Raw genomic sequence first — 167,208 nt, 5'->3', positions numbered from 1 at the left:
CCTCCTTTCTTATTCTCATATAATACGTCTATACATGCATAAAAGTGATAGCTACACGCCCTTGCGCTTTCCCGAATTTAAACCGGTATACGTATACTCTTCACGCATCCCCCAACAGTAGAATCCAACAAGCACCAAAGAGACGAGCAGCGCCGGCAGCAGCAGGCAAATAATAATTTGCATGAGTGATTCTCCTCCTTATCTTTTTCCACCAGGAAAAATCGCGTTACGAGCAGTATGTAGAACTGCAAGGTCCTAAAGGCATATGTTCTTCATTGTGGAGTGATCTTAAATATTGAGCCAGTCCAATGCGGCAGTTATGCCGGAACCTAATTACTAATAGTTGATAATTATTCTCATTGGCTATAAGACAATGATAATGGTTCTCATTATCATTGTCAACAACATCTTAAGGAGGAAATTTCTCAACGATACAAAATAAGGGATTTACTAACCATATGCCTGCGATTTCTCACTTGCTTCGCCGTAGTGAAAATCATATTTCGGTGTGGTAAAATATTAGGTAATCAACCGATCCATCGGAGACCCCTTGTAACGACAAGGGGACTTTTTATATCCAACGTGAGAAAGGGCTGTTTCTACATGAATCCAACTATTGATCTCCTTCGCAACCATCGTTCCATACGGAAATATAAAGAGGTGGCCCTTTCAGAGGAACACATTGAGGCGATCATCACCTCCGCACAGATGGCTTCCACCTCCAGCAATGTGCAGGCGTACAGCATCGTCGGCGTCACGGATCCGGTATTAAAGAGAGAGCTCGCCCAGCTCGCAGGCAACCAGGCTTACATTGAACAATGCGGACTGTTCCTTGTATTTTGCGCTGATCTCCATAAGCTCAAGGAAGCGACCGAGCAGCATGGGCAAAGCTTTCATCATAACACGGAGAGCTTCATCGTAGGCACCGTAGATGCGACTTTGGCTGCACAAAATGCAGCTGTTGCCGCTGAATCGCTCGGTTACGGCATCTGCTATATCGGCGGTATTCGCAACAAGCCGCAGGAGGTTTGCGAGGTGCTCTCCTTTCCGGAGCTTGTTTACCCTGTATTCGGCATGTGCGTAGGCGTGCCTGATCAAGAGCCTTCCTACCGTCCGCGGCTTCCTATGCAAGCCGTGTATCATGCGAATCGTTATCATGCCGACAAAGTAGCTGAAGGGGTGCGGCAATACGATGAAACGATGTACAAGTATTATGAAGAGCGTACCAACGGCAAAACGTTGACGACGTGGTCCAAAGGCATTTCAGAAAAATATGCCAAGCCTGGACGGGCGCATATTTTGCCATTTCTTGAAGCGAGAGGCTTCCGTTTCAAGTAAGCGTCGAAACGGGATTCATGCCATTAGAAAAAGCAAGAGTCAGGGACATCGCATCTCTGATTTCTTGCTTTTTTTGTTTGGTATTAGCCGGCAACAAATCCCATTCTGGGTTCCGATTGCGGGGTATGCCAATGCTGCGTCTTTTCTTTATTCAGCTCGGCCTTCATTTCCCGGATCAGTTCTTGTATCTTTACTTCCGGCTCATAATGCTTTTGCAGCGCCGCAGAAACATATAGTTCATTCAGCTGTGCAAAAGTGAAACCATCTGTTAGCCGAGCTGCTCTCTCCGCCTCTTCTTCGCCGACGATGGCGAACAACTGCTTAAGCGCTAAATATCGTCTCCTCAGTGACTCATCCGGCAGCTTGATCTCCTAGGCCCGATCGAAGCGTCCTGCGCGATTCATCAACGCTGGATCGATGTGCTCGGGATAGTTGGTCGTTCCGATGAGAAAGATGCCCTCCTTCGAGGTCGCCCCATCCAACGTGTTCAAGAAAAACGATCGCGCCTGCTCCGGCATCGAGTCAATATCCTCAATAACGAGCACCATCGGCGCCATTTTGACTGCGGATTCGAAAGCTTCCTGAATCGTGTAGCTGCAAGTATGCTCCGTAATTTGCCAATAGGCTACAGGAGCTTCAACGCTCCCCGCAATGGACTTAACCAGTGTTGTCTTACCGTTGCCCGGTTTGCCGTACAACAAGATTCCCCGTTTATACGGAATGCGGTACGTCTGAAAAAAATGACGGTCGCGCGAAAAGAACTGATCAATCGACCTATAGATGTCCTGCTTCAGCGGTTCGCTCATAATAACTTCATCCCTGTTCACAGTTCTCGTGATAGGCTCCAGGTGACGGTCTAAGCCATTGCGGTTGTCCGTAAAGACGGTGACATGCCGGCGGTCATTCTCTCTTTGCCGCTGCCGCATAAAAGCAAGGAACCTCTCCAGGCTATAATCGTCCGCAGCGAACAAGTATTCCTCGCTAAAGATTCCGTTTTGGCGGAAAACGGGAATTCGCGCCAATGCGACACCATAGGACGGGTAGGCGAATAAATTATTCCGCGCGGCCGGAAATATCCTGTATCCGGCCGTTTCTTGAAGCTCCCCCTGATAAGAGAATGCCTTGGACTCCACTCGGTCGTAGATGACCGCCAGATGCTCAATCTCGCCGCTCCCCTCGCGTACATCCTCGTCGAGCATATCCCAGATTTCATTGCCGTAATCATCCTGAACATACATTTGAAAATAGGCTCCGTACCGGGAAGCCAGCTCCTTCTGAATTCGTTCTATGACGACGGCTGTATCGAAATATTGTGGCGCGCTCGCCTCTATAGTCATGATAAAGTTTTCGTGCTTATTGTTAGGTCCGGGGATGCTGCTAGCAGCTGCTTCTTCCAGCTTGCGGTTATCGTGCATCTTGTTAGGCATCGTTACACCCCTTTCACAGCGGCAAGCGGCTTACACTTGGCCACAACCGAGGCCAATCCCGCTCCTACGACGCTGTCAATGATTTGATCGACATCCTTGTAGGCTTGAGGCGACTCGTCAATCAGCGATTCAAGCATCCGCTGATTCACGACGATCTCATCGTCTTGACCGACACGCAGCGAGGACTCGAATTGATCTAGCGTCACAAGACGCTTCGTCGCACTTCGCGAGCGGATACGGCCTGCTCCATGACAGATGGAGTAATAATTACGCTTGCCCTCGGGTCTGCCGACCATAATGTAGGAAGCCGTTCCCATGGACCCCGGAATGAGCGCTGGATGCCCCGTCTCGCGATACGGAGCCGGATTATCGGGATGGTGCGGCGGGAGAGCACGAGTCGCCCCTTTACGGTGGACGAACAACGATCTGCCGTCATGCTGCTCCTCCCAGGCATAATTATGCATCAAATCATACAGCGTGCTCATCTCAAACTTCGGTCCAAACACTTCCTTGCCCGCCTCTCGAATACCGTAAGCGATCAAATGCCGGTTCACCACCGCATAATTTAGCGCAGAGTACATGAGATTCACATAGGCTTGAGCGCTTTCGCTATCCAGCGGTGCGAACATCAGCTTCGGATCGGATGTTCCGAGTCCGCTGCGGCGCATCGTTTTGGCTATTTCGCTGCTGCAATACTGATTCACGGCTCCACCCCAGGCACGGGACCCCGAGTGGATCATGATGACCACCTGCCCGTCTGTTAGTCCCCACTGCTCCGCTATATCGCGATGCTCCTCGTCGATTTCAAGAGCCTGAATCTCGGCAAAATGATTCCCGTTGCCGAGCGTTCCAAGCTGCCTGTGCGACCGGTGCCACACCATCTCCGGCAGCCGATCCAAATGCGCTTCGTCGAAGCCGAACTTGCCGCACTCCACCCGCTCCAACGAGGTTGCCTTGCGCGGCGTGTAGCTGTCCGGCACATATTTCTTCGGCAGCCCGAACAGCCCTTTGCGGATGACGTGCTCCAGACGAATATCAGAGAAATGCCCTCGCGTCTGCTCCTCTACCGGCAGATGCCGCTCAATCGCCTTGACCAGCTTGCGCCGAAGCTTCACATCGCGCAGCTCGTCTCGGTGTAAATTGGTCAAATGCAGCCGCATCCCACAGCCGATATCGCTGCCGACAATCGAGGGGGATACATACCCGTTCTCCGTATCCCATATTGCTGTGGTACCAATGCATGTACCTACGCCAACATGTACATCTGGCGTGTAGCTCATGTACATTGTGTTAGGGATCTGCAAATTGTTGTTGGCCATGTCGAACACTTTATAATCCAGTCCGGCGAACAGCTGCTCTCCGGCATATACGTGCAAATTGCCCGCTGGGAGCTGCACTTGCCTGTAAAAATTGTCTGTTTGGTTGATCGTTTCCATATATTGATTTATCCTCTCTCTATTTGCGTTCTTGAAAATGAAATGGAGTCCTCCGGCTGGGCACTCTGCCGACGCCGCATGCTTTTGGTTTGGTTCTTTAAGGGTATAATGTGGTTCAGCGTAATATGCTCGGTTACGCAGTCAGGAATTGACATTAACGTTGCACCGAGCGGCGTTGGCGCTTAACGTTTTTTTCACCGTAAATTACATGGACTTCAGCTAACCTGCTGCCCTTAGTCTTATGTCACCTAGCGCCTTTTCCAAACAACAAAAAAACCGTAGGCGCTCCACAAAAGCCCACGGTTGGTTGTTACTATGCATATATGGCTGTACTAATACTGAATCATTCCGGTCACGCTGCCCGCGCCGGGATTCATCGTTAAATCAGCTTGCAGCAGGCCCGTAGAGGCCAATGGAATCGTTGAGGTTATTCAGTTGTACTAGCAATCTCAGTCTGTTTAATCGGATCATGATTATTGGCCTCCTTTCACATTCAAGATATGGTTATGATATACGCATGAGGTAAACTTTGTCAACGATTTAATAAAAAATATTTATTAGTTATATTAAAACTTTCTATTGATTATGAAATTCCCTTTCGATTCATCAAATATGGGAACAGCAGAACGAGGCCCAGTACATACAATCCAAAAGCAAAATAAGCAGGCAGCAAATGTACGAAATCGGTATAACCGATCGTCCAATGAACGCTAAAGCCAGCCAAAAAGCCTGGAAATCCGCCAATCAAAAATGTCCACCATAACCAGCGACGCCCCTGGCTCACTCCCCATAAAGCTGCGCCAAGCAGCGCGATCGCATTGGAAAATAACGCTCCCCCAAAGCCCGCTCGATCGTGAGCGATTAGAGGAATCAGCCTGTCGTTAATTTCAGCAAGCATCGCCGGAGTAGCGCATAAATACTGCAAATCCTCGGGAACAAACACTCGAGTGATCCCTACCAGGGAAATGACGATCCCTCCGATGGCCAACGAAAAGCCGAGAACAACCATCATCAGCTGTCCCCACTGGGCTCTCCGCCACATCCGGTCATTATAAAGATTGGGCGGCTCAAGTGAAGGCTTATCTGCTCTCCCTCTAATGGACAGAATAAACATCGGCAGCAGGATAGCTGCCACCAGCGCATGCAGCGGATCGAAGTAACCGTAGCCCAAGTAGAGAAAAAAGCTGCTAAACCCGACGATGCAAGAACTCATAAGCGCAGTCTTGGCCCAATGAAGCCCTTTCCTCAGCCCGTAATAAGCGAACTGAAAGTAAAGGATACCGATGGATATCATCGTGCCTGCCAAGGTGACTCTGTCATGGGACATGAAGCGCAGCAGCAGTGGATTTACTTGCATGAGTGCTGGCGGATCCATTCCAAGAAACAGCACATCGTAGGGCAGCATGACCGTACTCGCCGCTATGAGCCATGCCATAATCCCCCCAAGCACCATTCCTGCGCCTAACAAGCACATCCAGCCCCAGTTGTACCAAAAAGGGGGTCCAGCTTCTTCTGTTTTTGCCCTCACGTCTCTAGACTTCAGCTTCTCATAGATTATCGCTTCGTTGATCCGTTTGGGCAGCCCTGGACCGGCATAGACCAACCCACTGTGAAGCTGAATATAGTTAGCTCCTGCTTGGATCAAATCCAATGCATCCTGCGGCTGATGAACGCCACCCGTTGCAATGATAGGTACCTTGGCTCCGTACAGCTTCCGAATCAGAGCAGTCCTGTCTACGCTGTACGGTTTACCTGACCTTCCAACGACAGCCCCTGTCTCCGTCCTCTGTCTCTCTCCAATCACAAAGCCGTCCCAATGCTCGATACTCATGCGCTTCAATAGATCCGACATTAGCTCCTGCGGATAATCAAGCGGAATATACAGCAGCATCGGCATATCCTCATTGCCAACATCCGTACGCACTTGTACAACTGCTTCGAGATGGTCTAACGTCTCCTCTACTGTCCACCCCTCATCGAGCGAATCTATATAAAATGCTGCCGCATAAGGTCGTAAGGCTCCCATTAGCTGTTTCTGCTCCTGCAGCGCTTCTTCCTGCGTTTTCCCGCGACGGCTCCTCGTTCGTATCATCAGAGGAAGTGAATGTCCCTGCTTGCGCTGCAGTCTTCGAACCGTTTCTTCTGCACCCTCATTAGGATCTTCAAGAGGATAAAGAATCGCTTCCTGCTCTACATCCCGCTCTATTGGCTGATCACTTACGACCGGATTCCATGTGACAGGTCCGATTTCAATAAAGCCGATACCGAATTGAGCGATCGCCCCATGAGCGGCGCCGTTCGGATCCAGACTTCCTGACAATCCAACAGGATAACGCATCCGTATCCCGGCCAATTCACTTTCCAATATAGGCGAAGACTCCATATGCCCCAGCGTACGAATAACTAAAATTCCTCCAGGCAGGCGGCTCAGGGAACCCATGGCATTCAATGTGAAATCTCTCGCTATCCGCGAAGGAAGGCGGAACAGCAAAGGACGAAACAAGGTTTGATAGGACCAATCCGGCATAAAAGAACACTCCAAATCAACATCATAATAACCTGTCTTATGTAGTACTTATTCCACCATTTAACACAAGATTCCTTCACATCATCAGCTCACACAGCCTTCGAAAAAAATAAGCTAACCCTTAAAGCAAAGGTTAGCTATAGCATGAGCTTACTGAGTTGTCCTTCAGCCCTCCACCATCTTTCTACGCTGCACCCAACCGTTGGCATTCAATAATAACAGCGCATAAGCCAATAGCAACCCAGCGGCTCCCCATGCCATATATCCCAGATTGATATTGCCCGGATTGGCGACACCAATAGCAACAAGCGCCCATACGGTTACGAGCATATAAAAAGGATCTTTGTAGCGATATCCGACCAGAAGGCTGAGCAGGGAAGCGACCAAAATCATCATTACAGTCCAGAACGTTTCGGAGAGCCCGAAGCCGTTCCATCCATTAGCGTATAAAACAACGGTGAAGTTCACTATAGCAGCAACGGAAATCCAGCCTAAATAAATACTGAAAGGAACTTGCACCCACCAGCGGATAGCGTTATCCGACGACCAGCCGTGCTGCCGGGTACTTACATAAATCACTGCCAAGGACGCAAATAGCCCGAGCATAGAAAACAATGATGAAGTGATGTACAGGCATTGCCATATCAAAATCCAGCTTATGTTAAAAAAGCAGCTTACGCCAAACCACGGTCCGATCGATCGTATTTCATCCTGTATCCGCTTAGTAGGTAAAAATTGAACGACTACAAACCCGAGCAGCAGCGCATAAATGACCCCCCAGATTGCAAACGCATAGGGTGCCGGAGTTATTTTTACAGGAAACATCGCCGAAATTTCACCTGTTGTCAGCCCCTTGATAGGCTGAGTTTCTGCGAACCGGTTCACTATCAGTACGGCGAGTAGAGCCGCAACATTGTACCATCGAAGCAAGACATCAAACATTGAATACACCCTCCTTTTATCTTAAAAAGATTAACCGCCGGAAACCGGCATCGAATCTCCTCCTGTTGGACTACCTGTTACTATATATATGAGTCTTCTTTCCGTTGCATACCAAAGGCTAGTCCACCCATGTAAAAAACCCCCTACGATGAAGAAATACATCTTCTTCACGTAAGGGGCTTGATTTATAATTAATTGCCACATTATACCAATAGTTAAACACAAACAAGGATATGCCGTACAAAGGACCCTTTCTTCACCTGACACCAGTCGATAATATCAAATCCCGCTTGCTCTACTGCTTCATCTATGATTTCCGTTGCGACGATAACCGCTCGGTCCGCCAATCTGCGAGCGCTTTTCAGCATTTCAAGCTGTTCCTCCACAGAGAGGACGGAGCATAAATTATAAGGAAGATCGATAATGGCTGCATCGTAGTGTCCGGGAGTGGTTCGAATATCGTCTATCGCCACTACATCGGGAAGTCCGAAATGAGTCAAATTCACCCGTGCTCCTCTTACCGCAAGCGGGTTAATATCACGTCCGATAATATCCACTCCCATGGACAGCGCCTCAATCAGCACCGTACCGATCCCGCAGCACGGGTCGATAACCCGTAGCCCTACAGGGTGAGGGACTGCAATATTGGCAACAGCACGTGCTACGCGAGTGCTTAATGCCGTAGAGTAGTTTTGCGGCTTTTGGTTATGGCGAAGCCATAGGGCTTCATTCTTGGTGCAAGGTCCGAACACCCAGCGTTCTCCGGTATATGCAATCCCGTACAGACGCTCAGGCTTGCGCATCTCGGCTTGTCCACGGATATGGGAGCCGATCTGTCTTTCGATGGAACGCCGGGCGTCGTAGTCCAGAGAATCGCATGCTTCAACGAAGACGACCTTAAAGGTCTCTCCGTTCAATTGTAGTGATTCGACCTCCCTGCCAACCTCATCCAAGCTTCCGCCTTGAATGATAATCTCCAGACGCTGCTTGATAAAAGGACTGCGGCTAACATCGATACTCCGTACACTTTCCAAAAATCCGTTGTGATCCGGGTCATCTCCAAATAATGAACGCAGTTCCAGCAAGCATAGTGGCACCTCGTCTTCATGACAAACGTAAGTGTATAGGTATGATGATGGCTTCTCTGCTTGATGATCCATAGTTATTATTCCCGTCCTCGTGTTTGAAGTACATTGATTGTCTCACGCCCATCCCCACTTGTCCAATACTTCGCTTCCATAAGCGTGAGCACCCATGATCCCTTCAAGACGAGTTCAATACTTTACGAATAAAAAACCGTATAGACTAAGTCGTCTATACGGCTTCATTTGCTTATTTTTTCGCCAAATATTTGCGGATATCAAAGGCTACTGCCGCTACGATGATCAACCCTTTAATAATTAGCTGCCAATACGGGCTGACTCCAATAAAGGTGAGTCCATAGTTGATAACCCCAAAGATCAGCACGCCCACCAGTACTCCCGGTACCGTTCCGATTCCACCGGCTGTGGACACTCCGCCCACAACGCAGGCTGCAATGGCGTCCAATTCGTACATGTTACCGTAGTTGTTCGTCGCACCGCCGGTTCTAGCAGCTTCCAGCACTCCTCCTAGTCCGTAAAGAGCACCAGCAAAGGCATAAATGTATAATAAGTTCCTCTTCACGTTGATACCTGAAACCGTAGCAGCCTGTATGTTGCCCCCGATTGCGTACATATTTTTGCCGAGCCTAGTCTTGTTGAAAACAACCCAAACAATTAAAGCAACAATAATCGCTATAAGGACGATATAAGGAATGGAATAAGAGCCGCCTGATCCGAAATAGCCGGTTCCAATGTTCGTAAAATCTTTGCGAAGTCCTGCAATCGGCTGCGATTCGTTCGGCTTTAAGTCAAAATAAATCGAGTTGGCCCCATACACGATAACCATCGTTCCTAAAGTAGCGATAAAGGGCGGGACGCTAAGCCTGGAGACGATCCACCCATTAAGCAGCCCGACAACAAGACCAGCGAGAATGCCAATTAGGATCGGAGCCCATAATGGCAAGTCCGGCATATCCGGAAAAAACCGGCGAGGGTAATCGGATATTTGCAGCATCGAGGCGGACAACACCGCAGTTAAACCCACCACGCGGCCTGCGGAGAGGTCGGTGCCTCCGGTTATCAAGATAAACGCCATGCCGAGAGCAATGATGGCTCTGGTTGAATTTTGCAGCAAAATATCGCGCAAAATATCTATAGACAGGAACCTCGGGTCCGAGATCGCGATCCCGATAACGAGAACGATTAGGACCATGTAGATGGCGTTCTGCGTTACAAAGTTGCCTACTTTTTTTGTGTTCATTGTTGATCCTCCTAAAAGTTTTCGTAAGAAAACTTACTTCGTAAGCATTATCTTGGATTTTGCCTTTGGCAAAACTTACTTCGCTATCGGCTACACCATATATTTAGTAGCCAAGCGCATAATTTCTTCTTCCGTAGCGTCCTTGCCCTCGACAATACCTGAGAGGCGGCCTTCACACATCACCATGATGCGGTCGGACATACCGAGCAGCTCAGGCATCTCGGATGAGATCATAATGATGCTTTTGCCCTGCTTGGCAAGGTCTGCAATAATGGAATAAATCTCGAACTTCGCACCGACATCAATCCCGCGAGTCGGTTCATCCAGCAATAAAATATCAGGCTCCGTCAGCAGCCAACGGGCCAGCAGCACCTTCTGCTGATTACCGCCGGATAAATTTTTAATCAAGGTTTTGATTGAAGGCGTTTTCACACGAAGCTGTTCCACGCTTTTACTTACTTCATTCCTGATCTTTCCTTCATTCAGAAGAAAGAAAGGATTGATATAGCGGTCCAGGTTGGCAATCGCCGTATTCTCCTGTATTGAGAGCACGGGAAAAATCCCGGTTACCCGCCGTTCCTCCGTCAAAAGTGCTATCTTATGTTTTTTGGCATCAATCGGCGTTTTAAATTTGACAGGCTTGCCGCGCAGTGAGATGGTCCCGGATGACACGGCTCTAAGTCCGAACAAGGCTTCTATAAGCTCAGTTCGCTGCGCACCGACAAGACCGCCTAGTCCCAGCACTTCTCCTTTGCGGAGCTCGAAGGAAACATTGCTGAACGACTTGGCCACGGGTGAAGTCAGCCCCTCCACCTTCAGCAGCACATCCCCTGGAACGTTCGTCCTTTCGGGAAACCGCTGACTTAAATCCCTGCCTACCATTTTCGTAATAATCAGATCCGTAGTAAGCTCCGCTGCCGGCCACGTGCCGATGAGCTTGCCATCCCGCATTATCGTAACCTCATCAGAGATGCGGAGAATCTCCTCCATTTTGTGCGAGATGTAAATAATGGCTACGCCACGGCTTTTCAGCTGATCAATAATTTTGAATAAAGCTTCCACTTCGTTCCCCGTCAAAGAAGAGGTCGGCTCATCCATAATGATAACTTTAGACCGAAATGATACGGCTTTAGCTATTTCAAGCGACTGAAGCTTTGATACTGACATAGAGCCAGCCAATGCGCTTGGATTAATATCCATCTCCAAATCCTTGAACAGCTGCTGTGTATCCTTGTACATCTTTTTATGATCCACGAATCTTAAAGGCCCCAGACCTTTCTCAGGAAAACGCCCGAGCCATATATTCTCCATCACATTTCGCTGCGGAATAGGGTGAAGCTCCTGATGAATCATCGATACGCCATGATCCAGCGCATCCTTGGAGTTTTTCAATTCCACCTTATTGCCGTTCAAGTAAATCTCGCCCCCATCGGGCTTATAGATGCCGAATAAGCATTTCATCAGCGTCGATTTCCCGGCACCGTTTTCTCCCATTAAGGCATGAACCGTGCCTGGCCGAACTTTCAGCGTTACATTATCCAGCGCCTTTACGCCGGGAAACTCCTTGGAAATACCGTTCATTTCAAGCAAAAATTCATTTTCCCTCATGGTAATGCCCCCTTTGAAAAAAAGAGAAAGCAAGGGTACAACGAAAGCAACCATTGCCCCTTGCCCTGTACTGCACATAACTTGCTAGTCAAGCTCACAACCTTTGCTTTAAACAAAGCTTTTCTGACCCATTACTTCGCGTCATTCATGTTTTCTTTCGTAATTTTTTTGTATGGGACCCATACATATTTGCCGTCTGTAATCTCATAGCCGGAATTTTCTTTGTTTGGCGTTTGGCCTTGCGCCAGCACATTAGCCAGATTGAATGTAGCTTTACCTTGGTTTTTGGCATCGTTCAACACCGTTCCGAGAAGGGTGCCATCCTCAAGCGCTTTCAATGCTGGTGCCGTTGCGTCCACACCTACTACAGGAAGGAACTTATTGTCTTTAAAGTAGCCCTTTGCTTTCAAAGCCTCGATCGCTCCAAGCGCCATATCGTCGTTGTTGGCAAATACGGCTTCGATTTTATCTCCTTGGGAGGCTAGGAATGCTGCCATTTTTTCCTGCCCTTTAACACGGTCCCACATGGCCGTATCTTCTGCCAGCTTCTCTACCTTGATCCCTGCATCTTCAACAGCTTTAATAGAAAACTTGGTGCGCAGCTCTGCGTCTTGATGGCCTGGCTCGCCTTTTAGCATGACATACTGCAGTACGCCGTCTTTATTTTTATCCGCTTCCGGATGAGCTTTGAAATAATCTACGATTAATTGACCTTCCATTGTGCCGGACTGCTCTGCTTTGGCACCAACGTAGTATACTTTATCCCATTTCTTCATGTCGTCCGCCAAGGGCTCGCGGTTGAAAAATACGACTGGAGTGTTAGCCGCCTTCGCTTTATCGATGATAACGCCAGCCCCCGTCCGGTCAACCGGGTTAATCGCTAAGGCATTAACCTTCTTAGTTATAAATAAATCCACTTTATCGTTTTGTGTAGGTTGGGAGTTTTGACTGTCCACGATGTCTGCTTGCGCTTTACCCTCCGCAGCAGCGGAAATCGCATTGCGTACGCCGGTCATGAACGTATCGTCGAACTTGTAAATGGCAACGCCGATAACTGACTTTTTAGCTGCGCCCCCTACATCTGTCTTGGCTCCCCCGCCCGGTGCTGCTGTATTCCCTCCGCCACCGCTTGCGCAGCCGGCCGCTGTAGTCAGTAATGCCGCTGCAAGCAGCGTGGACATAACCTTTTTCATATCAATGACCTCCGTCTGTTTAAATATTTAATCTCTCTTGCTTTCTCATTATCGTTTATGTTAGGTCAAATTCACATGCAAAATTCTCATCTGTTCTATTAAAATTCTCATGTGTTTCTATAGAAAAAACCGCCCGAATCTTGAAAGATCGGACGGTTCTATGATGTGTTACCCGAGGTATGTTGGTCGAATTCCTCTACTTTACAAAAGGAAACAGCAGCTTCTGATTATCCGTCCAGAACATATTTTCCTGATCGATCACCTTCGTTCCGGTATCCTTGAATTCGGGGATTTTTTTGCCGTCCATGGCATCCACCGCGTATTTTACGCCGAGATAGCCCATACTGAAAGGATTTTGGATAATAGTCGCCTGAATGATGCCCTCCTGCAAAAATTCGATATCCTCCGGCGTGTTATCGAACGTCACCACTTTTACTTTTCCGGCAAGCCCTGTCCTGTCGGTCTCTGCGGCTACGCGAACAGATGCGGCAGCATCCAGTGCGACGATCCCATCAATGGAGTTCGGTTCGCTCAACAGTTGAGTAGTGAGCTCATTGCAGCGCTTGACATCCAAGGAGCAATCCTCCGTCTTGTTCACCTTGATTCCCGGGTGCAAGGCTATGGCTGCTAGCAGGCCCTGCTCCCTCTGAGCAGCATTCCTATCGCCTTGTCCAAAGCTTATGACGGCAATTCGGCCGTTCTCTCCAGTCAAATCAATCAGCTTCTTGCCCGCCTGCTGGCCGGCATCATAGTTATTAATCCCAATGAAGCTGCGAACCTTGGACGAATTGACCTCGGAATCTATGGTTATAACGGGGATTCGTGCAGCCGCTACCCGGTCCACTGTATCTCCTAGCACGTTATAGTCATTAGCTGCCAGCACCAATGCATCCATGCCATCCCTAACAGCCTGATCGATAAGCGCGATTTGACTGTTCACATCTCCCTCATAATCAGGTCCGGTCACCTTCAGATTGACGCTGAACTCTTTGGCGGCAGCCTCCGCACCCATTTTGACCGTATTCCAATAATCCCCCGACTTTTTTTTCATGATAAGCGTTACATTTTTGGCCTGTTCCGGTGCTCCAGTGTCCGCACTAGGTGTACATGAGCTAAGAAGAGGCACAATGAGAAGCATTACAGAAAGCCCTGCAATTAAATTCAATCGGATCACAGCTCCTCCTCTCCCCCTTCTGTGCACAGCAGCGGAAGCCATACCTGTACGGTCGTCCCTTCCTCCTGCACACTCTCCACCTGCAAGCCATACTCATCCCCGAACGTCAGCTTAATTCTTTGCTGCACATTCCGTACTCCTACACCTGAGCCCTCCTCGGATCGAATCTGGCCATTTAACAATTGCTCCAGCTTGTCCGGGGGGATACCCAATCCATTATCGCGGACCTCGAACAGAAGCTTATCCTCCCTAACCAAAGCCGAGATTTGGATATGTCCCTCATCAACCATATATTCGATTCCGTGATAGATGGCATTTTCAACTAACGGTTGAAGCAGCAGCTTTAGGGTCTGACAAGGCAGCACCTGCTCGTCTGCCGTAATTTCAAAATCAAACTTATTTTTATAGCGAATTTTTTGAATGATTAAGTAGTTACGGATATGCTCCAGCTCTTCCTGAACCGTAATAATCGTTTTCCCACGGCTTAGACTGATGCGAAAAAACTTTGACAATGACGTAATCATTGTAATCACGTCTTCGCTTTTGCCGCTGCCCGCCATTCGCACGACGGAGTTCAACGTATTGTACAAGAAATGCGGATTGATCTGCGACTGCAGCACCTCAAGCTCGCTCTTGCGCTTGGATTCCTGCTCTCGGATATTCTGATCCATCAACTGACGAATTTGCGTCACCATGATATTGAACCTTCGAGACAGCCGCCCCACTTCATCGTTACCAGTGATGGGAATATGAATATTGAAGTCTCCCTGCTCGACCTTCCGCATCGATTTGTCCAACCTTTTGATTGGCTGCGAGATCTTGGCTGACATGAACGCCGAGATGAGCAGCACGAACAAAATGACAAAGAGCAACAGCCAAGAAATAAAAGCGCCAATCTCTTTTTTCGTTGCAACAATCTCATCCATATAAGAGACACCGATGATCTTCCAGCCGATGTTGTTAACTGTCTTGATCGTGATCAGCCGCTTCTCACCGTTCGACTCATCCAAATAGCTGCCGTATGTATATTTTAGCGCTTGCTCCACATTTTCATATTTCAAGCCAATAAAAATAAGCTGCTGCTGCGGGTGATAAATAATATTTCCCGCCGATTCATCGATAATGTAGACGTAGCCCTTCTTGCCGAGATTGACTCTGCGGAACAATTCATCCATCGTTTTAAAATTGACATCGACCAGCAGCACGGCATTGATCGTCTCATTGTTACGGGTAATGGTAATCCCCTTGCTCATGGAAACGACCCACTTGTACTGTCCTTTATACAAGTTCTGTATGTGCGGCAGCGAAAAGGAAAGATGGTTCGGGCTTTCTAATGCCGACAGAAACCAGCTTTGCTCGGTTAACTTTGTATTCTTCCTCATCTCCGCCACCGGTAGGCCGGTTATCAGCTCCCCCGACTCTGTGAATAACGCCATGGATACGATATCTTCACGGGTTTCGAAAATGGTTGTCATTTGCTCCAGCAGCTGTTCGTTCGGAATCGTCTTGCTGGCCCGAATTTTCTGGTCGACCAGCTCGAATACTTCTGTCATCCCTTTCAGATAAACGTCGAGGTTGTAGTTGATCTGTTCAACGATCTGTTGATTGCTAAGAAACGTATTTTGCTCTGCCGTTTGCGCAAATTTGTTGTACACAAGCACACTGACAATGATCATGACCATTATCGTTATTAGCGTAAAGGAGGCAGTGATAATAAACTGGATGCTTCTCGTTCTCCACATATCCGCCAACGCGCGATAACGCTTCCGAATCGGCCTCATTCAGGGGATGCCTCCAATCTATATCTCTCTGGAGCTGTTTTTATACTCTTTAGGAGAAACGCCGACATGCTTCCGGAAAGAAAAGCTGAAGTAGTTCGGCTCGGCATAGCCCACTTTTTCTGCAATCTCGAACGTTTTCAAATCAGTTGTACGCAACAGTTCTTTAGCTGCTTCCATCCGAATGTGCATCAGGTAATTGACGAACGTCATCTTCGTTTCTTTTTTGAAAATGCCGCTAAAATAGCCCGCGCTTATGTGCAAATGGCCGCAAACCTTATTAATCGAGATGTCGCTATCGTGATAATGAGCCAGGGTATACTCCTTCGCTTTATCGACCAGAGACTTGTAAGAGGATTGCCGCTCACTGACAATGCTGGTCATGATCCGTGTACACAAGCCCAGAATCCATTGTTTCGCTTCCTGTGGATTCGTGAATTTGTGAATATCAGCAAAAGGGTTAAAAGCGCTACCAAGAATCGAGTCCAAATCGGTATTCGAATCTTTGGCCGCCTTCAAAATCGCCGTCAGCATTTCTAGCAAGTAGATCTGGTAATCCTGAAACGATATTGGCGTATCCGCTATGCCGTGAAACAATTCATCTACAAGCTCCTTCAGCTCCTGATGCGTTCCTACTTTCATGCAGCGGATAAGTGCATGCTCCTTCAGCTCATCAAACCGCAGCTTTTCCACTCGGCACGTCTCGACATCATCAATGCAAATAATCCGGTTGTTGCCCAGCAGCAGTCGGTAATCGAGCGCAAGGATCGCATCGCCGTAAGAGTAGCTCACATTAGCAATATCCGTTACGATCGTTCCTACTCCAATGGTGACGGACAACTTTAAATATTTTTCAATGCTCTGACGAATTTCCTCAAGCGCAGATAAAGTCCGTTTCATAACAACATCTCGATCCGATTCTTCCGCTGTGGTCAGCAGCACAAGATTGCCGTTATACAGAAACAATATGCCCGCTTGATGCTTATGCACTATTTCCTCGGAAATATTTAATATAGCAAACAATTTCAGCTCGCTGTCCTTGGAATACTTCAAAGATTGAGATGAGGCTCTCGCTTCATCGCCTTGCAACTCCGGATTATCCATACTGAGGACGGAGACCTGAAAGACATCGCCCTGCAGACGAACGTTGTAATTGAGCGCTTTCTCTTCGATTTCTACCTTTGGAAGCTTGCGCTGGATAAGCGAGCCCAGGAAAACTTCACGAAGCACAGGCAAGCTTTGACGAAAATGCTCCTGAAGCGTCTGCATATTTTCCTTGCGGGCAATTTCCTCATCAATGAGCTGCTTTATCTTGACCAGAGCTTGAATAAGCTCCTGCGCGGAAAAGGGCTTGAGTACATATTCGTCGATATGCATTTTGACCGCTTTTTGCGCATATTCGAATTCATCGTATCCGGTCAGGATGATGATCTTCGTCGTCGGATATTTGCTGCGTATCCATTCCGAGAGCTGCATACCGTCCATGAATGGCATCCGTATATCGGTTACGACAACATCCGGCATCCATTTCTCAATCTGCTCCATCGCCTCTTTGCCATTCTCTGCCGTATCTACCACTTCAAAGCCATAGGAAGCCCAGTCGATCTCTTGAATGACACTTTCCCTTACTTCTTGTTCATCTTCCGCCAATATGAGCTTGTACATATCCCCTTACCCCTCGCCTCCAAGTGGCCCATGTTCAAAAATTTTGCATTCCCGTAATAAGTTGGTGATATTAATGTATCAGAGTTTGATTTTGTTTGAAAGTGGACGAGGAAAGGGGTTTCGTGAATAAATCCTTAATGGTTCGGCAGGTTGGCATGGACCAAGGAAGATTGCTGCTAAGTGGTACCACGAGCAACAGTGCCGCAGGCTTCAGCGGCTATTCCTACACCGTAGACAAAGGTAATCTGTATATAACGCTGCGTTACAGCCTGCTGAGCTCATCCGGTGAGTTTGCCATCGAATGGTCTACCAAGGAAGCCCCCTATACGGAACGTCTATTTGCAGGGGAGCTCTTCTGAGGATGTTCGGTTAATATGGAGTGAATAGCAATCAGTTGATTTCACAGCAAAAACGGGTGCGATAAGGAGTTCACTCCTCACGCAGCCCGTTGGTTGGATGACTTTTGCTGATCAGCGGCCCGAACTGGAAGGATCTTTAGCCGCGCTTACATTTTTCAACACGTTAATCATGAAAATAACAATTCCGATTGAAGTTAGGGTTCCTCCTACTGCGATAACAGGTTCTGTGTTGGCAATGCCACTCACAAGCACAAAGAGTCCGATCATCATAATCGGGAGGCCGATGTTATGAAGCCAAAAGTGTATTTTGCCGAGAACCGATTCCGCGCTTTTAGGAAACACATGATACACAAAACCGGACAAAGCAAGTGACACCCAGCCGAGCAAATTAATGTGAGCATGCACCGAAGCAAAATCAAATTTGTGAGAAATGGACATGAACATCCCCAAACAAATCCCCACTACAAAATAAATTGAAGCGATCTTAATGAGCTTTGCTCCCACGCTCAATTCCCCTCTCCTTCATCGGATACTTTATCTTATAAAGGGAGGAAATGATTTATGCCTGCTCTATTATTTCATTTTTTTCTTGATTTTTTCAGCGTTTTTCACGACGGCATCGACTTCTTTTTGCGCCTTCTCAAGCTCCTTGAACATCTTCTGTATCTTCTTGTTCTCCATCATAAATTTCAAGCCCTGCTTGAACGTGTTATTCATGATCACGCACCCTTTCACCCTATTCGTCCCTATATCTTATGGACAAACAACAAGAAAGGCTTCCGCAGGCGCCTGGATTAGCAAGCAAATTTAATGAACTCGTTCACACGAAGCTCATCATTTAGCAATTCTCGTAATGTTGAAATGCCGCGGCTTGTCCAGCATAACGGCCCGATGCATCCCGCAAATTCCACACAATCGCTTCTTTAATGTAAAATCTTCGTCCTGTGCTCGAAATGCGGATGCCTGTATAGTTGTCCACATAGCCCTGCTCCGCAACCGCCTTCAAAAATCGATCTCGTTCCGAGCGTTCCATCGCTTCCGCCGTATATCTCGAAGGTGTCCGGGTAAACGTATCCCAATCCATCTCCCACAGCGTTAACGCTGCGCGGTTGCCGAAATTCAGTACCGGGTCCGCTTCCGTACCGTGTGATAAAATGACGGTGGCCGAATCAAACAGCTGCTCTGCCAAGCTGACTTTATCGTTCGTTTCGATTAAATCTGCACCCATTAATTGACGGTAGCTGTGAAGAATAAGCGCCGCATGGTCATCCCCCGCTCCGATACCGCGGGTTGGTCTTTGAACGTTATTCATATGTATTAATCCTCCAAAAGCCGACTTCAATCGTTCCGGCTGAATTTGTAATGGTTTACAGAGCCCCGATTTTCTTACAATCCCTGCTGCTGTCAACTCGTTTAATAATTGGGTTACCTTTTTACGAATGCTCCCTCCTTTGCTCGTGACTGTAGTATGGACTACTGATTATAAGCATTGTATAAATTGTGATCTTATGCAAGACCTGCTGCTGCATTTTATACTAAGGAGCGTGAAAGATTGTGGGTATTGCGGTTATTCAAGCTCATCTCGTTAAAGCCAAGCATAAACCCATCATGGCGTTGTAAAAATAATTTCAAACAATTCGCCATATAAGGTATACTTCTACTATAGCCAATTTTGTCATGGGGGTAGAAGAAATGAGTCAACAAGAAAATATCGGCGGATTGGGCCGTCATTACTTGCAAGCGGAATCATACGGCGCCGCCGCGTTTTGTTTTTACCGTGCCATTCTGGAGGATCGGGCTAACAGTAATGCATGGAACGGTCTGATTCTGGCTCTGAGCCTCATGCGAAAAGAACATGACGCACAAACTATGCTGGCGCGTTATGCGCTGCATCACGAAATTCTTGAGTTCGATCGCGATTTAATAACGTTCTCTATGATGCTATGGCAGCAAAATCCAGGTGCACTGAGCGAATGGATTGTGTTGATCTCTCAAATGAAAGGGGTCAGCGCTTCAGATAAAGAGCTGTTCACCCAAATGGGCGAAGATTTGAAAAACGCGCATGAAGAGCTGGTCAGCCGCCATGGGCTTGAGACGCTTCAAGAACAAGGACTGTTGAGCCTTGGAGAATATGCTGCGCGCCGTATTGAGCTCGATTGGCTGCTTGAAGAATCTATTGATGCGATCTATGAACATATTAAAAAATGGCTGGAAGATCCTGAAGCTGTACTGACAGGTGTAAGGCTGCTCTGTATGCTGCCTGATCCGCGAAGCGAGAAATTGCTCCGCAGAGTATGCCGCAATGAAGAAATAGACGGCAAAGTCAGAACTCATGCCCTGCTCGCACTCCGCTGGTTAGGGGTCCGCGGCAATGCAAAAATAAATAAATTTGACGAATCGTTCGTCATCAATCTGGACAATCCGGAGCCTGAATTAACCGTCTCTGTGCCTGCGGCGTTCAAGCCTGCACTCGATCGGATGAAACTATGGATGGCTAAGGAGCAAGAAGTCATTACCGAGTTCGAATACGAAAGCCACGCATCGAATGACGAGTTGGAGGTACCTGAGTTGCTGGCCGCCAAGCTGGAGAAAGCGGATGTGCCAAGCGTCCTTCAAGAAGTCGCTCACGCATTAATTCGTGCAGCCTATGACAAGTACTACCCACTCGTACCCGGAATTAAAGGAACGCGGCAATGGAGCGCGGCCCTCTTGATGCTCATCAAGGAATATGTTGAAAGCTCAGGAGAAACGTGGCCGTATGGCGAACCGGAGCAGGATGAAACGGCTATCCGCCATCGCAACTGGCTCCTCAGCGGAAGCCCGAATTATGTGGATACAATGAAAATTTAAGATACTGCATTGCTATGAAGAGGACAGCCTGTTGGCTGTCCTCTTGTGTTGTCTCAGCGCATATTATCCATCCGTTAACACCACGAATCCTGGTGTTCTCTGCGCACCTGTATGCGGCCGGTCACCAAGCCAGTACATGACTCCATTCTCTGCAACAAAGAAATGATAGAAGTAAGCTCTGCCTTCGATGAAATAATGATACAAGGAACCGGATGCTTGAAGACGGCTACCGGACGGCAGCTGAGTATCTATAGGCATATTGCTGCCCAGCTCATAAATTCGGCCATTCTTGTCTATCTCCGCGCCCCCGGCTAGGCTTATGGCTTGCCGTCCTGTAGGACTTATCGTGACAGAAGCCGTCCGTCCGTTCGAGCTAGCACTGTAATTAAGCTTCAGAGCCAGATCATGCACTTGATTGTTCATATCCAGCACTTTACCGATAAAGCCGACACCATCCGAGAAATCAGAGTGTATAGGAGACCACTGCTTGACTGCTGCAGGCAGATTGATCTTTTCCATGATTATCGAGCCGTTCTCGGTTCTCTGGTTGTAATACAGCTCCCCTTTATCCGTGAGAGCGAACGGAACCAGCTCACCAAAGACTTGGGTTACTTTACCTACAGGCTTCGGGTGAAAGCTAAGCTCCTTAGCTTGCTCAAGCTCAGCCATATTTCCCTCTATAAGAAATACCCGCCCATCTGATATTGCTAATAAAAGCCCGTTGGCAGCCGATGCAGCATCAACTATGGGGACGCTCGCCTGCAGCACCCTGCATGGCTTAGTCTCCTCCGGATCAGCTACAAGTAGCCGCCCGTCAGCCGTCAATGCCGCGAAGTGGCCTAATGCTGCGATCGCTTTCGTAATATTGTGACCTAGCACGATCGGCTTGGCAGAGCCATCATAGGAGAGCGCCCATAAGTCGCCATGGGTAACCGTCATTAATCGATTCTCGAATGGAAATAAGGCATCTATTCCTGCCCATGTGCCAAAAAGCTGCGGATCTGCTGCATAGATCGGCTGCTGTCCAAGCTGACCATACATATTGGAGCCCACGGTTAGAATATGTCCATCGTTTGTAAGGGCAAGTAAATGATCCGTGCCGGTAGCAATAGCCTTGATTCCGGTAAGTCCCTCAAGCTGCCGGGGATGATCGGGCTCGATACGCTGACTGCCAGAACCCATCAAATTCGAGCTGTTTCCCCAAGCCCACACTGTTCCGTCATCTTTTAACGCCACCGATGCATGCTGCGAGGCAGTTATTTGAACAATGTGTTTGGGCACAGGAACGGCCTTGAGCTGTCCTTGGTCATTTATTTGGAACCAGTCTCCTTTATCCGATAATACAAACGCAGGGGTCTCGCTCGACATGGTCGTTTCGATTCGCAGTGCTTTTGCTCCGTCGGGCAAATCAAGCGGTACAGACGTTTTGTTTCCAGCGTTAGCAAAGGGACCTTGCGCCAGTCTGAGCCTTCCTTCTTTATCCAATGCCAATGTAATAAATGGACTCGCTTTTATGGAGCTTATTTCATCCCAACCGGTTACCTCCGTAATCGAAGGGTGGCTGTCTGGCCCCGACATAGACAATAGCTGTAAGCGACCGTCTTGACCTAGAACATAGACGGAGGAATCCTCCGCCTGCGCCAAGGCGGTTGCCTTAGGCAGCCCAGCTATTTTGCCCTTTCCGCTCTCAGCATTTAGGTCATAGATATCCCCGCCCTCTAGTAAAGCGAAGCGGCCATCCAACTGGATTACAGTGCCGGGCAAGCCGCTCACTTTCTGCGGGAAAGCACTCGGCCTAGCTTGACGGCCCCATTCAAATACGCCCCACCGATATACTGTCCCATCTTCCCTCAATGCATAAGAAGTCCCGTATTCACTTCCATACCCGGCCCCATCGAACACATGGCCTACCGAAACTTGCTTAATCGCTCCCAACCGCTGTCGGGCCGGTTGTTCCACAGGAGTAAAGCCCGAAGCTATTTCTGTCTGTGGAATCCAGTTCATCTCGGGAGGACAAACCGCATACTGAAAAGGCTGCTTAACTGAAACAGACAAAGGTTCGAGCTGCTCTCCAGCATCACGGCCTGGTTCAGTTGCTGGAGTCGCTGGCGAGGAAGAATGATCAGGTGTAACCGGAGGCACGGTACTTGAAGCCTCCAGCGGCTGTGCGGTGTTATTCATCCTCATTATAATTACGAAGGCAATAATGAAGCTCCCTGCAAGCGCAATAAGAGCCGCTGTATATTTATAGCGCGCAATAAACCCCAAAGCTTTGCGATACATAGAAATCACCTCATGGTAATTACTGGATAATCACTCATACGTAAGGACTACCTCAAATGTTGCGCATTGCATTGGAATCCGCGCGAATTTTATTGTTCCTGAAAATACAACAAGGCACCGAACGCTCGTGCGTCGGCACCCTGTCATGCAGTCTTTATTAATCAGCATTCAATCTATTATTTGTAATTCTGCTGTTGGTTCAATGAATAACCATTCATTCCTCTGCTTTATCGAAGCATCGTTCTCCATTCAAGTAATAGCTGTCTTCCCGGTAAGTCGTAAAAGCAATTTCCACTTCCGGAATGCCAATAGCCTTGACATGATCAGCAACCGCTTTAGCAAAGCGGTCCCTGGTCTGAAGCCCCCGCTCGAACCAGGTGACTTCGATAAAAGGATACGTATCGACTAAACTCCCGTTAAAAACAGATGTCGTATGAAGGCAATCAATAACGAAGTTATCGGTTCCACATTCACATATTGTGGCCAGTTCCTCTACCAAAGAGGCACTGATTTTACACATTTGCTCGGCTGTAATTCCTCTAACGATAAGCTGCGGCATACTAGAACTCCTTGTTTTAGTTGTAGTGTACCGCTTATGAGGTCATTTCGCAAATGGCTGCATGCCATAAAACTAAGCGCGAACCTGTGAACGAATCTCCTTCAATCTACCGGGAAAGTCAGTAATGATCCCAGATACGCCCAAGTCAATGAGAGCTTGCAGATCCTTCTCGGCATTAGCAGTATAAGGATAAACCTGAATGCCCGCTTGGTTAGCCTGCTCCACATCTTCCGCATCCAATATGCGATGATAAGGATGAAGGGAATACACCTCGACACCCATTGTTTTCGCATAAGCTACAGGATTAGCTAGTCTCAGCTGATACAATAGACCAATCTTGACTCTAGGCTCCAGGCGCTTAATTTCACACAAGCATTTGTGGTCAAAGGAAGAAACGACAACTTGATCGAACAGGTTGCGCTCTCTAAGAAACTCAACCAGCTTCCGATCCATTCTTCCTTCGTAGGTGTTCTTGACCTCCACATTAATCATTATCGAGTCGGGAACAAGATCGAACACTTCGCCTAACGTAGGAACCTTCTCCCCCCGATACGCTTCGGAATGCCAGGAACCGGCATCCAATGTTTGGATCTCGGCCAATGTCTTCTCAATAATTTTACCCTGGCCGTTAGTCGTCCGGTCTAGCGTTTCATCGTGACATACAATGATCTCTCCATCTGCAGACAAATGGACATCGAGCTCGATAGCTTCGCAGCCCTGTTCCACTCCTAACTGGAAAGCGCCCAGCGTATTTTCGGGTGCCATACCCTTCGCCCCGCGATGAGCAATAATAATCGGTTTCTCGTTTTGCATAAGTTTGATTCCTTTCCCGTCTTCTTAGACGTAAGAATTGGCGTACGAGAACGCAAAAAAACACATAAACTGCTTAAGCCACTCATTAAGCAATCCATGTGTATCTCTCCATGTCTCCTACACAATTATCAACTTGTCGTCACTATACTACTTCTAACGTTATAAAATGTCAACCGTTATTTCCTAACGCTCTAGTACCGAAGCGGCCTAGCGTAGCTTGCCTGAAACGTTCCCTCCAAGGGGATTGGCCTGGAATCGACTCGAATAGCTCCTCAGCCTTATCGTAGTAAAGAGATTGAATGATTCTCGCATATTCCAGACAGCCTGAATCGGCAATAGCTTCAAGGCAATCCCGACTGCTCTCCTGCATAAAAGCTTCTGCGGTTTGCTCCCCTTCATAGAATTGTATCAGCTCAGGGAAGCTATCCCTTCCTTGCGACAGCATATACAAAATAGGCAGTGTCCGTTTCCTCTGCAGCAAATCGTTCCCCCCCTTGAACTGCTCCAAGTTGTTCACATCATTCTCAATTTGGGCGATCACTCCCAAGGAATAGGCAAGCTCGTCAATTCGTCCACTAATCTCTTCCCCTTGAGATTCTACCAACGAATACCCCATATAACACGCCAGCCGAATAAGCGAGCCTGATTTGAGCTGTACCATGTTGAAATAATCCGATTCGTCCTTAATGTTCACCAAAGGGTTTATATCCTTCTGCTGGCCGTTAACCGCAGATACGATCAATTGGCTGACCTCGGTAGTTAACAACGGGGCTGTTTGACCTGCATGCAGCTGAAGCTGTCCAATCTCCCCCATAAATACCATGAGAAACCCAAGCACAGCATTCAAGGTGAACGTCTCCGGACACTTCATCCATACCTTATGTTCTTTGTCCCGGTCCTGTAAATCGTCCACGATATCAAGCGTCAGCATGATGAGCTCAGCCAATGCGGCAGCTTTCGTGATGTGAGGCGACTGTCCTCCAAGCATTCGATGGCTGCATTCTGCAAGCTCTGCCCATACGCTGCCCCCTTCGGCTCTGGCTGCTATGAAAGATTTCATCAGTCCGTTCAAATCGTCAGTATGGATGCAGCGATCGACTATTCTGTACATCTCGTCCAATACTTGCTGGTTCAAGCTATTCCCCCCTGTTCGATTCGAGATAATAGTTGCTCTGTACAAACTGCTCAAGTGCCTGCACCTTGGATTTGACTCCGAGCTTGCCATAAATTTTTTTCAAATAATTGTCGACCGATCGTTTACTCACATAGATCTCATTGGCAATCTGCTCGTGCGTGGCCCCTTTCACCAGCATGGACATAATTTGCACCTCATCCTCCGTCAACACAAACTCCTGTGCCGGCAGACCCGTCATAAGCCTCATATTGTGGTACAAAGAGAGAGGCAAAACCGTGCAATTATCCATGACACATCGAACCATATGCTGTACGACGCTTTCACTGGATTCTTTGGAAATGATACCGCTAACCCCAATATCCAATAAATGGTTATACATATCCGCTACATCGATTCCTGTAAAAATAACGACATGCGTGTCTGGATAACGATTCTTGATCTCCTTGGCTACGCTGCTGCCGAACTGATCAGGTAGATGGTAATCGAGAAACACGATTTCAGGACGATGCGTTTCTACAAAATCGAGGCATGCCTCTCCGCTGCCCACCGTTCCGACGACTTCAATTCCGGATATTTGCTCTAGAATCCCTTTGGTTGCCTTCGCCATTACCGGATGATCGTCAACAACAAGTACTTTCATCGAGCCGTTCATGCGGTCAGCACCTCCTTTATCGGTACAGAAATCCAAATTTGAAGACCTTTTCCTCTGCCTGACCGAAAATCCAGCTGACCATCCATGTACAGTACACGGCTTTTCATTTGCTCCATCCCCGTACCGGATGCTCCAATCTCTATCTCGGCTTCACTTGTTTGGTATACATTAAAGCCGATTCCGTCATCTTCGTAGATTAACAAAATGTGGTCGCTCTCTTGGGTCATCGTTATACTGACTTTAGTCGCCTGCGAATGCTTCTTGGCATTGTTCAGCAGTTCTTGAATGATGCGGAAGAAATGCCGCTTGGTGTCCATATCCCACGATTCGACCCGCGCTGCTCCTCTAGCGTTAAATTCCAACTGAAACGGACACAGCGAGCTCTCATTCTCGATGACTTTCTGAATCGTTCGAATTAATCCAATTTCATACAGCAGGTGCGGATGAAGCTCAAAGCAGCTTTGGCGCAGGTTCGTATTAATAATTTCTACGTAATCAATGATGTTTTTCATCCGCTCCATATCTTCTTTTGGAAAATCCAGCTTGTCCAAAATCGAACTAAACCTTTTCTTGAGAAAAAATAAATCCTGTAAGGTCGTATCATGCAAATCGGTTGCAATACGCTTGCGCTCAGCCTCTTGAAGCTCGAACATTAATTTGCGGAACCAAATAAAATCCTGCGAAGCATGCTCATTCGGAATTTGCGCAGCCAAACGCTGAAGTCTCATGTGCAGCTTGCCGATCAAATGCATATTTTCCAAACTGACGGCGAGATACGATATGATTAAATTCAACCATTGAATCTCTTCCATCCCGAGAAACGTATTCGTACGTTTTCTTGCGATAATCAGATAGCTTGTGTACTCCTCATGCCGATTGATCTCGAAGCACCGTAAGGACGGATGCTCCATAGATTCTGTCGAAGTCAGCCACTCCACCTCTGCAAGCTCAATGTCCCCTTCCAGCACGGTTTCCAACCTATCTTTATATTTGAATACAATAGCCGCTCCGAACACTTCCAGCGAGTTTACGATATCTACTAGAATAATATCCTTTAGCTCCCGGAAGCTGGAGATGGATTGCAGATTGACGGCAATTTTCTTTAATGCATTTTGCAAATGATACTTTCTTGGAAACATCACCGCTTCCAGCTTCGTTGCGAAGTATTCGAGAGAATATATCACGAAGGAAAGCAGCATCAAAATAAAAATAAAGCTAAGCAGCAAATGGTGTACCGTTGCCGCTTGTTGGAATATAACGGCAATCAACAAAACAATTACACAGGCAGGAAGGATGGAGATGACTGTCGTAAATACGAACCGGCGCAGAACCAAATCGATATCATACAATTGTTTGGACATAATCAAGTAAGCGAAAGCTATCGGAAAGAAAAGTACGAACCATGAGGTGTATAACGAGCTGATACCATCATTACCAAATAAAAGCTGAGGAACAAACGATAAGAAGGCAAATGGAAAGAAGGAAACGGCCAGTGCCCACCATACCGTTTTAATTATCGTAGATAAGTAGGAGTCCTGTTTGTGAAATTTTATAAACACATAAGTAAGGAAGAAGAAATTAAGCAGTATACCGAACAAAAAGAAAGAGATAACCAACTGAATGCTATATTGATAGAAATAAAACGCTTGAGGCGTAATGAAGGTCAAGACGGGTAAAAACAACAATCCGACGGCAATATACAAATACCGCAAAAATCGGATAGGAAACTGAATCTCTCCTTTTTCTTTTAAAAACACGATCAAAAAATGCAGAAAAACGACAGGCAGCAGCATCATCAAAGTACTCATCGACACTTTTCCCAGCGTGTCACCTCTTTGCGAAGCACCCAAACTAGCAAATATGAAGCCGATATTTAGAAACACTAGCGACAGGAACCGTGCCGAACGGGAATGTCCTGTTTTCCAATAAAGCAAGGCAGCGAAGGAAATACAGAGGAGTTCACCTAGTATAGGAAAAATGTCCGTGCTGGCTGTGGCATCAGCCATATTGACCTTTAAATTCAAGGTTTCCCCGTTCCGATTCAGCTCCAACGTCGTCGCTTGCTCCACGGATCTCCACTTTTGAACCGTCGAATGCTCATCTATAGGCTCTCCATCGACATGAGTCACGACATCTCCGACCCGTATGTTCATTTTCAGACTGGCGCTATCTGTTTCCAGTTTACGAACGATCCAATCCCCATCTGCGCTCTGCTTAAGAAGAATCCCTAGATACGGATAATGAAAGGTCACACCGGCGAGCCATAATGAAATGGCAAGAAACAGAACAATGCCCAGTCGAAAAAAAAATGTACTTTTCACCAAAATTCCCCTTGATTTGTAATATTTTGTGATATAATAGGCATGTATTAATTGTAAATAATTGTCGGAAGCGAGGTGATCAGCATGCAAGCAGTAACTTACTCACCTGGATTGCATCAAGTCGTACGCTCGTTGAAACAGATGGATGCTCAAGACGTTTTGAACCTGTTCAAGGATACAAAATGGTTTGAAGCTAAATCCCTGTCCGCTGCAGAAGGACAAGCTGTCATGAAGTTATTTAACAAATCAGCTAGTGATTACATAAGCAAAATTAGAGTCTATGATTCTTGGCTGTAAATTGCATTATTTTTCATTATTTTACCAAATCGTAAAGAGATTGTATATTATGGATACCTCCGAATATGCAGTCTCTTTTCATTTTTTCGCCTCACTTTTTGACGAAAGTGCAAAAAAGAATGTACACTCATGCAAACATTTTGCGCTGATCTGATGACCTTATTATACTATAATCAAAAGTATAATAATGGTAATTGTGGGGAATTCATGAATAATTTTTTTAAGGGTCAACCAGCCGTACCTAATGCAGCTTTCAACGACGAGGAATATTTAACCCTCGCCATTCAGACCGTGTTGTTCAACAACAAGGAGCAGATCCAGTCCATCCTGGACTCCCTGACGAACGAGCAATTCCTTCAAGAGATGTCCCAGGAGATTGTGCGTAGAGCCCACAGATTTAAACATATTGCAGAGTCCATTTCCAGAGAAATTCATTTGCAGGCCTATGATATTAAAGGAGAAGCATTGCAATGTACCCAACGCTTAGAGACAAGGAGCTAGTTTTTTGTTACCTGGAAGCTGTTCAACTGCAACTAGATGAAGAATTTCTTCAGCTGCTGCGCGCAGAAATTGAAAGCAGGGACTTACCGATTACAATAGAATCATCGGACATGCCCTGTATTACGCAGCATCAGTCCATCGTCCGAAGTTAAGGACGGATTACCCCGTCCTATCCCCTTTTTTACGATCCCTCCATCGTTTTTCAATTTATAAGCCCTTAGGCACAACCAGCATAATCAGGAATAGCTTTTGTTCAGGATAAGTATAAAGCCTGGGGTAAACCATTGAAGGAGCTAAGCGAGACTCAATTCCCTGCGAGGATAACAATATAGTTAGGGGGTGAACCGGAACCACGCTATAGAGTGAAAGTGCTTCATACAGCGTGGCTTCAATCACTTATTTCATAAAGGTGTGACCAAGCGGGGTAATGATCCCGTCCATGCTGGTAGCATTTTTCTGTTGGCGGTAAGCAACCAGCTCTTGTTCTCCTTTATGATCGGCCCACTTCTTCAGCGTTTCACGTTCCCCCGTATATTCAAAAAACGGTACACTAAAGCCGCAGGAGGTTTTCACAGCATGTAGGTGCGCATGAATAATTTGACGAGTACCCGGCATCAGATTAAAGCGGATTGCCATCGCATCCCATTCCGGCATATCAGGTAAAATGGTACGTCCCTTGCCATAAAGACGCAGGATCATCGGGGGTCCTTGGAATGCAATGAACATGAAAGTAATTCTGCCGTTATCCAGCAGATGGGCACTCGTTTCATTGCCACTACCCGTCAAATCCAGATAGGCCACCTCTGTCGGCGATAGAATACGGAGCACATCATGCCCTTTTGGAGAAATATTGACGTGGCCTTCATCGCTTAACGGTGCTGATCCAACAAAGAAAATATGCTGTTTTCTTATAAATTCCTCGTGCTCAGGAAGCATGGATGAATACAAGATTCCCAAATCAATCGCCTCTTTTCAAAAAATTGAACGGAGTCATTACTTTATAATGTATTATGACCCTCTGCACCATATTTTGTAAAATAGATAATATCGATTTGCGTTATAGGAACGGACTATAAGCTCCATATCGATCGAATGTTCAAAAAGACCGCTGAGCCTACTCAGCAGTCCCTATATTTTGCTAATGAACGTACATTTTCTTATTGAGTAATTTCCGATAAGATGCCTTCGCAGGCATTTGCCAAATCAGTTCCTTTGACAAAAATTTGCAGTCCGCGGCGACCTGCGCTGATGCTTACAGGATCTCTCTCTATCACAGAGCTATCCATATAGAGAGGGTACTTCTTTTTAACACCTAGAGGCGACACCCCGCCTCGAATATATCCTGTCAACGTCATTATTTCTTTTACCGGCACCATCTCCGCTTTTTTGTTGCCGCTTGCGGAGGCCAATGCTTTCAAATCCAGCTCCTTGTCTCCGGGGATGCATGCCATAATGACACCTGTTTTATCCCCTCGCAGAACGAGGGTTTTGTACAGTTGCTCTACCGGCAGCCCTACCTTTTGAGCGACCGTGGAGACGGCCAGATCGTCTTCTTCCCATTCATATTCATGCAGCGTGTAGGATACGCCCAGCTTGTCCAGTATCCGGCTCGCATTCGTTTTGGCAGCCATCGTACGATCCACCGTATTTCAACAATAAAATAGCACAAAAACCCTTGCTGAACAAGGGTTTCTGCGTAATGCACCTATTGACTTAGAACGCCCAGTTGCCTTTTCTGAAAACAGGCTCAATCGTTCCGTCCGCCAGCTCGCCGTCAATTTCCAGATCAGCTGAGCCGATCATGAAATCAACATGAGTCAAGCTTACGTTAGCTCCGCGCTGAAGCAGCTCTTCTTTGGACATCTTCGTACCGTTTTCCAATGTGAACGGATAGGCGCTTCCTACGGCAAAATGGCAGGAGGCATTCTCATCCACTCCTGTGTTGTAGAAGATGCGGTTCAAATTGGAGATCGGCGAGTCAAAAGGAACCAGCGCGACTTCGCCAAGATGCTTGGCGCCTTCATCGGTATCCAGCAAATCCTTGAGATACTCCAAGCCGACTTCTGCTGTATAATCAACCACTTTGCCGTTCTCAAAGCGGAACGAGAACCGGTCAACCAATCTTCCGTTCAAATTCAACGGCTTTGTGCTGCTCACTGTACCATTTACACCATCCCGCTTCGGCAGCGTGTACACTTCCTCGGTAGGCATATTGGCTACGAAAGCAATTCCTTGATCATTGAGACTTTCGCCGCCAAACCACAAATGGCCCTCAGGCAGCTCTACGGATAAATCCGTACCAGGTGCTTTATAATGCAGACGTTTGTATTTCTTATTGTTCAAACGCTCTCTCATGCTTTTAAGCGTCTCAATGTGCTCGCGCCAAGCAGCTACAGGGTCTTCCTGATCGACCCTATTGATTTTGAACAAAGTTTCCCACATAGCGGCAACTTGTTCGTCTTCCGGAAGATCGGAAAACACCTTTGATGCCCAAGCCTTCGTAGGAGCTTTAACCAAGCACCAGCTGAATGCTTTGTTGCGAACATAGCCTTGGAACTTTTGCCGAGCAACAGAAGCGGCTCTGGTAGCTGTCGATACTTTATGCGAATCGATGCCTTTGTACAGGTCCGGGTTCGGCACCTTGATATTCAAGAGCGCTCCGCCGCCTTCAGCCAGCTGCTCCATCATTCTTGCTGTCCATTCCGGATAGAAGCCGAACGATTCGTCAGGAGCATATTCAAAGCGTGTGCGCGTGACCGCTTCGTCATCCCAAGCGACTTGAACGTATTTAGCTCCAGCTTCGTATGCTTTTTTGACAATGTATCGGGTTAACGGTGCAACTTCGATAGGCGACTCAATAAACAACACTTGACCCGGTTGAATGTTGACCCCGATTTTGACAAGTAGATCAGCGTACTTTTCTAAGTTTGTATCCAACGAGTTCATGCGACAGTGCCCCTTTGATCTTTTTTATCCATTGGTTAATTATCCGACTTTTAAGAACAAACATCAAGTTTTATCTTAACATGTCTTGCGGATGGATCAAAGCAGACTCCCCATTATATCCCAAAAAACTGTTTTGCCGTCAGCGTAGTGGCTTCCGCCACTTCTTCCGGACGCTTGCCCAGGCAGCTCGACACAGCCTTCACAATATGCGGTAAAAATGCTGGTTCATTGCGTCCATTAGCAGGCTTCACATCCATATCTCTCGGTGTCAAGAAAGGAGCATCCGTCTCCAGCATCAATCGGTCAAGCGGAACGAACTTAACCAGCTCCCTCAGATGCTTGCCCCGCCGTTCATCGCAAATCCAGCCGGTAATACCGACGTAGAATCCCATATTCAAATACGTGCGCAGCTCATACTGATTGCCCGTAAAGCAGTGTACTACGGCCTTATCCATTCGATCGCGATATGTCTTAAGAAGAGCGACTAAATCGTGATGAGCTTCTCTCTCATGCAGAAACAAAGGCATCTTCAGCTCACAAGAGAGTGCAATCTGCTCCTCAAACCATTTTTTCTGCACATCTCTAGGGGAAAAATCCCGGTTATAATCCAAGCCGCATTCCCCTATAGCCACGACATGCGGGAGCGCGGCAAGCTTTTTCAAATCCTTCATGGTCGTGTCATTACAGCTCTTGGCATCGTGAGGATGAACTCCGGCTGTGGCATACAGCTGGCCCGGGAATCGACCGGCATACCGCGCGGCTTCCAGACTGCTGCGCAGGCTTGTTCCCGTTATAATGATCGGTGACACTCCAGCCTGGGCAGCACGGGCAACGACTTGTTCCCGGTCCTCGCTAAAGGAACGATGCAGCAGGTTGACTCCAATATCGACAGTTGGTATATTCATCCATTTTCCTCCGGATCTTGGTTAAAATGAGCGGCACAGCATGAGGCGGGAACGGAATCTGCCAGCCACACTTCATTGCCTGCATAGTAGAATACGACTCCGGCCTGCTCCGCTTTTCTTGTATCCACCGACAGCATAACGAGCGCCCCTCTGCGCCTTCCGGCCATGCTTGCAAAATGAGTTCCTTCAGACAAGTGAACATATTGGCGGTTCATCGGACGTAGCCCCTCCTGCAGGATAGAAGGTAGTGCTTGAGTATTCGTACCGTGATATAAGAGTTGGGGTGGGGTGCCTGGAGAATATTGAACTTTATCATGGCTGTGGCCGTATCTGGCCTTTATCCGGTCCCCACTAATTTCGAAACGCTGCTTATCCGAATTGGCTACAACCTCTCTTATATCCTTAGCGGTTACCCACTCCCATTGGGACTGTGTCTGAATAACCTTAAGCAATTGCTGTAACGTACAAGACCCGTCCTCAGGATCGAGAGTAAGCCCGAAGTCCTCCGGTGTATGTCGAAGCAGCTTGGTCATCAACTTACTGAGACTTATTTCTAACTTGTGCTTATGCAAATGAATCACTTCCTATTGCTTTACAAAATGAATTATTTTCATTATACCGATTTGAAGCAAAAATAAATGGTAAAATTTAAGTATAAATCTCATTTCCTGCTTCCTATGCCAGGGAACTACCCTTTATGAACAAAGCTGCGTGAATGAAAAGAAGCCTTCCTATGAAGGCCTCCCCCATACTTCCTTTAATGCAGATCGGAACAGCTCATCGAGCTGTTGATCCTGATTTTCCGCTGAATCACTCGTATCTCTAGCTGATTGCTCAAAATGCTCGATTTGCTGTTCCAGGAAAACGTTGATCGGTTCGATCCTCGGTTCGTGGTCCAGCTCTTCACCGGATTTCTTGCGTACGAGAAGTGACTGGATGGCCTCTGATAGCTCACTCCCCTGCGGAACAAGCTCTTGTACCAAACTATCGAACTCCATTGGCGGCATCGTCCCGACCCGTTCTATCCATTGACAGGCTAATATCGGCCGCAGTACATAGAAATACTTTTTGATTTTTACCTGCTCCCCCTGAAGGTAGTCCCGATAGTTCCGCTTTGCCATATGAAGATAATGGTACAAGCACGATTTCGGTGAAAAAGTGAGCGGTGACAGACCGCGGATTTGTTCGGCTACCGAGTAATTTTCGTAATAAATGAACGGCGATTGCAGCCATTCGAGCAGCGGCGGGTTCGATTTACGGAACAGGTTCAACGCCTTTTTCAAATCCCAACCGTTTATGTCAAGCATACTGCTGATCGGCCGCTCGATGACGTCCCTTTTGTCGAATATCGATAAATACCAGTCAACAGGCCGGATATAAAGAAAACGAACATCGTAGTCACTGTCTTTGGACGGGAACCCCCATGCCCGGCTCCCGGATTCGCAGGCGAATAGAATACGTACCTGCTCCTTTTGTTCTATAAGCTGAAGCTCTTCCGTAATTTGTTGTCTAAACTGAGAATCGATCAACCTTTTCCCCCTCCTGTCCGATATAGATATTATTATTCGTTTCCAGTATGCCCCTTCGAATGCCTCTTAAGGCTTACGCTTTACAAGTCCTATCATCGCTTATCCCGCTGTCCGCGAACATGGCGAAAGTATGACGATCATGAATTTTTTCCATTTTCACCCTAACACTCCCCTGTTACAATGATAAGAACAGCTTGATATCAACGGAGGATGATCATGGCCAGAGAAAGCTTTGATAAAGAAATCCAATTTTTACGCATGCTTGTGCTGACGAGCGGAGCCTACAGCCGGCAGCAGTTTGCCGAGCGCCTTGGCATTTCCGTCCATACCTATGATAAAACGATACGGCGTCTTAAAGAGATCGTCCAGACCGTGTATCAGCAGCTTCCACAAGAGCAGAGCAAAGAATTCGCCGAAACGCTCCGTTTCAATTATTACGAATCTGCGGATCCAATGCTGCTGTTTCTTTATAGAGCGAAATCGCTTAAAGACTCCGAGACCTATCGGCTTTCCCTGCTCCTTACCGCGATGCAGCATGAGCCGATGACAGCCATGGCATTGCTGGACAGGTGCAATGAGCAAATGCCAGCGGATTTGCCGCTGCCGGATGAGAAAACGCTCCGTTCCGACCTCAAATATTTGGAGGAAGTCGGGGTCATACGCAGAGAAGCAGGTGGACGCCCGTATCGCTATAGGTTACAAGACGATTTGCTGCAGGAGCTGTCGTACGACGAGCTCATCGATCTATATGACTTTGCCGATGTCATGTCCAATACCCAGGTTCCTTCCGTGCAGGGCTATTTACTGCGGGACATGTTGAAAAAAGCATTGACCCAATCGGAAAAAGAGTCCTCTTTTGTCACGCCCTTTTTATATAAATATCATTATCCTTCGCGCATTCTTGACGAAGCTCATTTCCATACATTGCTTCAAGCGATACGTCAGCGCCGTCTAGTCAGCTTCCTGTACTTCTCGCCCAAGACACGCAAAAGCTATACATCCAAAAATACAAATCCGCTGTTCGAGCGGGAGACCTCAGGAAAGCAGCAGCTGCTGCTGCCCGTTAAAGTTGTCTACGATCATCAGTACGGAAGATGGTACTTGCTCGGCTCCACCACCCAGTTCGGTGTGAAGAAATACCGGATGGAAGGGATCACGCAAATTGAGGAGGGCGAAGCCGTGACCGAGGAGCTTTTTGCAGCCAAGCAAAAGGCACTGGAGGAACAAATCCAATACAGCTGGCTCATCGATACGGGGCGCCGTGTAACTGTGAGAGCCCGCTTCTATCACCCGGAGAACTCGAAAAGCAATTTTGTTAAGGAGCGTGTTCTTCTCCAAGGCCAATGGGGACGCATTACAGAGGAGGACGACATTTCGTTCGTATACGAGATCGAGGTGAACGGGACGACGGAAATCAAGCCTTGGCTGCGCAGCTTCGGTTCCAGCTGTGAAGTATTAGAGCCGTCCCACTTTCGTAAAGAGATGATCGAGGAATGGAAGGAGATTCTGACATACTATGAATCTGTTTGAGAAAATGTTTAATTATCAGATCATGTCCCGCTTGGAAGACTCCGGCACGTTTACGGTTACTGCCCATGAAAGAGTATGGCTGAAAAAAATGCTGGAGCATCCTTCCGCTCCCGAAGCCTTCGCTCCCTCGACTATGGAAAAGCTGCGACTTATGCTGGAACGCGAACCGGGGCTTGATTTTACAGACGCTTTTATTGAAAAAGCCCGAAATGTCGAGAAGCAGGTATACCATCCGCTGCTCCGCTTGCTGCGACGGGTCATCATGAACCAGAACGCCCTTAAAATAACGTTTCAGGTCAAAGATGGACGCTCCTTCAACGAGCAGCGCGGATTTCCTTTTAAGCTGGAATATTCGATGGTAAAACGAGAATGGTACTTGCTGTGGCATCATTTAGGAAAACGGGCCTTCATGTCCACCAAGCTCCAGAATATCGTATCCATAACCGAAGAACCGTTCCCTGCTGATGAAGCGGATCGTTTGAGCAAACGGATAACTGACATTTTGGAGACCCGGAAAGAGACCGCGCTAATCGAAGTCGTGCAAGCCTATAACAAGGAGCTGTCGCGGATTTTATACGCCTTTTCCTGCTTTGACAAGGAAGTCTCTTACGATACAGGAACCGATACGTACCGTATTGTTCTTACGTTTCTGGGGGACGAAAGCGAAACGATTTTATCCAAAATCCGATTCCTTGGCAAAAGGGTTCGAGTGATCGAAAGCGGCAAGCTGCAGCGGCGTATGCTCGAAACAGCGACGAAGGCGCTCGAGCGGTATCACCAGTTAGAGAAGCAGGATGTTGAGGTTCGGTGATGAGTTGGATATTGGAGTGAGGAATCTGGTGCTTTGTTGGTTAGTGCTCACCAGCTCTGCAGTTTACGTGCATAAACAAAGATGGACCGCTTAAGGGCGGTCTATTTTCTAACGATTCAAATAAGTAGGCAAGAAGCCTTCAACGAAAGCTGCCTTTTCGTAAATTTCGCTGGAGATGCTCGTACACCTCGTAATTGTACAATCCGAGCCGTTGTTTTAACGCTGCACAGAACGCAATAAGCAGCTCAGAGCCTTCGGATTGCTCGAATTGTATGCCTCTTTCGACCAGATATTCAGCCATCGCCTGGAATGGCTCCTTCTCATTCCGTATACGGTCTCGAAGCGTTAATACCTCATCCAATAGCCATTGGATAGAAAGCTGTTCAGCTTGCTCGGATACCTCCCCCGCCGGCTGGTATACACTCAGAAATAAAGCATCGATACTCTTAGCGTCGAGATCACTTCTATGTATCCCATGGGCGCGTTCGCTTCCAAACAAAGTCTCAACCTCTTTCTCCAACATCGTAAGAAGGGGGAAGCCTGACTCGTAACCGAGACTCTCAATCAACTGACGGTAATACCAGGTTTGCTGCTCTTTTCCTCTCTTAAACCGCCTCCATACCAAATCGCCTTCGATCTCTATGGCCCTCAACGTGCTGCGTACATTGTGCAGCTTGTCGGCACAAGCGACCATACGAATCGCCTTGGGTGCTGTTTTTAAATATTGAACGGTGTGCTCCTTGCGCTCCTCCCAGGACAGCGACTTATCCGGTTCAGAACAACCTTTAACAATATCCGCTACCTGTTGACCGAATAACCGTACTAGATCATCGTAAGTAGCCGCAGTGTCCTCCAAGGTGTCATGCAAAATGCCTGCCGCTACAACCTCAGGTTTACAGCGGGCCTCCCGTAAAATCATTCCGACCGCATAAGGATGGGATATGTACGGAATGTCAGTCCCTTTACGTACTTGGCCCTGATGAGCTCTTGCTGCGAACTCAATTGCTCTATCTATAATAAATTCCATCGATTCTCCCACCTCCTATGGCTCAAATGCCCTCAACGAGCTCTGTTAATACTTTTCCAATGCTAGCATGAACTAAATAATCGGCACGGCTATCGTAGGTTGTTGCCGACTGATTTATTAATATAAGATTATTACCCCCATAATACCGGATTAACCCTGCTGCGGGATTGACCGTTAGTGACGTTCCACCCACGATAAGCACATCCGCCTTGGATATATACTCTGCCGCCTGTTCCATTACCGCATAATCGAGCGGCTCCTCATACAATACGACATCAGGCTTCACGGTTCCTCCGCATTGGTTACACTTGGGCACAGAACCACCACAACTAACCATATGTTGCAAATCAAAAAAAGTGCCGCAATCCATACAATAATTTCGGTGAACGGACCCGTGAAGCTCCAATACCTTTTGACTCCCGGCTGCTTGATGAAGACCGTCAATGTTTTGGGTGACAACCGCCTTAAGCTTCCCAACCTGCTCCAAACGGGCTAAAGCTTTGTGGGCAGCATTTGGTACTGCATCCTTATATATCATCCGGGATATATAAAACTCGTAGAAGTCCGCTGTATGCTGCATAAAGAAACTGCGGCTCAAAATTGTTTCCGGTGGGACGGAAAACCTGCTTTTCGTCTGGTACAATCCGGAAGCCGAACAAAAATCCGGAATGCTGCTCTCCGTCGATACACCGGCACCACCGAAAAACACAATATTGCCGCTTTCCGCCACGCTGCATTTCAACTGTTGAAGGTCCATCACATCCCGCTCCTTTCATCTATTCTTTCACTGTATACGTTCGTCAAATAAACATTTCCTTTCTATACGTATTAGACATGCTTTGGATTCATAAGAGCTCCTGCTCTTTAATAAGAGAGAGACAGTTGGTTATTGAGCTCAAAGAGTACTATAATGAAATATAGAAGCTTCACTGGATAAAGCAATGAAGGAGATTTACAAAATGAATACAGATCGCAATAAGGAAACAGCTGATCGAGCTCAATCGGATCAGCACTCCGGCATACGACGGATTCTCGTCATGACGGCAGTTGATGCGGAAAGAGATGCTGTTCTTAGAGGACTTCAAGGCCACCCAGGATTCGAGGTGCTATCCGCGGGTGTAGGACCTGTTGAAGCCGCTGTTACGACAGCGGTCGTATTAGCCGAGGCAAAGCACGCCTACGATCTAGTCGTGTGCGCCGGTATTGCAGGCGGCTTTAAAGGACAAGCCGACATTGGCTCCCTGGTCGTTGCTAACGAGATTATTGCGGCAGACCTCGGTGCTGAGACACCGGATGGCTTTCTTACCTTGGATGAGCTAGGGTTTGGAACGGCTCGCATCGCAGTCACCTCCGAACTCGCCTTGCGCGTTACGGAAGCTTTGCGCGAAGCCGGATTGCAGGCTCACTCAGCTCCTGTACTTACGTTATCCACCGTTACGGGTACCGCAGAAGCCGCCTCAGAGCTGGCAGCACGCATTCCAGGCGCTGCCGCAGAAGGTATGGAGGGCTTCGGGATAGCTGCGGCGGCCCGCAAATTTGGAATACCGGTGCTAGAGATCCGTTCTATCTCCAATTCCGTTGGCCCTCGTGATAAAGCTTCCTGGAGGATCGGAGATGCACTCAAATCATTAGAAGCAGCAAGCACAGTCTTAATGGAGGTATTAATATGAAAATCGCATTTTCACCTTGTCCCAATGATACATTTGTATTTCACGCCTGGGTTCACGGACTTATTCCAGACGCGCCGAAGCTTGATGTTACGTATGCTGATATCGACATCACCAACGGTCTAGCAGCCAGTGGTACCGGACCAGAGGTTCTCAAGGTTTCTTACGCTGCCCTGCCTTGGGTTATGTCCGAGTATGCTTTGCTGCCTTGCGGCGGTGCCCTTGGAAGAGGCTGCGGCCCGTTGGTACTGACCAGAAACAATCTAACCACTACTCAAACTCCTTCCGTACTATCCGGCAAAAGAGTGGCCGTACCAAGCGAGCGTTCAACCGCTTATCTCCTGTTCCGGCTGTGGGCCGCGCAAAATGTACCGGGTGGCGTTGGAGAAATCATCGTGATGCCATTCCACGAAATTATGCCGGCAGTACGCGATGGCCATATAGATGCAGGCCTCGTCATTCATGAAGCACGCTTCACCTATCCATCCTACGGTTTAAGCCTGCTGACGGATCTGGGCAGCTGGTGGGAAACGGATACTCAGCTTCCTATTCCGCTTGGAGCCATCATCGCTCGTCGCTCGTTGGATTTGACATCTATTACGAACTGGACACGAGCATCCGTCGAGTATGCATGGGCACATCCGGAAGTATCCAAGGAATACATTCTTAGCCATGCTCAAGAGATGGATCCTGCTGTAGCGCAGGCACATATCAACTTGTATGTGAACGAATTCACCGCTAACTTGGGTGAAGATGGGTACGGAGCCGTTGATGCTTTGTTGAGCCGTGCCGCTCATGAAGGACTGGTTCCTGAAATTGATCTTAGCTCCCTGCGTTTATAAAAAACACGGAGCTTTCCATAATCATTCTTTCCAAAAATGCCTCCGGGCGTTGGTTGTCGAGAAATTCAGTTATTCTGAAGATGACTAAGGGCGTAGGTGGGATAACCCCTGTAGGAGCGTACGCGTACGCCTTTGTTATCGGGAAATCCCCACTTCAAAGTGAAAAAATTAAAAATTTCCCGATAACAACAGCGGCTGGAAGGGGTTATCCCACCGGAGTACCGCACACACTTCTGAAGTTCCACAAGCTTCTCAACAAGCTAAACGCCACAAGGCATCCCCCTCCTCTGATACGATCTGTATATTTTTTATCATCAAGGGATTGATTTCAGCAAAGAAACGTGCAATAATACATCCAAGGATACATTTTGTATCAAACGAGCGATGGAGGGGTTACCTGTGAATGTGAGTATCACAAACCTGATAAACATGGAAGAACTGGATAGTGAGTGGACCGATCTGATCAGGACGGCTCGCATGCAGGGACTTAGCGCCAATGAAATTCGGGCCTTTCTAAGAAACCCAAGTTACCTCGCACAACCTATGAACCTATCTACAAACGGCTTCAATCAGAATGAAACTCACGGATATCTTGAAGCGAAGTAAGTTATCACAGCAGAACAGACAGTGAACAGATATAAAGTGTATATAAATTGAAAAGCCCCTCCGGGGCTTTTCATCGTTTTAGCGTTCCCTATTTCTTTTGAATAAAACGATCGCCCACAAAACCGCCCATGCCGCCATTGAATCAAGAATAACATCCTGAAATAAAGGCGACCTTCCCGGGACAAAGAACTGATGCCATTCATCCAAAACAGCCATAAGCGTAGCACCTAGCCAGGCATAAACGATAGATTGTCTTCCAACAATCCGGTATAACAGGATACCTAGCAAACCAAAGGCGATGACATGAGCCGTCTTCCGGACTATCGCATTCAATGCATAAGCGTCCTGCTCCGTCAATCCGGTTATGCGCTGGATAATCACCTTGGTATGCTCTCCGGTAAACATTTGAAATGCAGTGAACAAAAAGATTGCGGTCAATACGACGGCTAGCCCTAGCCACCCCATCCAACCTTTTATGCTTTTACTTAACTTTATCATTGTGCCATTTCATAAACTCAATCACTATTTTATATTCATGTATACGCTCTTTCTCAATACCCGAATTTTTCAAATCACTAATGAAATCAAGCCATTCTTTATCGGGGTGCTGCTTTATTTCTGCATCTGTCGCAATTTTAAGCAGCGTCTTGAGATCCACCTTTAATACCGATGCGATTTTCTCCATAACATGAATCGATGGATTTTGCTTTAAGTTACGCTCAATATTGCTTAAATACGATTTGGAAATCCCGGTCCGCTCTGAAAGCTCGGAAAGAGTAAACCCTCTTTGTTTCCGAATGGAGGAAATATTATTACCGATCATGTTGTTCATCACTCCGCAGCACTTCAGGTAAGCATTCCTGGTTTTTCCACATCACACCCTCAATACTAATCATCAGACATTTTCCCCCCGTGTCATGACCTCCCGCTCCTTACTCCAAATAGTCCCTTTAAAACGAGTAAAGTTCATACAAGAGCGATTACAGGAGTCTTTTCCCTTGATTATTGGATTGGTACCGTACTTTTTCCCAATTCACTCTTTGTCGGACTAATATTAAAGCGCTTACTATTCCCTTTTCAGTACATGCCATAAGGCATCATCGTCCGCTTATTCTCACCTCCTCCGCTTACTTTAATGGTAAAGTTCCCTAATACCTTAAGCCATTCCCGTTATAAACTGAATACATCGGCATCAACACACATAAATTTTACAAAAGGGGGTCATGCGTTATGTATTCGCTTCTAACGGGAACATGGAAAAGGGCACAATATGTTTACCATCAAGTGATGCATGCTTACCATTGCACTCTCTACAAGGATTGTCTTGATATGCAAATGAAAGCGCATTTTTACCGGATGGCAAGGCATCATGAACTAAAACTAAAATCGTCCAGCTGAGCTGATCAGTGCATTGCTGCTTGCTGCACACCGATACCCTTCGTCTTTTTGCTTACGGCGCTCTTGATGCATTCGATAACTCTGTGCTGCTCTTCCAGAGTCATCTTGGAACCGGACGGAAGGCATATGCCTGTCGTAAATAATTGATCGGAAACACTCTCGTTGTCTGCATGTTTATAATATTTGCACCCTTCAAACAAAGGCTGCAAATGAAGCGGCTTCCAGACAGGCCGTGCTTCAATATTTTCTTCCGTCAAAGCGGCCAGCAGCTCCTCGACAGTAATTCCAGCCTCATTCGAATCTATTGTAAGTACGGTCAGCCAGCGGTTTGAGCGAGTATGCTTCATCTCGGACATAAAATGAAAACCGGGTAGATGAGAGAGCTCCAAATAATATCGTTCAAAGATCGCTCTTCTTGCCTCAACCCTTTCTTTCAAAACTTCCAGTTGGGCTCTCCCGATGCCTGCCAGCACATTGCTCATCCGATAGTTATAGCCCATCTGGCTATGCTGATAATGGGAGGCCTGATCTCTTGCTTGCGTCGCAAAAAATCTGGCGTTTTGCAATCCCTCAATATCATTGGAAACGAGCATTCCCCCACCGGAGGTTGTAATAATTTTGTTGCCGTTAAAAGAATACACACCGTATTTGCCGAATGTTCCGCTCGCTCTTCCTTTATAGGTAGAACCGAGAGATTCCGCTGCATCTTCGATCACCGGGATGTTATAGCGATTGCAAAGCATAACGATTTCATCCATTTTTGCACTTTGTCCATATAAATTAACGACGATGACAGCTTTGGGCAAGCTGCCCTCGACATAAGCGTCAGCCAATGCCCGTTCCAATGCCTGTGGAGACATATTCCAGGTTTCCGGCTCCGAATCAATAAAGACCGGGTTAGCTCCCATATACACAATCGGGTTCGCGCTCGCAACAAACGTAAGACTGGAGCAAAATACGACATCTCCTTCTTTAATTCCAATCAAGCGCAAAGCCAGATGGATGGCAGCCGTCCCTGAAATAACCGCAGCAGCATCCCGGACTCCCACATGCGCAGCCAGCTCCTTCTCGAAGGCATCGACATGCGGTCCTAACGGAGCGATCCAATTTGTATCAAAGGCGTCCTGAATGTACTTCAATTCGTTCTCGCTCATATGTGGAGCGGACAAATAAATTCTGGTCTTATCCGTACTCATAATGAATGATCACGTCCTTTCTAAATTGTATTAGGGCAATGAAGCACCTTGGCCGGGCTCCCAACAGCAGTACTGAATGATGGAATATCGCTTATTACCGTCGAACCTGCACCAATGACAGCCCATTCGCCAATTGTTTTTCCTGGAATAACGGCTGCAGCTGCACCGATCATCGTTCCTTCCCTTACGCATACCGCTCCGGTAAGCGTCGCATGAGGCGCCACATGGGCATAATCCTCAATCCGGCTGTCGTGTTCGACTATGGCTCCCGTATTGATGATGGTGTGATTACCGATAATGGCATCCGCATTGATTGTGCAATGAGCCATAATAACAGCACCCTGCCCGATCTGAGCACTAGGACTTACCACCGCAGAAGGATGGATTAGCGAAACGTAGCTTTCCTTCGTGAATCCGAGCTTTGTGACAATCGATTTTCTTACTTTGTTGTTCCCAATGGCTACAATAAACTTCAGATGCTCGATTTGCCGCAGCAAATGTGGAACGGAAGCAACAGGTCCTCTGTAAATGCCGTCATCGTGGCATACAAGCTCCGTATATTTATCATCCAAAACAGCTTTTACCTTATCATTTTGAAATCGAATGAGGTCCATGATGACTTTACTATGTCCACCCTCGCCAATAACGGCAAGCTCCATCGTTCAACCCTCTCGTTTCATGAAAATTTAGACCCTGTGAATCGTTCCATAGTTACATGGCTTGCATGGCTGATCCCTTCCGGTTTCAGCACTTTTTTAAGGGTCATTCCCAATATTTTGAGATCGAGGAAAAAGCTCTGATGCTCCAAATACCATACATCCAGCTTGAATTTTTCTTCCCAGGAGATAGCGTTCCTACCGTTCACTTGGGCCCATCCGGTAATTCCCGGCCTGACATTATGCCTCCTAGCCTGCTCTTCCGAATACAAAGGCAAGTAGTCCATCAATAACGGACGAGGACCGACTAAACTCAAATCCCCTTTGACCACGTTGACCAGCTGCAGCATCTCATCCAAGCTGTACTTTCTCAAAAATTGGCCGAAAGGGGTTAATCGCACGGCATCTGAAAGTAAATTCCCTTCACTATCGGTTGCATCCGTCATCGTACGGAACTTATACAAATAAAATGGGTTGCCGTGTAATCCTGGACGCTGCTGTGCGAATACGATAGGCGAGCCTAGTTTTCTTTTCACCAGAATAGCCACAATCGCAATAACTATGGATAACAGCAGCAGCAGCGAGATTGAAACCAGCAAGTCAAACAGTCGTTTCATGGTTTGTTACTTCCCCCTTACGGCGGATAAAATTTGCTCTTTGATTTCCTCGATTAAATCTCTAACTCCTAGGTTCTCAGCCTCATTGCCCCTATGATAGGCCCTTAACATAATTTCCTTCATCTGCTGCTGAGTCAGTTCCGATAGCTTCATTTACAAAACCTCATTTACAAGATGATCTAATGAGAAATCCCTTCCGCTTTGTTGAAACATCTGAGGGTCGCCATTCACGCCAATCCCCGCCAGCATGGACTCTTTTTCCTTGTAGCCATTCGGATTGTGCAGCTGCCAACGCCAGGCATCTCGGCACATTTCTTCTAAACCCAGCTTAGCAGCCCAGCCCAGCTCTCGCTTTGCTTTACTCGGATCTGCATAACAAACTCCGATATCGCCTGGTCTGCGCTCCGTGATTTTATACGGAATGCTCTTACCGGTTACACTCTCAAAGGCGGCTACCATATCCAACACGCTATACCCTCGACCGGTTCCAAGATTGTAGGCTTCTACTCCGGTGGAAGCACTCACCTTATCCAGCGCCTTCAAATGCCCTTGTGCAAGATCCACCGCATGAATGTAATCTCTTACTCCTGTACCGTCCGGTGTCGGATAATCATTACCGTATACTTGAAGCTCCTTGAGCCTTCCGACCGCTACTTGAGTAATATAAGGCATGAGATTGTTAGGAATGCCGTTCGGGTCTTCCCCGATCCGACCGCTTTTATGCGCTCCAACAGGGTTAAAGTAACGTAATAGCGCAATGCTCCATTTGGAATCTGACTTATATAAGTCCCGCAGGATTTCCTCAATCATCAGCTTCGTTCGTCCGTACGGATTCGTTGCGCTAAGCGGCAGCTCCTCAGAGATAGGTACGCGTTCCTGTAAACCATATACAGTTGCGGAGGAGCTGAACACTAACTTTTTCACCCCGTACTTCTCCATCACTTTACAAAGCGCCAATGTCCCCGTAATGTTATTGTCATAATAACGGAGCGGCAGCAGTACCGATTCCCCTACCGCCTTGAGACCGGCAAAGTGAATGACGGCATCGATCTCATTTTGTGCAAATACGACCTTATCGAGCTTCTCCTGGTCCATTAAATCAATTTGATAGAACTTAAAATCCTTGCCCGTTATCTCCCTTACCCGCCTTAGCGATTCGACATGACTGTTTGCCAGATTATCTACTACAATAATTTCATACCCCGCATTTAATAGCTCCACACATGTATGACTTCCGATATAGCCGGAACCACCCGTAATAAGTACAGCCAACTGTTTCGCCCTCCTATAGACTTAAATAGTCGCTTTTATAGATGAGGTTTAAGACCACGACGTTTTCGTAATAAAAATAAATGAAGTAACAGACGATAATCGCATAGTAAATAAGCCGTTGACTGTCTTTGGCGAATATTTTCACAATCCAAGACATTAGAATTAAATTGTATAAACCGAAATAAACGATGAATCGGGCGAATATCCAGTTTTGTGTAGCGATAGCCATGAAAATGAAGCCTAACAACGACATATTGACCACATAATCACTTTGCGGAAAAATCTCCCTAAGCTTATGCCTGCCCAGATAAGCAAACAGAACGGGGACACCTTGTATCACTACCCGGATAAAGTTAGCGCCTCCTTCATTGAAATCTTTGTAATTGCTGTATTGCGTATCCTCAATGGCTGAGAAGATAGCATCGGAAAATTGATTGTAGCCAAGCACCAGCAGAATGGCTAACGCCAGCAGGGTAAAAGTCGCACTCGTCCATGCCCTTCTTCTCACAATGAAATAAATGGGAATAAGGATAAGCGCACTTTGATGAATCGTTGATGCGAATAAAACGACGGCAATATACTTCTTCCAATCCCCATTAAAAATGTATTTGGTAGCCGCAAAAATGATGGCGCCAGCCAAAAATTGCCGAATCCCATTCATAGCTACGATATACAGTCCCGACGTAATATAGAGATAAACACTTATCTCGAACAAGCGGGAATATTTATACAACACCATAACGATAAGCAAATTGGTCACTAATGCCGTTATAAATACAAGCGCTTGAGGATTAGCCGTGTACATTTTCAAAATCATCAGGAGAATGCCGAAGCCCATATCTTTTTTGGATAACACATACTCCCAGGTATAAGGGTCCACAACAAATGAATGCATATAAAAGAAAGTATCGCCGATATTATTGCGAAGACCCGATATCATAACGAAAATAACAATAACAACAAACGCCATGAACTTATTAGGCTTAATATAGACAGGACCCAGAGCTGAAGGCTTTGCCAAAAATCTTGAGAACAAGGAGACAGCATAGACAGAGAACAGATTAATCCAAAGAATGGCCATAGCTTGTAATCCCTTCAAACCCGTTAAGAGGTTCTTGTTTTTCTAAGTACGTAACAATAAAGCATAAACCCGAACGGAATCGCAGCGAACGTTAGCAGCTTGCAAGGTGTCTCATTAATGAATCGCCTGTTTTTGGATAAAAGGCTGCTTGATACATAATGTATCGATTGTTTGAACTTAAATAACCTGCCGGCGAACGGCAGCTTCATGAGCTCCTTACGGTAAAAAGCGAATCCGTTAGGATTTTTACGATATTGACTTAACATATTTCTGGATGATCCATCCGGTAAATATTCGACACAGCAAAGCACTTCGTTCATCAGCAGCATTTCATACTTCTGATCCAGCATGTAATATTTATAAGCTAGACCCACGTATTTCTCATTCTTAAATAGCGGATAAGGATATTCTCGGGTTAACTCGGTTCGGTACACCAGCTTCTTATCGCCAGTCACTCCATGCTTGTTATACAACTCGAACAAAGACGAGTATTTAAGCTGCTCCGGCAGGCAAGAGCCTACAATCCGCCCGTCAGTATAAGAATCCAGGCCTATGATTCCGCTGACTTTGTCGCTTCCATATCGGTCCCAAAATGAAAGGATTTGCTCTACAGCATCGTCCGGCATATAATCATCCGAATCAATACACACATTAAGCTCCGTATCAATCAGCTCATAAGCCGTATTATGGGCTCCATGCATCCCCTGATTTTCCTGCCAATGATAACGGATTTCGATTTCTTTATCGTCCATCCAGCCCTTGACCAATTCTTTAGTCGTGTCACTGGAGCCGTCGTCTATAATAAGCCAAATAAACTGCTTGGATGTTTGGCGTTTTAGGCTTTCGTAACAAACTGGAAGACAATATGCCCGATTATAAGTAGGTGTAAACACGGTTAGTGTCTTCAAATTCATCACCTCGTCATGGTTAAATAATAGTCTTCCACCCATCTAGCTGTCGTTCTAATATCATAACCACGCTCGGTTAATGAGTTAGCTGGTATATGGCGAGATGTTGGTTTCGCTATTCGGCGCTTTATCGCCTGTACCCAAGTCGTCGGCTGGTCAAGCGATATATAATCTACTAGCTCCATCCCCATGTCCACTTCCTGAGTGATAACATCGGAAATAATACAAGGTAAACCCGCTCCTTGCGCCTCTATCAGAGTAACCGGCAAGCCCTCATGCAATGATGGAAATACGAATGTATCAAAAGCTTGAAGCAGCCTTGCAATATCACTGCGTACTCCGAGAAATTTCACTTTTCCCTCCAACTTGCATTCCCTTACTTTCTTCTCCATTTCAGGCCGCAGCGGTCCGTCCCCGGCCAGCACCAGAACGGTGTTCGTGTTCGGAGTATCAGCATGTAATTGAGCAAAAATATCGATAAGAAATGCATGATTCTTCTGATGGTTGAATCGTCCAACATGTCCGACTACGCAGCTGGCTTCGGGAATCTCCAATTCCCTTCGTACTTGTACCCGAACCTCCTGGTTAAATAAAAATTTCTCGTACTCAATTCCGTTTTTTAATATCGCCGCTTGATCCTTCCTTCCAGGAAATAGCCATTCGGCGGCTTTAAGCGAGCAAGCTATAAAGTGGGTGGAGCTTGGTCGTATAAAGCTGCCTGCGGCCCATTTATACATTCTGGCTGCAAAGCCACCCTCACTGCTTGTATTATGACTATGAGCAATACGCGTAGGCACACCAGCCTTCTTCGCCGAACGAAGAACGAAGCCGCTCATTTTGTCCATGTGGGAATGGACGATTCGATATTCGGGATGCGAAACGAAAAATTGATTCAACGCTTGTATGTATTTGGAATGGCCCACCTCAGTCAAATAAGGAATCCGGTGAACCCTGCCGCCCATAGCCGTTATTTCCGAATCAAAAATCCCTTCCTTGCATGTCAAAAAATCGAACTGGATTTGGGTTCGATCAATATTTCGATACATATTCATTAACAGCGTTTCGGCTCCACCGCGATTCATATTAACAACGACGTGTAAAATCCTTACTGGATCGCCCACAGTACCTCCGCCTTTTCTTCCATAAATAAAGAATAAATCTTTCTTTTCTCATCCAACACTTTACGGATCGAATAGTCCGCCTCAATCATTTGACGACCCGCCATTCCCAGCTTACGCTGCATTGGTTTGCTGCGGACAAGGGTTATGATTCGCTCCGCCATAATGTTGACTTCATTAGCGGCTACAATCCAACCGTTCAGATCGTTGCGCACAAGCTCTCTGTGACCCCTGTTATCACTCGCGATAACGGGAAGGCCGCAGGCCATCGCTTCCATGATGTTGACAGGCAATCCTTCACGTGCACTGGATGCAACGGCAATATCACACATCGGCAGCAGCTTATCGATATCCGTCCGATAACCTAGAAAATCCACCTTATCAGCAATTCCCAAGCGAGCTGCCAAATCACGACATCCTTCTTTTAAAGGGCCTTCACCCGCCAGCAGAAGCTTCGCATGAGGAGCTTCGTGTTGGATAAGAGCCAATGCTTGAATAAGGTATTGCTGGTTCTTGTTCTTGTTAAATTCTGCTGCATAAAACATTAAAACATCATCTGCGGCATACCCAAGCATATTACGCGCTTCACGCTTCTCATCTTCCGTCCATGGCTTAAAGCGTTCCGTATTGACTCCTACCCCATGAACATGGTCGATTCGCTTGGCCTTGAACCGGTGATTCACAGCCAGACGGTAGTCTTCTTCATTAATCGTGATTAAACAATCCGTATAATGGGAGAGCCACTTCTCAATCGGATAATACAACAGCCAATTGATAAGCGGCCCTCCTTTGCAAAAGTGGAAGCCATGAGCAGTGTACAACACTTTCGTGCCTTGCTTACGTGCTTTGCGTGCTGCGAGACGGGCAAGCACGCCGCCCATTGGGGTGTGACAATGGATAATATCGTAGTCATTGGCATTAATAATCGATTTCAATCGATTAAAGACATTCCTGTTTTGCCATTTAAAAGGCGAACGTTCAAAAGGAATGTCGAACTTCGCATCCACATGGGGCAGCTCTATCTGTCCGTTGGCGGCCACATGGACCTCCCACCCTTGATCCTTGAACCAGCTCATATAGGGCAGGTGAAAAGCTTTAAAGTGATAGTCCATCGTTGCGCAAAATAACACTTTCTTTGTCACGGGGATCACCTATTTTATCAATTCTTTCTCCAAAACTCGGGACAGATAGTTGAGCAGATCATACCGTAAATCATCTCTTTGAAGCGCAAATTCAATGGTCGTCTGAATAAAGCCCATTTTCTCCCCAACATCGTGCCGAGTTCCGTGAAATTCGTAAGCGTATACCGCTTCAATGCGATTCAACTCCGCAATGCCGTCCGTAAGCTGGATCTCCGAGCCGGCGCCCGGTTCCTGGTTATTTAAAATATCAAAGATACGCGGACTTAAAATGTATCGTCCCATGATCGCCAGATTCGAAGGAGCGAATTCTTTCTTCGGCTTCTCCACCAAATGCTTTACTTTATAAAAGCGTTCATCCATAGGATTACCGTCTACTATGCCATATCGGGAAACCTCATCATCGGACACGTGCTTAACCCCAATAATGGAAGCGCGGTAATGCTCGTAGAGCTCCATCATTTGCTTCAAGCAAGGCTTCTCGGCCCTAACAATATCGTCCCCGAGCAGAACGGCAAATGGTTCATCGCCAATAAATTTGCGTGCGCACCAAATCGCATGTCCCAAGCCTTTAGGTTCCTTTTGACGAATATAGTGAATGTCCACATTCGCAGACTTTTGAACCTCATTCAACAAGTCGAACTTTTGCTTTTCCAGTAAGTTTTGTTCCAGCTCGAAGGAGCTGTCGAAATGATCCTCAATGGCCCGCTTTCCTTTACCTGTAACGATAATGATATCTTCAATACCGGACTCTATCGCTTCTTCCACAATGTATTGAATAGTCGGTTTATCTACTATGGGCAGCATTTCCTTCGGCATAGCCTTCGTTGCTGGAAGAAATCGGGTACCGAGTCCAGCAGCCGGAATAATCGCTTTTCTTACTTTCATCTCTACATCCACTCCTTATTAACCAATCGAAATCAACTTCTTGGATGCTGGAATCACATTGCCGTTAGCCAAATTCAATAACTGCTCCCGCAAAATGACACCATCCAAAGTCGAATAATTGTTAATCATTTTCCGGATTTCTTCTATGTACAGATCTGCCGTTTTACCGATATAAATTTTTGGATACACTTGCTGCTCCTCAATTTCATTAGCCTGGAGCAGCTCTTCGAACAGCTTCTCACCTGGTCTTACACCTGTAAATACGATTTCGATATCGTCTATGGAATTACCCGAGAGCTTGATCAAATTTTTCGCCAAATCGACGATCTTGACCGGATCTCCCATATCGAGAACGAATATTTCACCGCCCCTGGCCAATGCTCCTGCTTGTATAACCAAACGGGAAGCCTCCGGTATCGTCATAAAATAACGAATCATGTCCGGGTGTGTGACCGAAACGGGTCCACCTTTTTCAATTTGCTGTTTGAATCGAGGAATGACACTGCCACGGCTTCCCAACACATTGCCGAAACGTACAGCGACAAACTTGGTCTCGCTGCTCTTATCCATATGCTGGATGATCATTTCCGCAAGCCGTTTCGTAGCACCCATGACGCTTGTGGGATTGACCGCTTTATCGGTCGAGATCATAACGAAGGTGCCAACCCCGAACTTGCTCGCTGCTCGGGCTACATTCATCGTTCCAATGACATTGTTTTTGACCGCTTCCTCCGGATTTCGTTCCATCAACGGCACATGCTTATGAGCAGCGGCATGATAGACCACATGAGGACGGTACTTGTTCATAATGGACATCATTTTGACAGGATCCTGAATATCCGCAATTTCTGTTATAAATTTAATATCCGTCTGTCCGCATCTATCCCGAAGCTCCATCTCGATGCAGTAAATGCTGTTCTCCCCATGACCAAGCAGTATCAATTGACTCGGATTAAATCGCGTAATTTGACGGCAAATTTCCGATCCAATCGATCCCCCTGCTCCTGTAACCAGCACTCTTTTTTGCGTAATATACTCCGAGATGCTGTCAATATCGAGTTCAATCGGTTCCCTTCCCAGTAAATCTTCTACTTGAACGTCACGGAACTGGTTCACGGCCAGCTTGCCGGTTACGATATCCTCCAGCATAGGCAGTATTTGCGTTTTGGCTGGGGTCTTTGCGCATTCTCTGAAGATGATATTCAAATCCTTTTTGCCAAGTGACGGAATAGCAATAACGATGTTATCGATATGCAGGTCAGCCACCGCTCTTTCAATTTGGTCGATGCCGCCAACAACCGGAATGCCCAGAATATCCAAATGCTGAATGTTAATGTTGTCGTCAATAAAAGCAACGGGCAAAAGCTCTGCGTCATGATTCTTAATCAATTGTCTGACGACCATCATACCTGCGGAACCGGCTCCTACGATTAACGTACGTTTTTTATTCACGTCTTTTTTAATATAAATGTCCCTTACAAGCCGCCAGCAGAAGCGTGAGCCTCCGATCAGCAAGATGTGCACCATCCACGTCACTGCAAGCAGCCGGACGTAAATATCCTGAACGATAATTTCCTGAATGAACGCTGCAGAAATAATGGAAAGCGTAATAGCTTTGAAAATGCATACCAGTTCCCCGATGCTCGCATACTCCCAGGCTTTTTTATACAGCTTGTAAATCATTGAGAACACATGGTGACTGAGCAATAATGTGATAGAACTGACGACTAGCGGAAGTGTAATGACATGAAGATCGGCTTCCAATAAAAATCTGCTGAAAAAGATCGATGTCAATACGATAGCAGAGTCTACCATAATTAATAGCGATAACCTTTGATGGTATGACAAAAATGTTCACCCTCTCAATAAAGTACTTAAGTATAAGGCCTTCATGAAAGACCCTATAATTAAACCCTTTAGTGTCATGTAGGGCATTTAACCCTTCCTCTCACCACACCCTTGACGACTGGCGTCTAAGGTTTATCGCAACCCACAGCATGGTCGAGTACCTCCTTCGATAACGGCAAGGAGACATCACCGGAACAAGTTCGATGTTCTTTATAAAGAACGTAAATGCAAAAAAAAAATAAAATTCTATGTTATGTGAGCTCGTAGTACGCATTTCATGATTCGTTTTGTCGGAAAGTTTATAGTTCTCGTGTAGTAGGTCTAGAGGAGTAAAACGAAGTGATATCATGGATCATTGTTCTTTTATAAGAAGTTTTCACTCAAAATATTCTTTATAAAGAACGTTGAGAACAAAAAAAATGAGCGATAGGTTTCGCTAAAGTAGTACTTAGTACTTCCATTCTAGTTCTTTATAAAGAATTTGTCAATACAGTTTATTGTGTTTTTTCCCACATTTCAACACCATCACTAAATTTACGAGTTGCCGGTTGGCACATTCGTTCTGGAAATGCGCTTTGCTTTCCTCAGCACTTTTTTCACCAGCTGCTCAACGATTCCAAATACATATTTAAACTCCTCTGTTTTGTAAAACAGAACAATATAAACAACATTCGGAACAACCAAACAAATAATGATCTTCAATGCAAGCACCAGAATGGTATCCGCAGTCAGCCAACGACAAAGCAGGCTTGTGAGCAAACAAGTTCCAAGTCCAATAGCTGCATAATAAGCATAAGTTCCGTAATAGTGCATAAGCGGCTTTTGAAATACTTTTTTATACACAAAATAAGGTGTCGTCCAGAACGGTACCAGCAGAGCACTAATGAGAGCGCCGATGAATACGCCCGATATCCCCATCACTTGAACAAGCCATATCGAAGAACCTAAATTCACAACGGCTTGGATTAATGGTGCATAACGATCTTCATGGAAAATACCGGCTGTTGTTTTTACCGTACTGATCGAATTTCTCATGCCTCTTTCATAGAAGGTTATCATTAACACAATCAAAACCATCTTTTCCATTACAAATTGCTTGCCTATCCACATGGTGATAAATGGCTCGATGATGACGTACATGAAAATAGCGCAGAAGGAATACAGCCAGAAATTCAGAAACATCGTCACTTTATACACGCTATAAATTTTTTCTTTGCTCTCTTTAGCCACCAGGTTACCGACACTATGGTATATATTGTTGAAAATTTGATTAATAAACGTACGGCAAATTTCTATCAGCATATTATAGTTGGAATACAAGCCTACTGCTGCGATGCTAACGAATGTCGATATCATAATATTGCTTGTTCCGAAAATGAAATAGGTCCCCACATTTTGTAATACGATGGCTTTCACATTTTTGATAATGCTGCTCTTCGTAATAGCATCTAATTTGGCAGTGACTTTTTCCTTCAAAAAAGGATACATTCGGTTTACTATGATGAATAAAATTATGGAGTTGCTTATGACGATGGTGCTGTCTACAATCAGGTAATAAATGAAGTTCTGAGTCCAATACAATATAGCGATCTTAAGGCAGGTCGATGCGATGGACAATCCTGTAAAGATAGCTGTTGTGATATAGCTTTTTTGGTATACGTTTAATAAGTTCGTTTTGTAAGAAAAAAAGTAAGGTATGACGGTATTCACCAAAAATAATAAGTAGATTACATGAATATTTTGGAGACTGGAATCTTTTATGAAATACGGAAGAAAAGGCATCAGCAATAATCCAAGCAATAATACGACGAGGGCTATTATTGTATATGCCTTTTTGTATAATTTCATGAGCACATTAATTTTTTCATAATCATTATCCGCTACTGGTTTGTAGAGACTGTAAATGATACTGGAGCCTATGCCCGCCTCGGCGAGGGAAAGCATCGCCAATAAGTTCGTAAACAACCCATTTAAGCCCAAATATTCGACACCGAGCGTATTTATAAAAACCGTTCTCGAAAAGAAGCTCAAAAAGGTAATGATAAGCTGATTTCCTATGCCGACAGATATATTGATAATAGAGTTGTTTATTCTCATATGCATCTCCGCGTTCCATGCTCTAATTTATTCATCATAGCCGAAGTCATTGTCTAAATCTTTTTTTATAGTCGCGATTTGTTCCTGAGTTTTATGCGGCCAGTACGTATCGTAAACCGGTTTAACCATCATTTGCTGTCTATGCTTTTCTAAATAATCGGTTGTTGTACCAATAATCCTCGCTGGATTCCCAGCAACAATACTATTTTCCGGTATCGATTTAGTTACAATAGAACCGGCCGCAACGATAACATCATTTCCTATGGTGACATTACACAAAACCACACTGTTGTACCCGATAAATACTCTATCCCCTATCTTGACTTTCCCAATTTTCGCTTTTCCAAAGTGTAATTTTGTACTGGCATCGTGTGCTAATATAGTACTGTTGGTTATGGTTACGTCGTCCCCAATTTCGACCAGCCAACAATGTCCGTAGTCTATATGACTATTAAAAAAATTAAAATTTTTCCCGTAGGTCAAGCCTCGTTCTTTTAAAATTTGGAGCTCAGTTTTGGGGTTTAGCTTATTTTTTATTCTCGCTTTCAACGATGCTATTATTCTTGTTATCATTAATGCCACCTGCTTACTCTACGATTATTAGACTACAAATCCAATATTTTGTATTAGCTCCTCGTACATCTTTACTTTATCTGCAGGCGATATGTTCCCGCCTAGCGTGTAGCGACGGTCATATATCTTTTTGCTTTCCATTAATTTGTTCGTCTTTTCGATGTACTCCTCGACCGTAAACAGGACCTTAGCTGGATTGCCTGCAACTATACTTCCCTCGGGCACCGATTTGGTGACGATGCTTCCAGCTGCAATGATCGAACGTTTGCCAACCGTGACTCCAGGCATAATCAAAGCTCTGGCACCTATAAAAACATCATCCTCTATTGTAATGCTGCCCACCTTGGTATACTGATTTAATTGTTTAGTGCTGGCATCGTGTGCAAGTAAGTAAGCTTGAGGCGCTATCGTTACATTGTTGCCAATATTGATTAGCCAGCAATGGGAGTAATCAAAAACGCCCCCCGGTTGAATGGAGCAATTGTCGCCTAGCTTCAACCCCACTTTAATGTAATCTTCAAGCCATAGCTCCTCCAGAATATATTTTCTGGCCCTAGCTCTAATAAAATGAATACATTTTTTTATCATCAGTCTCACACAGCCTTAGAATAGGTTTTGGAATTCATTAATCGGATACAAAATCCTTGTGTGAAAGGAAGTATGTTAAATAACATGGAATAGACGCCAATATCCTTAGTATCTCCTTGGGAAAAATCGACTGCGCCGTTCCTTCGCGTAGCCTGCATTAAGTAATGAACAGCTAGGTCTGCGCTATTGGCGCATAACTCAGAAATCTCCTCAATCTTCGCTGCTTGCAGCATAAACCAGCCAAGTGTAGCAGTTGTTGATGAGTCCGGCCTGCACTCTCCTCGAGTTACTGTCCAGCTCCAATTCCCGGATGGCTGCTGAAAGGATTTGGCGGCGATTGCGAATTTCTTCACACTAGCTTCCAGCGCAGCTTTATGGGGATGCCCTTCCGGCAGCTCGTTCCAGGCATCGATAAGTCCAATGGCATACCAACCAAGTCCTCTTCCCCATCCATATAACCCTAGGGGAACTTTATTCTCAACTTGATAAGCATGACTTGGAATAAAATGAGGATCCAACATACCGTTGTCCTCGTACGCCTTAATCTGCTCTACAGCCAAGTTAACACTTTCCTGATTCTGATATCGGATACCGTATGAAACCAAGAAGGGACAAATGAATCCAATCGTATCTACATAACGATAGTTTTGCATGAACTTCCGATATGCCACTGTTCCGTCTTGTCCCCTGTGATCTTGAATCATGTCCCAAATATAATCAAAGGCTGCTTTGTAACGATCTGTATCAATGAAATCAAGCTTCATAATAGCGTAAGCAAGGATGGCTCCATCCACCTGCTTCGGCTTCTCGATCCACTGGCCTGAGCTATCCAGCTTTGAATTCAAAAACTTGGTCATTTCCTGCTTGACTTCCGAATCATCGTTTTGTTTCAAATACTCGGCCAGTCCCATGACTAACGCAGCTTCTTGCCAGTGCTGGATCGCACTTTTCGTATAGTTCCCTCTAAGCATATCGATAGCAACGAATCGAGTATTGTCCGTTACTTTGATCTTAGGGGTATTATTCAACCAACGAATCCCTCTTGTCGTAATGGATTTATTCCACATTTGTTTATCTTGGTAGCGTCCAATATGGATTCTGCTGACCCAATCCTTGAACATAGGGATGACATCGATAAGGATGATTACAGCAATGAGACTCAGTAACACCACACTTAAGATTTGAACCACCATGGAATCGTTCCTTTCCTATTACGCGAATAGTTCATATAATTTATGAATTTCAGATTCGGTCCCCAGCTTCTCCCTCGATAAGTTGAGCGTCAATTTACGTCTTAGCTCCTCGTCATCGATCAATGATTTTATAGCATGAAACAGCGATGTAGAGTTCATCTCTACAATCAAGCCGTTCTCCCTGTCGTTAATTTGATCCTTAGCCGTGCTGAAGTTCGTTACGACGATGGGCTTGTGAAGAATTTTGGCTTCATCTATTGCAATCGATTTTCCTTCAAACCGGGACGGCTGCACATAAATATCTGCTTCTTTTATGTACGGATACGGATTTTCTTTTAATCCCATGAGCACAAAGCGATCTTGGAGGTTGTTAGCTGCTATCAGCTTCTCCAGCATTCCCCGCTCCTCTCCCTCACCAATGACATACCATGTGACGGGATATCCGTTATGCACCAGCTCTTTACAAGTCTCTACAGCCAGCTCGAAGCCCTTTTGATGATTGAGCCGTCCTACGGAAACCAGCTTCATGCGACGATCATCCCATTCGGACTGCTCCTGCGATAATTTGGATATCGCGGCGGGAGAGACAATGTTATACATGACGTCCACCTTTTGCTGATACATAGGAAATCTATTCTTGAGAACATGGCCGCATTCTTCAGATACCGTTACCAAATGGTCGAGCTTGTCAAAGTAAGAGCGATCCAGCTCCGGGTCCATGCCCAATTTGTCATAGTCATTATGAATAAATCCTATCTTCTTATGAGCCTTTACTTTGTCTATGCAAAAATATATCGGATTTTTTTCAAGGTACCCTACGGCAATATCATAAGGCTTATCTATGTTTTTCAACGACTTCGATATATACTTCCAAACCCTCTGTTCACATCGAACTCTGTTTTTTTCACTTTTAAAAATCACGCCTGCAAGGCCTCTGAATAAAGCAATATGTAATTTTCCTTTTCTCACACAATCAAGAATCGCTCTTTTGATGGACATATCATAATACTGGTATTCTGCCGGCTCTTCCAATAAATGGACTGACTCGGGTATTTGGTTCATAAATATCCCGTCATGCTTGAATAAGAATAAATCAACTTCGTATGCTGAATAATCCATCGTTTCCAGCAGCGAAATCAATGCCTTCTCGGCTCCGCCGCAGCGCATATTGTTCATGACAAACAAAACTCTCTTCTTCACAAGCAACAACCACCCGCATCATAAAATTTCGTAGAGCTTCCGTATTTCTCCCTCCGTGCCCAGCTTCTCAATAGCTAGATTACAAATAACCCTATTCTTCAATGGGATATCTTCCATCAGCTTCTCAATCCCTTGAGAGATCCCCGCAGGAGATAAATCTACAATGACACCATTGATCCCATGTTGAATTTGATCCTTGGCAGTTTCAAAGTTCGTAACGACAATGGGTTTTTGAAGAATTTTGGCTTCGTCGATCGCTATCGATTTACCTTCGTAACGGGAAGGCTGGACGTAAATATCTGCCTTTTTGATATACGGATATGGATTTTCCTTAACTCCAAGAAGCTTGAAATAGGGGCCTAATTGATGCTTCTCGATAAGAGATTCCAAGCTTTCCCTGTCCTGTCCGTCCCCTAGAACATACCATCTTATGTTGTGGCCCTTGCCCACCAGTAATTTGCAGGATTCGATTGCCAGATCGATGCCCTTCTCGTGGCTTAATCTAGCTAGTGTAACGATGTTCGTATATTCCGTATCAAATATGGTACCTTCATCGATGTCCTCATTGGATAAATGATGGATCATCTTCGGCGATACGATGTTGTAGATCACTTTAATTTTATTATTCAAATGAAGAAAATGATCGCTCAGTGATTTGGCACACTCTTCCGATACCGTTACGATATGATCCAGCTGCTTGAAATACGGATCGTCATAGTGATGTCTCATCCCTGAATCGGAGTAATTCGTATGAATCCATCCGATCTTCTTCCGGGCCTTCACTTTATCCACTACAAAGTAAATGGATGATTTCTCAAGAAATCCAATGGCTGCATCATATACTTTTTCCAATGTATCCAATGATTTTCTTTGATATTTCCATGTGAATTGCTCTGAAAAGTCTGTATTTCTGATGACTCGGTTCATCACCGTGAACATAAGTCTGGAGTAAGCTAAGGTCACCTGACCTTTGGCTAGAAACTCCTCCATCGACTTCTTCAAGCCTTTAGTGTAAATATTGTATTTGTTGGGAAAGCCCAATATATTGACTTCTTTCGGCAGGGAATTAATGAATACCCCGGTTTGGCTGAATAGAAATAAGTCCACATTATAGGCTTTATAGTCAATTTGTGATAACAAATTCACTAAACTTTTCTCTCCGCCACCGGCTGTCAGGCTTGGCATAACAAAAAGTAAGTTCTTCTTCATCCTATAACCCTCTTTTTATTGAACTAGCTTATCTAAATACTCAACAGCCTTGTAGGACATCTTTTTAATGCGGGGGATCGATGCCTGAAGCTTTTGCTTAATCAGCCCTTCTTCTTTGATCATCTCATCAAATTTCGCCTTCAACATGAAGCTGTTCGATATTTGATCAATACTTAATACCAATTTTTCTTCACCAAAAATATCCTTCGATATGCCCTTAGACTTAACGCTATAGCCAAGCACCATCGTTGGAACGTAATTGGAATATGCCGCTATGGTCGCATGCGTTCTAGCTCCGATAAAAAATCTCATTCTGGATATGTAGCCTTTATATTGGATAGCAGTTAAATGATTAGGCAGCAGGATGACCCGATGGGTGTGCTTGAACTCCTCATAGTATTGCTGAAGAACCTCATAATCATTGTTACCGCCTTCCATAACATGGGGGGTTAGGGCGATGGCCATATCTGTCGTATCAAGGATGTGTTGGATAAGGTCCTTCACGGCTGTTCTGGACTCTTTATTTTTCTTCCATACTAATGGACTGAAATTAAGCCCTACCGTATTGCCTTCTTGCCAGCCTGCCGGCAGTTCCAGCTCTTCCTTCTCCATCGTAAACGCAGAATCCGCACACAGCTTGACGTTCGTTAGCCCCTTTGCAACCAGCATATCGTAGGTCAACGTTTCACGGGCGAGGATCAGATCGAACAAGCGAAGATCTTGCAGCTTTCTATCGGACATATCTTCTTCCCCTATAGAGCAGCCCCATAATACGAGTTTCTTGCCCGAGGCCTTCACCCTGCGGTTAATTTCATACCAGCCCGGCTGCTCCCCGTAGCAATAGTTGTCCCCCCCAATCGATAAACAGACGTCCATGTTAGGAATATGCTTCACAATATTGTTATGAATTTTACCGAGTGCATAGGTCTCATCCTGGAACAGCTTTACCTTGACTGCCGAAAGAAACCAATCATAGGAAAACTTCTTGATTCCGCGGGCAGAACCGTCATAAATGCCGTCCAGCTTCGAGATCACCTTGTCCGTGTCAGGCTTCCCTGATGCCAAGTAAACCTTGGCGCCTTGAATCTTTTCCTTAATGATATGGGTCGATGAGCGTACAATGGCCTCGCATCCCCTGTTCAGACTCCCATCGTGGGCAAACATCATAATCTTCATTTCTTAAGCTCCTCCTTTGAATTATGCAGCGCTCCTTACAGCTAAGCTTTATTTCTTAACCTGCTGTAAGTGGTGGCAACAAACAGACCCAGCGTGAATCTTTTTCGAATCATATCGGCAAGAAATTTCTCATATGTCCCCAAGGAGGTATACATTTCGCTGTAGAAGTAGGGCAACGCTTCCCTCACACACGGATCATTAATCATGTTATTGACGTACTTCATTCTTTGGCGAAAGCTGATCTCATTCGATGATTTGAAGTATACGTAAATATAGGACATGACACTGTTAATAAGCTTGATGGATCGCAGCTGCTGGATCCTCATCTTATCCAATGTGGTTAAGTACATCTCTGGGATGTCTAATGTGTACACTTCTAAAGCCCGCTTAAAGTAGTCTTTTTCTAAAATATTTCTTGTTGCGCTTCCAACGACTTCGCGATAATGGTACCCGGTATAGTCTATATATTGAATGCGATCCGCATGTCTAAAAAATTGCATATTAAACAATCCGTCTTCCCCTAATGCTACTTTCTCGGGAAACTTGACTTTATAATCTTGTATCCGTTTGTTTTTATACAATTTACTGCAGACGGTATTCAATTGATCTGATTTGAGGAAATAAGTTAAAACTTCTTGCTCGATATAATCTTTCTTCAGAACCGTCCCGAGTGGGAACGGATAAGTGGTTATCACCTTATGACCCTCAATCTCACTTTCAAAATTGGAAATAACCACGTCGTAATCGCTCTCGATTGCTGTGTTGTAGAGTACTTCATACATGTCCTTGTCTACATAATCATCGGCATCCACGAAACCGATATAGGTTCCTGTGGCTTCCTGTAATCCTGCATTTCTGGCTGCGCTTACTCCTTGGTTCGATTGATGGACCAGCTTAATTCTTGAATCCGTTTTGCTATACTCCTCAATGACCTGCCCGCTTTGATCCTTCGAGCCGTCATTTACAAAGATAAACTCACATTCCTCAAGCGTCTGGTTTAACAAGGATTCAATACAATGGGCTATGTACTGCTCTGCGTTATACACCGGTACAATCACGCTTACTTTGATACTCATGTCTCTAATCACTCCGCAACTAAAATCTCTCTATAGTCTAAAGGCCTTATCCAATGAGCCGGTATAGCTTTTCTAATTCACAGGAGTTTCCGTAATCCTTATCCTTAATATTGTCCATCAGCTGCACCCTCAGCTCCTGCTTCTTATACATTCTCTCGATGCCCTCGGCTATTCCCTCAACATTCAAATCACAGATCACTCCATCGACTTCGTTATCTACCTGACTGCCTGCGGTAGGATAGTTGGTAATCAGAACCGGCTTACCTAAGATCTTAGCCTCGGTGACCGTAACGGCTTTACCTTCATAGCGTGATGGCTGTACATAGAGATTGGCTGCCTTCATGTACGGATAAGGATTTGTTTTTTTGCCTAATAAAATAAAGCGGTCCTCCAGCTTATGCTCTGCTATTAATTGATGTATCATAGCCTCATCTCCACCATACCCGACTACATACCACGCGATATCGTCATAGCCTTTATCCTTCAGGAGCTTCAGGGCTCTTACTGCATTGTCGATCCCTTTGGCATGAGACAATCGGGCGACCGTAATCAGGGTGAAACGGCTGTCACTCTCTATAGGTTCAGCAGCTTCCTTGTTGGCCATTGTTCTTATAAATTCCGGTGATGTGATGTTCTCCATAACGATGACTTTTGGCTCTAGCGAAGGATATTTCCCAAGAAATGAAGCTTGGCAAGCATCCGACACAGCTACAATGAGGTCAAATTGATTCCACATCCGAAGATCCAGCGATATGTCGGTATCAATATTGGAATAATCCGTATGAATCCAAGCTATTTTTTGTCGGGCATGAATTTTCTCTGCGACAAAATAATGCGGCCACAAATAACTGATCGCGACATCATATGGTTTTTCCAGGCTCGGCAAATAAGGCAGCGCGTACTTCCACATCAGCTGCATTTGATAGTATCCCGGTTCCGCCATATTGCGAATTTTCCCGAGGAGTCCTGCACTCACTCTGGATGCAACCCTTGATATCCCGATCCTGTAATGCCTGTCTTTGATCGTCTCCGCAATGGACTTGCGAAACGTCGCATACTCCGGAATTTCATCGATCAAGCGCACCTTAGGAGACAGTAGGTTCATAAAATCGCCCTTATGTCTATGGAGCATCAGATCAACCGAATATTGTTCATAATCGAAGTGCTCCAGCATACTGGCAAGACTCCGCTCTACTCCTCCAACTTCCATGTCATAGGAGGCAACCAATATGTTCTTCATCATGACCCCCTACATTTTGGATACCAATTTTCTCAGTCTCGCAATATTGTCCCCGCCAATCCATTGGGCCGCTATCGTTTTCACCTTGCTTTTAAGCCTTGCTTTTGGGGACAGCCAGCTTTTATGATAGTGATGCATGGCATATGTATTTTCTGTAATAAACTTCCTGCAGTTAATATAGTCATAAGGAGAAAAATACGTTTGTGGATAAAAGACGCCTATTCCTTCCATCTCCTGGTACTGTCCATCCGGTTTCAGACCAAGCTCCTCCAGCATCTTCGTTACGATAGCAACATTGGTTAAATCATCATGCGTGCCATCTGCTTTAATGAAGCTCTTACCATCATAGGATTCCAGGAAGCGTTGAATAAGCTTATTCCCCTTTGCTGCACCTATCGTACTTGTCGCTATGTAATTCTCCTGTTCAAATCCCCAAAACGATGCATGATGCAGCAGATCGTCAAAAGACTTGAATACTTCAACGTCCGTATCCATATAGATACCGCCAAAATGGTATAAAGCGTGAACTCTTACATAATCGCTGACAAATGCAAATTTCCCAGCTTCATAAGCCTGTTTAGTGTATAAATTCGTGTTTATATCAAAGCTTTCTTCGTTCCATTCAAATATTTCATAGCCCTGTAGATGCTGCTGCCAGCTTTGAATACATCGCTTCACGATATCGGGCTTCTCTTTGCCGCCGAACCAGCAATAATGAATGACTCTTGGTATTTGACGGGTTGGATGGTGATTCGCGATCACTTCGTGTTCCTCCTTATATTCAGATGATTAATTCTCTATAAAGAACGACTGGACAAAAAAATGAAGGTGTCACCACCATTTTCACCCCGAACAGCACTATTATTGCTTCTTACTTCATGGTAATTCTTTATAACGAACATGTCAATACAAAATTTTACTTTTGTGAAATCATTGTCGAATCCTGGAACTGACTGCCTAACAAATGAGCGAACACTTTGCCTCTTTCTTTTGCCAATTGATTAAAGCCGCCTCTTTGAACGATAGCTCCTTCATCTAATACAATGACTTGGTCCGCGTTACGAATGGTCGACAAGCGGTGCGCTATCACGATGATCGTCATGGTTCCCTTTAGTCTTTCCAATGCCTCTTGAATTTTAGCCTCGTTCTCTGTGTCCAAAGAGCTTGTTGCTTCATCCAGTACAAGAATCGATGGCTTCCTTAAGATGGCTCTTGCCAAAACTAAACGCTGGCGTTCTCCGCCTGACAGCCTGACTCCTCTGTCACCTATAAGCGTATCCAAGCCTTGGGGCAGTCGACTCACAAATTCCCCTGCGGCAAATTGAATGGCTTCCCACAGCTCTTCTTCAGTGGAGTTGGGATTCATGAGGAGCAGATTTTCCCTAATGGTTCCATTAAACAAAAACGGGTCCTGAGGGACATAGCTGATCGCTTTTCTTAAACGTAACAAGTTATCCTTGGTCAACGGAACTCCATCGATTAGAACCTGGCCATGGTCCGGCTGCAGCAGTCCCATGATAATATCGATCAATGTACTTTTACCTGCTCCCGACCGGCCTATGATAGCTGTCATTTGATTCGAGCCAATGCTTAACTGAATATGTTCAAGAGCATAGATGGGTGAATTTTTGTCATATCTAAAATAAATGTCCTTGCATTCAATGCCTTCTTGTATACGTAGCGGCTTCACTTGATTGTAGTCGAGAGTGCCGATACTGACTTCCCTTGTTTCCATGCATTCCTTTTGCAGCTCGGTTAAAGATGTAAAGGCGGGGATCGCAGCGGCGATTTGTTCTAAATTGGATTGTATTCCAGTAAATCTGGGCCAAAGCCTGGAGAATATCATAATGATCAGGAGCAGCTGCTCACCTTGAGTTTGGAACAACGTGACGGAGAAGTATATGAACACGGCGATGATCAGAGTTGAGGCAGCCTTGTAATAAAACTGTGATTGCGAGCCTAGCTTGGCTTGCTCGTATCTCTCTTGAGCTACAGTAACACTCCAGTTCTGGAGCCAACGGTAACGTGAAGGTTCCAGCATATTGCTCTTAATATCTTTAATACCGTTGAAGTGATCGGTAATACCTCCAATATAGCTTCTTGCTACATCTGAGGTTTGGGTTCCCAGCATTCGGAACTTTCTTATGAATGTGCGGGAGAATAAGGCCATTATCAGGCCACACGCCAAAACAAACAGCGTCATCTTTGCCGATAACCACAAAGCGATACCAATCTGGATCACCATAAATACCAGCGATGCCAGAAGCTGCAAAAAGACATAGGTCCCATTCGTCACTCGTGCCAGCTCGTTCGTCATCGAGTTGATTAGATCTGACTTTCTTTTTTTAATAAAAAAGCTCCAATTCGCTTGTAATAGCGCCTGATAGGTTTCCATTCTCACATGATTGACAAAACCGGCATGAATTTGGACATCCCTTAGGCTAAGGTTACGCTGGATCGCAGCCTGACCGACCACTAATAAAAAGTACAATCCGAGGATCAGGAGCAGACCGACCGGTCTTGACACATCCTTCAGGAAATCCAGCATTCCCATGAAAGGAATGGCTGATGTTTGAATGCTCAGAAGGCCGCTGACGCTTAACAAAGGAATTAATAAAAAAATGCCTATTCCATCCAGCAAGCCAATCAGTGTCATGCCTAGAAGATTCATATACAACACTTTACCTGCGTAGGCATGTAATTTTCGGGTGTAATACAGGACATGCTCCATTCCGTTCCTCCTCAAGATAAGGCAACCTTTTTCGTTTTTCTCCAGACCCATAAGAAGGGACGTAGAGGAAAATAAAGGAAGTGAAGATATTTAGGCAGCGCCAGTGTGTTAGCATCCTCTGGGTACGGATAAAAGAAATTCAAAATAAATAGCAGCTTACGATGATTCGACATCAATGAAAACAGATGCTTTTTATGATACTCTGATACCTCATACGGTATTGGATCGGTATGAAGGTTAATCATCTGCCGGATATAGAACAATGCTTCTTGGGCTAGATTTCTTGCACGCTGTCCCTGCGCTAAGGTCCTCATCTCCTCTGTTAAAGGAGTATGAAGAAGCTGCGATGCGAGTATCAAGGCTTGCGCTCCTATATGCAGGTGCTCATATTGCTTAAGCAATCGTCGAAGCTTCCGTACATCCATGCTTTGCTTAACCATACGATCAATGTCCAACAACCAACGAAGCCGGGACCATCCATGTCGTGCACCGTGGGAAACAAGAAATAAAAATAAATCCTCTCTCCCTAAATAATAGACAGGATGACGGGTTATTGCACTGGTCCTTCTTCTTTCCCACAATGCCTGAAAGCTGGGCTCTTTGCCGGGGCCGGGGCCTAATCTCCAATGAATCTCTACCTTGATCCCTTTATGATGATGGAAGAACGTAATATGATGATGTCTCCACTTCCAATCGTTTAATACCGTTTGAATGTATTCATCCTTCTCATATCCTTGTCTTACAAGCAGCTGCTCCGCATGCTCCAGCTCTTCGATAGGAATGAGAATATCCAAGTCTCCGGATGTTCGTTGAGATATATCGCCATAAAGATCAGCAGCGAGCACCGGTCCTTTTAAAACAAGGGAGCGAATCCCCGAATCGGAGAGCAGCTTGCATATGGTGTCCATCTCGGCGCTTAAATGCAGCATTTGAAATGTATTCTGTTGATAATCATTTCGCAATGATTGCATGACATACGGGGGAATCCCTGGTTCATTCATGCTTTTTAGCTTTGTGTATAATGTGGGGAAAACCCGATGATGGGTTGCAAGCTCAAGGAAAAAGGCCCAATCGATATCAGTAAGCCCCTTGTTATAGCTTGTATCGCCGATATTCACTTCCTCCGTCTTGATTAAGGAAAGCATAAGTTCCAGCTCATTAGGGAATAACGACACATCCATATGATAACCAGCTTCCATTCTATTCACCTTCAATTTCCTTTATCGCTTATCCGTTTGGCGAACGTGCCTACCACCTGAAACCGTTCCATCTCTTCTGCACCTGTAATATAGAATGGACCGCTGCGAAGCCAGGCATGTGCAATCATCTTGCGCTGCTCGTCTCTTGCCGTTCCTAGGTAGAGTGTGCTTTCTATGTGACGTCTCTCCAGCATTTTTAGTGCCGCAATGGCTCTAACCAGACATTTGCTTTCCCAGAATGTATGCTGACTCATCACCCGAATAATATCGTGAACCTTAATTAGCGACTCTATATCATCGCGTCTTTCGGAATTAGAGGTTTCCTGCATATGAGCACCTAAAGAAGGCGCAACCTTGGCAAAAGGAATGGACACAAGCATCCGCGCCCATCCTAAATAAAAGATGGCTTCTGCAATTAGCAGCATCGTTGCCATATCTAGCTGAAGGAACTTCTTTACCTTACTTACGATGCCCACTTAATTAAACCTTCCTCCAACAAATGCTCCAAAAAGGACACCACCTGCTGCTCGCACTCAACTTGCTCTACATCATACTGTGACATTAGGACGGCAACAATTTGTTCTGCCGAAACACTAGAGGCTTCAGTAAGACAATTCCAGATTTCACCGCCGACCTCGCCTAAATTATAATATTTGCTGTTGGCTATGCTCAGCATGACCTTTTCCCCTCCCATGTCGCTAACAATATTTCCTGTCACTTGGGAAAAGCAATCCTGCATGCCGATTTTATGATTTTGGATCATATGTTATGCCTCCATCGATAATGTATCTAATATTAGGTTAACTAATTGGGGAGCTGTGAATTGGCTTTCCGGTCTGCTTAGTTGATACATGGAGATTTGATTCGCAATAACGGAGCTAGACTGGAAGTGCCACTCCATCAGTCCCAAGCGTGGAATTAGGAATGGACGGAACGTATGATAAAATAATGTCTGTAGACGATCCAGCTTCTCTATCCTTACAACCTGCAGTTGATTCTCTGTTTTGACCAGTTCAATGACACCTGCAAGGGGCAAAGGAGACGTTACATAGTTCGAAGCAACGGGGATACAGTACTTATCCTCTCTTCCATAGATGGATCGCAAATCGCTTGATGACATACCGAGATGATTCAAGCTATCTTGCCATAGCTTTTGCTGGGGATACGAAGGGGTCACCATAGGCTTCTGATCTTCTTTAGAAAGGGTAACCGCAATCAAATCATCGCTTACAAGCGAATAACCTTGACTAAGGAAGGCAGACGCTAAGGTAGACTTTCCTGCTCCTGAGTCTCCTACGAAAGCATAGACTTTGCCTTGAATGGCTACTGCGCTGCCATGCAGCGGTAGGATTCCTCTTTGCATTAGCAATGCACCCATGCAGGTGCCAAGAACGTAAAGACGGATTAAATCCTCGTCTGCTCCTTGAACCGGCGAGACCGTTATGAACCGCCCATCCCGTATGGAATAATACGCGGTATCGGGAACATAGAACATAACTGCACCCTCATCAACTACATGCATAAAGGGGGTCGCAAATAATTGATCGGCAAACCTGCCTATGTCTCCATTTCGAATTTCAATATCCAGTTCATCTGAGGGCTCGCTGATATGCGGTAATTCCGGCAAAGGAATCTCGCTTGAAATTCGAAGGCCAAAGGCCGAGTACACGATCTTATTTTCCGTCTGTAGCATAACTTCCACTCCATTACCTACCGTTTTTGCATTAAAAGCCTTTATACGTTGGTTTGTATAAAGGCTTTTAACATATGTAATACCGACAATACCCATTTAAAGCAAACATTAACCTAAGGGTTGTATAAGCTCACTTTGTTTCATATTAGCTGTTGAAACGTTTCCAGGTGCTTGGGTTGTTAGGATCAACCGGTTTACCAGGTACATAAGCTTCGTCAGTGAAATCACCGTAAACTGTCGATGCCATAGTTTGATTTACATCAAGCACTTCAAGTACAGGCTTTTGCCATGCTTTTTTCATATTACTCACCTCCTTTCAAGTCCATTTTTTAAGAAATCGATAGACAACTATGCCTCTCATTAAAAACTTAAGTTCGGCATTAGTAGCATCCTCAGGCCTGAGTCCCGCCCGAACCTTGTCTATAGCTCGCCTTATGACAGGGCCGTTCAAGAGCTCAAATATGGTTGGATCTGCACTCATTTCATCCAGTTCCACGAGTAATGCAGATTGATGTGGAATCATGCGGTGAACCCAATCGGCTCCCTGAACACCTCGTATGGATTGGTTCAACCTTACATTGTCCGGTAATAAGGTTTTGGTCGCCCTGCGGATGAGTGCGCGATCCAATCCATTTTGTACGTACTGCTCCTCCGGCAAAGATAGACAGAAGCGTATCACTCGGAGATCGTTAGTGGGGTCCCGCTTCCATATCCCATAGTTCAAGGACAGCTTGGTGGCTAGCGTATTGCTTGCATTCCAATGAAATAGTTCCTCAAAATGGCTTTTTCTTTGTTCAAACAGATTGGGAGAGGAAAACCACCCGGATTGGTCCATGCCATGTTGCTTCAGCTTATTAAACACATCTGTTTTTTTAGCAAAGTCAGGATTAATTAGCATAGGATAGGCAAAGGGCTCCGATGTTGGAAATAAGCGATCCATGATTGGAAAGGCGGTTCGAGCCACATCGGGCAGCCTGCGTAAACGGGCGCCGCCCACATTTTTGCTGTAAGAGTGCAGTTCTTGAGCCAACCGTACCCATTGGAGACGTTTTAACAAAGTAGCGTAATAGTCGATGGCCGAACCCCAGGAAATGCTCAAATTGCCTCTTCCGCCGTTTAACAGCACACCTACATTCGCTTCTTGTGCTTTTTCGAACATCCCCTTTAACCAAAAGGAGTTTTCAAAAAATTTATACGGCATCTCCATCGTGCTCAGGAAACTATCCATTTCCGTATAAGGATCTCTTCCAGCAAAATCCTCGTAGCTATCCTTCATTCCTCCGACATGCTTTACAATCGATTGTATAAACGGTCTTTCGTCCGTCAATATATGAGCAGGAGTAAAATCTTCGAAATCACTTGGAGGGACATAGCTGAATGTATGAAGTGTTTTCCCACTCTTGCTCAGTTCTTTAACAGCAAAGCTGACTATGGAGCCCGAATCCAATCCCCCGCTTAATTGCGCACCGACCTGACGGTTCGTACGCAGCCGCGATGTGACGGCTTCCTGGTAAACTTCCTGAAAAGCTTCAATGTATTCTTCGTTAGATTTCAGCTTCAACCGTTCTCTCGAAGTTAATGTGCAATATCGCTTCAGCGTCACCTTACTTCCTGCAATAGTAATGCTGTGAGAAGGCGGCAATTGAGCAATATCTCGATACACGGTGGTTGAGGCATCCACTACGTCGACCATTCCAATGATAGCCAGGTATTCGGCAAGCCATTGCTCGTTAAGTGTTGTCTTCGTGTAAGGCAAGGACAAGAGGGGCTGGATTGTAGTACAGAAGGCGAATCGCTGATGATCGTGGTAGTAGTATAAAGTTCGGCTGCCGGAAAAATCTCTCGCTCCGAATAATCGTCCATTGCGCAAATCCCAAATCATGAAAGCAAAATCGCCTACTAAATACTGCGGGGCATTTTCTTCCCATTTATCATATGCCAGCAAAATCAATTCACTATCCGTTATTGTACTTCTTCTGCCATAATCAATCTGCAGCAGCTGAAATAAGGATTCTCGATTATCGATGATAGCATCAGCTGTTATTACCAGCTGTCTTTCAGTATCATAATAGGGCAAGAGTTCATGTGCCGATTCGGGTGTAATGTATTGAGCATGGCAGCCTAAGAATACATGTTCATTTCTCCAAGTATGAATGGAGTCCGAAGGGAATTGCTGTAGACCGGACATCAGCGTTAGTCCGTGCTCCGTAGGTATCGGTTCTTGAGTGAAATGATATATTCCAGTTATGGCGCTCATGTTCCCCTCCGCAACACTGTAAGATAGGCAGGATGTTGTTCTTAATAACGAATTATCATTTTAAAAAAAGTAACAAAACCGTTGAATTCAACCTTTTTATTCTCCGATTTGTTATCTATAACGATCTTGATTCGTTCTTTATTAAGAACATTTTTAGGATAGCATCTTACTGCTTTGGTGTCAACCAGTTATTGTAAATAATATTTTTGGCTTTGGTTTGGATTTACATTGATATATTATTCCCGAGGGAGCAACTGCGTATAAGAAAGCAATCCTCCCCTAGGGATGCATGTAGATAAGTTTATTGAAGTGTCGCAATCAGTCGGTCTGCCTGACCATAAGGCGTGTCAATCGTCTCGTAAACACGAAGAGAATTAGAAAATTCATATAGAACAGAGTCCATATTAACGGTTTGCGTTCCCGTAGCAACCCGGTTTTCCCCAATGAAAGGAAGCGTCTTGGATCCTATGACTTTTCCTTTGTCATCAACTAGCTCCACCTTCAGTTTAGGGAAGTTTTGATCGACGACGACCTCTTCTTGGAGGCTGACATCCATGTCGATGCTCAGCTTATAGGAATAAGGGAAGCTTTCTCTTGCAGAGCCGTAGAATACTTCACTTTTCCAACTGTTAATCTTGACATTGAAAGGATAAAAGGACAGACCTGTATCCTCTGACTTTTCCTTTTTAACCATCGTTTTAAACGTGGCAATAGGAATGTTATACGGGGCAACACTTTCACTATCCAATATGTCCATAGTCAACTGCTCGCCCTTCTCATTGCTAGGAAGGACAAAGGAATAGTACATCACATAGCTGACATTAGGAATAAGCGTTTCTACTACGGCAGTTTGTCGAGTCCCCGTATATTTGGTACCGCCAACACCCATCAATTGTGCTTGAAATTTAGGGACAGGCATAGGCCGGTCACTCCGATTGGTCAGCTTGAATTTGGCGACAGCCGCTTTAAATCCGCCTCCCACACTTTCATGCATTTGAAGAGTAACCATAGAGACACTAACCTCTGGTTGAACGACGTTGTTCAACGGATCAAACTGAATCGGGCTGTTCCAGACGTACATTTTGGGTTGATCCGCCTCGCTAACGACACCGCCATCCTGTGGGAGAGCTACATTGAACTGGCCGATCAAGTATTCGATCTTGGTTTTATCATCCGTTGCAAAGCTTTCAGGGGTAAGAACGGTTAATCCAATTAACTCTTCCTTTTTTCCGGCAGGAATAGCATAGTGGATATACTGCTGCTCTCCGGGTCCAAGCACAATCGGATCCTTCTCCAGTCTTACACCCGTATATACTTTCTTATCCGATCTTCCGTTCACACGAAAATCCGGGATGGCTTTCTTCTTGTCACTTTTGTTCGTGGCAAGCAGCCCAACAATCGTTTTAGGCCCTTGAGGCGTATTTTGCTCACTTAAGCTAACCGGTTTATATTCTAATGAAGTAGATAAAACCTGGATAGTCATATTCTCACCCCACGAATGCGTGGCAAGCGCATCGGAGAAGACAGCGATATCACCCCTCCATTCAATAGAAGAGATAGGGATGGACACGATCATTTTCTCGGATCTCGGGGACACGAATTCATCTACATCGACCCAAGATATCTCAGATAATGAGAACGTATCTTCACGATCAATGACGATCATATAGCTAAGCTCCACAGTTTCCTTCGGCTGAATGGCAATAACATTCTCGGCGCTCGGACGCAGAGTATACAGTACTCCATCTTCTGCTTTAACCCTTACTTCATAGTCCGGTACTCTAGTTAATCGAGTTCCTTCATTGGTTAATCGAACGACTGCGCCTATTCTTGTTCCTTCCGCCACCTGCTCATTCAGAATACTTTTCACCGCTGCTTTAACCGTTGAAGTCAATGAATATTCTTTCGTTACAGGTACTCCTTCTTCCGCGATAGCCAAGAAAGAAGCGGAGGGAATGAGCAAAGAGAATATTAAAAGGGTCATTAGCAACGTTGGTTTCCATTTCATTCTCAATACGGTTCACTCCAATTATATTTTTACTATTCTACAGCAGTACGTTGTACCTGCTCTTTATCTTTTAATTGACCTGGATTGGAAACGACGACCTGCTCTCCTTCTTTAACACCTGAAAGAATCTCCTGAGTAGAATCATTTAACCGTCCAAGCTGTACCAAACGTTTTTCAACGGTATCTCCGGTGAGGACAAAGACAAAAGAATCCTGTCCTTCTTTCACAACACTGTACGTAGGAACCGTTAACACGATTTGATCTTGATCTTCGGTTAATTGAAGCCATACTTTCATCCCCGGCTTTAAAGTCATGTCTTTATTGGGTACATCCAGGTTAATCTCATAGGCTTTGGTATCAGGATTAATCACTTTGGAGAGGAAGCTGATTCTGGCTTTAGACTTTTGCGCCGCTCCTTGCATGTAATACGTCATTTCCGATTTACCCGTGGCAAACTTAGACTCTTCCTCGGATAGCTGCGCTTTAAGCTTGATCGGATCCAGCTTCTGAATCAGACCGATCTTGGTGCCTGCCGGTATACTCATGCCGACTTCAAACGGAAGCTCCGTCAATACTCCGCTCACGGGTGCTTTTACTTCCAAATAAGTCAACGACTGCTCGACCTGAAGCTGTGCCATTTGAGTGGTTTTCAGTTGTGTCTGCAGCTCCGACGTCGTGTCTACCGGCTCTAGTCGGGCCAGCTTATCTTTAAGCAGCTCCAGATCCGTGCGGCTGTTCCTTAATTGAACCTCCATCTGATATACCTGAACCTTTGTCGCCAATCCGACTTCATAGTCATTTTTCGTTTTATTATAGTTGCGGGTCAAATCATTTAGTGCTTGTTCCTGCTTCTTGATGGAGTCATTCAGGTCCCGCTTCTGATTATCCATCTCTTTTTTCGCTCTTTCCTTCGCTTTTACAATTGCGTCCTGCACCGTCTGAACTGCAAGTGCGGCCTTCTCCTTCTCGAACTTGGCTTCACTTGAGTTCAGCCTGGCAATAACGTCACCTTCTTGGACTACATCCCCACGCGCTTTCAGGATAGCCTCGATATCTCCCGCTGCTTTAGCCACAATATCGAATTGAACGGAGGACTGCACATCGGCGGCATGAACTAAGGGATCTCCTATTTTTTGCTTGGTAACTTTGCTGACCTTAACACTTTTCAGCGCCTGCGCCTGAGCAGCAGCATTTCCATCGGAACTTATTGGTATGGTTTCCGAACATCCTGCAATAATGACAAAGCTTAACGCCAATATGCAGATGGTTCTTACTCTTCGGCGGTGCAGCCCAACCCGTTTTCTTCTCATGAGCGTTCTTACCCTCTCTCCTCGCAACATTTCCTTTGATACTGATCTATCACACCATTAACGATTAATATAGAAATAACTCTGCATTTTTAGGATTGACTTTATTGAAAACGACACCAAGCAGCTTCGCCTTCGCCAGCTCCAGCTCTTCCTTCACCTTTTTTGCCGCTTGTCGCTTTAATTTCCCATGATCCACGACTAGAAGGACTCCGTCGCATTGAGCTGCAACAATTTTGCCATCAGTTAATGACAGTACGGAGGAACTATCGATAAAAATCATATCGTACCTAGGCTTTACCTCTTCCAGAAGCTGCTTCATTGCTTTAGATGCCAGAAGCTCCGCCGGATTTGTTGGAACAGCGCCTGCCGGGATGACAGATAAATTTTGAATGTTAGTAGGCGCAATAATTTCATCCAGAGTGCTTTGATGCATAAGGTAGCTGCTTAGTCCCTTACTATTATCGCCACCAAATGTGTAATGAAGCGAAGGATTACGTAAGTCGGCATCGATCAGCAAAACCCTCTTTTCGATCTGCGCATAAGCCGTTGCTACGTTGAGCGCCGTTGTCGTCTTGCCTTCTCCCCGACCTGCCGAAGTCAATGAAACCGTCTGAATGCCTTGGTCTAGTGCAAAGGTCTCCATATTGAATCTCAAAGACCGGTATGATTCTGAAGCTAGTGAACCGGGGTTAGTCTCCATCATAATTTCCGATTTAGTGGATGGTATTGACATGGTGTACCTCTCCTACTTTCTTTCTAGACTTCCTTCCTTTACTTGACTTTAGATCCTTGCCCTTCATCCTGGGTACACACGCTAACGTCGAGACGGCAAACATTTGGCGCACATCTTCTTCTGTTTTCAAGGTGTCATCCATTGCATCCAGCAGTAATACAATCCCGATAGCAACAACCAAGGAAGCTGCGAAGCTTAGAATGATGTACTGATTGGATTTTTTATTCACAGGTACAGGATAGTCCTGCATTTTGGCTCTATTTAAAATCGTAATGTTATCGACCTTCATGATCTTAGGAATTTCGGATTGGAAAACCTCCGAGACGGCATTGACAATGTTTACTGCTTTTTCATAGGAATAGTGAGTGGCAACGATGGTCATAACCTGAGTGTCATGTAATCCTGCTACGTTGGTCATTGCGATGAGCTGTTCTGCGGTTAAGTTGAGATCGGGATAACGTTGAACGACCTTATCCATGATGGCGGGGGTTTTGATGATTTCTTTGTACGTGTTGATCAACCCTATATTAACGCCTATGGCCCCAAAATCTATCTGTTCCCTGCCGAGCTGATCCTTCTCGCTGGTTTTATTGACGATCAGCTTAGTGGCAGCCATGTAGACCGGCTGATAATTCATGCTGCTGTATACAGCCGTTAGTGCAGTGCATATAAAAACAATGGTAACGACTAGCCAAAGGCGCTTCTTTATTATCATAAAATACTCTCTTAAGTTAATTTCCATAATTCTCCCCCAGCGAAAAGTAGTCATATCATTTTTTGCCCCAAAGCCGTTGATACTTTTTGTATCATTGCCTATAGTCAATACTTTATGACACTTTTTGTATCGTGTCAACACCGGATTTTACGCTGTTTGATCCATTTTGTATCATATTTCACAGAATTGAATTAATTCTTACCCGACAAGAAGATACAAAAAGGCTAGAACCCGTTCTACTGCTATTTTGTTCTCTTTAGAATACCATTTTGCATGAAATAATAATTCACCATTCCATCTATGAAAACATAATCTATATAAAAGATTACAAAGGGGTGATCCTCGTGGCAGATCAAAATTCGATTGTTTATTATGAGGACTGGTCAGATTTAGAACCCGTAAATGTAATCAACACGGTGCCTCCTGATAATGTTACGAATCTGACAGCATCCAAAGTACAGGGCAATCTGGTTACGTTATCATGGACTGCAAGCTCTTCAAATGATGTGACAGGATATGGCATATACAATGGAACGGTCTATGTTGGCAGCACAGCATCCACAACGTATGATGTAACGGGATTAAATCCAGAAACAACCTATACGTTTGCCGTAAAAACTATAAATAAAGATGGACTAACGAGCAATGGCGCCAGTATATCTGTGACAACGCCTATATTGACTTATGCCCTGTCCATGAATGGGACAACCGACTACGTTCAGACTCCCTCCCTCTCTTTCGATACAGTTATTATGGATATTTTGGTAGATCCAAAAAGCATGGTTTACAACTCCTATCTAGACGCCACTAGAGGAATTCCTCAATCTGCTTTCGGAAGAAACAGCTCAGGGTACGACTACTTGCAGTCCGCTTGGAAGTCGGTATCTATCAATGGAGTAGACAAGACCGCTGGAGCAAATATTTCAGCCATTGTTCCTACCCAGCAACGAATAACCGTTACGGTTGTTCTTAAGTCACCTGGCAAGTCCATTCTGGTCCTATTTGCGAACCAGCTTGGGAGCATTCCTATGAAAGGAATTCTTTACAGTGTAAAGATAATGTCGGGTGGGGTCGTGACTGCTTTATATGATTTCACGAAACCGTTCACAGGGACAGCCGTTCCCGACTCGAGCGGCAATAATCAGACAGCCAAGCTGCAGGGGGGAACATGGATCAACGGATAAAGTACTTGACAGCAAACTAACGCGGGGGGTGGTGCAATAATGGATGGTAAGCTGAAAAAAATAAAAAATGCCCAAAACGAATATATGTATCCGATAACAGTTTCGGATGCGGTATACGTAGATCCCGAAACCAGCTTAAAAACCAAACTTGCCGAGTTGGATGCCAACCTCGGTAATCCTAATTCTTATGTCATAGAATTAGATAAATGGGGTATTCATAGTGACGGATCAGAATCGGCCGCTACGACCAAAGGAATTAACGACGCGCTATCTTGGGCCAAGTCCAGCGGGTATAATCATGTACTATTACCTAGTGGAACTTATTCTCTAAAGATTGATCCGAATGGCATCGCTATTTATATGCTGAGCGGCATACACTTTGAAATGAAAGATGACTGTGTGCTGCAGTTGGAAGGAAACTCGTCACCTAGTTATCGTATCATTCATTTTGATCAAATCGATCACGCAAAAGTTTCAGGCGGAACCATTATCGGCGATAAAGCATCTCACCAATATGAAATGTATGTCAAATTTGTAAGAGGCGGGGTTAATGCGGACGGTTCTTTGAATGATAACCCCAACTTTATTAGAAGTGAAGTGATCGATCGCTATCAAAATCCTGGCCTTTTATCCACCTTCAGACTCTGGTCAATAAACGGTATTACAACAACCACGTACAGCTTTTACCAATATAAAGACAGCGTTTCAAAAGACACTTTGGTCAATTTCCGTACCAATGGTGAATTTGCTCCAGCAGCTCCTACGGGTAGAGGATGGTTCGATACCATAGATCAAGATAACAAGATGGTATTCGTCATCGATATTACATCATCGCCACTCACAAATGAACAGATTTCGCAAATTAGCGCCAAGGTTGATAACTCCTATTACACTCATGAAGGGGGTTATGGCGTTGCCGTTTTTAGCTCCAATTACATCGAAGTCCAGGGAATTGAGATATCGAATTGTACGGGCGACGGTATCTTTGTAGGAATCAGCGTCCGTTATGAAGATCCCTCCCAATATACCCAGGAAGAGATGGGACAGCATATTTATATTCACGGCTGCGATATCCATCATTGCAGACGACAAGGCATGTCGCTATGCGGTTCCAATGATGTCTTCGTAGCTAATAACACGATTCACCATATTGGATATGCTGACGATGGAGTAACGACCGACTTTCGGAACGGAACTGCTCCTATGTTTGGTATTGATGTGGAGTCGATGGTCGGCGAAAGCAATATTCCTTACAAAAGCATTTATTTGAATCAGGACGGGCTGGAAACAAATTATCGGATTTACATTTACAATAACTATATTCATCATAATGCCAAAGGACACTTTGTTAATGCGGATGGAACTCAGATTACACTACAGAACAATACTTTTGAGGCTTACAACGTAGGAGCAATAAGCTCTTATCCTAATCAATGGTACATTAAGTATCTCAATAATACGTTCATCCAGTGCACGTTAGTTGTGAAAGGAAATAATGTCGTTAACGGCGGCGTGTTCAACAAAGCCAATTTGAATCTAATGGATGTTCAAGGAGCTCTTATCGACAATTGCCAAATCAAGGACGGCTTGTTTTACGGGTCGAGCATCTACGGTTATTTCGGGATGCCTTCTGCTGTCAATATAGCTACAGGTACATTTGCGTATACTGCACCTCATGGAATGGGCAACGGAGCTCAAATTTGCTTTGAACAATGGTTCGGTAAGGTGCCTACGGGAATTAGTGTCGATAAAGTGTACTACACCGTCAATATTACATCCACGAGCTTCCAAGTATCTGAAACCAAGGGCGGGAGCCCTGTTATGATAACAGATGCAGGTGTTACCGGCTTCAATATTTCCCGCTACAATTACGGCAGATGCTACATTTCCAACATAACGGTTGAGACCGACTGGAATGATACTACAGGGAGTAAAGGCTTTAATACGCTAGTTGCCGGTGCCGTAATCCATAATGTAACCGTGAAGAACTGTCCAGTGTCTATCAAAGCGCCCGATAATTATGTTGGCAGACCTAATGTCATAGTGGGCCTCACTTTACTTGAGAGCGGCGGTAATCTTCAAGCTAGCGACTTGAGCAATCTTAAGGTGATGAAAGTAAGAACAAAAGCACTGGGCGGAGATCTGACCCTAGGCTCCACTACAGCCTACTCAAGAGTGAATATCGACAGCGGTCTCTTTCAAGGGATTCAAGTCAATTTTGAGGAAGCTTATCTTAACAACGGAACCTTTATCAATGCGATCGTGTACAAACAGGATCATTCTAACCGATCGATCCTAAGCAATAGTTACTTGGAAAACACTTCTTTGTCGCTTCATTGGCTAACAATGGATAAGTCGATGATAATAACGAAATGTCTTTTCAATAATGTTACAGTGGATGCCAGCTCCTCCGTTAAGATGATTGATAATGTCGACGTTAATTCCGGACTTTCCGATAATCGTATGAATGCGTTACCTGTCAGCGGCAAATACACTCTCGGGCAAATCATTTATAATTCCACTCCTAAGCCGGGAGGCTATGTAGGCTGGATATGCACAACAGGCGGGTACGCTACTAATCAGGCATGGGCCGCTTCCAAAGCCTTTTCTCTAGGATATCGAATCCAATCCGGGGGGCATGTATACGAGGTGACCACTGCCGGCACATCGGGTTCCGTACCTCCAGTCTTCCCTACATCATCAGGAAGTACCATCACAGATAATACAATCGTATGGAAGGAAATCGGTCTATTGGCTGTATTCAACAATTTCGGCCCCATAAGCACTTAGTAGAATCGCTGCCGTTTACGGCAGCTTTTTTATTTTTTAATCTTTAAAAAAAGACATTCTCAAACATCCTTATTTGATGTATGATTCTTAATAACGAACATTTCTTTACAATTTATTCATAGAAGGAGGGTTAGCAGTTATGCGGCACTTAAAAAGGTTCATTTGTGTTACCCTGCTCCTCATTGCATTCATACTTCCTACAACAGCTTTCGCATCCAACGGCAATTCCAACAGTCAAAATCATCAAAACAATCCAAAGAACAATAACAACCAGAGCTGGGAGCAATATTTCTCATCCTTTTTCTCCGGAAATAAAGGGAACAAGGATGATGATTGGAAGCATTATTACGACAATAACAAGGACTTCAAGGATTGGTATGACAAGCACAAAAATGACTGTCCGGACGGCGAATCCGATGATATTTGGAAAAAGTGGTTTTGTTACTAATAGCTAGCCTCCTTCTTGCTTATTTAAAAAAGGGGTTATCCTGCATAAGTCATCAGACTTATAAGGATAACCCCTTAACTGTTATCTAGATGCTACTCGTTCATGAATCCTGCATACTGCAGCAGACGCTTGAGCATAACAGCGGCTTCTGCGCGCGTTGCCTTGCTGCTTGGAGCAAAGGTCTTATCGGTTACACCGTTAATAATCCCTGCGTTAACCGCTCCAGCTATAGCATCCTTTGCCCAGCCGGAAATGTCCTTACTATCTGCAAATGCCTCAAGCTTGTTGGCATTCGGATCACTGTTCTTGCCCATGAGCTTGATTGCCCGGGCAATCATGGTTGCCATTTGTTCACGAGTAATGGTCGCGTTCGGTTGGAACGTACCATCCTCAAACCCATCTACAAGCCCTGCCTTTGAAGCTGCTCCTACATAACCCGCATACCATTCGGATTTTACATCCGAGAATTTTGCTGTGGATTCCGTAGAAAGTCCTGCAGATCTTACGAGCAGTGTCGCAAATTCAGCGCGTGTAATAGGAGTGTCAGGTGCAAAGGTTGTTTCGGAAGTACCGTTAACGACTCCCTTGGACGCTAGCAATTCAGCTTCACCTTTTGCCCAATGCCCTTGCAAGTCAGCAAACGTTTTGGATGCCTTCACAATGGCATAAATGCTGTTGCCCGCACGTTTTACAGCCGCTTCTGTTTTTCCATTTACAGTTGCAAATAGGGCAGGCACAAAGCTTAAATCACCGGTTTCCGGATTGTACCATACTGCCGTTAATTGGGAGAACGGAGCTGTTTGGGTAAGCGTCATCGTTCTCGTCACATACGTACCGCCAAAGTCGCTTACCGTAACGGACTTGCCGTTTCCTTCAGCCGTAATGACAAAATCAATAGGACCAAATAGTAAAGTCATACCGGAATCCTTCATTTTGGCCGAAATTTGGCTGGCCGTCGTCCCAGATACCTTCTCGATCGTCAAGCTGATGGTTACATTGTCTACTGTAGCTCCAAGAGATTTCACCAATTCCGCGATGTGGAGCACGCTGATCGGCAGATCATAGGTTGCTGCGTCTGATTTAATGGAAAGCACTGCGTTAGGAGCCGTTTGTGCCCCAGCAGTAAGCACGCTTGCAGGCATTTCCACTTTTACGACCGCTTCCGTACTCTTTACTTCCATCGTAATTTTCTGATCGGTTTTTCCCTTCACAGCATCAAACGCTTTTGTCAAAGCATCCGCTGCAATCGTCCATTTTGCAATTTTCTTACCGTTGGCTGTAACTACCGTTGCTTCACCTGTCAAATGTGTTCCATCTTGGTTCGTAGTCGTGCTTCCGCTACCAGTCGACGAGGATCCGCCTGAACCTCCGCCGCCTTTGCTAGGACTGCTGCCGCCGTAAGTTCTCGCACCCGCTTGAGTGGAATAGGAGCTTTCGCCTGCCGCATTGGATGCGGTGATAACATAATAGTACTCGGTGAATGGAATCAGGTTATCGATAGTATAAGTTGCACTTGTTACGTTGGACGCTGCTTTTGTGTATGGACCGTTATTGATTGTGCTTTGATAAATCGTATAGCTCGATGCTCCAGCACTTTGCGTCCATTTCAAAGTTACAGCACGATATCCGCCTTCAGCGGTCAAGCCTGTTGGTGCTCCAGGTGCTTGAGGTGGTTGTACCACCGCTGTAGGAGTGACGTTAACTACATTCGAATAACCACTCTCACCGCTGGCGTTGCCCCCGGTTACCTTGTAATAATAGGTCGTGCCGTTGGTCAAACCTGTGTTGGTATAAACGGCATTCGTCACATTCGATGCGATCTTCGCATATCCGCCGTTTTCCGAATCACCGCGATATACATTGTAATACGTTGCACCTGTTACTGATGTCCAGGTCAATATCGCTTGGGCATCTCCTGCGCTGGCGGTCAAGCCTGTTGGTGCCGCTGGAGCTGTTCCCGGTATGGGTGCAATGAACTTAAGGAAGTCTCCCCAAATAATACTGCCGTCCGCATTTCTTTGATAAGGAACAACCGGCTGCAAGCTTACAAAGTTAGCGTCTGTCAGCTTGACCCCAGACTTATTAACGGAAACGGAGCCGTTAAACAAATAGTTTGTATCCGAGTTCAAGCCAGGAGGATAGTTATCTTTAGCGTTATTGTTTACGTAATCCTTTTGATAAGAAATGAATCCATCGATTCTGAAGTCCGTTGGAATACCAGTGTACGTAGAGAAGTTCAAATTTGCTCTTGCATTGTTGTATGCAATGTTATTCTCTGCTCTTACGCCCGGGTTGCTGTTGCTTGTAAAGCCATAGGCTCCGTTGTCAAAAGCGATACTGTTCCGGATGATATGAGGTACATGAATGCCTTCGCCCCCAAGCTTAAATCCGTTTTTATCCCCTTGACCTACTTTACCGTTAGTCAACGTACCGTTGTTATAGGCAATGCTATTTTCTATAATAACGGCACCAATTGCTCCAGATCCAGCTTTTGTGTATAAATCCCAGCCGTCATCAATGTTGTTATGAGAAATACATCCTCTGAAAATATTGCCTTCACCGACTGTCAGTTTGGCTGCGAAACCATCGGCGTTATTATCGGATGGATCACGGTTGTCGAACGATTCACTGTTCAAAATCAAGTTGTAAGAAGGCCATTGGGCTTTATCCTCCGAATCATCCGTGCGGCTGATCTGAAGCCCAGTATCCCCGTTCTCATAGAATCGGCTAGCTTCCACAATATTGTAGTTTCCGCCTACCGTGAATCCTTTCGTGTTATCTGCGGATCTTGCGAAATCAATGCCCTTCACATGCCAGTAATTACCGCTTAGCACGACACCTTCTGACTTTTTGTTAAAGTCGATAACCGGTTTTGCTCCAGGTGCAGCTACCAGATACTTCATCGCTTGTGCTGTACCGTCATTATATTTTTTAATTTCAAGCTTCGAGCTGCGTACGTAGTTGCCGTCGAGCATAATAATTTTTTGACCCGCTCTTACAAAAGCAACGGCTGTGTCAAGATCCAAAGGATTATTTTCCATACCCGTACCGTTAGCCGATCCGGTTGGAGAAACATAGATATCTCCGTTTTGTACATAAGATTTCTGGGTTACTGTAAAATTACGGATGATTTTATCGTATGATGTCAACGCCTGCGTATCATCCGGCAAAAACGTTAAGCTAAAGTTCGTACTGCTGTTGGCAGCAAGCGCAGCTCGGATCGCTACATTTTTGCTTGCTTCTACTGTCTTGTCTTGCGCAATAATGGTTTGTCCTTGTTTAACTGTTACTGTACCGCTCACATTGGATTTGACCAGCAATTCATAATCCGCTGCAGAGATTTTATCAAGTGAGACCACTTGGAAGTCCGGCGTAACCGGCTTCTTAGGCGCTTCTACTTTAAGAGCATCCGTCGCAGCCTCCGATACCGTCAGTTGGATATTGCGTACTTCAATCGTCGCAAGACGGGCTGTATAAAAGCCTACGTACATTTTGGAATCCTGAACGTTCAAAATATCCGGCTCGAAAATAATAGATTCCTGCTCGTTGTTAATTTTTCCTGTAAAGCCGCTGTTCGTTTTGGTCAGCGTTAATTTGTACGGCGTGTTGGATGCAGAAGGCTTCACATTTTTCAGCATAATGTTCTGAATACCCTTACTGCCTGTTCCTTCCTTCGTTAGAACACCGGATCTTACAAACAACTGCGTTCCATTAGGTTTGGTCGTACCACCGCTGTATCCACCGATAGCTGCGATATTCGATGCAAACACACTGGAATCATTAGCAGGACCGATTGCATCTCTTGCCATAATCCCGAACGATTCTTGACCATCATAGGGGTCTTTGGCATATTCCAGGACGGTAATATCCGCAGACAAAACAAAGTTATCTTGCGTGGCATCAAGCTCGGTATAGTAGAACGAAATGCCATCATGGTCTCCGGTTACCTTACCGCTGCCTTGGGGAGCCTCCAGCTTCACGCTGTTATCTGCATTTACTGTTACTTTATTTGAAGCCGAAGTCGATTGGCCAAACCGGATGGAATTCCATTGGTAGTCCACAGGTTGTCTTACCGTAACTTTAAAAACAATTGGCGCAAGAGTCGTATCCGCAGGAGTAATGATTACATCATATGTCCCGACTTTCGTCGTATCCACAGAGGAGCTATCTAAGGAATAGCTGCCTTCAGCCAGCACATCCTTGTCCGAGTTATCATAAAGCTTGGATACTTCCAAACCTGTTTTATCGAAAGGCTCGTTCAAAGCGTAAGTCGTACGCGGATATTTAGTAACTCCGATGCCAACGACTTGCTTTTGTTTGACGTTAACTACTACATTAACGGATTTTCCTTTATACGTAATCGCAATCTGCTTTGTACCTGGCGTACCCGTATCCAAAGTGCCTACCGTGTACTCCGTATTCAGCAGACGAACCGAGGAATTGTCGCTGTACTTGGCATATACGACTAACCCCTCCAAATCTAAAGAATCACCTAAATAATAGACTGTTTTTTGAGGCTGCTGTTTAATCTCCAAGCCAGAGATATCTGCATTATTGACGACGACATCGAAATCATTGGAGGTTGACGGTGTTTGTTTCGATGTAACGTTAACCGTCTTGGTACCCGGAGTATTGAACACATAAGTAGAACCGGTTACCGTCGCGCCTGGAATCGAAATGGCATATTGATCGCTGCCGATATCTGCTACTTTCCCCGTATTATACGTCGCCGTAACAACAAGACCAGCAGGATCAAACTCATCTCCTTTGTAGTATGTAGTCTTAGCAGGATAGTATTTAATGTCCAAGGCATCAACCGTTAAAGCTGTGATGCTGAGATTAATCGTATACTTTTGTCCGTTGAAATTAACATTAATCGGATTCACACCCGCTTTGCTGCTGTCGAATCCAGAAATGATGTAATCATTAGCTGTAAGAATTTCCTCGCTGCTTCCGTAAAGCGCTTTAACTTTTAGTCCGGTTAAGTCGAGGCTATCGCCTACGAAATAATCTTTTTTCATGGAAGCGGCGTCAACTTGGATGCCGGTAGGGACTCTGGAGTCCATTTTTAGTTGAATATTACTGAAAGTAGCTGTCGCATTTCTTGATGTGTAGAACCCAGCATAGGCTATGCTGCCAGTAAACTTGTCAATGATTTGGGTTTGATCTCCACATTTCAGGATATAAACGTTTCCTGATTTTCTAATGCTTAGATCATATACTTTTCCAATTCCCGGAGCGCTTGCTTTATTGAATTCGAGACCCGTCTTTACTTGAGAAGCTTGCTTATAAAAGCCCTTCATTACTTGGTCATATGCTCCAAGAGCAATGTAGTCTCCAGTATAAGTACTGTTGCTACTATTAGTCTCCATAATATTACTTCTCAGCATAATACCAAATGAAACCTGGTTGTGTGCTTTCCAATCATCTACTTTTACTTGCGCAGACAACTCGTAATTGGCATCAGTAGGTATTTCCTGAAAGTAATAGGCAATCCCTTCGGTACTAGAATCAATCTTCCCCTTATCGCCCACCACCTTTATTGTTACTGCCGATCCATCCTGATTTTCAGCAATCTGAAAATTGTCAGCTGACGGAGTTCCACCCAAATTCCCAAAAACTCTCCCCTGCCATTGACTTCCGCTCCCAATACTAATCATATCCCCCGTCGCAGCCAAAGCTCGCCCAGGTTGCAAAGAAAACAATAGAAACAGTGACATAACCAACGCGAACCATCGTTGTTGTTTACGCAAACCGCATTTCCCCCTCGTGTTGTTTTTTTGTAGTGCTCCTGCCACCCTTACCTAAGGAAGCATAAGCAATAGTTGTAGTGTAGGGCAGCCACTAGGAACACTCAATAAGCTCTTTTTAACTTCATTTTATTTTGAAAAAGATGGCTATGACTCTTGGTACAAGCATAGTACAGACATAAAAAAACAACCTTCTACATAAGAAAGTTGTTTTTAGCTGATGACATGTATTCTTTTGTCGAAAGGAAAATGACTCTATTTTAATTGAATCATCTTCTCGCGATACTGTCCTGGCGTCATATTTTCAAATTTTTTAAACAGCCTGATGAAATAAGAGGGTTGAAAACCGATGCTTTCCGCAATTTCATTGACCTTCATATCCGAGTCACCGAGCAGCTCCTTAGCCTTATCGATTCGCAGCGCGGTCAGATAGTCGATAAAATTCATCCCAGTCACCTGCTTGAACACTTTACTGAGCGCATAGGGTGTTGTGTTAAATGCCCGGGCACATTCCTCCAGCGATATATCGCCGGCAAACCTTTCCTTCAACATATTCGTTACCTGCTCCACCAAAGGCTTCACATGAATATCCTGATGCTGACTCAGCTTATGCGCATAGGGCAGGATAACCTTTTGCTGAAAAAAACGAACCATATGTTCAGGCTCCCGCAGCTGATTCAGCTGCTCATACAGATTGTCACCTTCATACAGATGATGAGGATGGTAGCCGGTCTCCAGCATCGTATGCATCATACTTCCAAGAACCTGCATAACGCCTTCTTGCAGCAGCTTTTCTTTGCCCGATTGCCTGACGAGTTCCGTCACAAATGCCTCAACAAGCCGCATGGCCTGTTCGCTCTGCCCCATCCGTATCGCCTGCATAAGATCTTTTTCCAAGGCAAACGGATAATGAACGTCCTGATTGGCACTTGGCAGCATCTCCTCCAAATCCAGCACTTGATGCTCTTCCTTCAAGTCCCGATAGCGGATGGCATTCCTAAGATAAGGCAGCATTTGTGGAATATCTTTTACTTGCGAGGTTAGACGTCCTACACAAATCGTCGTTTGCATCTTAAGCAAAGAGCTGATCGTCCGCACCAAATCATCCGCCAGCAAGTACAGCTCTTCCTTAACCTGCGGCTTCGTTCTATCGATCGGATACGAGAGCAGAATGCCGACCGTCAAATCTTGAAAGTTGATGATCTCCGCCTGCTGGCTTCGACTTCGCACGATTTCCTGAGCTATGTTGGCAGCTGCAAACGTCACTAGATGTTCTTCGCTTTCCATAAATTTTCCGTCTTCTTTTGCAAAACCCGTTATTTGTGCCAGCAGCAGTACGAACCATTGCGCTTCCGATTGCCACCCAAAGCTTTCCATGCGGGCACGCACCTCGGGCTCCTTTAGCGAATAAAAATGCCCCTGCACCAGCTGCATTAAAAATGCGGCTCTAAGCGAAGGATAGGCCTGCTCCAGCTTGGTTTCCAGCACCTTACGTTCTTCGCTCAAATGATTCCACTGGCTCTCGATGAACTCCAGCTCGTCTCCATCATCCTTTTGTCCGTGGGTGTCTGGCACTGTCTTTTGGTTCTTAACAAGACTGAACAACCGCCCTATCGGTTGGTACAAACGGTTGGATGCCATCCACGATAAGAGAATGGCCATCAAAAGCCCGAATAGACCGATGCCCAGCATCACTCTCGACATAATAACGACGGGTGCAGTCAACTGCGATAAGGATGTCGTCGTTACATACCTCCAGGGAACCCCTAAACGGGAAAACTCACCATAGGAGACGGAGTAAGACTCTCCCTTCCAGTCGAATGAGTAAGAGCCGGTCTCCTCTTCACGCTGCATCACGCTTGCTTTCACCGCCGATTCTAATGCAAAACGTTCCTTATCGGAGGCTGCTGGGGAAACGATAATATGACCGTCCTGGAACATAAGAAAGGAAGCGCCTTCATTATCGGTTGACATCTCCTCCACCATCTGCACCAGCTTGGCTTTATCCAGATAAAAGATAAGTGCTCCATAGGGCTGGCCTATGCTCGGCAGTTTATGAACGAGGGCTACATAAGATGATGCACCTTTGCCATTGACTTTTGTAAGCGAATCGTTCCAAAATTCCCCTCTGCCCTTCTCCAGCAGGGAACGAAACTGCTTCTGCTCCTGCTCGTTCGTAACGGGTACGATTCCCTCGATATCCGATACGATCACCGGCTGTTTTTTGTTTAAATATAAATGAACCTGGTCGATCAAAGGATAAGCACCTTTCATCACCCCAAGAAAACGGTACAAATTTTGGGTTGTATTGTAATCGTCAATCAGGTCAATATCTCCAAGTCTTGCATCCAATCGACTGTCCAAAGACCACTGCGTAGCTGCCAGCTCCAGCTGAGCCAAATTTTCATTCATTCGATCTATCGTTTTCTTCAAAAAAACGTCGTGATTTTGCGTAATTTCTTTTTCAATATGCGCTCGGCCTGTGACATAGGATGTAATCCCAATAATGACTGTCGGCAAGCTGGTAATGCAAAGAACCAATAGCAAGCTTTTTCGGTAAAAGTTGCTTTTACTGGACTTTTGGGTCCACCAGTACCACAGCTGCTTCCAACGTAACCACATAAGGATTTCACCTTCTCCTGTTGTGCTGCACTTATTATACTGAATCGTCCCGCATCATGTATATGGAAACGGGAAAATCCCCCGACCGCATCATTTTTTTTGCAATCGGGGGTAAGACTATTATTTTTTCGCGCTCTGTTTTTTCTGGTATGCGTCATTCAACTCTGCTGTGATTTTGACCATATCGGGGTCGACCTTCAGCTTCGCCATATAATCGTCCCAGGCGCTGATCGGTTCTTTGCCCATGATCACCTTCGTTTTCATATCTTGGATTTTTTTACGCAGCTCAGTTCCGACCTTGGTGTTCGTATCTGAGTTCAATCCGATCGCAGGGTCTCCTATACTGGTCTTAGCCTTCTCGTCAATAATTTTCTTATTACGTTCCAGCACATCCGCCGGCATCCCCGTTCTATAAGCGCGAAGATAAGGATCATATTTCAGGAAAATTTGTCCGAATGCCTGCTGAGCCACGATATCTTTTTGAGCCTGCGGCGTTGCTGTCTTGATGCCATCCTTCTCGGTGTAGTGAACATCCTTCAAGCCGTAGCTGGCCAAATCGCTTCCTTCTTGGCTTGCACCGTAATCCATGAACTTCATCAGCTGCTTCATCTTGGCTTCTGGAACAGACTTCGGTATCGCATACATTCCGAAGAATCCGCTGTCTTTGTTAGAGTAACCGTTCAGCGAGACTAGTGGCAGGAAGTCTGCTTTCGGATTCGACTTGCGAAGCTCCTCCGTCGGCTCCCACGCCGCCTCCACCGTATCCTGGAACCCGCCGCCGCGGTTCGCTTTCAGTAAATCCTTGGCCTGCGTATTCTTCAATACGGCTACATCCTCTGGAATCAGCTTCTCTTTATAGGCCTTATTCAGCCATACCAGACTGTCCTTCACTTCAGGGAGCACATTGACGTTGACGAGCTTGCCATCTATCAGCTTCCAGTCACCATTCACCTTGGTAAACGTATTTTGCAGCTGGTTAAAATAGGCCATTCCGTTCTGATCGACGAAGCCGATATATCCGATCGTGTCATTTTTTCCATTGCCGTCCGGGTCCTTCTCCACAAATGCCTTCAGCACATTGTACAGATCATCGGTTGTTTTTGGAACGTCCAGCTTCAGCGCATCCAGCCAGTCCTTACGTAGATAAGGGAAGCCTCCGCCATCGGTAGGACGGGGACGAGGGATACCGTAATTTTTACCATCTGCTTGTTTCGTATTTTCCCACGATTCCTTCGGATACTGCATCAAGTTCGGATAATCTTTGAGGATAGGCGTCATATCCCAAAAGGCCCCCTGAGCCACCATACCTCGAACTTGAGCGCTGAACGGATCATCCAGCAAAATCAGATCCGGAATATCCCCTGAGGCCAAGGTGACGTTGATTTTGTCCGCATAGTTGTTCGGAGACACCCAAGTGATCTTCAGCTTCGTATTCGTCCGTTTCTCGATTTCCTTGACGATGACATTATCCGGTCCCGGAGGCTCGGGGGTATAATACATGGTCATAATGCTGATGTCCAACGGTTTGCCTGGGGTCGCTCCTCCTGACCCTGAACCTGCCGCAGGGACGGGCTTATCGCCGCCGGAACAAGCAGAAAGCAGTGAAGAAACCAGCAGGGTGGAAGCAACAACGACTGAAGCTTTTTTGTTCATAATGCTTTGACCTCCCATGAAATGTTTATTCTTTGACCGAGCCGACCATAGCACCCTTGGCGAAATGCTTTTGCAAAAAAGGATACACCAGGAGGATCGGAACGGTAGCAATGACGACCGCCGCCATCTTCAGCGTTTCTGGCGGAATCCGCTGTTCTGACATCATTTCCGCCGCAGCAGAACCACCAGCAGCCGTCGATGCGTCGATCAGCATGTTTTGCAGCAAAACCTGAAGCGGATGCTTGGAAAAATCATTGATATATAAAAGCGCCGTAAAAAACGTGTTCCAGTAAGCTACGGCGTAAAACAACCCGAATGCGGCAAGCGAAGGCAGCGATAAAGGCAGAATGACGCGATACCATACGCTAACATCATTGCAGCCATCGATTCTAGCCGCCTCCTCCAGACTGGCTGGAATGCTATCGAAGAAGCCTTTCATTAGCAGTACGTACCATCCGCTGGTCAGCACAGGCAAAATAAGAGACCAGGTGCTGTTAATCAGATGCAGATCCCGTACCAGCAAATATGGTGGAATGATGCCGGGATTGAACAAAGTCGTGAGCAATATAAGCAGCATCATGACTCGGCGACCCTGCAGCCTTCTGCGCGAGATCGCGTAGGACAAGCAAGAAGTAACGAGCAAGCTTAACGCCGTGCCGACAACCGCCAAAAATACACTGTTGCCGATTGCGTTCAGAAAAGCGTTCGTCGACATTAAATATTTATAAGAATCCAAGCTCCAGTGTTTAGGGAACAGCTGGACTTCATTAGATAAGTACTCCGACGGCTCCGTAAACGAGACGATAAACACGTAGTATAGAGGGAAAAACGTAATAATACCGATAATACCGAGAAGAACTGCGTTTACGGTTTGAAATGTGCGATCGCGTCTGTGATGGTTCATATTCCGTCAGTACACCCCTTCCTCGCCGAACTTCTTGGCTAGCTTATTAGCACCTATGACGAGCAGCAGGCCGACGACCGACTTGAACAAGCCAACCGCTGTGCTGTAGCTGAATTGCCCCTGCTTCACACCCAAACGGTATACGTATGTATCGAATACATCCGCCACTTCTGAGACAGCTCCATTCATCATAAGGAACACCTGCTCGAATCCAACGTCCATAATATGGCCAATGCGCAGAATTAATAAGATGATAATAACCGAGCGGATACCGGGCAGCGTGACATGCCACATTTGGCGGAACCTGCCTGCACCATCCATTTTGGCCGCTTCGTACAGCTGCGGATCAATGCTTGCCATGGAGGCAAGGAAGATGATCGTCCCCCATCCTGCATCCTTCCAGATCGACTGTGCCGTAAGCATCCCCCAAAAGTAGCTTTTATTCGTTAAAAAATCGACTTTCTCAAAGCCCAAGCTAACCAGAATTTGATTGATGGCCCCATCGCCTGTCGAGAACAAAATAAACGTAATCCCAACAATGATGACCCAGGATAAAAAATGCGGCAAGTATACGATAGATTGTACGATTTTCTTGTAGGCCTGCTGTCTCACTTCGTTCAGCATCAAAGATAACAAGATGGGCAGCGGGAAGAAAAAGATTAGCGAGAGTGCGTTAATGGCCAATGTATTGCGGAACAGAACGAAAAAATCCGGATTGGAGAAAAATCGTTGAAAGTGCTCCAAGCCGACCCAAGCGCTCCCCATTACACCTTGATAGGGGGAATAATTCTGAAATGAAATGATGATTCCCCACATCGGCACATAACGGAAAATGAGAAAGTACAGCAGCCCCGGCAGAGCCAATAAATAAAGGAACTTGTCCCGGACTATTCCTGTCCCTATTTGTTTGAGTCTTGTGCTCCGAGCTTCTTTGCTTTGAGCGGCTGGTTTGGCAATCGGTTCCAATGCTGAAGCCATTCATCCTTCCCCCGTTCGAGTATGCAAACTTTTTGTGGTCATGCTAAGGCGTTGATTACGCTGATTTCAATCTACATTGCCCGCTCATTTCCGGCAATCACTCATTTTTGTAACTGGTTGTACTTTGAAAAAACATAGAGTTTATGCGGGATTTCCTGCCATTGACTTTTTTTGCGGCGGATTGAATAGATGATGGTCAACCCCTACGTTTGCGTGGGGAGGGAAGGGGTGTGGGGTTCCGGCCGCTGTTGAAGTCGTGTTCCTTGAACTTATAATTACAGAGGTGGGAACACGAGCTTCAAAGGCGAACGCTATCGCTCCTCCACCCCACACCCCTTCCCTCTTCGGTTCTACTTTGGATGGTGACTGCTACTTTTTGTACTACCCTTCCCTAACCCCATCCTGTTGTTGTGCAACAAAAAAAGCCAACCCTTTATACAAGAGTTAGCTTCAACGCAGCGTGAATGATACGATTCAAACTGGTATTTATATCGTCCTTGGAACCGCTCGGATTCATGGAGTAGGCACCCATGTGATATGTCCATCGGTACTCATCTTCAAAGAAACGGATATTATCCTTGCCTAATGCCGGAGTTATAATGTAGACCTCTTCTACCGCGCGGGCACCGTCGCTTTGCCGTACGATGCCATCCCGATATTTATGCATCTCACCAAGTGCCATGGGAAGATTATGGTCAAGCCTGTATTTGGGATCGAACATATATAAGCTTTCGCTCAGCTCCAGTACAATATCTGGCTTCATGCCGTGCGTATACGTGCGAAACTTCTCCGTACTGCGGGTAAACCACCGTTGATAAGCTACCGAACCTCCATCTTTCAGCTTTACACGATGCTCCTTTTTCTCAGAAAGCGTTAAGACCAGGCCATCTCGTTCCAACGCAAAAAGAGATGACGTATCGGCAACAAGCCCTCGCTCTCTTAGCATTCCGATAAGCTGCATAAATACCCAGATTTCGTATACGTGGTATGTATCTTTAAGAGGGATGGAGCTAGTGAGCCCTATCTGTATTTCATCGAACTGATACAGCTGCTGAAACCATTGGTACCAGTTGCGGTAAATGGGATGCTTCCGAAAGCCTTGAGATATCGAAATCGTCCCTTTATGACTCGCCACCTGTTTCAAAAAACTGGCCTGCAGCCAGCGGGTCACGATCTCACGATAGCGGTTTGCCTTAGCGGCAATAGAATCCATGCCCGATTCTGTGTATTTGCGCAGCAGGGATTGCAGCTCCCGAAGATGACGGGATACGATACGATTCTCATAAACATCGTAGGATTCCTCCCTGGTACCAGCTAAAACCATAGAAGGTACCGGTAATTCCTCTGTTGCTCCATGTCCGGGATGCCGCTCTGCCCAGGCAATAATGGCAGGCGTCACATGCTTGACCTTGTCCCTGCTCATCCAGCTGTCCGTAACCTTTAATACTCTCATCGGGTTAGCCTGAATTTCTCGAAATAAATAAGTCAGACGATGAAAGGAACGTTCTATATAATCCCATTGGGGAATGGATATGGAGCGGTCTGTTCCACTGTAGTTGAAGGCCAGGGAAGCTCCGCTGTGCTGGAAGCACACCTTGGCTTCCTGCAATATATCGGTGATCATCTGGTGATATTCCGCTTCTGTTACTTTCCGTGAATCGGAGTATAAGTAAGAAGAGACCTCTCTGACGCTCTCCCTGTGTATATGAAAGATTATCTTCCCGGATTGGAAGGGCATAGCAATCTCCCCCTCCCATCCCGTTTCTGCTTTCATCATTGGCTGCGGTACCCCATTCATAAGCAAATGGAACGGAGACGGATTCGACGTACGCCAGCGATATACCTTCGCCTCTTCCAGACGTACCGCGTCAATCCCGACCCACTCACTCTGATCTGGGCACCAAAAGAACAGGTTATCTCCAGAATTGGGCTGCTCCATACCGGTCCAGCTCCTCCCTCATCCGCTTCACATGACGCAGCGACTCCGAACCCTCTCCAAGGCTTGCCTTCATCCAATCATTCAGCAGCAGCAGCAGCGGAGCGATCCGCTCATCTCCACGAATTTTGGGAAGCACCTTCTCGGCTACTACGCGATCCACGGCTTCTACAGGCTCCATTCGAATGCCTGGATCCAGCTGAGCATTCACATATAGCTTGCGGATCATCTCGTTCAGCGTCCGGTAGCCGAAATGAAGATCATACTGGTGAAGCTTGCCATGAAGTTCCTGCAGCAGCCCCCACTCCTGCGCGAGTGCCGATTTATATTTAGGATTGGTTCCGTTCCAAAAGCTATCCAAATCCACATCAGTTAAAGTCATAACGAATGCTCGGTCCAGCACCTTATCTGAGATGCTGTGAGTGGTCTCGTCGACATTGATCGTCCCGATCACATATAAATTGTTCGGGATATGCAGCACTTGTGGAACATCGGTAACGTGCTCTTCCGTATGTAATTGAACGGGTTGCTTGGACTCTACGGCACTTAAATAGTCGCTTAAGTAATACTCCACGCGAGCTAAGTTCATTTCATCCAGAACGATAAACATGGGCTTCCCCTCATGAATAGCTTGAAGCAAGGCATTCAGGAAAGGTGTCCGCACATAACGTTTCTCCAGCGCACTGTAATATCCGAATAAAGCGGTCGAATCCGTCCAATCCGGCCTTACAGGGATGACCTTGACATAAGGATTGATATGATCTCGCGGTTGTCCGTACACCGCATTGGCGTAAAGCAGGCAAAGCTGGGTTTTACCTGTACCGGAAATACCGTTTAGAATCACGAAATGCTTGTCTTCGAGACTGACCAGGTTTAAATGAAAATCCCGAATAATAGAAGGAGAATATGTCAATTCGCTGTCCCCGATATTGGCCATAATAACGGACAAATCGAAGTTATGCTCGTAAGCTTCCTCCATAATTTCAGCAAGGTCCTCTAAGGACTCTTCCTGTGAGTTCTGTGTGCTCGCTGCATCGATTCTAGGCAAAGTAATCATCTGGGAAATGTCCGCAAAAAGGAGAGCTGCTGCAACAAATACCTTCTTCACCTCTGCAGCAGACTCTTTAAACCTCCCCAAAACGGTATCGTAGCTGCCCACATAAAAGGAGGTATCTCTGACCTCAAAGTCATGTGCAGCTAACGCTTCGAAGGCTTTAAGCTGATATTCTTTGTTAATGTCCTTGCCGTCCTGCTTATGATATCTGAAACTTTTCGTTATGTACCAAGGCCAAGGAAACGGATATTGAGTCTCGGTCGATAATTGACGCAGATTCGTATAGATATGACCGTAGCCATTGACGAAAATCCCTAGAACCTCATACGGATCCCGAAGATATTGATCAAACATTCCGTCCGCAACAAGCTGGCCTTTCTCATACAAGCCGAACTTCTGACGGCGATTGTTCGATTTATAGTCATAGGCTTCCTCGAACTTAATGTCGTACGTTTTCCCGTACAAGGTTAAAGGAATGTCATCATGATGCTCGTTCAGCAGACTCAATACTTTCAATGACAGGGCATGCTGCTCGGCTTCTCTTTGAATATATTCCCGAATAGGCTGAAGCTTCGTATAAGTCTCCCAAATCGATTCCATCAGCTCAGCTTCAGAAGCCACCTCGGCAAAAGGAATCAAGATGCCGATATGAAACCATGGGCGGCGTTTATCATCAACCGCCTTTTGCAGGTAAGTGATCCATTCGTCCTTGGCAAGAAATTGCCCCTCTTTATCCGCCACTTGAATACGAATCTCAGGATCGAGCTTTTCCAACAAATCAACGAAGCCTTTCTCGTTCGACTGGCTGCGCACCGCAACCCAAAAAGGATAAAAGCTGCTAGGTATAATGATTTTGAATTGCTTTTCCAGCCCATTGAATTCCAGGCGAAGCACCCCAATCTCCGTTTGAAACAGGCTTTTGTCGACCAGCTCGATAAAAGCCCTTTTCCCTATATCCGTATCCTGCTTCTTGGGAGCATATTTTGGGTTACGGGCATCATGCATAGTCGTCCGCAGCGTCATTTCATACGTATGGACCTGATAGCCTTGCAGCTCCGGGGCCAGTCCTCCATACTGTGCTCTAAAGGCATCCATCAGCTGCAAAAGTACGGGCTGCACCTCATCATGGACACGTTCGCAGCGCTCGGAAGTTTCGGGAATCGCGAGCAGTTCCTCAATTCTCTTAATATTCATGTAGACCTCCAACGTTGTAAGATTCCAGTCTGACTGCTTCGTTAGTGCGCTTGTCAGGTATCTATATTAAAGCATAGGCATTCGTCAGCAGAATGACATGGAATATATGTTCATACATCACTTTTTCAAAACTTCATCCGATAAATCGGTTTATTCTCCAAACCGCGGATCAAAGGCGTCCAGTTCTCGGTTTCCGGAGTCGTATCCAGTGCATCCTCCACCATCTGAAGCTTGGCATCTAGCGCATCAATATGGTGCAGAGCTACCGCTTCCGCCATCTGGGGCTGAACCGGGCTTCCCCACTCACCGAGATTATGATGAGACAGAACCAAATGCTGCAAAGCGAGCACCCGCTCAGACTGCAGGTCAATACTGCTTAAGATCGCCGCCTCCGTAATCCAGTTCGAAGCCATGGAGATATGGCCCAGCAGCTTGCCTTGGACACTATAATCGGACACAATGCCCAGTTGCGCGATCATTTCCTCCGGCTTGGCAATATCATGTAGAATGATCCCCGCCTTAATCAAATCGGAATTCAAGAACGGTCTTTGCTTGCACAAGAAATCTCCGATTTCAAGCATTCGTACCATATGATAAGCCAACCCGGCACAGTAAGCATGATGATGGGATTTGGCAGCCGGATAATGCATTAATTTCTCCTCTACCTTGGCCACGCAAAATGCGGCAATCGTCCGGATCTCTTCATCCTCAATCGTTCCCAAAACCTGTTTGACTGTATAGACAAGATCAATAGGACGAATCGGTGCTGACCGAATAAAATCAGTTAGCGAGATACCGTCGCTCTCGGTTGCTTTTCGGATGCGAACAATTTTGGCCTGCAGCTTCTCGCGGTACGTCTGCACAATACCATGAACCTTCACAAGCCCCATAGGGAAAAACGTTTCTTTATCCGTCGGCGTCACATCCCAGAATTTAGCTGGAAGCTGGCCGCTGGCATCACTTAAAACAATATCAAAATAGTCTTTAGCAGGCGTTCCGTTTGTCTGTTTTACTTCCAGCTCCTTGAGCAGATAAAAGCCTACAAATTCATCCTGACTTACCAAAGTTTTTATTAACGTCATATCGGTTCCTCCAACAATATCAATACTCGGGTTTATCCGTATAGTTGCCACTGACATCGACGAGTTCAATGTAATGTTGCAACGGCATGCATTACTATTTCGACACACACGGACAATTCCCTACGTAAAAGCGACATGGTTAACCCAAAATGCACGAGAAAAAGCCCTTCTTCGACGGCACAGAGACCGGAAAAAGGGCTTGAATGCATTATAAAAGATTAAGACTGCGGCGTTCCTCTTCAGTAAATACGCGAGATCGGGTCAAAAACCGCCTTCCCTCGGGATTTTCCAGAGAAAACATGCCTCCCCTGCCGGGAACCACATCAATGATCAGCTGTGTGTACCTCCAATATTCGTACTGAGCTTTGCTCATATAGAAAGGAGCTCCGCCGATCTCTCCTAGCAGTACATCCGTGTCTCCGATAATAAAATCTCCCAGAGGATAGCACATAGGCGAGCTGCCGTCGCAGCACCCTCCCGATTGATGAAACATGACAGGTCCATGCTTGGTCTTCAGCAGTTTAATCAATTCCAGCGCAGCATCGGTTGCCAGAACCTTTCTCACGTCCTGTGCCATCTCGGCTCCTCTTAGAAGAAGCCCAAAGCATCTTGGCCGTAGCTGACCAATAGGTTTTTCGTTTGTTGATAATGCGAAAGCATCATTTTATGATTTTCACGACCGATGCCTGAAGTTTTGTAGCCGCCGAAGGCTGCATGAGCAGGGTAAGCATGATAGCAGTTCGTCCATACGCGACCGGCCTCAATTTGACGCCCCATTCGGTATGCGACGTTAATGTCGCGTGTCCACAGCCCTGCTCCCAAGCCGTACAACGTATCATTGGCAATCGCTAGCGCATCCTCCTGGTCCTTGAAGGTGGTAACGGAGACGACCGGCCCGAAGATTTCTTCTTGGAAAATTCTCATTTTATTATTGCCTTTAAGTACGGTTGGCTGAATATAATAGCCCTCCGAAAGATCTCCCTCCAATGTGGCTCTGCCTCCGCCGATCAAGCATTCTGCCCCCTCCTGCTGCCCGATGTTGATATAGCTCATAATTTTCTCAACCTGCTCCGTAGAAGCTTGGGCTCCAATCATTGTTTCCGTATCCAACGGATTGCCCTGCTTGATGGCTGCAACGCGTTTGAGCGCTCTCTCCATGAAAGCGTCATAGATCGATTCTTGAATGATGGCACGCGATGGGCACGTACACACTTCCCCTTGGTTCAAGGCGAACAGAACAAAGCCCTCGATAGCTTTGTTAAAGAATGCATCATCTTTGGCCATTACGTCTTCGAAGAACAGGTTCGGAGATTTGCCGCCCAGCTCCAATGTAACGGGAATAATGTTCTGGGAAGCGTACTGCATAATGAGGCGACCGGTTGTCGTCTCCCCTGTAAAAGCAATTTTGGCGATGCGACTGCTGGAAGCGAGAGGCTTACCTGCTTCAAGACCGAAGCCGTTGACAATGTTCAAAACACCTGGAGGCAGTAAATCTTGGATCAGCTCAGCCAACACCAGAATTGAGGCCGGGGTTTGCTCTGCCGGTTTCAGCACGACGCAGTTTCCGGTCGCCAATGCCGGAGCCAGCTTCCAGGTCGCCATCAACAGAGGGAAGTTCCACGGAATGATTTGGCCTACGACGCCTAACGGCTCATGGAAATGATAGGCCACCGTGTCATTGTCGATCTGGCTCAAGGCCCCTTCCTGGGCACGGATGCAGCCCGCAAAATACCGGAAATGATCGACCGCAAGCGGCAGGTCGGCAGCCAAAGTCTCACGAACCGGCTTGCCGTTATCCCAAGTCTCAGCTACCGCCAGCATTTCCAAATTTGCTTCTATACGATCAGCTATTCTATTAAGAATTAATGCCCGCTCCGCCACCGAAGTGCGTCCCCAGCTCTCCTTCGCTGCATGAGCCGCATCGAGCGCCAGTTCAATATCTTCCGCCGTCGAGCGGGGAACTTCGCAAAAAGGACGATTGTTCACCGGCGAAACATTGTCAAAATATTGGCCTTGGACAGGCGCAACCCACTCGCCTCCAATAAAGTTTTCATAGCGTTTCTTGAACGTTACCAACGAATCATTGTATCCCGGTTGAGCATAGATCATTATGAACAGCCTCCTCCAATATAGTTTCAATAACTATATAAGCAAGAATCGTGCCAATCTTGCGAGGCCAGCCGAAACGCATTTATTGAAATCGCTTTATAACAATTGTTCCCTTTTGAAACAGCCCTTATGTTTCATTTTGATACAACCTTTCGCTGAATAGAAACGAATGGATATTTTATGATATCATGAAGGTAGAAGCCCGTACGAATGATGGAGGTGTTCACTTTGTCCTCTCTGGAAGTAAACGACCTGTCACAAATGATGGAGAATTCTTGGAAGCGCTGTCAGCGTTATGGATTGAAGTCGTCCGATCCTGTTTATGACGACATTATTACCGGGAATCGCATACGGGAAATCACTCAACAGCACGAGCAGCTCATCCTGCACACGGAGCAGATATTCGCCAAAATGAATCGCCTCATTAAACAGTCTGGGCAAATGGCCCTCCTCATCGATGCCCAAGGGACTATCCTTCACTCTGTCGGCGATCCCGATTTCTCCAACCGTGCTGAAATGGTACAGCTACAGGTAGGTGCCAATTGGGAGGAACGCCGCAAAGGGACGAACGCTATCGGATTGGCTTTAACGGAGCAAACCGCCGTGCGAGTCCACGCCGAGGAGCATTATTACACGTCCAACCGCTTTTTGACCTGTGCTTCATCACCCATCTTTAGCCCTGACGGTCAATTAATCGGTGTCATTAACATCAGCGGTAAAAAAGAAAGCTACTATGACTATACATTGACCCTCGCTTGTCTAGCAGCGGATTCTTTGCAGAATAAGCTGATTTGGGAGAAAACCAGCGAGGAGCATCTCATTACGTTGAAGGAGCTCGAATACACGGCGCAAAATGTTCCAATGCCACTGCTCTCGCTAGACCGGGACAATCGAATTGTCCGTGCCAATCAAGCCGCTTTGCGCATCGTCGGCCGCGATGCCTTGGGCAAGGAGTTTGCCGGGGCCAAAGGCTTCGCTATGGAAACGATCTGCGATGACCGGCACAAAGTATGGCGATCCGTCGCCATTCAACGGAAGCCGCATGGAGAGCCTCGGTTATACGAGTTCCAGGATATTATCGGAGCATGCCCGAAGCTTCTCCATACCAAAGAAATCGCCAGGAAAGCCGCCCTGACCGAATACCCTGTCGTGCTGCTGGGCGAAAGCGGTACTGGCAAAGAGCTGTTCGCCCAATCCATTCATTCGGCAAGCTTTCGCAGCGCACACCCGTTCATCGCCGTCAACTGCAGCGCCATTCCGGACAGTCTGGTCGAGAGCGAGCTGTTCGGCTATGAACGCGGAGCTTTCACCGGAGCTAACAAAGAAGGAAGCATCGGCAAGTTCGAAGCTGCGCATAAAGGGACGATTTTTCTAGACGAAATCGGAGACATGTCGCTTCGGGCGCAAGCCGCGCTGCTGCGGGTACTGCAGGAAAATACTATCACGCCGGTAGGTAGTACGAAGAGCAAAAGGATCGACATCCGTATTGTAGCCGCCACCCACCGCAATTTATCTGAGGAAGTGAGGGAGGGGCGTTTTCGAGCCGACTTATACTACCGGCTGAAAGGAATCCAAATTACCCTGCCCCCCCTAAGAGAACGAAGCGATCTCGTCCCCCTTTCCTATCATCTACTTCAAGGGCACGGCTCCCCCTCCTCCATCCTGACGGAGCAAGCGCAGATGAAGCTGCAGCAATATCATTGGCCAGGTAATATCCGAGAGCTGAACAGCGTATTGTTGCAAGCGAGCTTCCTTGCGGAAGGAGGTCCGATCGACGTAAAGCATCTTCAGCTTGAGGAGGATGTGCCTGAACTGGGTGAGTTTACTCAGCCGGAAGCTACCCTATCACTGAAGGATGCGGAAATGCATGCCATTAAGAAGGCTCTCCGGCAAACGGGTGGCAACTTAAGCAAGGCTGCAGCTTTATTACAAATCGGGCGGACGACCTTGTACAGGAAAATACAGGAGTATGATATGACTCCGTTTTAGATAACCATGCCAAAAAGCCTGTAGAATCAGCTTCGCAAGAAGCTATCTGCAGGCCTTTCCAATCGTGATGATGTCTATCCGCCCAAACCTTTAGCTTGAAACTATTCGACCAGCAAGGCAGCTTTTTCCTCATTCTCTTTCCCACTATCTTGTTGGTCAAGGCCGACTTGCTTATCAAATGACTCCAGTATTCCTAGCTGAGACATGATTTTGCGAACGTCAATTGTAATCACAATATGATCTGTCAACTAGCTCCCCCCTTGGCATTTCTATAAAACATGCATTGCAGCGCTTGAACCAACAATCGAACTGTATCACGACAATGCGCTACATTCACATATTCCTCTTCTGAATGCTCATACTCGTAACCCGCTGACAGATTGACTGAGGGAATCCCGTAAGAGGCAAAAGTTACCGCATCGCTGATTCCCCCTTGAACCGCACGCCAGTCGGACATTCCACACCTCATTCCCACAGCTTCAAAAAATACGCCCCATTGCGGATTACAAAATCGCATCCTACTATTGCGTACTACAATATCTCTGCTGCCCCTGCGGTCAATAACCATCGCTAGCTCTATATCTTGCAGCCATGCAGGATCGATCTGCCCCGAACCAATACGGCCAATCTCTTCCTCACGGGTAAAAGCCAGCTTCAGCCTCCCATGAAACGAACCAAACCTTTGAACCTTACGCAGCACATCCAAAATGATGGCAATTCCCGCACGGTCGTCCGCACCTAGCGGACCGCTGTTGCTGCTCCATCTATCTTCCTCCCGAACAATGCATCGCTTCGGATCTACCCACACCGTATCCATATGAGCACAAAGCAGAATTGTTGGCCCTGCTCCAATGCCGTATTGCTTTTCAGCCAACACATTACCATAATCATCCTGATCCAATGAATCGACTTGTCCCTTCAAACGCTGCATAAGAAAATCGGCAACCGGACGTTCCATACCGCTAGGAGCGGTTATAGCAAGAAGCTCGAGCAATTCATTTTCCAGCTTACGCATGAACGGCCGCCTCCTTTTCGTCCAATTTATCCGTCATCCACTGGCAGAGCGCTTCAAAATCATGAGCTAACGCTTCCGACTCCTTACGCATGCTCCGGTTTTTAAAGCTTGTCCGTCGAAGCTCACGAAGCTGCTCAGCCCATTCCCTCATCATTAACGCCATTGTTAGCGCGTCCTGCCGTATCCATCTCTCCGACCATTTCATCCCCTCCGCTTGGATTGCTTGTAGGCAAGGACTTCCGTTTCCTCCCTCGGGTATAACGACTTTCCAAGTATAGTGAAGCAAATGCTTGGCATTTATCCGTTCATATACTACGTGAAACCATGCAGCAGCCCACATGCTGGCAAAATAAATTCGAGGCTTGTGCTTGCCATGTCCATCGCAGCCTCCCGTGACAAGTATTCCGGCTTCGCTCATTGCCTTGACGAGGCAAGCAATCCCTTTATCTAGTGACAAGCTGCTCCAGCGCAGACCATGATTTCGTTTGGTAAAAGCTCTCCACGAGTCGAATCCGTTAGGAATTGGGGAACGACCGTATCGCACTGGCATCTTCTCTATTGCATATAGCGCCTTGAGGGGAATCATGGGACTGAGTACTTGAATACGAAGACCGGAATAGCAGACCGGAATTCCGCTGCGCTCCAATTCCTGACGTACATCCTCGAAGTCCCGCTTCCCATTCCCCGCTGAGAAAATAACCTGATCGTTCTCCACCTTGACCAAAAATCCACGACGCGTTAAAGCTTGAGCTAAATATTTTGCAGGGTTCGCTACCATTTGTTGATGATTCATTTCAATCCATCTCCTTGTATGTAATGTCTTTGTTCGATGAATTTATTACACCAAATGGCGGTTACAGCCGTGTAACCGTTAGATACCACTACTTATTACTCATATAAAAGCGGGGCCGCCCCCGCGTAATACTTGAATCCAGCATAAAAAAGGAGTCACGCCCGTGACCCCCAAATGGAAAATTCATTTTATTTTAAATAATGATTTCCTATCCTCTTAATCCAGATTGAAATCAGCTCGGTAAATATCATCCTCACGGTAAATAACCTGATAAATGGGATATAGCTCATGATTCCAGCTGTAACCCTCTTTTGTCGTCACTATGATATGGTCCATAGGTTCAGAGAAACAACCCCCAAGCTCTGAGCGTAATCGCGAAATGTTGGTCTTCACCCATGTATTGCTCGCAGGCTTCGGCCGTCTGAACATTCGGTAGAACAGCTCATCCTTGCTAACAGGATGCTTCGATTGCAGCAGGCACCGAAGCAGATCCGCCGCTCTCTCCGTAACATACAGCTGCTTTCCTGCTGAAGTACGCACCGTATACAAACGCGGAGCATCGACGTAGCTTAAGATAACAACAGGAACATCCGTATTCGTCTCTAGCAGCTGCAGCAGCCGTTCTTCACCGATGTGTTCCTGCCCCGTCTCGGATTGCACAATGTAAGGCTTGAAAGGTTCCTCGGAAAAGATCTGATCCTCCGTCTCTTCCACGAGGGATCGAAGGGTTCTCCCAAGCTCCGTAGGCGATATAGCGGACCACTTGGCACGCAGCCGTTCCATCGTCTGCTGGCTTAGCTTCTGGTACGCACGCGCCTGATAACAGAGCGCCCGGACAGCCTGCTCCTCGTTGATTCGATGCTCGGATAAGAGAGCCCGTCTTCGGAGAGCCCGCTCGAACGCATTGGCGGCGCTGCTCCATTGCTCATTATAATAATGTAAAAACCCGAGTCGGTAATTTGCCAAAGAGTGCTCCCTGTCCATCTTCACTACTTGTTGGAAAATATCACGGGCTCTGCGCATATGCGTCCCCCGCATTTTAAAATCCCTTCCGAGCTCCAGCAAGCAGTGCACCAGCATATTTTGAAATCGCTCTTCGTCTGGCCGCATCTGATACAATGCATCATAAAGCTCTGAACCTCGCTGCCATTGCTCTGCTTCATCTTCTTGGAACCGCGGATGGTCAAATGCTTGCTCCCAGCGTTCCTCCTCTATAAGAAGCTGCTCATATGTTAATTCAGCAAATCCATCTGAGGTCATTCCAATGCTCTCCTTTTTAAAATAGCCCCGTCCCTGCAGGAATAAGCTTGCCGATAATGACATTTTCCTTTACGCCGCGCAAATAGTCGGTTCTGCCTTTGACGGCCGCATCGGTAAGCACGCGCGTAGTCTCCTGGAAGGCTGCAGCTGAAATAAAAGATTCACTGTCCATAGAGGCTTGGGTAATCCCCCGCAGCACTGGAACGGCAACCGCGGGTTGCTGTCCGGTCATTAAAACTTCTCTGTTGGCATCCTCAAAGGCATGTCTATCCACGAATGCCCCCGGCAATAACGCGGTATCTCCGGCATCGACAACTCTCATTTTGAGCAGCATCTGTCGAAGGATAATCTCGATATGCTTATCGTTGATCTCCACTCCTTGATTGCGATAAATGCCCTGCACTTCCTGTAAAATATAGCTTTGCACGGCTCGGACGCCTTGAATGTGCAGCAGCTCTTTAGGATCAATAGTGCCTTCAGTTAATGGGTCGCCTTTCTTCACTTGTTCACCTACGGATACAAGCAAGCGTGTGCCACAGATTGTAGTTTGTACTATGGATTCGGATTCCCCTGCCACTTCAATTTCATAGCGTCGATCCTTCGTTTCACGGATATCTGTAATTTTCCCATCGTAGTAAGAAAGTACAGCGGGTTGTTCCGGAGTCCGAGCCTCATACAATTGCTGGAGACGCGGCAATTCCTGTATGATTTCATTGCCCGCAATGCCTCCGGTATGCCACGCGCGAAGCGTCAGCTGTGTTCCTGGTTCACCGTTCGACTGTGCTGCGATAATACCAACTGCCTCGCCCATGTCCACTCGTCGTCCGGTAGAAAGATTCGTCCCGTAGCACACCGCACATATTCCGTGTTCGCTGCGGCAGCTTAGCACGGAACGAATAGATACTTCCTCGATCCCTGATTGGACAAGACTACGGGCTGTTTCGGTGTCAATCAACTGATTACGGTTAAGTATTACCTTGCCGGTAGCAGGATGTACAACCGTTTCATTTGAATAACGACCTTCAATTCGCTCCAGAAGATTTTCGATCGTCGCATTTCCGAGCCGTATTGCCCTAACGCTAATCCCTTGATCTGTTCCGCAGTCCTCTTCGCGTACGATGACATCTTGAGCAGCCTCAATCAAACGACGGGTTAAATAACCTGAATCCGCAATACGGAGCTCTGTATCCAATAGTCCTTTTCGCGATCCATAGGTAGAAATAAAGTATTCCAATCCTGACAAACCTTCGCGAAAACTGGAAACGATAGGATGTTCTATGACGACTCCTGATGATTTTACGACAAGCCCCCTTATACCGCTCAACTGCGACATATGGGCTATACTTCCGCAAGCTTTGGAATCGATCATTATTTTTAAAGGATTGTAGGGGTCGAGACCGTTAACCAGGGCTTTAGAAATGCCATCCTTTGCTGCACCCCATGTTGCAACGCTATGATCATGCCGCTCGTTATCGGTAAGCAAACCATGAAGATATTGTTTCGTAATGAACCGTACTTTTTCTTTCGTTTCACTCACTATATTTTCTTTTTCATGAGGTACGGTACAATCGGTAATTCCCATTGAAATGCCAGATCGCGTCGCGTAGGTAAAGCCTAGCCGCTTCAAGCGATCCAGCATGACCGCCGTTCGGGTAGTACCGCATTGGCGAAGGCACTCGGCTATCACGGACTCAAGAAACGCTTTGTCGAAGGCGCGGGATTCGTTCATTTCCGACATTCGTCTGCGGATATCTGCTCCTTTTTCGAAAATGAAAAAAGCATTCGGAGTGCCATCCAATAAATTAGCCTTGGTTGGTTCATTCAAATAAGGGAGCTCCTCGGGCAAAATTTCATTAAATAAGATTTTACCGATCGTCGTGATGAGCCTAGCCTCTAGCATAGGTGAAAAGCTCGTTTTGCGGAGTGCTTTTGCCGGAATAGCAACTCGTGTATGCAGCGCCGCAGCTCCCCGCTGATAAGCAGATACCGCCTCATCCGCAGAGCGAACGATTAAACCAGTATTAGACGCTAAGGGATCCATAGATAAGTAATAGCAGCCGAGAATCATATCTTGCGTAGGAATTGCAGAAGGCTTGCCATTTTTCGGATCTAATAAGTTATGGGATGAAAGCATCAGAATTCGTGCTTCAGCTTGTGCTTCATGCGATAGAGGCACATGCACCGCCATTTGATCCCCGTCAAAGTCTGCATGAAAAGCAGGGCACGCCATCGGATGAAGCTGAATCGCATGGCCCTCAATAAGAACAGGCTCAAAGGCCTGAATACTGAGTCTGTGCAGCGTAGGAGCACGGTTTAGCAAAACCGGGTGTTCCTTGATGACATGCTCCAAAGCATCCCAAACGACAGGACTCACCTTTTCCACTTTTCTTTTGGCATTCTTAATATTAAAAGCGTGCCCACGCTTTACTAGCTCTCTCATAACAAATGGCTTAAATAATTCCAGAGCCATTTCCTTAGGCAGTCCGCATTGATGCAGTAATAAATCCGGTCCAGGTATGATGACGGATCTTCCCGAGTAATCGACTCGTTTGCCTAACAGATTTTGACGGAATCGTCCTTGCTTGCCTTTTAACATGTGGGTTAGCGATTTAAGCGGACGTTCTCCAGGTCCTGTAATCGTACGTCCGCGCCGCCCATTATGTATCAGCGCATCAACAGCTTCTTGAAGCATCAACGTCTCATTCTGTACAATGATATCCGGAGCACCCAAATCGAGCAGACGTTTCAGTCGATTGTTACGATTAATCACTCGACGGTATAAGTCGTTTAAATCCGATGTAGCAAAACGTCCCCCGTCGAGTTGAACCATAGGCCGAAGCTCAGGAGGGATGACCGGAAGAACATCGAGGATCATCCATTCCGGACGATTACTCGATTTGCGGAAGGACTCGACTATTTCCAAACGTTTGACTGCCCGACTGCGACGCTGACCTTGTGATATCACCAGATCTTCCCTCAGAAGGTCTGCTTCCTTATCCAAATCGATAGCCTGGAGCATCTTCCTTACTGCTTGAGCTCCTATATCTGCTTGAAAAGCGTAACCGTATTTCTCTCTGGAGCTTCGATACTCCTTCTCTGATAACAGCTGCTTCGCTTCAAGCGGAGTGTTCCCTGGATCCAGAACCATATAAGCTTTAAAATAAATTACTTCCTCAAGAGAACGAGGGGACATGTCTAACATTAAGCCCATAGCGCTGCTTGGATTTCCTTTGAAATACCAAATATGAGAAACTGGTGCCGCAAGTTCAATATGCCCCATCCGTTCACGACGCACCTTTTGACGCGTTACTGAAACTCCACAGCGGTCGCAAACAACATTTTTATAGCGAACACGCTTGTATTTTCCACAGAAGCATTCCCAGTCCTTGGTAGGTCCAAAAATCTTCTCGCAAAAGAGGCCGCCTCGTTCAGGTTTTAAAGTCTGGTAGTTGATCGTTTCAGGTCTTATCACTTCACCGTAAGACCACGAACGGATTTTATCTGGAGATGCCAATCCGAGCCTAATATATTTAAAAGAATTGGAAGGAGCGGATTCTCGCTCCACCGACTCTCGCTCTGCCGCCTCTCGTTCACGCGCTTCCCGCTCTGCCGCCTCTCGTTCACGCGCTTCCCGCTCTGCCGCCTCTCGTTCACGCGCTTCCCGCTCTACTGCTTCTCGTTCACGCGCTTCCCCCTCTACTGCTTCTCGTTCACGCGCTTCCCGCTCTGCCGCCTCTCGTTCACGTGCTTCCCGCTCTGCCGCTTCCCGTTCACGCTTCTGCATCAAGCGTTCCACCATAGCCTGTGCCTGCTGCTGTGACGCCAATCGCTTTTGCTCCACACGTTCCATAATCTCTGCAGCCTTTGCTTCTGCTTCTGTACGTTCTTGGTCCAAGCGCTGAAAAATGGCATCGTCCAGTTCGAACGCTTCGACCTGCTGACGCTCCGTTTGCTGCTCGACTCTATCCCATAAAGACTCTGCTTGCTGCTGCAGGTCGGAGTTCTTTAATTCCGTACGCTTGACTGCCCCTTCAGCACGTGCCTGTATTTCCTCTTGTTCCTTCTCCAGCCGCTTCATTACAGCCTCCGCCCGCTCAACCGAATCAGCACGCTGTCGTTCTGACTGTACTTCAAGTCTTTCGGCCATCGCTTGAGCCTGACGTTCCGACTCCGCACGCTTATTTGCAGTTCGTTCCGCAATTTCAGCAGCGCGTGCTTTTGCCTCCGAGCGCTCTTTCTCCAATCGCTGTATCGCCGCTTCTGCACGCGCCTCCGCTTCCTTGCTCCTTTGTTCTGCGATTAGCCGCGCTGACTCCTCGTTTCTTGTAGAGCTAGTGTCTATGCGACGCTCCCATTCTTTTTGTTCCAGACGGGGATGCCTCGTTTTCTCCGCTTCTCCTGGTCCTAGCAAAATGTTTTTTAATCTTTTAAAAAAAGACATACAGGCCTCCGGTTCTCTTCTTGATGTCACTGCTTGTTATGAAAATTATCGTAACGAAATCTCCTATTTCCCCTCATCCAACGTCACACTAGCCCTATAAAGCGTATCATCCCACTTCACCTGTGCTCCCAAGGCTTCCGCGACAAAACGAAGCGGCACGTAAATCCGGCCATTCACAATCTGTGGCACCGTATCCATCGTAACGGACTGGCCATTCACTTCGGCCCAATCATTTCCCAGCTTTAAATCTACCTTCAGTTTTCCACGCGTAATATGCAGACTGGAATCATCGGGGTTCCAGACATAGTCGGCATTCATCCGATTCAGCAGAACGCGAAAGGGCACCATAGTCATCCCGTCCTCGATATACCCCGTCTTATTTTCCGCCAAATGACCGTTCACACTAAGCTGTACGAGCGGCTTATCCGCTTGCTGTACAATCAGCACATTGCTGAGCAGCCGTCCCGGCTTACGCAATACCTTACCTTTATAATAAAGCGCCGAGCTCGCTCCTCCATCCAGATTAATAGCATCTGTCATTCCTACTTGGACTAGCACATTTGCCATCTGCTCGATGGTACTGTAAGAAATCGTCCCTACGACCAATTTTCCATCCCCATCAACTCCTGCAAAGCTTCGAACATTAGCCTGGGAAGTCACCAGCGGATCATTAAAACGATCACGTTCAAAATCAATATCCACTTGACCACCCGTAAGCAGCTTCGGTCCGGCTCCTATAGCCATCTGATACCGCTCCAAAGGTGACGTCTGCTTCGTATCAAGGTTCGTCACCGTTTGGCTCATGCTAAACTTATCACCTGCCTTAACCTGCTTCGATACCTGTTCCAAGCTATAATCCGTAGAGAGCAGCAGCACCCTGCCTCCCGAAGGAATCAGTACAGCCTCTTCCGAAACGGAAACTACCTTCTGGTCCTGACCAATGACAATTTTAATTCCCGGTTCGTCCGCCACATCCCCATAATCTTTGGTAAACATCCACGCGCTTCGCGCTTGATCTCCGTGATACACATCCACTCCATTAAGACGCGATCCGAATCGGCCCGCCTGTACATTGCTTCCGATGGCCAATCTCTGCACCGAAGCTTCTTTATCTGTTGAAACGGTAATCGAGGTTTCTTTATCCCCGCCGTAAAAAAGATCATTGTTGTTCATCACAATACCATATGGGGTCCGGTACTCAATATCCTCTGTAAACGCATCGAAAAAGGTGCCATTAATGCCGACCGCCGCATCGTTATCCGACATCATACTGGTAAAATCCTGCACAGTCCCTACCTCATGATTTGCGGCAGCTGCCTTGATTTGAATGGTTGGATCTTTCAGGTCGACCCGGATTAGGTCAAGGATAAAATTGCTTCCGTTATAGTTGACCTTCCTCTGTTCATGCATAATTCCTTGCTCCTCAGCATGAGCCATCCCCGTGCCGCAAGTTAACAAAAGCGTTAAGCATAGTGCCACTTTGGTAATGCTTCTTTTCATGTCTGTTCCTCCGCTGTTTTTGTAGTTAGTCTGTTTTATGGGTTAATTCGAGATCGAACATAAAAATCCTGTAGATTTTTGTAAAATTATACACAAAAACAAGTTCTTTAGACCCTCATCACTGATATATTATTTCAACCATTTTCTAATATATAGGAATAAATACCTATATCAACTCAAGTCTTTTCATATTAAAAAGAACCTGAAGCTTCGCCTCAGGTCCTGCTATTGTGTATATACCGCTCTTATCCCCAGTAACGCCTCGACATGCAGTGCTCCTGGATCAGCTTATAGCTGCTAAGCTCAACCACTTCTATGCTTTTGATCGTCTCAGGGGAATGAATCATTTGTCCGTTACCTGCATAGATCCCGACATGATGAACGGCTCCCTTGCCTTCCTCAAAGGCAAAGAAGAGTAAATCCCCTGGTTCAAGCTCCTCTTTTTCAATCGCAGTCCCATAGTTAACCTGATCCGAGGCGTCTCGCGGAATCGATATTCCTGCATAGCGGTGCATTGAATGAGCAAATCCAGAGCAATCATAGCCAAAGGCCGAAACACCGCCCCATAAATAAGGCAAATCTACAAACTGCATGGCCCTATCCAAAATCATTTGCCCAATGTGACCTTCTGTCGGCAAAGGAGCCATGGATCCGTTGATCAAACGCACATCTTCCGCCTTCAAATAACCGATCCCATCCGCTCCTGGTATGTGCACCATCACCCACGAATCGGCGAGTTCTATTACAGGAAGAGAGGACAGAAAACTTAATTCTATGAGTGGCTCCGATGGAGTCAGGTATAACCAAGCCTTATTAGCAATGACTTCGGCTCTTCTCTGGCTCGCTAGCTCAGACGTTTCGGTAGCCAGCTGACAGCGCGGAATCCATCCGGGATAGCCTACAGCGTCTCTTCGGGTTCCTTGCTGCGGGATCGCTACTTTAACCCAGTCCCCCTGCTCCTCCACGACAAGCACGGAAGTGCCGTATACCGCTTGCGTTTGAACCCGGCTCCCTCTGTACAAATCCAGACGGTCTTCTAACGTCATGCCCTCCAGCCAAGGTCTTATTGCTGCCGGGTTTTGCAGAGCAGGCTCATCTATTGATCTTGGTGATTGTGGATTCGACCATACCGTGGCCACAGAGACTGCGACGATCATTTTCTCCATACTCATGATCCCACCCCAACACTTCCCGTATAGGCTACATCTCGGATGCCAAGGCCCGCTTCTTTAGGAAACGTCATCCTTCTGCCGTCATATTGGACTCCGCCGTCCACAATATCGTTCAACATCATAAGAGGCGAATCGAAATCGAATCGGGTAATATTTTTCTTGCTTGCCGCCAAATGGGCCGCAGCCGTGACCGCTACACGCGATTCAATCATGCTGCCAACCATGCATTCGACACCGAATTCCTCGGCAATTTGGTTAATGAGCTGCGCTTTGTATATCCCACCGGATTTCATCAGCTTAATATTGATCATATCGGCGGCACGGCGCTTCAACACTTCAAAAGCTTGAGTGGGAGAAAATACACTCTCGTCTGCCATAATCGGCGTTTCCACAGCATCTGTAACGGCTTTGAGCCCTTCGATATCATGTGCCTTGACCGGCTGCTCCACCAGCTCAATATCGAGCCCCATATCTTCCATGCGGCGAATCGAACGGACGGCATCCTTCACCTGCCAGCCCTGATTGGCGTCAATACGAATACGAATCTCACTGCCCACGCAGCTGCGGATTTCTTTAATCCGTTCAATATCCTGCTGAATATCGTCCTTGCCTACTTTAATTTTCAGCACATTGAATCCGTCTTTCACATACCGGATCGCGTCCTCACCCATCTCCTTGGGCGAATTGACACTAACGGTGAAATCCGTCTCCAACTCATCTTTATAACCACCAAGAAACTGATACAGCGGCAGACCGCAGTATTGTGCTACCAAATCATACACTGCCATATCCACAGCCGCTTTGGCACTGCTGCTGCCGACCATCGAATGATGAATGGTTTGCAAAATTTGCTCGTACGCGAGCAGACTGCGCCCTATCAAGAGCGGTGTGAAAGTATGAGTGATAGCTGAATGGATACTATCCAAGCTATCTCCTGTAATCACAATAGTCGCAGGTGCCTCTCCCCAGCCGGTTCTTCCGTCATCAGTCTGAATCCGCACGAGAACCGACTCTGCGTTATATACTGTGCGCAAGGCGGTCTTGAACGGCTTTATAAGCGGTGTCGACTGCCTCATCACTTCAATGTTTTTTATGTTCATATTCGCTGCCTCCTTATGTCTCAACACCGGGTTCTGTACACTCAAGCACCCTATCCTGTGTACTCATTCTAGCTTCTATGCCATGAGGTACGGTAATATTCGGGGAACAATGGCCGATTTTAAAGCCAGCCATCGTTGGTTTGCCCGCCGATACAATGTGGTCCTCGATAACCTGCTCCAACGTAAGCGATAGCTTGCGTTTGTTTGGAACACAGTTATTAAAATCGCAGATCAAAACACCTGCCGCATCGGCGAATTTGCCCGCCAATCTTAGTTGGTTCAACATCCGATCTACACGGTACGGTTCTTCATCAATGTCCTCAATGAACAGCAGGCGTCCCTTCGTATCCAGTTCATACGGCGTCCCTAGCGTGCTCGTAATAAGCGACAGATTTCCGCCGACCAGCGGCCCCCGGGCTTCTCCTTCCACAAGCACCTTCAGTGGGTTAATTTCTTCGGTATAACGGAGTACGGACGGGAAAAGCAGAGTCTCATAATTTTGCACGGTAAGCGGATCGTTGTCTTTTTCCAAATCAATCATCATTGGACCATGAAACGTAACCAGTCCAGCCCGTTTGAGGATCGCTGCATGTAAAAAAGTAATGTCGCTGTAACCCCAAAATATTTTCGGGTTCGCCCGGATTAAATCATAATCCAGCAGGTCGGCTATTCTACCTGTTCCATATCCTCCGCGCGCGCAAATGATCGCCTTGATCTCCGGATCGGCGAACATCCCATTCAACTCCCGAGCCCGCTCTTCGTCGGTTCCGGCAAGGTAGCCATGCTGCTTCGACAAGGTATCTCCCAGTCTTACTCGAAGTCCGAGCTGCTCCAAGCAGGCCGTCGCCGTCTGAATTTGCTCCCTGTCTCCCCAGCTTGCCGGGGCCGTAATGCCTACCCTATCACCAGGACATAAGCGGTATGGCTTTATTAGCTCACTCATTGTGCTGCCCTCCTGCTTGAGCATTGGGAGAAGCGCCTTGAATGGGCGCTATCTCCTCATGAATTAGGCGGTTATTTTAAATCCGCCCATTTAAAGTCGATAAATCCGAAGGCGTGTCTTACGACTCCTTCCACCTTGTCGCTTTGCAAATAGGCATTGTTATAGAAATAAAGCGGTAAAATCGGAGCTTCGTCCATCAAAATTTTCTCTGCGTCATGCATCATTTTGTACCGTTTAGCCTCATCCGGTTCATTATATGCGTCCTTGATCAATTTATCATAAGAAGCGTTAACCCAGCCGGTCCGGCTAAATGCATTGGTCGATTGAAAGCCGTCCAAGAAGTTGATCGGGTCAGCAAAATCAGGCAGGAACGAGGAACGGGAAAATTGCAGCTGAAGCTTCTTCTGCTCATCCGTTAACACTTTGCTCTCTTTGTTGGCCAGCTTAATATCAACGCCCAGGTTATCTTTGAACATCGCCTGCAGCGCTTGAGCAATTCTTTGGCTAACGTCGTTGGTGTTATAAGTAAGCGTTACTTCAGGCAGTGTCTTGTACCCCGCCTCCTGCATTCCTTTTTCCAGCAGCTTCTTCGCTTCAGCGGCATCGAACTTGATCAGGCTGCCGCCGACTTTGCGGAAATCTCCTCCGGCAGGGTCCTTAAGTCCCGGTGAAACATAGCCGTCAGCAGGCTTCTGTTTTTGCTTCAAGACAAGATCCACCAGCTTCTGTCTGTCTACAGCCGCGACGAAAGCTTTACGGATGTTCACGTTGTTAAACGGCGCCATTTTCGTATTGAAGCGGTAAAACGCCTGCCCTGCACCGTCTTCAACCTTAACCTTGTTCTCGGAAAACAATTTGTCGCTTAAATCCGCAGGAATCGCTCCTGTCGTGTTGGAGACAAGAATCTCACCCGTTGTGAAGAGCTGGTAGGCCGTGTTGGAATCATTAATCATTTTGTAGGTTACACCGTCCAGCTTGACGTTAGCTGCATCCCAATATTGATCGTTTTTAACCAGCTTCAGCTCGCTGTCGTGCTTCCATTCCGATATTTTGAACGGTCCGTTACTTACGATAGTTGCCGCTTCGCCGGCCCATTTCGGGCTTTTATCGACGGCGCCCTTGTTCACAGGGAAGAATGCCGGACTCGCAACCATCCCAAGCAGCCATGAAGCAGGCTGGGCAAGGTTTACCTCCAGCGTTTTATCGTCAACGGCTTTAATCTTAACGCCGTCTACAGGCCCTTTGCCGGAGTTATAAGCCTCCGCCCCCTCTATTGGATAGGCCAGGAAAGCAGCGTCAGAGGCAGTCTTAGGATCGAGCAGACGCTTCCACGCATATTCAAAGTCAGACGCTTTGACTGGATCTCCGTTGCTCCATTTGACGCCGTCTCTAAGGGTGAACGTATACTTCTTGCCATCTGGACTAATCTTCCATTCCTTCGCCATAGCCGGCTCCGGCGACTGATTCTTGCCAAGACGCGTCAATCCTTCAAACGCATTGTTGACAATGTCGTAGGACGCTTGGTCAAAGCCAATCGGGGGATCAAGGGATGTAGGTTCCTTCAGATTGTTGTAAGTAAGAATTTTGGCCTTTGTTTCTTTACCGCTTTCGGTTTTGACCCCGGAACCTTCGTCTTTGGTGCAGCCGGCGAGGGCCGTGCCGAATAATAAAGCGCAACTGACGAGCAATGCAGATACTTTTTTCATAAGCACTTCTCCTCTTCTACTGAATGGATTATTTATTCTAAAAGCCGGCATAGCCGGACTTATAGAGCCGTTTGGATGCTTTCCGCCGAATTAAACAGCTTATGAGCCCGAGGATCCTGCAACCAGCAGACTACCGTGTGGCCGCTTGAGACGTTCGTCTGCTCAGGCTGGTGCAGCTCACAAACTTCCATCGCGTAAGGACATCGCGCGGTGAACGCACAGCCTCGCGGTGGAGCGAACAAGTCCGGAGGCGTACCCGGAATCGGCGTGAGCGGCAGCGTACGATCCGTATCCAGACGCGGCATGGAAGCCAGCAGCCCTTTGGTATACGGGTGCTGCGGATGATAAAACAGCTCTTGTACCGGCCCGCTTTCTACGATTTGTCCGGCATACATCACGGCTACCCGATCGGCTATTTTGGCAACGACGCCCAAGTCATGGGTGATAATAATGATGGAAACACCGGTTTTCTTCTGAAGCATTTGAAACAGCTCGATAATTTGCGCCTGAATCGTTACATCGAGCGCTGTCGTCGGCTCATCCGCAATAAGGATCGACGGATTGCATACTGCAGCGATAGCTATCATCATCCGCTGTCTCATACCGCCGCTAAATTCATGCAAATACTGCTTCATCCTCATTTCCGGGTTCGAGATGCCGACAAGTCCTAGCATCCCCACTGCCAGCTTGCGCGCTTCCGAACGGGAGATTTTCTGATGGCGGATAACCCCCTCCATGATCTGCTCCCCTATAGTAATCGTAGGGTTCAGAGCGGTCATGGCATCTTGAAAAATCATCGCGATTTCGGAGCCTCTAAGCTCGCGCAGCTGCTTCTCCGTAAGCTGAGTCAGCTCCTTGCCCGCGAATCGAATGCTGCCCTGTGTAATCCTCGAGGTTCTCTCAGGAAGCAGCCGCATCACACTGCGGGCTGTAACGCTCTTACCGCATCCGGACTCGCCTACAATAGCAAGAGTCTCGCCTTGGCCGAGCTTAAAGCTGACGCCGCGGACCGCTTTGACCTCACCTCCGTGCGTTGTGAAGGATACGTGCAAATGTTCCACTTCCAATCGCACCTTCGAACTGTCTTTTGCGGGCATTTGCCTTACCTCCTCTGCTTCGGATTCATTGCGTCCTGCAGGCCATCGCCTACCAGGTTAAAGGCGAGCATCGTTATAGAAATAAAGAATGCCGGATAAAACAACCGCCACCAATGGCCGGACAAAATCGTCGGCAGCGCATCATTCGCCATAACGCCCCAGCTCGCTAGCGGTGGCTGAATGCCTAGTCCAAGGAAGCTCAGAAAGGCTTCTGCGAAGATAGCTGACGGTACAGAGAACGTAACCTGCACGATAATGACGCCAATTGCGTTGGGCAGCAAGTGCTTCCGGATAATATAACTGGCGCTTCCTCCAAGCGTCCTGGCTGCCAGCACGTACTCTGAGGTTTTCAACGTAAGCACCTGCCCGCGTACGATTCGCGCCATACCGGTCCAGCCGGTAGCGCTCAAGGCAACAATGATCGTTAGCAGACCCGGCCCCATCACGACCATGAGCAGAATAACGATCAGCAAGTAAGGTACTCCATACAACAGATCGACGAAACGCATCATGATATTATCGACTCGACCGCCCAAGTACCCGGCAATGCCGCCGTACACCATCCCGATGATGAGATCAATCAGAGCAGCCATCAGGCCGATAAATAGGGAGATTCGAGCACCATACAAAATTCTGGCGTACACATCCCGCCCAAGCTCATCCGTTCCGAACCAGTGATCCGCCGTTGGCTTCTGGTTGGCATCCAGCAGAGACTGCTTCGAATAATTGTGATCCGTCAGCAGCGGCCCGAATATAGCTAATATGGCTACCATTACAATGATAATGAGTCCGAGCATTGCCAGCTTATTGCGGAGCAATCGAAGCCAGGCCTCCTGCCAGAATGACAGTCGGGGTCTCACGATGGCTTCTGCTGCCCCTAACCTTTGTGTCTTAGGGACAAATAATGAATCGGGTACACTCATCGTTATCCCTCCTTCCTGTGCAGCTTGATGCGGGGATCGATCAATCCGTAAGCGATATCCACCAGGAACATCATGAAGACAAGCAGGGCGCTGTAAAATACAGTCGTACCCATAATCAGCGAATAGTCGCGGTTATTAATGCCGTCGACGAAGTATTTGCCCATTCCCGGTATGGCGAATATTTTCTCAATAACGAAGCTTCCTGTCAGCACGTTCGCAACCAAAGCACCAAGCAGCGTAACAACCGGCAGGATTGCATTGCGCAATGCGTGTTTAATAACAATCGTTGCAGGCGAGAGTCCCTTCGCTCTTGCTGTTTCGATATAATCCGCTGTTAGCACCTCCAGCATGTTGGCTCGCGTCAGCCTGGCGATTATCGCTAGCGGACCTGTGGAGAGAGCAAGAGCAGGAAGGATGACATGCTTCCAGCTCCCCCATGTGGCTACCGGAAGCAGCTTCCATTCTACCGCCACGTATTTGATCAGCATCGTAGCTACGATAAAGTTAGGTACTGCAATGCCGATGACCGCGAAGATCATCGCCATGTAATCGATCATCCGGTTGTGCCGCAGCGCGGCTACCGTTCCCAGTGCCACTCCGCATACAATGGCGAAGAGAATGGATACGAGGCCAAGCTGGAGAGATACCGGGAATCCTCTATCGATCATCGAATTGACCGTGTCAGGAAAATGTCCTATGGAGGGCCCCAGATCCAATGTCAAAAGCGATTTTAAGTACATCAGGTACTGAACAGATACGGGCTTGTCTAAATTGTAAAATTCCATCAAATTTTGCACAGCCGTCGGGTTCGAATTTCTCCCTTCCTTTTCAAAAGGCGAACCCGGAACAACATGCATTAGAAAAAAAGTAACCGTAATAATGAGCCATAGTGTGACAATCATGGATATAAATCGGCGAACCATATATTGCGCCATGCTATCACCCGCTTTTTAACAGAATGTAGTTTTCATAGCTAGCTCAGTCATCACAATCATAGCCTGATAGGCCTCCAGCATGTTTTTCGCTTGAAAAGTAACAACAGGACTATTCGAATCTATCGTCGTACCTGGCATCAAATGAGCCCACTCAGCTTGACCGTAGTTCGCAAATTCGATAGATAGCACAGGCTGGTCTGGCGGCTGAAGCGGCTTTACCCTGTCCCGGTTCGCCAACGCTTCTTTTGTCTTCTCCCTCAGCAGTTGTCCGCTCTTCTCCGGTGTCAGACAGACGGCCGCTGTCCGCGAAATCCGTTTCTTCACGACCGCAGTCGTAACCCCTGGGATAAGCTCCTCTGCTTCTACAGCTGTCTCGTCATCCCCAGCCACTAGCAGTACCGGGACACCGTAATAGCCGGCAACGAATGCATTTAATCCCATCTCTCCGACTTCCATTCCATTGAGGAACATATTGCGCACACCGAAGATCATCGTATGGCTCAGCACCCCTGGCCTGCCTGCTCTGGAATGGTAGCCAAGGAACGCGGCACCTGTGAAGGAGGAATCCAAGCCCTGCACCATGGAAAAAGGCTTCACATCGCCCATGATCAGCTGCGCTTCAGGATGCAATTTCTCGATGAGCAGATTGTTCATTTTGGAATGGCTATCGTTGACAATGACCTCTTGGCACCCTTCGTCGAAAGCAGCTCCAATCACATGATTGGCTTCTTCCGTCATCCTATGCTGCCCGCGGGTGTAGTTATACTGTCTGGAATCTACAAAAGTAGCATCTACCAGCCCGGTTATGCCTTCCATATCGATGGAAATGTACAGTTTCATCCGATTGCCCTCCAATAATTGAGTATGAAAAAAACCCAGCAAACAGCATCAGGAGCAAATGCCTGATATCCGTTTGCTGGGTTTTATTTACGGGTATGTTGCCATACGGATAAATAAAGCAGCCTACACTGTACCGGAAGGCAGATATCCTGACACTTCCCGGCCGTTAAGTGCTAATTTATATTTTTTTTGCGCGTCTTTATAGGCTACGATCAACGCTTTCTGAGAGGAGCCATGATAGCGCCGTCGTATCTCTTCTGCAACTTGATCAAAATGCAGCATGTGATGACCGATAAAGATGGTCCGTACAAACTCTGAGGTTAACGGAATGGTTGAAGAGCATCCGGCATCGATAATTTTATGATTCGTCGTATCGACGACCAGCCCGATAAAAAAAGCGTTGAACTGCTGCGTAATCGGATTGTTCACCGACACCTGGGCATCGCCGATAATATAGATCGTATCTTTGTCGTACGGCATTAAGACCATCTCCTTATTAGCCTTCCGTCCAATTTCCGTACGGGATGTAAGGAAGGGGCGCTTCCTACGACCGCCGGAGGCCGAAACACTAATGATGTAATATAGTCTAACATCACATTAACACGTTTGTAAATATCTAACCTTTGGTAAAGACCCTACCGCCTTATAAGTCCTTCAAGAAGGTCTCATACAGCAGCCCCGCCAGCTCTTCCTCTGGTCGGAAATAGGCTCCATCGCCCTTATCACCGCGATGCACGCCGTTCATAATCATGATGAACCCCCAACGTTCCTGCTCATGGAAGTACATATCGCTAAGCAGCCCGTAAGCGTCACCTGCATGCCCGACAAGCCATTGTCCCGGTATCAGCTCGTTAGTTCTATGGAACTGGAGCCCGCTATGTTTGAAAAAACCATCATGCCGATGCCCTGTCCAATGTGCCGTATGCATGAGCTTCGCCGTCTCTGGATGCAAAATCCTCACATCTCGAAAGCAGCCCTCATTCACATGAGCCAATAAAAACGAGGTGAGATCATCTACCGTCGTGCGAAGTCCCCCCTGCGGACTGAACAGTGCCCCGTTCGTTCCCGGCACATAGCTGCTGTAATCCGTCGGAGCTGGTAGTTGACCGCCGAAATCATCAGTCCCCACAAGATAGCTATCAGCTTCGTTGTCATATTCATAGAGGACGGCTATGTCGTCCATCTTCTGCGCAAAATCGCCAATGTAAAAACTCGTGTCGTTCATCTGCAAGGGCTCGAATAAATGTTTGCGGCAGTAAAGATCGAATCGTTCATTCGATAGCCTCTCGACCGCAGCAGCCAATATGACAGCTCCCAGATTGGAATATTCGAAGCCATCCATATCCCCAGGCTTTCCTATTCCCCACAGATGATCCGTATAATAGGCTCCGCCTTCCAGCACAAGATCCGCGAGTGTTAGCGTTGGAGGATTCTCGTTATGCGAATCCGTGACAAACCGGGCATATTCATCCTGCAAACCGGAGGTATGGGTCATCAGATGACGAAACGTTATCGCTTGCTCTGGATGGTTCGGATTTCGCAGCGGAATACCAAGGATGTCTCCGACATCCTGATCAATACCGCATAAGCCACGCTCCACAAGCTGCATGAAAGCCGACGCCACAACCGTCTTCGAGATGGAGGCGATGCGGAATATCGTGCGACTCGTCACCGGAATCCTACGCTGCAGATTCGCCCATCCATAGCCTCCGCTCCACAGCATTCGTCCTTCACGAACAACCGAAGCCGCTAAGCCTGCAATATGGTGTGTTTCCATCAGCTGCCGAATTGCTGCATCCCATTCTCTCAAAGACAGCCCACCTTCGCCTGCTTTTTGATCGGAATCACCCAACGGTGTAAACCCTTTCAATAACTCTACATCCATAATAACGAATAATGTACCATCGGTAAATATTTTATGAAAAATAAGCTTCAATCCATGATCTGGAGTTCAATGTTGCTCCCTTTCTTTTCAAGTAAGTGTACTCAATAGAAACAAGCCCTTATCCTCTGATAAGAGCCTGCTCCCTTGCATAATATTGAATAAAGCTTTATTTCGAGCCGTAAGTCCGTTTGTAAGCCGTGTTATACATGGTAATGATTTCATCTAAGCCGAGTTTTTTCGCCTGATCGATGAACTGCTTGATCGTATCGTCATTGATCGGCGTCTTCCCGACCACGAACTCGACCATCTTCTGATCCATAAATTTGTTCAGGTTGCTCAGCTTTGATTTTTCAAGCTCCTGCTCCTCTTTGGTCTTCACGTAGGATCTCGGAGCAGGCACAATCATTGGCTCATACGCCGCGTTGATCTTCTTTGTTTTCTCATCCAAAGCGCTCTCCCAGGCTACCCGTGCAATGGCGAAGTCCGAACCGATCCCCGGGTACCATACTCCATAATCACGACGAAGCGTATTATACGGAGCCGTGCCGAACTCTTCCATGAATCTCGGCTTGCCATCAACCATTTTATACGTCTTTCCTTCGATACCAAGCGAAAGCAGCTTCTTGCCTTCATCACTGACCAAATAGTCCAGCAGTTGAACCGCAGCTTGCTTATCCTTCACTTTAGCCGATACGGCTACCCCATTGCCGTTGACGACTGCACGGGCAAACTGATAGTTCTTGACCCCTGGGGCCGCAAACTGCATGAAGCCGTCCAGATCGAACTGCGCATTGCCGCTTGCGGTACGCGCCTTATTGATCAACGCATCCATGTCCGCCTTATAGTAGTAGGTCACAAACGATTTGTTGGAAATCATACGTTCGTCAAACTGCGCTCGGGTCAACAAGGAATACTCAGGGTCCAGCAGCTTTTCGGCATACAATTTGTTCATATAATTCAGAGCATCCTTGAAGCCCTTGTTGTACCCTGCAAATACAAACTGCTCTGTAGAAGGGTCCATATTAATAAGGCCTTGAATACCTGTAAATGATCTAAGAAAAATGGTGTACAAGCCCATCTTATCCGTTGCCGGAGGTGACAGAGTCAGTGGGTACGAATCCGGATTACGTTGTTTGAATTCCTTCAGCAGCTGATAAAATTCCTCCAGCGAAGTGGGTGCCTTCAGTCCGTATTTATCCATTAAATCCTTTCTTACGTACCAGGCCAGGTCAAAGCCTTTGCCTCCCACATAGGAGTCCAGATTCGGCACGGTATAGATGCCGCCGTCCGCTGCCGTTGCTTGCGCCAACGCCTCTGGGTTGCTATCGAAATATTTTTTAATATTCGGAGCCTTGTCCAAGTAATCTTTCAAATTCAAAAACACGCCCTCAGGCCCTTGCTCCCGCCCATCCCGATTCGTTACGTGCATAAAGTCGGTTACGGAGTTCGTAGCAATCAAGATTTTTTTCTTTTCTTCCATTGATGTACTAGGAACCGCTTGAAACTCGATCTTGGCCCCGGTTCTTTTCTCAAGCTCCTTGAATATTTCCCAATCTTGACGTACAGGTCCTTCCACCCGATCCTCCGCAAGCCATGTATACGTTACCGGCTTTTTCTGTCCGGATGCGCTTACCCCCTGATCTCCCGCCTTGTCACCGCCGCTGCTGCATGCCGTCACAACTCCTGTCAGCATAACCGGCACAAGTGCTGCTGCCGCTGTTCTTGGTTTCAGCTTCATATTTCGACCTCCATCGTCTCTTTTATTATTATAGAAACAGATGCTCATGTCATCTGCGACTATCCTGACTGATCTAGCCCTTCACACCGCCAACCATGCTTCCTTGCGCAAAATATTTTTGGATAAAAGGATACACGCACAAAATAGGCAAGGTAGCAACGACAATGAGCGCGTATTTGACTGTCTCCATAGTTAACAGGTCACCCTCTCCCTGAGCCGGGTTCAAGCCTGCGATCAAATAGTTCCTAATCATAATCTGCAGCGGATACATCGTGTTGTCGTTCAAATAAATGAGCGCCTCGAAGAAGGCATTCCATTGATTGACGGCCGTGAACAAACCTATCGTCGCAAGCACCGGCATGGAGAGCGCCATCACTACTCGCACCAGCACTTGGAAGGAGCTGCAGCCATCCATCGTAGCCGCATCCTCAATCTCTTCTGGAAGCGCTTCAAAAAAGGTGCGCATAATGAACAAATGCCAAGTATTGATAAGCGTCGGCAGTACAATCGCCCATATCGTGTTTAACAGCTCCAGCTGTTTGACAACGATGAAGGTTGGAATAAGACCTCCGTTGAACAGCATCGTAAAAGCGGCCAGTAACAGGATCGTTTGGCGGCCGGGAAGCCATTTCTTGGCCAGCGGATACGCCATTGCCGAGGTAGCGATCAAAGTGAATACTGTATGAACGACTGTATACCGGACCGTATTCCAATAGCTGACCCACAATTGCTTGTCGGCAAATATACGTTCATAGGCAGCTAAGGTCGGCGCTTGAGGCCACAGAATCACCTTGCCGCTCGCAACCATTGCATTATCGCTGATGGAAGCGGAGAACACGTACACCATGGGGTAAACCATAATAAGGATAAGCAGAATCATCAGGCACACGTTAAGCGCATCAAAAACTGCTGATGCCACACTTGATTTCGAACGCATACTTTTCCTCCTTTCTACCATAAGCTCGTCTCGGAATATTTGCGGGCAATACGGTTAGCCGTAACGACCAGCACCAGCCCTATTGCAGACTGGAACAGCCCGACTGCAGAAGCAAAGCTGAAATCTGCATCGAGAATCCCTCTTCGGTACACGAAGGTGTTGATGACGTCGGAGGTTTCGTAGTTTAACGGGTTATACAGCAGTATGATTTTCTGAAATCCGATTTCCATAAAATGTCCAAGATTTAGCACGAACAAAATAATCATGACCGGAACCATACCAACGAACGTAATATGGCGCATCTGCTGCAGCCGGTTCGCACCGTCCATCTTGGCCGCTTCGTACAAGGCAGGATCTATTCCTGCGATGGCCGCCAAGTAGAGGATGGTGCCCCATCCGATTTTTTGCCAAACTTCGGAGCCGATATAGATCGTCCGGAACCATTCGGGAAGCCCGAGAAACATGATCGGCTCATGGCCGAACCATTTGAGAATAAAGTTCATAATGCCGGTCGTAGGGGACAAGAAGATGACAAGAATACCGGCAATGACAACAGTGGATAAAAAATGCGGCATATAGCTGACCGTTTGCACGAACCGTTTGAACCACTTGTTTCTTAGCTCATGAAATAAAATCGCCAGTATGACAGGAGCCGGAAAATGAAATACAAGATCGTACACATTAAGCAGCACCGTATTGCGGATCAGCTTCCAAGAATCCGGCGTATTGACGAAAAATTCAACGAAATGTTTCAGCCCGACGAACTTGCTGCCCCATATGCCGCGCCCCATGGAATAGTCTTGAAACGCGATAATGACCCCATACATGGGAACATATTTGAAAATAATGTAATACAAAATGCCCGGTACCATTAAAAGATACAGTGCCTTATGCTTCCGTGCGGTCTGCCAGCTGGCTTTCCATTTGCTTTGTACCTCCATGCCATCACACTCCTGAAATTATCCGAGTGATCTCTAACGATCGGCCGTCATCCTTATGACAGCTTCATGCTTGAGAACGCCTACACTCAGAGTACGAATTCGGCAAGGGGGATGTAAATGGAGCATTTTTTCGCGATGTGCTTTTTTTGCTATACCTCTGCAAGAGGACTTTTTACGGGAAGTCGACCGTCTCACAAAAAGAAAAAGCCGGCATTAGCCGACCTAAACTTTTTCTGAACCGATCCCATTCTGATCCATCAACCGCAAAAAACGCACATCGCACAAAAAAAGCCTATCGCCAGGTTCTAGATATTTTACCGGCTGCTCCGGTATTTGCCCGGTGTGACGCCTTCATATTTACGGAAAATACGGATAAAAGCATTGCTCCCCAAATAACCGACCCGCTCGGCAATTTCCTCGATCTTCAATTCCGTTTCGCACAACAGCTGCTTCGCGACGGACAAGCGGTGCTTGGTAATGAATTCCACATATTTTTCCCCGACAACCTCTTTAAACGTCCGGCTGAAATGGCTGACCGACATATTCATCCTCTCAGCGAATGCTTCGATGGACAGCTCTTCGTCGTAGTGCTCCTTGATGTAGTACACAATTTCCGCGAATTGATCGCTCCGATTCTTTTCCGACGGAGACTGGAATAACAAGGAATGAATATGCTCGATGCACTGCTTCAGCTCTTCCCAGGTTTGGCAGCGATTCAACGATTCGAACAATCCGGAGTATAGCGAAATGCTGAAGTCGTTGCGTTCCGATTCAACCACACGAATCCAGGTGTTGAGGACATCCGAGCATAAACTTTTCATTTGGTTTGCGTTAGCCTGCTTGCGTCTTCCCATATCCAACAAATCAAGAGCGGATTGGAGCAGCCGTCCGTAGTCTTGAGCTTTATGCAGGTTGGCAATCCGGTTCACTTCCTCCGCCGACAAGAAGCTGTCGAATTGCCCTTGCTCCTCCCATGGCTTATCATCGCTTATGATTTCAACCTCAGAGCTCAGCTTCTTATGCTTCAGCATAGCCAGGCTATATTGATAGGAAAGATGGAGCTCACCCAAGCTTGATGCCGTTTTCCCTACTCCGATCGTAGCCTTAAAATAAGCGGTATACTGCTCCAAAATCGACTGAATGCTCAAGGCAATGGACTTTAAATTCAATGCAGACTCGTCGCCATGATGTACAATACAGGCCAAAACATCCGCTCTAGCGTGACTGAGCCATACGTCAGCGGGCAGCCCGTTTCGAATTTTCTCCTTCAGCTCCACAAGCATGAAAGATTTAGAGGTCTCTGACCAATGCTCAAGCACGTTATCATAATAGTGGTACTCGATAACAAACACTGTACGCGCACCTTCCGGCTTGCAATCAAAGGCAATTTCCTTGGCATAGTATTCGATAGACAAGTTGTCCCGATATTCGCCCTGCAAAATCCTTGTGATGAAATCCTCCTGCACCATAGGCAGCATGCCTTTAACCAGCTGAGATAGCTCCTTGTGCTCTGTAATAAGCAGCTTGGAAAAGCGTTCGATGACGTCAAAATCATTGTCTCCTCCGCGATGATCGACCTTGCCCGGAAAAAGATGCCCTTGATGGGACTGCAGTCGCGTCCGAATTTCCAAAATCGGCGTATACAAACGGCGGCTCAAATAGTAAGACACAAAGGCCCCAACCAAGAGAAAAAAGGCTAGAAACCCTACACTTAGCATTCTCAGCATTCTTGCCGGTTTCATCAAGGCATCCATATCGACCCAGCTCACGTAGTACCAATCGGAATCGAACTGGGAGCGGACAAAAGAAACCGCTTCCTTATCGTCATAGGCGGTAAACAAGCCTTCGGACTGATTGCGCATGGCCTTCAGCACGGAATTCATGTTGACCCCGGAGCTGTCCGATTGGCTGATCAGCCTGCCTTTGGAGTCAGCTATCGCCGTACGCGTTATCCAGCTTTCCTGGGTTTGAATCAGGCTCTGAAGCCTTTCTGTCTTATAATAAACAGCCAAATAAACGTCCGGCTTATCCGAATTAAAAGGATAGCTCATCACGATCGCAGTATGTGAATCCTGTATGGGCTTATCCCCGGATAAATAACTCAGCCGCACGGGGTACGGCTCGGTAAAATGCATCATTCGCTTGCCGGAAAATGTGCTAAACAGCTTGGAGGCTTCCGATGCCTCCGGTATGTATTGATTTTGAAAATAATACGCTTTGTTCGTATATATATTGTTATCGATCACCAGATCGTTATTGGCAAAATAAAGCAGGGCCCCGGATACCAGCGGCTCCGTTATGATGGAGTTGATCTGCCCCATTAGCGTATAAATGGCTTCCGTTTGCTCCATGGTTGCAGGACGGCTGCCTACTCCCGCAAGCATATTTCTTAAATTGGAGGCGCTCAGAACGTTAATCATGTTATGCTGAAGCGTTTGAAATTCCTTGTCCGTTTGCCGGGCGTGGTTGCTCATCACGATATTGCTGGATTGCTCCGCTTCCTTCTCAATAAGACTGGCTACAAACAGATTCGTAAAAATGCTCGCCAGCAATGCCGGAATCAAGATCAACATAAAAAACTTAGCAAAAAACTGCCAGAACATTTTGCTGCGGAACGAGCTCAAGCCGAAAACTATGGGCATCCGTTGATCCATCCTTTCTGTTCAACTCCACTGAAGCCCTATCAACTAAAGCGATGCTCAAAAGCCAAACGGCACTCCCTGCCTGGATTGTTGCAGAGAGTGCCTCATTATTTGTTCAAGTGTGGTTCCATAGGTCACCGAGATCATATCATCGAACGGTCTGAATGCACCAACGCATATAGCTGAGCCACAAGCCCCATTCCCATTTGCGACAGTACCCTATAGCCGCAGCGTTGTAATTCCAGGCCGCCTGCATTGTGCTGGGCTACCCCCGATACAATACCGTCAGGGGTAATATAGCGCTCCAGCGCCATTAATGCTTCCCTAGCCGCTGAGAGATAAACCGGCTGCAGGAGTCCATGTCTCGCACCCAGCGCCAATGCAGTGGCGATACCCGCCGAGCCGGATATTTCTACGCCGGTAGCCGGTTCATCCAGGAAGCATGACCACAGTCCTCCAGACAGTCTCCAATCGAGGGCCACCTGCGAGATACGCTGGATCTCCTCTTTAATATCGTTTATCCCTGGCAAGTCGGCATAGGGCGATGCTTGCAGCTCGATCCATGTTCGCGTCATGCCAAGCATGTACCAGGCAAAGGCACGGGCCCAGCTTCGAAAGGAGCGGTCTCCTTTCTTTTGATGATACCTTAAATAAATATGGTTGTCATTGGCCAGCCGGTCCCGGCGCAGCAGCAGTTGCTTTACAGCAAGCTCAGCGAGCTCCTTCCGGTGAAGCCGGGCAGCGGCGGCGGCAAGCGGGTAAGCTACCGTGTAGGCGCCTTCCGCTGAAACGGTGTCTCCATCGATAACAAGTCCGCTTCCTTCCTTTTCTGACAGCCAGAAGGATAATGCCTGCGTAACCACCGGATGTTGCGGCCAAAGTTTGACGATTACGGCAAGAGGCAGTGTCGCCTCAATGGTCGTAAACCTGCCTTCCACCTTGCGGCTGTAAAGATCTTCGTAATGCAGCCTTCCGTCATCATCAAGAAATTGACCGAGATGCTCAGATAGCACCTGATCGATTCGATCAGCTCCCCATACGCCGCGCAGAGCATAGAGTCCGTCAAGCACACAGCCTTCCAGCCAGCCGAACGGCTGTAGGGAGGACAACGAAGCCGTGCTGTGCAGCAGTGCACCCATAGGAGACTGCTCCTCACTGATGAGCAAATGCGGCGAGAACAGCCTTCGCGTCTGATCACCCTGCAGCTCGTCAAAAATCCACAACGGCGGGTCACCTTGACCTAGCCTAAGTCCTATCCCTTCGCAAAGCACGGCTTCCGCTTGATCTGAAGTAAGGATCAGTTCAAATGGCTGAAATACGTAAGCATACCGAATATCGAACCGATCCAGCACCGTTCCTGATTTCAACAGGAATACTTCCACTTCTATTGCATGGCGGTAATTGACAGCTATGGCAATACGAAGCCGGCAGTTAGCAGGCAGCGGACGAGAGATGAGGTGTTGGGCCTCAGACCATCTCAACTTCAGTGGCTCCTCCCGGTCCAGAATAGGGACAGCCGACCAGCCTTTGGGCAGCTGCTGCCCTTCCTGCAGCGCCCTGCTCGGAGCATAAACCATTTTAGCCGGATAATAAGTGAGTGAATTCATATGATGAACCTCCCTTAGCGAAGCTGACTCGACAAGCTCTCGTTAATACCCATCCTCCGGGAGGCTTAAAGAACGATCCCAATCCTGCCCTCATCTACTTGGACCTTGTAGCTTCTTGTTCTCACCTTGTCACTGAATAGCGACTTGCCGGTCTTAATCTCGAATTCCCATCCATGCCATGGGCAGCGGACCAGCTCGCCTTTGCGGCCGAACTCGTACTCATACACATTAGATGGCAGCGTCGTTCCGCAAACTAATCCTTTGCACAGCTGCGCACCTTCATGCGGGCAGCGATTGTGTATAGCAAAGTACTCGTCGCCTATCCGGTATATCCCGATGGAGCGTCCCTCCACATCTACGATTTTGCTCTGGCCTTCTGCGATTTCACTTGCCTGTGCGACATAATGTACTCCCATGATCGTCCCTCCACCCTAAATTTTATATAACGCTTTGGCGTTATCATAAAAGATTTTTTGGCGGGCTTCCGGACGAAGCCGCTTCAAGATTTCCGTGGGCATATCGTTGTCCCAATGCGGATAATCGCTAGAGAACATTAGGAAATTCTCGGCATCCATCATATCGAATATAGATATGAGGTCCTTTGGATCATCCGGCTCCTCAATAGGCTGCGTGGAGAACATTACGTGATCGCGAATATATTCACTCGGAAGACGTTTCAGCCAAGGTACGGAGGACCGCAGCCCTTTATAGTTTTTATCGAGCCGCCACATCAAATGCGGGAGCCAAGCAATACCGCCCTCTAACATAACAAACTTCAAATTCGGGAATTTCTCGAACACGCCTTCGCAGACAAGACTGACCAGGTGGGCCATATAGTTCCCCGACAAGCAAGTGTGCCACTCCAGATAGCGCGTCGGATAACCAGCTGGTGTCGGAGGCGGAGTTCCCCCTGCCCCTTCTCCCCCCGGATGAATGGCTACTGGGAGCCCGTGTCTTTGAGCTGCCTCATAGATTGGATGGAACTGGCGTTGGCCTAGCGGGGCACGCTGGGCGCTTCCCATCAGAGCCTGCACCATTTTCGGATGACCGGCCAGACGATCTATCTCCTTAGCAGCCAGGAATGGATCCTGCGGAGCTATCGTAATGGACCCACGGAACGATTCATGCTTGGACAGCCAGTCTTCAATAATATGGTCATTGTAGGCCGAAGCGATAGCCGCCGCATAATCCGGATCATGCATAGTCGATATATTCGTCATGTTGCCGGTCAGTATGGCGTACTCTACATTGAATTGTTTCATCAGATCCTCCACCAGATAATCCGGGTCGGATGCGGAAGGCCCGCCGGATGGAGGAATACAGTCTTTTCTCACTACACCGACTGGGGATGTATAGCCATGTCCCGGCATGCCGATACCTGAGGTGGCAACCCGTGTCTTCCAGGGATCAGGCAAAAATGGCAGCAGCTCCTTCGGACTTTTCAGATCATTATGCACATCGACGTCAATACATTTCATTTCTTCAAACATGAACAAAACCCCCTCCTGTTGATATTCCCTATTGTAAAATGATCCGATACCCATTACGATTGGTAATCATACAATTTATTTAGGGATTCTACGATTTTCATTTTTTTTGGGGGATAGAGTAAAGGAGGCAGCCTAGCATGAACATCGAGCATGTTTTCTTCGATCATTCCAGAGGGTCAAATTGGAGAGTATCCAAAGCTCCGACCCGACATCATATCATTCTGCTTGTTGTCAAAGGCAAGGTCCATTACCATTTCGACAACGTAAGCGTTAGTCTCGGCAAAGGTGAGGGGCTGTTCATCCCTCAAGGGACGATGCGCTCAGCAGAAGCCGATGCGGTAGAACCTCAACAAATGTACTCCGCGCATTTTAGGGATTTACCTTCCGAATTGCTCGCACATTTCATGGATGAACCTTTCAAATGCTTCCGTCCGTTAAGCTACGAATACTTGCGTCAACGGTTTGCCGTATTGAATGAATCCTGGATCGGCAAAATGCCCTGCTTCGAGATGATTACTCAAGGGATTCTCATGGAGATTCTCGGAATGGTACAATCCGAGCTGGTTTCAGGTACGATCCCTTCTTCCAAACGGAATTTGGCGACCCGAGTCCAGCAATATATCGTACAACATTACCGCAATCCGATCCGTTTGAACGAGCTGGCGCAGCACGTCGACCGCAGTCCGAACTATATATCCAATGTATTTAAGGAAGTCATCGGCAGATCGCCGGTGGAGTATATGCATGAGGTGCGTATTACGGCTGCAAGGGAGATGATGCTGACCACGGAGATGACGATCGGGGAAATTGCCGAGTTTCTCGGCTACTGCGATCAGACCTACTTTAACTACATGTATAAGAAGCTTGTTGGGCATCCTCCTTCGCATATGTTGAAGATGCGTGGAGTGGATTGAGATTGGGGCGTCCATGTTAGAAAACATACGTTAGTGCATGGGAGGGAAGGGTACGGGGTTCCAACCGCTGTTGAAATCGTATGAGTTTGAATTATTACTTTAGTGGTATTCATACGATTTCAAAGGCGGACGCTTCGCTTTTCCACCCCATACCCTTCCCTCTTTTGTTCTACTCGCTGCCCACTTCTACTTTTTTAACTAGTCCGCCCCTGAACATAGTTTGTAGCAGAAAAAAGCCGGACAGGCACTTGTCCTGTCCGACCATTGAAATTACAACCTAGGGTCCATCTCTTTTTCCTTAGCGACCTCGAACAGCAAGCTCGCCGCGATTTCCTTATACCGCTCGTGATTCGGAGCAATGTCATCAAACTTGATCGCCAGCAGCGCTTGACCTAGCCGGTATTCATTCATTGAGGTACGCAGCTTTGGAGTAATGTTCTTTTGCTTCATCAGCTTATTGTACTTGTGAGGAAAGCGGTAATCATACCCATAAATGATTGATAAATATTCGGGATTGCGAACCTTCATATACGGAGCGGCTTTGCCGTCCTGCACTTCCGGTTTTATTACGACGCCTTCCATATGGTTATCGACGGTTAGCTTTGCAAAGTACTCCTGAGCTAACTCGTAGCTTTCCGGTTCAGATAGATCAAGGAGTACGAACTCGTCCTCCGATAAGAAACCATACATTTCAGACGTTTTCCAATCTGGAATTTGCTCCTCACCGTTATCGTAAACCACTTTTAATAAAGCGAACGGCTTATACTCCATTTCCCCATCCTCAGCATAGAGCTCCAGCTGCCTTTTATACGTTTCATAGGCTTGAATGTGATCTTCAATCGGTACATAAGTGTCTATGATTTGACGGAGGTCCTTGTAATTTTGATAGACATGGCTTCCATATTTCTCGCTTAATTCCGCTTTAGGCAAATGGAATTGATCTTGTTCAAATCCGCTGCCGCGATACTGCTCGACCAGCTTGTCAAAGGCTTGCTCAAAACCGTTTTGCTTCAAAAAGTCGAGTTCGCTTTCCAACGCCTTCTCAATAGGCTTGAACTGCTTCAGAATCAAACCTTCTCCTATCGCCATCCAGGGCAGAAGCTCTCCGTCCAGCAAGAGCATGGAAATCTGATTCTGCTCCATATAAGAACAGAACTTATCCAGCAATCCGCTATAAATACCCGTTAGGTCGACTCGATTGATTTTATAACCGTTACGGCTCACCGCGAAGCATTGGTCTATATCTTTATGCAAATAAATGTTGCATCGGGAGCCCATATATTTAGGCTGGAGAACCACCTGCTGAACTCCACGATCCTTGAAATAGTTCAAGCCGCTTTTTAATGATTCCAGCTCATGAACAGCCTCATCCTTATCCGCAGGGGACATGGTACCGGAAATAAAATTAACCTTATGGCGGGAGCTGTAATGCAGTCGGCGTACTTCATCCTCCTCCAGATCCTGAACGGATATTTTACGTTCTTCACGAAACAATACCCTGAGTTCCTCTGAAATAACCGTCTGTGCTGCCTTATGTGCTTTCAAAAATGGCTTGAAGGAGATGGTTACCGATGTCAGCGCATTACCATGGACACTTCCTGTATCCAGATGCAGCTTGTTCTTTATACGGAAAGCCTGTTTGGCAGCAATATGCCCGAAAATATGGTATGGATGATTCCTCACCGCCTCTTCTTGGAGAAATGCAAGCTGCTCCTCCACGGGCGCATTACGATCCAATCTAAAATTGCGCTGATGGCGCATCGAATTGGAATCCAGCTTCCCGATGTATTTATTACGGCATGGTGCATGGGTAACGTAAAAAGATGGTCCGCTCATACCCAGCATACGATAGAACGGCTTGGATAAAGTTACGAGATGATTAAACTTTTCACGCAATGCCGGATCTCGCTGTAAAATTTGAACAGAAGAAAAGTAGCTGTGCAGCAGCTCTTGGTCCACTCCACTGATTTCTCCTTGCAAATACTTGTAAACGAAATTCTCATGGTTCCCTGCCACGAACAGAAAATGCTCTTGATTATCGTACAGAAACTCTATCGTTTCTTTCGTCTGATTGCCCTTATCGATCCAGTCACCGAGCAGGATCACTCTCGTATTGCGCAGTTTATCTGTAATGACTAGCTGGTTACCTTCGATTAAAAAACCATAGTCCTGCAGCAAGCCCTTCAGATCCTGAATACATTCATGAACATCGCCCACAATGATATATTTTTGATCCTGTGGAAGCGTCGTCGAAGCATATTCGCTCCAATCCTCTACGAACACTTGGTAATCAGGATTTGCTTTGCGCTCTTCAGGTAAGTAAAAGTCTTTGCTTCGTACCTTGTGAATTTTGGAGTACCCTTCTCTGGATAAGGAGCCGAGTACTTCCTTACGCAAGCGGTTAATATGATTCGTAATAAGTCTCTTCGACCGTTCGGAAGCGTAGTAATCTTCTCTTTTGCGATAATCGAATAAAATGACTTCAAGATTGTAATTTTGCTCATGTGCGATCTTGCGAACTTTCTCTCTGAAGTCTTCAGCTAAACCGGTTGTATCTAGCACGATGAACTCTGCATTAATGGGGAAGCTGGTGGCCATCTTTAATTTTTCAAATAAGAGATGGAAGGCCTGCTCGCTTGCCTCCAGCATCACTTGATCATACTTATCATACTCAAAGCCAAGCACTTCTTGCCGGATACTGTCCGAAGAAATGTATTGAACATTTGTTTTTAAGTGGCTGCCTTTCTCCTCGGGACGAAATCCTGGAATCAGCACTTCCTTGGCAAATGTGGTTTTGCCGCATTCCGTTGAGCCTATCATCATGAAGATGGTGTGAACCCTAGTCCTTATTTCCAACCGTTACGCCCCCTTTTTCCTGAGAATGACGCCTTGCGTCGTCTTAATATCGTTAACCCCGTCACCTATCGATACAAATTCATAGTCCAGATGGATTGGCGATACTGCGTTCTGGAACCAGAGTCTGAATTCGTCTTGGCCCATTTCCCAGTGATGGTCTTCATGCCTAAATCCGTTTATCTCGTAATAACGGTTAAAGTCGGAGTTCGGTGTTGTAATAATAAAATGGTCGAAATCGACGTGCTCACATATTCGGGCTATTAGCGCCCCCGCTTCATCCTTGGTCATATGCTCGATGACTTCTGTTAAAATAACATCCACCTGTTCCCCGTTATATTCTTCTAGAAAGCGGTCAATAGATTCTAACGTGACGATGTTCTCAATTTCCTTGGATTTAGCTTTGCGGTTCACTACCTCCAGCACTTCTTCATTAATATCGATCGCATAGTAGCTGTCTTCAATTTTTCCGGCAAAAGGAATGGCATAAAAGCCTTCTCCGCATCCAATGTCCAATATAGCCTTGTTAAAAGGCAGCGCGCTGCCGATGTAATTTCGTCTTTGGTAAGCCGTTCCGCCAAAATCAAACTGGATGTCGTACCGGGTTGTATTTTCCAGTTGGGCTTTATATTTTTTAAAACGATCTCTGGACGATAAAAAGTTCCTAACAAACAAGCTTCGGATATAGAATGGAGCATCTATAATGTTCATGCTCTTCACATACTTATCGATAACGCTCTCTGAAATATCGATGTATTCGTTGCCGAACATAGAAAGAAACAAACAAAGAACACTTACTACGTGCAATAGCTCATAGAGGCTCTTCTGCGTTGTAATCGTTAAGGCATAGCTCTGACGGGCAAGATGCTTGCTTTCAAACGTAAATTCCTTCATATGCTTTTCAAAAAATTCAACATAACGAACCATTTCCACATGAATCATAGGGATGAAAAACGTGTTTTCATACCCGTATTCATCGCGTTCATCTTGCACTTTTAAAGGCGCTGAGAAAAACTCGTTTATTGCATTAAGAGGAAACAGCGGCGTGTTATACCTCGATACATTCAAGTATTCGAAGGTTTCTCGCTCATGCTGCTTATACGAAATATCGTTATCCGCATCTTTAAAATACACGTTATAGGTGGAATCGTCCGTATACCAGCCGTAGGCGTTCCCTTTGCGAATGGATCGCAGCAGCATGCCGGATTCGGGATTTTTCTTGAGTATAAAAGAAAGCTTCGGGTTAGTGGACCGTATTTGAACAATAGCCATGTGTACCACTCCTTAAAATAATTGTTCCATTTAGGTATGTATGCGCCGTGAAGAGACTTCATATCTAAGCTGCATAGGATAGTTCTATTTTCACTCCTATCGTTTCTTAGCAACAGGGCAAAAGTATTACGATTATGCAAAATTAATGAATATATACAGCAACTTTTTCCAATTCAGTTCGTTTAAAAGAATACAATCCAAATGCTTGCTAGCGAACCCCGAAGGCGGGAACAGCGCATAAAGAAGCTGGACGGTCTCTAACTTCCCAAAAGGAGGTTAGAGCAAAGATGAGTCGAAGCAGAAAGCATGCTCCCGTATGTAATGATCATCACACACCGGGTCCCCGTTGGGCCAAGCGGCAAGCCAGTAAAGCAGTACGCCGCTACACCCGTGCATTACCTGACGGAAAGGGCTACCGTAAAGTATATTGTTCTTGGAATATTTGCGATGTTCGATTTTTTAAGACCAGACAGCAGGCTATTCAGGAATGGTCAGCCTCTCCATGGCTGCGGGAGAGATATTCGTCAGAGGAACGAGCTCTTCAAAACTGGATGAAGTGGTATGTGAGGAAGTGAGTAGAAGTGTCGGTTCGGGAAGTACCGGCACTTCTTTTCTTTTTATATGGGAGATCATCTTATTCGAAATCGTACGCAACAACCTACGCTTTCCCTACCCCCTTATCCCCCAACAGCGAATTCAGCTGCTCCAGCAGATTGCCCCCACCGGTTAACGAAATCGTGCCGATTTTCTCGCAAATCTTCTCCAGGAACTCCAGCTCCTTCAATCGATACAGCGTCATGTTCTCGTCCATCAGTTTGGCTGTATTCAGCAAGCTTCTCGTGGACGCGGTTTCCTCACGCCGGGTGATGATGTTGGCCTGAGCCTTCTTCTCGGCAAGAAGCACTGTGTTTAAAATCTCTTTGATATCCCCCGGCAAAATAATGTCCTTCACCCCTGCGGACAAAAATTGGACGCCGTATTCTTCGCTTTTCTCATTCAGTCTGGACAGAACGAACGCTGCGATCTCCTGCTTCATTTTCAACAGGTCATCGAGCTTTAAGGTTCCTACATATTCCCGCAATATAAGCTGTAATTGAATATACAGCTGCTCTTCGAAGGACTTGATCGCAAGCACTCGCAGAGGGTGTATGGTTCTGTATTGGCATACGAAGTTCAATCGCAGCGTTACCTTGTCCTCCGTCATCATTTCTTGTCCTGTCATATCCAGCTGCTGCTGGCGCAAATCTACAGTTTTGACCGCTACCGAGACAGGCCCTTTCCAGAAGAAATACTTTCCTGGCTGGAGCTCCTTCTGCATCACGTGGTTGTAGAACAATACGCCGTTCTCGTGATTAGCCACCTCGAACGTCTGAACATAACCGACGAGCTTCGGTAATAGTGCCATATCGACCTGAGCCGGTAATTCAGGGTTACGTATATCCACCCGGACATAGTCATGCTTCTTTAAAACATTCCAGAACGCATATTTCCCCGGTATCAGAAGAGACGCGAATTGCCCATTTTCGTAATGCAGGACATACTCATGATCCTGTACCTGCACGACATCCAGCTCCTGTAAGAGCCGCTCATCCTGCATAAAGAGCTGCAAATCCTTCCCCTGCACATGAAAGGGCTTCGTTATATTAAGAACCTGAACCGTATCCTCTGAAAACGATGAGAATCGGTAAGTGCCTGGCTGCAATAGCTTGGCATAGCTTCCTTTGCGGAACAGCAGCCCGCGCTCGTCGGTTTGAATATTGACTTTTTTAAACATAGTGTTTCCTCCTTAAGCAGACCTGCAGCCTGCCTTTGATTGATGAGCCTTAAGAGAGGGAAGCCTCCTGCAGCTTTAGACGGAATCCTGTTTAAGGCTTGCGCTGTCCTAGCCCTTCTGCTTACTGCCTTAGCGGGATGAAGATAAGTTCGGGAGCAACCTGTCTCATCTCGTTTTGGCATGAGCATTTGAACTTGAGCTGCACATGCCGGTATCCACGGATTGCTAAGCCCTGCTGCAGTGTGCGTAGAAAGCCACTGAGGCTTCCCCGCTCCGGTCATCTCTTAATAATTGGTATCCGCTCGAGTGAAAGTCGAGTGCCCTACCTTGGGCTATATCGTCCCATACGATATGGGGAATCGAACCCCTGCTTTGGAGGAACTGGTGCCGAATTGGACAAACAGTATACAAGTACATAGGATGTACCTGCACTGCGGGACTTTTGCGATATCCCAGCCTAGGTAAGTCATCCGTGCGTCAATCCCGTTATTATCTTCTCTTATTTGAGTTCATTCGAACATGGTGAAAGTATTACGACAGAGAAGAAAAACTATTGTCAAAATATACTAAAATGAGGAGAATAAAAGCATAGTCGAAATTTAATACTTCTGAGGAGCTACTGACGTGCAAACCATTAAAGAATATATCGCTGCCGGTTTCCCGCTGATATGGGTTACGGGATATGAAGAGAATATTATTTTGGAAGATATATTGAAGATCGGCAAAGACATTCAAATGGGTGTGAAAATATGGTCCTGCACAAAAGGCTGGTTCGACCCACAATCCGGACAGTCATTGGAAATGCATCCTTCGGATCAAATCAGCTGCTTTGACGTATACAAGCAAGAGCAGGAAAATATGATTCATGTATTCACCAATTTCCACTTCTTTCTGGATAATTACATGGTGCTTCAGAAGATCCGCGATATGGTGCCTTTCGCCAAGCACGAGAGTAAACCTTGCATCTTCATGTCTCCTTATGTACAGCTCCCTGCTGAGATTGAAAAAGAAGTTGCTATTGTCGAATACCGCCTACCGGGTGTACAGGAGCTTGGAAAAGTACTTGACGGTGTACTATCTTCCGTAGATTCGAAAATTGAGATTACCGACAGAACCAAATTGCTCGAGGCTGCTCTCGGCATGACGGCGGCAGAAGCTGAGAATGCATTTGCCGTTACACTGGTAAGACACGGCTCGTTCCATGGACAAGCCATCACGGAGATTCAAAGGGAGAAGACGAAGATCATTAAACGTACAGGCCTGCTCGAATATATTGAGCCCTCGCTAACGCTTGATGATATTGGCGGGAATCAAGAAATTAAAGACTGGCTGCTTGAAAGAGAGCAAGCATTTACCCCTAGTGCAAGGGATTACGGGATCAAGGAGCCCACCGGTCTTCTTTATGCAGGAGTACCCGGCTGTGGAAAGTCTCTTGCCGCCAAGGCTGCATCTGCCGCATGGCAGCTTCCTCTTCTAAGGTTCCCGCTGGATCGAGTATTCGGCTCGTTAGTCGGACAATCCGAAAAGCAGATGCGCGCAGCTATCGAGCTGGCTGAAACCTTAAGCCCTTGTATACTTTGGATCGATGAATTAGACAAAGCTTTTAGCGGTCTGGGAGCCGGCAATGACGGAGGCGTAACCAACCGGATATTTGGTCAGCTGTTAACATGGATGCAGGAAAAGTCCAAGCCTGTTTTCCTTTTCGCGACCGCCAATGATGTAACTCAGCTTCCTCCTGAGCTTCTCCGAAGATTTGACGAAATCTTCTGGGCGGATCTCCCGCAAAAGGAAGAGCGTCAAGAGATTTGGCACATCCATATCGTCAGGAAGAGGCGCAATCCACAGCAGTTCGATCTGAATGCATTAGCTGAATCCTCGGAAGGATACAGCGGTGCCGAGATCGAAAAGGTGCTGGAATCAGCGATGTTTTTTGCCTTTAGCCAGAAGCGTGACTTTACGACCGGCGATATGTTGAGAGCGATTCAGAGCAAAATCCCTCTTTCCATCACAATGAAGGAGAAAATCGAAGCCATTAGAGCCTGGGGAAAAATACGGGCTAAGAACGCCTCACGCTGTGTGGGTGAGATCGATCTTGCCAAAATCGAGGAACAATCGACCCTTCCCAGAAGAAGAATCAACCTATCTTAATAAACGGAGCCGACCTCATGAGCCATTTTACAAAAATGAAAACGGAAATACGGGATATTCAAGCACTGGAGTTTGCCTGTCGCGAGCTTGGATTAGATTTGCTTAAAGACTACCCAGCACGGGGATATACTGGGAAGCTTCTCTCGGCAGATTATGTGATTAAGCTAAAAGGCCCTTATGATATTGCCCTCTCTCTAGGCAGAACGAATACCTACACGTTAACTACGGACTGGTACAACGGTCATGTGGAGAAAGAAGTGGGTAAACGCGCCGAGCGCCTTCTCCAGCATTATGCGGTTCATGCCGCGACCCTTGCAGCCCGCAAGCAAGGGTATGCGGTGGAACGACGTCAGATGGAGGACGGTTCGATCAAATTAATCTGCCGGGTAGGAGGCTAATATGAAAACAATTGAAATTATCGTCAAAACGGATGGTACTCTATCTATCGAAGCTGTTGGTTTTCAAGGGAAATCTTGCGAGAAGGCCACTCAAGCCTTGGAGAAGGCACTCGGCACAACGGAACAGCGTAAGAAAAAACCTGAGTATTACCAGAGAGCTGCATTAAATCAAAATCGGAATGTAGAGCTTTAAGAGATGAACCCTATTTCGCTTAACATCCATGGCATTCATCCCTATTCCTATGTAAACGGTCCAGGGAAGCGCTGTGTCATTCATTTTCAAGGATGTACGTTAGCTTGTCCAGGGTGCTTTAATCCAGAATCCCACGCCCTGGATGGTGGAACCCGGATGACACTTGTGGAACTGCTCGAGTACATTCCACAAGATGTAGAGGGAGTCACTTTATCCGGCGGTGAACCTTTTCAGCAAATAGAGGGACTTCTTGTGCTGGTAAAAGCCCTGAACATACGCAATCTATCCGTTGTTCTATTCACAGGCTTTACAGTAGAAGAGCTGCGGAAAATGCCTCTGGCAGGAAATGTCCTTCGGTATGTCGATGTCCTTATCGACGGGCGGTTCGAAGAGTCCGTTCCTTTATCAGAGCTGATGGCGGGCTCACGCAACCAGACCGTTCATTTACTTAGCTGTAGATATACATTAGAAGATTTCAAAGCAAAACAAGTTGAGATTACATTGAATTCGGACGGAACGATGCAGATAACAGGCTTTCCCTCCAATACTCTACTTGAATCCATTACTATAACAAAGGGTGAGTCCGTATGAACAATTTTGTTGAGTTACAGCAAGCCATGACCCATGATTTGAATAGCCTGTATCAAACAAGTGGCTTGTTTCAGACCTTATTCCGACTGCAGGGCGCTACCCTGAACCAGAACAATTACAATCAAATCCTTCAAGGATTTTCCTCTGCCCACAATATATCCAAGGAGCGCGTAGAGGTACTGGTCCGCACGGTATTCCATTACTTGAATATCAAGGTGGATCTGCCAGAGCTAACTGCAGCTGAGACAAACACACAGAGACCGGAACAGCCAGCACAAATAGCTCCCGAACAAGAAGCACCTATAGAAAAAATTACGATTAATAAAGATTCCTATAAGGCGCTGCACGAAGCTATTGTTAAGGGAGATCTTCAAACGGTCATGACGCATATGGTTTCGGGGGCCAAAATCGATCACAAGTACCGCGGAGGTTTCACTCCTCTACTTCTCGCGGCCAAACATCATTGGTGGGATATTGTAGAATATCTTATTGCCCGTGGTGCTGACGTGAACGCCGTCAATAATGACAACTTCACCTTGCTGGGAGAGGTCATCGGAGAAAATAAGTCGAACATTTTTGAAACGTTGATGCACAAAACTTTGTACACCAACACATTGGAATTGGGTATGTCCTCTTGCGTACTCAATCTGGCTGACCGCTCTTACGTCGATGGATTGCAAGCAAAGGGCGCAGTCTTAAGGCAAGCCCTTATCGATTTCCTCTTAAAAGGCAACAATACCAAGTTTGTCGAGTATATGCTTAAAAACCAATTGTTGGACCGCTCAGGCTTGAGTCAAAGCCTGGTCGAGGCCTGCTCCAAGTATGGCAAGGATCTGGCACTCGTGAAAAAGCTTGTTCAGCAAGGTGCAGATCTGCGCTGCAAAGCCAAAAACGAACGTAATTTGATCATTGCAACCGTCTATAGCTCTGGATATGATGTTTTTGAGTACGACGATGAAAGCCTGGAAACCGATATCGATGATCAACAAATCGCCATCATTCATTATTTGACCGAGCAAGGCATTGATATTAACGAGCCCGATGTCGTTGGCCGGACGGCCCTTCATTATGCCGTTGGGATGAACCATCTATCGCTGACTTCATTTTTATTAAGAAAAGGCTCCAACGCTCAGGTTGTTGATCTTCTCGGAAAGACCCCATTAGACTATGCCCATGAAAAAGGATATGAGGAAGTTGCTAATGTACTGTTGGGAGCAGTCGGACAACGCTCATCGCAATCCACTGTTCCTCAACAGGACTCCTCCGGCCTTCCTCCTGATTTCACAGGTAGAAGAAAGCTGAAGCTTAATTTAGATGGTCAAGATTAGCATAATAATGTAGACATCAGCTTCTGATGAGTGCGCTCTTCAGCCTTTGTTATTAGGAACATATTCAATTATTTTTTCCTGGTAACAGGCTGAGGAATCTGCTCAGCAAAGCCCGCTTCATCAGCAGCTCAAGGCTGCTCCAGCTCTTCAATCACCTCCTGCAGGTACAGGATGTGCCTTGAGAAGGCAGCATTCAGCTGCCTGTAGTGATTGATCGTCAAACCGCCTAGCAGGGCAGTTTCCCATTGCTCGATTGTCTTATGGATGATGGTTTCCCCCGCGTTTACGATGTGCTGCCTCAGTGACCTATTCCCGAGTTCCTTTAGCTTAACGACGTCCAGATACGTCAGGAAATAGTGATAGTATTGATTGACAGAATCATCGATCTGCTTCTTTCTCTGCTTCAGTGCACTCTCTTGGGTCAAAAATCCCGTTACAACCGTTAAAGCGGCGACAAACAATGCCATCGGAGGAAAGACGTTCAAAATCGCCCATGTTAGCGTGTGCCATCCTGCTGCTAAAGCAAGAACGCTCGCTACAGTGGTACCGATGGAGACGAGAAAAATTTGCTCCGTCGCTCCTACCTGAAACTGTAAATCAACGTTTTCCCTTGCTTTATGGACGAGCATATGCGGAATAATCCGCTGCAAATCGGGCTGCTGAGCAGTAATTTCCTTCTTCCATGCTTCTGCATAGACCTTGTTGCAGCGATCGAGAATACGCCCTATATCATTGGATACCTGCTTGGGGTTCAATTGCTGCTCCATCAGCGTTTCCACAATCGATTTGTCGTCGATCACCTTTTCATTGTCGGTCAGCTTTTGACCACCGAGTTTTTCAGATAATTGATTCGCTCCCTTGACTGCAAAATTGACTAAAGTCCCCATCTTCTTGGCTGAGTCCTTAATTCCACTGTACCAGGAGCTGTCCTCCTCCAATTTGAGGTGCATGACCGTTTTTTTCTGCTGAAAATATACGGCAAGCTGATCATAAGCGGTCTGGAAAAATAATTCGGGTGCCTGGGAATTAAATTTCCACAAATTTTTGTGACGCTCAGTAAATTCGTCCGTGATGCTCAAGTATTGGCTCGCTTGTGCCTGAACGATGATCTGCTCTCGAATGAGAGCAATGCGTAATTGATCATTGTTCTTTGCTTTCGCTAGAGCATCTCTCGTCGGTGCAAGAGCTTTTTTAAAAGTATCGATGATATGATCCGCCGATTCTGCATTTATTGCATGCATATCCTTATGTACTTTACAAAATGCTTCCAGCTTCATTATCCTTTCCAGCCATTCATGATTCATCCTTTTTTCCCCATCCAGTCTTTAACTATAGTTGAAGTGAGATTTTACGATACAGCAGGGCTGCCGGTCGCATGAGAGCCTTTAATCTTCGGAATGCATCCTCCGGATTGGTTACCATATAGGAAACCAGCAGCGCTGTCGCCAAACCGAGGAGACAGCCGATCCACACAGGGCCTCCTACCAACGAAGAGACTAACAGGGCGCTCCCCGAAACTAAGGCTCCTTTGCCACATTGCTTCATTGCTTCAACCGGATTCCCGCTTTTGATAGCACTGTATACCATCCCCCCTGCCGCAATCGGGAACAAAACGGGATTCGCCGTTAGCAGGGATGAAATAAGGAGCCCCCCAGAAAGCCTTGATAAGCGGGAGGGATCAGGTTTATTTCCAAGCAGCAGTGACGCCGCAAGTCCTGCAAGTCCCCCAAGCAGCTCCGAACCGTTAAAGGTGAGAGCATCCGCCAAAAAGGTTTTGGATATGCCCAGCTCAGCCACCATATGACTCAATTGGTTGAACTGCTCCTGCGTAAGGGAAAATAACGGGTTAATCCCCGATTTGGATGCAATATCCCTTAATAGATGCTCGCACGCCTGAAGAAGTTCGGTGACGAAGGAATCGTCCGTCTTAACGTCTCTCACCGCTTCGAATGCACCCCAGATCGTGTGCTGGCCGTCCAGCAAATGATGCAAGCCTGAGCCACCTATATGGGTCTGGTTATATACTGAATCAATAGCCTTATCATAAGCATCGAAGTTATGATTGAATTCGTTTGCCAAAAAGCTCGATAAGGGATCTCCCAGAGGTGTCACTCCTGCGCCGAGAAGGAGCGACTTATCAGCTACACTCATCGTGCCGAAGCTTAAATCACGAAGTCTTCTGTTCTTGTCTATCAAAAGAGAACCTCCATCATTAATGTATTCGATTCATGATCAAAAATCGGATTCATACTGCCCCCACTTCACTTCTCCAGCTCCCTGAGCAGTATCCGCTCGAACCACTTCCAGGGCAGCAGCGATTTGCCTATAATGGCAGCTCGCGCACCTTTTCCCAGTGTATAACGCAGACGAGGATACCGGGAAAGTGCAATCCTGGCAACGGCACGGGCAACCTCTTGAGGGTTATCCGCATGTTCTGCCGTATTCTTCGAATATCTTAAAATGGCATTAAAGAACCCGCTATAGGGAGATTCAGCGGGAACCCTTGCCTCCATATACTCGAATCCTTTATTCCATATGCTCGTCTTGTACGCGCCCGGCTCCACCAGAACAACATGAATGCCATAGGGAAGCATTTCGAGCCGAAGCGCTTCGCTGAAGCCTTCTACTGCAAACTTCGAAGCCGCATAAGGCCCATAGCCGGGAAGCCCCAGCCTGCCGCTAATGCTGCTAATCTGGATCACCTTGCCCTGCCTCCGCTCGCGCATGAATGGCAGCACCGCTTGCGTCATTGCGACCATACCGAAGAAATTCACGTCCATCTGCTTCTCCCAATCCTCCATCGCAATCTCCTCAATGCAGCCTCCAATGGCCATTCCGGCATTATTGACGAGGATATCAATTTGGCCGTACATGTCGATGATTCGGTTGACAGTATCTGCTATTGCGCCGTGATCCGTTACATCCAGCGGCATGCACTCAATGAATCCGGTCAGCTCGGCATCCCCCGCCTGCTGCATCAGCATGCGATTGTTGGCCGTATCGCGCATAGTGGCAACGACTAGATAGCCCTGTCTGGCGAGCTCCAGCGTGGTTAGCATTCCAAAGCCGCTGGATGCCCCTGTAACGACCGCTAACGGCCTCTCCCCGTTACTTCCCTGTGCCGGTAAATGTTGACGCCGCTCCAACCAGCATCTCCTCCTTTCTGCCATGTGGACTGAATCTTCTCTCGACCCGCCTAAGCTTCTGAATGCCCATGCCCAGTGTCTGATTCAGCTCGGTGAATTGTACAGACGGAGCGGTGCAGTTCACATTAGCCCATAACCGATTCAGTGATTCCAAGATGCTGAGTTGGATTTGGTCAGTACTGCTATGCCTCTCCTGCTTTAGCCTTATAAAGATTTCCATCACATCCGGGGCATGCTGTACGACCCTATATTCTTCGACCTCTGCGGATGCTGAAATAATAGCACGGCTTATAAAATCGGGAAATACCGGAATAAACTCCGCAGCCGATAAGCCTTCCAAATAAAACAGATCATCACAGCGTCCCTCTATCCGCTCCAAAGCCATATGAGGTGACCCGCACGGGCAAGGGGCCGTCCGCTCCGTTAATATATCGTTCAGCCGATAACGGATAATCGGCTGTGTCGTCCGCGAAAAATCTGTGATAATCGGGACGAACTTGCTCAGGCTCTCGTCCAAATATTGCTTCTCCACCGCAACGATATCTTCGTTGATATGCAGCGTTCCGTGCGCGCACGTAACGGCAAGGAACCCCTCTGTACACTGATAAATTTGGTGTACCTTCTGTCCGAATGCCGCCTCGATTCGCTCGCAGTCTAACGGGTCCAGCACCTCGGCCACCGATAGGACCTTGTGCGGCCGAATCTCCAGCCTGCCGCTCTCCACCGCCTCGGCCAGAGCGCGCAAGAGCGATGGCGGCGCTGCAATTATAGTAGGCTGCTGCCGGTTCAGGCGGTCCACCTGCTCGACCAATGGATCGAGCAAGTCGTAGAAGCGGAACTGCAGCCTTCGGCTGCCGACGCTGCCGTACAGATTACTGTCGGCGCGCAGAAAGAACGCGATCCGCTCACGGTGAAACAGTGAGCGGGGCAGCACTTTGGCGAGGACCGTACCGGCCCATGCCATACGTTCCTTGGTGCTAACCAGGAATAGTCCCCTGCTGCCGGAGGTGCCTGAGGACATGCCGATCGTAACCGAGCCGATCATAGGGGTGAAGTCCCGACTCTCCTCGGCCTGCAGAGCCAGAGCGAAGGCCTCGTCCTTGTCTACTCCAACCGTGTTCAACCGGTTGAAATGCTCCATCATATCCGATTTCTCGATGATCGGAAATTGCCTCCAATCGCTATCGGGGAGTTCTCCCCATAGCTCCTTATAGAAAGCAGATCGGCTTCTTACGAACTGAATATGCCGCTGGATGCGTCTCTCCTGCCACTGCTTGAGTCGGTCGCGCGAGGTTCGCCTCATTCGGTATTTGGTTAACAAGTAATACCATATAATAACAAGCTTCCCGATCATCCCATTACACCGCCTTGCCCAAGCGATTCCCATACTTCACTGCAATGCGATGGGATAATCCGAAGCTCGGGACACTGCTTGTATACCTGATGGACCTTGCAAAAGCTATCCATATATTGAACTCGATTCGCCATAATGAATCCCGCCATCCAATGAGGAGCAAGCAGCTCGCGGTAAGCACGGCTGCTCCATACCGCATCAGCACATAAGAAATAAGCTTGGCTCTTCGTGGATACCATAATCCCAATCTGGCCTGCGGCATGACCAGGAACATAGACGGCAATGACGCTGCCGTCCCGGAAAATATCCATCCCTCGCTTGAATGGAAGCTCCTGCGGCAGTTCTATTAAACAGCTCTCATCAATAGGCAGCGAACGAGCCTCAAAATCGTCAGGCAGCAGTCCTGGCAAATACCCCGCCATCACTGCGCTCCATCCCTGGCGATAGCGAACAGCCTCATATGCCTCTTGAAGATAAATGAACTCCGCATTTGGAAAATCCCGCAACCCGGCGATGTGGTCTGCATGAAAATGAGACAAAATGATGTACCGAATATCGGCTGGCTCGATTCCGCGCTGCCTCAGCTGGTGCACAGCGCTATCCTGCGGTGTGTAATAAACCGGCGTCATTCGACCGTACAACGAATAGGGCCAACGGATCGTTTCTTCAAAAAAACGTTCCGTATAGCCCGTATCGAATAGAATAGGTCCGCGCTCAGGATGCTCAATCAGCGCAAACAAAGCCGGAAAGCGAACGGTTCGGCTGCTTCCCCCGCGAATGGTTACCCTCTCTTTATGAGTACAATACCCTGCCGCCATGAGGGTGACCTCCGTATGTACTTTAAACATAGTGCTCTTTATGCCAAGCGGCATAAGCGTCAATCCCTTCTTTGACCGTCACTCGGGGACGATACCCCAGCTGTTCCTTGGCAGCCGAAATGTCGAGCGTCTGGCTTTTGCCGAGCAAACCGACCGTATATCGGGTCAGCAGCGGCTCCTTGCCGCTCCCCGATAATCGTGCCACCCCTTCCATACATCCCGCCACCAAGTAGGCTGTGAGATAAGGAATCCTTCGTGCCCGTATCGGCTCCTCAAGCCGCTCGAATAAATAATGCAGCGCATCGATAAAGCGGACTGGCTCATCGTTCGTGATGTTAAACTTTTGGCCTAAAGCAGAGGTTGGTGCGGACATGCACAACAGCAGTGCTTCAACGACATTATCGACGTAAGTAAGATCAATGACAGCCTGTCCGCCTTGAATCAGCGGAAGCCGCCCTTGGCGATTCGCTTGAATGAGTCTCGGGATGATGGAGGGATCCCCTGGTCCAAAAATAGCGCGGGGGCGAATCGTAACGACCGGAAGTCCCGATTCATAAGCTTGATCGACCTCCTGCTCAGCCAGCCGTTTCGTCTCCGCATACAAGTTAGCCGATTTACGCGGTAAGGGCGCCGATTCGGCGATCCGGTGCCGGTCCTTGTAATCGAAATAAATGCTCGGTGTAGACACATGAATAAGCCGCTGTACGCTGTTAGCAGCGCACCCCTTAATCACATTGCGCGTCCCTGTCACATTGCTTTCATAGAAATCGTTATAGCTGCCCCATAGCGAGGACATCGCTCCACAGTGGAACACCATCTCCTGTCCCTCGCAACTTCGGACCATTTGAACGGTGTCCTCCAAGCGGGAGCAGACAAAGGTAATGCCCTGCCCGGATAGCTCGGCACCCATTCGCTCGTTACGCCCCATCGCGGTTACCTCATGACCGAGCCTATGCAGGGCTAACGATAAGTGCTTGCCTAGAAATCCTGTACCCCCGGTGACTAATACTTTCACCCCATTTCACCACCGTTCCATTCAATATCTTGCGTAGATGCCTCTATAATCGGTATACGCTGCTTCATTCCCTTGCGCCAATTCCAGTACACCAGCCGGAATTGCTGCCAGAAAGGCTGCGGATCGCGAAGCCGGAACACGACATCGCTGCCTCTCATAAAGAAGCGAATCCAATCGGGAAACCGGCGCCAGCCGCCCGCTGATAGCAAGGTTGCCAAACCGTAGCTAGCCAAAGCCACGGTAATCATGGCTCTCCGGCCAAGCTGCGGCATGATCCGTTCCTGCTCCGATTGCTGCTGTATGCCCATCATGAACAGCGCCTGATCCAGCCGATCCTCCGCTCGGAACAGATGAATGCCACTGGTCGCTCTAGGATTGCATTCCAGCGGGTATACCGTTCCGTCCCCTGCTTCAATGAAATCGAATGCAATCTGCCCTGTGAAGCTTTCCTCTTGCACGAATCGCTCGACCCAGCGGTCAATCTCTGGATGCCGTACAGATTCAAAGCTAACGCAGGCACCCAGCCCCGCCGTAAATCGGACCGGATACACCGTATGCGCGGTAATCGTCCCCTGATGGACGATGCTATAGCTGCAATAAGCGGCACCATCTATATATTGCTGCACAACCCAATGCGCATCGTCCGATACGGGCAAATCACTGATGATTCGTGAGTGGGACCGCCATCCATCGGCCGTAACCTCCGCTATAATAACCTTGCTGGAAAACCGCGAAAACACCGGCTTAAACACCCACTTCGCAGCATCCGTTTTGCCTGTCTCCTGCTGCCTCAGCTTCGCTTGCTCTGCCTCCGATTCCATAAATGCGAGGCAATCCTGTCGTGACTGGAGCAGCATCGTCTTCGGCACTGACAAGCCAACCTGCTCTACCCGCTGATTGAACTCCCATTTACTGTGCAGCCGCCGCAGCCTATCAAGAGGTTCCGCAAAGACACGGCAATGAGAACTCAGCTCGGACAGTCCGCCTGCCACATAGAATAACTCTTCACACATCGGGAGGAGCCATTCGATCTGCTCTTCCTCAATAATCTGTCTTAAAGCCTCCACATAGGCTTTCGTATTAAGAGCTGGCTCCGGCACAAAGTAACAGCGTTGAATTGCTCTCGATTGCCGACACAGATGCTCCGGGCAGCTCTCCGCCATGAATATCTGATGACCGTTCGCTGCCAACTGGCGGGCCAGATCCAATGCTGCCGGTGCACGCCCGCCGGTGAGCAGAATACGTTTGCCATCCATCCGTCTCTGCAGCCTGCTAGTAGTCAAGGATCATCCCCCCGACCGACAAGCCGGCCGATGTCCCGAGCAGCAGCACTCTGCTGCCACGGGTAATACGTCCTTCACGGATTGCTTCATGCAGTCCCATAGGAATCGATGCGGCAATCGTATTGCCATGCGTCGGGGTAATAAACATAAGCTGCTCCTTTGAAATATTCAGCTTTCGGCTAATCAACCGCATAGCCATCGCACTCCCTTGATGAGGCACGACCACTTGAATATCCTTCATTGAGCAGCCAGCTTCCTTTAATAACGAAGCTACGAACCCAGGTAAAATGCGCGATGCCATCTTATAAATTCCTTGACCATCCATCTCAAATAAGAACGCCTCATCTTCCTGTACAGACAAGGCGTGCGCTCCCGTACCTCCGCCCCGGATTTGTGAGAGATGCGCTCCATGACTATACGTCTTCATAGCTGAGCATACAATACGGGAACCCTCCCGCTCCCCAGCCGCTTCAATTATGACTGCCGCTGCTCCATCCCCGAATAAGGCAGCACTTTCCTTATGTGACCAGTTGAGCCCAATGGAGGCGATCTCGGTGGAAACGAGTAGAATGCGGCGGTATCTGCCGGAGGTAACCATGTAAGACATGACATCTAGACCCGTCAAGAAGCTAAGACATGTCGAATTGATATCAAAGGCGGGAACCCCTGAATGCTCCTGCCCTAATGCTCTTTGAATAAGCGCAGCTGTACTAGGAATCGGCTGCTCCATCGTCCCGCTCGTGCATACGAGGCAATCGATGTCGCTGAAGTCGAGGCCTGCCTGCTTCAATGCCTCCTGTGCGGCGAATGCCCCCATCTGGGAAGCCGTCTCATCCTCTACAAAATGTCTTCGTTTCACGTCCGACTTTTTCTCAACCCAACCTGCCGGGACCCCAAGCAGCTCATCCATTTCCTCAGCGGTGACGATCCGTTTAGGCATATATTTACCTGTACCTGTTATTTTAATGTTTCTGCTCTGCATCATTAAACCTCCTCATGCTCACTCATTATCTATCCACTATTAAACGTAAATAGAAGAGTACGATACATGATTGCTTGTCGAAACTTGTTTATCCTATTGTAATCTATTCCTGAAAAGCTAAAAGTACTATTTTTATCTAATACCTAGTAAAAGCATAATACTGACTCCCTAAGAGCCCTTGATTTCTGGTTACATAGTGACTCGATTCACCTCCAAAATTCCTATTTTTTTCCATAGTTCATAGTATAATTGTTTATAATTGGTAATTTTTACATGATCACACCACTAATCACACATAACAATCCTCAAATGGTCATTAACATCAGGCACTGGTGGTACGGTGATGTGAAGAGCTATCGGATACGAACCATCCGAAGCATGCTCGTTAAGTCTTATATGTCCATAAGCTGCCGTGAGCGGATATTCATAAAAAATAAGCCGAAACGATTAAAATCGTTATCGGCTTATTCGTACAGTGTTCGTTACCCAATATACTCCACGATACATTCCGCCTCAGGGTTCGCCTGCGTCACATTCGAACCCGCCACGAGCTGAAGGCTGCACTTCTCGGCTGAGTCGCAGCGGAAGTACAGATCCTGCTTCAAAAGAAAGCCCTGGGAATGGTTCGCTGCCGTCAGCGTTGCTAGCACGGTAGGAGTTGCTTCAGTCGTTTGCACAGTAAAGGTTGCTGCACCCGTGGAGGTTACAGCACCGGCAGGCGACTGCAAAAAGATGTTGACGATGCGGGCATTGACCGGCACATAGAACCCTATCGTCGTCGAGGCTGAATACGGGAATTTGCCGTCGGCTCGTTTCACCGAAATGGCAGTTCGTTTGGTGATGCCGAAGGAGCTTTTCTGGAATCCGTAATCGCATTCCCATGATTTGCGGGAAGGATCACCCTGCCCCCGCGTATTCGTAAAATGAATCGTCGGCGTTCCGCCTGCATTCGTATTCCCGCCTTCCGCCGTAAACACGATAAAGTCGGATGGACTCGTATGCTGGTTGATTTCACAGTTTTCGTAGACGATATTGTGAGGGTATTGGAAGCTGTTGACCCTATACATGTATTCGTGCTTGCCGAGCAGCCGGCAGTTATCGAATTTGATGATGGGCATTTTGGTATTGTTGCTGTAGAACGTTGCAACCAGCTCCGTGGCGGCACGCAAGGGGACCGAGCTCGAAGTGTCTACATTAATAAAGGAGACGATGCCGGCGCTCCACTCGCAATAGATCAGCTTGCTGTTGGCGTTGCGATGCTCCATTCTCGAACCGATACAAAGAAAACGTTCCACACCATAGGAATGCGTAGCACCGAGCAATTTGAAAAATGTGCCTGCATTCGCTCCAATATGAATGTAGCTTCCGCCCCATACGGTAATATTGCCGCCTTTCTCGAAATGGAGAAAGTCTCCTTCCTGCACCTCAAAGTTGCAGGAATAGAAGTTGTAGTTCAGGAACTGGTCCGAGCCCCCAGCCGAGGGAACGTAGACACCTTTCGTGCAGGTTCCCGCCCAATCCACTTCACGCCAGTTCATTTCGCTGTTCGTGTCCGTACCTTCCAAATGGAACGTATACCCCCAGCTTCCGCGAAAGCGAATCCTTTCGAACGTCCAGCTCTGCGGCTGACCTGTCGAGTAGGACCGCATAAAATGATTGCTTGTGCTGGTAGAGTAGAATTCAATATCGGAGATTGAGCAAAACTGCCAAGCGTTATTGTTGTTGGCCAAATACGTTCCTGTAGCAGAGGGGCTGTAAATGACTTGGGTAACGCCTGATCCGGCACCCTGGATATGCAATCCCACCGTACTCGTCGTATAGCTGCTTCGCAGCAGGGATTCCGGCTGTGTGATAAGGTAGGAACCCGGTGGCAGGAACAGACTGACTCGGCCGAGCTTGCTTCCCGTCGATCCCGGGGCAGGATTCGTGACCGCCTTGCTCTCCGCATATGCAATAGCCGCCTGGAAAGCCGCTGAATCATCCGTAGTGCCGTTGCCGACGGCCCCGAAATCCTTGATGCTGACCCACTCGCGCAGCTTGTCCCCAGCCGTACGGGTGGTCAAGCCTGCTGCTTGCAGGAAGGAAACATCATCCGCATCTACAGTACTAAGAAGCTGAGCGTTGGTTGACCCGTATACCGAATCCGTAACAGACGGCTGATTGCCAGTCAAAGCGTTGGCTACGCCATTGTTCAGCAATACGCCGGTCATGGCAGCAGCGCCTGTCATCCCGATAGCCGTCAGCATTTCCCGGCGACTCATCCTTTTGTCCTTTTCTTCGGAATCTTTGTTCTTATCCATTACTATCCCTCCTAAGATTTAGTAAAGGTAATCTCAACAAGACAAGTCACTTCTGTAGTTCTCTGAACACGTGATAAACAGCCTCCGCAACACCATCTCCAAAGGTGCCTGCTGCTAAATAACCGCGTGTAGGGTGAATTCGGGCCTTCACCTCCTCTTCGGCATTGCCGGGAGCGGCAGCCCTGAACCCGAAGCCCCCGTCCAGCATGGATAGATCATTGCAGCTGTCTCCTATGACGAGCGCCTCCTCCGTGGGAATTCCAAGCGTTTGACACGCTTGGGCCAACACAGGGCCTTTGCCCACTGTCGAGTGGCGAACGCACACGCCCGCAACATTGCGCACCGTATAGTACGGCAGCTTGCTTTGGAGCAGCCAGTCGGCTATAACCGTCTCGCCTGCTCTGGCTGTGTCGGCGCTGCTGAACAGCACCTCCACGAAGCCTCTGCCTGCTTCCTTCGCCTCTTCACACCGTCGAGAGGCAGCATCGATCTGCGACAGCTTGCCTTCCAGTAAAGCGGAGACGCCAGGCATAATGTCAGCGAAATGTGATCTTTCGATGCGTTCCACCTCTTCATTCCACTCCGTCTCCGGCTTATACTTGCCCTCATCATCCAGCAAGTGAATCAAGCGCTCCTCAGATACGATAACTTGAGGCCAGCCCTCCTTTTCTGGAACAATCCCTTCACGATGAAGCAGCTCCAGAATGAACGGCAAATCCCTGCCTGTTACGATCGCAACATGCATTTGTTGAGCTGCCGCTTGACGCAAGGCTTCCACCCCGGATGATTTGAATCCATATCTGCCGACCGTCCCCCCAAGCAACGTTCCATCCAAATCCACCGCTATCAGCTTCATGCTCCTGCAAGCTCTCCTTTCAGTCCGATCAAGTATTGGCCAATCGCTACAGCGTAGCGCAATCCCTCTTCCCGCAGCGCATTCGGCAGTACACGAATCGATTGATGTGTCTCATAAGTCAAATCTCCCTTGTAATCTATATCGTGAAGAGCCGACATAACCGAAGCCCATTGAATTGATCCTTGAAAGGGCAGCAAATGCTGATCCTGCACTCCATCGTTGTCGTTAATATGAGTCGCTTTAAGCCTATTGCCGAATTTGCGTATTTCGTTCGGATGAATTCCTTGCTCATGCGCGTGACCTGTGTCCAGACAGCCACCGACCAACGGATGATTGAGCGCATCGATCAGCTCTATCAGCTCATCGAACAAAGCACAATACGTTCGACGAACCGCATGAGGGCGAGCCGGACGGTCATAAAAATTTTCCAATGCAATGCCGACCCCCGTATGTTCCATGACAGGAAACAGCTGCTGAAAAAACTTCACGTTAAACTCCTTCGCCTCACGGTTCGACTCCCCCTCTACCGAGACACCGCTGGAGTGAAAGACGACCCATGGCACCCCGAGAATGGAGGCTGTTTTAAGCGACCTTTTGGCAAGAGTCAAGAACGAATCGATATCAAGCCCTGGCACCATTTGCTGGAACAATCGTCCATGCACCGGGCCATGCATTTGAGTAAAGCGCAGGCCGTTCTCGTCCGCTACCTGGCGAATGCGATGCGCCCAAGCCTCTTCTTCCTCCCAGGACTTGGTCATAACATCCTTCTGGTGATCCCAGTAATTAAAATCCAGTGCTTCGAAGCCTGCTGCCTTGCAGACAGGGATCGCTTGCTCGTAATCGGTTCCGAACACATTTAACGATGTGGAAATATTCATTGTAAATTATCCTCCTGAATCATTTCGTTCCCTGCGACTGAATATATCGGGTAAGTTCTTCCTCCGCCTCCCGTAAGGCCGTGTTTACGTCCTTTTTATCGGCGATGTAGTCGAGGAACGTCTTTTTCAAAATCTCATTTCCCTTGGAGTGGTAAATCGAGAACGGCGGGGCATAAGCCGGACTGCTTCTAAAAATTCCCTGCAAATTTTTCCCTTTCAGCGTAGACAGACCGTTTCCAAACACTTTTCGGATCTCCGGATTGGACAATGCAGATAACTTGCCCATGCTGGAGCTTAAACTCTGCACCTCATCGGACAGGAACACCTCGATCACTTTCATTGCATCGTCCTTATGCTTGCTCGTGCTGGTCAGCATGACCACATTCAGGTCATACATTCCGTAGGTGTTGGGAAATTCCTTGTAGCTCGGGTACTGCACTAAATCCCAGTTCAAGTCCGGTGTTTTCTCCAGCTGGTCGAACATATTGACCGTCCCTACCATGGCGAGCGTCTTCTCTTTCGTAAAGCGACCGGTGCTAATTTTGCCTGGATTATCCGGACTCGAATAAAGCTGCTTACCCAAGTCGAACGCTTTCTTGTAGGCGTCACTGTTCACCAATACCTTGTTGGTCTTGCCGTCTACGGGAACCAACGATAACGGATACGTCAATCTGGAGAGGGAGTCCATATCGAAGCCGCTGTACTGCACCCCGTCCTGCATTCTGGACATCTTGCGCGTGAGCTCAACTGTGTCCTCCCATGTCATGCCGTCTATGGGGTATGGCACTCCGAACTTGTCGAACAAATCCTTGTTGTAATAGAGCGCATAAAACTGAATTTGGTAAGGGACTCCATAGATCTCGCCTTTGTCAGACAGCTCCTTGATCGTTTCCATGGCTTTCGGGTCGAACCGACCGAAGTCGAAGCCGGCCTTGCGGGCGTATGGCGTCATATCCTCGAAAATGCCGTACTGCTTGTTCCCATTGATATTACCGTTCCACATCAGAATCAGATCCATATCCTCTTTGGCGGCTATGGTGCTCTCAAACTGTGTCGCATTTTTGGCCAGCATTTCGACCGTGATGTATGGGTATTTCTTCTTCACTGGCTCTGCGATCAGCTTGTTAAAATCAGACTCCGACATCGGATTGTACGGAAACAGCTTTAACGTCACCGGATCAGGATCTTTGATCTTCGGTTTACTGTCTCCTTCCTTCACGCTTGGTTCCGGACCTCCGCATGCCGCCAACGCCAACAGGGTGAAAACGGTTCCACAAACGAGTGCGAGCTTTGTTTTCATGGACCGAGCTCCTCTATACAGAAGTGAATTACTGTCCTCATTATCCATCATGTTCATGCCGATTAGGAATATCAAATGGTAGGCTGTTTTTTAGCAATTTGTAGGGGTAAGGTTAAAAAATTGTAAAGATGGACCTGTGGAACAGTTGAAATATGTAGTTTAGATTAAGTACTTTCGGAAAAAAGAAAAGTAAGTTATCATGTGGATATAAAGCGCTTACAGTTCGGATTATTCAAGAAACGGCAGGTGGTTTCGATGCAAGAATACACCCACGAATACGCAGAAAGATGGATTCATGAGACCGATTCCTTCGACAAGAGCAGCGGTCTATTCCTCCTACATATGGGACATAACATCGCTAAGCCGGATTACAGCAATGGCCCTCGGCAGAAGGCGCATTACACTATACATTTTGTAAGGGAAGGGCGTATCCAGTTTATATACGGTGGTAATGAGGTGGAGCTAGGTAAGGGCGATATGTTCTGCATGTTCCCCCATACGTCCTATACGTATCGGATCGCTCCCTCCGAATCCCGCTTGAAGATGATCTGGTTTGCCTTCAATGGCAGCCAAGTACCTGAATTAATGACAATGGCCGGATTCGCACCGGACAACACTTATCAACGCAAAGTCATCGATCCCGATTTGGAATCGATCTTCCACCAAATGACCCAAATGCCCAAGAACCTGGGCAAGAAGCAATTGGTACTCTGGAATAGCCTCATGTACCGTATTTTCGCTAAGTTCATTCCTGAGCAAGAACCTACAACAGCCCCTCGCACACCGGATTTCTGGTTGAGAAAAAGCTTGGACTTCATTCACACCTGCTACGCCGAGCAAATCACCGTCAACGATATCGCAGCCTACGTCAGCATCCATCGCACGCATTTCTCCAAAACCTTCACGGAACACGTCGGCGTCCCGCCAGTGAAATATTTGCAAAATGTACGGCTAGATAAGGCGACTCAGCTGCTGAAGCAGACATCCTTGTCGGTTACGGAGATCGCTCTGACCGTCGGGTATCCTGATCTGTTTTCTTTTACGAGGGCTTTCACGAGGCAGTTCGGGGTTTCGCCTAGCCGGGTTAGGGGGGATAAATAAGAAGGTCACTTTTAAAATTGAATAAAAAAATACAACGGGGAGACTTTAATGTCTCCACCATTGTATTTTTACATATTACTGAAAAGTAATATTATCTAAACTTGCATAAACCGAACGGGATGCTGGATATTGGCCAACATCAACTGAAATATAGAAGTAAATATTTCCTGTGTATCCTGGTGGTAACTGGATTGTATGTGTTCCACTATCACTGAAATCATCATCCCCTGGGCTTGTGGCCTCATAGAGATAAAAATCATTGCTATGTTATAGCTGGCCAGCTACTAAAACATTATTACATTTATTACCAATGAATAAAATAGGGGTAATGTGCTTTGTTAAGTATGTCCAGCGGCTTCCATCTCTACAAGGTTACTCACCCAAATCCTCCGAATGGAATGGCTCCATATACTCTTCAACATGACGCATGAATAAATAATCCAGACTGTTCAAATCTTCCTCTCTATACATAAGAAAAATTTGATTCAACGGGAACGGATTGTGCTCGATCGGAATCGCTACCATCTCTCCTGATTCAATTTCTGTTTGCATATAAAGCGGACATGATAGAAAAATCCCCATTGTGCTTTTAATCCAGAATTTGATCAGCTGCAAATTATTCGTCTCATAATGCGGGTCGTACAGCATATTCAAGTCTTTGAAGGTCATGTCGATTTTTTTCCGATGGAGGCTATCGGCTTCGTACAGAATGAGCCTCTCTTTCAATACCTCCTGCAAGCTCAGCGCCTCGCGTTCCGAATAAGGATGCTCTCTAGAGATAACGGCGTAGGCCGGGTGAGCATAGAGCAGCTTGAAGGTAATGCCAGGGTCATTGGCCGTATAGCGGGTGATGCCCATTTGGATATGCTTGCTTTTGAGCATTTTGACCTGCTCCTCTGTGGAGTAACAATAGACCTTCATGGCGATGCTCGGATGCACAGCCATGAAGCTCTCCAGAATAGGAGGCAGAATCGTGCCGGCAAAAGAGTTGTTGCAGCCCAGAGACAGTGTACCGGTCAATCCCTGCTTCATATGCTCCACGGCCTCGCGGCCTTGATCAAGCGAGGTCAATGCGCTTAAAGCATAGGGCAGGAAAGCATTTCCTTCTTCAGATAGCCGGACAGTTCCGTTCACACGAATGAGCAGCGGCTTGCCGAGTTCTCTCTCCAGCTGCTTGATCCGGTGTGAGACCGTAGGCTGAGGCAGGTACAGCTTATCCGCTGCTTTGGATATGCTCCCTGTGCGATATATCGTGACGAAGGTTAGAATTTGATCGAATGTCATGTGAAGCCTTCCTTCCCGGAATAGTCCGATCATCGGTTTAGCAGCCGAAGCCGCGAAAAGGATATTCAAAAAATGAATAAGATCATTCATTTTCGATCATTTACTTGTCTTCTCATCCTTCATAGTATATATACTACGAGGATTTTCCTTTGTAGGATATACCTATAAGCTCACCAATACAAGAGATAATACAAGATAAAGAAAGGTGACTTGCTATGAATATGGAAAAAGCGGTGCGGGCTGTCGGGATTTATGGCGGCGGTATTTTTTTCGGAGTGATGTCGGTGGCGCAGCCGTTTTTTACCTTGTACGCCGAAGCGCTGGGCGCATCTACGGCATTAATCGGCCTGATTGTAACTCTTAGAGCGCTGGTGCCTATGTTTATTGCCATGCCGATCGGGCAAATGATTGATACGCTCGGTCCGATGAAGATGACGAAGATCGGCTGTCTGCTGCTTATCCTTTCCTTGGGACTGACATCCTTCAGTACGACCTTGCCCATTCTTGCGATCTCCCAAGTGCTCCTTGGGACTAGCATGATTATTATGGCTTCATCGCTTCAAGTACTTGCCTCAGACGGGGAGCAGGACAAAGCGCTGCGCAACAAAAATATTAATCGTTTCTCGATGTGGAACTCAGCCGGCAATATGGTGGGCCCCCTGCTTGGCGGAGTTGTCGTAAGTTATTTTGGCTCCTCCTTATGGAGCTATCGGTCCGCTTTTATGGCGTCGCTTGTGGTATGCGTCATTTGTTACATCCTGATTCTATTAATCCGCAGCCCCGGCGATTCCGGTATACGGGGTAAAACAAAAGAACTATTTCAACCTAAAGAAATGCTGAACAGCTATGTCAGCGGCATTCATCTAACTCGTCACCGCGGGGTTCAATTCGGCCTGGTCGGCACGTTCCTGATCATGTTCATTCAAGCGTTATATGGGAGCTTCATTCCGCTTTACTTAAATAGTCACGGCTATTCCGCCTTCGTCATCTCCTCGGTGATCTCACTGATGGGCTTGTCCGGGTTTGTATCGCGCTTTTTGCTCGGGCGGCTGATGAAGCTGGCGACGCTGGAGAGAATTCTGATCTTTGCCGGCTGCATGGCTTCTGTCTGCCTGATCTTCATTCCCGTCGCTTCCCTGCACTTTATCGGGATCGCCATCCTTACCTTTCTGCTGGGCAGCTCCATCGGGATGAATTTGCCGGTCACCATTATGATTATGGTAGAGGAAACGAAGGAAACCGAGCGCGGTAAAGTGCTTGGGCTGCGCCTATTGACGAACCGTCTATCACAAATGACCGCTCCAGCCATGTTCGGCCTGTTAGGTCAGGCATTTGGGCTAACGGCAGCGTTCTATACCGGCGGCGGCATTCTGCTGGCTACGATGCTCGGTTTTGCGGTATACAGCTCGAATCGGAGGCCCTCAGTAAGCAGTGAAGAAGTCTCCGCGTCGGTTGGTGACACGGCTAATCGCGGATAATGTTCGAAGAGTTGGTAACGAATGAGCCAAAAAGCTGGAGGTTCCAATCTTACGTATTTGAACCCTACCAGCTTTTTTAACGTTTCATCACCTTCTCTCGCAAGCTCACTCTCTGACCAGTTGGAAGTCAGCATGTCTTCGATCAATCATTTTCGTCCTCGAACTCAATTATTAACCCTCTTTCGACTAAATACTCTCTTATCTCCCGTGTACTAACTGGGATAGGCATCCCGTCTTCACGTAATCTTTGATCTGACCAAAATATAACAATGCTTTTGATTTCAGAAAGAAGTTCATCCTCTGGAGCCATTTTAAGACAATCTTTTAATATAGCCTTCGGATTGACTTCAAGCTCGGTTCGGAACTTGATTCGCAACGCAATCACATCCCCTATTAAACTGGTACAAACTAATAAGCAGCACGATGGTTCATGGCTTCCAATATAATATTTTCACAATTTCGGTGATCTTTTTTGATGTACTATCATTTGTTCACCTGTAATGTCAGACTGCATTTTTAATAATTCCAGTGAGGGATTGATTTCCGTTCTGACATCATGCCTCAAGTGGAATAAAGGAGATGTTTCATCTGTAGCTTCCTTTCGTTGTGGATTCGATGCTCTCTGGTTCTCCAAGCTAAAGCTTAAATCAACTTATTCAAAGGGTCCTGTAAATGTACCTTATTTTAAGCGAAGCTGTGCACGTAGCAACACCTAAAAAATAACCTTCCCAATGAGTGACGGTTATTGCTATTTAGTTTTGCCGTTTTCGTTCGATTATGATTGTCTCCGGCCTGCTGGGCCAAGCATTCGGACTGATCACCGCTTTCTACACCGGCGGCGGCACCTTTTACCTTTTAGTGGAAAAGTTAGTGAAATAGGTGGATTTCTTCAAATACAACAAGAACTGGATTCAATAGAATAAAGCAGGGAAACATGAACGATACCAATATGATGAAAAGAGGAGAAGAGGTAAAATGCGAGTTCCTCAAAAAGCTCACGCAGCAGACACAAACGAATGGGAAGAATTATCCGGCATATTGTCGGGGATCAAAGGCCGATATATGTCCCCGCCGCCGATAGAAAACGTCATAACGAACGGCTTCACCGCCGGCCAACTGTTAGGAAACGGTGATGTCTCTATTACTTCCGACGGCAGGGATGGGACCCAGACCTATTATATAGCCAAGTCCAACTTCTGGGCTCCGTCCAGCCAGAAGCTAACGTTTGGAGCCTTGTCGATCAAGGGTCCGAATTCAGGCATCGGAGCACAGTCGGATCACGACTATTTGCAGGAGCAGGTTATCCTGAACCCGAAAGTCCGATCGACCCTGCGAATCGAGGGCGAGCTTGTGAATATGCGAACCTGGTTAGCGGAGTCGGAAAACCTGCTCGTCACCGAGCTCAAGACGGATGCACAAGCCAAGGCCATCCCGATCTATGTCGATTTGGCGGTGCCCAGCGATGCAAGCTATCCATTCCAACGCGGTATGGATGACGGGTGTATCTGGGTGACAAGAACGAGTGCCGAGACTCCGGAGAGCCATTCTTGGTACTCCTTGGGAGCAGCGGCTGCGCGGGTTGTAGGCGCTGAAGCAACACCGTCCTTTCCCTTCGCGGAATCGGTCGTCACGTTTAATGACTCGGACGCCGGCTTTCAATTTACGTAGGTATTAGCCGATGGAACCTGGAGATATGAAAAAAACAACCGCCCTGGAGCGTTACATACAGATGCACACATCACGGAAACGGTCGGAGACTATTTTGAACACAAGTTCACAGGTTCCGGCATTGACTTCATTTCGGAGAGAAGCCCACTCACCGGCACGATAGACATCTATTTGGACAATGAATTCATAACGACCATAGACACATCTCTACCAACTATTCAGTGCCTTGATCAAGGGAAGCCGAGACTTGCAGGTCGATGCGGGGATGATTCCTGTCTGGCAAGAAATCATCGACCACTTGGTCGATTATCCGAAGGGTATGATGGACGGCAAGGAGGTTTTCCTGCTTGCTGATGAAATTAACAACCCGATTAAGGGCAATGCCCTGATCAACAAAGGCGATCAACCGATTATGCTAGAGGGTATTGTGCATCCAAGCGACAACATGGCGATCGGATCAGACCCGGCGCTGCTGCAGATCGCGAGAAACACCCTTGAATATATTAATCCGTTCGAGCCCGGGGTCCGCGGCTCATCGATGAACGGATTTCCCAAAACGTTTACCATCGCCGCCAGAGTCGGGTGGGAGCTGGAAGATTTGATCGGCAAATTCAAAGCCGTAATCCATTATTTATGGCGTGAGAACCTGACAGTCAAACAAAACGGCGGCGGGATTGAAACATCCGGCTCTATCGAGACAATCCATTCGATGCTGCTGCAAACCAATGAGGATATCATTCGTGTGTTCGCCAATTGGCCCCAACATCACGACGCCAAGTTCGTCCGGCTCCGTGCCAAAGGAGCATTCGTCCTGTCTAGCGAGCAGAAGGACGGCCGGGTTACGCACGTAGAAATCACGAGCGACAAAGGCAATACTCTGAGACTGGTGAACCCATGGGGTCAGGAACAGGTTCGCGTCATCGACGCAAACGGATCTCCGGTCGAGCCTACCATCGTAGATGGCATCATCACTCTTCTTACATCCGCAGGCGTAACCTACATCTTCATGCCAGAGAAGCATAAGATATAAGTTATCTTATCGCTTTTTCATCCACTATCACAAATTCCTCTGTGGAAATGTTTAAAAAGCTGGCTCTTGTGAGGGCCAGCTTAGCTTTTAATCATGGTCCGCAAACACGTACATCATCTAGAATTAGATATTTTTGCGGTCCATGACCTTTCATAATTCTTTATGTCAACAAACCTAAAACTGCAAATCCATACTATGAGTAACCCGATTTCTGCCATTTTCCTTAGAAGCATACAGAGCCTTGTCGGCATTCTTAATGATCGTTGCATCTGAATCTTGCGCAGTGATGGTAGCTATGCCTATACTCACGGTTAAGCTGCCCGTTTCCCAAGCGGAATGGGCGATGATACTCCGTAAATTCTCCGCTATTATCTTGGACTCCGATGCATCTATGTTAGGTAAGATCAATACAAATTCTTCCCCGCCGTACCTGGCGGCAATATCCTCTTTGCGCGAATGAGCTTTCAAGATGCTCCCTAATTTCTCTAGTACATGATCCCCCGTCTGGTGTCCGTAGGTGTCATTGATCTTTTTGAAGTGATCTATATCGACTATAAGGAGAGAAAAAGGCTGCTGAGTCCTGCGATACAAATCGATATGCTCTTCAAGCTTTTCCTGAAAAAATCTTCGATTCTTTAGTCCAGTAAGCTTATCTGTAGTAGACAATTCCACAAGCAGTGCATTCATCTCGATCAGCTCTGCTTGCTTCTGTTCAATTTCCATATGAAGTTGTTCTAACTTCACCAGGGCTTGATCCTTTTCCACGTAAGCCTCTTCGATTTGCTTTTTCGCGGATCGCAGCTCCTTCTCATAATCAATGCGCTTGCCCATCTGCATCAAGATGCAATCAATTACCTCTGTGCCTTCATGATCGAGTCTACGTCCATTTAATAGATAGGGAATCGACTGCCCGCTGCTGTCTTTTAAGCTTATGAACAGCTCTTCCACCTGTCCATTCAGATTAATAAAAGGATAGAAGTACGAATGAAAAATAAGCTTGTTAGCCGTAGACATGATAGATTCGAAATGCTTTTGTACCAAATCAGCCTTTGTATACCCCATCTTATCCAGTAAGGTTTGATTCACTTCCTTAATCAGTCCCTCGTGTGTAATGGAGATATACCCGCATGGTGCATATTGTAAGCGCTCATCCATGGTTGTCTATAATCCTTTCAATACAAGTTGATCCCTTCATTGACATTCAAGATATTCATTAATGAAACGGATGGTTTCCTCTGGATGACTGATATGCGGGTAATGACCTTTGGCTTCCATTAGCCGGAACGTACTGTCCTTCAAATGTTGGTGCAAATATTGCCCTACTTCCAGCGGTACGATACTATCGTCCGAGCATTGCAATATGAGGGTAGGCACTGTAGCTGCCGCCAAATCTCTCCTATGATCCGCGAAAAAGGTAACCTCCGCAAATTGTCTCGCGATAACAGGATCTGCCGAGATAAAGCTTCGCTCCAATTCTTTGGATAACATCGGAAGCTCCGGGTTATTCATCGCAAGGGGAGCCATAAAGCTGGCCCATCCTGCAAAATTCATTTCCATCATGTCCAGCAGCTCGGTAATATCGCTTTTTTCGAAACCGCCTAAATACACACCCTCTTCATTCAAATAACACGGGGAGGGTCCAATCATAATCAGCCTATCAAAATAGTCCGGGCGCTTAATAGAGGCAAGCATCCCGATCATAGAACTAATCGAATGGCCGATAAAAATAATATTTTTAAGCTCATAAGCTTCAATAATATCCAACACATCCTGCACATAGCCATGCAGCGTATCATATTTATCTGCCCTATAAGCGCTTAGGTCCGAATTTCCTGAGCCCACATAATCAAATTGAATAACGCGGTACTTTTTCTCAAATGCAGGTACAATATATTTCCACATGCTCTGATCGCACCCGAACCCATGTGCAAAAAGGATGGTTCGTTCCCCTGCTCCAATGACCTTCACATTATTGCGTATAGCAACATCGTTCATTTCCTATGACTCCTTCATCATCTCATTCTCTTCATTTTGAAGGGAGGAACTATAAATAGCAAGTTCATTATTGTGAGATTATGGATAAAACATATCTTCTATGGTAACTTATCGGAAAGTTAAGAGAAAATACGAAAAGCTGGCTCCATTGGGGCCAGCTTTGGTTAATTCTGGGTCAGTAAGTAATCTATTATTTAAATCTATTCGCTTCAGGATCTTCCGTATCATATTCTATCTTGTCTATCGCAGACCAAAGCTCAGCAGGAATCGGGAGACTGGCTAGCTCTAACGTTTGAGCGACCCGCTCCGGCTTCGACATGCCAACAACCGTACTCGTGACACGGGGGTCACGCATAGAGAATTGAAGTGCTGCGGCTGCCAGAGGAACATTATATTCCTGGCAGATTTGCGCAAAAGATCGTGCACGTTCAACCAGCAACGGAGGTGCATCGCTATAGGCATAGCGGGAGTAGGCATCTGGACCTTTTGCCAACATGCCGCTGCCATAAGGGGCTGCGTTGATGACTGCAACACCCAATCGGTTGGCGACATCCAGCAAAGGCTCAGCTGATCGATTGAGCAGCGTATATCGGTTATGGGTCTCAACCGCGCTGAACTCTCCGGTTTCTACATAACGAATAAGCATATCAACGGGCCCACCAGACATACCGATGTGCTCGATGATTCCTTGATCCTTGAAGCTTTTCAGTACCTCCAGCGGTCCCCCGGGTCCCATAACATTTTCAAAGGTGGTATGTTCCGGATCATGGATGTACACATATTGCAGGCGATCTAGTCCTAAGCGTTGGAGACTTCCTTCGATGGAGCGTTTGATTTGTTCACCGCTGAAATCACCTGTCTTTAAGCAGCGGTCGGCTTTGGTAGCAAGCACATAACCCGATGGGAGTCCGCCATTCTCTTTAATGACCTTACCAATACGCCGCTCACTCTCACCATCCCCATAAGCCGCAGCTGTATCAAGAAAGTTAATTGAACTTGCAAAAGCAGCACGAATCGTTGCTAGTGCTGTTTCTTCTGGTGCGCTAAAAGCAAAGGTTTCTGGCATATCTCCGAATGGAGCACCACCAACACACAGCGGAGAGACTAACAAGCCCGTACTGCCAAGTGGCCGATTTGAAAGCAACTGTTCCGACATAGAATGATTCCCGCTTCCTTTTAGAATATTTGTATTCTTTTACAAATGAATACTTATAGATTACCTAATCTTATTCAATCTCGTCAAATGTTGAAAGGGAATTTCGGTTTTATTTTTTCTGAATTATACACGATATTTACAGAAGCTTTCTCAGAAAGAACAGTTATCCCCGTAAATCAGTAAATCGAACAGCATCCTTTCATACTTCCTCAGGTCCCTCTTCTCTTCATCTAAGCGTCGCCTCAGCATTTCACCTCGGCTTGGAACCGAAACGGTATAGTTGGGAGTCAGACTTCTATGCACCCATCGTTTAGCAAGCTCCTCTTCTGGCAATCCTAGTAGTTGTTCCTCATAGATTCGTATGTCGCGTCTAGTGTCGTTAATCAGCTGCACTAGCATGGATTTGAAGGTGTCTGTGTTATCTATGTACTCCAACAGTGAGCCATACCACATATCCAGTTCCATGTAAGGGACTGGTTCGCCGTGAGGCCTGTAGTGAACACGACTGCCTGTTCCATCGGCTTCCATGGTTATGAGGAGATCGAAGAATGCGACGCTAGTTTCTTTATCTATGTAATTTTCAATTGCTTGTTGAGGTATCTTTGAAATGAAATATTTCAAGGGGGATCACCTCGCACAGAGTAATATTACGCTTTTGCGTACCAATACATATCTTATTATATGGTACGTTTTTGCGTATAGCAATACCTATACCCGTGTACAGTTGGTGATCCTTTTGGGCAAAAAAGTAATTGTAAACATAGCCAAACTAACGCAGAAGCACAATATTTCCTTACGTGAGCTCTCTAGGTTATCTGATGTGCGTCACGCTGCCTTAAGTGAGCTTTCTACTGGTAAAAGGGGAAATATTAACTTTAGTCATATCGAAAGAATCGCGGAAGCGCTGAGCATCAAGGATATTAGAGAGATTATAGATCTGGTAGAGGTTGAGGAATAAGTGGAAATAAAAAAAGCTGGCCAATGGTCATACCCCTGTCAAGTAGACAGATGAAAAAAGCTAAGCTGCCAACGCGCATCGATATTCAATCGGTGCGCGTTGTTTTAATTTGGCTTGAAAACGGTGGTAGTTGTAATCGTAAATATATTCTTCCACCGCTTGCTGAATTTCCGCTCCTGAATTACACTGTTTGAGGTACAACTTCTCTGTTTTGAGATGCGAAAAGAAGGATTCGATGCATGCGTTATCCAGGCAGGTTGCTTTGCGAGAGTGGCTGCCTTTAACGCCGAATGC

General features: G+C 46.9%; 145 protein-coding genes. 27 read left to right on the top strand and 118 right to left on the bottom strand.

Annotation, left to right across the window (positions count from 1 at the left end; genetic code table 11):
- Nucleotides 1-51: 51 nt before the first annotated feature.
- Nucleotides 52-183 carry a hypothetical protein gene (locus BP97_RS41445; protein WP_269321920.1) on the bottom strand — a complete coding sequence of 44 codons (132 nt, stop codon included), beginning with the start codon at nucleotides 181-183 and terminating at the stop codon, nucleotides 52-54.
- A gap of 420 nt (nucleotides 184-603) precedes the next feature.
- On the opposite strand from BP97_RS41445, the gene nfsA reads away from it, so the two are divergent.
- Entirely contained in the window at nucleotides 604-1,338 is a 735-nt protein-coding gene (gene nfsA / locus BP97_RS0121335) for an oxygen-insensitive NADPH nitroreductase (protein ID WP_028550923.1), read from the top strand.
- A gap of 83 nt (nucleotides 1,339-1,421) precedes the next feature.
- Here nfsA and BP97_RS41135 read toward each other — a convergent pair whose 3' ends face one another.
- The 12 genes from BP97_RS41135 to BP97_RS0121275 all read right to left on the bottom strand — a co-directional run bounded on the left by BP97_RS41135 (nucleotide 1,422) and on the right by BP97_RS0121275 (nucleotide 17,431).
- Entirely contained in the window at nucleotides 1,422-1,655 is a 234-nt protein-coding gene (locus BP97_RS41135) for a hypothetical protein (RefSeq protein WP_051620849.1), read from the bottom strand.
- Between the two features lie 54 nt (nucleotides 1,656-1,709).
- Nucleotides 1,710-2,765 (bottom strand): AAA family ATPase, encoded by a 1,056-nt coding sequence (locus tag BP97_RS37080; RefSeq protein ID WP_051620847.1) that lies wholly within the window; start codon nucleotides 2,763-2,765, stop codon nucleotides 1,710-1,712.
- A 2-nt stretch (nucleotides 2,766-2,767) separates the two neighbouring features.
- Entirely contained in the window at nucleotides 2,768-4,201 is a 1,434-nt protein-coding gene (locus BP97_RS0121325; protein ID WP_028550922.1) for an RtcB family protein, read from the bottom strand.
- 583 nt (nucleotides 4,202-4,784) lie between these two features.
- Nucleotides 4,785-6,728 carry a dihydroorotate dehydrogenase gene (locus BP97_RS0121315; RefSeq protein WP_028550921.1) on the bottom strand — a complete coding sequence of 648 codons (1,944 nt, stop codon included), beginning with the start codon at nucleotides 6,726-6,728 and terminating at the stop codon, nucleotides 4,785-4,787.
- Between the two features lie 165 nt (nucleotides 6,729-6,893).
- The gene (locus BP97_RS0121310) at nucleotides 6,894-7,670 is read right to left on the bottom strand and encodes a tryptophan-rich sensory protein (RefSeq protein ID WP_028550920.1); all 777 of its coding nucleotides are present in this window, start codon (nucleotides 7,668-7,670) and stop codon (nucleotides 6,894-6,896) included.
- Nucleotides 7,671-7,885: 215 nt separating this feature from the next.
- Nucleotides 7,886-8,830 carry a TRM11 family SAM-dependent methyltransferase gene (locus BP97_RS0121305; protein WP_028550919.1) on the bottom strand — a complete coding sequence of 315 codons (945 nt, stop codon included), beginning with the start codon at nucleotides 8,828-8,830 and terminating at the stop codon, nucleotides 7,886-7,888.
- A 172-nt stretch (nucleotides 8,831-9,002) separates the two neighbouring features.
- Nucleotides 9,003-10,013, bottom strand: coding sequence for a galactose/methyl galactoside ABC transporter permease MglC (gene mglC, locus BP97_RS0121300; RefSeq protein ID WP_028550918.1), 1,011 nt, complete (start codon nucleotides 10,011-10,013; stop codon nucleotides 9,003-9,005).
- Between the two features lie 90 nt (nucleotides 10,014-10,103).
- Entirely contained in the window at nucleotides 10,104-11,621 is a 1,518-nt protein-coding gene (locus BP97_RS0121295; RefSeq protein ID WP_028550917.1) for a sugar ABC transporter ATP-binding protein, read from the bottom strand.
- A gap of 131 nt (nucleotides 11,622-11,752) precedes the next feature.
- Complete coding sequence (locus BP97_RS0121290; RefSeq protein WP_028550916.1) at nucleotides 11,753-12,814, bottom strand: galactose ABC transporter substrate-binding protein; 1,062 nt, start codon at nucleotides 12,812-12,814, stop codon at nucleotides 11,753-11,755.
- A gap of 196 nt (nucleotides 12,815-13,010) precedes the next feature.
- Nucleotides 13,011-13,988, bottom strand: coding sequence for a substrate-binding domain-containing protein (locus tag BP97_RS0121285; RefSeq protein ID WP_231506356.1), 978 nt, complete (start codon nucleotides 13,986-13,988; stop codon nucleotides 13,011-13,013).
- Nucleotides 13,985-15,769, bottom strand: coding sequence for a sensor histidine kinase (locus BP97_RS0121280; protein ID WP_028550914.1), 1,785 nt, complete (start codon nucleotides 15,767-15,769; stop codon nucleotides 13,985-13,987). Before BP97_RS0121280 ends, BP97_RS0121285 begins: the two co-directional genes overlap by 4 nt.
- 18 nt (nucleotides 15,770-15,787) lie before the next feature.
- Nucleotides 15,788-17,431 (bottom strand): response regulator transcription factor, encoded by a 1,644-nt coding sequence (locus BP97_RS0121275; RefSeq protein WP_028550913.1) that lies wholly within the window; start codon nucleotides 17,429-17,431, stop codon nucleotides 15,788-15,790.
- 122 nt (nucleotides 17,432-17,553) lie between these two features.
- On the opposite strand from BP97_RS0121275, the gene BP97_RS0121270 reads away from it, so the two are divergent.
- Entirely contained in the window at nucleotides 17,554-17,790 is a 237-nt protein-coding gene (locus BP97_RS0121270) for a hypothetical protein (RefSeq protein ID WP_028550912.1), read from the top strand.
- Between the two features lie 111 nt (nucleotides 17,791-17,901).
- Here BP97_RS0121270 and BP97_RS0121265 read toward each other — a convergent pair whose 3' ends face one another.
- The 3 genes from BP97_RS0121265 to BP97_RS0121255 form a co-directional block, all read right to left on the bottom strand.
- The gene (locus tag BP97_RS0121265) at nucleotides 17,902-18,294 is read right to left on the bottom strand and encodes a hypothetical protein (protein ID WP_028550911.1); all 393 of its coding nucleotides are present in this window, start codon (nucleotides 18,292-18,294) and stop codon (nucleotides 17,902-17,904) included.
- Nucleotides 18,295-18,363: 69 nt separating this feature from the next.
- Entirely contained in the window at nucleotides 18,364-18,507 is a 144-nt protein-coding gene (locus tag BP97_RS40285; RefSeq protein ID WP_156043274.1) for a hypothetical protein, read from the bottom strand.
- A 121-nt stretch (nucleotides 18,508-18,628) separates the two neighbouring features.
- The gene (locus BP97_RS0121255; RefSeq protein WP_028550910.1) at nucleotides 18,629-19,102 is read right to left on the bottom strand and encodes an MEKHLA domain-containing protein; all 474 of its coding nucleotides are present in this window, start codon (nucleotides 19,100-19,102) and stop codon (nucleotides 18,629-18,631) included.
- Nucleotides 19,103-19,482: 380 nt separating this feature from the next.
- On the opposite strand from BP97_RS0121255, the gene BP97_RS0121250 reads away from it, so the two are divergent.
- The gene (locus BP97_RS0121250) at nucleotides 19,483-20,640 is read left to right on the top strand and encodes a hypothetical protein (protein WP_028550909.1); all 1,158 of its coding nucleotides are present in this window, start codon (nucleotides 19,483-19,485) and stop codon (nucleotides 20,638-20,640) included.
- 63 nt (nucleotides 20,641-20,703) lie between these two features.
- Here BP97_RS0121250 and BP97_RS0121245 read toward each other — a convergent pair whose 3' ends face one another.
- From BP97_RS0121245 to BP97_RS0121220, 6 genes are all read right to left on the bottom strand, one after another.
- A complete protein-coding gene (locus tag BP97_RS0121245) occupies nucleotides 20,704-22,923 on the bottom strand; it encodes an RCC1 domain-containing protein (protein WP_028550908.1) in 2,220 nt (739 codons plus the stop codon).
- Nucleotides 22,924-23,137: 214 nt separating this feature from the next.
- Complete coding sequence (locus BP97_RS0121240) at nucleotides 23,138-23,482, bottom strand: DUF1904 family protein (protein ID WP_028550907.1); 345 nt, start codon at nucleotides 23,480-23,482, stop codon at nucleotides 23,138-23,140.
- A 72-nt stretch (nucleotides 23,483-23,554) separates the two neighbouring features.
- Nucleotides 23,555-24,295 (bottom strand): glycerophosphodiester phosphodiesterase, encoded by a 741-nt coding sequence (locus tag BP97_RS0121235; RefSeq protein WP_028550906.1) that lies wholly within the window; start codon nucleotides 24,293-24,295, stop codon nucleotides 23,555-23,557.
- 169 nt (nucleotides 24,296-24,464) lie between these two features.
- A complete protein-coding gene (locus tag BP97_RS0121230) occupies nucleotides 24,465-25,430 on the bottom strand; it encodes a polyprenyl synthetase family protein (protein WP_028550905.1) in 966 nt (321 codons plus the stop codon).
- Nucleotide 25,431: 1 nt separating this feature from the next.
- Nucleotides 25,432-26,082: a response regulator transcription factor gene (locus BP97_RS0121225; RefSeq protein WP_028550904.1), complete on the bottom strand. Its 651-nt coding sequence runs from the start codon at nucleotides 26,080-26,082 to the stop codon at nucleotides 25,432-25,434.
- The gene (locus BP97_RS0121220) at nucleotides 26,079-28,403 is read right to left on the bottom strand and encodes an ATP-binding protein (RefSeq protein WP_036746288.1); all 2,325 of its coding nucleotides are present in this window, start codon (nucleotides 28,401-28,403) and stop codon (nucleotides 26,079-26,081) included. Before BP97_RS0121220 ends, BP97_RS0121225 begins: the two co-directional genes overlap by 4 nt.
- Nucleotides 28,404-28,487: 84 nt before the next feature.
- Here BP97_RS0121220 and BP97_RS0121215 point away from each other — a divergent pair, with 84 nt between their 5' ends.
- The 3 genes from BP97_RS0121215 (at nucleotide 28,488) to sda (ending at nucleotide 29,353) form a co-directional block, all read left to right on the top strand.
- Nucleotides 28,488-28,700: a hypothetical protein gene (locus BP97_RS0121215; protein WP_028550902.1), complete on the top strand. Its 213-nt coding sequence runs from the start codon at nucleotides 28,488-28,490 to the stop codon at nucleotides 28,698-28,700.
- Between the two features lie 207 nt (nucleotides 28,701-28,907).
- Nucleotides 28,908-29,201: a hypothetical protein gene (locus BP97_RS0121210; RefSeq protein ID WP_156043273.1), complete on the top strand. Its 294-nt coding sequence runs from the start codon at nucleotides 28,908-28,910 to the stop codon at nucleotides 29,199-29,201.
- Nucleotides 29,171-29,353, top strand: a complete 183-nt coding sequence (sda, locus tag BP97_RS41755) for a sporulation histidine kinase inhibitor Sda (protein WP_036746286.1) — start codon at nucleotides 29,171-29,173, stop codon at nucleotides 29,351-29,353. Before BP97_RS0121210 ends, sda begins: the two co-directional genes overlap by 31 nt.
- Nucleotides 29,354-29,597: 244 nt before the next feature.
- On the opposite strand, the gene BP97_RS0121200 is transcribed toward sda, so the two are convergent.
- From BP97_RS0121200 to BP97_RS0121175, 6 genes are all read right to left on the bottom strand, one after another.
- On the bottom strand, nucleotides 29,598-30,158 hold the full coding sequence (locus BP97_RS0121200) for a pyridoxamine 5'-phosphate oxidase family protein (RefSeq protein WP_028550900.1): 561 nt from the start codon (nucleotides 30,156-30,158) through the stop codon (nucleotides 29,598-29,600).
- A 200-nt stretch (nucleotides 30,159-30,358) separates the two neighbouring features.
- Nucleotides 30,359-30,832 carry a Cys-tRNA(Pro) deacylase gene (gene ybaK / locus BP97_RS0121195; RefSeq protein WP_028550899.1) on the bottom strand — a complete coding sequence of 158 codons (474 nt, stop codon included), beginning with the start codon at nucleotides 30,830-30,832 and terminating at the stop codon, nucleotides 30,359-30,361.
- 82 nt (nucleotides 30,833-30,914) lie between these two features.
- Nucleotides 30,915-32,147, bottom strand: a complete 1,233-nt coding sequence (locus tag BP97_RS0121190; RefSeq protein ID WP_028550898.1) for an aminopeptidase — start codon at nucleotides 32,145-32,147, stop codon at nucleotides 30,915-30,917.
- Between the two features lie 113 nt (nucleotides 32,148-32,260).
- The gene (locus BP97_RS0121185; RefSeq protein WP_028550897.1) at nucleotides 32,261-33,052 is read right to left on the bottom strand and encodes a TatD family hydrolase; all 792 of its coding nucleotides are present in this window, start codon (nucleotides 33,050-33,052) and stop codon (nucleotides 32,261-32,263) included.
- Nucleotides 33,049-33,624 (bottom strand): RNA 2'-phosphotransferase, encoded by a 576-nt coding sequence (locus tag BP97_RS0121180; RefSeq protein ID WP_036746285.1) that lies wholly within the window; start codon nucleotides 33,622-33,624, stop codon nucleotides 33,049-33,051. Before BP97_RS0121180 ends, BP97_RS0121185 begins: the two co-directional genes overlap by 4 nt.
- Nucleotides 33,625-33,783: 159 nt before the next feature.
- Nucleotides 33,784-34,581 (bottom strand): nucleotidyltransferase domain-containing protein, encoded by a 798-nt coding sequence (locus BP97_RS0121175; protein WP_442952382.1) that lies wholly within the window; start codon nucleotides 34,579-34,581, stop codon nucleotides 33,784-33,786.
- A gap of 216 nt (nucleotides 34,582-34,797) precedes the next feature.
- Here BP97_RS0121175 and BP97_RS0121170 point away from each other — a divergent pair, with 216 nt between their 5' ends.
- Complete coding sequence (locus BP97_RS0121170) at nucleotides 34,798-36,111, top strand: helix-turn-helix transcriptional regulator (RefSeq protein WP_028550894.1); 1,314 nt, start codon at nucleotides 34,798-34,800, stop codon at nucleotides 36,109-36,111.
- Nucleotides 36,098-36,922 carry a WYL domain-containing protein gene (locus BP97_RS0121165; protein WP_028550893.1) on the top strand — a complete coding sequence of 275 codons (825 nt, stop codon included), beginning with the start codon at nucleotides 36,098-36,100 and terminating at the stop codon, nucleotides 36,920-36,922. Before BP97_RS0121170 ends, BP97_RS0121165 begins: the two co-directional genes overlap by 14 nt.
- 139 nt (nucleotides 36,923-37,061) lie before the next feature.
- Here BP97_RS0121165 and BP97_RS41610 read toward each other — a convergent pair whose 3' ends face one another.
- Nucleotides 37,062-37,949 (bottom strand): HD domain-containing protein, encoded by an 888-nt coding sequence (locus BP97_RS41610; RefSeq protein ID WP_028550892.1) that lies wholly within the window; start codon nucleotides 37,947-37,949, stop codon nucleotides 37,062-37,064.
- A gap of 22 nt (nucleotides 37,950-37,971) precedes the next feature.
- Nucleotides 37,972-38,706, bottom strand: coding sequence for an NAD-dependent protein deacylase (locus BP97_RS0121155; protein ID WP_028550891.1), 735 nt, complete (start codon nucleotides 38,704-38,706; stop codon nucleotides 37,972-37,974).
- A 202-nt stretch (nucleotides 38,707-38,908) separates the two neighbouring features.
- On the opposite strand from BP97_RS0121155, the gene BP97_RS0121150 reads away from it, so the two are divergent.
- The 3 genes from BP97_RS0121150 to BP97_RS0121140 all read left to right on the top strand — a co-directional run bounded on the left by BP97_RS0121150 (nucleotide 38,909) and on the right by BP97_RS0121140 (nucleotide 41,064).
- The gene (locus BP97_RS0121150; protein WP_028550890.1) at nucleotides 38,909-39,619 is read left to right on the top strand and encodes a futalosine hydrolase; all 711 of its coding nucleotides are present in this window, start codon (nucleotides 38,909-38,911) and stop codon (nucleotides 39,617-39,619) included.
- Complete coding sequence (locus BP97_RS0121145; RefSeq protein WP_028550889.1) at nucleotides 39,616-40,458, top strand: 1,4-dihydroxy-6-naphtoate synthase; 843 nt, start codon at nucleotides 39,616-39,618, stop codon at nucleotides 40,456-40,458. Before BP97_RS0121150 ends, BP97_RS0121145 begins: the two co-directional genes overlap by 4 nt.
- Before the next feature lie 405 nt (nucleotides 40,459-40,863).
- Nucleotides 40,864-41,064 carry an anti-repressor SinI family protein gene (locus BP97_RS0121140; RefSeq protein WP_231506355.1) on the top strand — a complete coding sequence of 67 codons (201 nt, stop codon included), beginning with the start codon at nucleotides 40,864-40,866 and terminating at the stop codon, nucleotides 41,062-41,064.
- A gap of 78 nt (nucleotides 41,065-41,142) precedes the next feature.
- Here BP97_RS0121140 and BP97_RS37070 read toward each other — a convergent pair whose 3' ends face one another.
- The 34 genes from BP97_RS37070 to BP97_RS0120965 all read right to left on the bottom strand — a co-directional run bounded on the left by BP97_RS37070 (nucleotide 41,143) and on the right by BP97_RS0120965 (nucleotide 76,210).
- Entirely contained in the window at nucleotides 41,143-41,562 is a 420-nt protein-coding gene (locus tag BP97_RS37070) for a VanZ family protein (RefSeq protein WP_051620845.1), read from the bottom strand.
- The gene (locus BP97_RS0121130; protein WP_028550887.1) at nucleotides 41,546-41,887 is read right to left on the bottom strand and encodes a helix-turn-helix domain-containing protein; all 342 of its coding nucleotides are present in this window, start codon (nucleotides 41,885-41,887) and stop codon (nucleotides 41,546-41,548) included. Before BP97_RS0121130 ends, BP97_RS37070 begins: the two co-directional genes overlap by 17 nt.
- Nucleotides 41,888-42,467: 580 nt before the next feature.
- Nucleotides 42,468-43,658, bottom strand: a complete 1,191-nt coding sequence (locus tag BP97_RS37065) for a DegT/DnrJ/EryC1/StrS family aminotransferase (RefSeq protein ID WP_051620843.1) — start codon at nucleotides 43,656-43,658, stop codon at nucleotides 42,468-42,470.
- A gap of 20 nt (nucleotides 43,659-43,678) precedes the next feature.
- Nucleotides 43,679-44,317: an acetyltransferase gene (locus BP97_RS0121115; RefSeq protein WP_028550886.1), complete on the bottom strand. Its 639-nt coding sequence runs from the start codon at nucleotides 44,315-44,317 to the stop codon at nucleotides 43,679-43,681.
- Between the two features lie 17 nt (nucleotides 44,318-44,334).
- On the bottom strand, nucleotides 44,335-44,931 hold the full coding sequence (locus BP97_RS0121110) for a sugar transferase (RefSeq protein ID WP_028550885.1): 597 nt from the start codon (nucleotides 44,929-44,931) through the stop codon (nucleotides 44,335-44,337).
- A gap of 6 nt (nucleotides 44,932-44,937) precedes the next feature.
- Nucleotides 44,938-45,084, bottom strand: coding sequence for a YwzD family small protein (locus BP97_RS40280; RefSeq protein WP_156043272.1), 147 nt, complete (start codon nucleotides 45,082-45,084; stop codon nucleotides 44,938-44,940).
- Nucleotides 45,085-46,203, bottom strand: coding sequence for a UDP-glucose 4-epimerase GalE (gene galE, locus BP97_RS37060; RefSeq protein WP_081824298.1), 1,119 nt, complete (start codon nucleotides 46,201-46,203; stop codon nucleotides 45,085-45,087).
- Nucleotides 46,204-46,216: 13 nt separating this feature from the next.
- Nucleotides 46,217-47,284, bottom strand: coding sequence for an EpsG family protein (locus BP97_RS0121095; protein ID WP_028550884.1), 1,068 nt, complete (start codon nucleotides 47,282-47,284; stop codon nucleotides 46,217-46,219).
- Between the two features lie 23 nt (nucleotides 47,285-47,307).
- Nucleotides 47,308-48,192, bottom strand: coding sequence for a glycosyltransferase family 2 protein (locus BP97_RS0121090; RefSeq protein ID WP_028550883.1), 885 nt, complete (start codon nucleotides 48,190-48,192; stop codon nucleotides 47,308-47,310).
- 5 nt (nucleotides 48,193-48,197) lie between these two features.
- Nucleotides 48,198-49,313, bottom strand: a complete 1,116-nt coding sequence (locus BP97_RS0121085; protein ID WP_028550882.1) for a glycosyltransferase family 1 protein — start codon at nucleotides 49,311-49,313, stop codon at nucleotides 48,198-48,200.
- Entirely contained in the window at nucleotides 49,298-50,452 is a 1,155-nt protein-coding gene (locus BP97_RS0121080) for a glycosyltransferase family 4 protein (protein ID WP_028550881.1), read from the bottom strand. The genes BP97_RS0121085 and BP97_RS0121080 overlap by 16 nt, the downstream gene beginning before the upstream one ends.
- 9 nt (nucleotides 50,453-50,461) lie before the next feature.
- Entirely contained in the window at nucleotides 50,462-51,337 is an 876-nt protein-coding gene (galU, locus tag BP97_RS0121075) for a UTP--glucose-1-phosphate uridylyltransferase GalU (protein ID WP_028550880.1), read from the bottom strand.
- Between the two features lie 18 nt (nucleotides 51,338-51,355).
- Complete coding sequence (locus BP97_RS0121070; protein WP_028550879.1) at nucleotides 51,356-53,185, bottom strand: polysaccharide biosynthesis protein; 1,830 nt, start codon at nucleotides 53,183-53,185, stop codon at nucleotides 51,356-51,358.
- Nucleotides 53,186-53,719: 534 nt separating this feature from the next.
- Nucleotides 53,720-55,282, bottom strand: coding sequence for a lipopolysaccharide biosynthesis protein (locus BP97_RS0121065; protein WP_028550878.1), 1,563 nt, complete (start codon nucleotides 55,280-55,282; stop codon nucleotides 53,720-53,722).
- A gap of 27 nt (nucleotides 55,283-55,309) precedes the next feature.
- Nucleotides 55,310-55,855, bottom strand: a complete 546-nt coding sequence (locus tag BP97_RS0121060; RefSeq protein ID WP_081824297.1) for an acyltransferase — start codon at nucleotides 55,853-55,855, stop codon at nucleotides 55,310-55,312.
- Between the two features lie 27 nt (nucleotides 55,856-55,882).
- Nucleotides 55,883-56,443, bottom strand: a complete 561-nt coding sequence (locus BP97_RS0121055; protein ID WP_036746282.1) for an acyltransferase — start codon at nucleotides 56,441-56,443, stop codon at nucleotides 55,883-55,885.
- A 5-nt stretch (nucleotides 56,444-56,448) separates the two neighbouring features.
- Complete coding sequence (locus BP97_RS0121050) at nucleotides 56,449-57,636, bottom strand: glycoside hydrolase family 88 protein (RefSeq protein ID WP_028550875.1); 1,188 nt, start codon at nucleotides 57,634-57,636, stop codon at nucleotides 56,449-56,451.
- Between the two features lie 18 nt (nucleotides 57,637-57,654).
- Nucleotides 57,655-58,836 (bottom strand): glycosyltransferase, encoded by a 1,182-nt coding sequence (locus BP97_RS0121045; RefSeq protein ID WP_028550874.1) that lies wholly within the window; start codon nucleotides 58,834-58,836, stop codon nucleotides 57,655-57,657.
- 18 nt (nucleotides 58,837-58,854) lie between these two features.
- On the bottom strand, nucleotides 58,855-60,045 hold the full coding sequence (locus tag BP97_RS0121040; RefSeq protein WP_028550873.1) for a glycosyltransferase: 1,191 nt from the start codon (nucleotides 60,043-60,045) through the stop codon (nucleotides 58,855-58,857).
- Nucleotides 60,046-60,060: 15 nt separating this feature from the next.
- On the bottom strand, nucleotides 60,061-61,221 hold the full coding sequence (locus BP97_RS0121035; protein ID WP_028550872.1) for a polysaccharide pyruvyl transferase family protein: 1,161 nt from the start codon (nucleotides 61,219-61,221) through the stop codon (nucleotides 60,061-60,063).
- Nucleotides 61,222-61,262: 41 nt separating this feature from the next.
- The gene (locus BP97_RS0121030; protein ID WP_028550871.1) at nucleotides 61,263-62,297 is read right to left on the bottom strand and encodes a glycosyltransferase family 2 protein; all 1,035 of its coding nucleotides are present in this window, start codon (nucleotides 62,295-62,297) and stop codon (nucleotides 61,263-61,265) included.
- Between the two features lie 46 nt (nucleotides 62,298-62,343).
- Nucleotides 62,344-63,537, bottom strand: coding sequence for a glycosyltransferase (locus BP97_RS0121025; protein WP_028550870.1), 1,194 nt, complete (start codon nucleotides 63,535-63,537; stop codon nucleotides 62,344-62,346).
- Between the two features lie 9 nt (nucleotides 63,538-63,546).
- Nucleotides 63,547-64,296, bottom strand: a complete 750-nt coding sequence (locus BP97_RS0121020) for a glycosyltransferase family 32 protein (protein WP_036746304.1) — start codon at nucleotides 64,294-64,296, stop codon at nucleotides 63,547-63,549.
- A gap of 157 nt (nucleotides 64,297-64,453) precedes the next feature.
- Nucleotides 64,454-66,268 (bottom strand): ABC transporter ATP-binding protein, encoded by a 1,815-nt coding sequence (locus BP97_RS0121015; RefSeq protein ID WP_028550868.1) that lies wholly within the window; start codon nucleotides 66,266-66,268, stop codon nucleotides 64,454-64,456.
- Nucleotides 66,269-66,279: 11 nt separating this feature from the next.
- Nucleotides 66,280-67,467: a nucleotidyltransferase domain-containing protein gene (locus BP97_RS0121010; RefSeq protein WP_028550867.1), complete on the bottom strand. Its 1,188-nt coding sequence runs from the start codon at nucleotides 67,465-67,467 to the stop codon at nucleotides 66,280-66,282.
- A gap of 11 nt (nucleotides 67,468-67,478) precedes the next feature.
- The gene (locus BP97_RS0121005; protein ID WP_028550866.1) at nucleotides 67,479-67,943 is read right to left on the bottom strand and encodes a lasso peptide biosynthesis B2 protein; all 465 of its coding nucleotides are present in this window, start codon (nucleotides 67,941-67,943) and stop codon (nucleotides 67,479-67,481) included.
- Nucleotides 67,931-68,230 carry a lasso peptide biosynthesis PqqD family chaperone gene (locus BP97_RS0121000; protein ID WP_028550865.1) on the bottom strand — a complete coding sequence of 100 codons (300 nt, stop codon included), beginning with the start codon at nucleotides 68,228-68,230 and terminating at the stop codon, nucleotides 67,931-67,933. Before BP97_RS0121000 ends, BP97_RS0121005 begins: the two co-directional genes overlap by 13 nt.
- A gap of 3 nt (nucleotides 68,231-68,233) precedes the next feature.
- Nucleotides 68,234-69,160, bottom strand: coding sequence for a phosphoenolpyruvate carboxykinase (ATP) (locus tag BP97_RS0120995; RefSeq protein WP_028550864.1), 927 nt, complete (start codon nucleotides 69,158-69,160; stop codon nucleotides 68,234-68,236).
- A gap of 145 nt (nucleotides 69,161-69,305) precedes the next feature.
- A complete protein-coding gene (locus tag BP97_RS40275; RefSeq protein ID WP_156043271.1) occupies nucleotides 69,306-69,461 on the bottom strand; it encodes a paeninodin family lasso peptide in 156 nt (51 codons plus the stop codon).
- A gap of 15 nt (nucleotides 69,462-69,476) precedes the next feature.
- Nucleotides 69,477-71,417: a lasso peptide isopeptide bond-forming cyclase gene (locus BP97_RS0120985; protein ID WP_028550863.1), complete on the bottom strand. Its 1,941-nt coding sequence runs from the start codon at nucleotides 71,415-71,417 to the stop codon at nucleotides 69,477-69,479.
- Between the two features lie 301 nt (nucleotides 71,418-71,718).
- On the bottom strand, nucleotides 71,719-73,431 hold the full coding sequence (locus BP97_RS0120980; protein WP_028550862.1) for a hypothetical protein: 1,713 nt from the start codon (nucleotides 73,429-73,431) through the stop codon (nucleotides 71,719-71,721).
- A gap of 26 nt (nucleotides 73,432-73,457) precedes the next feature.
- Nucleotides 73,458-74,735 (bottom strand): efflux RND transporter periplasmic adaptor subunit, encoded by a 1,278-nt coding sequence (locus BP97_RS0120975; protein ID WP_028550861.1) that lies wholly within the window; start codon nucleotides 74,733-74,735, stop codon nucleotides 73,458-73,460.
- Nucleotides 74,736-74,799: 64 nt separating this feature from the next.
- Nucleotides 74,800-75,468, bottom strand: a complete 669-nt coding sequence (locus tag BP97_RS0120970; protein WP_028550860.1) for a CpsD/CapB family tyrosine-protein kinase — start codon at nucleotides 75,466-75,468, stop codon at nucleotides 74,800-74,802.
- A complete protein-coding gene (locus tag BP97_RS0120965) occupies nucleotides 75,449-76,210 on the bottom strand; it encodes a YveK family protein (RefSeq protein ID WP_028550859.1) in 762 nt (253 codons plus the stop codon). Before BP97_RS0120965 ends, BP97_RS0120970 begins: the two co-directional genes overlap by 20 nt.
- Before the next feature lie 317 nt (nucleotides 76,211-76,527).
- Between BP97_RS0120965 and BP97_RS0120960 the strand changes: the two genes are divergently transcribed.
- From BP97_RS0120960 to BP97_RS0120950, 3 genes are all read left to right on the top strand, one after another.
- Nucleotides 76,528-77,367, top strand: coding sequence for a fibronectin type III domain-containing protein (locus BP97_RS0120960; RefSeq protein WP_028550858.1), 840 nt, complete (start codon nucleotides 76,528-76,530; stop codon nucleotides 77,365-77,367).
- A gap of 39 nt (nucleotides 77,368-77,406) precedes the next feature.
- The gene (locus BP97_RS37055; RefSeq protein WP_051620841.1) at nucleotides 77,407-80,157 is read left to right on the top strand and encodes a right-handed parallel beta-helix repeat-containing protein; all 2,751 of its coding nucleotides are present in this window, start codon (nucleotides 77,407-77,409) and stop codon (nucleotides 80,155-80,157) included.
- Nucleotides 80,158-80,296: 139 nt separating this feature from the next.
- On the top strand, nucleotides 80,297-80,605 hold the full coding sequence (locus BP97_RS0120950; protein WP_028550857.1) for a hypothetical protein: 309 nt from the start codon (nucleotides 80,297-80,299) through the stop codon (nucleotides 80,603-80,605).
- Between the two features lie 92 nt (nucleotides 80,606-80,697).
- Here the strand turns inward: BP97_RS0120950 and BP97_RS39030 are convergent, their stop codons facing one another.
- The 10 genes from BP97_RS39030 to adh form a co-directional block, all read right to left on the bottom strand.
- Nucleotides 80,698-86,358 (bottom strand): bacterial Ig-like domain-containing protein, encoded by a 5,661-nt coding sequence (locus BP97_RS39030; protein ID WP_064745726.1) that lies wholly within the window; start codon nucleotides 86,356-86,358, stop codon nucleotides 80,698-80,700.
- Nucleotides 86,359-86,610: 252 nt separating this feature from the next.
- Nucleotides 86,611-88,977 (bottom strand): AraC family transcriptional regulator, encoded by a 2,367-nt coding sequence (locus BP97_RS0120940; protein ID WP_028550856.1) that lies wholly within the window; start codon nucleotides 88,975-88,977, stop codon nucleotides 86,611-86,613.
- A gap of 120 nt (nucleotides 88,978-89,097) precedes the next feature.
- Nucleotides 89,098-90,630 carry an extracellular solute-binding protein gene (locus BP97_RS0120935; RefSeq protein ID WP_028550855.1) on the bottom strand — a complete coding sequence of 511 codons (1,533 nt, stop codon included), beginning with the start codon at nucleotides 90,628-90,630 and terminating at the stop codon, nucleotides 89,098-89,100.
- A gap of 25 nt (nucleotides 90,631-90,655) precedes the next feature.
- Complete coding sequence (locus BP97_RS0120930) at nucleotides 90,656-91,534, bottom strand: carbohydrate ABC transporter permease (protein WP_028550854.1); 879 nt, start codon at nucleotides 91,532-91,534, stop codon at nucleotides 90,656-90,658.
- 6 nt (nucleotides 91,535-91,540) lie between these two features.
- Complete coding sequence (locus BP97_RS0120925; RefSeq protein ID WP_028550853.1) at nucleotides 91,541-92,512, bottom strand: ABC transporter permease; 972 nt, start codon at nucleotides 92,510-92,512, stop codon at nucleotides 91,541-91,543.
- Nucleotides 92,513-92,945: 433 nt separating this feature from the next.
- On the bottom strand, nucleotides 92,946-94,451 hold the full coding sequence (locus BP97_RS0120920; protein WP_028550852.1) for a DUF2357 domain-containing protein: 1,506 nt from the start codon (nucleotides 94,449-94,451) through the stop codon (nucleotides 92,946-92,948).
- The gene (locus tag BP97_RS39025) at nucleotides 94,426-96,696 is read right to left on the bottom strand and encodes an McrB family protein (protein ID WP_051620840.1); all 2,271 of its coding nucleotides are present in this window, start codon (nucleotides 96,694-96,696) and stop codon (nucleotides 94,426-94,428) included. Before BP97_RS39025 ends, BP97_RS0120920 begins: the two co-directional genes overlap by 26 nt.
- Before the next feature lie 125 nt (nucleotides 96,697-96,821).
- The gene (locus tag BP97_RS0120910) at nucleotides 96,822-97,778 is read right to left on the bottom strand and encodes a 3'-5' exoribonuclease YhaM family protein (RefSeq protein WP_028550851.1); all 957 of its coding nucleotides are present in this window, start codon (nucleotides 97,776-97,778) and stop codon (nucleotides 96,822-96,824) included.
- 208 nt (nucleotides 97,779-97,986) lie between these two features.
- Complete coding sequence (locus BP97_RS0120905; protein ID WP_028550850.1) at nucleotides 97,987-98,355, bottom strand: DUF779 domain-containing protein; 369 nt, start codon at nucleotides 98,353-98,355, stop codon at nucleotides 97,987-97,989.
- A gap of 11 nt (nucleotides 98,356-98,366) precedes the next feature.
- Nucleotides 98,367-99,887 (bottom strand): aldehyde dehydrogenase, encoded by a 1,521-nt coding sequence (adh, locus tag BP97_RS0120900; protein WP_028550849.1) that lies wholly within the window; start codon nucleotides 99,885-99,887, stop codon nucleotides 98,367-98,369.
- 228 nt (nucleotides 99,888-100,115) lie between these two features.
- On the opposite strand from adh, the gene BP97_RS0120895 reads away from it, so the two are divergent.
- Nucleotides 100,116-101,876 carry a sigma-54-dependent Fis family transcriptional regulator gene (locus BP97_RS0120895; RefSeq protein WP_331281317.1) on the top strand — a complete coding sequence of 587 codons (1,761 nt, stop codon included), beginning with the start codon at nucleotides 100,116-100,118 and terminating at the stop codon, nucleotides 101,874-101,876.
- Between the two features lie 101 nt (nucleotides 101,877-101,977).
- On the opposite strand, the gene BP97_RS40270 is transcribed toward BP97_RS0120895, so the two are convergent.
- From BP97_RS40270 to BP97_RS0120780, 23 genes are all read right to left on the bottom strand, one after another.
- The gene (locus BP97_RS40270; protein WP_156043269.1) at nucleotides 101,978-102,124 is read right to left on the bottom strand and encodes a hypothetical protein; all 147 of its coding nucleotides are present in this window, start codon (nucleotides 102,122-102,124) and stop codon (nucleotides 101,978-101,980) included.
- Nucleotides 102,121-102,891, bottom strand: coding sequence for a M20/M25/M40 family metallo-hydrolase (locus tag BP97_RS37040; RefSeq protein ID WP_036746280.1), 771 nt, complete (start codon nucleotides 102,889-102,891; stop codon nucleotides 102,121-102,123). The genes BP97_RS40270 and BP97_RS37040 overlap by 4 nt, the downstream gene beginning before the upstream one ends.
- Nucleotides 102,884-103,684 (bottom strand): hypothetical protein, encoded by an 801-nt coding sequence (locus BP97_RS0120880; RefSeq protein WP_028550847.1) that lies wholly within the window; start codon nucleotides 103,682-103,684, stop codon nucleotides 102,884-102,886. Before BP97_RS0120880 ends, BP97_RS37040 begins: the two co-directional genes overlap by 8 nt.
- Nucleotides 103,685-103,900: 216 nt before the next feature.
- Nucleotides 103,901-104,944 (bottom strand): winged helix-turn-helix domain-containing protein, encoded by a 1,044-nt coding sequence (locus BP97_RS39020; RefSeq protein WP_028550846.1) that lies wholly within the window; start codon nucleotides 104,942-104,944, stop codon nucleotides 103,901-103,903.
- Between the two features lie 16 nt (nucleotides 104,945-104,960).
- Nucleotides 104,961-109,385: a DNA-directed RNA polymerase subunit beta' gene (gene rpoC, locus BP97_RS37035; RefSeq protein WP_051620839.1), complete on the bottom strand. Its 4,425-nt coding sequence runs from the start codon at nucleotides 109,383-109,385 to the stop codon at nucleotides 104,961-104,963.
- A gap of 63 nt (nucleotides 109,386-109,448) precedes the next feature.
- Nucleotides 109,449-110,885 (bottom strand): stalk domain-containing protein, encoded by a 1,437-nt coding sequence (locus BP97_RS0120865; RefSeq protein ID WP_028550845.1) that lies wholly within the window; start codon nucleotides 110,883-110,885, stop codon nucleotides 109,449-109,451.
- A 245-nt stretch (nucleotides 110,886-111,130) separates the two neighbouring features.
- On the bottom strand, nucleotides 111,131-112,057 hold the full coding sequence (locus BP97_RS0120860; protein WP_231506354.1) for a C40 family peptidase: 927 nt from the start codon (nucleotides 112,055-112,057) through the stop codon (nucleotides 111,131-111,133).
- Nucleotides 112,054-113,157, bottom strand: a complete 1,104-nt coding sequence (locus tag BP97_RS0120855; protein ID WP_028550843.1) for a dipeptide epimerase — start codon at nucleotides 113,155-113,157, stop codon at nucleotides 112,054-112,056. Before BP97_RS0120855 ends, BP97_RS0120860 begins: the two co-directional genes overlap by 4 nt.
- A gap of 13 nt (nucleotides 113,158-113,170) precedes the next feature.
- Nucleotides 113,171-114,100, bottom strand: coding sequence for a S66 peptidase family protein (locus BP97_RS0120850; protein ID WP_028550842.1), 930 nt, complete (start codon nucleotides 114,098-114,100; stop codon nucleotides 113,171-113,173).
- Nucleotides 114,101-114,171: 71 nt separating this feature from the next.
- A complete protein-coding gene (locus BP97_RS0120845) occupies nucleotides 114,172-115,806 on the bottom strand; it encodes a peptide ABC transporter substrate-binding protein (RefSeq protein ID WP_028550841.1) in 1,635 nt (544 codons plus the stop codon).
- 59 nt (nucleotides 115,807-115,865) lie between these two features.
- On the bottom strand, nucleotides 115,866-116,903 hold the full coding sequence (locus BP97_RS0120840; RefSeq protein WP_028550840.1) for an ABC transporter ATP-binding protein: 1,038 nt from the start codon (nucleotides 116,901-116,903) through the stop codon (nucleotides 115,866-115,868).
- Between the two features lie 5 nt (nucleotides 116,904-116,908).
- Entirely contained in the window at nucleotides 116,909-117,826 is a 918-nt protein-coding gene (locus BP97_RS0120835) for an ABC transporter permease (RefSeq protein ID WP_028550839.1), read from the bottom strand.
- 2 nt (nucleotides 117,827-117,828) lie between these two features.
- Nucleotides 117,829-118,761, bottom strand: a complete 933-nt coding sequence (locus BP97_RS0120830; RefSeq protein WP_028550838.1) for an ABC transporter permease — start codon at nucleotides 118,759-118,761, stop codon at nucleotides 117,829-117,831.
- Nucleotides 118,762-118,776: 15 nt separating this feature from the next.
- Nucleotides 118,777-119,601, bottom strand: a complete 825-nt coding sequence (locus BP97_RS0120825; RefSeq protein ID WP_028550837.1) for a M55 family metallopeptidase — start codon at nucleotides 119,599-119,601, stop codon at nucleotides 118,777-118,779.
- A 123-nt stretch (nucleotides 119,602-119,724) separates the two neighbouring features.
- Nucleotides 119,725-120,081, bottom strand: coding sequence for a DUF3870 domain-containing protein (locus BP97_RS0120820; protein ID WP_028550836.1), 357 nt, complete (start codon nucleotides 120,079-120,081; stop codon nucleotides 119,725-119,727).
- A gap of 163 nt (nucleotides 120,082-120,244) precedes the next feature.
- A complete protein-coding gene (locus tag BP97_RS0120815) occupies nucleotides 120,245-121,471 on the bottom strand; it encodes a serine hydrolase domain-containing protein (RefSeq protein ID WP_197035510.1) in 1,227 nt (408 codons plus the stop codon).
- Between the two features lie 181 nt (nucleotides 121,472-121,652).
- A complete protein-coding gene (locus BP97_RS0120810; RefSeq protein WP_028550834.1) occupies nucleotides 121,653-123,224 on the bottom strand; it encodes an extracellular solute-binding protein in 1,572 nt (523 codons plus the stop codon).
- A gap of 73 nt (nucleotides 123,225-123,297) precedes the next feature.
- Complete coding sequence (locus BP97_RS0120805) at nucleotides 123,298-124,161, bottom strand: carbohydrate ABC transporter permease (RefSeq protein WP_028550833.1); 864 nt, start codon at nucleotides 124,159-124,161, stop codon at nucleotides 123,298-123,300.
- A gap of 14 nt (nucleotides 124,162-124,175) precedes the next feature.
- Nucleotides 124,176-125,102 carry an ABC transporter permease gene (locus tag BP97_RS0120800; RefSeq protein ID WP_028550832.1) on the bottom strand — a complete coding sequence of 309 codons (927 nt, stop codon included), beginning with the start codon at nucleotides 125,100-125,102 and terminating at the stop codon, nucleotides 124,176-124,178.
- 314 nt (nucleotides 125,103-125,416) lie between these two features.
- Entirely contained in the window at nucleotides 125,417-127,744 is a 2,328-nt protein-coding gene (locus tag BP97_RS0120795; protein WP_028550831.1) for a helix-turn-helix domain-containing protein, read from the bottom strand.
- A gap of 143 nt (nucleotides 127,745-127,887) precedes the next feature.
- The gene (locus BP97_RS0120790; protein ID WP_051620838.1) at nucleotides 127,888-129,351 is read right to left on the bottom strand and encodes a glycoside hydrolase family 88 protein; all 1,464 of its coding nucleotides are present in this window, start codon (nucleotides 129,349-129,351) and stop codon (nucleotides 127,888-127,890) included.
- 65 nt (nucleotides 129,352-129,416) lie between these two features.
- Entirely contained in the window at nucleotides 129,417-129,767 is a 351-nt protein-coding gene (locus tag BP97_RS0120785; protein ID WP_028550829.1) for a Rieske (2Fe-2S) protein, read from the bottom strand.
- A 15-nt stretch (nucleotides 129,768-129,782) separates the two neighbouring features.
- Nucleotides 129,783-130,841: an amidohydrolase family protein gene (locus tag BP97_RS0120780; RefSeq protein WP_028550828.1), complete on the bottom strand. Its 1,059-nt coding sequence runs from the start codon at nucleotides 130,839-130,841 to the stop codon at nucleotides 129,783-129,785.
- A 137-nt stretch (nucleotides 130,842-130,978) separates the two neighbouring features.
- Here BP97_RS0120780 and BP97_RS0120775 point away from each other — a divergent pair, with 137 nt between their 5' ends.
- A complete protein-coding gene (locus tag BP97_RS0120775) occupies nucleotides 130,979-131,755 on the top strand; it encodes an AraC family transcriptional regulator (protein WP_028550827.1) in 777 nt (258 codons plus the stop codon).
- Nucleotides 131,756-132,025: 270 nt separating this feature from the next.
- On the opposite strand, the gene BP97_RS0120770 is transcribed toward BP97_RS0120775, so the two are convergent.
- Nucleotides 132,026-134,611 carry a metallophosphoesterase gene (locus BP97_RS0120770; protein WP_028550826.1) on the bottom strand — a complete coding sequence of 862 codons (2,586 nt, stop codon included), beginning with the start codon at nucleotides 134,609-134,611 and terminating at the stop codon, nucleotides 132,026-132,028.
- A gap of 3 nt (nucleotides 134,612-134,614) precedes the next feature.
- Entirely contained in the window at nucleotides 134,615-135,880 is a 1,266-nt protein-coding gene (locus BP97_RS0120765) for a class I SAM-dependent methyltransferase (RefSeq protein ID WP_028550825.1), read from the bottom strand.
- A 287-nt stretch (nucleotides 135,881-136,167) separates the two neighbouring features.
- On the opposite strand from BP97_RS0120765, the gene BP97_RS0120760 reads away from it, so the two are divergent.
- Complete coding sequence (locus BP97_RS0120760) at nucleotides 136,168-136,455, top strand: hypothetical protein (RefSeq protein ID WP_081824293.1); 288 nt, start codon at nucleotides 136,168-136,170, stop codon at nucleotides 136,453-136,455.
- Nucleotides 136,456-136,538: 83 nt separating this feature from the next.
- Here the strand turns inward: BP97_RS0120760 and BP97_RS0120755 are convergent, their stop codons facing one another.
- Complete coding sequence (locus BP97_RS0120755) at nucleotides 136,539-137,654, bottom strand: slipin family protein (protein ID WP_028550823.1); 1,116 nt, start codon at nucleotides 137,652-137,654, stop codon at nucleotides 136,539-136,541.
- A gap of 624 nt (nucleotides 137,655-138,278) precedes the next feature.
- Between BP97_RS0120755 and BP97_RS0120750 the strand changes: the two genes are divergently transcribed.
- The 5 genes from BP97_RS0120750 to BP97_RS0120730 are packed head-to-tail and all read left to right on the top strand — an operon-like array spanning nucleotide 138,279 to nucleotide 142,312.
- Complete coding sequence (locus BP97_RS0120750; RefSeq protein WP_028550822.1) at nucleotides 138,279-139,802, top strand: AAA family ATPase; 1,524 nt, start codon at nucleotides 138,279-138,281, stop codon at nucleotides 139,800-139,802.
- Nucleotides 139,803-139,819: 17 nt separating this feature from the next.
- Entirely contained in the window at nucleotides 139,820-140,200 is a 381-nt protein-coding gene (locus BP97_RS0120745; RefSeq protein ID WP_028550821.1) for a DUF1257 domain-containing protein, read from the top strand.
- Between the two features lies 1 nt (nucleotide 140,201).
- Entirely contained in the window at nucleotides 140,202-140,393 is a 192-nt protein-coding gene (locus BP97_RS0120740) for a DUF2997 domain-containing protein (protein ID WP_028550820.1), read from the top strand.
- Between the two features lie 3 nt (nucleotides 140,394-140,396).
- Nucleotides 140,397-140,984: a 4Fe-4S single cluster domain-containing protein gene (locus BP97_RS37030; protein WP_081824292.1), complete on the top strand. Its 588-nt coding sequence runs from the start codon at nucleotides 140,397-140,399 to the stop codon at nucleotides 140,982-140,984.
- Nucleotides 140,981-142,312, top strand: a complete 1,332-nt coding sequence (locus BP97_RS0120730; RefSeq protein WP_028550819.1) for an ankyrin repeat domain-containing protein — start codon at nucleotides 140,981-140,983, stop codon at nucleotides 142,310-142,312. The genes BP97_RS37030 and BP97_RS0120730 overlap by 4 nt, the downstream gene beginning before the upstream one ends.
- A gap of 128 nt (nucleotides 142,313-142,440) precedes the next feature.
- Here BP97_RS0120730 and BP97_RS0120725 read toward each other — a convergent pair whose 3' ends face one another.
- From BP97_RS0120725 to BP97_RS0120670, 12 genes are all read right to left on the bottom strand, one after another.
- Complete coding sequence (locus tag BP97_RS0120725) at nucleotides 142,441-143,616, bottom strand: hypothetical protein (protein ID WP_028550818.1); 1,176 nt, start codon at nucleotides 143,614-143,616, stop codon at nucleotides 142,441-142,443.
- Nucleotides 143,617-143,641: 25 nt separating this feature from the next.
- Nucleotides 143,642-144,508: a hypothetical protein gene (locus tag BP97_RS0120720; RefSeq protein WP_028550817.1), complete on the bottom strand. Its 867-nt coding sequence runs from the start codon at nucleotides 144,506-144,508 to the stop codon at nucleotides 143,642-143,644.
- 65 nt (nucleotides 144,509-144,573) lie between these two features.
- On the bottom strand, nucleotides 144,574-145,458 hold the full coding sequence (locus BP97_RS0120715) for an SDR family oxidoreductase (RefSeq protein WP_028550816.1): 885 nt from the start codon (nucleotides 145,456-145,458) through the stop codon (nucleotides 144,574-144,576).
- Nucleotides 145,421-146,812, bottom strand: coding sequence for a F390 synthetase-related protein (locus BP97_RS37025; RefSeq protein ID WP_064745725.1), 1,392 nt, complete (start codon nucleotides 146,810-146,812; stop codon nucleotides 145,421-145,423). Before BP97_RS37025 ends, BP97_RS0120715 begins: the two co-directional genes overlap by 38 nt.
- Nucleotides 146,809-147,630, bottom strand: coding sequence for an MBL fold metallo-hydrolase (locus BP97_RS0120705; protein ID WP_231506353.1), 822 nt, complete (start codon nucleotides 147,628-147,630; stop codon nucleotides 146,809-146,811). The genes BP97_RS37025 and BP97_RS0120705 overlap by 4 nt, the downstream gene beginning before the upstream one ends.
- 22 nt (nucleotides 147,631-147,652) lie before the next feature.
- Nucleotides 147,653-148,645 carry an NAD-dependent epimerase/dehydratase family protein gene (locus tag BP97_RS0120700; RefSeq protein ID WP_028550814.1) on the bottom strand — a complete coding sequence of 331 codons (993 nt, stop codon included), beginning with the start codon at nucleotides 148,643-148,645 and terminating at the stop codon, nucleotides 147,653-147,655.
- Nucleotides 148,642-149,928: an ATP-grasp domain-containing protein gene (locus BP97_RS0120695; RefSeq protein ID WP_028550813.1), complete on the bottom strand. Its 1,287-nt coding sequence runs from the start codon at nucleotides 149,926-149,928 to the stop codon at nucleotides 148,642-148,644. The genes BP97_RS0120700 and BP97_RS0120695 overlap by 4 nt, the downstream gene beginning before the upstream one ends.
- Entirely contained in the window at nucleotides 149,918-150,910 is a 993-nt protein-coding gene (locus tag BP97_RS0120690; RefSeq protein WP_028550812.1) for a beta-ketoacyl-ACP synthase III, read from the bottom strand. Before BP97_RS0120690 ends, BP97_RS0120695 begins: the two co-directional genes overlap by 11 nt.
- Before the next feature lie 482 nt (nucleotides 150,911-151,392).
- Nucleotides 151,393-153,210: a glycosyl hydrolase family 28-related protein gene (locus BP97_RS0120685; RefSeq protein ID WP_028550811.1), complete on the bottom strand. Its 1,818-nt coding sequence runs from the start codon at nucleotides 153,208-153,210 to the stop codon at nucleotides 151,393-151,395.
- A 46-nt stretch (nucleotides 153,211-153,256) separates the two neighbouring features.
- Complete coding sequence (locus BP97_RS0120680; protein WP_028550810.1) at nucleotides 153,257-154,066, bottom strand: HAD family hydrolase; 810 nt, start codon at nucleotides 154,064-154,066, stop codon at nucleotides 153,257-153,259.
- Nucleotides 154,063-154,944 (bottom strand): sugar phosphate isomerase/epimerase family protein, encoded by an 882-nt coding sequence (locus tag BP97_RS0120675; RefSeq protein WP_028550809.1) that lies wholly within the window; start codon nucleotides 154,942-154,944, stop codon nucleotides 154,063-154,065. The genes BP97_RS0120680 and BP97_RS0120675 overlap by 4 nt, the downstream gene beginning before the upstream one ends.
- 19 nt (nucleotides 154,945-154,963) lie before the next feature.
- Nucleotides 154,964-156,244 carry an ABC transporter substrate-binding protein gene (locus BP97_RS0120670; protein ID WP_028550808.1) on the bottom strand — a complete coding sequence of 427 codons (1,281 nt, stop codon included), beginning with the start codon at nucleotides 156,242-156,244 and terminating at the stop codon, nucleotides 154,964-154,966.
- A gap of 255 nt (nucleotides 156,245-156,499) precedes the next feature.
- On the opposite strand from BP97_RS0120670, the gene BP97_RS0120665 reads away from it, so the two are divergent.
- A complete protein-coding gene (locus tag BP97_RS0120665; protein WP_028550807.1) occupies nucleotides 156,500-157,345 on the top strand; it encodes an AraC family transcriptional regulator in 846 nt (281 codons plus the stop codon).
- 372 nt (nucleotides 157,346-157,717) lie between these two features.
- On the opposite strand, the gene BP97_RS39015 is transcribed toward BP97_RS0120665, so the two are convergent.
- Nucleotides 157,718-158,629, bottom strand: a complete 912-nt coding sequence (locus tag BP97_RS39015; protein WP_197035509.1) for a LysR family transcriptional regulator — start codon at nucleotides 158,627-158,629, stop codon at nucleotides 157,718-157,720.
- A 215-nt stretch (nucleotides 158,630-158,844) separates the two neighbouring features.
- On the opposite strand from BP97_RS39015, the gene BP97_RS0120655 reads away from it, so the two are divergent.
- From BP97_RS0120655 to BP97_RS0120640, 3 genes are all read left to right on the top strand, one after another.
- The gene (locus BP97_RS0120655) at nucleotides 158,845-160,107 is read left to right on the top strand and encodes an MFS transporter (protein ID WP_028550806.1); all 1,263 of its coding nucleotides are present in this window, start codon (nucleotides 158,845-158,847) and stop codon (nucleotides 160,105-160,107) included.
- Between the two features lie 975 nt (nucleotides 160,108-161,082).
- Nucleotides 161,083-161,775, top strand: coding sequence for a hypothetical protein (locus tag BP97_RS0120645; RefSeq protein ID WP_028550804.1), 693 nt, complete (start codon nucleotides 161,083-161,085; stop codon nucleotides 161,773-161,775).
- A gap of 247 nt (nucleotides 161,776-162,022) precedes the next feature.
- Complete coding sequence (locus BP97_RS0120640; protein ID WP_028550803.1) at nucleotides 162,023-162,805, top strand: hypothetical protein; 783 nt, start codon at nucleotides 162,023-162,025, stop codon at nucleotides 162,803-162,805.
- Between the two features lie 174 nt (nucleotides 162,806-162,979).
- On the opposite strand, the gene BP97_RS0120635 is transcribed toward BP97_RS0120640, so the two are convergent.
- From BP97_RS0120635 to BP97_RS0120620, 4 genes are all read right to left on the bottom strand, one after another.
- Entirely contained in the window at nucleotides 162,980-163,960 is a 981-nt protein-coding gene (locus BP97_RS0120635; RefSeq protein WP_028550802.1) for a sensor domain-containing diguanylate cyclase, read from the bottom strand.
- Between the two features lie 36 nt (nucleotides 163,961-163,996).
- Complete coding sequence (locus tag BP97_RS0120630) at nucleotides 163,997-164,800, bottom strand: alpha/beta fold hydrolase (RefSeq protein WP_028550801.1); 804 nt, start codon at nucleotides 164,798-164,800, stop codon at nucleotides 163,997-163,999.
- Between the two features lie 190 nt (nucleotides 164,801-164,990).
- Nucleotides 164,991-165,956: an aldo/keto reductase gene (locus BP97_RS0120625; protein ID WP_028550800.1), complete on the bottom strand. Its 966-nt coding sequence runs from the start codon at nucleotides 165,954-165,956 to the stop codon at nucleotides 164,991-164,993.
- A gap of 150 nt (nucleotides 165,957-166,106) precedes the next feature.
- A complete protein-coding gene (locus BP97_RS0120620) occupies nucleotides 166,107-166,577 on the bottom strand; it encodes a hypothetical protein (RefSeq protein ID WP_028550799.1) in 471 nt (156 codons plus the stop codon).
- A gap of 115 nt (nucleotides 166,578-166,692) precedes the next feature.
- Here BP97_RS0120620 and BP97_RS0120615 point away from each other — a divergent pair, with 115 nt between their 5' ends.
- Nucleotides 166,693-166,914: a helix-turn-helix domain-containing protein gene (locus tag BP97_RS0120615; RefSeq protein ID WP_028550798.1), complete on the top strand. Its 222-nt coding sequence runs from the start codon at nucleotides 166,693-166,695 to the stop codon at nucleotides 166,912-166,914.
- Between the two features lie 60 nt (nucleotides 166,915-166,974).
- Here the strand turns inward: BP97_RS0120615 and BP97_RS0120610 are convergent.
- Nucleotides 166,975-167,208 (bottom strand): IS3 family transposase (locus BP97_RS0120610; RefSeq protein ID WP_028547792.1); only part of this gene is annotated, 234 nt, incomplete at its 5' end.

The organism is Paenibacillus sp. UNC451MF (genome assembly GCF_000686845.1).
Lineage (GTDB): Bacteria > Bacillota > Bacilli > Paenibacillales > NBRC-103111 > Paenibacillus_S.
Note: the sequence above shows the minus strand (reverse complement) of the source record. Positions and strands in the feature narration are given on the sequence as shown.

Excerpts from the sequence above, each read along its gene's own strand:
- adh (WP_028550849.1), bottom strand. The coding sequence starts at position 99,887 with ATGATCTATGCTCAACCGGGATACAATGATTCGTTGGTAACGTTCAAG.
- BP97_RS39020 (WP_028550846.1), bottom strand. The coding sequence starts at position 104,944 with ATGACCTCAGATGGATTTGCTGAATTAACATATGAGCAGCTTCTTATA.
- BP97_RS0121065 (WP_028550878.1), bottom strand. The coding sequence starts at position 55,282 with ATGAGAATAAACAACTCTATTATCAATATATCTGTCGGCATAGGAAAT.
- rpoC (WP_051620839.1), bottom strand. The coding sequence starts at position 109,385 with ATGTCTTTTTTTAAAAGATTAAAAAACATTTTGCTAGGACCAGGAGAA.
- BP97_RS0121165 (WP_028550893.1), top strand. The coding sequence starts at position 36,098 with ATGAATCTGTTTGAGAAAATGTTTAATTATCAGATCATGTCCCGCTTG.
- BP97_RS0120985 (WP_028550863.1), bottom strand. The coding sequence starts at position 71,417 with ATGAGCGCCATAACTGGAATATATCATTTCACTCAAGAACCGATACCT.
- BP97_RS0120950 (WP_028550857.1), top strand. The coding sequence starts at position 80,297 with ATGCGGCACTTAAAAAGGTTCATTTGTGTTACCCTGCTCCTCATTGCA.
- BP97_RS0121055 (WP_036746282.1), bottom strand. The coding sequence starts at position 56,443 with ATGATAAAAAAATGTATTCATTTTATTAGAGCTAGGGCCAGAAAATAT.
- BP97_RS0121000 (WP_028550865.1), bottom strand. The coding sequence starts at position 68,230 with ATGATCCAAAATCATAAAATCGGCATGCAGGATTGCTTTTCCCAAGTG.
- BP97_RS0120645 (WP_028550804.1), top strand. The coding sequence starts at position 161,083 with ATGCGAGTTCCTCAAAAAGCTCACGCAGCAGACACAAACGAATGGGAA.
- BP97_RS37040 (WP_036746280.1), bottom strand. The coding sequence starts at position 102,891 with ATGCGTAAGCTGGAAAATGAATTGCTCGAGCTTCTTGCTATAACCGCT.
- BP97_RS0120970 (WP_028550860.1), bottom strand. The coding sequence starts at position 75,468 with ATGTCAATACCATCCACTAAATCGGAAATTATGATGGAGACTAACCCC.
- BP97_RS0121275 (WP_028550913.1), bottom strand. The coding sequence starts at position 17,431 with ATGTACAAGCTCATATTGGCGGAAGATGAACAAGAAGTAAGGGAAAGT.
- BP97_RS0120705 (WP_231506353.1), bottom strand. The coding sequence starts at position 147,630 with ATGGCGGCAGGGTATTGTACTCATAAAGAGAGGGTAACCATTCGCGGG.
- BP97_RS0120825 (WP_028550837.1), bottom strand. The coding sequence starts at position 119,601 with ATGAAACTGTACATTTCCATCGATATGGAAGGCATAACCGGGCTGGTA.
- BP97_RS0120930 (WP_028550854.1), bottom strand. The coding sequence starts at position 91,534 with ATGAACCATCACAGACGCGATCGCACATTTCAAACCGTAAACGCAGTT.
- BP97_RS0120740 (WP_028550820.1), top strand. The coding sequence starts at position 140,202 with ATGAAAACAATTGAAATTATCGTCAAAACGGATGGTACTCTATCTATC.
- BP97_RS0120680 (WP_028550810.1), bottom strand. The coding sequence starts at position 154,066 with ATGAAGCTGATAGCGGTGGATTTGGATGGAACGTTGCTTGGGGGGACG.
- sda (WP_036746286.1), top strand. The coding sequence starts at position 29,171 with ATGTACCCAACGCTTAGAGACAAGGAGCTAGTTTTTTGTTACCTGGAA.
- BP97_RS0121305 (WP_028550919.1), bottom strand. The coding sequence starts at position 8,830 with ATGGATCATCAAGCAGAGAAGCCATCATCATACCTATACACTTACGTT.
- nfsA (WP_028550923.1), top strand. The coding sequence starts at position 604 with ATGAATCCAACTATTGATCTCCTTCGCAACCATCGTTCCATACGGAAA.
- BP97_RS0121280 (WP_028550914.1), bottom strand. The coding sequence starts at position 15,769 with ATGAGGCCGATTCGGAAGCGTTATCGCGCGTTGGCGGATATGTGGAGA.
- BP97_RS0121060 (WP_081824297.1), bottom strand. The coding sequence starts at position 55,855 with ATGATAACAAGAATAATAGCATCGTTGAAAGCGAGAATAAAAAATAAG.
- BP97_RS0120760 (WP_081824293.1), top strand. The coding sequence starts at position 136,168 with ATGAGTCGAAGCAGAAAGCATGCTCCCGTATGTAATGATCATCACACA.
- BP97_RS39025 (WP_051620840.1), bottom strand. The coding sequence starts at position 96,696 with ATGAATATTAAGAGAATTGAGGAACTGCTCGCGATTCCCGAAACTTCC.
- BP97_RS0120725 (WP_028550818.1), bottom strand. The coding sequence starts at position 143,616 with ATGAATCATGAATGGCTGGAAAGGATAATGAAGCTGGAAGCATTTTGT.
- BP97_RS0120745 (WP_028550821.1), top strand. The coding sequence starts at position 139,820 with ATGAGCCATTTTACAAAAATGAAAACGGAAATACGGGATATTCAAGCA.
- BP97_RS0121290 (WP_028550916.1), bottom strand. The coding sequence starts at position 12,814 with ATGAAAAAGGTTATGTCCACGCTGCTTGCAGCGGCATTACTGACTACA.
- BP97_RS0120830 (WP_028550838.1), bottom strand. The coding sequence starts at position 118,761 with ATGGCGCAATATATGGTTCGCCGATTTATATCCATGATTGTCACACTA.
- BP97_RS0120785 (WP_028550829.1), bottom strand. The coding sequence starts at position 129,767 with ATGGGAGTACATTATGTCGCACAGGCAAGTGAAATCGCAGAAGGCCAG.
- BP97_RS0120790 (WP_051620838.1), bottom strand. The coding sequence starts at position 129,351 with ATGAATTCACTCACTTATTATCCGGCTAAAATGGTTTATGCTCCGAGC.
- BP97_RS0120850 (WP_028550842.1), bottom strand. The coding sequence starts at position 114,100 with ATGAGTGAGCTAATAAAGCCATACCGCTTATGTCCTGGTGATAGGGTA.
- BP97_RS0120810 (WP_028550834.1), bottom strand. The coding sequence starts at position 123,224 with ATGAAGCTGAAACCAAGAACAGCGGCAGCAGCACTTGTGCCGGTTATG.
- BP97_RS0120975 (WP_028550861.1), bottom strand. The coding sequence starts at position 74,735 with ATGAGAAGAAAACGGGTTGGGCTGCACCGCCGAAGAGTAAGAACCATC.
- BP97_RS0121095 (WP_028550884.1), bottom strand. The coding sequence starts at position 47,284 with ATGGCCATTCTTTGGATTAATCTGTTCTCTGTCTATGCTGTCTCCTTG.
- BP97_RS0120995 (WP_028550864.1), bottom strand. The coding sequence starts at position 69,160 with ATGCTACAGACGGAAAATAAGATCGTGTACTCGGCCTTTGGCCTTCGA.
- BP97_RS0121145 (WP_028550889.1), top strand. The coding sequence starts at position 39,616 with ATGAAAATCGCATTTTCACCTTGTCCCAATGATACATTTGTATTTCAC.
- BP97_RS0120965 (WP_028550859.1), bottom strand. The coding sequence starts at position 76,210 with ATGGAAATTAACTTAAGAGAGTATTTTATGATAATAAAGAAGCGCCTT.
- BP97_RS0120805 (WP_028550833.1), bottom strand. The coding sequence starts at position 124,161 with ATGCGTTCGAAATCAAGTGTGGCATCAGCAGTTTTTGATGCGCTTAAC.
- BP97_RS37055 (WP_051620841.1), top strand. The coding sequence starts at position 77,407 with ATGGATGGTAAGCTGAAAAAAATAAAAAATGCCCAAAACGAATATATG.
- BP97_RS37070 (WP_051620845.1), bottom strand. The coding sequence starts at position 41,562 with ATGATAAAGTTAAGTAAAAGCATAAAAGGTTGGATGGGGTGGCTAGGG.
- BP97_RS0121245 (WP_028550908.1), bottom strand. The coding sequence starts at position 22,923 with ATGTATCGCAAAGCTTTGGGGTTTATTGCGCGCTATAAATATACAGCG.
- BP97_RS0121215 (WP_028550902.1), top strand. The coding sequence starts at position 28,488 with ATGCAAGCAGTAACTTACTCACCTGGATTGCATCAAGTCGTACGCTCG.
- BP97_RS0121010 (WP_028550867.1), bottom strand. The coding sequence starts at position 67,467 with ATGGAAGCTGGTTATCATATGGATGTGTCGTTATTCCCTAATGAGCTG.
- BP97_RS0120630 (WP_028550801.1), bottom strand. The coding sequence starts at position 164,800 with ATGAACGATGTTGCTATACGCAATAATGTGAAGGTCATTGGAGCAGGG.
- BP97_RS0120755 (WP_028550823.1), bottom strand. The coding sequence starts at position 137,654 with ATGTTTAAAAAAGTCAATATTCAAACCGACGAGCGCGGGCTGCTGTTC.
- BP97_RS0120840 (WP_028550840.1), bottom strand. The coding sequence starts at position 116,903 with ATGCCCGCAAAAGACAGTTCGAAGGTGCGATTGGAAGTGGAACATTTG.
- BP97_RS0121115 (WP_028550886.1), bottom strand. The coding sequence starts at position 44,317 with ATGGAGCTTGCCGTTATTGGCGAGGGTGGACATAGTAAAGTCATCATG.
- BP97_RS0120655 (WP_028550806.1), top strand. The coding sequence starts at position 158,845 with ATGAATATGGAAAAAGCGGTGCGGGCTGTCGGGATTTATGGCGGCGGT.
- BP97_RS41445 (WP_269321920.1), bottom strand. The coding sequence starts at position 183 with ATGCAAATTATTATTTGCCTGCTGCTGCCGGCGCTGCTCGTCTCTTTG.
- BP97_RS0121295 (WP_028550917.1), bottom strand. The coding sequence starts at position 11,621 with ATGAGGGAAAATGAATTTTTGCTTGAAATGAACGGTATTTCCAAGGAG.
- ybaK (WP_028550899.1), bottom strand. The coding sequence starts at position 30,832 with ATGGCTGCCAAAACGAATGCGAGCCGGATACTGGACAAGCTGGGCGTA.
- BP97_RS0120775 (WP_028550827.1), top strand. The coding sequence starts at position 130,979 with ATGAACATCGAGCATGTTTTCTTCGATCATTCCAGAGGGTCAAATTGG.
- BP97_RS37025 (WP_064745725.1), bottom strand. The coding sequence starts at position 146,812 with ATGATCGGGAAGCTTGTTATTATATGGTATTACTTGTTAACCAAATAC.
- BP97_RS0120675 (WP_028550809.1), bottom strand. The coding sequence starts at position 154,944 with ATGAATATTTCCACATCGTTAAATGTGTTCGGAACCGATTACGAGCAA.
- BP97_RS0121255 (WP_028550910.1), bottom strand. The coding sequence starts at position 19,102 with ATGAATAACGTTCAAAGACCAACCCGCGGTATCGGAGCGGGGGATGAC.
- BP97_RS0120880 (WP_028550847.1), bottom strand. The coding sequence starts at position 103,684 with ATGAATCATCAACAAATGGTAGCGAACCCTGCAAAATATTTAGCTCAA.
- BP97_RS0121185 (WP_028550897.1), bottom strand. The coding sequence starts at position 33,052 with ATGAATATACCAACTGTCGATATTGGAGTCAACCTGCTGCATCGTTCC.
- BP97_RS39015 (WP_197035509.1), bottom strand. The coding sequence starts at position 158,629 with ATGACATTCGATCAAATTCTAACCTTCGTCACGATATATCGCACAGGG.
- BP97_RS0120860 (WP_231506354.1), bottom strand. The coding sequence starts at position 112,057 with ATGAGTATGGAGAAAATGATCGTCGCAGTCTCTGTGGCCACGGTATGG.
- BP97_RS0121235 (WP_028550906.1), bottom strand. The coding sequence starts at position 24,295 with ATGCAAAACGAGAAACCGATTATTATTGCTCATCGCGGGGCGAAGGGT.
- BP97_RS0121050 (WP_028550875.1), bottom strand. The coding sequence starts at position 57,636 with ATGGTGGTTCAAATCTTAAGTGTGGTGTTACTGAGTCTCATTGCTGTA.
- BP97_RS0120730 (WP_028550819.1), top strand. The coding sequence starts at position 140,981 with ATGAACAATTTTGTTGAGTTACAGCAAGCCATGACCCATGATTTGAAT.
- BP97_RS0120865 (WP_028550845.1), bottom strand. The coding sequence starts at position 110,885 with ATGAAAAGAAGCATTACCAAAGTGGCACTATGCTTAACGCTTTTGTTA.
- BP97_RS0121240 (WP_028550907.1), bottom strand. The coding sequence starts at position 23,482 with ATGCCGCAGCTTATCGTTAGAGGAATTACAGCCGAGCAAATGTGTAAA.
- BP97_RS0120765 (WP_028550825.1), bottom strand. The coding sequence starts at position 135,880 with ATGGCTATTGTTCAAATACGGTCCACTAACCCGAAGCTTTCTTTTATA.
- BP97_RS0120795 (WP_028550831.1), bottom strand. The coding sequence starts at position 127,744 with ATGCCCATAGTTTTCGGCTTGAGCTCGTTCCGCAGCAAAATGTTCTGG.
- BP97_RS0121190 (WP_028550898.1), bottom strand. The coding sequence starts at position 32,147 with ATGAACTCGTTGGATACAAACTTAGAAAAGTACGCTGATCTACTTGTC.
- BP97_RS0120855 (WP_028550843.1), bottom strand. The coding sequence starts at position 113,157 with ATGAACATAAAAAACATTGAAGTGATGAGGCAGTCGACACCGCTTATA.
- BP97_RS0120800 (WP_028550832.1), bottom strand. The coding sequence starts at position 125,102 with ATGGAGGTACAAAGCAAATGGAAAGCCAGCTGGCAGACCGCACGGAAG.
- BP97_RS0120925 (WP_028550853.1), bottom strand. The coding sequence starts at position 92,512 with ATGGCTTCAGCATTGGAACCGATTGCCAAACCAGCCGCTCAAAGCAAA.
- BP97_RS0120670 (WP_028550808.1), bottom strand. The coding sequence starts at position 156,244 with ATGAAAACAAAGCTCGCACTCGTTTGTGGAACCGTTTTCACCCTGTTG.
- BP97_RS0120780 (WP_028550828.1), bottom strand. The coding sequence starts at position 130,841 with ATGTTTGAAGAAATGAAATGTATTGACGTCGATGTGCATAATGATCTG.
- BP97_RS0120845 (WP_028550841.1), bottom strand. The coding sequence starts at position 115,806 with ATGAAAAAAGTATCTGCATTGCTCGTCAGTTGCGCTTTATTATTCGGC.
- BP97_RS40280 (WP_156043272.1), bottom strand. The coding sequence starts at position 45,084 with ATGAAGCTATCGGAACTGACTCAGCAGCAGATGAAGGAAATTATGTTA.
- BP97_RS40275 (WP_156043271.1), bottom strand. The coding sequence starts at position 69,461 with ATGAAAAAAGCATGGCAAAAGCCTGTACTTGAAGTGCTTGATGTAAAT.
- BP97_RS0121025 (WP_028550870.1), bottom strand. The coding sequence starts at position 63,537 with ATGAAGAACATATTGGTTGCCTCCTATGACATGGAAGTTGGAGGAGTA.
- BP97_RS0120690 (WP_028550812.1), bottom strand. The coding sequence starts at position 150,910 with ATGCAGAGCAGAAACATTAAAATAACAGGTACAGGTAAATATATGCCT.
- BP97_RS0121310 (WP_028550920.1), bottom strand. The coding sequence starts at position 7,670 with ATGTTTGATGTCTTGCTTCGATGGTACAATGTTGCGGCTCTACTCGCC.
- BP97_RS0120665 (WP_028550807.1), top strand. The coding sequence starts at position 156,500 with ATGCAAGAATACACCCACGAATACGCAGAAAGATGGATTCATGAGACC.
- BP97_RS0120635 (WP_028550802.1), bottom strand. The coding sequence starts at position 163,960 with ATGGATGAGCGCTTACAATATGCACCATGCGGGTATATCTCCATTACA.
- BP97_RS0121170 (WP_028550894.1), top strand. The coding sequence starts at position 34,798 with ATGGCCAGAGAAAGCTTTGATAAAGAAATCCAATTTTTACGCATGCTT.
- BP97_RS0121130 (WP_028550887.1), bottom strand. The coding sequence starts at position 41,887 with ATGATCGGTAATAATATTTCCTCCATTCGGAAACAAAGAGGGTTTACT.
- BP97_RS0120820 (WP_028550836.1), bottom strand. The coding sequence starts at position 120,081 with ATGCCGTACGACAAAGATACGATCTATATTATCGGCGATGCCCAGGTG.
- BP97_RS37030 (WP_081824292.1), top strand. The coding sequence starts at position 140,397 with ATGAACCCTATTTCGCTTAACATCCATGGCATTCATCCCTATTCCTAT.
- BP97_RS40285 (WP_156043274.1), bottom strand. The coding sequence starts at position 18,507 with ATGAATAACACGTTCAAGCAGGGCTTGAAATTTATGATGGAGAACAAG.
- BP97_RS0120905 (WP_028550850.1), bottom strand. The coding sequence starts at position 98,355 with ATGGCACAGGACGTGAGAAAGGTTCTGGCAACCGATGCTGCGCTGGAA.
- BP97_RS0120835 (WP_028550839.1), bottom strand. The coding sequence starts at position 117,826 with ATGAGTGTACCCGATTCATTATTTGTCCCTAAGACACAAAGGTTAGGG.
- BP97_RS0121015 (WP_028550868.1), bottom strand. The coding sequence starts at position 66,268 with ATGGAGCATGTCCTGTATTACACCCGAAAATTACATGCCTACGCAGGT.
- BP97_RS0121225 (WP_028550904.1), bottom strand. The coding sequence starts at position 26,082 with ATGAACGGCTCGATGAAAGTACTTGTTGTTGACGATCATCCGGTAATG.
- BP97_RS0120685 (WP_028550811.1), bottom strand. The coding sequence starts at position 153,210 with ATGGATAAGAACAAAGATTCCGAAGAAAAGGACAAAAGGATGAGTCGC.
- BP97_RS41610 (WP_028550892.1), bottom strand. The coding sequence starts at position 37,949 with ATGGAATTTATTATAGATAGAGCAATTGAGTTCGCAGCAAGAGCTCAT.
- BP97_RS0120625 (WP_028550800.1), bottom strand. The coding sequence starts at position 165,956 with ATGTCGGAACAGTTGCTTTCAAATCGGCCACTTGGCAGTACGGGCTTG.
- BP97_RS0121110 (WP_028550885.1), bottom strand. The coding sequence starts at position 44,931 with ATGAAACGACTGTTTGACTTGCTGGTTTCAATCTCGCTGCTGCTGCTG.
- BP97_RS0121030 (WP_028550871.1), bottom strand. The coding sequence starts at position 62,297 with ATGAGTATCAAAGTAAGCGTGATTGTACCGGTGTATAACGCAGAGCAG.
- BP97_RS0121210 (WP_156043273.1), top strand. The coding sequence starts at position 28,908 with ATGAATAATTTTTTTAAGGGTCAACCAGCCGTACCTAATGCAGCTTTC.
- BP97_RS0121325 (WP_028550922.1), bottom strand. The coding sequence starts at position 4,201 with ATGGAAACGATCAACCAAACAGACAATTTTTACAGGCAAGTGCAGCTC.
- BP97_RS0120935 (WP_028550855.1), bottom strand. The coding sequence starts at position 90,630 with ATGAACAAAAAAGCTTCAGTCGTTGTTGCTTCCACCCTGCTGGTTTCT.
- BP97_RS0121040 (WP_028550873.1), bottom strand. The coding sequence starts at position 60,045 with ATGAAGAAGAACTTACTTTTTGTTATGCCAAGCCTGACAGCCGGTGGC.
- BP97_RS0120910 (WP_028550851.1), bottom strand. The coding sequence starts at position 97,778 with ATGACGTTAATAAAAACTTTGGTAAGTCAGGATGAATTTGTAGGCTTT.
- BP97_RS0121150 (WP_028550890.1), top strand. The coding sequence starts at position 38,909 with ATGAATACAGATCGCAATAAGGAAACAGCTGATCGAGCTCAATCGGAT.
- galU (WP_028550880.1), bottom strand. The coding sequence starts at position 51,337 with ATGAAAGTAAGAAAAGCGATTATTCCGGCTGCTGGACTCGGTACCCGA.
- BP97_RS37080 (WP_051620847.1), bottom strand. The coding sequence starts at position 2,765 with ATGCCTAACAAGATGCACGATAACCGCAAGCTGGAAGAAGCAGCTGCT.
- BP97_RS0120920 (WP_028550852.1), bottom strand. The coding sequence starts at position 94,451 with ATGGAGCAGCCCAATTCTGGAGATAACCTGTTCTTTTGGTGCCCAGAT.
- BP97_RS0121315 (WP_028550921.1), bottom strand. The coding sequence starts at position 6,728 with ATGCCGGATTGGTCCTATCAAACCTTGTTTCGTCCTTTGCTGTTCCGC.
- BP97_RS0120940 (WP_028550856.1), bottom strand. The coding sequence starts at position 88,977 with ATGTGGTTACGTTGGAAGCAGCTGTGGTACTGGTGGACCCAAAAGTCC.
- BP97_RS0121250 (WP_028550909.1), top strand. The coding sequence starts at position 19,483 with ATGAGTCAACAAGAAAATATCGGCGGATTGGGCCGTCATTACTTGCAA.
- BP97_RS37065 (WP_051620843.1), bottom strand. The coding sequence starts at position 43,658 with ATGAGTACGGATAAGACCAGAATTTATTTGTCCGCTCCACATATGAGC.
- BP97_RS0121155 (WP_028550891.1), bottom strand. The coding sequence starts at position 38,706 with ATGGACCTTCAACAGTTGAAATGCAGCGTGGCGGAAAGCGGCAATATT.
- mglC (WP_028550918.1), bottom strand. The coding sequence starts at position 10,013 with ATGAACACAAAAAAAGTAGGCAACTTTGTAACGCAGAACGCCATCTAC.
- BP97_RS0121035 (WP_028550872.1), bottom strand. The coding sequence starts at position 61,221 with ATGAAGATTATGATGTTTGCCCACGATGGGAGTCTGAACAGGGGATGC.